Genomic DNA, 162,322 nt, shown 5'->3' on the forward strand with positions numbered 1-162,322 from the left:
CTAGGCTTAAGCGTTCTCTACTAAAAGAGCAAAGCCTGCGAACTTGCCACTGGAGTGAAAATGATTGGCAAACCTTGTTGGATAGCTACCATCAAACGATGGCTCAACCCTAACCTGTAGCTCCTTGCTGGTCGAAATACTGCGACACGGCAGAGAGCGTCTTGCTCACAGCACCACGATTGTCCTCTACAATGGTTTTGGCTTGTCTACCAGCATGATCGGCACGACTTTTATTGTTTAAAAACTCTAACACTTGATGCGAGATAGCCTGGGGCTCTTGTGCAATGAACAGCGCATCGTTTGCGAGTAACTTGTCGGCGATCTGCGCAAAATTAAAGTAGCTAGGGCCAGAAATAATCGGCAGTGATAAAGCTGCGGGCTCTAATAAGTTGTGTCCGCCGACCTTGTCGCCAATAAGACTCCCACCCATAAAGCATACATCCGCACTGGCTAGAAGCAGCAGCAACTCACCCATAGTGTCTCCTAAGTACACTTGGTGTTGTTTATTATCTGCGAGTACAGTGCGTCGCCCAACAGACAACGCCATAGAGCGGCCCAGTTCATACACTTCGTCAAAGCGTTCTGGGTGCCGAGGCACAATAATGAGTAACGCCTCAGGGTGTGTGAGCAGTATTTGCTTATGGGCTTGATAAAGCAGCTCGTCTTCTCCGCTGTGTGTACTGGCGGCAATCCAGGTGGGCCTATTTGCGCCCAGTTCAGCTCTTAACTGTTTAGCTTTTATTGGAATAGACTCATCGATGTGGATGTCAAACTTAACCGACCCTGTGACTGTCACCTTGTGCTTGCTCACACCTAAACGAATAAACCGTTCTGCGTCCTGCGTGTACTGACATAAAATCTGGTCAAGTGGATGCATCAGTAAATGGCACAGCGGCGGTACCTTAAGATAACGACGGCACGATCGCTCTGATAGACGAGCATTGATTAGGGTAATGGGGATGTTAGCGCGTTGAGCCTGATGCAAGGTATTTGGCCACAGTTCTGTTTCCATGATAAACAGTGCTTTAGGCTGAATTGTCTTGATAAATCGACGCACACACCAAGCAAAGTCAATAGGCATATAGCGGTGTAATATCTTACCCGGTAGTTTTTCGGCTTGTTGAGCACCTGTTGCTGTGGTGGTGGTGATGATTATGGTTTGTTCTGGGTAGCTCGCGTGCATTGATTTGATGATGGGTGTTGCCGCGATGACCTCACCAACAGAGACTGCATGGAACCATATGGGGTTATCGTGTCCCGTTGGGTCCACAAAGCCAAAATGTTCTTTCCAGCGAGAGCCAAATGTTGGTTTTCCCTTTTTGGGTTTATACAGGGTCGCCAACAACAGCGGAGAAACCAAAAACAAAACCAGACTATAAAATAAACGCAGCAGCATGAGACCCCATTAATAGACGAACAACCCGGTACACGAAACCATTAACAAAAAGGGCTACGTTGTTGGCATTTTATAGTAGTTGATGGCTGTTCACCACCGCGCTGCAAGTGCGAGCCAATTTACTTTGGCTGCGATTCACTGCATAATTTCGTATTGCTTCAATTGGATACCGCTATATGCCCCTTTTTAAAACCGCTCCTAACGCTATATGTATATTGCGCTTGTCAGCCGTTGGGGACGTGTGCAATACCATTGCGATGGCTCAAATGATCCAACGGCAATGGCCAAGCACTCGCATTACCTGGGTAACCGGAAAACTCGAGCAAGAGTTATTGCAAGGGTTAGAGGGCATTCGAGTGGTTGTGTTTGATAAAAAACAGGGCTCAAGTGCCTATAGGTCACTCTGGGCTGAGTTGGCAAACGAACGATTTGATGCATTATTACACTGCCAATATGCGTTACGTGCCAGTATAGCGACACTAGGCATTAAAGCTCGATTCAAATTAGGTTTTGATCGGCACCGAAGCCAAGATTTCCAGACGTTGTTTACAAACCATAAAGTCCCCTCACCTATAGATAAACCACATGTGTTAGATGGTTTATTGGCTTTTGCTCAGGAATTAGGGGTGCAGTTGGAAAAGCCTTGCTGGGATCTCAATATCGACGTGGCCGATAAGCAGTGGGCAGACAAACAACTGCTACAGCAGCAACCAAATTTAGTGATTGTTCCAGGGGCGAGTAAAGCTTACAAAAACTGGCACAGCCAGGGGTATGCGCAGATTATTGAGCACGCTTCCAGTAAAGGATGGAAAATCACATTAGCGGGCAGCCCTTCTCCGGTTGAGCAAATCTTAGCGACAGAAATTGTGTCTAAAACCTCGGTAGCTATTAACAATATTGTCGGCAAATCGACGTTAAAACAGATGCTAGCGCTTCTAAAAGGTGCGGATCTGGTCATTGCACCAGACACCGGTCCAACTCACATGGCCAATGCAGTTGGAACGCCAGTTATCGGGCTTTATGCTCACCATAATCCAGAAAGAACAGGTCCATATTACTTTCGTGATTACGTCGTGTCGGCCTATCAGCAAGCACTCGTCGCGGAGGGGCGGTCGAAGGCGCCAAATTGGCGGACTCGGGTGAAAGATCCGCAGGCAATGAATCGCATAGTAGCGAGCGATGTAATCAATATGTTTGACAGAGCTTCTTTAGCCTTCAACATCGAACGCAACATCGAAGCAAAAGCAGCGAGTAAATAACAAAGGTGCCGTGCCCGATCTTGGTGTTTTGGCGACAAAGCGACAAACAAGCTGAAGGTAGTTTGAAGTAATTATGTTGAGAATAAAGCGATGAATATTTTACTGTTTATGGATGCCGTTTTACCCGCAGTCAATTATGGCGGCACACAACGTGTGGTGTGGGATCTTGCTTACGCATTGTCGACCATGGGGCACAGGATCACACTTCTTGCGGCAAAAGGTACCGTTTGCCCGTTTGCAAAGGTGATCGACTACAACCCAGAAGCACCGTTTGAACAACAAGTTCCCAAGGACATCGATATTGTTCATGCGCACTCGCAGTGCAACTGTTCTTCATTTCCGATAGTCCATACCATGCACGGAAACAGCAACACTCAAGCAAGCAGCAATACCATCTTTGTATCAAAAAACCATGCTCTTCGTCATGGTGGGAGCGCCTATGTACACAATGGACTCAATTGGGACAACTACCCAGAGGTTTCCCTGAATGCCGCGGGGAATCGCCAACGCTTTCACTTTTTGGGTAAAGCCGCATGGCGACTAAAAAACGTTCAAGGTGCGATAGATATTACCAAATTAGCCAAGCAGCAACTGGACGTGTTAGGTGGCCATCGCTTCAACATTAAAATGGGGGTCCGCTTTACCTTTGATCGCCATGTACGATTTCATGGCATGGTCAATGATGTGGAAAAATCGTCTATTATGAGTGGCTCTAAAGGGTTGGTCTTTCCCGTCACTTGGCATGAACCTTTTGGCCTAGCCATCACCGAAAGCCTTTACTTTGGTTGCCCTGTCTTTGCCACGCCGTACGGATCATTGCCCGAGTTAGTCAGCAATGAGGTTGGATTACTATCTGACTCGCAACCAGATCTTGTTACGGCGGTGTCTAATGCCGAACAGTTTTCATCGAAGGTTTGCCACGAGTACGCAAGAGATCTTTTTAACGCACATGTTATGGCCGAACGTTATCTTGGATTCTACGATAAAATCATTAATAACCAACCACTTAACGAAATTAAGCCCGATTGGCAGCCGGCGCCATTTAAAAAACTGCCGTATAAAAAATAGCACCGCCATATTCACTTTTATTAGGCGCACACAACTATGCTTATGTGCGCCTTAAATAATAACAAAGCTTATAAAATTTTAGCTAACGCTTGCGACGCATTTAAGCTATCAAGTTCAACACTAGCCCCTTTGTCACCCAATACTCCAAAGGTGATTGCGCTGGTTGCCGTATAGAGACCAACGCATTTGGCCCCTGCGGCATCGGCGAGATGCAGTGGGCCTGTGTCGCAACAGATAAAGCCATCCAATTGCTTGAGGGCACTGGCAAGTAAGCGCATATCTTTTTGAAAAATAGTATGCATAGCCGATGGTAGAGGCGCGGTGATATCGGGACTCAGTACTTCAACCCACTGAATAGGGACGGCGGACGCTTGCTCAAACTGCTCGATAATGTCTTGCCATGTTGATTCGGACAACTGTTTGGAACCGCGAGCGCCCCTAAAGTACGCAATGGACAAGGTGCCTTCAGCAGCAAATTCACGTTTTTTCTCCAAGCCAAATTCGACCTCATGCGGCTTCAAAACAATATGATGAGAAATCGGCTCAATCAGTGTATTGCCAAGCTCGGTAAGCAAATAGAGGTTGGTGTACGCCGCATGGTTACGTTGATCACTCTTGCTAAAGGTGTGCGTATAGCACAGGTTACGATTTTCATTTGGTGATGATACTTTATTTTTAGCATTGAGCATGGCGCAGATCATCGAGTCTTCCACAGAGTTAGAAGGCACAACAACCAGATCAAACACCTGCTTTTTCAGCGAACGAATTTCTTTAAAGTAAGTAAGCAACCCTTTGAAAGAGAACTGTGTATAGCTGAAATGGTCGACCTTGAGCCCGTCAAACACTTCACCTTGCCAGCTTTGCTTAAGGACTAGAGTAATCTCGGCATTGGGGTATAGCGCTCTTGTTTGCGTGATAAATGGGATTAAGAAGTACATATTCCCAATACGAGCGTTGTTTCTTACAATAGCAATACGTTGTACTTGGTCATGAGAAACCAACGTTGATTGATTGTGTGCCTTATTGTTGAGTAGTGCGTAAAGCAACACCTCAAGACGCTTCATTTTGGCTCGGCGGTACTTATCGAAATTGCGAAAACCCGTTTTTACTTTTACTTTTAGAGACACTTTTTTTCCTTTCACTCGTTTTTTATTGCACTACACACGATAGTTTTAGCCACGGCGTGGCAGGTCGGCTTTACCTTCTCAACGACTCGGCATCTTGGAGATCGACTAGTGTATTCACTGTTCTAGTTGATCTGAAAGTGCGAAGTACTTTTCGACAACGCAGATCCCTATCAGTTCTTCTAAATCGTCATCCAGAAATTTTTGTACATGCTTGTGGGCGTTGTCGATGATTGTTAATGCCTCATCAATGTGCTCATTGTAATAGTTCATTTTCTCTTCTAGATCGGAAAAATCAGGGTTCACCTCAACATAGTGAATACCTGGCACCAGTGTGCCTTCCATAAACCACGTTTCAAACTTCATTGGTGGGGTGATGACCAGCGAATTGGATGACATTGCCCACTTAAGGTTTGTGGCAACGTCGTTGCCTTCTAAGCAAATAATAAATTTATTTTCAAGCTGCTCTTCTTTCGACATGAACGGTTGTTGCCATTCTGGGTGCTCATCACTTGGATTAGATTGGCCCGCGTCGACCATAGGGTGAGAAAACATTGACTCCATAAAGGCAATGCGATGTTTTTGGTATACAGTGCCTCTAAACACGGCCTTATTATGTTTACTGCCAAATGAGCGCTTGTCGTCGACGAACTTAAAATGGCGGTACTTGTCTAGCTTTAGCAGAACCGAATTTCTATTATCTCCAGCAATGGGCCTTGCTTTAAAAAAAGTGGGCAAGGACTCAATGTGAGTTTCATCCCCAAAGTGTTTTTTAAACCTGAGCTTTTTGTCAAAATAGAATAAGTATGATTTCAGATCGTAGAAATACGCGCTAAATCCACGGCGTTTAAAATCGGCAATTTTTTGAAAAGAATCGTCGCATGCAAAGTGCTCTTCGCCTTTCATGTAGTAGTCAACCCTGGAGCGTATATCTTGTTCGCTATTAAGGTATTTTTTCTTTAGCTGACGCAATCGAAAGGCATACACCACTCGCGGTACGAGACGACGAGATACGTTATTGAGATAGTAGAGTACTTTCATGACTGGATTCTTTGTCCCTTGGCGTGGTGCGAATTGCATTGTTCTGTAAGTTGTTTGTTTGGCTTCAACGAATACAGTGTCTGTTTGTGAATCTAGCAACGGGTACTTAGCATTATAAGGTAAATGTTAACATAGGCAATTCGAGTCAGCGCGATAACTCTTTATTTTTGGTCGTGTTATTCGGATTGGCAGCGTTCACACCAAAAGGTGTTTCTTTTTGCTATCGATTGGGCGCGTATTTTGGTCGCACATATAGGACAAGGCTCGCCTTCCTTCCCGTACACACTCAATACTTGTGCAAAATAGCCAGGCTTGCCGTCTGGCTGTTCAAAGTCGTTGAGCGTGGTGCCGCCTTGCTTGATGGCGTTGTCTAACACATGCTTTATCTCTTCAATAAGCTGCTTTAAGTCAGTCTTTTTGACTGAGTGTGTAGATTTTAAAGGGGAGATCTTCGCATTGAACAGTGCTTCATTGGCGTAGATGTTTCCCACACCAACCACAACCTTATTGTCCATAATAAACTGCTTAATGGTGATCTTTCTTTTTTGTGCCAGAGGCCATACATACTCTAAACAGAAACTTGCAGTGAGAGGCTCTGGACCCAAGTGCGACAGCAACTCAATGTTTTCTCCTTTAGCAAACCATAGCCAGCAGCCAAATCGGCGAGGATCGTTGTAGCGAAGCGTGACACCATTGCTTAGTACCATATCGACATGGTCATGTTTGGCCGGAGAGGTTGGAGTCTTTAACACACGCAATGAGCCCGACATGCCCAAGTGCACAACAATAGTTCCCACATCGAGTTGAATTAATAGGTATTTTGCCCGGCGTTCTACGCTGTTTATTTGGTGACCAATCGCATCGGCTATCTGCTCTGGTACCGGCCATCGCAAGCGCGGCTGCCTGATCGTAAGGTTTGTAATGGTTTGCCCTACTAAGTGTGGCGCGGTCCCTAAGCGGGAGACTTCGACTTCTGGTAACTCTGGCATTGTTCATGTTCCGTGTATTGCACTTTGAAATGGGTTACAGGCCTAAATACTGGCCGTCCACAGAGACTGCCAACCATTTGTTCTCCCAGCTTTGTAGCAACCAAAACTGCTCAAGCTCGTAGGTTGTTATACGTTGTGGCTCGTCAATATCGACGTACCACACTTCCACCGTTGATGGAGAGTGTAAATTTGGCGAAAGCTGTTGGTATTGCTCAGTTGTAATCTCTGTGCCCACTAATGAGCGCCAACGCTGAGCAAGCTCGGTCGAATCTAGCGCAGAGAAGGATTCGGAACGCCAAGTACCATCGGTATAGACGACAGACATTGAGGGCAGTTCGATTTTGTAAGGTGCGGCCGTAGGATTAAGGACATACGGAAAGTCACTATAAGGGTCGGAAATGAATAGCGTTTTAATGATCGTTGGCAAATTGAGCGCGGTAATAAACAAAATGCACGCAATAATGATGACGTTGTTCCACTGACGACGTGTGAGCCTAGGCAGCATAATATCCCTTTATCAAGCAAACCACTTTAGAGTAGTAATACTGATTACTATAAACTGCAGGCAATAAAAAACCCAGCCTAAGCTGGGTCTTCATGTCATCGAAGTTGCAATCAATTACTTGATTTTAGCTTCTTTGTACATAACGTGCTTGCGAACAACTGGATCAAATTTCTTGATCTCAAATTTGCCCGGCATGTTACGCTTGTTTTTATCTGTAGTATAGAAGTGACCTGTACCAGCAGAAGAAACAAGTTTAATCTTTTCGCGAATGCCTTTAGCCATTGCTCAATTCCTCTTAAACGTTTTCGCCACGTGCACGGATATCAACAAGAACAGCATCGATGCCTTTCTTATCAATAATACGCATGCCTTTAGCAGTTAGACGTAGTTTAACAAAACGTTTTTCGCTCTCTACCCAGAAACGATGAGTTTGTAGGTTCGGCAGAAAACGACGCTTAGTAGCGTTACGTGCGTGTGAACGGTTGTTACCCGTTACCGGACGTTTACCAGTTACTTGGCATACTCGGGACATGAATGTCTTCTCCAAATCGTTTCAGCTCGATATCAACCTTGGAGGTTAAGCTTAATCATCACAAGGATGGCTAGTCAAAACTACTGTGGATAATCCACACAAGGCTATCAAAGGTCGCGCATTATACTAACTTGCACGCGGTAGCTCAAGACCTAATCAGATCCTTTTTACAGAATCGCAGATCTTTTTGAGCGTCGAACTGAGTTGTGCTTAAAATTGTGGCGGAATAATACGGTAAATAATGCAAGGGTGCAATCACTGACTGACGCTTTGAGTGTAAATAAACACGAGTTTCTGAAAATATCAAAGCGCTATGACTTTTACGGCTTATTAGCTATGGTTTCGCCTAAAAAATAGCCAGTTAAAATCCTTTCAGACGACCACTTTTGCAAGTGGTCGCCGAACAAAAAAGGATCAACAATTAATTTAAAACAATCAATAAGACGTATTCTTACGTTGGTGCCACGGTGAGCGGCTATCGGTACGATCAAACAGGTCGTGCTGCTTAATCAGCATTTGCCCGCCGTCACGAGTAATCGGCTCCCATTTGATGGTCGCGCGATCAACGGTTGGGTTAATGCTTAAGATATCAAATGGGATCGAGACGTAAAATCCTTTGTTGTAACTTCCTTCACCGTATTCTTCTGGGGTCAAATTAGTCATAGCTGCGTAGGCGCCTACGGTTACACCAGAGCGGAACTGCTTAGCAAACTCTATACGTCCACCGATGTCGCCACCTAAGAATTGCCCAGCGCTGAGCTTAAACAACGTGTTATTAAGTAGGCTCCAGGTTGGCATGTAGTACATGCTTAAATGACCCGTAAAGCCCTTATTAAGCACGTAAGCCTTACAGGTGTGCGGGTAGTCGTCACATTGCTCTGGGTTGTAGTTATCGTAGTAAAAGTAATCTTCCGTATAGACACCAAACCAAGAATCTGGGTCGCGCTGGCTGACCACATTTAAATCTAAACCGACAGCCCAGTTAGAATCCAGCGGACGATAAATGGCCTCACCACCTACACCAGCAAACATCATTTCTAAATACCCCGCATAGGCTTGCGTGTAAATTTGCTCGCTAGGCTGCTCAAACCACGTTAGCTGCAAGTGGTCTAGCCTTACCGGGTTGTCGTGCACGTAAGATCGAAACAGCGTGCGGACTCGTGGGGTGCTGTGATTGTTTATGTGTGGGTTGTTATCGATGTAATTGTACTTGTCGTAGTTATCGATAAGGTTAAAGTAGATCGCGCCGCCAAGCTCGACCTTGTCTGTTAGCCTTACCTTTCCTTTGGCATTAATACCAAAGTGATACAGGTAAAATGACTCAGGGCCGCCTAAACTCTGGGCTAGAACGGGCTCTAATCCGGCCTCCCAAGATTTTTTATTATCGTTGACCACGGCGCTCGCACTGTACGCGTCGCGGGTGCTGGCATTATTCACCGCAAAACTCTCTTCAACGGTGGCGTCTAGATCTTCGCGTTGCAAGGCATATTGATAACTAGCTCGATCAATAGAGGTTTGGGTGAGTTTTTGATCGTTAAGAGTTTCAATGATCTCAAAATGAGTCACGCTTGCTGGAGCGTAGTAATTTAAAATAACTGCTAAGCGCCTAATGGCTTCTTCGCGGTCGCGATATTTAGTTTGCTCTGCCGTGACATACAGTGTGTGTTCTTCAATCGCGATGCTGCTTTGTGTAAACCCAGCGTTATCGGCCATCTCAACGCCAACGGCATCCCAATCGGTTGTTGGGACAGGGACATCTTCATGCGCGGGTCGCGTATAGGATTTTACCGGTTCATCTCGCCAGATGTTAGGTTGACGATTAAAGTTGGTATTTAAGCTTGCACCAAAGGTCCAGGTGTTGCCTCGTTGGTAGCTAAGCTTAAGGTCGCCTAGGTTATCCAAGCGATAGACTGCACCAATGTTGACGGGTGAATCTTGCTTATACTCAATACCTTTAGGAGTAAAATATTCGCCCGAGTAGTCATTGCCTTCGTACTCAAGCTTTAGAATGAGTGGCTGGTATGGAGTATGGTATTCAACACCGCCAAATAGTGCACTTGGTCCTTTAAACCAACGGTTGCTGTCGATAGCGCCACCCGAGCCTTTATAGTCTGAAGGTCGGGTGCAGAATTCATCGCTTACCTTACAAAACGGATTGGTGACTGTGCCGCTTTGACCCAAATACCCCCAACCTAGACCCAATGTAAAGTCTAGCGGGCCGACCCGTTTACTGGCTGCGATAAACTCGCCATCGAACAGTCCGGTCCCGCCCATGTCTCGTATGCCAATAGAGGTTTCTGGTAGCCAATAGCTCTCTTCCCAAAGCCTAAATTTAACGTCGATGCCTTTATCGGTATATAAGTTGTCACCACTGTAACCTGGGTCGCTACTAAACAGCGCATTAGGCACACGGGTGTAGCGAATAGTCGCTTCAAACCAGCTAAATAATTGCACGTTAGCTGTGTAATGGTGATAGTCATCATTCCAGCTACCGCCAATGGCAAAAGCGCCTTCTTCAGCCATACGACCTGTTGGCACTTGCATTAATCCCACCCCGCCAAAGTCGGTGTAGGTAGGTTGGTATATTAAAGTGTCTGCGGCAGTGCTGTCGCTGCTAACAAAGACGCTACTAATAGACGCGGTAAGTAGTGCGCTAAAAATCAGTCGCTGAGTGGAGAATTGCATAGAATCTCTGCCTTGAGATAAATGTAGTTTGTAAAAAAACATCGGTTAGCCGGTAAGTCCAACGAAGGTTCAACTAAGAGAAATATCGGACTTAATAAAAATGCCGGCTCGCAATGAGCTTTGCGATATTTTGCTCTAAGTCAATGGTGGCTTGCTTGTCACTGTTATAGCCCACAAACAGAACGCTACCGGGCACAATAGAGGCCGCTTCATTATTCCAATAAGCATACCCACTGCGAGTGATGTGCCCATCTGGGTAAACAATCCACACATAGCTGCGATGGCCCTTGTCGTGCCTGACACTTTGTTTGATGTAGTCGGACGCCGTCCAATGTGGCTGCCATGTGAGTAATTGCGGCGTGTTCACTAACCCCAGTATTTCTATGGTAGAGGGTGGCTCGATAAGTTCTAAATCAAAATCGCCTGCTAACATAGGATCGAGAGATGCATCAATTCGGAACACGTCTTGATCGAGAGAAAGTAATTCTCGATAGCCGACAGTCCAATCGTGCACTTCATTAATTAGCAGTTGATAGGACTCGTCCTCTTCTAATCGATTGTGCAGTTCAGTTAGAACTTGCTGTTTTAGTTGCTCAGCTTGCGACTGCTTAGCGCTACTAAATAGCCGGCTATACATAGGGTAGCTGTGGATAGAGGGGGCTGTAGTGTAAGGAGCCACTGCCGCGACTACGGCAGATAAACGACTTGGCTTATCAAACTGTAGCTGCTGCCCTTCACTAGCAAGGGTTATACTCAGCGTTGGTGCAGGGGCCTCTGAAGCACTAAGCAATAAAGGCATTAATGCACCTAAAAAAGCCATACTCACATGAGCTAGCTTTTTAATTATATTCACAATATCACTCCATGAACTGGCTATTAAGGGTTATAAGGTTTGAGTATTTCAAGCTCAATTTTAAGTGAATCCGGTTTTAGCCACTGTACAGTTTTTAGCACCAGGCCTTGGCCATTGACGTAATAATGGTTGTTGACGGTTTCATTCAATGCCGAAAACGTCACGGTTTCTACCCAGTGAGTTAATGGCTCTTGCCACAATAGCGATGAGACATCTTGGATACCCTTTTGTTTCAAAGTGCCACTAGCAGGTTGGAATAGCTGATAATTGGGCATCCAACTGTACGAGCCACTCCATGCCGCAGAACTAGCTGAAAACTCAATGGGAGAAGGCTCGGTAACCCAACTTTCCAAATTTACGTAGGGGAGGTTAACGGTTTTTACCACCCGACCGTTTTCGGTCACAATCATGGCGCTATCGGCCGATAACCACTTTAACTGCTGCGCGCCACTAATTGGGTTTTGATCGACAAACGCCAATACCATAAATGCCCGAGCCTGATCATTGACTTTAACGTACATACTTGCGTAGGGCAGTGCGTCGACTTCGTCTTTTGTTTGTGCAATGTCACCGCTACCAAATATAGCGGCATTGAGCGTGTCTACCGAATTAAGCGAGCGCTGGGTGCAGCCTGTCGTGGCTAGAGTCGCCAGAGAAATGAACAGTAATCCAAGAAATTGCTTCATCCGTGAACAAACCATCGTTGTGTAAGTGGCAAGATAATAACGTACTCGACAAAAAAAAAGCACCCGACTTTGTAACAAAGTGGGTGCCTTCTAAAACTTATTAATTCTGAATACTTAGTTAGTACCAGTAGTACCTGAAGTACCGTCGCTACCGCCAGCGATTGCTACAGTTGTTACTACAACAGCAGCGGCTACAGCCATTGTTGTTGCTGCAACACCACCAGCTGCTGCGCCAGTTGCTGCTGTAGCACCTGCCGCGCCAGCGCCAGCACTACCAGTAGCGGTAGAAGCTCCCGCTGCAACTTCAGTCGCCGCAGAAACAGAACCAACACTACCTAAAACCAGAGCCATTGCTAAAGCAATTTTTTTCATAATTATTTTACCTACACTTTTGTTTGAGAAGAGCCGATAAAATACAACTAAAGTGCTTATCGACTGACGCCATCTGACTAAAGTATCTACTAAATGTATATTAAGTCAACTGCAATGTAAGGCATAACATCAAAAATTCATATCCAACACTTCCTCTCGCCCCTCGCCTGTTTGTCAAAGCTTCCCAGCCCACGCCTCAGCCGCTCGGTCAATCAACTCAAAAGCAAAATCAAACGCCTCACGACTCTGCTTATAAGGATCAGGGATCTCTTTTTGCCCCAACCACTGCCCAAACAACATGGTTTTACCGCGCGCTGCGGGTGCAATGCTGCACACTGCGTCAATATGCCCTTTTTCCATAACCAAAATAAGATCAAACTCAGCGCACATTTGCGCAGTCAGTTGTTTAGATTGGTGCCCTTGCAAATCTAAGCCATTTTCGGATGAGACTTGAATGGCCATATCGTCGGCAGGTTTACCGACCAAACCACTTTTGGCAGAAGCAATACCCGCCGAATCGATGGTTTTGTTGGGCAGTAGCGCTTGTAGTTTGCGCTCCCCGGTTGGTGAACGGCAAATATTGCCCACACAAACCACTAAAATTTTAGAAAACATAGCAAACCTATCTTGAAATCCAGAGATCGTTGTAGGGTCAAAAGATATCATCTTGGATGAAATTACAAAAGTGACCTGTAATTGCGAGTCACCTTGTCAATGCGCCAATGGAAACTAAGACAATCACAAAACTAAGAGAAACAACTATTTAGTTACTAAGTAAATTCATGAAATAGGTGTGTGTGATTATTGTCACATTTAAATAACGGTGGAGAGTTGAGATTGCTGCGAATTTAGTCGATAATCACGCAGCTTTTTTGCCACTGAATTCATATGCAATACGGTATATCGGTAAAGCAAATCAAGCATCATAAAAATAATAAAAAATAAGTTGGCTGGTTTTCAATCTTACGCAATGGGGTTATGCGTTACACCAATGGGCGGTAGCGTGCAAAAATAACTTACTAAGATTGTATCCATTCAACTCCCCTTTCATAATGAATACTATGGTTAACCCTGCGCTACTTTTGGCGTTTTCACGACTATTAAGAACACATCTATACTATGGAAAATGGTAAAACTTGGTTACTCACCGCCTCTTTGTCTGTGTTACTTGCAGGCTGTACTGTTCCTGGCTCATATCTATCGACAGATGATAAAAATATGGTGGCCAACGAACCTACCGAGCAAGCTAAAGGTGAGCAAACAGACGATGAGCAAACCCCTCCAGAGGAAGTGGTAAACGTATACCCACTAACGGCGTCAACCATTTCTGAATACAGTGGCACAAATGCTTACAGTTCTAAAGGCAATCCAGACCTAGATTTGTTGGTGCAGCAATATGAGTACCTTATTGGCCCTGGTGATATTCTTAACGTCACTATATGGGACCACCCCGAGCTGACTATTCCAGCAGGATCGTACCGCAGTGCCTCGGAAGCCGGTAACTGGGTGCATGCCGATGGCACAATATTTTACCCCTACATAGGCACAGTAGAAGTTGCAGGTAAAACCGTGCGTCAAGTCCGAGCAGAGATTGCAACAAAACTGGCTCGCTTTATTGAGCGTCCTCAAGTGGATGTAAATGTAGCGGCGTTTCGCTCTCAAAAAACCTATGTAACTGGTGAAGTCAATAAACCTGGCCAGCAGGCGATCAGTAATATACCGCTTACGTTGCTCGATGCCGTTAATCGAGCAGGGGGGCTCGCCAGCGATGCCGATTGGCGCAACGTCACGCTTACACGTGATGGTGTTGAAGAGTCATTGTCTTTGTATGGCTTAATGCAACGTGGCGATCTCACTCAAAACCGCCTATTAGAGCATGGTGACATAGTTCATGTACCCCGTAACGACGCGCAAAAAGTGTTTGTTATGGGCGAAGTAAATGACCCTCAAATGCTAAAAATGGACCGCGCAGGGATGAGCTTAACCGAAGCACTCAGCAATGTAGGTGGCATCAATCAGCTTACCGCCGATGCTACAGGCGTGTTTGTCATTCGCACCTCTAGTGAAGACCAACCGCATTTGGCCGACATTTACCAACTCGATATTAAAGACGCATCGGCTTTGGTTATAGGGACAGAGTTTGACTTAAGGCCTTACGACATTGTGTATGTAACCGCAGCACCAATTACTCGTTGGAACCGCGTGGTTGCCCAGCTAATACCGACTATTTCAGGCTTTAATGACCTTACCGAAGGTGTGAGCCGCGTACGTAACTGGTAGTTACGTTTTCAATAGATTTATAATTAAGTAAACAAAAATGACACAACAAACAAACTCGCGCTCAGAGAGCAATGAAGATGTGATCGATTTAGGTCGCTTATTAGGCATCTTACTAGATGGCAAGTGGTTTATTATTTGCCTCACTTTTTTATTTGCAGTAGCGGGCGTGGCTTTTGCGCTTTTATCGACACCCATTTATAAAGCCGATGCATTGCTTCAAGTAGAAGAAAAATCCAGTGGCGGCATATCGGCTATGGTGGGTGACATGGGGGAGCTGTTCTCTCAAGAGTCGTCAGCAATGACAGAAATAGAGATCATTCGCTCACGTATGATTTTGGGTGATACGGTCGATAAGTTTAATTTAACTACGGTAACGGCTCCCAGCTATATCCCGGTTGTTGGTAAAGGCTTGGCTAGGCTGCAAGGAAAGCAAAACCATATTTTGGTTTCTCGTTACGAGCAGCCATCCTATGCGAGCGTGTTTTCGCATAAAATTGTAGTGACTGATCCTGTCAGCAAAACATTTCAGTTGGTTCGTGATGACGAAAAAGTAATCCTGTCGGGTAGTGTTGGTGAAGTTGCCCATGGGAACGACTACACCATTTTTGTTGCCGATATTGAAGCGCAACAAGCCAACACAGAGTTTAGTATTGCTAAGCAAAGCCGCTTAGACGCAATCGAATGGCTAAAAAGTGGACTGTCGATTAGCGAAGTTGGTAAGCAAACGGGCATTATACATTTGTCATTCGAAGGTGAAAATCCAGAGCAGAATGTTGCGCTACTTAATGACATAGCGCAAAATTATTTCTTACAAAACGTAGCGAGAAACTCTGCAGAGGCCGAGCAAAGCCTTAAGTTTTTACAAGCTAATCTGCCAGAGATAAAAGATGAGCTAACCGTATCTGAAGACAAGCTCAATCAATTTCGTCTAGAGAATGAATCTATAGATTTGGGCCTAGAGGCACAATCCACACTTAACGTAATGGTAGCTTTAGAAGCACAGCTCAATGAACTAACCTTTAAAGAAAGTGAGATCAGCCAACGTTTTACCAAAGACCACCCAGCTTACATTTCTCTTTTAGATAAACGTAAAACCTTGCTGAGCGAAAAAGAACGCCTCAATCAACAAATACAAAAACTCCCAAAAACTCAACGTGCGGTATTGCGATTAACGCGCGATGTGGAAGTAAACCAACAAATCTATGTACAGTTACTTAACAAAGTCCAAGAGTTAGCAATTATTAAGGCCGGTACCGTCGGAAACGTTCGCATACTGGATGCGGCCGAATCTTTTACTTACGCGGTAAAACCTAAAAAGCCATTAATTGCGGTATTGGCAACCTTACTTGGCGGCATGTTGAGTGTTGCTGTTGTATTAGTAAAAGCGGCTTTTCATCGTGGCGTTGAAAACCCAGACGATATAGAGCAAATTGGCCTACCGGTTTATACCAGTGTGAATAAATCTGACTTAGAGCTAGAGCTGTTCAAACGCAATAAGCGCAAAGGTAAACAGACTATAGGCTTGTCTCTACTTGCCGAGTCAAACCCGGCTGACTTGTCTATAGAAGCGCTGCGTGGCTTACGAACAAGCTTGCACTTTGCCATGCTTGAGGCAAAAAACAACATTGTAATGATCTCGGGTCCAGCACCAGGTATTGGTAAATCGTTTATATCGACTAATTTTGCTGCCGTTTCCGCTAAATCAGAACAAAAGGTGCTACTTATTGACGCTGATATGAGAAAGGGCTATTTACAACGCTCGTTTGGTTTAGATTGGGACAACGGGCTTTCTGATTTCCTAATCGGTAAATTAGATAAGCAAGGTTTAGTTAAACCTTCCGGCTTAGATAATTTAGATGTAATCACTCGCGGCCAAGTTCCGCCAAACCCATCAGAGCTATTAATGCACCCTAGACTACAGGAGTTACTAGAGTGGGCAAGTGAAGAATACGACTTGGTACTCATCGATACTCCGCCAGTTTTAGCCGTAACGGATCCTAGCATTGTAGGCGCCCACGTAGGCACGACTTTAATGGTGGTGCGCTTTGCTCAAAATACAGTGAAAGAGATTGAAGTGGCTAGAAATCGATTTGAGCAAGTAGGTATTGACGTGAAAGGCGTAATATTGAATGCAGTTGAGAAGAAGGCTTCTAGTTCATACGGGTATGGGTATTACAATTACTCGTATTCTAGTGAAAAGTGAGAGGCACTAGCGTGGCTCCAATAGATGAACCTATTGGGGCACTTTTTGCAAAAGTAGCACAACCAAGCCTTTACAAGGGATTATCCGCAATGGACTGTCTCAAAATGAATGAAAACTGTCTCATCAGTCTATCCAATATTATGATCTTAGGAATTCTAAAATGAGTTATACCGACGAACGACATGCACAAATAGTATTAGCTCTTTTAAAGCAACATGGTGTAAGAAAAGTCGTTGCGAGTCCAGGTGCTACGAATATACCGATTGTTGGTAGTATGCAGGGAGATCCATATTTCGAAGTTTACTCATCTGTTGATGAACGATCCGCAGCATACTTTGCTTGCGGATTAGCCGAAGAATCCGGCGAAATAGTTGCCATCTCATGCACTGGAGCTACGGCATCAAGAAATTATTTACCTGCATTGACAGAAGCATATTATAGAAAGCTGCCAATACTCGCGATCACTTCATTTAATGGTAACAAGTTAATAGGTAACTTGGTCCCCCAAAACATTGATCGAAGCGTATTGCCTAATGACGCAGCAAAACTATCTGTGCAACTTCCGATAGTTAAAGATAAGTCAGATGAAGAGTTATGTAACTTACTTGTAAATAAAGCAATCTTAGAAGCAACGAGAAATGGTGGAGGCCCGGTACATATCAATCTTACGACCACGTACAAAGGCACATTTGAAACAAAACAACTTCCTTATGAGCGAATGATCAATCGTATCTCTGCGAGCGATGTTGCTCCCGAATTTGGTAGTAAGAAAGTAGCTTTGTTTTTAGGCTCACACCGCGCTTTTTCAAAGTCTGAAACATCCGTGATAGAGGAGTTTTGTGAACGAAATGGGGCCATTGTTTTATGCGACCACACTAGTGGGTATCGAGGTAAATACAGGATACAGGCAGCATTAATTACTAGCAACATATCAAAACACAATTCAATTTGGAGTACATTAAAACCAGATTTAGTTATTCATGCAGGAGAGGTTTCTGGTGACTATCCGGGCACTAGGGTTCTTATGGAAGCTAGTGATGTCTGGAGAGTATCGGAAGACGGAGAGGTGCGAGATCGCTCCGGCAAACTAAAACTTGTAGTTCAAGGGAGTCTTACTGAATTTCTGTCTAAGCAACGCAACCGTAATTTTACTACCAACGTTTTATATGAAAATTGGAAACGTGTTGATCTGGAATTAAGGGACAGTTTACCTGAAATACCCTTTTCTAATCCTTGGATAGCTCAACAGCTGCATACTAAAATACCAGAAGGTTCCTATGTGAATTTAGCGATCTTGAACACTCTTCGTAGCTGGAACCTTTTCGAATTAGATGAATCCATTTCAACATTTGCTAATGTAGGTGGTTTTGGTATTGATGGATGTGTGTCCTCTATGTTGGGAGCCTCTCTAGTTGACAACGAGAAACTATACTTTGGTGTGGTTGGGGATTTAGCTTTTTTTTATGACGTGAATGCTATCGCTAATAGACATATTGGAAATAATGTTCGTATTTTGATAATAAATAATGGGTGTGGTACGGAATTTAATATATCAACGCACACAGGATCTCAATTTGGTTCTAAATCAAACGAATTTATAGCAGCTGGAGGTCATTTTGGCTCTAGTTTTGACAAGTCAAGCAAGGTATCTCCAGCGGAAGAAAGAACAACGAGCTCGTTAGCTGAAGCTTGGGCTGAGAAGTTGGGATATGTTTATTTGTGCGCAGATAACAAGAGAACCCTTTTAGAAAATTTAGACAAATTTGTGAGCAAAAAAACGGATTCTCCAGTTATTCTAGAATGCTTTACCGATTCTGACGATGAGTCAATGGCACTGAAACTAATGTCGAGTCTAAGTAAGTCGAATAAAGAGAAGTGGATTGGAGTAGCAAAAAAACTTCTACCTAGTACCGCTACAAGCAAAATTAAGCAAATCCTAGGTAATTAGATGATCCAAACTACCAATCTTGAAAATAAAAACATACTTCTTTTAGGTGGTACAGGTGTCATTGGCAAAAGCTTGATCAAGTATTTGAATCAAAGTCATGCCAACTTATTCGTTACAACTAGACGTGAACTGAAATCAACTGAAAATGTCAAGTATATTAGAGGTGATGCGAAAGATAATCAATTTCTGAGAAAGCTACTGTCTCAATATAATATCGATGCGATAATCGACTTTATGATTTACGATACGCTTGAATTTTCCGAACGTATTGAACTATTACTATCAGATAAGTTTCAATATGTCTATTTGTCTACATATAGAGTATATGCCGAATCAATAAATGAACTGAAAGAAGATGCGAATTATCTTAAAGATAGTATTAATGACCAGAATTATCTTTCAACTAATGAATATGCACTTACTAAAACTGAACAAGAGTTATTAATTAGAAGCAGCGAGGGTACCAAATGGACAATAATTCGGCCTTCTATAACATATGGTGCGAATCGATTGCAACTAGGAGCCTTCGAATCGGATCTAATATTACCGAGAGTAGCTAACGGTTTACCTGTGCCTTTACCCACAGAAATTCTTGATAGAAAAGCTTCGATAACAGCGAGTAAAGATGTTGCAAAAATGATATGTGGATTACTTATGAATGAATCAGCATATGAAAATATCTTTAATGTAACTACATCGGAGAGTTTAACGTGGCGTGAAATTTCGAACATTTATAGTGAAGTTATCGGCTTAGAGCTAAGAGAAGTTTCGCTAGACGATTTTTTAAAAATCGAAGGAAATATCTGGCAAGTTAAATATGATAGGATGTTTGATAGGACTTGTTCTAACGATAAAGTACTAAAGGCAACTAATCTGGATATTACAGATTTAACTCTCCCTACCTTAGGACTAAAGAGGGAGCTAGAAAATATAGACTTGAACAACTTCAAAAATAGTTTAGGAACCTTCAATCGTAAGAATGGGAATATAGATAGAATTCTGGGTATATTTAGGACTCCAGTTAATCTAAATTTTAGAAGCTATATACAGTATTTAGTTGGAAGGGTTGTTATTTTAGAGGTGCTCTATCTAAAATCTAAATCACTATACGAAACATGTAAAAAGAATGACTAAAAATACCGTTTATTTATATTTAAGATTGCTTTTTACAATGCTAATCTCCATTTATATATCTAGAGTACTTTTAGACATAATGGGGGTAGATGATTTTGGTATTTTTAGCGTAGTAACGTCTTCAGTTACGATGTTTTCATTCTTGAACAATTCTCTGGCGTATGGTACCCAAAGGTTTATAACCTATGAAATAGGTAAGGGGAATAACTCCAAAGTTAACGATATATTCTTGATGAGTGTCAATATTCACTTTATTTTCTCTACACTTATAATCATCTTTGCTTTACCTATTGGTTATTATTTGATCTACTCAAAGTTAAACATTCCACCCAATAAGTTGGATGACGCATTTTATGCTTACGTTTTTGTTCTTTTCGGATTTTTTATAACCCTTTTAACCACGCCATACTCAGGTGTATTAATTGCCAGTGAAAGATTCGATATAGTAGCTATCCTAGGTGTATTAGAGTCAATACTAAAACTGTCAGCAACATTTTTCCTGTATTACATGTATGAAAGCAATGTGTTAACTAATTACGCTATATTATTGTTTATAGTCAGTTTGATAGTGCGTGGAGCTCATGTATTTTATGTGAACAAGAATATCGACTATTGTAGTATATATTTTTATTGGAATAGCCTTACTTTTAAAAGAATGTTTTCATTTTCATCTTGGGGCTTATTTGGTGGTGTGTCTTCTATATTGATGAACCAAGGAATAAATATAATTTTGAATATTTTCTTTGGGCCAGCTATAAATGCGGCAAGATCACTTTCTCTTCAAGTGAGTAATGCAATGAGCCAGTTTTCATCTAATCTACAGATGGTGTTCAGGCCACGAATAATCAAATCCTATGCGAGTCAAGACGAATCTGAAGCATTAACTATCACATTGTATGGTGCTAAATATAATTACCTTCTAATTCTATACTTAGCGTTACCAATTGTTTTCTGTTCGAATGACTTATTGGGCCTTTGGCTAGGAAGTGTTCCCGAATACACATCCGAATTTTTGATTGTCTTGATATTTGTTTTGTTGTCTGAGTCGTTATCGGGTACGCTTATGGCGCTTGTCTCTGCTACCGGTAAAATTAAGAAATATCAGGTCGCTGTTGGGATTGTCTTATTGCTAAATTTGCCAATTACATATGTATTGATAAGTAAAGGTTACCCGGCTATCTACTCTGTTTACATTCAATTTTCTTTGTCTCTAATTGCTTTGTGCGTTCGATTAGCGGTTTTAGAAAATCAATTTAAAGGGCTCTCGTACCAATATCTTAGAGTAGTCATTGTTAGGATAGTACCGGTTACTGTTGTGTCTTACTTCATATCAGATCTTGTGTATACAGATACTTTTGATTTCCCACTATTTAATATAATTTATTGTTTTGTAATTACATCTTTTTCCCTTACCATAACCAGTTACTGCTTTGGTTTGGAAAAGCGAGAGAGGGGTTACGTTTTAAAGAAAGTGAAGATGATATGAAAAAAATTGGAATATTGACATTGCCACTTTGGAATAACTACGGTGGAATTTTACAATGTTTTGCATTGAATTCAAAATTAAAAAGCTTAGGTTATGAGACTCTTGTCATAGATTATCAAAAGAAACCTCAGTCAAAGGTGGATAAAATAAACATTACTCTTAAAAACTTTACGAAAAGAACGTTATTCAAAAACAAGAAGATGAACCTTTCACAAACGGACGAATTTAGAGCATATGTTTCAAGTAAAACAAGAAACTTTGTGGAGAACGAATTAAATCCTCTTTCAGTTAAAATCTGCAAACTATATGATTTAAGAGCTTTGAATAAAACTTTGGATGGGGTAATAGTTGGTAGCGATCAAGTATGGAGACCCGATTACGCTCCGGATTGGAAGGCATATTTTTTGGATTTTCTAGAACCAAGTAAAATAAGAGTGTCTTATGCTGCATCGTTTGGCAAAGAGAATGTGAATTTTACTGATGAGCAGCTACAGATATCAAGACGAGAACTGAGTAAATTTAACGCGATCTCGGTCAGAGAGAAAAGCGGTGTAAATATTGTAAAAAACGAATTTGGCTTCAATAGTGATTGGGTGTTAGACCCAACTTTTCTGCTAGAGAGTTCAGAATATAGAGAACTACTAGAAAAATATAGAGAACCGAAGAGTAAAGGGAATTTATTTACTTACATATTAGACCATAATAGTGGTTCTACAAGTATGATAAATAAAGTATCTGAGGCTTTAAATCTAATTCCATTTGAAGTTAACTCCAGAGTTCCGAAAGTGGATTATGTCAATATTGATTCACATGTCTATCCAAATGTTACTAAGTGGCTAAAGGCGTTTGATGATGCTGAATTTGTCATTGCCGATTCTTTCCATGGATGTGTATTCTCGATTATATTTAACAAACCTTTTATAGCTATTGGGAATAAGCAGCGTGGATTGACACGATTTAATTCTTTATTAGAAACATTTAATTTAGAGTCAAGGCTTGTGCTAAACAGCGAAGATATAAATGAAAATTTGATCAATTATAAGTTTGATTGGGATGCAATAAATAGAATTAAATTGAAAAAGAAAGATGATTCTCTGAGATTTTTGAAGGAAGCATTAAGTGGTCAAAATGAAGAATATTAAATTTTCTCTAATTTTATGTACTGTTGGTGACTTTAAGTTCATTGAAAATTTATTTGAGTCTCTCTGTGATCAAGAGTACAAGAACTTTGAAGTGGTTTTAGTTGACCAAAACGAAGACTCCAGATTAGATAATTTACTAGAGTCTTATAAAAACAGGCTCGAATTGGTTCATTTAAAAAGTGAAAGAGGGTTATCAATTGCTCGGAATGTTGGAATTCAAGCTGCCAAGGGTGATATATTTTCTTTTCCAGATGATGACTGTACGTATCCGAAGGAGCTTTTGAATAAAGTGAATTTGTTTTTTAAGGATACAAATTATAGTGGGCTAGTTATCAGAGCTAAAAATAGCGTTCCTGGTGGCAGGGTTTTGCATGAGAATGATCCTTCTCAAGAACTAACTAGGGGTAACTGTTTGTCACTTGTGCACTCTATCTCATTATTTTTGACACGTGATATTGTCGAGTCAGTAGGCGACTTTGACATTCATTTGGGATTAGGTGCAAATACTATATTTCAAGGTCAGGAAGATCGTGACTATCCAATAAGGGCATTGGATGCTGGTTTTCAGATCTACTATAAAAATGATATTACAGTTTTACACCCTTGGGATGATCCAGAGATAGATGAACAGAAAAACCTTATTGCGCGCGCATTTAAAGGCGGTGCTTCAGAAATGTATCTGCTCAATAAACATAACTTTGGGATTACATTTAAAATTTCTAGAGTTATCAGAAAAATTATGGCTATTACGTACTTCGCCATTTATAAAAGGAACCTTTACAAGATGAGAAGTTCTTTGAGTGGTTTAAAAGGTATGGTTCGATACTTTAACACGAAAACGCTTCCATGATAAATATTTCAGTTTTTACGCCAACATATAACAGAGTCGAGTCATTGACTAGACTTTATCAGAGTTTAAAACAACAATCATATAAAAAATTTACGTGGGTGATTGTTGATGATGGCTCGATAGATACTACTAAAAGCACGGTAGCTACCTGGGTTAGTGAAGGGACTATTGACATTAAATACTACTACCAGAGCAACGCCGGGAAACAAAGGGCATATAACCTTGGAATAGAAAAATCTGAGGGAGACTTATTTATCTGTATAGATTCTGATGATATCTATATAGATAGCGCATTTGCTATTATTGTAGAAACATGGAGAAAAATAGCAAACAAGAATGATTATATTGCAATATCTTATCCTAGCAAAAGTTTTAACGGCAAGTTAATCGGGACGATGTTTCCGAAAGATTTTATGTCTGAATATCACTTTATTATGCATAATTATAATAATATAGAAGGTGATAAAGGTATGGCTTTTGACTTGAGAAAGTTGAAAAAATTTCGTTTTCCAGTTATTCCCGGTGAAAAGTTCATGACAGAAGCTCTTCTTTATAACAGGCTATCGATTAGATATAAAACAAAATACATTAACCAAGCTTTAGAGGTTAAAGAATATTTGAATGATGGTTTGAGTAGCAAGTATCGCTCTCTCTTGATAAATAATCCGCTTTCATCTGCGTTGTACTATTCTGAGTTTCGATATCATAGATTGTCGCTTAAACTGAAAGTTAAATCCATTCTATATGAAATGCGCTATTTGTTGCATTATGGTTCATCTTGGATAAGAATAATTGAATCACATACTTTATATTACACAATTCCTTTGCTTCCATTAGCAATTATTCTCTATTGTAAGGATTTGAAAAATGAAAAGTAGTACAAATATTTTATTTGTTGGAGACTTAAAAAATAATCGAGGCCCAGCAGTTGTTAATAAATACCTATATGAAGTTTTGGGTTCAGACGTTTTTTTTTTGAATGAAAGAACAAAATTTAGGAACTACATTGCCTTTCTTGGAAAGTTTTATAAGTGCGAAGTCATTGTTTGTTCTGGTATTAGTCTTTTAGGTTTGTTGAGTTCAATTTTTAGTCTTCTAGTTAACAAGAAAATTGTTTACTTGATGCATGGTGCAATTGAGTTAGAGAAAGAGTATAAAAACTATGATCGACTTTCGATTATTATAGAGAAAATTTTGCTGAAAAAGGCAAGAAAAATCATATGTGTTTCTCATATGTATAAAGAAAGACTTTCAAAAAATTATTATTATCAGAAATATACTAGTAAAGTTGTTGTAATACCAAACGGATTTAGTTTCAAAAGTGCTCCTATTGAAAATGTAAACAATATCAACAGCCCTGAATTAGATCGGATTAGCGAGTGTTTAACAAAAATTAAGAAAAGAAAGATCTTATCAGTAGGTGGTGGAAGAAAAGAGAAAAATATTATAAATATCTGCCGTGCAATCGCTTTATCGAAAGAAAATACGTATGAACTGATCGTGGTAGGTGCTGATGGGCCGGATACTGAAGAAATTAAATCATACTCTTTTGTTAATTATATAGGTGAAGTCACGCAGCAACAGTTATTTAAAATCTATAGTTTTGTGGATTTATACGTCCAATTTAGTAAGCTTGAGTCATTTGGTATGGCACCTGTCGAAGCTGTACTACATGATTGCGATCTTTTACTGTCTAATGATGTGGGCATCTCAGAGTATGTCTCTAGTGAATATGTATTTGATGCAGATGATATTGTAGGCCTTAGTATGGCACTAAACACCAAAAATAATGATTTGGTAAAACAACAGTTACTATCAAACCTCAAATCATGGGAAGATTGTGCATCAGAACAATATATTGAGTGGCGTAAAGTTTGTTAGAATATATCCTTTTTTCGGTTTTAGTCATTTCTCTAATTTTTTACTACTATATCAGTGGTATAGAACTAATAAAATATGCATTATTATTAGTTCTAATATTGTTTCTAGGATTAAGACATTACGTTGGTACAGATTTTCCTGCTTACGTAGATTCCTTTAAATCTATTGATTTAGGATTAGTCAAATTCCAAGGCAAAGAAATAGGTTTTACATACATAAATTATATGCTGAAGTTTTTCTTCGGATTAAATTATCAAAGTGTGTTTTTATTTTGTTCATTTATAACAATTGCCTTCATAAGTTCTACATTATCCAGTTTTAATAGTAGATTTATTTATGCTTTCGGATTGTTCTTATATGTGTTTTCTGGGTTTTACACACAATCCTTCAACATAGTAAGGCAAGCTATGTCGATGGCGATCGCTATTTATTCTCTAAGATATGTAAACGAGAGGAAATTTTTCTCATTTTATTTCTTTGTCGTACTTTCTATGCTATTTCACACAACATCTGTTGTTTTTTTACCGCTGTACTATATTTATAGAATTAAATTGAGTAGGAAGTTTTTATATGGTATTTTAGCTTTTGCTTTTATCGTTAAATCCTATATTTTTAGCGCCTTAATATATATCCTTAATTTATTGAACTTAAGGTATATTTATTTTTTAAATCCAGGTGAGGATAATGTAACTAGTGGCACAGGTTTGATGCAATATGTTACATTAATAATGTTATTGGTTGCTATCCTGTACATTGACAAAATCGAGAATAAATACCTTATTTATTTCAAAGTCTTTTATTTGTATGTGCTTTTCAACCTAGTCTTTTTTGACTTTATGCTAGGGATAAGAGCAATTCAGGGTTACAAGTTATCTATGATTATTTTACTGCCTTATCTCTTTAGTTTACTGGGGAAACATTCTCGATATCTCATTGTTTTGCTGTGTATAGTCTATTACTTGGGCTTTTGGAAATTTATTGCAGGTTCAAGTAATGTCATTCCCTATTCTATTAATTTGAACTTTTAGCTTTAAATCAGGAATATAATTGGCTTAGAGCCTTTTATCAGATTAAAAAGTAGTAAGGCTTTTATTAATCACATAGTGTACTAGGTAAACCTTGGGTTTTCTATTTTAAGGCAAGCAGGAAAAAGGAAAGTTTATCATGAGGGCTATTTCCTAATATCTGTTAGGTTTTGAGAAAATACTATTTACTTGAATGTGGGCGTATTTATCGCGAAATCATCAAATCAAGATAAATACCAATTGTTCTGTTTGAAATAATTAGATCTAATGTTATATTCCGTAGAGTTAGGCCAGATGGAATTTATGCTCTTTTATAATGGACTATTGTTTTCTTTTCTTCTTTTTTAGTGGTTGTTTCATACATTTTATAGTGTGATTAGAGCAATTAAAATATATAAAATTGAAATTATCAACAGTCAACCTATCACGAATTTTATTGCGAATATGTTATGAAAAAAATAATTATCACTTCAAATACTAGTTGGTATTTGTATAACTTTAGAAAAAATACAATATTGGCACTACTAAATTCTGGTTACAGAGTTGTAGCCGTATCGCCTAGAGACGAATACTCAAATTTGCTAGTAGACCTTGGTGCTGAATTTCAACATATCGATATTGATCAAGGTGGAACTAACCCTTTCAATGACGGATTAACATTTATTAAGTTTATTGGCATTTACCTAGTGTTACGTCCAGATGTTGTTTTAAACTTCACACCCAAAAATAACATATATAGTACTTTATCAGCCAAGTTAGTCGGCGCTAAATCTATCAATAATATTGCTGGGCTTGGTATGGTATTTATAAATGAAAATATTACGGCTAAGTTGGCTCGGTTCCTATATAAAGTGAGTCAACCTAAGGCACACAAAATATTTTTCCAGAATGAAGAAGATAGAGCTCTATTTGAAAAATATAAACTAGCGCCAATGGATATTACTGACAGAGTTCCTGGCTCTGGAGCAGATCTCTCACGCTTTTCGATTACTGAAAGTGACAACGATGGCTGTGTGCGTTTCTTACTTATTGCACGAATGCTTTATGATAAAGGGATTGGACACTATGTTGAAGCTGCACGTGAACTTAAATCGAAATATGGTTATAAAGTAGAGTTTCGTCTGCTTGGTTTTTTGGATGTAAACAACCCTTCCGCAGTATCAAAACAGGATATGCAGTGTTGGGTCGATGAAGGGATTGTAAATTATTTGGGTGTCTCTGACACGGTAGAAAAAGAAATAGGTAAAGTCGATTGTATGGTACTTCCTTCGTTTTATAGAGAGGGAGTTCCAAAATCACTTTTAGAGGCTTGTGCCATGGGCAAGCCTATCGTAACGACTGATAATGTTGGTTGTCGAGAGACTGTGGATGATGGCAATAATGGATACCTCTGTGAGCCACGTAGTACTGAAGATTTGATCGGCAAGCTAGATAGAATGATAAATCTCACTCACTCCCAACGCCTTGAAATGGGATTGAAAAGTCGGGAAAAGGTCGAGCAAGAGTTTGATGAGAAAATTGTTATCGACAAGTACTTAGACGCGGTGCGTTCCGCCCTAACTTGACCGCTGAGGAATTAATTGTGACGGACGCACAACCCTAGCGCTATTAAACGTTCGCGGTTAAATATCAACTATCGCCAAAATAGTTGCTCGGGTACTTGATAAAAGTGCTATTTAGTCAGCGTGGAGGTACATCCAAAATTGTGCTGGAGTACGAATAGGGTCCATTCACTTACATTGGAGCTTTCACCAATACAAATGGCAGTGTTGGTAGTGCCCTTCATTAAGTGATGGTTATTTGAGCGCTGATTGTTCAACGGTTTGTAGTGGTCAAGTTAAATTGGCCACGGTTTTATAAGTTTGCCAGTAGAGTCGTTCCGACTCATTTGGTGTGAGACCGCCATTGTACTTATGCGGCCTGATTTGGCTGTAATATCTAATGATGTAGCCAACAATGCTGTTCCAGGCCTCGGTTAAACTCTGATAGCCACCGATCGGCACCCATTCTGTTTTTAAGCTTCTAAAGAAGCGTTCCATAGGACTGTTATCCCAGCAGTTTCCTCTGCGCGATAAGCTTTGTTTTATCTGATAACGCCATAAGGTCTGATGGTACTTTCGACTAGTGTAATGCCTTCCTTGTTCGCAGTGGAACATCACTCCTTTAGGCTTGCCACGGCTTTCATAAGCCAATTCTTAGGCTTTGCTTGTCAACTGACTATCGGGCGAAAAAGACACAGCCCAACCAATGGGTTTACGAGCAAACGTAAGCGGTTAATGAACCAGTGAAACTCTACTTTTCTTCGTTAATTTGAAAGTTCCATGGCATGAGATCCGACACCTCTTTTGCTGATGTTGCCCATACGTCATAATGGCTGCAATAACTATAGGGTTGTTGGGTTGGGCACTTTTTCGCAAGCGGAATTTCTTTTAGAAAAACGAAGGGTCGATTCACGCTGCCTTTGATGTTTGTCACGACTAATCATAGTTGTAATAATTTATTGCATATATTAATTATCACATAATAAGAGTGCTAGGCACCGTGGTGTCCTGGCTTTTTATACTATTCAGTAGGCTAAACCATAATGAAAATTGCAATTGCTAGAACAGGCTACGTCGGCCTGTCTAATGCCATGCTATTGGCGCATAACCACGATGTTATCGCGGTAGATATTATCCCAGAAAAAGTGGATATGCTGAACAATCGTCAGTCTCCTATTGTGGATGCTGAAATATCGGATTTTCTAGCTAATAAGCAGATTAGCTTTGAAGCGACGTTAGATAAACACTACGCCTATCAAGACGCAGAGTATGTGGTGATTGCTACGCCTACCGATTATGACGTTGAAACGAACTACTTTAATACCTCTTCTGTAGAAGCCGTCATTGAAGACGTGATGGCGATTAATCCCCATCAGTAATGGTGATTAAATCTACTGTGCCAGTGGGTTATACGGCTCGAATTAAGCAAGAGCTGGGTTGTGAGAACTTGATGTTTTCGCCGGAATTCTTGCGAGTAGGTCGCGCGCTTTATGACCACTTACACCCTTCACGTATTATTGTCGGTGAACGCAGTGAACGTGCCAAGGTATTTGCTGACCTGTTAGTTGAAGGCGCGGTTAAAGACGATAGTGAAGTACTGTTTACTGACTCGACTGAAGCCGAAGCGGTAAAGCTGTTTTCTAACACTTATCTCGCCTTGCGCGTGGCTTATTTCAACGAACTAGATACCTACGCGGAAACTCACGGACTCGATGCTCGTCAAATCATCGAAGGAGTAGGCTTAGATCCTCGTATCGGTTCTCACTATAACAATCCATCATTTGGTTACGGTGGTTACTGCTTACCGAAAGACACCAAACAGCTTCGTGCCAACTACGCGGACGTACCCAATGAAATCATTGGTGCGATTTTGGATGCCAATACTACCTGTAAAAACTTTATTGCCGATTCCATTATCAAGCGTAATCCACAGCGGGTGGGTATCTACCGCTTAATCATGAAGGCCGGCTCTGATAACTTTCGCGCATCTTCAATACAGGGGATCATGAAGCGTTTAAAAGCGAAAGGTATTGAGGTGGTGGTTTACGAGCCAGTGCTGCAAGAAAGTGAGTTTTTCCATTCACAAGTGATGAAGAACTTAGATGAGTTTAAAGCATCGTGTGATGTGATTGTATCAAACCGTATGGTGGATGAGATCCGCGATGTGGCTGATAAAGTTTACACACGCGATTTGTTTGGTTCAGATTAATATCATCTTTGGATCAGGGTAAGCTAACTCATCAGGTTAGAAGTCTACACACAGGCATAGCCACTTACTCTGACTTCAAAGCAAGACAGTTAGGATTTGTTTATGAAATATTTAGTCACTGGTGCTGCTGGTTTTGTTGGCAGTGCGGTTGTTGAAAGGTTAACGGCGGCGGGGCATGACATCGTTGGCGTGGATAATATCAACGATTATTACGATGTAAATTTAAAACACGCGCGTTTAAAGCGTATTGAGCATGATAACTTTAGACTAATCATTCTCGATATTGCTGATCGCGACGCGGTTAAACAGCTATTTGAAGATGAACATTTTGATCGTGTGATTCATTTAGCGGCGCAAGCAGGGGTTCGTTATTCAATCGAAAACCCTCATGCTTACGCAGATTCAAACCTTGTAGGACATCTCAATATTTTAGAAGGGTGTCGACAGACCAATGTAAAACACCTTGTTTATGCGTCTTCAAGCTCGGTTTACGGCTTGAATGCAAAAACGCCATTTGCTACTACAGACAGTGTTGACCATCCTGTTTCGCTTTATGCGGCGACAAAAAAATCTAACGAGTTGATGGCGCACAGTTACTCGCATCTTTACGACATTCCAACCACAGGTCTACGTTTCTTTACTGTCTACGGCAGTTGGGGACGTCCTGATATGGCACCGTTCATCTTTACTAAAAAGATCTTAGACGGTGACACTATTGATATTAATAACAATGGCGATATGTGGCGTGACTTTACTCATATTGACGACATTGTGGAAGGTGTTGTGCGTATCGCTGATGTGATACCTACCAAGAACAAAGAGTGGACGGTAGAAACGGGCTCGCCTGCAACCAGTTCTGCGCCTTACTCGGTTTACAACATCGGCCATGGCTCGCCAATTAACCTAATGGGCTTTGTGAAAGCGATTGAAGATGAACTGGGTATCGTAGCGAAGAAAATTTTCCGCGAGATGCAACCTGGCGATGTTTATCAAACGTATGCTGATGTGAATGATCTGTTTGAGGCAACGGGTTATAAGCCGCGAGTGTCTGTTAAAGAAGGTGTTGCAGAGTTTGTACAGTGGTATCGTGAGTTCTACAATAAATAGAATAGCGATACGCCTAAGTATACTTAGTCTGCAAGTGATACGTGTCTCAAAAGGCGAGAACCTAGCCAGAAACTATCTCATTGAGTTTCTGGCTAGCACGCTTTGTTGGTTTTCTTACGCTGAGTTCTAGTGAGTCCATCAAGGACTAGAGCAACGTCCCTTTTAATTTTGGCAGCGCTCACCACACATTCGTTACTGTTCGAAATCCCCCAATAGACTTCCATATCAACGAAAATCGCCAATTGTATTCGTTTACTTTTGCAACCAGACAAGGTCCCCAATATTACTAGACGGCGCAAACCCTGTTGGCGCTGTTAGCATCAGGCTGCGCAACTCTTCTTGGTCATAGCGCTCGGCACATTGTTGTATAGCATCCAGCAGTTGAGCGTACTCAGCTTGCTTCATCGATACTTCGTGTGCAGTCATGATGCGATCGTGCGACGTTTCACTTACCGAGTCACCGATGAGCAGCTCTTCGTAGAGCTTTTCTCCGGGTCTTAAGCCGGAGTAATGAATTTCTATATCACCTTCTGGATTATGTTGATCTCTTACTTCCAATCCAGATAAGTGAATTAGGTTTTTTGCTAAATCCGAAATTCTGACCGGCTCTCCCATATCCAGTACAAACACGTCCCCACCTTTGCCCATTGCACCTGCTTGAATTACCAGCTGGGCGGCTTCGGGGATGGTCATGAAATACCGAATAATGACCTTGTGAGTAACGGTGACGGGGCCACCATTGGCGATCTGCGACTTAAATAGGGGAATAACCGACCCTGACGATCCAAGTACATTGCCAAATCTAACCATGGAGAACAAGGTATTGTGCTCTGTTTGATAGCCCTGAGATAATGCCTGTAAGCCTAATTCGGCTAAACGCTTGGTTGTTCCCATAACGTTGGTTGGACGGACTGCTTTGTCGGTAGATATGAGCACAAACGAGGTTACATTGGCTTTGATTGCAGCGCAGGCGGTTCTATAGGTGCCCAGTACATTGTTTTGAACGCCTTCAATGGTATTAAACTCTACCAATGGGACATGCTTATACGCTGCCGCGTGGTAGATGGTATCTACGCTAAACGCTGACATTACTTGCGCCAATCGCGCTTCGTTTTGCACGTTTCCCATAACGGGTACAATATTTACGTCTAAGTGTAACTGGCGAAGTTCGTGGTCAATCTTATAGAGAGAGAACTCTGAAATTTCGAATAAGATCAAAGTTGTGGGTTGCAGCTTTACAATCTGTCTGCACAATTCGGACCCAATCGACCCGCCGGCACCAGTTACCATCACCGATTTACCGGCTATGTTTTTCATGAGTAATTGCTGGTTTGGCTCTACAGGCTCGCGGCCAAGTAGATCTTCAATCGCCACCTCTTTGAGTTGGTCTATTTGAATATCGCCATTCACGATGTCCCCAAGGTTGAGGATAGTCATCACCTCAACAGGGTAGGCCGACAGGAGTTCAATTACCGATTTGCGCTCGGCTCGCGTTGCCGATGGCATCGCCAGCAGCACTTTTTCAATTTGTTGTTTTTCTATAATGTGCGACAAATATTTGCGTCTAAATACGGTCACAACAGCATGGCTGTTAGTTAATGATACGTAAGTGATTAATGAAACGAAATACCAATATAGATCTAGCTGTTAATGTATGCGTCTTTTAGCGATACTATAAAGCAGAAGCAAAAACGTAATCACTGGGCTCAGATGCTCGAACAACAAAACAGCAAATGGCGATCTATTAGTAGCGCATCATCATGAGCTCAATAATCAAACCTTTCACTAAGAATGGTTTAGCTGTTCAAGTCAGAATAAGGGACGCTTGTTGCGTCCTGCATGCAAAGCCTTAGAGTGGAACTTGAACAACGAAGAGTGGTGGAGACGAGTGCAGGATGCCTGGTTATCCGCTGGCTTTTGGAGTGAATAAAAAATATGAAAGGAATTGTTCTTGCTGGCGGTTCAGGCACGCGTCTGTACCCCATTACACGCGGAGTCTCTAAGCAGCTTCTGCCTCTTTACGATAAGCCTATGGTTTATTATCCAATCTCAACGTTAATGCTCGCGGGCATCCGCGAAATTTTGATCATTACGACCCCAGAGGATAAAGAGAGCTTTGTCCGTCTACTGGGGGATGGCTCCGACTATGGCATCAAACTAGACTACGCCGTTCAGCCTAGTCCAGACGGTCTTGCCCAAGCTTTTTTGATTGGGGAAGAGTTTATTGGGGATGACAACTGCTGCTTAGTCTTGGGGGATAACATCTTCTATGGTCAACACTTTAGTGACGCGCTAAAGCGTGCAGCTAGCAAAAAGCAAGGCGCAACGGTATTTGGCTATCAGGTGAAAGACCCTGAGCGTTTTGGTGTTGTTGAATTTGACGACACCATGCGAGCCATTTCTATTGAAGAAAAACCAGCGCAGCCAAAATCTAACTATGCAGTGACCGGGCTGTATTTTTACGACAAGCGTGTTGTTGAGATGGCAAAGCAAGTCAAACCTTCTGAGCGCGGTGAGCTCGAAATCACCACGCTAAATGAAATGTATTTGAATGACGGTCAATTGAATGTTGAGTTGTTGGGGCGTGGTTTTGCCTGGCTCGATACGGGTACTCATGAATCACTTCATCAAGCTTCTTCGTTCGTGCAAACGATCGAAAATGTTCAAGGGTTAAAAGTCGCTTGTTTAGAAGAGATCGCCTTCAATAATGGTTGGTTGTCCAAAGAAGAGCTAACCCGTCTCGCACAACCGATGATGAAGAACGACTATGGTCAGTATTTAATGCGATTAGTAAAGGACTCCTAACAATGCGGGTATTAGTAACAGGGTGTAATGGGCAAGTAGGACGTTGTCTGGTTAACCAACTTGCCAATAAGGCCGAGTTGTTGGCGGTCGATAGATCTGAACTCGATATTACACATCGTGACGCTGTTTTTGACTTGGTAAACGAGTTCCAACCCGACTACGTGATTAATGCAGCAGCACATACCGCTGTCGACAAAGCCGAACAAGAGCCGGACCTTTGTTATGCGGTCAATCGTGATGGCCCTCAATTTTTAGCGCAGGCAGCCAAATCTATAGATGCAACGATTTTGCACATTTCTACAGACTATGTTTTTTCAGGAAACAAAAGTAAGCCGTACGAAGAAGGGGATGAAACTGGGCCGCTCGGGGTTTACGGAGATACTAAGCTTGCAGGTGAGTTGGCGCTGGCTAAGGCCAATGAAAAACACATTGTTCTAAGAACGGCTTGGGTGTTTGGAGAGCATGGTAACAACTTTGTAAAAACTATGCTTAGAGTTGGCGCATCTAGAGACAGTTTGACTATCGTTGGCGACCAAGTTGGCGGCCCCACGTATGCGGGCGACATTGCGGCGGCGTTAATTCGAATTATTGAGGTTATTGAGCAAAAGGGCGAAGTGGATTGGGGTGTTTATCACTTTTCGGGTGCGCCTCACGTGAGCTGGTATGAATTTGCGAGAGAAATTTTTAAAGGTGCAGAAGCCGCTAATGTGTTAACGGCACCTCAATTAACGCCAATACCAACAAGTGCTTACCCCACGCCGGCTAAGAGGCCTATAAACTCGCGCTTGGATTGCTCAAAAATTTCAGCCAATTTTGGGATAGCGCCAAGTAACTGGACTCGCGCATTAAAAAACATTCAAGAGTATAAGTCATAATTATGAAAGTCATTGATACTAAAATTCCAGATGTAAAAATTATAGAGCCAAGTGTATTTGGTGATGAACGCGGCTTCTTTATGGAGACCTGGCAACAGAAAAAATTTGAAGACTTAGTGACAGGAAAGCCGACTTGGTTTGTTCAAGATAATCACTCCAAGTCTAATAAAGGCACGCTTAGGGGATTGCATTATCAAACAAAGAATACGCAAGGAAAACTTGTACGGGTCATTTCTGGCGAAGTCTTTGATGTTGCCGTAGATATTCGCCAGGGTTCGCCAACCTTTGGTCAGTGGGTAGGCGAGTTCCTTTCCGCCGAGAATAAGCGTCAATTGTGGGTTCCAGAAGGGTTTGCCCATGGTTTTTATGTGACCAGCGAAGAGGCTGAGTTTGTTTATAAATGCACTGACTATTACAATCCCAAATACGAAGTTTCTATTTTGTGGAACGATACAGAGTTAGCGATCGACTGGCCAATTACTGACCATGGACAACCAAATACCTCATTAAAAGATTCTCATGGTCAAAAATTTGTAGATATCACACCAATTTAGATTGGATTACAGCCGCCGCAGGTGGGAATGCGTACAAACTCTCTTTTGGCAAAGAGATCGCATGTATTTGGGCATTTACTAAAGGTATTGTTAATTGCTCACGTGAAGACACCTGTTGTGTCAGCGGCACACTAACTGATATTAATACTTCTAACACCTATTTATGGCCAGAGACATTTAAACATGAAAATTTTAATCACAGGCGGAGCCGGATTTATTGGCTCTGCTGTTGTACGTCACGTCATCGAAAATACTCGCGATAGCGTTATTAATGTAGATAAATTGACCTACGCTGGCAATTTAGAATCGCTTACCGATGTCGCATCCAACGAGCGTTATTCATTTGAACAAGTCGATATTTGTGACCGCACCGAATTAGACAGAGTTTTCGCGCAGCATCAACCTGATGCTGTTATGCATCTTGCAGCCGAATCTCACGTGGATCGGTCAATTGACGGTCCTGCCGCTTTTATCGAAACCAATATTGTGGGAACCTACACGCTGCTTGAGGCGACTCGCTGTTACTGGAATACCTTGCCAGAGACGGCAAAGCAAATGTTTCGCTTCCATCATATTTCTACTGACGAAGTGTACGGTGACTTAGAAGGTACCGACGATCTGTTTACAGAAACGACCTCCTACCAACCATCCAGCCCTTATTCAGCCTCTAAAGCCTCAAGTGACCACTTGGTTCGGGCATGGCTTCGCACCTATGGCCTTCCGACTATTGTGACCAATTGCTCAAATAACTATGGCCCGTATCATTTCCCCGAAAAACTCATTCCATTAATGATTTTGAATGCGATCTCTGGCAAAGCGCTGCCTGTATACGGTGATGGTATGCAAATTCGTGATTGGCTGTTTGTCGAAGATCACGCTCGAGCACTGTACAAAGTTGTAAAGGAAGGTGAGGTTGGAGAAACCTACAACATTGGTGGCCATAACGAGAAAGCGAATATAGACGTTGTGAAGAGCATTTGTGCGATTCTTGAAGAGCTGGTACCCGACAATCCTCATTCGCGCTCAGGCGGCAATCTTGGTGGCTTCGAGTCTCTCATTACCTATGTAACCGACCGTCCAGGGCACGATGTACGTTACGCCATAGATGCTTCAAAGATTGAGCGTGAATTAGCTTGGACACCTGAGGAAACGTTTGAGTCTGGGATCCGCAAAACTGTGGAATGGTACCTTAATAATAAGCCGTGGTGGCGTAGAGTGCTTGATGGCTCATACGCAGGCGAGCGGTTAGGCGTGAGTAAATAATATGAACGGAATTGAGTTTGCTAGGGCAAGACCGCGACAATTTTTCAATATCCGTTTGTTGCCAACGGCTTGATCCCCAATGTGTTCTGCAGTGGCTAGTTGGCTAAAGTGATTAACCCGTCATTCCGCATCCGATTCAGGAATTAAAATAGTGTGATCCAGTGATCATTTACAGATGGTAGTGGCACAGACCTCTTGACCGCGATCCCCTGTTTTGAACACTGCTTTCTGCCATGAAGTCGGTTTACCAGGCATTATTGATCGCATCATTTCCAAAATACTCGGATCACAACGTCTCACATCGCGACGCAGCATTAGCAATGATTCTGAACGGCCTTGGCTTTCACAGCAGAACGCTGCATATGTTCTCTGACTTCTTCGAGACGAAGCCTGTTGCCAAGTTACTCGCTAAAGACATTGAAGCGCACCATTTTACTGACGATGTACTCGGGCGTACGTTAGATGCTTTATATGGTTTTTCTATGGTGAGTGCTAGTTAGTCTATCAAGGTCTAAAGCAACGTCCCCTTGATTTTAGCAGCGCTCACCACACATTCGTTACTGTTCGTTAAGTCCGGGTCCTAACAGGCAGCCATATCAACGAAACTCGTTAACTGTTCTCTTTTCCTTTTGCAACCAGACAAGATCCCCTATGTTACTAGACGGCGCAAACCCTGTTGGCGCGTTGAGCATCAGGCTGCGCAACTCTTCTTGGTCATAGCGCTCGGCACATTGTTGTATAGCATCCAGCAGTTGAGCGTACTCAGCTTGCTTCATCGATACTTCGTGTGCAGTCATGATGCGATCGTGCGACGTTTCACTTACCGAGTCACCGATGAGCAGCTCTTCGTAGAGCTTTTCTCCGGGTCTTAAGCCCGAGTAGTGAATTTCTATATCACCTTCTGGATTATGTTGATCTCTTACTTCCAATCCAGATAAGTGAATTAGGTTTTTTGCTAAATCCGAAATTCTGACCGGCTCTCCCATATCCAGTACAAACACATCCCCACCTTTGCCCATTGCACCCGCTTGAATTACCAGTTGGGCGGCTTCGGGGATGGTCATGAAGTACCGAATAATGTCCTTGTGAGTAACGGTGACGGGGCCACCATTGGCGATCTGCGACTTAAATAGGGGAATTACCGACCCTGACGATCCAAGTACATTGCCAAACCGAACCATGGAGAACAAGGTATTGTGCTCTGTTTGGTAGCCCTGAGATAATGCCTGTAATCCTAATTCGGCTAAACGCTTGGTTGTTCCCATAACGTTGGTTGGACGGACTGCTTTGTCGGTAGATATGAGTACAAACGAGGTCACATTGGCTTTGATTGCTGCGCAGGCGGTTCTATAGGTGCCCAATACATTGTTTTGAACGCCTTCAATAGTATTAAACTCTACCAATGGGACATGCTTATACGCTGCCGCGTGGTAGATGGTATCTACGCTAAACGCTGACATTACTTGCGCCAATCGCGCTTCGTTTTGCACGTTGCCCATAATGGGTACAATATTTACGTCTAAGTGTAACTGGCGAAGCTCGTGGTCAATCTTATACAGAGAAAACTCTGAGATTTCGAATAAGATCAGAGTTGTGGGTTGCAGCTTTACAATCTGTCTGCATAACTCCGACCCAATCGACCCGCCGGCGCCAGTTACCATCACCGATTTACCGGCTATGTTTTTCATGAGTAGTTGCTGGTTTGGCTCTACGGGCTCGCGGCCAAGTAGATCTTCAATCGCCACCTCTTTGAGTTGGTCTATTTGAATATCCCCGTTAACGATGTCCCCAAGGTTGGGTATAGTCATCACCTCAACAGGGTAGGCCGACAGGAGTTCAATTACCGATTTGCGCTCGGCTCGCGTTGCCGATGGCATCGCCAGCAACACTTTTTCAATTTGTTGTTTTTCTATAATGCGCGACAAATATTTGCGTCTAAATACCGTGACACCTTGGATCGTTGTTTTGTGTATTTTTCGATTATCATCAATAAAGGCAACGACGCGGTACTCTTCGCTTTGTAGCAGTACATTGTACAGCTGACGCCCAGACTTACCTGCACCATAGATAATGACAGGTGTCCGATCTATCGCCAAAAAGTCAGACAACAAAAATCGAACGACAAGTCTTGTCCCGCCACACAACGTCACAAGGTATGCAGCGAAAATAACAGGAACAGAGCGTGGTAAGAATACTTGGAAATAGTATGAAAACAGCACCAGTAAAAAACCAGAGGCGGCCGCACCAAAACCCACAATTATGATGGCTTTGATGCTTAAAAAGCGCAATATTGCGCGGTACAAACCGGTATTAATGAAAATTAAAATCGTTGCAAACGCAACAGAGCCAAATACATACCAATACTCATCGTCCGACCAATAAGGTTCGAATGTTCCCATTCGAGAGTAAAACGCGAACCAAAATGAGGCAAAGATGAATAGCACATCAATCGCGACACTTACCAGCCTTTTTGCTGGCCTAGGCATCGTCCAAAAAAAGTTTAGAGAAAACAAAAGTTAACCTCAGTCAGTTGTTCTTACCGAACGGCATCGCCCGATCCGCTACCTGTTATTGTCATTAGTATATATTGGACGTACTTTTTGACGTCTAAAGTGTCTATCATCTGCTTATCAACGCTGGCTAGGCGCGCAGGTGTGGACATGTCAATGTTTTGAACTTGCGCTAAGCCGGTGATACCAGGGAGAACGTTATACACCCCTAATGCTTCGCGCTCTTGAATCAACTCTTCCTGGTTAAATAGATTAGGACGAGGGCCGACCAAACTCATCTCGCCTTTAAGTACATTAATTAGCTGTGGCAACTCATCAATTTTTGTCTTTCTGAGTATTGCGCCGAGTTTTGTTATAGAGACATCGCCGGCTAAATGACTTGCCACAGATTTTGTAGAAACGGGCATCGTCCGAAACTTGATTAACTTAAAGGGCTTTTGGTTTTTGCCCACACGCTCCTGAATAAAGATAGGAGACCCAGTGTCAAAATACCCTACGATGGTCACAACCAGCATAATGGGCCACAAAAATAGCAGTCCGAAGAAGGCAGCCAGAAAATCTAATAATCGAATCATAATGTTATCGACCTAAATAAAAGGTTAATGCAACACAAAACTGCTCGCATTTTAAATGAAACACCATCGTTTAGCTATCGGCCTGTTGGCGCTCTAATAGCGATGTGTACTTTTTTGTATCGAGAGCAAAATCATTAAACAGCAGCTGATACATTTGCTTATTGTTGGTTAAGCCTGCTGCCATTTTAAACAGCCCTACCGGGACAGGTAGGTGTAAAACAGTCTTATTAGCGGGCGCGAGAAGCACATCAATGAGTCGCGGTAGTGATAACGGCTCGCTGTCTGCTACTAAATACGTTTCGCCATCCACGTGTTCGTAATGAGCAAAACCGTCAAGAGCTTTGACCAATGTTTTAACGTCAATGTAATGTCGTAACGCCTTGCTGCTGCCAAAGGGTAGCACTGGCACTCGCGCTCCTAGCTTGATGAGGCGTGCAAGGTTGCCTTTTACGCCTTCACCGTACACCAAAGGAGAGCGAACAATCACGACTTCAATAACCTTGTTGTCAGACAAAGCCAGTAAGTCGCGCTCACAGTGATACTTTGCCATTGCCGCAGCATCTGTTGGATGAGCCGGTGTATTCTCATCAATAGGCAAAGCCGAAGCCCCTACACCATATACAATGGTTGAGCTTAAAAAGATGAAGCGTTTTATCCCATGCTTAGCCGCGCGTTGTGCAAATGATATGACCGCATGGTGATTGACTTGGCTAATTTGCGCATCGGACGCACTGGATAGCGCGTTGTGCGCGATACCTGCCAAGTACACAACGGTGTCGCACCCCGAGAACATTGCCGCATCATCTGGGCATTGGCTCATATCTTCAACAACATGTTGTTCGATGTGGTTAAGGTCGTCACATCGCTCTCTTACAACAATACGCGAGACCGGGTTGTGTTCAATATAATGGCGGCCAATAAAGCCCGTTGCGCCTGTCAGTAGTATCGACATTATGGGCGTACCTCGGTGGTGATCAGGGATTGTAAAGCCCCTTCAAGTTTTGACACCAAATGCTGTTTATTAAAATGTGTATCGGCGTAGTGATACCCATTGTTGCCTAACATCAGCCGCTCTTTTTCATCGAGTGAGCTCAATTTAATTATATTTTCAAATAGAGTCGTGTACTCGCCAGAGTCACACGCATACCCACATTTAGCATCCGAAATCAGGTGTGAGGCTGCGCCATCGATCATTCCTAATATGGGCATTGAGGCAAACATGTAAGATTGCACTTTCCCAGGGATCGTGAGAGAAAAAATATCGTTGCTTTTGAGGGTCACCAGCGCGGCATCAGCTTTAGCGTAAAACTCTGGCATGTCATCAAGTGGATGCTGGCCGTGCAATTTAATGATGCTTTGCAAACCAAAATCCTTTATCTCTCTTTCTAACTGTTTTCGTCTACGGCCGTCGCCAACAATGTCGAACAATACGTTGAGTTGATGCTGCTTCACCAACTTTGCACACTCGACGATAGAGTCAAAATCTTGCGCATCCCCAATGTTCCCTGCAAATAGGATCCTAAAAATCCGATTGTTGGTTGGAGCGCGTTTGGTTGCAAAGATATCTTCGGCCCAGTTTGGAAATACAACGGTGGGTGTTTGTGATTTGTCACGTTTGCTTATTGCGGCTAAATACTCTTCTGACTGCGCCAAAATCAGGTCGCATTGGCCATAAATATGCGATACTAATCGTCCAACGAGGTTGATGGCTCCTTTCGATTTGATGGTACCTACAACTTCAAGTGACTCGGGCCACAAATCTAAAGACCACATGGCCAACGGGATGTTGTGCTGCTTCTTTAACGCTATAGCTGGAAGGGCTGCGGTTACGGGGCTTAGCTGGCAACAAAAAACCGCATCGAACGATCGGTCTTTGAGTCGTCTGCGGCCAAGTACTGTGCCCAAAACCGCAAACGACAAATAGTTTAGCAGCAATCGAATGCTGCCTTTCTTTCTTGGTAGCAGCGGAACCCGCACGATCTCGACACCGTGATAGTTCTGATATTTCTCCGGAGATTTAAGGTATTCAGGAAATACCACCCCATCCGGGTAGTTAGGCTTACCTGTTAGGACGGTAACTTCATGTCCTTGCGCACTTAAGGCCAGTACCAGATCGTTGATCCGAAAGTTTTCTGGCCAAAAGTACTGTGTTACCACAAGAATTTTCATTTAACTGTATTTTTTCCAAACCACACGGTTAACATAATCGGTATAAGAATGAACAATACGGACCACTTTGTCAGATACGTTTGGCATAGAATAATCCGCGACAGCTCGCATCGAGCGAGTGTTGCCTCTGGATTGTGACTCCAATATGGTTAAACCCTGAAGTACGCGCTCAGTCTCAAGTCCCACCATCATTACAAAAGCTTCTTCCATACCCTCTGGGCGCTCATGAGCTTCACGCAGGTTCAGCGCTGGGAAGTTCATGATAGAGGCTTCTTCGTTGATAGTTCCACTGTCTGATAATACCGCCTTAGCGTTTTTTTGAAGGTGGTTATAATCGTGAAACCCTAACGGTTTTAGCAATTGAATGTTTTTATGAAACGTTATGCCCTGGGCTTCGATTCGATTTCGTGTTCTAGGGTGGGTCGATACAATAACCGGCAGATCGTACTGCTGAGCAACGCTATTTAGTGCGTCGGCTAATTTTTTGAGTTGCTCTGGTGAATCTACATTTTCTTCTCGGTGCGCACTGACGACAAAAAACTGCTCTTGCTCTAGGCCTAAGCGAGTCAACACGTCGGAGCCATCAATTTGAGGCATGTAGTGATTTAGCACTTCAAACATCGGACTGCCGGTTTTAATCACGCGATCCGCGGGGATGCCTTCTGCTAATAGGTAGTCCCGAGCAATTGTGCTGTAGGTTAGGTTGATGTCAGAGATGTGGTCAACAATGCGACGGTTGGTTTCCTCTGGTACGCGCTGATCAAAGCAGCGATTACCCGCTTCCATGTGGAAAATAGGAATTTTGCGGCGTTTTGCTGGCAGCGCAGACAGGCAAGAGTTGGTGTCTCCCAAAACCAGCATGGCTTCTGGTTGGATTTCTTGCAGCACTTCATCCACTTTAATGATCACTTGACCGATCGTTTCGGCGGCATTTTTCCCCGCAGCGTTGAGGAAGTAATCGGGTTTACGTACCCCTAGATCATTAAAGAAAACTTCGTTAAGTTCATAGTCATAGTTTTGCCCAGTGTGAACAATTACATGCTCACAATGCTCGTCTAGCTTGGCCAATACTCGCGACAATCGAATGATTTCTGGGCGAGTCCCCACAACGGACATGATTTTTAGTTTTTTCATCATTTTTCTCTAAGCTTGTGATATTGGGCGTGCAAATGTATCTGGATTTTCTCGGTCGAATACTTCGTTTGCCCACAACATTACGATCATTTCATCATCGCCAATATTGGTAATGTCGTGTGTCCATCCCGGTACGGTTTCAACCACTTGCAGTGATTTGTCGTTGGTATCCAGTTCATAATACTCACCGGTATCAATGTGCTGAAATTTAAACCGAGCTTGACCCTTTACCACCAAAAACTTTTCATTTTTACTATGATGATAGTGTCCACCACGAGTGATCCCCGGGTGGGCGGTAAAGAAAGAAAACTGTCCCGAGTGCTTGGTTTTTAGCATCTCGCTAAAAACGCCGCGTTCGTCACCATAACTAGGCACAGCATAGTGAAATTGGCCTGGCTTCATATAACTTATGTAGGTCGAGTAGAGTGCTCGTTCTAGTCCAACACCGACATCTTCAACAATTAGGTTATTTCTGCTCTCTTTAAATGCCGATAGCAGTTGTGCTACCTCACCAACCGTTGTGGCATATTCGGGCTCGATTTTTTTAAATCCCGATGCCGTGCCGCTTTCAAGAAGCGCAATCAGTTGCTGACAAACATCATCTATATAGACCAAGCTCACTGGAGCGTTTGGATCATGAATATTTATCTCAATGTCATTGAGCGTGTTGTAGCAAAAAGTGGCCACAAATGAGTTGTAATTTGGGCGGCACCATTTGCCAAAAACATTCGGAAATCGATAAATGAAATACGGTGCTTGAGTGGCTTCACCATATTGCTCTACGGCATTCTCAGCACGACGTTTACTTTGTCCGTACGCATTGCTCAACTCCGCTTGCGTCGAGGAACTTAGTACCAATGGCGTTTTGCGATTAAATTCAACTAACTTTTCAGTGATATAACGCGTTAAGTCAGCATTGCCTTGTTCAAACTCATCGTCATTTTTAGGTCGATTGATCCCCGCTAAATGATAAACAAAATCGGCACTTTTAAGAGCCTGTGTTAACTCATCTTCAGACGTGTGACGATCAATTTCGACGATATCTTTATAGCCATGCTCTTTGAGCATGACACATAGATTTTTACCAATGAATCCCTTTGAGCCAGTAACAATAATGTTCATTTAAACTCCCTCAGGGACAACAACACTGCCTGCTTCAATATCAGCAATGAAATCGAGCTTGTGCAGTAGTTTTACCATGCCTTCTACATCCAATCGCTCTGTATTGTGAGAGTTATAGTCTTCAATAATAGAGAGGTCCTTTTCACCTTCTTCATTAAACTTGGTGTAGTTTAGGTCGCGATTATCCGAAGGGATGCAGTAATAGTCACCTTGGTCTCTCGCAACAAACATTTCTTCACGGCTGCATAATGCTTCGTACAGTTTTTCACCATGACGCGTACCAATAATATTAATTGGGTGCTCAGGTTTGTGTGTGATTTCGAGCAATGCTTTTACCAATACATCTATTGTGGCTGCAGGGGCTTTTTGAACAAAAATGTCACCATTCTCGCCATTTTCAAAGGCATGTAACACCAAATCGACAGCGTCGTTTAGCGTCATCATAAAGCGCGTCATGTTCGCATCCGTTATGGTGAGAGGGGTGCCTTCCATAATCTGACGTAAAAATAGTGGAATGACAGAGCCACGAGAGGCCATCACATTACCGTAACGAGTTCCACATATGACGGTTTTGGTGTCGTCTACATTGCGAGACTTGGCAACCATGACCTTTTCCATCATCGCTTTAGAAATACCCATCGCATTGATTGGATAAACGGCTTTGTCGGTACTTAGACACACGACCCGCTTAACTTCATTTTGAATGGCAGCCTCTAAAACATTTTCTGTACCCAGTACGTTTGTTTTAACTGCTTCCAAAGGGTGGAATTCACACGAAGGCACTTGCTTTAGAGCTGCCGCATGATAAATGTAATCAACATTTCTGGTCGCATTCAAAATGCTTTGATAATCGCGGACGTCACCTATGTAAAACTTGAGCTTATCGCTCTGGTATTTTTTTCTCATGTCGTCCTGCTTTTTCTCATCACGAGAAAAAACACGAATTTCTTTTATGTCTGTTTCGAGGAAACGGTCTAAGACAGCATTACCAAATGAGCCCGTGCCACCGGTAATTAACAAAATTTTATTACTAAATGAGTTTGATTCCATTTGAGGAAATCCTATCTATATACTTAAAAGACAACCTTCTGACTAGCGCATGCATTCTAGCATTTGAAAAAAGTAAAAGTACGCTAGTGAGAACCCAAAACGGAGACATATACTCCAAAAAACTAAACACCTGATTATTGGCAGGCATATACAAAAACATAATTGCAAACAGCGGTAGCAGTGCCTTTGCAATAAAATTATTATCTTTCAACGCCAAATGGACGACATACGAAAAATAGTAGCCCAGCACTAACATCACCAGAATTACCCCATAAAATGAGACGTCATTGGCAAAGTAGCTGTAGGCAGAATGCCAAAAAATGTTTTCATCCCACGACTCGGTGATTTTACGCTGATAGGTTCTATCCCTAATGTCGAATCCCAAATCGTCTTCAAAAACGCGCTGCAAGAATACCGAATGTCCAACACCATAGGTCGACTCAAATGGCTCAGAGAGGGAAATAGACATACCCTTGTAGCCTTGCGCTATGTAAATCGATACTTTTTCATAAAAATCGTAGCCGACCCCATAGTACTCATCAACATCTCGATCAAACGTGACACCATACTCCCTCAAATAATCGAACGTTGCAGGCTTCTCACTCTCGACGGTTATAGTGTACAAAGAACTTCCTGATTTCACAGCATAAAACTGCCAGAATGAAAATAGGAAAATGAATACAAGTGACACCAAAATGCCTTTCCTGTTTCTAAGGCCAGAAAGCCCCCGATCTTGTTCCTGGGAAGATTTTCGGTCAAATGAAAGCAAAATAATTAACAGGCAAATAAATATGACAAAAAAGTAATAAAAGTTAATTGCGCTAAGACTCATTATGATGCCGCCAATGAGTGGAATGGTGGCAATAAGCACGCCTACGAATTTTTTACTTTTACTAAGTGCTGGCCAACGATACACAAGTAAAGGCACTAGTAAGTATTTGAATATGCTAAATAAAACTAAAGAGGCGGAAAGGATCTTGTTGCCTTTGTACTCTCCAGAAAACAGTTTTTCTGCGTACAAGAAGCGAGCTTCCCATGGCTGGAACAACCCAAGCTTAAAGCCTTGCCAAAGGTCTGTCCAAACAAGCGTGTTCGACATCGTGACATTTTTAAATGAAATGACTGATCCGATGGCCGCCAGCAACATGATGCCCCAATAGTATTTATCTACTAAAGCGTTAAAAATGGTGTGGTTTCTTGCTTCACCCTCACCTTTAATTCCTAGTTTCCCAAAATGAGCTAAGTAACCAATGACAAAAGCGATATGGTATCCCATTAGTAACAATAGCAACTCAGTTGTATTGCTAAAGTTCCAATTTACAGGCCCCCAAAGTGCCAACAATATGGTGGCTACTAGGTATACTTCAACTAATAGTAATGGTAATAGCAATTTAAAGCTGCCCAATTGCTCGCTTTTTGAATCGGACATAGCTTATTCCTTGTTTAATTTGGACATATATTGCTTGGTGTTTTTGACGATTAATTGATAGTGTTGACTATGAGCTTCACTATTAATATTGAGCTTAATCATTGATCTTATGATTTTTGGGGAGTGATACAATAACCTTCCGAGATAAGCGTAGTAGTTCAAATTCAATAGTTTAGCTTTTACGCCATTTAAACGATAGCAAAACAGCCTGTTTCGCAACATAAATCGGCCTATAGCGCTTGGGTCTATACTTTCTAGAAACTTAAACACATCTTCTTTATCTTGGTTATATTTTTCGTTTGCTACCAAATAGATAGAACCACTGGTTCGTCGGTAGTACACGTAAACTTTGCCAACGGTTAAAAATTTCACTTTGTCATAGATTGATGACAAAAAGGCCATCATAGGGAAGTCTTCTGTTACGCGAAACTTCCTAATAAATTTGAATCCTTCGTCATGCTTGATGAACTTATTTTGATAAATAAGACTGGGTGTGTTGATTACGCTAATACCCTTTATTTTGGATAACAGAGTACTATTTTCATAAATGTGCTGAGTAGCGTATATGTTCATTATTAGTGCGCGTGATTCTATTAGTTCACCCTCAACCAACAATAATGGAAGTCCAGTAACAAATTCGTTCTTATCTATAAGCTTAGCTTCTTCGAATATATTTTCATAAGAGTAAACATCATCGCCAGCAAGTAGTTTAAATGGTTCATTGCCAATATGCTCCCACATACTGGTGAAGCTTTTGCCTACACCTCTATTGACCCCATCACCAAGTACCGTTACGTCCGAGAACAAAACAGAATTATGCGCAAGCCAGGTGTTGATCAGTTCCACGCTAGAGTCTTTAGAACCATCGTCTGAGACAACAAGGTTTATATTAAGACCTTTCCCATAATTGAGTATTTGGTATTTGATACTTTCTAGGTGTTCTATAATATAGTCAGCATGATTATAAACCAGTACCGTAAACGTAAAATCTATTTTCATCGTAGAACTCGTTTTACTTTAGACATTACGCCTCTGAGAAGCGGTATAAGCGCTCTGGGACCAACCATCCTCAATCCAAGGAGCATAAAATCGATCTTCCATTTTAAGCTATATTTTCCTTCCGACAGTGATTCACTGGCGTATCCCCGAATTAACGGGTCGAGCTGTAAATTATATTTTTGTATCGCAGGATCGCAAACCTTCTCAACCCACTTTCCTCTGCGTATAGCCCCACCTAACTGATACTGATAAATAAAGGTATTTTCACAGTCTTGTTCTGCACAATAGTATTCATATTTATCGCCGTAGGCTCGAACAGAACCAAAAAACTCCCACGCCCAAGGGGAATCAATTTTTCCGGTCACTTCTTCTAAAGCACTTTTTCGCCAGATTGCAGGGCAAGAATTCACTTTATAATCTGTTGTTTTTCCGAGCTTCCTGAAACCTTCGTATCCTTGGCTCGACTCACCAGGAATATTATTAAAATAGAATGCCGCGATATTTTGGTTAGCTTCAAGTAACGTTAAACAGTGATTTAGTTTTGTTTCATTAACTTCGCCCTCAAGGATAAAGTCATCAAAAAGTGTCACGACATACTCTTTATCCACCTGAGAGAGGACATGTAATAAGCGGTCTCCCCATGAAGCGGCTTGATAGTCGCCACAATAATTACGTGTATTAATGTTGAGACCACTAAATACGGTTGTTTTTGTTTCAGTATTTAGAATGATTTCTAGGTCGCAATGCTTCCAATGATCAGCAAGTGCGCTGAAAAACATTTCCCATACATCTTCATACGCGTCACAAGATTGCACGAGTAATACACATGAGTTTGCCAGTGTCGAAGTGTTGTTATTCATTCATTGTCTGGCTAAGCATGTTCAGCCATCTCCCTAAACAGTTCATTTCTATTATATAAGTCTTTATAAGTACCGGAATCTGTAACTGTACCTTTATCTAAAAAGTAGATAATGTCACACTTCTCGACAGTTTTTAGTCGGTGCGCAATCATTATGATTGTTTTACTGCCACTAAAATCAGCAATCGCATCCATTATTAGCTTTTCGGTTATGCCATCTAGTGCACTAGTTGCTTCGTCAAAAACAAGCACGGATGCATTTTGATACAACGACCTCGCTATGCCGATTCTTTGACGCTGGCCGCCTGATAGTTGTACGCCTCTTTCCCCGACCTTAGTTTTGACACCATTGGGTAGTTGGGAAACAAACTCTTCTAGTCTGGATAGTTTTAACGCGTAATTCACTCGGTCATAGTCTATTTCACTATCCAGTAGCCCAAATGCAACGTTCTCGGCTATAGAACCTTCGCTTAAGAATATCGTCTGGGGAACATAACCAATAACATTTTGCCATGTGCGCATGTTATTTTGGTCTACATGTTGGTTGTCGACGAGTAGTTTTCCATTGTCGGGATGAATTAAGCCAAGCAGAATATCTATTGCAGTCGATTTACCTGAGCCCGAAGAGCCAACGATACCGACGGTCTGGTTTACAGGAAAAGTCATATTGAGCTTAGACAGCGCGAGTGTGCTCTTATTTGGGTATGAAAAGTCTACTTGCTGGAGCGAGATACTTTCTTTAGGCTCAAGTCGTTGCTCCTCATTAGTCATTGGCGTCGATGTTGTTGCTTTTTCACTCTGTTTTGATGCTATTAGTTCAGGTCTAATTTCTTCAAATGCCGCGATATTACCCTTAATTAGGGCTATACTCGCATAAATCTGTTGTACAGCGGGCAATAATTTGAGTCCTGCCAACGCGTAAACTGCTAAGAGCGGTAATATCGCGCTTAAGTCTCCATCATGAGTTTTAAGTAGGACCAAAATCAATCCAATCATTGCACCAAAGGCAATAAACTCCATAAGATATCTAGGAGCAATACTTAACGCGTTGTTTTGTCCATTAGCTTCAGCAAAAGTCACGCCGCTCTCTTCGAAGTGTTTAATAAAGTTTCTACTTCGATTTAACAATAGTACGTCTCGGATACCGCCAAACCCCTCGTTCATTAGGCGAAAGCGAAGTACTGAATTGTCCGATATATCTTCTCCGTTTTTCTTCAGGCGCGCTTTAATGGTGCGATAAAGCCCAACGTAGGCTAAGAAGAAGATTAAAAACCCAGAAAAGGCAACTGCAGGGTTGTAGGCGAAAATAACTATCACGATACAGATGGCAAGTACAACACGTGCATTCATCTGTATAAGTGGCAATATGACCTGACTAGTAATCCTGATTGATTCGGTAGATACCTGTTTAATTAGTTGCGCACTGCTTCCGCTAGAGTGAAATAGCCAGTCTTGTTTTAAGTAATGGCGATATAAGCGGTCAGAGATTTCGGTACCAATTTTAAACGCAAATATGGACAGTAACCATGTTGTTACCATAGATACAATGGAAGCAAGCCCCAGCGCGACTAACACTCCTATACCAACCAAAAACAGAAAATCGTACGGACTTTCAGATTGAGTATATGCATACAATGAGGCCAAAACGCTGTTTTTTTCAATCAGCGAAATGTCACCCACTAACGCCATAAAAGGGCCAATGGATGCTATGCCTACCACTTCAAGTAACGCCATTGCGATCACTAATACCTGAAGAAGATAAAATTTCTTTCTTTGGCTAGGTGTTAAGAGCGAAAAAAGTTCGCGTATTAGCCTTAGCATTGCTGATAACCGTTGATTAGATTGATGATGTCTGTAACGTCACTTTCTGACAAAGTTGGGTCTATTGGCAAGCTGACAATTTCTGCGTGAATCGTTTCTGTCAAAGGCAAGCTTTGGTGGCCAAACTCCTGATAGGCTTTTTGTTTGTGAGGCGGAATTGGGTAATGAATAGAGACCTGGACATCATGGCTTAACAGAAATTGCATAAAGTGTGCTCTATCTTTTACTCTTACAACAAAAAGATGGAATACATGATGTTCGTTGTTTGACCACTTTGGTAACGCTACAAGATGATTGTCGATTTCGTTGGAATAGCGTTGTGCAATGTGTTGGCGCTTGTGTGTGTCACTAGCTAAGTGGTTAAGCTTTGTGCGCAACATTGCTGCTTGAATCTCATCAAGTCTGGAGTTAACACCTTTGTATTCATTTTCATACTTTTGCACCGACCCATAATTACGTAGTGCCATTAATACCTCGGCAAGTTGGTCATCGTCAGTGGTAATTGCACCACCGTCGCCAAGAGCACCTAAATTTTTGCCTGGGTAGAAGCTGAATCCACTGGCGTTGCCCCACGAACCTGCCTTTTTACCATTAATGCTAGCACCATGAGCCTGAGCGCAGTCTTCTAATACCAACAAGTTGTGCTTTTTCGCAATGGTACACAGTTCATCCATTGGGGAGATTAAACCGTACAAGTGTACAGGTAAAATCACTTTAGTCTTTGAGGTAATGGCGGCTTCGACAGTGGTACCACGTAAATTGTAACTGTGCTCATCAGGTTCAACTAAAACCGGGGTTAATTCGTTTTCTGTAATGGCGAGCAATGATGCGATATAGGTGTTGGCAGGAACGATGACCTCGTCACCACTCTCAATGAACCCTAACTCTTTCCAAGCACGTAAAACTAAAGTTAATGCATCAAGACCGTTGGCAACGCCAATGGCATGCTTTGTCCCACAAAATGCGGCAAACTCTTGTTCAAACTGAGTTAGTTCTGTGCCCATGATATACCACCCCGAGTCGATTACTCGTGTGCATGCATCAATAAGCTCTTGGCGGTATTGAGCGTTTATGGACTTTAGATCTAAAAATTTAGGCATTTTATTTCTCGATATATCGAATTACTTTTGACGGGTTTCCTGCTACGACGGCATTAGCTGGGACATCAGCAAGCACCACTGAGCCAGCACCAACCATTGCGTTTTCACCAATGGTTAACCCAGGCAATATGGTCGCATTTGCACCAATTGATGCCCCTTTTTTAATGACGATTTTGGGAAATGAATCAGGGTATACTTTTGAGCGAGGAAACTTATCGTTGGTAAATGTCACACTAGGCCCAATAAATACGTCGTCCTCAATAACAGTACCATCCCAAAGGTACACGCCAGATTTAATGGTGACCCTATGACCAATTTCTACATCATTCTCAATAAGTGTATGAGCGCAAACATTGCAATTTTCACCTATTTTGGCACCCGGAAGGACGACCGAAAATTGCCAAATAGTAGTGCCTTTTCCAATATTCTTACTTTGCACATCACTAAGAGTATGAATCATTGTGCCTCCGCGATCTTAACAAACTCATCGTAGTCGCGTATGTAGTCTGCTTCATCATATAGATCACTTGCAATAACCATCAAAATACAATCTTCAGAAAAATCATGCATCTCCCGCCACTTAAGGCCTTTTATGTGAAGGCCAACGTTGGGTGAATCTAAAACAACTTGTTCTTTGTTTGTTCCGTCATCAATGATAAACGTCACACTCCCTTTTAAGCAAATGGCCAGTTGTTCTAAATTATAGTGTGCATGAAACCCTCTTGAGACTCCTGATTGAGTATCAAAAATGTAATAGACACGCTTCACCTCAAAAGGAATATTCTTATTTGCCTCTATTGCGATGAGGCTACCTCTATCATCGCCCATGATAGTAAAATCAATTAAATTGATTAGTTGTTGCATTTATCCCTCCAGCAAGCCTAATAGGTATTGGCCGTAATCGTTTTTTTTAAGGCTATTGCCTGCTTCTCGCAGTTGTGAATTATTTAGCCAACCTTGTCTCCATGCAATTTCTTCTAAGCAAGCCACTTTGAGACCTTGCACGTTTTCTATGGTCTCTACAAATGATGAAGCTTGATGAAGGCTAGCATGTGTACCGGTATCTAGCCATGCGAATCCACGCCCGAGCAACTCAACATTTAGCTCATCATTTTGAAGGTACATGTCATTCAAAGACGTAATTTCTAACTCTCCACGATGCGATGGTTTGACTTTTTTGGCCAACTCTACGACTTGATTGTCATAAAAGTAAAGACCTGTAACGGCATAGTTAGATTTTGGTATAACGGGTTTCTCTTCAATTGATTTTGCTTTCATGTTGTCGTCAAATTCAACCACACCAAAGCGTTCTGGGTCCTTAACTTGATATCCAAACACGGTCGCTCCATTGGGTCGCTGTGCTGCACGTTGCAAAATGGGACTAAAGCCTTGACCGTAAAAAATGTTATCACCCAGCACTAAGCAAACGGATTCCTTACCGATGAATTGTTCACCAATAATAAATGCTTGTGCGAGTCCATCGGGTGTCGGTTGCTCGGCGTATTCCAAATTGATTCCAAACTGAGAGCCATCGCCAAGCAGACGAACAAATCCGTTTTTATCTTCGGGTGTTGTGATTAATAAAATGTCTTTTATCCCGGCAAGCATCAACACGGATAAGGGATAGTAAATCATTGGTTTATCATAAACGGGCAATAACTGTTTAGATATTCCTCTAGTAATGGGGTAGAGACGAGTACCTGAACCGCCCGCTAAAATAATACCTTTCATTAATTAATACCTTTCGAAGTTGATGGTCCGCACTTAGGTTTAAGCCCAATAAATAGATTCACGCACTCTTGCAAGCCGCTATTGACCTAAGCGTTCTCGGTTATAAGATCCATCAAGTACTCGCTTCCACCATACTTCATTGCTTAAATACCATTGGACGGTTTTGCGAAGCCCAGACTCAAATGTTTCTTTTGGTACCCAGCCGAGGTTTCGTTCAATTTTGGACGCGTCGATAGCGTACCTTACGTCGTGTCCTGGTCGATCGGAGACAAAAGTAATTAAATCCTCATATCGTTCTACACCAGAAGGCTTATTTGGTACTAGCTCCTCAAGTAGCTGACAGATTGCCCTTACAACATCAATATTGGCTTTCTCATTGTGGCCACCAATATTGTAAGTTTCGCCAATTTCGCCATCGGCCAAAACTTTGCAAAGTGCGCGTGCATGGTCCTCAACATAGAGCCAATCTCTTACTTGCAAGCCACTGCCATAAACTGGAAGAGGCTTACCTTCAATGGCATTAAGAATGACCAGAGGGATAAGCTTTTCAGGAAAGTGATAAGGGCCATAGTTATTAGAACAATTGGTTACTAATACCGGAAATCCGTAAGTTCTACCCCAAGCTCTAACTAAGTGATCCGAGCCAGCCTTACTGGCAGAATAGGGGCTGCTTGGCTCATACGCAGTGTGTTCGGTAAAAAGCTCGTTGGTACCTTCCAAATCACCGTAAACTTCATCAGTAGAAATATGGTGGAATCGAAACGACGCTTGCTTTTCTGCAGACAATTTTTTCCAATACTGACGAGACACTTCAAGCATATTGAAGGTGCCAACTAAATTGGTTTGAATGAAATCGGCTGGACCATCTATAGAACGATCCACGTGTGACTCAGCAGCCAAGTGCATAACAGCATCGGGTTGATGCTCTTTCAATACTTTTTCTAACGCAGCAAAGTCGCAAATATTAACATGCTCAAAAGAATACCGTTCATTTCCCTCTGCATTAGGGAGGGATTCTAAATTCCCGGCATAGGTCAAGGCATCGACATTCACAATAAAGTCATTTGATTCGCGCAGTATATGACGGATTACTGCGCTTCCGATAAAACCCGCGCCACCACTGACTAATATTTTCATAAAGTTACTCTGATTTATCAGACTCTTTAGCTTCGAACTAACGTTCGAGTTAAAAGCAAAATTAATGAGTTTGATAAGACTATTTATCAAAACAAAACAGCCGATATTATACCTGAGTTGGGTTTCTATCGCGATAGTTTTAGGCTTGCTGTGCGTCACATGCAATTGAAGCCAAGGTGAATGCTCTTAACCAAACGAACAGTATAAGGCTTTATTCCCATTGTGAGTGCTAAACAAAAAATGAAACAGGTTGCAAGTGTCTAAATGAAATGCGGAACTAAGAAAAGCTAGAATTGTTTAACGCTGACGAAATGTTGTTTAGGCGAGAAAGTAATGGGTGTTTTTAGCGTTAGCTGGCTAACTGTTATTAGGGGAAGGGTAAATGTCCTAGCGAAGCTAGACTAGTTGGTGAGGTATACTGTTAGAGGTTATTCACTCTCTCGAGAGTCACCACAAATGTGGTTTGGGCATAGTCTGCGACGGAAGGGGGACTATAGTTTTAGTCTAATCAACTATAGGAACCACCCATCCAAGAGAGTACATATTGCCTCTAATTGTTATCAATTGCTGCTTGCTGGTTTGCTTGCTGGTTCGCTTGGCCTCGACGAAATTTGCTGGTCAACACCCAGATGTGGGTAAGAGCATACAAATACAGCAAAAACAAAACAACAAACCCGATCAGCATTAGATACTCAGGAACATTGAGTAGTTCGCCCACAATGCCAATTCCAGCTAAGCAAGCAGCCGCCAAAGAAATGGCTGCTAGAGTTTGGCGCGACGAAAGTCCAAGTCGTTGGCAAATGTGATGTAAATGCTCTCTATCTGGTTTAAAGGGGGAGTCTCCACGACGAATACGTCGGATCATAATGGCAGCCATATCCATAAGTGGGATAGCGATTAACCATAGTGCTGTGACTGGGCGCATTTCGGAAGAAGGCTCTTGAGTGGCCATCAATAGCATCCAAATTACGGTAAAACCGATTAACATGCTGCCAGCGTCGCCCATAAACACTTTGTGTTGTCGTCCAAGCAGACCGAGGTTAAATAATATGTAGGGAACAATGGCAACGATAATAACCAAACAAAAATACGCGATGTCTGTAAAACCGTACATGAGCATTAATACGCCCAAGCCCGAAAAGGTCACAATAGATAGGCCGCCAAGTAACCCGTCTATTCCATCCACCATGTTGAATGCGTTAATAGCACCTATGACTGCAATGACTGTAACAATATAGCTAAAGGGGCCAAGGACTATGTCACCGGTACCCAAAATATTGCCAATTGTGTGCAGATCCAAGTTAGCCATGGTCATCATCACTATAGATAAGACGCCTTGGACTAAAAAGCGGATTTTGAAACTTATATCGTATTTGTCATCTATTACACCAACGGTAACAAGCAAAATAATCGATGCGGTGTAAATGAGAACTTGGGAGGTGAGTGGTGCGATGGTTAACAAAAAGAATAAAATGGATAGACATATCGATAACCCGCCAACAAGAGGTACGGTTCCCTCATGAAGCTTTCGAGCATTAGGTTTGTCTACCAGGTTGATTTTGCGGGCTACTTTTCTCAAAAAAAATAGATTAGTTAATGAGAAAATGAAGATAAAGCCTAGCTCGGCAAGGGAGGCTAACTGATTCATGGTCTTGGTTAAATTCGCTACTGTACGTTGATTAAATTATTGGGTACCAATGAGTTAAACTTATATTAATATTTTGATGTTTATTACCCACCCATTTGCATAGCGGCATTATAGCGGAAATGTAAAATTGATTCTACGGCATCATTTGTGTGGGTTTTCGCTGTTGACATTAGCTTACTATTTTTAAATAGAAGCGGAGGGTTAGCTATGAATAAAACGATACACGAAACATCAATTGAATCGCCTTAGTAATGAGAAGTATTCATCATCGATTGGAATAACGCATAAGTTAGATAAAGTAGTTATTACTTCTGGGTTCACTAAAAAGGCTACTATGTCTCGGTATTTAAACCAGGTTTCAACTTTTAGGCTGGTATGCTTGAGACAGAGTCATTGAGCAAAATGTACCATTTGACCTCATGGAGTGAGCACACAATACATGGATATGTTGGGCCCGTATGGGGTATTTGGTCTGTTTTTTTTGACCATTGTCGGACTGATTCGATTTCCAAATAAACCCGAGAAAGTATTTGGCGTACTGATGGTGTCGTTGGTGCTTCTTAGGCTGATTAGTACTGAGCAATTAGTCGATAGTGCAACGGGTACTAGCGTATTGTCTTTGGTACTGATCTTAGTGTGCTCTCTTGCGTTGGAAAAAACATGGTTGCTACGGGAAGTCGCCAAGAGCGTAATTAGCGCTAATTACGCACGTACTTGGGGCAACTTATTTGTGTTCAGTACTCTTTTTTCGGCCTTTCTAAATAACACAGCAGTGGTTTCGACCATGCTGTCGCCCATTCGAAATAACCCTCATCATCCGGCGAGTAAGCTATTACTGCCACTTTCCTATGCCGCTATTTTAGGTGGGACGCTTACTTTGGTGGGAACGTCGACCAACTTGATTGTCAATTCTATGGTGATTAAGGCGGGTTATCCTCCATTGTCTTTTTTTGAATTTAGCAAAGTAGGGGCTGCATTAGTGGTGTCCTGTGGCGCAGTGTTGGTTGTGGTATCTCGATGGCTACCCTCTAATACCAAACCTCAGCGAGCGGTGAGCGATTACTTTATTGATGCTCAAGTCGGTTCAGACTCTCAGCTCGTTGGGAAATCCATTGAGCAAAATGGCCTCAGAAACCTCGAATCACTGTTCTTGGTGGAAATTGTCCGAGACAATCAATTGATCACGCCAGTTGCTCCTAGTGAAATAGTGCTGGCCGGTGATCGGCTGTTGTTTAGTGGCGATATAAAAAAAGTGACTTTGCTTAATCAATTTAGTGGCCTGTCGACGTTTGCATCCGAAAATGGCTTACCGCTGCAAAATTTATCGGAAGTCATTGTGCGACCAGACAGTCGACTGGTTGGACGAACCCTTAAGTCTGTGGGATTTAGGGCGCTGTTTGATGCAGCCGTTGTAGCCATAAAACGAGATGGTAAAAGGGTGTCGGGGAAGCTGGGAGATGCCAAGATAAAGCCTGGTGATTTTCTGATTTTGGCTGCGGGCGAGGATTATCATGCTCGACGAAACCTCACCAAAAACTTTTTTTTGTTATCGGGAGTTGAAACAGAACGCACCTTACACCCTTGGCAAGAGCACTTGGCCGTGCTGGGTTTTTTATCCGCTCTTGCAGGAGCTGCGTTGGGATGGGTATCCCTGTTTGATGGGTTATTTGTCCTTTTTGCTACTCTGCTTTTTAGCCGAACGCTGACGCCTAATGAAGTTCTGCAGCGCTTGCCGGTTCAGATATGGCTGATCATTTCGTCGGCTATAGCATTTTCTGTTGCGTTGGAAAATAGTGGTGGCACGGCATTACTTAAAAGCTGGATTGTATCTTTAGGCTCGTATGCAAGCCCGTTACTGCTGCTCGTCTTAATCTATATGGTGACGTGGCTGCTGACTGAACTCGTCACTAATAATGCTGCAGCGGCCCTGTTGTTACCTATCGCTCTGGGCGTTGCTGAAGCCTTAGGGGTCGATCCTATGCCTTTTATCATGGTGGTGGCGTTTGGTGCCAGCGCTAGTTTTATCAGTCCGTACGGCTATCAGACCAATTTGATGGTGTTTAATGCGGGGCAATATTCGTTGAAGGACTTTGCGAAGGTCGGCATACCCCTGGCTCTTACCTATGGAGTGGTATCCGTAGTTGGAGTGACATTGGTTTATTTTTAATGTTTTTGGGTAATTGATAGCGTGCCTTTTTACTGCGACAGACTAGGTTTACGTCCAGTGCTACGCTGTTACTAGAAGGGGTAGTTTGAGCGTTTTTAGAATGCCCACGTCTAAGAACTTTCCTTTTATAACATATAACAAAATGCTCGGTAATGAGACTTTCTTCACACTCTGCAATTGATTAAGCTAGTAGTCAGAAGGTTAATTTTGCATCTCTGAAATTCGATGGAATCGGATCAGAACTATAGGACAACGGAATGAAAATATCTGCTCAACGTATGACTCACCTTAAGCAACTCGAGGCCGAATCGATTCACATAATGCGTGAGGTCGCGGCTGAGTTTGATAACCCCGTTATGCTTTACTCTGTGGGTAAAGACTCGTCAGTGATGTTGCATTTGGCTCAAAAAGCGTTTGCGCCTGCAGCGCCACCGTTTCCGCTGATGCACGTCGATACCACCTGGAAATTCAAAGAGATGATCCGCTTTCGTGACTATATGGCTAAAAAAGTGGGTATGAAGCTCATTGTGCACCAAAACCGTGAAGGCATCGAAGCCGGTGTAGGGCCATTTACTCACGGTAGCTCTTACCACACAGATGTGATGAAGACTCAAGCGTTAAAGCAAGCATTGGACAAACATGGGTTTGACGCAGCCTTTGGTGGCGCGAGACGTGATGAAGAAAAGTCTAGAGCCAAAGAGCGTGTGTATTCGTTCCGAGACGAGCATCATCGCTGGGATCCTAAGAATCAACGCCCAGAACTGTGGAATGTGTATAACGGCAAAGTAAACAAAGGTGAATCCATTCGTGTATTCCCGCTATCCAATTGGACTGAGTTAGATATTTGGCAATACATTTATCTAGAAAGCATCGAAATCCCAGACTTATACCTGTCTGCACCTCGTCCAGTGATTGAGCGTGATGGCATGCTGATCATGAAAGACGATGAGCGCATGGTGTTGAAAGAAGGCGAAGAGATCCAAGACAAGATGGTGCGTTTTAGAACTCTTGGTTGCTACCCGTTAACAGGGGCGGTGGAGTCTGAAGCGACGACACTTCCCGAGATAATTCAAGAAATGCTACTGACAACAACGTCCGAAAGACAAGGGCGTGCAATTGACCACGACTCTTCGGGCTCTATGGAGAAGAAGAAGCGGGAAGGGTACTTTTAGGGGCGAGTAGGCGAGGACGGCTCGCCTGCGAGTGAGTTTTGGCCTTCATTGTTTGTTAGATCTAGCTATTGCGTGTTTTTATTATGAATTCTCCCTATCTGAAAAAAGATAATGACTCTGTGAGTGATGATGTGGTTTGGCACAATAGTACTGTGACCCATCAAGATCGCGTTGGTCTGAAAGAACAAAAACCGGCGATTTTATGGTTTACCGGGCTTAGTGGCTCGGGTAAATCGACCGTAGCGAACGCTGTTGAAAGTAAATTGCTTAGCCTAGGAAAACATAGTTATTTGCTCGATGGAGATAACGTGCGACACGGGCTTAACAAAGACCTAGGCTTTGGTGATGCTGATCGAGTGGAGAATATTCGACGTATTGGTGAAGTCGCAAAACTGTTTGTCGACTCAGGTACGTTAGTACTTACTGCCTTTATTTCACCTTTTGTATCCGACCGAGACCAAGCGCGTAAGTTAGTTGATAAAGGCCAGTTTTTAGAAGTGTTTGTTGATACACCTTTATCTGTGTGTGAAGAGCGAGACCCTAAAGGGTTGTACAAAAAAGCGCGTGCAGGCGAGATCAAACATTTTACGGGTATTGACTCGGCCTATGAAGTGCCCGTCAACCCAGAAATCCACTTGCTTACAGAGGGGCGGACTATTGAACAGTGCGCCAACTTCGTGGTGGAGGAGCTGGAGCGTTTAGGGTACTTAACATTACAAGCAGAAGGTGACGCCTAATGCATGTCGATGTGTTTAATGGTGATGCCGACGGAATTTGTGCGCTATTGCAACTGCGCCTGGCGACTGCGAAAAAGGCCACGTTAATAACGGGAATTAAGCGGGACATTCAACTGTTACAGCAAGTTACTGAACTCGAAGATGTAAGCAGTGTGACGGTTCTCGACATCTCAATGGAGAAAAACTTAACGGCCTTACATTCACTCTTAGACAGTGATGTGCCCGTTTTTTACTGCGACCATCACCGACACGGTGAGATCCCAAGTAACGGTAGGTTGACGGCGCTAATTGATGTTGAACCTAATACCTGTACTAGCTTGTTGGTGAATACTCATCTTCATGGTGCTTTTGCAAAATGGGCGGTAGTGGGTGCATTTGGTGACAACATGTTTGCTCGAGCATACGACTTAGCGAACGAACTTAAGCTACCCCAAAGCGATACGGAGTTTTTGAAAGAACTGGGAACGCTTTTAAATTACAACGGCTATGGCGCCTCGATTGAGGATTTACATTTTCCACCAAGTGAGCTTTACCAATTGCTCTTGAACTATGACTGTCCGCTTAAACTTCGAGACGATCCAGCCTCTGCTTTTTACGTGCTGCGAAAAGGGTTTGGAGAGGATACTAAGAACACGCAAGAGTTGACGCCAATCGTCACTAGCGAAGCGGCAACTGTATTTGAACTACCTTGCGAAGCATGGGCGCGCCGAATTAGTGGGGTTTTTGGGAATGATCTAGCTAATCAATCCCCTGGAACTGCGCACGCAGTAATGACACTTAATCAGAGCGGTGAGGATTATACGGTAAGTGTCCGTGCTCCTATCAATAACCGAGTTGGGGCTGATGAGGTGTGTTCCGCTTTTGCCACCGGTGGCGGCCGAAAAGCAGCGGCTGGGATTAATCAGTTGCCTATAGCAAAGAAAAATGAATTTATTGAAGCGCTAACCCGTTTCTATCAGTGAATTAGATAAAGGAAGGCCAAAGGCCTTCTAAGAAAAGGATATCGATATGTCTCACTCCTCTGAATTGATCGCTACGGATATCGAAGCGTATTTAAAAGTCCATGAAAACAAAGATCTCCTTCGTTTTCTTACTTGCGGTAATGTCGATGATGGTAAGTCGACGCTGATCGGTCGACTACTTTTCGATAGCAAGTTGATTTATGAAGACCAAATGGCAGCTATCGAGAAAGATTCGCAAAAGTTTAATACTACTGATGGTGATTTTGATTTAGCCCTGCTGGTGGATGGGTTGCAGTCTGAGCGTGAGCAAGGCATTACTATTGATGTGGCCTACCGTTACTTTTCTACCGATAAGCGTAAGTTTATTATTGCCGATACTCCTGGGCATGAACAATACACTCGAAACATGGTGACCGGGGCATCGACCTGTGATCTGGCTATTGTCATGGTCGACGCGCGTCATGGCATTCAAACTCAAACTCGTCGCCACAGCTATATTTGTAGCCTACTGGGTATTAAGCACATCATTGTGGCTATCAATAAGATGGACTTGATGGATTACAGCCAAGAGGTCTATAGAAGCATTAAAGCCGATTATCGAGAGATGGCAAAAAGCTTCAACATTGACGACATTCGATTCGTACCCATTTCGGCGCTTAAAGGCGACAACGTGGTTACTCCGAGCGAAAACATGGATTGGTACCCAGGTGCAACGTTAATGAAGCTACTGGAAACCGTGAAAATTGGGCAAGACAAAAACTTGTCGAGCATGCGTTTTCCTGTTCAATATGTGAATCGACCAAACTTAGACTTTCGCGGTTTTTGTGGCACCTTGGCCTCAGGGGTTGTTCAAATTGGTGATGAAGTCACAGCCTTGCCCTCGGGAAAAAGCTCGCGCATTAAGTCTATTTATACCTTCGATGAAGAGCTCACCAGCGCTCAACCAGGCCAAGCAATCACATTAACGCTAGAAGATGAAATTGACATATCTCGTGGTGATATGCTGGTTCATACCGGCCACGAACCGGCGGTTAGCAATAAGCTAAAAGGTCATGTGGTTTGGATGGACGAAAACCCACTCCGCACGCATAAAGAATATATCTTTAAGTTTGGTACTAAGTCTTGTACTGGCAAGGTGGTCAATCTAGACCACAAAATCGATGTCAACACGTTGAATCAACATGCTGAAAATTCGGAGTCACTTGATCTCAATGAAATTGCTCTTTCAGACATTACTTTGACGGACAAAATCGCGGTTGATCACTACGACAATCTACCCGAAACAGGGTCATTTATAGTTATTGATCGCCATACCAACGTCACGGTCGGCGCTGGCATGGTTTCTAGTATCGCTGGCGAGGAAGAACAAAACTCGCGTGAATACAGCGCTGCAGAGAAAGAACTAAACGCCTACGTTCGTAAGCACTTCCCAGAATGGGGCTGCTCTGAAGTATAAGTAAGCTTAAAACTTGGGGTCAGAGTCAATTGACTCTGACCCCTTTTTTTTGTCTAAAATTGAGGTTTGTCTCGAAGGTAATTCGTTTACTTGCTTCATGATTAGTCCAAACAAGTTCCATGCTTGGCATGCATGGGGTCAGAGTCGATCGACTCTGACCCCTTTTCTTTCATCCAAAAATGAGGTTTGCCTCGAAGATCATTCGTTTGCCAGCGCTATGATTTATCCAAACATGCTGTAGTGTTTTGCATTGTTAAAATAGCGGCGAGACAGGACATGGCTAGACAATTGCGGAACATGCCACAAGGAATGGCTCAACATGTGATTCAGCGAGGTAACAATCGTCAAGCTTGCTTTGTTGATGACTTTGATAGACATGCTTATCTCTCTTGGTTGAACAAGTACGCTCTTAAATATCAGGTCCATATTCATGCATGGGTATTAATGTCTAACCATGTACATATTTTATGTACCCCTCATAGCCAAGATGGGATATCGAAAATGATGCAGTCTCTTGGTCGCGCGTATGTGCTTTACTTCAACCGTAAACACGAACGTACTGGAACCTTGTGGGAAGGGCGATTTAAAGCATCCGCTGTAGATACTCAGCACTATTTATGGGTGGTTTCACATTATATTGAGATGAACCCAGTACGCGCTGAAATGGTGCCCAAGCCAGTCGATTATAAGTGGAGCAGTTACCACACGAATGCACTTGGAAAACCCTCAAACTTAATCACACCTCACCCTCTGTATGAGGCAATAGGCAAAGATAAGCAGAGTCGTTTAGAAGCTTATCAAGCTATATTTGAAGAGTTGGGGTCAGAGTCAATTGACTCTGACCCCATTAGTTAGGCGTTGGTGTAGTTTTCTCTTCTTGGCATCCACCGTTCAATGATTTTGTCGCATTGTGGGCGGTGGTGTGTGTGGAGTTGTTGGGCGAGTCTTTGGACTAAAGGGATCAGTGCTTGGTCTCTCATGAGATCGGCTATTTTTAGGTCGGCAATGCCGGTTTGTTTGGTGCCGAGTAGTTCGCCCGGACCGCGGATTTCTAAATCTTTTTGTGCGATCACAAACCCATCGTTGCTTTCGCGAAGCACGCCTAAGCGTTTTTGAGCCGTTTTAGACAGCGGCGGATGATAGAGCAGTACGCAGTGACTAGCGACTTGTCCGCGCCCTACGCGGCCACGTAATTGGTGAAGCTGAGCAAGCCCTAAACGTTCAGGGTTTTCAATCACCATTAAACTGGCGTTAGGCACATCCACGCCGACTTCTATGACGGTGGTTGCGACCAGAAGATGCAACTGGTTGTCTTTAAACTGCTGCATGATCGCTTGCTTCTCTTTGGGCTTCATCCGGCCGTGAACCAGCCCAATGTTGAGCTCGGGAAGAAGCAGTTTTAGCTCTTCTGCGGTAATTTCGGCTGCTTGTGCTTCCAACACTTCCGATTCGTCAATCAATGTGCACACCCAATAAGCCTGCTTGCCTTCACTTAGGCATGCATTTCGGATGCGCTCGATAATGTCGCGTCTTTTGGAGTCAGGGATCACTACGGTTTGGATGGGTGTTCTACCTGGTGGCAGTTCATCAATGACGGACGTTTCTAGGTCAGCGTAAGCGGTCATGGCGAGCGTTCTTGGAATCGGTGTTGCGGTCATGATCAACTGGTGCGGGTAGACGCCTTGCTGGTGGCCTTTATTTCTTAGCTCTAAACGTTGATGAACCCCAAATCGGTGCTGCTCATCAATGATCACCAGCGCTAGTTTTTCAAAGCTCACGGCCTCTTGGAAGATCGCATGTGTGCCCACCACCATTTTGGCTTCGCCGCTGGCAACACGCTCTATTTCTAGCTGTTTGGCTTTACCGGTCACTTTACCCGCTAACCACGCAACTTGGATCCCAAGTGGTGATAACCATTGCTCAAAGTTAATTGCGTGCTGCTCCGCGAGAAGCTCTGTTGGGGCCATTAGTGCCACTTGATAGCCTTGCTCGATAGCATTGAGCGCGCTTAATGCAGCAACTAAGGTTTTCCCCGAGCCAACGTCACCTTGTACTAACCTCATCATTGGGTGTGATTGTCTTAGGTCGCTTTCTATCTCGCTGACGACTCGGCTTTGTGCATTGGTGGGTGAAAAAGGCAAATTGGCGAGCAGTTGCGGCTTTAATGAAGTTGATGTGGCAATGTGCCATGCGGCATGCTGATGCCCTTGTGCTTTGACAAGTAACATAGACAGGTTCTGCGCTAATAACTCTTCGATGATCAATCGCAATTGAGCGGGGTGTTGTCCTTTTTCAAACAGCGCAAGATCAGTGTCTGGTGGCGGCCTGTGAAGGGTATGCAGGGCTTGCTTAATGCTTATCTGCTGCGGATACAGATTGTCTGGTAATAGGTCTTGAACCGCCATTGAATCGAGCAGTGACAGAGCTTGTTCGGTAATAGCGCGCAAGGTGAGCTGCTTGAGTCCATCCGTAGTCGGATAGACAGGCGTTAATGAGCTCTCGACTTTAGCGGTTGGCGCTTGGTTGTCTGCCTGAAAGCTAAACTCGGGATGAACAATCTCAAACCCATACTGCCCACGCTTGATTTCTCCATAGGCGTGCACCCATCTACCTTCACTAAATTGGTTTTTCATTCCCGCAGTGAAGTTGAAAAAGCGCAAGGTTACACTGCCAAAGCCATCGCTGATTTTAACGGTTAACATCTTTCGGCGTGCGAAAACGGTGTCTACGGCTTTTACTTCGCCAAGCACTGCGCACCATAAACCAGCATGAAGCGCGCGAACAGGGTAAACAGTGGTTCGATCTTCATAGCGATAGGGTAAGTGAAACAGTGCGTCTTGGCAGGTCACAATATCAATTTTTGCCAGTTTCTCTGCTACTTTGGCCCCAACGCCCTTTAGCTCGGTAATGGGAATGCTCGACAGTAATTGTGACACTCAGTCTCCTTGCAGTGCATGCATAAACACTTTTGAAATCGCGTTGCTAGTATAAACCTGTGAAAGGTGTGTTGAAAATGGTGCTCTCGTCTTAGAGGGCGTATTTAGTCGCAAGTCTTAACTCTGTCGACTAACTTCATTGACCCTGGTAACAGCATGGAATGGTATTTTGCATCAACCAGTTGATAATCCATACTGGGCGCAAACCACATCGTGACTTCGTCTGCCCCTTTTTGCTTAATGGGTATAACCTTCAGTTCGCCCCATTTTGAATAGTTCTTTGTCTGTTGTTGTTCGACAAAGTAATGGTAGTGCTCTAGCATATCTGACGCTTGTCGAGTTAATTGAAACTGTTCAACACCTTGCAATAACATGTAGCGAAGTTGCGCCGATATGGTGTCAACGTCTAAGATTGGTCTATCAGGGTTGGTAAACTGCATTTCTTTTTGATTCACTAGCATGACCGATTGATGACCGCCTTCTGCAATGTCGACAGTCATTTCGCGGTTCTTAAAACCAGAGACATCCTGAGTAAACTCGGTAGTGACGAATCCTTTTTGCTCATCCCAAACAAAACTAGCGTGCTGCTCAAAACGCGTACCTATACCAAGTATTCCAGCGTAGCTGTTAGAGGATATCGACCCACCAGTCTCACTCCACGCCTCTTTACGAGTTAACCAACCGGTTTTTATACCGGCAAAATAGATATGATATTTAAGCGTGTTCTCGCAGCTGAATGTTGAGTTTGGAAATGCCATGGGTTGCTGAGCAAATACGAAACGCGACACCAAGTGCAAACATGCAGCAGCAATGTATAGGGTCTTCATCGATGATCACTCAAGGCTAAAATATCAATAGAGTCGTTATAGTGCCCGTATCGACGCCGCTTTACAATTTGCGAAGCGCTCTTCGAGCATATTTAGGCAGCATTGCATTATGTCGATACGTTAAAAATGTGTTCTATCGATACTCGATAAAGTGATACGCAACGGTATTAATCCATTTCTCTATGCTCTTAATTTGATGATCGGGCAATAAACTGCATCGATACTGCTCAATGATGCGTGGAACGTGTCGAAATAAATCATCAAGATAGTGGGTCGCAGTCTCTTCACTTAGCCCTATAGCACAGCCAAAATCAATGAAATCTCGACCAGTGTAAACGCCGTGCTGCGTAAAGCCGGAACAAACATTCTGATTTCCTTCTTCAAATAGGCGTAATGGCAATGCCATGGACTGCTCCATAATAAATGGATAGGCGGATACGGCGACATAGTCGTAAACCGGTGCCAGTTTCATCTGCCCACAATCGTCATAGATGATGGCGATATTTCGAAGGTGCAGGTCACAATTGCCCAGTAAATAGGCAGTGATCACTCGTTTATAAAACTCATCTTCCAATGCGAGGCTAGTGATTAAATGCTGTTTCAAGAAGCTGAATACTCGTTCGTAGCTAATGTATGAATGCTCGGTGTCGGGGTTAATCTCACCGTATTTACAAGTGGCATTCATTGCGGCGTCGAGCTGCTCTTGGTGGATGGGATAGCCATTATTGTCTCGATCAAAGCGCTTTATAACAAAGGCTCGTTCAATGGGACTCTTTGATTCCGGAATAAAATTTGCGAGCCAAAAACTAGGAACATCAAACCCCAGCTCCTGCATGATACACATGGTTGTGAACTCATTTTCCGCTAGGAAAGGAAGTTCACTCGTTGAGGGTTTTACAATGCAGTCACAACTCTCTGTTGTGTGATGATCCAGAGCCAACTGCATCGTCAATTTAGGTTGCGCGCCAGAAATACACCGTCCGCGATAGTGCAAGGTGAGTTCTTGTTCAAACTGCCTGGCACTAAATGGCAAAAATTGACCAATGCTATGTTCATAACTTTGGTACGAAAAATGTTGTTTCATCTCTATCCCCTTGTGATTTTTACTGCACCAATCAAGTCATCACCATTGTTTATGAGCAACGTGAAAAGGTCGTCATGAGCTATGTGCTGTGAACGACACATTTTATTTTTAAGCCAGCCTTCGGCGACCAGGCTTGCAAAAAACGGGTGTAAATGGGGGAGAGTGTAAGGCGACTCGCTCACAGGTAAGCTCAATGAGAGTGGTTGCCCATGATAGTTTTGTTGGTATTGAAACGAGTATGCGTGGGCCTCTTTATGCAGAGAGCCCACGAATTCCCCGTAAAGGAATACTTGTGCTGTTGTAGTCATTTGTATCCTCACGCTCTAGCCAACGCGTTGTTAGCGTTGAATTTTTTGACGAAGTTTGTCTTGGAATTATTTTTTGTGGTGCCTGTTTTCCCAAGTACGAGAATAAGCTTAGAGAAGTTATTTAAAAAAACAGCCCAAATGTTATCAAATTGTTGGTTATTTGCGCTATTTGCTCGGTTTTTGCGAGATATGCCGCAAAACATCACGATTTAATTAGAGTGAAGTTTCAATAAATACGCCCAATTTTGTGATCTTTATCCAAATTAGGACTTGCTAATGGAGGGTGTCAGGGTCTACAAAAAGTGATTTACTTCAAGTTTTCTATTCTCGTGACGCGCGCGATTTCATGACGCAGCAATAACGATTTTAAATTGAAGGGTAGTTTGACTCGTTTCGAGGAAGAACACTCAGTAGCCTAGATTAGATGCCGGCTCGGCAATGGACGGGACAACGAAACGATTCGCAAAGGATGAAAACCGTTTCATTGCATCAATTTTCTATTTATTTGTCAGTAAACAGTGTTTCGTATTTGACGAACTCGGTAGTGGTATCGCCATAGTAGAGGGTTCCATCTAGTTCTGTTGCAACACGTAATAGATAGTCTTTAGAAGACGGGGGAGGAAGCGTCGCAACCCAGCTTCTGTTTTCAGTGTCGTTTGACACCATGTCGATGGGCTGGCCTTGTTCACTTTCGTTCGCCACGACAGACACAATCACGCCTTGAAGTGCGTGCTTAGAGGTCATGCTGATTTCCCAACCTTGCTGGCTAAGTGACTCAGAACGAAATTTGATTTTAAATTCACCGTTTTCCATATCACACAGACCACTGGTGTAACGGCAGTTGGATTTACTAATAAGCTTGTAGCTTTCCCCTTTTTTGGCCGCGTGCGGTTTTTCGGAGACCGCGAGATCAACACCAAAATAGGCGATAACGGCAAGAACGGGCGTAATAATTACAGCAAGAATAAAGTGTTTATTTTTAAACATACAACTGACTTTTTATTATGGATAATAACAACTTAGAACAGTTTTTAATCGCAGCAAAATGCAAAGTCTAAAACTGTGGCGTAGGTAGAAAGGTTGGTAAAAAGAAAGCCCTATCTTTCGATAGGGCTTAGGTAAGTGATTAGTGGTCGACTGCGTCGCCAGCACCTGCAGGTACACGAACGTGCTCTACAAGGTCCTTCACTTCTTGTGGTGTTTCAGCGGTTACTTTCGATACTAGGAAGGCAACAAGGAAGTTAAACACCGCACCAATTGCACCAAACGCATTTGGCTCAATGCCTAGGAACCAGTTGCTTCCCCAGCTTTCTAAGTAAGTCCAGTCAGAGATAAATAGGATCCCTTTATGTTGGAATACGTAGAACAGAGTAATACTGATACCGGCGATCATACCGGCGATCGCACCTTCTTTGTTGATGTTCTTACTGAAGATACCCATCATCAACACAGGGAAAATGGAGGAGGCGGCAAGACCAAAGGCCAGCGCTACCGTACCCGCTGCAAACCCGGGAGGATTGAGTCCCAAGTAGCCGGCGACAGCAATGGCAACGGCCATGGATATTCGCGAGGCGAGCAGTTCTTTCTTCTCCGATATGTTGGGATTGATGACCCCTTTAATCAAGTCATGGGATATTGCGGAGGATATGGCGAGCAATAGACCTGCCGCTGTAGATAGTGCAGCAGCAAGACCACCGGCAGCAACCAATGCAATCACCCAGTTTGGTAGTTTAGCGATTTCTGGGTTAGCCAATACCATGATGTCGTTATCCACTTTAAGCTCGTTTGTAGCCGCGCTAGAAGTGTAGTTAATGTTGCCATCACCGTTTTTATCATCAAAGCCAAGTAGGCCAGTTTTTTCCCAGTTTTTAAACCAGTCAGGACGCTCGTCATAAACAAGGTGCTGGCCTGGTGCTGGGTTAACAGTATCCATTAGGTTCAAACGAGCCATTGCAGCTACTGCAGGAGCGGTAGTGTATAGGATCGCGATGAACACAAGTGCCCAACCTGCTGAGGTACGCGCATCACGTACTTTTGGCACAGTAAAGAAACGAATGATTACGTGTGGAAGACCGGCAGTACCAATCATTAGTGACATGGTGTACACAAACATATTGAGTGTGTCACCGCGCACATGGGTGGTGTATTCAGTAAATCCGAGTTCGGTCACTACTTGGTCGAGCCTGTCGAGTAAGTAGACATCGGTGCCGACCATGGTACTACCCAGACCAATCTGAGGAAGTGCGTGGCCAGTTAATTGCAACGAAATGAATATTGCTGGAATAGTGTAAGCTAAAATGAGTACGCAATATTGTGCAATCTGTGTATAGGTAATGCCTTTCATGCCGCCCATAACCGCGTACATAAATACAATACACATACCGATTAGTAGGCCTGTGTCATAGTCCACTTCTAAGAAGCGACCAAAGGCAACACCTACCCCTTTCATCTGACCGATAACATAAGTGACCGATGCAATGATCAAACAGACTACCGCAACAATACGGGCTGTTTTAGAGTAGAAACGCTCGCCTACGAACTCAGGTACAGTGAACTTACCAAATTTGCGCAAGTAAGGTGCTAGGAGAAGTGCAAGTAGTACATAACCACCTGTCCAACCCATCAAGAACACCGAACCACCATAGCCCATAAAGGCGATAAGCCCAGCCATTGAAATGAACGATGCAGCAGACATCCAGTCAGCCGCAGTTGCCATGCCGTTTGCGATAGGGTGTACACCACCGCCCGCAACATAGAACTCTTTAGTTGATCCAGCACGAGCCCAGATCGCAATGCCGATATACAGTGCAAAGGTTGCACCGACGACTAAGTAAGTAATGGTTTTAAGATCCATCTTCAGCAGCCCCTATTCTTCAACGCCAAATTCGCGGTCGATTTGTCGCATCTTCCACGCATAGTAAAAAATAATGGCCAAGAAGGTGTAAATTGAACCTTGTTGAGCGAACCAGAAGCCAAGCTTGTAGCCTCCGATCTGTATGTTGTTTAGTGCATCAACAAATAAGATGCCACAGCCAAACGAGACCACAAACCAGATAATCATTAAGCTAATCATCAGTTTCACGTTTTTGTCCCAGTAGGCTTTGGCTTTAGCTTCGTCTTTAAACGCCATTGCCGTCTCCTTACGGTATTGTTATCGGTCACTCGCGCAGCCAGTGCAGCGCTTCTTGAGTGTTAATGAAATGTTGCATCATTTACATTAGCAATCCTTTAACAAGAGTTCTTTTCAACTTTAGTCGCGCGATAAAAGTCGAATAATGTCTAATAATTAGGGCGTTTTGTGAGCTAGGGACGGGTATGAGCGTGTTGTGGAAATGTTAACTTAGACGTAAGTAGTAGAGTTTGTGCTTTCAACACAAAAATAATGTAAAGCGATGGCAGACTTTAGTCGGGCAACAAAGGGACATTTGAAGCTGCGATCATCAAATATCCCGATTGTGTTTGCAAAAAAACGCGCGGTAAGAAGGAGATGTCTAACTTTCAGGTTGCATCTGCTGCAGCATAATCACAGCTTGGGTGCGGTTTTTAACCCCTAGCTTGCGGAAAATGGCTGTCATGTGCGCCTTAATGGTTGCTTCCGATACATTGAGCTCATAGGCGATCTGCTTATTGAGCAATCCGTCATTGAGCATACCAAGAACCTTATACTGCTGAGGCGTTAAGGTCGCGATTTTGGTCGCTAGATCATCTGACGCTGCTTTATTAGTGATCAACTCTGCTGGGAAGTAGGGATCGCCATTGAGCACTTGCTTAAGCGCATCGGTAAGCGTTCGCATATCACTCGACTTAGGAATAAAGCCAAATGCTCCATGTGTTTTAACTTGGGTGACAATGCTGGCATCTTCGCTGGCCGACACCACAACAATAGGAATGTCTGGGTAGTCAGCTCGCATCTGGATCAGTCCAGACATGCCGTTTGCACCAGGCATCTTAAGGTCAAGCAGCACCAAATCTGGCTCGTCTTGAGTCTCAAGCAGCTGAACTAAGGACTCTAGAGAGTCCGCTTCAAGTAGGTTTGCGCCACTAATGGCCATGTGTACCGCCTGAAATAACGCGTTGCGAAACAGCGGGTGATCATCGGCGATAACTATCGAGTAACTTGCATCCATGACTATGTACTCTTATCCGTTAGAACTTATTGAAATGATTATGGTTCTGAATGGTGGATTGGACAATATTTGTACCCGAAAAGTCTGAGGGGGGTCACTATGGTTATCGGTTTATTGCCGTGGGCTCTGTCACACGTTAATGACGAAAGGAAATTTGTTACTTATTACCGCTGCTATTCTTGTCTTCAATGACGTATCCAAATGATAAGAAGTTCAACGTTGGCGTTAGGACTGCGGGTAGAATGGCATAAGCGAAGACTCCTAAATTGAAGAGATCCGCAAGGATAAGACCACCTGCAACTGAGAGTGCTACATTCACGCCGCTTGCAAATGCTGTTATTGCTAAATTTGCACCGCAGATGGAATGAGTAATGTTGGTGGCGTAGAAATGCGAGATTCGGTCGGCTTTGGAAATTGGATTCTGGCATTTTGGACAACGCTTGATCAACGCTTTGCTTATGAGCATAAATCCTACTGACTAGTCACTGTAGTCTATAAAAGTGGGGTAGCAAATTGCGATAGATACCATACAAGCTATAGCTCCGGCGATATCCATTTCATCATTGTTAAGATTTAAAAAAATGTCGCAGAATACTAATATAGTAAATGTCATAGTAATAAAACCACATATAAACTGTATAGCCTTTACCACTATATGAGGCTCATTATTCTTATTGATTTTTGATTCTATTATTAATGATGCAAGTAATATCACACCAAATGAGATCGGTATATATATCATGATTTCCTTAAGTAAGGGCAGAGGATCTATAATAAATATAGGTCTGCCCTTTTAGCTAGCTATCTATTTTTATAGTATTTAGTATAAAGTTTTTTAGCGAGTGCGCCTGCTGCAACACCCATGAAAAATGCGGCAGGTAAACCGCCACCGCTGACCTGCGTTACTTCTCGTTGATTTAGTTCTTTCATGTTGACTCCTTAATCTTCTGCTGCCCAGCCAGCAGCAGCCCCAGTGGCTATAGCTGCATTCTTCTTAGTTGCATATTTTCGTACTTGTTTAATTGCAACTTTTCGAGCAACTGCTACCGCGATTGCAGCGGCTAAAGGTAATATGCCACCGCTGACAGACTCAACCTGATTTAAAGATAGTTCTTTCATAGTTAATCTCCATATAATTTATTATGCTTTCTTATAAAGCATATATATTTTCGTAAATAAACGGTGATTAATGAACTACCCAGATGGGTAGTTATAGTACAGGTTTTACAGTATTTCATAGAAGAAAGTATTACGGGTTTAGAAATGAGATTTTGATCTAATAATTAATTTAATTTTGACCGGTTATTTTAGTCAAAACCTATCTCCAATACCCGATCAGCACTTAGAATAGTCTCCGGCCGATGCGCTACAATCACCCGAGTTATATTTAATCGCTTAATATTCTCATTCACAATCGCCTCGTTGGCTACATCCAAGTGCGAGGTGGCTTCATCCAAAAACAGGATTTTTGGACGCCTATAGAGGGCTCGAGCTAAAAGCACTCTCTGTTTTTGCCCGCCTGAAAGCGCAGCGCCCATATCACCGATTAAGGTGTTGTAGTTCATTGGCATCGTCATAATGTCGTCGTGAACGTTTGCCATGGTGGCGCACTCGACCAGCCAATCTCGATCTAAGTTTGGGTCGAAAAAAGCGACGTTGTCTGCGATGGAGCCAGAGACCAAATGGTCGTCTTGCATCACGGCGGCTATCTGCTCTCTGTAATTGTCTATGCTGTGAATATCGCTGCCATCTATTGTGATTGTGCCCGAGCTGGGAGTGAGTAATCCCATGAGGCATTTCACTAGGGTGGTTTTTCCGCACCCAGAAGGGCCGGTAATTGCGATGGAGTCGCCGGCGTTAATCGTAAAAGATAACTCGGTAAAAGCGGGAGGTTCGGAGTCACTGTAGCGATAGCTGATGTTGTGGATGCACAGTTGACCATTAACGTTTTGAATAAGCGGGATGCCGCTGTGGGCTGTCTCTGTTGGGGTTAAAGCAATATCGGCAAGGCGCTCTAAATGCACACTTAGCATTTTAATTTCGATGCCTTTTGATATGAGCGAGTCGATGCTGTTGGTGAAATGGTTTTTGTAACTCATGAACGCATACAACATGCCGATGGACAGGATGTTTCCCATCACTGCGGTTGCAGCAAAATAGACCACCAAGATGTTCTCGATGCCAAACAGTAGTGCGTTTGCAAGTGAGAAACTGAGCGTCCATTTTCCTATGGCGATGTCTTGATTCATCGCATCGGCGTATCGGTTATGCCAAAGGTTTTGTCGCTCGCTTTCTTTACCAAATACTTTGACGCTTTGGATGGCGCGAACGGTTTCCATGAAGTTTGAGTTTTCTTTGGCGTGGCTAATGATGCTGTTTTCGGTAAGTCGCTTTATTGGCCTATACAGTGCCGCGCGCAATAATGCGTAGACGGTAACACTCGCCAAAACAATCAAGGTCAGTTTAACGCTATACAGCAGCATCATCACCAGCGTTACTATCGCCAGTAGACCATCAACAATAACCGACACAATTCCGGTGCTGAGGAGCTCTTTAATCTCGTGTAGCGACCCAAACCTCGACACAATATCGCCCATGTGGCGCTTTTCAAAGTAATCCATTGGGAGGTGCACCATGTGCCTAAATAGATTGGCCGCCATTTGAATACTGAGCTTACTCGATAAGTGAAGCACCAACAGGCCTCGTAACCACTCGGTTAGTGACTGAACCAGCATCAGTAAGGCAAAGCCTATAGCAAGGACCGCCAGCAGCTGGGTATCTCGGGTGAGCAACACATCGTCTATGACGGTTTGCATATAAAAGGGGCTGGCAATGGAAAATATCTGCAGCAGCAGTGACAGCAGTAATATTTGTAGGATGTGTCGTTTTAGACCAGTAATACGTGACCAGAGCTGGTGGAAGCGCAGCGTTTGCTTGAACTCCGCCACTGCAAACTGCTGCGAGGGGGTCAGCTCTAAGGCGATTCCGGTGAAGTGGTTAGAAAACTCAGACAGCGACATACTCTTTTGCCCGGTAGCGGGGTCGTGGATCACTGCGTGTTTACTATCAACGTGTTTGAGTACTACAAAATGGTTCATGTCCCAGTGAAGCACACAGGGAGTTTGCAACTGGGAGAGGTGCTCCATGTCAAGTTGGAGAGCGCGGCCTATGAGGTCTAGTTGACTGGCCATACTCATGAGCTGTTTTAAGTTCACCCCATGATTAGACACAGAGAAACGCTGTCGAAAATGGGTCAAATCGCCGCGATACCCATGAAAATGTGCAACCATCGCCAAGCACGCCAAACCACACTCCGCCGCTTCGGTTTGACGCACCACAGGCAGATGCTGTGATGTTCCTAGTTTTAATAATGTATGCGTCGACACTATGCAAATCTCCCTTTTAAACTGAGCAATGGTTCGAGCAACCACTCCAACAATGAGCGCTCATCCAGCCGGATATGAGCGTCAAACTGAATGCCTGGCTGCAACGTAAAGCTCTTGCCGTAGGCCTGCACTTGTTGCGAGTCGATTTGCACCGTGACCCTATAGCTTGGCTGGCTAATATGCAGAGGGAGATGCTGCCACTCATTGGGAATGAGCACATTTTTACTGATCTCGATGACCTCTCCTTGGTAGACCCCAAACTTTTGAAAAGGAAAAGCAGCGTATTTAAGCGCGACGCTTTGCCCAGGTTGAATAAACCCAATCGCGTGAGAAGGAACCAGCAACTCACCTTGTAACCTACTGTTTTGTGGTAAAACGCTGAGCAGTGGCGTTTGGCTAGAAACGTGTTGTCCTTTGTGCAGCTGCATACTGCTAATCACGCCAGTTTGCTCTGCACGTAGTACAAATTGATGATTGGATTGTGCATCAAGCAACTGGCGTTGCAGTTGGTAATGCTGCGCCTTTAGCTGATCCAGCTGGTTTTTCTGCTCGGTAGGCAGCAGGCTAAGCTGTTGGTCGATGTTGATGAGATGCTGATGATTTTGGCTTTGTTGCTGCAGCAGGTTTTCTCGCTGCGCAACCAGATTTAGGTACTGACGGTGTACTTCATTATGTTGCACCTGCGTGATGTGTTTTTGCTTTAGTAGCCCATCGAGGGCAGAGAGCTGCTGCGCTGAAAGTTGCTGCTGAAGATCCAGTGTTTCCAGTTGAGCCTTAAGATGTGTGAGTAGCTGCTCGATGCCTTTTCGGTCTAAAGACAATTGCTTGGTGCGATGTTGAATGGTGTGCAGAACGCGATCTTGTTGCTCCTCGATCAGTGTTTGCTGGCCTTGCAGTACGCTGATGTGGGCGGCAAGGGTCTCTTTACCTGCGGTGCTGACTTTTGACGAGCCAATAATGGCCAGCGGCTGCCCTAACTCAACATTATCCCCTTCTTCGACTAAGACCTTTTTAACAATACCGGACTGCGGAGAATACACTTTGAGAATGCCTTTATCTGGCATCAGCACGCCCGTAACACGCTCTTGCCGTGCAAAACTGGCTTGGACTAGGAAGGTGCCGAAGGTGACAACAAGCGTGAGAAGAACGCCCACTACCAAAGGTTGAGACAACGGTTGCAGCAGCAGTACATCACCTTCTAGGCGGGCCTGTTGCTGCTTGAGGGCTCTACGTCGAAACAGTGTATTTCTCATTTGGACGCCTCAACACCGAGTAGAAAGGCTTGGTCATTGAGCAGCCGCGCGGTTAACTCGGTGCGACATTGCACCTCGTGAATCCGAAACAGTTGCTTGCAGTGATACTTTACCGTGTTTTCAGAAATGTATAGCTGGCGCGCAATCTGCTTATTGGACAGTCCTTGGCAAAGAAGCTGCGCGACTCGTTGCTGTTTCATGGCTCGTCTCCCCATGCGTAATGACGCTATGAGTGTTGGCTGAGTATGGTTTATCTTCCAAGTGAAATCGGCTTGATTGAGAGAGGTTTATCGTTTTTGTATGTAACGGCATGAAGGCATGCAATGAAACGGGATCTGACCAGTAAATTGATGCCCTCAAGCACAGGGTAGCGGTAATCTCAGCGGAATGGCTACGAGGCAATAGCTATGCTCGGAGAAATCTGCTCGGAGATAGCTGTATGGAGAAAACTGTGCAGGTTTTGGTGTTAAAAAAGCCAAGCGATGTGTGAGTCGCTTGGCTGTAATGCTTGCTTTTAGCGTTGCTTAGCGCTGGCTAGAAAACTGTATATAGGAAACTATATATAGAAAACTAGGGCTGCAGAGTTAAGTGCGCATGGAGATGCTGACTGAACCGGTCTGCATTCATAAACCCAGTCACGCGGGCTTGAGTGATTTTTTGCCCCCGCTCATTCCAAAACTCAATGGTAGGCAAACCAAGAACGCCCAGCTCTTTTAATAGCTCAATGTCTTGGACGCGGTTTTTGGTGACATCCGCTTGCAGTAGCACCATGTTTTCCAGCAGTGGCTCAACTTTAGCGTCGTGGAAGGTGTATTTTTCAAACTCCTTACATGCACTGCACCAGTCAGCATAAAAGTCGAGCATGACGGGCTTGCCTTCAAGTTTGGCGCGAGCCAGCTGTTTATTAAGGTCATACACGGTGTCAATTTTCACAAACTCAATGCTCGATGCTGGAGCTTGCTGCGCAGCGTAAATGTCGAGCAGCGGCTTGGTTGACGCAACGATGCCTAGCACCGCTACAATTCCAATAAGGCTCTGTTTCCATCCGCCAAACTCAAAACTGTTCTTAGCTTTAAATAACCAGCCGAAGGTGGCAAAACCGAGCAGCGCCCACAATACTGCGCTCCACAGATCTGGCAATATGCGCTCTAAGAAAAACAGAGGCGCGGCAAGCAGGATAAAGCCAAAGAACACTTTTACCCGCTCCATCCAAAGTCCGGATTTTGGCAGCAACTTATTACCATAAACCGCCACCAAAATAAGAGGGATCCCCATACCAAGTGCTAACGCATACAGTGCGATAGCACCAGTAAGCAGATCACCGCTTTGCGCAACGTATAGCAATGCACCAGAAAGCGGCGCGGTAGTGCAGGGCGAGCATACCAAACCAGAGATTGCTCCCATGGTAAATACGCCAGCGGTGTTACCGCCACTTTGAGCATTACTCCACTGGTTGAGTTTGGTCTGCACACTGCTTGGCAATTGCAGGGTGTATACCCCAAACATAGACAGTGCCAGCAACACAAATAACACGCTGATGGTAATCAAGATTGCTGGGTGCTGAAGGGCCGCTTGAAACTGTACGCCCATTGATGCGACGACCAATCCTAATAAGGTATAGGTCAGCGCCATCCCTTGAACGTAAATAAAGGATAATTTAAAGGCATGTCGAGGTGTTGTGTTTCCTTTGCCGACCACAATAGAGGTGATTATTGGGTACATCGGAAATACGCAGGGTGTGAACGCAAGTCCCACACCTAGCAGCAGAAACAGCACTGGCGTCCACCAGTTTTCACCAAGCTTGGAGGCAAACGAAGCGTCTTGGCTCAAAGGTGCCTCTGAACTTCCTAGCTCTGCTGCGGCTGCATTTGCGACCAAACTGATTGGGAAGGTGCGGCGTTCTGGTGGGTAGCAAAAACCAGCTTTTGCACAGCCTTGGTACTCTACAGTGAGTTCTGCATCGCTTGAGGTAACAGCGTCGAGGGTAAGCGTTGCTACAACGGGCTCAGTGTAAATATTAACGTCACCAAAAAACTCATCTTTGTATGGCGCTCCATCGATAAGATCGACGTCTACAATGGTGGCATCGGTTGCCTTAAAGGACATTCTTGATTGATAGAGGTAATAGTCAGGGGCAACGCCCCACTCAACCTTAATTTGATGTTGGCTTTGTGACACTTGGATAGGAAAAGCTTCATCAACAGGCACAAAACTGTTGCCACCATTAAAACTGCTGCTCGATGAAAAATCGGCGATAGCAGAAAAAGAGATTAGGGTGCAGAGCAGTAAACAAAAATGCTTGATAGTTCGCATGAAAAAGGCGGTTTCCTTAGTTCTGTGGTTGTGCTGTTACATTAGACCGTCATTGCCGATGAATTGTTTCATCTAATTAGGCTATAGAGTACTGGAAAATCCACTGCAATGCATCGCTGGTCATTGGTTGCCTTTTTAGACCGTTAATATAACGAAAAAATCCCAACCAAATGGTTGGGATTTACAACAACTAAGTGGGCTGTGCTGATTCCTTCAACCCGCTGTGCATAGATAAATTCAGCTATGCAAAACTTAATTCAGCGTCGCAATTACAAAATTACGCTGCCCCAAACAAACCCTAGAGTTACGGCGGTACTGATCGTTACCACGCCAGGAATGAAGAACGGGTGGTTAAACACATAGTTGCCGATGCGTGTTGAGCCCGTGTCGTCCATCTCGACTGCTGCCAAAAGCGTTGGATACGTTGGTAGAACAAACAGAGCACTTACTGCAGCGAAAGAGGCGACTGCGGTGAGTGGTGCAACGCCAATTGCCAGTGCTGCAGGCATAAGTGCTACTGTTGTCGCGCCTTGAGAGTAAAGAAGCATAGAGGCAAAAAACAGTACCAAAGAGAGCATCCATGGGTAGTCAGCCAAAAGGGTGCCAGCAACGTCTTTGATCTCGTTGACATGTGACTGAACAAACGTCGAGCCTAGCCAAGCAACACCTAGAACACACACACAAGCAGTCATGCCTGAGCGGAATGTTGCCGCAGCAGGAATGTTGCTGGTGTCGATTTTACAGGTTAGGACGATAAGTGCTGCTGCGCCAAGCATGAATGTCATGATCGCTTCATTACGTCCAAGAGCAGGATCTTCAATGAGCCCCACAGAACCTGAAATCGCCACAGCGTAAGTCACAACGGCAAGAATTGCGGCAATGAAAATATAGGTGGCTTTCTTTGCGGTAGGAAGAAGTGTGCGTTGCTCAGGACCTTTTACTTTAATGAGCCCCGCTTCTAATCGGCGAATGTATTCTGAATCATCTTTGAGCTCACAGCCCATATAGTTTGCCACGAATGCACCGATCATACAGGCGATGAATGTGGTTGGGATACAGACAGCAAGAAGGCTCAGGTAATCAATACCATGCGGGTCCAGCATCGCGGCAAACGCCACAACAGCTGCAGAAATTGGCGACGCAGTAATCGCGATCTGAGAGGCAACTACGGCAATAGACAATGGGCGTGATGGACGTACACCTTGACCTTTAGCCACTTCGGCAATCACTGGAAGTGTCGAGAACGCAGTATGGCCCGTACCTGCCATTAGTGTCATTACGAATGTGACGATCGGTGCGTAAAAAGTGATGTGTTGAGGGTTTTTCCGCAGAAAGTCCTCAGAGATTTGCACCAACCAATCCATACCACCCGCGACTTGCATAGCGGCAATGGCCGTGATCACCGACATAATGATGAGTATTACGTCAATTGGAATATAGGCTTGCGAAGTCGGCACACCTAACACCAGTGACAAAACGACAACACCAGCGCCACCCGCTAGACCAATGCCGATGCCACCCATGCGGGCACCCAAATAGATAAACAGCAGAACAACAAATAGCTCTATAACAACCATGTGTTTTTCCTTTAATAAAGTGAGTATTTATACGGTTAAAAACTCCCCTGCAAAGCACAGCTTGCAGGGGATGGAATTAGTATCGTTTGGCTCTGTATTGTGGATTCATCAGATTCTCAACCGAGAATATCTCATCGAGATCCGACTCAGTAAGCAGGCCGCGTTCAAGTACAACTTCACGTACGCTCTTGCCTGTCTGGGCACAGATTTTACCGACGATGTCGCCTTCATGATGGCCAATGTAGGGATTCAAGTAGGTCACAATACCGATGGAGTTATGCACGTGGGCTTCACACACTTCACGGTTGACGGTGATCCCACTGATGCACTTGTCGCGCAAGTTTACGCACGCATTGCTGAGAATCTCTAAAGACTCAAACATGGCCTGTGCGATGACCGGCTCCATCACGTTAAGTTGCAGTTGCCCACCTTCGGCGGCAAATGAGATGGTGTTGTCGTTGCCTAGCACTTTAAAGCAGACTTGGTTAACCACCTCTGGCACGACTGGGTTTACTTTAGCAGGCATAATTGATGAGCCTGCTTGCAATTCAGGTAAGTTCAACTCGTTTAGACCTGCGCGTGGACCAGATGAGAGCAGTCTTAGGTCATTACATACTTTAGACAGTTTCACCGCTAAGCGTTTTAGGGCGCCGTGGATCATGACATAAGCCCCACAGTCGGAGGTCGCTTCAATCAAGTCTTCGGCAGGTACGCAGTCCAAACCGGTCACAACAGCAAGCTCTTTTACTGCCAGTTCTTGATACCCTTTTGCCGCATTTAAGCCAGTACCAATTGCGGTTGCCCCCAAGTTGACTTCAAGCAGCAGTTTGCTGGTGTATTGCAGGTTACGGATTTCTTCGTTAAGAGTAACCGCCCAAGCGTGGAACTCTTGCCCTACAGTCATTGGCACGGCATCTTGCAATTGAGTTCGGCCCATTTTTAGTACATCAGCAAATTCTTCACTTTTTGTATCAAATGCACCTTTTAGGTACTCAATAGACTCAATTAACTTGCTGACACTGTTGTAAACCGCAATGCGAAATCCAGTTGGGTAAGCACAGTTGGTGGATTGGCTCTTATTAACATGGTCATTAGGGTTAATAAATTCATACTGACCCTTCTCTTTGCCCATCAGTTCGAGCGCTACATTCGCAATCACTTCGTTGGCATTCATGTTGACAGAGGTGCCAGCGCCGCCTTGGAAGACATCCGATGGGAACTGATCCATGCATTTACCCGTATCGAGGATAAGATCGCAGGCATCGATGATGTGCTTGGCAATGTCCGCGGGAATAACGCTTAATTCGGCGTTGGCGATTGCGGCTGCTTTTTTGGTCATGATCATACCGCGCACAAATTCAGGGACATCTGAAATCGTGGTGCTCGATATGTTGAAGTTTTCGATGGCGCGTAAGGTATGAATACCATAATACGCATCAGCGGGTACGTGACGTTGGCCTAGGAGATCTTCTTCTACGCGCGTTGCTGATTGAACAGGGGATTGCGTCATATTGGATCCTTTTTTATGTGTATTGTCAGCTAAATATAGGTGGTAATTCACCAATGAATGCTAACTCTCTAAAAAGAATCCGTTCATGAGGGCAGCCAGTAATGTCTCCCATTACCGATTGAGCGTAAGTGTAATCGTAAACCCACTACGAAAAACCTATATGCATCAAATTATTTCCTTAAAACCCAAATAATTGACCTAACATTGACCTAAGTAAAAGTGAGTAAATATGTTTCGAGTAACTTGAGATCAATTCGTCGCCTCAGTAGAGTGAGAGACAAGATGACTTGATCATGAAAATGAATAGGATTGAGTCCATAACCAGAAGGTAGAAGTATGTTTCCAATTTTATTAGCTCTGTTTATTGTGGTGCCAATCGTAGAGATTGCCCTGTTTATTCAAGTAGGCGGAGCCCTAGGTGTTGGCATGACAGTGGCATTGGTTGTGATCACTGCGTTAGTCGGCGCTTCTTTGGTTCGTAGCCAAGGGCTGCAAACCATTATGTCGGTGCAAAATAGACTCCAACAAGGCGAGATGCCAGCGCAACAAATCGTTGAAGGGGTGATGTTAGCGGTCGCTGGTGTACTGTTGTTGACCCCAGGTTTTATGACCGATGCGTTCGGCATGATTGTGCTAATGCCAGCACCTCGTGCGGCCATCGCCAAGCAGCTAATGAGCCGTGTTCAAGTGCAAGCGAGCAGCGCGCAGTTTGGCCATTTTGAACAGCATGGGCAACACAACCCAGGTCAAAACCCATTTCAGCAGTCAGATCGCTTTGATTCGATGTCGAACGGAAATACCTTTGAAGGCGAATACGAACGCAAAGACGACGAAGAGCGCAAATAAGACGTCTAACTAATTAGGTTATACCCAAACAAAAAAGGGAGCACAGCGTGCTCCCTTTTTGATTTCGCCCCTCACAGCGCAGCGTCCCCGCCCCTACCTAAACCGCGCCTTCAAAACCCATCTGCCGCCAAGCTTCAAACGCAATAATAGCAACCGCATTAGACAGGTTTAAGCTGCGAGCATCAGGCATCATCGGTATCCGAATGCGCTGCTCCATCGGTAAGCTTTCAATGACCTCACTAGGCAGGCCACGAGTTTCTGGACCAAACAACAATACATCCCCAGATTGATACTGGGCATCCACGTGGTGTCCGGTGGTTTTGGTGGTGCACGCAAACAAGCGGTATGGCTGCTCACGCTCTTCTAAGTACGCCGTAAACGCGTTGAAGTCTTTGTGGCGTGTTACGCGGGCCAGATCGTGATAGTCCAGTCCTGCGCGTCGAACCTTCTTTTCTTCTAGATCAAATCCTAATGGTTCAATCAGATGCAAGTTCGCACCACAGTTGGCGCATAAACGGATAATATTGCCTGTATTAGGCGCAATTTCAGGCTCGTACAGAGCAATATCAAACATACCAAAACAACCTTTAATCAATAATGCTCCCAAGGCTAAAGAGTTCCTTGCCACATTTCAATCAAAGAACCGCCTCAACCTCTATTTCTCGTTAAACAATGACCGACAAATAAAAACCCCGCGCCAGTGGCCACGGGGTTTTTAATGCGGGTGATGACTACCCAACAATCGGTAGGATAATCTCCACTCTTAAGCCTTTGCTTGGGCTTTCTAGCGCTCTAATTGAGCCGCTGTGCTGTGCTACTGCGCTAGAGGCAATCGCTAAGCCTAAGCCAGCACCGCCCGAATCACGATCACGGGCTGTCGAGACTCGATAGAATGGGCGGAAAATTTCGTCGCGCTCATGCTCTTCTACACCAGGGCCATCATCATCAACCAAAATAGTCAGCGAGGTGGCACTGGCCGCAAACATAACATCCACTTTTTGTTTGGAATAGTGGATGGCGTTACGCACGATATTTTCCACGGCACTTTCTAGCAGTTGAGAGTTACCGTTAAGTTTTACTTGAGGCAATGCATTGTAGTTGAGCGTAACTTCGCACTGCTCCGCTTCAAAACAAGCGTCTTCTAACATGTCGTAGAACAGCTCTTTTACGGTGTGGTTTTCTCGCGTTTGGTGGGCGTCAATCTGCATTCTCGAGAGTTTAAGCAGTTCACTGATCATACGTTCTAGTCGATCCGCTTCAGTTTCTATGCGTCTTAATTCATCCGACTCACCCAGTTTACGACAGGCCAATGCATTGGCCATTTTAAGTCGAGTTAATGGTGAGCGAAGTTCGTGAGAAATGTCCGATAACAACCTCTGCTGCGAGGAGACCATATTGTTGACCGATAGGACCATTTGGTTAAAGGCCTTGCCGGTTTGTCTAAAGTCGACACTCCCTTTTTCCAGCTTAGGGTCGGGAGTGAACTCGCCCCTTGCTACGCGTTTTGCGGCCATTTCTAGTCGTCGGGCAGGCTGGCTTAACGCCCACGCAAGCGATATTAGTAATGGGGTGCTCACCAACATCACTACAACCAGCATTTGGAAAGGCTTATCGAACAGTTGCAGCACGAGTGGGGGAGGAAGGTCCCACTTAAAGCCTGCGTACATGGTCAGTTCTTCACCGGCAATAATCACAGGGAATGGACCGGCAAGCATAAATCGGCCGAATAGCTGCTGTTTAGGTGATTCTGATTCTGTAAAGTTGGTAATGAAGTTTTGCAACGCGCGCTGCTTCATACCACTTTCTTTACTTATGATGTTGTCTTCTTTATCGACTAGGTAGTAGCGAGCATCACGCCCACCGACGATAGTGCGATCGATTTCTTTTACTGCGGTAGGTAAACTTTCGTAGTGTTGATAGCGGCGCTCAAAGCGTTCGACCACTTTGGTGATTTCATAGAGACGATCTTTAGACATCAGTGTCGGTTTACGAGGATCCATTTTTTGTACTGCAAACACGGTTAACAGCACCAATAAAATGGTGGTCCAAAAAATCGCAAAGATTCGGCCGTACAGACTCGAAACTCGACACCAACCAGGGATTTTCATTTATACCTCGACTAACAAATAACCGCGGCCACGCAAGGTTTTGATCCTTGGTTTGCCGTCTTCTCGCTCTGGGAGCTTTTTACGTAAATTGGACACATGCATATCAATGGCACGATCAAACGGAGCAAGACGTTTACCAAGCACCTCAAGGCTTAAGTCTTCTTTAGTGACAATATTGCCTGGGTTTTTGATGAAGTACTCCAGTAGCGCAAACTCTGTAGACGTAAGATCTAAGGCTTGCTCTTGGCAACTGGCTTCTTGCGTTCCCGAGTTGACACAAATATCCAAATAACAGAGTGAATCCGAGGACTTTACCTCTTCGACTTTAGGTTGAGTGCGGCGCAAGATGGCGCGAATGCGAGCGAGTAGCTCTCGATCGCTAAAAGGCTTAGGCAAAAAGTCATCGGCACCTAAGTCGAGGCCGATTACGCGATCCCACTCTTCCCCTTTAGCGGTTAAGAACAGTACCGGCGTTTCCCAGTTTTCGCGAAGCTTCTTTAGCATCTCGATACCATTGAGTCGCGGCATCATAATATCTAGGCAGACTAAATCAATTGAGTCATTAACCGCTTCTAATCCCGCTTGTCCGTCATTGGCCACTGAAACTTGATACCCTTCAAGCGTCAGTATATCGCTCAATAGTCCGGTGAGTTCTTTGTCGTCGTCAACAAGTAGAATATGTGCCATTTGTACCTCTTAATTATGTGTCAGCGACTCTCCTTAAAGTCACTAAAGTGTAACCTCGTTTTACTGAGCCGAATCAGTTCTTTACTCTTCTTTACAGTCTCTATACGTCGGTTTACCTAGCAGCGCTTATTCTAAACTCATCAACGGCCAACGAGCCACACTACATAACCAAAGATGGAGATCATCCCATGAAAATGAAAAAAATTGCTCTAGCAGCTGTCCTAATCCCTTTAGCTCTAGGTTCTGCGAGCGCAATGGCGTTTGGTGGTGGTAAAGGTGGCGAACAACGCGGCGGAATGGATAATCGCATGCTTCGTCAACTCGACCTAACTGATGAGCAAAAAGACCAACTTAAAGAAATTGCCCAAACACAACGTGATGCTAAACGTGCTGAAATGGAAGAAAATCGCGACGTTCGCATGGCAGAAATGCAAGCGGCAAAAACAGCAGAACTTGACCTAGTATTGTCGGCTGACTTCGATGAAGCTCAAGCGCAAGAATTGGCTTCTAAAATGGTTGAAATGCAGCAATCACGTTACGTAGAGAAGCTAGAGCTTCAACACGAAATGATGAGTGTTTTAACCGATGAACAAAAAGCTGAGCTAAAAACACTGCAAGCAGAGCGCATGGCTGAAATGGCCGAAAAAGACGGAAAAGGCGGTAAAAAAGGCGGAAAAAAAGGCTGGTAATCGCTCTAATCTAATAAATTAACTCCCTGCTATCCATGGCACAGTTCGCCCCTTACTTTCGAGTTTGGGGCGTTTTTTTGTTTGGAAGGTGTTGAATGGCTTAATCTTAATCGGTGACCTGTTATACTTTGGTTACGATTCTCTTCTCTTGTTCTCTATTGTGAAAACTGAATATGCACGCTTGGTAACAACCGCCGCGTGGTTAGCAACCGCAGTTGCGTCGCTTCTCTTAATTGTAAAAATTGCCGCTTGGTGGGTCACAGGATCAGTTAGCTTGCTGGCTGCGTTGATTGACTCATTGTTGGATATTGGCGCGTCTGGCGTGAATTTAATGGTGATTAAATACGCGCTGCAACCCGCAGATAAAGAGCATACCTTTGGGCATGGCAAGGCCGAATCTTTAGCCGCTTTGGCACAGGCGATGTTTATTTCTGGCTCCGCACTGTTCTTGTTATTGCATGGCGTCGAAAGATTGTTCCATCCACAAGATATGGCTCAGCCCCAAATAGGCATTTATGTCACTTTATTTGCCACGTTCGTCACCTTTGGGCTGGTGCGTTTTCAAAAGTATGTGGTGTCTAAAACCGGTAGCCAAGCGATTGCCGCCGATTCTTTGCATTATCAAACCGACCTCTATATGAATGTGGCCATCATGGTGGCTATTGGTTTGTCATGGTATGGGTTTGGACAAGCGGATGCCGTGTTTGCTATTGGCATCGGCTTCTATATTTTGTATTCCGCGTTTCAAATGCTTAAAGAAGCCATACAGTCTTTGTTGGACAGGCAACTGCCACAAGAAGAGCTGGATGAAATCATAGCGATTAGCTGTGAGGTGGACGGTGTGTATGGGATTCATCAGTTGCGCACACGTATGTCGGGTCCAGTAAGATTTATTCAACTGCACTTGGAATTGGATGATGAGCTTCCATTGCGCGAGGCACATCGAATTGCCGACGAAGTTGAAGAAAAGATAATGCGGCGATTTGAACACTCGGATGTGCTGATCCACCAAGATCCTAAATCTGTCGTACCCACCAAAGAGCGAGACCAACTGCAGTCTTGGTGATGGGTAGATGCTTTTGCTTACACTATTACCTGAGCCTTGCTCATCGCTAGGGTGGAGAGTGGGGGCGGAGAAAGTGATGTCACAGGGGGCTTGTTGAATGTGCTACAAGTGACTATCTTTGTAAGCAGACGTAGAATCTGATGTGAATCAACACTATTTTTTGTTTATATTGTAATACTGTTACAAAAGTAGCTTAGTTTCAGATATTGCCGCGGCAATGTGTTGTTTTGGTAGGGCTCAATGACACGCAACGATTGATGCGGCAATCACAACAAAAATTTGTAATTTTCCCAACTGTTTGAGGGTGAACATGATTAAAAAAATCGGTGTACTAACCAGTGGTGGCGACGCGCCAGGAATGAACGCAGCAATCCGCGGTGTGGTACGTACAGCTTTGTCAAAAGACCTTGAAGTTTACGGTGTATTTGACGGCTATCTTGGCCTGTATGAAGACCGAATCGAGAAACTGGATCGTTCAAGCGTATCTGACGTGATCAACCGCGGTGGTACTTTCCTTGGTTCAGCACGCTTCCCAGAATTTAAAGAAGTGGAAGTTCGTGAGCAAGCGATCAAAAACCTGAAAAAGCATGGCATCGAAGCACTAGTGGTTATCGGTGGTGACGGCTCTTACATGGGTGCGAAGAAACTGACTGAAATGGGTTACCCTTGTATCGGTCTTCCAGGCACCATTGATAACGATATTGCAGGAACCGATTACACTATCGGTTACCTAACGGCACTAAACACCGTTATTGATGCTATTGACCGTCTGCGTGATACGTCGTCGTCTCACCAACGTATCTCTATCGTAGAGATCATGGGACGTCACTGTGGTGACTTGACGCTTATGTCTGCAATTGCGGGTGGTTGTGAGTACATCATTACTCCTGAGCAGCAATGGAGCAAAGAAGAGCTGATTGCTGAGCTTAACGAAGGCATGAAAAAAGGTAAGAAACACGCCATTATTGCCCTAACTGAGCTGATGATGGACTCGAACGATCTTGCTAAAAGCATTGAAGAGTCAACCGGCCGCGAAACTCGCGCAACGGTTCTTGGTCATATTCAACGTGGCGGTCGTCCAACAGCATTTGACCGCGTATTGGCGTCGCGTATGGGTAACTATGCGGTACATCTATTAATGGATGGCCATGGCGGTCGTTGTGTGGGTATCCAAAAAGAAGAATTGGTACACCACGACATCATTGACGCGATTGAAAACATGAAGCGCCCAGTACGTAAAGACTTGTACAAGGTTGCTGAAGAGTTGTTCTAACTTTTTACTGCACAATGTATATGAATAAGCCGCCTTTCGAGGCGGTTTTTTTGTGGGTGAAGGGCTAGGGGCGAGGACGCTGCGCTGCGAGGGGCGAGAATCGAGAAGCTAGGGACGATGGGCTAGAAGCTTGAAATTGGGGCATAAAAAAGACCACCTTGCGGTGGCCTTTTGGTATTTGGATGGCGTGTTATTACGCTTTTGCTTTTGCTGCTGCTTTCGCGATAGCTGCGAAGCTTTTCGCGTCTAGTGCTGCGCCGCCAACTAGAGCGCCGTCGATGTCTGGACATGCGAAGTATGCTTCAGCATTTTCAGGCTTAACAGAACCACCATATTGGATGATTACTTGATCAGCAATCGCTTGGCTCTTAGTCGCAATGTGAGCACGGATAGAAGCGTGGATGCGTTGTGCATCTTCAGCTGTCGCTGCTTTACCAGTACCTATAGCCCAGATTGGCTCGTACGCGATGATAGCGTCTTGTAGCGCGTCAACACCTAGTAGGTTGATAACAGCGTCGATTTGACGTGCACAAACAGCTTCAGTTTCGCCCGCTTCGTTTTGAGCTTCAGATTCACCGATACATAGAACAGGTGTTAGGCCGTTTTCTTTTAGGAAGCCAAATTTCTTAGCAACAAACTCGTCTGATTCTGCGTGGTATTCACGACGCTCAGAGTGACCGATGATGATGTGAGAAGCACCAAACTCTTTAAGCATTGCAGGAGACATATCGCCAGTGAATGCGCCGCTGTTGTTAACGTCAGTATTTTGAGCACCAAGGATCACAGCGCTACCAGCGTCAGTCAGAGTACGCTCTGCAAGATCGATGAATAGTGCTGGTGGAGCGACAGCAACGTCTACGCCCGTTACGCCTTCCAATTCCGCATTAAGACCAGTAAGCAAGTCAACAACCATTTCCTTGCTACCATTTAGTTTCCAGTTTCCCATAACTACAGGCTGACGCATAGCATCCTCTCTATCATTTCAATGTAAAAAATAAACAAATATGGTGTAGGAATATAACAGAAATAATCAGATTTAACATGACACGAGTCATGACTTTACGGTTATTTTCTACCCTAGGGAATGAGTGTAGACGGATTGCTCGATATGTGCGGAATAAAATGGCAAGACCTTATTGGCCCAAGTCGATAGTTCGAAGCCATTGAGACCGTGGTTGCGAGAGTCACAGCCACGGTATCATGATTCAATAACGGTTTATATTCAGATGGTTATGATGGGGGTCGGCCAATCTAATGGCGACCAAACTGTAAAACTTTTGCTGAATGCGTCGGGGTTTCGGGCTGTTCGCCGCGCAACTCACCCAGTGCGGTGTTTAGTTTACGCAACTGTTTTTGTAGCTCGGAGTACAGTTTTACATTGACTTGATGCGGGTTATTGCAGCTTTCTATGACTCTATCTATGTGGCTCTGTTGTGCGCGAAGCCTTGGCTGCATTTCGGGGGAGGCATTGACAATCGCGTCTTCAATTTGCTGTTGTCGGTAGCGTTCAAATTGCTGTGGATCGTCCTTGGCCATTTTGACCAAAGCGTCAAAGTCGAGTTTGTCTTCTTGATACACCAACTGCATAGCTCACCTTCCTTGCACTGCTTATTAATTAAGCATACGAGGTGAGTCAGAGATAATGCTTCTCATTTTTGAGAGGAACAGAGTGCGCTAAATTAGCCAAGTGGGGTGATTTTGTAGACGCAGCGACGCTGCCCAGAAACAATATGTTCATTGCGCTCAAGAAAAGCATGCTCTTTTAATACCTGCTTAAAGATGCGCTGTTCAGAATGGCACAGTGATGGACAGCGCTTAGCCGCTTGGCAAATAGGGCAATGATTTTCGATCAATAAGAAGTGGTCAGGGTGAACTTCCAGCTCAACCATATACCCTTCTTGGTCGCGCAATTCACACAATATTTGCAGCTTTTGCTGTAAGCTTTGCCCAGATTGCATAGCCGTTTGATAGGTTTCGAGGGCTTTTTCTTCACGCTGCAGGGTGATTTTTTCGACCCCTTCGTTACCGTATAAAGATTCGATGGCGTCAATAAACTGGATGGCCAATTCGCCATGGCGGTCGGTAAATTGTGCATGCCCTTTCGCGGTAAGTGTCCAGTGCCGAGTTGGTCGTCCGACTTTGGCTTTAATATCGTGAAAGCTCAAAATACCGTCTTCCTCAAGCGCAAGAAGGTGCTGACGAGCGCCCATAGTCGTGATATTAAGATCCACCGATAACTGCTTGGCAGTTACCGTTCCTTGGCGTTTTACTTTTTGCAGTATCAGATCAACCGTTTTCATACCACTCCCTCTGGTGTGCCAAAGATTATCCTTGAATCGATAAATAAAGTAAACGGTTTGTTAATTATGCGGGAATGAAAAAGGCTCCTAGAATCTAGGAGCCTTGATGGTGATCGAGTTGAAGTTAACGGATTACAAAATGAAATCGCGAACTTCGTCGTCTTTACGCTCGAGGTAATGAATAGACTTGATACGGCGGATCGTACGGCAGCGACCGCGGATCAACAAAGTCTCGGTGGTTGCGATGTTGCCTTGACGAGTGATCCCTTCTAGGAGGTCACCTTTGGTGATGCCTGTTGCTGCGAAGACCACGTTATCGCTGCGAGCCATGTCGTCCATTTTTAAACGAATATTGGCTTCAACACCCATCTCTTTACAACGTTTGAGCTCTTCTTCGCCCCAGCGACGGTTTTCTTCGGTATCGCCTTTTACATCGTGACGCGCCATGAGGCGGCCATGCATGTCGCCATCGAGTGCGCGAATAACCGCTGCCGAAACAACGCCTTCAGGTGCGCCGCCGATGCAGTACATGACATCAACTTCGCTGTCTGGCATACAAGTAAGAATAGAAGCCGCAACGTCGCCGTCTGGCACCGCAAATACGCGTACACCCATTGCTTGCATTTCGGCAATGATGGCGTCGTGGCGTGGCTTGGCCAAAGTGATCACCGTGAGTGCTTCTAACGGCTTGTTCAGCGCCTTAGCAATGTTAACTAAGTTGTCGGCAAGCGGTTGATCGAGGTCTATCACCCCTTTTGCACCAGGGCCAACAACCAACTTTTCCATGTACATGTCAGGTGCTTTTAAGAAACTTCCCTTTTCGCCAGCCGCTAATACAGCCAGTGCGTTTGATTGACCCATTGCCGTCATGCGTGTCCCTTCAATAGGGTCAACGGCGATGTCTACTGCGTCGCCGCCAAGGCCGACTTGTTCGCCAATGTACAACATTGGAGCGTCATCAATTTCACCTTCACCGATAACAATCTCGCCGCTAATGTCCGTTTTATTTAGCAGGTTGCGCATCACTTCTACCGCAGCACCATCTGCGGCATTTTTGTCGCCACGTCCTAGCCATTTGTATCCAGCTAACGCTGCGCCTTCTGTCACTCGTGAAAAAGCCATTGCTAAATCGCGTTTCATTATGTCCTCACTTGCTTAGGGAGTGCATGTAGTCACATGCAGTAAAGTTCAATTTGGAAAGCTGTAAATAATTGCGCGGGATTCTAGCACACTTTCAGCCAAACGTTTGCGCTGTAGATTGATGTACCTCATTGTTGTGTCGGTTTGTCGTCGCTTTTTTAACCGGCCTAGTTGCAGAAAAGGGGCTTTGCAAGTTTTCGGTCAATAACGGTTTAAAAAATGCCCAATCAATCAAAAAAACACAGATAGGGAGTGCCCAAATGCGTTAGCCTGAGTAGAATGATCCGAATAACTAAGAACTATCCCAAGATAACTAGGTAGGCAGATATGTCGTTAGAAGTATTAGAACAGCTAGAGCAGAAGATCCAAACTGCTGTAGACACCATTGCTCTATTGCAAATGGAAGTAGAAGAACTAAAAGAGCAAAAAGGCGAACTTGAGCAAAAAGCGAACTCTCTACAAAGCGGTTATGCTGAACTAGAGCAGCAAAACGCACAGCTTAAGACTGATCACGAAGCGTGGCAAACTCGCATCCGTGGCCTACTTGGTAAGATGGAAGAAGTCGAGTAATTCGACGGCTTTCAAAAAAATCCCTAGCGAGTGAACTTAGCGTGATGCCGAGTTTTCCCGCTAGGGATTTTTTTATGAAATCAGTAATTGGCTGCTTGGACTGTTCCATTTAGATTTTTGGTTAATGGACAACAATTGCTGATCAAAGCTGGTATAAATTTGCTCTATGGCAGCGGTGGCCAAATCGAAATAATATTCAGCTGAGCAGTGTGGCGCTGGGCTGAGCAGGTTAAGGTCAATCACCTCCAGCAATTGAATCAGTTTGGCGTCATTGTCCACGTGAAGGGCACTGAGATTCTCTTTAATTGCTGTATGCAAGTATTTGAGCCGTATTCTCTCAACGCTTGAGCATTGCCCCGTTGCCGCTACACCGGTTCCGACAGCTCTTGCTTGCCCCACCCATTCAGCGGCTTCCAATTGGTCTTGCCACAGATAGCGTACTGAGTCACCGTCGGTATTTTTAAGTTCATACAGCTTATGATATTCACAGCTGTCATCAATGAGATACAACAGGTTTGCAATCATTTTGCTGTGCTGACTAATACAGTTCATTGACGTGAGAGTGGAATAGTTTCGCGACAGTTGCTGCCAGTGAAGCACAATACCTTGCCAATTTGGATTGTGTGCAAGCCACGAGTTATTGTGGTTAAGCCAAGTAATTTGGTCGTTAACCTCTGCTTGCAGTACAGGCAGTCGAGTACTTAATGATGTATCCCCACATAGCACCCCGTTGCTCACCCCGCGATGTTGCTGGATTAGGTTGAGCAGTTGTCGAAATGAAGACAAATAAGTTAGCCCATCTTTAACATGGCGCTGATATCGCTTAGTCGCATGGAACTGCACGCCGATGGCGATGCCGATTAGGCTCAGTAGTAAGAATGCTATTGATAGGGTCAGTAGATGAGACGATGCGCTGATCATAGTGTGTCCTCTTCCATGTGAGTGATCGCTTTTAAATGTGCGGCGACATTGGCATTTTGAGTGGCGATATTGGCGTTACTTGTGGCGCTGTTTGCCACGCTTTCAATACTTTGAGAAATCTCCCGTGATGCACTGGCTTGCTGTTCTGAGGCACTTGCGATGCCAGCAATTTCTAATGTTAAGTGCTCAATGATGGTGACCGTTTCATCGATAGTTTTAATGGTTTTTTCAGTGCCTTGTTGGCTTTCTAAGCTTGCTCCGTTAACCTTTTGAAGCTGCTCGATGGCCTGCGTCATATTGGTCGATACATCGTTCACCTGCGCGGTGATCGCTTGAGCAGATTGATGGCTTCGCTGCGCAAGATTTCTCACTTCGTCTGCGACAACACTAAACCCTCGCCCGTACTCTCCGGCTCGCGCGGCTTCGATGGCCGCATTGAGCGCTAACAGATTGGTTTGTTCCGCGATATCGCGAATGAAGGTCGACATTTCCTCAACCGAATGCAGCTTACTTTCAAGGCTTTTAAGGCTGCTTTCCATCTGCACAATATTGTCACTGACATCGGTTACTTGCTGCTGAGTTTGTTGCATCATCTGTTTTCCGCGATCGCACTGGATCTGTCCTTCACTGATCGCAGCATGGGTCTTGGCAACGTGCTGGGTGACTTCTTCGATGCTTTGGCTCATCTCTGTCATGGCCGCAGCCGCAGTAAGAGTATCTTGCGCTTGTTGTTCACATAGCTGAGCCACAGCTTCTGAGTTATGTGATAGCTCGCTGGCTGAAAAGTGCATCTCGTGTTGCTTCGCAATCAGACTTTTTTCTGTTCGATGAGTGAGCCGTGTTAAATCATCTAGAATAGGAAACAGGGGCTTAAGTGGGCCTTTGCCAACCGAAGTAAACGAGAAAGGTGCGCCCTCAATGTGGTGTGTCAGTTCGATACTCAACTGCTGCATATCCTTTTGCAGAAGCCGAATAAAGTAGAGGTTGCTGGTCAAGAGTGCAGCGAATACTGCGATGCTTGCTTGCAAAAACTCTAGTGACAGCAACCCTAATCCAGTCACCGTGCCCAAAATCGTCCACCGATAAAGGCCAGATGCACTCATTTGTATCCATGTCGTAGTCATTTACCGATCCTTGTATGACGCTGATATGAACTTATTTAGCAAGTTACGTTCCATTGATCTAGGTATTATTTTACATAGGCTTATAAGGTTGTTATGCCAATGGTTTCTGACATGTTTTTAATTATTTGAGCTGATAACTAAAGAGTAGTGCACCATGTTGGGGAAACGACGTGCACCCTAAAGGCTCAGCGTGGTATTTACACTGAGTGGTACATTGACGGATTAGAAACATGACAATGCGATTGCTGTAGGTCGGTATTGATGTGCCACAGGTCCCGTGGCAAAATTCTAGTACGGCGCTTTTATTCGAGATGAAGATCTAGGGGCGTTTTACTTGGGCGGCCTCCAATTTCTCGTGCGAGCTTTGGCACCATATAGCCCGACACTTCTTTGACTAGGCCTTGCATTAACTGCCGTGCATCGTCATCGCAGACGTAATAGTGCGCGGCTCCTTGAACTTTATCGAGCGCAAACAGGTAGTAGGGCTGAATGCCAGCATCAAAAAGCGATTCACACAACGTTACCAAGGTATCGACACAGTTGTTGATTCCCTTGAGCAATACCCCTTGGTTTAACAAGTGAACATTGGCCTTTTTAAGCTTTGCCATAGCATGGCTTACTTCGTGGTTTATCTCATTCGGATGGTTGATGTGGGTGACTAATATCGCCTTAAAACGCGACTGATCTAGCATATCGCAAAGCTCATCAGTGATACGTGATGGGATCACAACAGGAAGTCGTGTATGGATGCGCAGCCTCTTAACGTGCGGCACTTGTTCAAGTTGTGTGATCAGCCAGTAGAGTTCACTGTCTTTCGCCATCAGAGGGTCACCACCCGACAAAATTACTTCATTAATTTGTGGGTGCTGAGCAATGTAATCTATGTTGGCTTGCCAAACGTGTTTATTGCCTGGGTTGTCTTGATAAGGAAAGTGACGTCTAAAGCAGTATCGACAATTGATCGCACATCCCCCCTTTAAGACCATGAGTGCACGATTTTTATATTTGTGCAGCAGTCCAGGCTGGCCGTTGCGCTGCTCGTCGAGAGGATCAGTTATAAAACCGGGTGCAACGTCAAATTCCTGTGCAGAGGGCAAAACTTGCAGCAGCAACGGGTCGTTTGGGTTGCCTTTTTCCATTCTTGCCACAAAACTTAACGGTACACGTTGCGCGAACAATTTACGTGCTTCAAACCCTTTTTTAAGCTCGTTTGAGTCGATTTCGAGTAGATTGAGCAGCTTTTGGGGATCGGAGATCCCATTGGCTAGTTCAAATAGCCAGTTTTGCTCAACAGTTTCGATATTTCGGGTTATGATGTGCGGCATTAAAAACACTCTAATCAGTTTAAGAGGAAAACATGGCTACTGTAAGTACCAATGAATTTAAAGGCGGCCTAAAGCTGATGCTTGATAACGAGCCTTGCACAATCCTGGAAAACGAATACGTTAAACCAGGTAAAGGACAAGCATTTAACCGCGTGAAAATCCGTAAGCTGTTGTCTGGTAAAGTTTTAGAAAAGACTTTTAAGTCTGGTGAATCATTTGAATTAGCAGACGTTATGGATATCGACCTAGATTATCTATATAACGACGGCGAATTCTACCACTTTATGAACAACGAAACGTTTGAGCAACTTGCTGCAGACGTGAAAGCTGTGGGTGAAAACGCGAAGTGGTTGGTTGAAAACAACACATGTATGCTTACTTTGTGGAATGGTACGCCGATTACGGTAACACCACCAAACTTTGTTGAACTGGAAGTGGTTGAGACCGATCCTGGCCTTAAAGGCGATACTCAAGGTACAGGTGGCAAACCTGCAACATTGACTACAGGTGCTGTGGTTCGTGTTCCTCTGTTCATTCAGATTGGTGAAGTGATTAAAGTGGATACACGTTCTGGCGAATACGTAGGCCGTGTAAAATAATCAGCCTATCTTGGTGATGTGTTAAGTAAGAAAATGCCGAACAGCAATGCTTTCGGCATTTTTTATGCGCAGTGCTCTTACCAATAGAAGCGATTAACTAGCAACAATGATCAGGTCAGTGCTTTGGCTGCTCTAAATGCGCGCCTAGATACAGAAAGAGCGACAGGATGCCCGTCGCTCTTTGGTTAGTGCTTTTTCGTCAACCTAAACCATGTAGATGAATATTACGGATAACACCGTAATAAAGCCTGCCACGAAGTAGCACAATACTTTACCTAACGTACCAGCATGGATCTTCAGGTCATGCATACCATGGTGTAAGCGGTGCATTGCATGCCACATCGGTAGCGCAAGCGTACCAATAACAAACAAAGCCCCAATAAAGCTTGTGACAAAGTCGGCAACACGTTCATAGCTCATTGCTTCAGCATCAATAATACCTAGCGGGGCTAATATCCCTAACACCAAAACGGTCACTGGAGTGATCATCGCAAACCAAGTACCACCGGCACCAAATAGGCCCCACCAAATTGGCTCTTCAGAGCGACGCGGATTTTTATTAACCATCTTTATTGCTCCTTATACAATGATCAACACAATCAAAGAGATGATTGCTACAGCAGCCCATTGTGATAAGACAATGATCTTCTTATCCAATGTTTTGCCTTTGATTTTGATAGGCATCACTTGTGGCATCATGCCGAAGAAAGTGTGCGCATGAAATAGACTGCCCGCGAGTGCAACGATGTTGATTGCGACGACTACGGGGTTGGCCATAAAGATAAGCCAAGCTTCCCAGCTATCGGCACCTTTGACCAGACTGGCCAGCCCAGCGGTAAGAAACAGAGTAAACAAGATAAGAGGCAGTACTGTAGCTTCACGCAGCATGTACATACGGTAGAACGGGTGATTGTTCCACCAAGTTGCCTTCATTGGTTTTACATACGGCTTACGTTTAGTCATGTGAAGCCCCCTCTGGTTTAAACATTGCAATCACATAGTCTTTTGATGACTCGATTTTACCTTGGTTGACCGCAGCAGCAGGATCGACACTTTTCGGGCATACTTCAGAGCAGTAACCGACAAATGTACAGCCCCAAGCGCCATTTTCGCCATTGATCAGCTTCATGCGCTCGTCTTTACCGTTGTCACGGCTGTCCAGATTGTAACGGTGCGCAAGAGTCAGCGCTGCTGGACCGATAAACTCTGGGTTTAGACCAAACTGAGGACATGCGGCATAACACAGACCACAGTTAATGCAGGCCGCAAATTGCTTGTAGCGAGCCATTTGCTCTGGAGTTTGAATGTTGGTGCCGTCTTCAGGCGTGCGATCATTACCAATAATGTATGGTTTGATCGCTTCAAGGCGCTCAATAAACGGAGTCATATCCACAATGAGATCTTTCTCGATTGGGAAGTTTGCAAGTGCTTCAATTGTGACGCCCGATGGATACTCACGCAGGAACGTTTTACACGCCAGCTTTGGTACGTTGTTTACCATGATCCCACACGAGCCACAAATAGCCATTCGACAAGACCAGCGATAGGCTAAGTCTTTGTCTAGGTTATCTTTAATGTAGCCAATAGCATCGAGAACCGACATCGTCTCGTCAAAGGGCACATCAAAGGTTTGCAGGTACGGAGCGTCATCCTTTTCTGGATCATAACGCGAGATACTGACTTTTTGAATACGATTTGGAGACATGATTATTGCTCTCCTTGTTCTGTTTGATTGGACTCAGTAGCCTCTGCTGCTGCTTTCTCTTCGGCAGCGGCTTTTTCTGCGGCTTCACCATAAAGACGAGCTTTAGGCTGTGATTTGGTGATCGTCACCTTGCTGTAGTCGATGGTTGGGGCGCTGTCGGCTTGATAGAACGACAGACTGTGTTTAAGGAAGTTGTCGTCATCGCGCTCTGTGCATCCATCGTCAAGACGTTGGTGGGCACCGCGAGATTCTTTACGCAAAATCGCAGAGTGCGCCATGGCTTCAGCAACATCCAGTCCGTAACCAATTTCGATGGCGTATAGAAGGTCAGTGTTGAATACGCTGCCCTTATCTTTGATGCTGATGTTTTTGTAGCGCTGTTTTAGCTCGGCCAATTTGTCGATGGTTTGTTGCATTAAGTCTTCACGACGATAAATACCGCAACCCGCTTCCATCGCGTGACCCATTTCGGTACGAATATCAGACCAGTTTTCGTCGCCTTCTTGGCTACGAAGTGCGTCAATACGTGCTTGAACATCATCAATTTGGGCTTGAATGGCGTCGTCGTTCCAACCGCTAAATTCGCTGGCACGTTTTACTGCGTGCTCACCAGCAACGCGGCCAAATACTACAAACTCAGCCAGCGAGTTCGATCCTAGGCGGTTTGCACCATGTAAGCCAACGGAAGCACATTCACCAACCGCAAATAGACCTTTGATTCGTGTTTCACACTGTGGATCGGTTTCAATTCCGCCCATGGTGTAGTGAACGGTAGGTCGAATTGGAATAGGCTCTTTAGCCGGATCAACATTCACGTACGCTTTAGCCAGTTCACAAATAAATGGCAGGCGCTCTTGCAGGTACTCTTCCCCTAAGTGGCGAAGGTCGAGATGAACCACATCACCCAGTGGGTGCTCGATGGTATTGCCTTTTTGCTGCTCGTGCCAGAACGCTTGCGAGACTTTATCGCGCGGACCAAGTTCCATGTATTTGTTTTTTGGTTCACCGACTGGGGTTTCAGGCCCCATGCCATAATCTTGTAGATAACGATAGCCATCTTTATTGACGATGATGCCACCTTCACCACGACACCCTTCGGTCATGAGTATGCCAGTACCTGGCAGACCTGTTGGGTGGTATTGCACAAATTCCATATCACGCAATGGTACGCCATGACGATAAGCCATCGCCATGCCATCGCCCGTCACAATGCCACCATTGGTATTGGTGTGGTACACACGTCCAGCACCGCCGGTTGCAAGTACCACCGATTTAGCTTTGATGGCAACCAACTCACCTTCAGACATATGAATGGCAATCAGGCCTTGAACTTCGCCATCATCGACCAATAAGTCGACCACAAAGTACTCGTCGTATCGTTTGATTTGTGGGTATTTGATGGAGGTTTGAAACAGAGTATGAAGCATGTGGAAGCCAGTTTTATCGGCCGCGAACCACGTACGTTCTACTTTCATTCCGCCAAAGCGGCGCACGTTGACCTCGCCATTCTCTTTGCGGCTCCAAGGGCAGCCCCACTGTTCCATTTGGATCATTTCGCGAGTGGCATTTTCAACAAAGTATTCCACAACGTCTTGCTCACACAACCAATCGCCACCGCCTACGGTGTCGTTAAAGTGATTGTCTAAGCTGTCTTCGTCTTTTACAACGGCAGCGGATCCACCTTCTGCGGCCACAGTATGGGAACGCATTGGATAGACTTTGGAAATGAGTGCAATTTCAAGATCTGGATTCGCTTCAGCAGCAGCGATAGCGGTACGAAGTCCCGCACCTCCAGCGCCAATGACAGCGATATCTGTGGTTATGGTTTTCACAGTTACCCTCCACAAGGTCAAAGATGCCATGTTCACAGTCATGTATGCATGAGTGTGATAGGCATGAGGAATGTTAAATCATCAAAGAAACTAGGGGTATAGTAGAGCTTTACCTTGACGATTAAATTGACTCTGGCTCCTTTTTCACTCGATTCTGCTAAGTGAGTCATGGATTTGTTGCGAACTGTGACGCTGCTCTTAATTTTACGTTTGCTGACAATAATCCAACAAAAGACTTAGAAACAAAGGCTTGCAACGATTTCTTGTAAAAATTTCTCCGTTGATTGTCGATGCTAATATTGATGGTTGCAAGATTCTGTGCGGGCTTTATTATCGGCAGCGACCATTGAAAGAGGAAGTACCCAGTGAACCACGATTGGAAACCTAGTGCATCGATAGCATCGCTAAAGCAACGCGCTCAAATTATTGCGTCTATACGTCAGTTTTTTAGCCAGCGTGATGTATGGGAAGCCGATACTCCGGCTTTTAGCCAAGCGACAGTGACCGATATTCACTTGCACACCTTCTCAACCCAGTTTGTTGGTCCTGGGTTTGCCAATGGGCAGACGCTGTATTGCATGACCAGTCCTGAATTCCACATGAAGCGGCTCCTTGCTGCGGGTAGCGGCTGTATATATCAAATCAACAAAGCGTTTCGAAACGAAGAATCGGGTCGCTTTCACAATCCAGAATTTACCATGCTCGAGTGGTATCGAGTGGGGTTTGACCATCATGCACTAATGGATGAAATGTCCGAGCTTTTGCAACGGGTACTGCCCATCACGCACTGTGATAGAACAACCTATCAACAAGCGTTCATCGCGCAGTTATCCTTGTGTCCGCTTGAAGCCAGTGTTGAACAGTTGCAACAAAAAGTGGCTGAACTTGGTATGTCCGATTTGGCGCACAGCGAATCCGACCGAGATACCTTACTGCAATTATTATTCAGTGTCGGTGTAGAACCAAACATTGGACAGCAAGTTCCGGAATTGGTGTACGATTTTCCAGCGTCTCAAGCGGCTCTGGCTAAGATTAATGACTCTGACCCCAGAGTTGCGGATCGATTTGAGGTGTACTTTAAAGGTGTTGAGTTGGCTAATGGATTTCACGAGCTGCAAAACGCCGATGAACAGTTGCGCCGCTTTGAACAAGATAATCAAAAAAGGCAGTCTATGGGGCTGCCCAAACAACCGATTGATCATCACTTGATTGCGGCGTTGCAGGCTGGGCTTCCCCATTGTGCCGGTGTGGCGTTAGGGATAGATCGCTTGGTTATGCTGGCGACACAGGCAACACACATTGATGAAGTGTTGGCGTTTCCCGTATCACGAGCATAAATTAACTGACGATAAGCGCGGTACCGACAACGGCAAGCGCCGCACCCAGCCATGAGTATCTATTGGGACGCTTTCTGGTGTAGAGCCACAGCAGTGGCAGTACCATGATTGGAGTGGTTGACGACAGCAGTGCCACCATGCCGACATTACCTTCTTGCAGCGCAAATAAAATCAGCGTCATACCAACAGCCATAGCTAAAAAACCATTGACCACGGTAATAGAGAACATCTTCACGTTCATCGGGTTGTGCGCTTTGGCCAGTTTGGCTCCGCTGATTAAAAACAGTGAGTGGGCTATGAACGCGGTGATCATTCGGATGGCGGATGCGGCAATAGGATCGGCTTCGGTTTGCATAACGGGTTTAGCAATAATTCCGCCCAGTGCCTGACACAATGCAGCGGTAAGGCCCAGCCCCACAGCAAACCACAGGTTTCCACGGATAGATTCCCAATCGTGGCTATTGCCACGGCGCCCGAAGTAGATGGCAAACACCACGCCACTAAACACCAAAATAGCGCCAAGCATTTCTAAGCCTTGAAATCGCTCGTCGAACAACCAAAACCCGAGCAGTGCAGAGAACAGAGCGTGACACGAAAACAACAGCCCCGCTTGCCTTGGTCCCATACGATTCATACACGCAAAAAGTGCCGTGTCCCCAATGAATATGCCGATTAATCCCGACAATGCCATTGGCCATAGGTAGCTCATTTCGATGCTTGACCAGCCACCAACCACAAACGCCATAGCGGTTAATATGACTGCGGTGGCACCCATGCGCCATCGACTGTACGCAAATGGACCTAAATGCTTGGCAGGTGTCACGGAGATTAGGCTTGAAAATGCCCATAAAAAGGCGGCCGCTAGGGCCATCCATTCGTAACCCATTAGGGCTCCCAATGTGGTAGTGGTAAAAACAGACAAGCCGCTACTTAATCATAGCGGCTTGTTTGTTGCAATATTTTCGCTAAAACAGATTGTTAGGTGAGAATCATCAATGCGACGAATAGGATCGAAAGACCGATGATTCCGACAATGATCCCCGCTTTTGCCATATCTCTGCTTTCTATCAAACCTGTCGAGTAGGCTAATGAGTTTGGTGGGGTAGAGACAGGCAATATCATACCCAGTGAAGCCGCAAAGGCGACAACAACAAGTAACCCCTGCATCCCGCCAAAGGACTCAAGACTGCTCATCGAGCTGCCTATGGCTGCGGCAATGGGCATCAGTAAGTTGGCGGTGGCTGTGTTGGACATAAAGTTTGCCATCAACCAGCACACTAAAGCCAAGGTAACAATAACCGCAAATGCAGACAGCGACTCGTAATCAATGGCGTGCGCTAGCGCTACTGCAAGACCTGTTTTCTCAAGGCCAATACCAATGGCAATACCACCTGCCACTAGCCACAGCACATCCCAGTTGATTTGTTTAATCTCTGACTTGCCCATAATGCCGGTAAGGGTGAATACCGCCAGCGGTATGATGGATACCACGTAAGTATTCATACCGTGCCACTTAGTTGTGAGCCACAAAAGGATAGTGGCGATGAAGGTGACGTACACCACGATGGCACGCCAGTGTTTACTAAATTGCCCACTAAGCTCTAGACGCAGCGACTTTTGCTGAGCAGGAAACAGCTTTTGCAGCAGCAGCCATGCTATGGCCAACTGCACAATGACAAAGGGCAGCCCAAAGCTCATCCACGTTAGGAAATCAATGCTGTTTTCACCTGTGAGGTATTGCAACGCAATGGCGTTCGGCGGGGTACCAATGGGCGTTGCCATCCCGCCGGTATTTGCAGCAATAGGAATACACAGTACCAGTGCTTTTATGCCGGTATCGCCTTTAGGGGCGGCGGCCACGATGGGGCTGAGCAGCGCCAACATCATTACTGTCGTCGCGGTGTTGGACATAAACATTGAGAATATGGCGGTAATAAGCATTAGCCCTAGCATGATGAATCTGGGCTGTTCACCAAAAGGCTTGAGTAACACGCGGGCTAAATTGTTGTCGAGATTGTACTTGGCGGCCGATATGGCTAACGCGAACCCGCCCATGAATAGAATAATAATAGGGGATGAAAATGCGCCAAAAATATCGGTATAAGGCACTAAAACACCTAGGTTCTCTGCACTCGACGCGCTGGTGAGTGAGGCGAGTCCCTTATTGGAAATGAATATCAACTCCAAGGTAATGATCAGTATGGAGGTGGCAAAGACGGGTACGGGCTCCAACACCCAAAGCAGTGCAGCCATTACAAATATGGCGAGCAGACGATGTTGCGTCACGGTGAGATCGTGTATCGGGATTGCTGAGGTTGGAAGGATATAAATGAATAACGGAATCAAGATGCATACTGCCAATTTGATCGCAGTATGTCGATGAGGTCCTAACATTGCAAAGCTCCGTGCAAGCTGCCCAATTGAATGAAGTGAACAGCATACCGAATATAAAAATCAGGGTCTTAGATCGCGGTAGAGTATTTAATCAGTAGCCGAGGGAATCGGCCTAAATGTTGTTTATGGTCAAAAAAGCGAGGTGTGTAGGCGTTGTGTCGAAGAGAATAGCCACCACCTTTTCGTCATTGGTATAGTGACTCATAGGTTCATCTTCAATGGCAGTAGTGGCATTACCAGACGCTCTTTAAGTGCCTGCCTATAAGCCGCCATAAAAAAAGACCAGCTCATTTCTTGCTTAGCAAGATAGGGGCTGGTCAATTTATTGCCGAGTTGTGGCGCGATTATTCTCCGATATCGTCGACTTCGTTATCTAGGTCGAAGTTTACCTCTAAAGGCTCTTGAGAAATGATGATGCCAGTATTATCCGCGTATAGGTAATCTTCTGGTAAGAATGTCACACCACCAAAATTGACAGGCACATCGATGTCACCGATGTTTTGCGCCGCGGCGCCAACCGGTATTGAGGCTAAGGCTTGAATGCCGATACTCATGTCTTCGAGATCATCAACCTCGCGAACGCAGCCATAAACCACAATACCTTCCCAATCATTTTCTTCGGCCAATGAAGCCAACTCTGCATCGATAAGAGCACGGCGAAGTGAACCGCCTCCATCAATCAGCAACACGCGACCGTCACCGTCTTCTTCGAGAATGGAGCGGATGATACCGTTGTCTTCAAAACATTTTACCGTGGTCAATTGACCTGCGAATGATGCGCTCCCACCAAAATTACTGAACATGGGCTCAACAACATCAACCTGATCTAGGTAGACATCGCATAGGGCAGACGTATTGTATTCCATTCTCGTTACACCTTTATCGGCTAGCATGAAGTTTGAGTATATCCCTAAGCTATTGGAATTCAATGATTAGAAGCAATCTTTACTCAACAAACGTTGTGAGGTCACGCTAATTAATTCACCAATAGCGCCACGATAAATACCACATTAACCAGCAGTGCGGTTTTGACTACATCGCCCATCAATGGGGCCACCTGCGAAGGGTAGTCACACTCTTTGATCTTGCCGCAGTGCACGGCTATTGGGGCGAGCGCGATAGAGTAAATCGCGATCGACAAAATAGAGGCGTCAATAAACACCAGATAACAAGCAAACAGAGCCCAGGCCAATCCGCACAAAATTAGGTGATACTGCTTCGCGCTTTGTAAGCCAATGCGTACAGGGACGGTGTGCTTTCCGCTGGCTTCATCGTTATCGATGTCACGCATGTTGTTAATGTTGAGCACCGCTACCGACAGTAAACCACAGGCAGCGGCAGGAATAAGAGATAACAGGGTAAACACACCAGTGTGCAAAATTTCGCTGCCAATCACGCCAACAAACCCAAAAAACAGTAGCACGGCAAGATCGCCTAGCCCTAAATATCCGTATGGCCGTTTGCCGACCGTGTATGCGACGGCGGCTAGCATCGAGCTGATGCCCAGACCCAAAAAGAGCACGATTTGAGTGGGAGTATTGACCGACATCATCACTAACGCTAAGCCAGATACCAGTGTTAGCAAGGACGTGACCCAAAGGGCCTTTTTCATGGTAGGTAAACTGATATCACCAGACTGTACGGCGCGAGTTGGGCCGATGCGTTGTTCGTTGTCAGTACCTTTTACTGCGTCTCCATAATCATTAGCCAAATTGGACAGTATTTGCAGTAATGATGCGGTGACTATCGCAAGCACTAAGGTACTTATTGAAAGCGAGCCATTGGTATACGCCAATGTACTGCCCAGTAATATGGAACAAAGGGCAAGGGGGAGTGTTTTTGGCCGAGTTGCGCCAATCCACGCTTGTATAGGTATGGTGTTCATTCAATGTGTGTAGGTATCGATTAATGCGTCGAGTATATCAAAAGCGTAGCTTTAGTTCAGAGTTGTCCTCTTTACTGTGATGATACAATCATATGCGCCTCTCAACAGTTAAAAAAAGAGCCCAAAGTGTAGCTGCACCTTAGGCTCTTTAGGGGAGGAGTCTTTACTTATTTATTTAAACGTACGTTGACGTGTTTTCTCTAGGCGCTCAAGGATCTTCTCAATACGGTCTGGGTGGACCATAAACTCTTGGAAGCCTTTCATGCCTTCAGTCGCCATTGCAGGATCAGTATCGCGGTCATAGAACTGAGCCGTACCGTCTGCAGAGCCAAGCATTGCCACACCTTTATCTAGGAATGGGTCAGATTTGGCTTTAGCTTTGTTGTTGGTTGGAATTTGCAGCAGCATTTCGTTAATTAACTGCTGGTTCTCTGGCAATGCAACAAAGGCTAGGAACTTACGTGCGTCTTCTTTGTTCTTCGCTTTCGATGGAATGTGAATCGTATCCATTGGTGCATCTTCAGCCATACCTACAGAAGGATCGATGCTTGGGAACTGGAAGAAGCCCATTTTACCATCAAGCTCTTTCGGGAAGTTTGGCGTAATGAAGTTACCCATTAGGTACATTGCAGCTTCACCGTTGTATAAGAATGGTTGCGCTTCCTGCCACGAATAAGACGCGTGGTTTTCTAGGTAGTAACCTGGCTCAACCAATTCTGCCCAGTTGGCAAATGTTTTCTTCACGCGATCATCGGTGTAGGGCACTTTACCGTCCATCAACTCGATGTGGAAATCCAGACCGTTAGTACGCATGTTGATGTAATCAAACCAACCCGCAGCCGTCCATAGGTATTTGGTACCGATGGTAAACGGTGCAACGTTGTTTTCTTTTAATGTCGCAGATGCGGCTTTTAGCTCATCCCACGTTTTTGGCTCGCTAATACCATATTGTTCAAAGATATCTTTGCGGTAGTACACACCCCATTGGTAGTAAGTGTATGGCACACCATATTGCTTGCCGTTTACGGTCATCGCAGGTTGCGCGGCCGCAAAGTCTTCGTTCATGCCGTTTGCCGTCCACATATCGCTGACGTCTTCAAAAAGGCCACGGTCAACGAACGCTTTCATACGGTTACCTGCGTACCAGAACACGACATCAGGTGGCGAAGTAACCAACCAGTTACGAATCGTGGTTTTGTATGACTCGTGGTCGTACAGGTTATATTTGACTTCGATATCTGGATTAGCTTGCTCAAAGCGGTTGATGATCTCAGCCCACGCTTCTTTAGGTGCTGGGTCGGAGGCATCGGAGTTAATGACCAGAGTACCAGCCATTGCAGACGTCGCAACTGTTGCTGCGAGTGCTGTAGTAGCGGCAATGTGTTTCACGTATTTCATAGGTAAGGTCCTTATTATTGAGCGCAAGGCTCTGTTCCACTTATTGTTGTTATGTGTCGTCGTTGTGCATGCACAGGTGCTATTTCGTTGCACCTAAGGTTAACCCGGCAATAAAGTGTTTTTGCATCGCAAAGAACAGCATTACTGGCGGTATTGCGGCCACGACAGCACCTGCTGACATAAACTGCCAAGAGGCGAGCCATTGGCCCTGTAGGGAGCTGAGACCAGCTGTTACCGGTCGGACATCGTCACTTTGTACCAACACGAGTGCCCAGAAATAATCATTCCAAATAAAGGTAAAGACAAGTACCGCCAAAGCCGCTAAAGCGGGCCTTACAAGAGGCAGCACAATGAATGTAAAGATGCGCCACTCTTTTACCCCTTCTACACGTGCCGCTTCTATCAATGCATCGGGGATGCCGACAATGAAGTTACGCATAAAGAGGGTACAAAAGCCGGCCTGGAAAGCGACATGGAAGAAAATCAATGCCCAATGGGTATCGTAAAGACCCAAGGTGATGGTTAAATCGCGAACCGGGATCATTAGGATCTGGAAGGGGACAAAGTTACCGCCAATGAACATGGCAAAGATCCAAATGTTGGCCTTGAATCGATATTTAGCCAGTGCAAAACCCGCGAGGGTGGATAGCGCAACTGCTCCCATGACCGCAGGAATAGTGATCATCAAACTGTTGAGTAAGTAATCGCCCATGGCGGTTGAGGTGAAGACCTGGGTGTAGTTTTCGACAAAGTGAATCTCTTCAGGCCATCCCCAATAGTTGCCTTTGTTGATATCTTCGATTGAGCGCAGTGATGTTAACATTACCGCGAGCAAGGGCAGCAACCATAGAATAATGGTAAATGGCAGCGCAGCACGATAGCTGATATTGGCCAGAGGGCCTGCTTTTTGTATCGGTTGTGGGAACATTATTTTTCACTCCTTAACATCCGCCATAAGAAGTACGCAATGTAGATATCCATGATTAAGAACAGCACCACAGCAACAGCCGCGCCATACCCCATTCGGTAGTTAAATATTGATTCTTGGTACATTTGATAGGCCAGCACGGTTGAGCTGCCCCATGGGCCACCAGCAGTCATGGTGGCGACAAGGTCGAACGAACGTAGTGCCCCAATCACGGTAACAACGATGGCGATAAAGGTGGCTGGTTTTAACTGAGGTAATACAATAAACCACAACATGCGCCACGATTTTGCGCCGTCCAAACGAGCGGCTTCGATTTGTTCGGGATCGAGATTATTGAGGCCAGTTAAGTACAAAATCATGCAGTAGGAGATCTGCGGCCACAAACCTGCGGCAATAATGCCGTAAGTCACGAGATCTTCATCAGCGAGTATCGAAATTGGCCGTAACCCGATAGCTTCCCTCGCGATATTGAGAAGACCAAAAGAGGGGTCATAAAACCAAGCAAACACCAAACCAACCACCACTTGTGAAATAACAAATGGGAAGAAAAACAGTGATTTGACCGCACGTATCCCAAATACCTGTTGGTTTAAAAATAGGGCAATAAAAAGCCCAATGGGCGGCGCGAGCATAAAGCAGATAAGCCACAAAAAGTTATTGGTGAGCGCGGTATAAAACAGATCGGAGTCAAATAATTCATAGTAGTTATCTAGCCCTACCCAGGTTTTCTCGCCTAGACCATCCCAGTCAAAAAAACTGAGCCAGATACTTTGGAATATGGGATAGATAACGTAAATAGAGAAAATTATCAGTGCTGGTGCTAAGAAAAGCCATGGCGATAAGCCGTGCCCAAGCTTTCTTGTCGCTTGGGGCGGATGCTGAGGTTGGCCTGATGCGACCGTTTTCATTGTTTGCGCCATATCCCAACTGCTCCCTGGAATCAATTTGAAGTTCTCTGTCGATGTCTAATGCCTATATATGCAACAGAGACTTAAAATTGTGAGTTGTTAAAGTAAGTTATAGTAGATAGTAGAAGATTAGACGAGAAATTGTACTTTTAATGATTAAACTGTAAACGTTTCCACAAATTTCGTTACGCCAATGTTAAAAAGTATGGGTGCGATCAAAATTTGAGCGCTTATTAGCGTACGGAGTTTTTCGCCTTTCGAACGAATATTTCACCACTGAGTTTTGAAACTACTTTTACTGCGCCTTGATTTCTGAATAAGCATCCTCATATTTGAACTATCAAGGCAAACTGAATGAGGCACATCTGTGACTACAATTGTATCTGTACGCCGCAATAACAAAGTGGTAATCGCTGGCGATGGCCAGGTTTCTCTAGGCAATACTGTAATGAAAGGCAACGCTCAAAAGGTGCGCCGTCTGTACAACAATAAAGTGTTGGCTGGTTTTGCTGGCGGTACTGCTGACGCGTTTACACTGTTTGAACGTTTTGAAAGCAAGCTGCAAATGCATCAAGGCCACTTAACTAAGGCCGCCGTTGAGCTTGCCAAAGACTGGCGAAGCGATCGCGCACTGCGCAAGCTTGAAGCATTGCTGGCGGTAGCGGATGAGACCGCATCACTTATTATTACGGGGAATGGTGACGTGGTTCAGCCGGAACACGACTTGATCGCGATTGGTTCGGGTGGAAACTTTGCCCAGTCAGCTGCGATTGCTCTTCTGGAAAATACTGACTTAGACGCACGCGAAATTGCTGAAAAATCGTTAAAGATTGCTGGGGATATCTGTGTGTTTACCAATCATCATCAAACCGTTGATGAGCTTGAGTACTAACCGTTTTCTATCTCACAACACTTAAGGATCAGTAGAATGTCTGAAATGACCCCTCGTGAGATCGTTCACGAATTGAACCGCCACATCATTGGCCAAGAGAAAGCAAAACGCGCTGTGGCGATTGCGCTACGTAACCGCTGGCGTCGTATGCAGTTGGACGAAAATCTTCGTCCTGAAGTGACACCGAAAAATATTTTAATGATTGGCCCAACCGGTGTGGGTAAAACAGAAATTGCCCGCCGCTTGGCAAAACTGGCGAATGCTCCCTTTATTAAGGTTGAAGCGACCAAGTTTACCGAAGTGGGTTATGTGGGCAAGGAAGTCGAAACCATTATTCGTGACCTCACAGACGCCTCCATCAAAATGACCCACCAACAAGCGATGGAGAAAGTGAAGTTTCGCGCGGAAGAGCAAGCCGAAGAGCGCATTCTAGACGCGCTGCTGCCGCCTGCTCGCGACGCGTGGGGTGAGAACGAGAAGGGTGATGATAGCTCGAATAATACTCGCCAGATTTTCCGTAAGAAATTGCGCGAAGGTAAACTGGACGATAAAGAGATCGAAATCGATATCGCAGCGCCGCAGATGGGCGTAGAGATCATGGCGCCTCCAGGTATGGAAGAGATGACCAATCAACTGCAAGGGATGTTTCAAAACCTTGCAGGCGATACCAAGAAGAAGCGTAAGATAAAAATTAAGGACGCGTTTAAAGCCTTAACAGAAGAAGAAGCCGCAAAGCTTGTAAACCAAGAAGAACTGAAAGAGCAGTCGATCTTCAATGTGGAAAACAACGGCATTGTATTTATCGATGAAATTGACAAAATCTGTAAGCGTGGTGATGTGTCAGGACCTGATGTGTCTCGTGAAGGGGTACAACGTGATTTGCTGCCACTGATTGAAGGTAGCACAGTCTCGACTAAGCACGGCATGGTGAAAACCGATCATATCTTGTTTGTGGCATCGGGCGCTTTCCAAGTGGCGAAACCGTCAGATTTGATCCCTGAATTGCAAGGCCGTCTGCCGATACGTGTTGAGCTGGAAGCACTATCAAGCGACGACTTCAAACGTATACTAACCGAACCACGAGCCTCGCTTTCAGAGCAATACACGGCGTTAATGAAAACCGAAGAAGTGGATGTCGAGTTTACCGAAGACGGTATTGCACAGATTGCGGAGTCGGCTTGGCAAGTGAACGAAACCACAGAAAACATCGGTGCCCGTCGTTTGCATACTGTGATGGAGCGATTGATGGATGAAATCTCATTCGAAGCCACAGATAGGGCTGGTGAGAAACTCGTTATCGATGCAGCGTATGTTGAGTCTAAGCTTGGCAGTGTTGTAGACGACGAAGATTTAAGCCGCTTTATCCTGTAGAGCTGACTTATCCAGTCGTTAAAAAGCCGAGTTTGATGATTCAAACTCGGCTTTTTGTTTCTCTTCAGTCCAGTAATTAGGTGGTATTACTGGCCGTTATCTTTCCAAATTGCACACGGCTCAATTTTGGCGCGCTGCAACTTGTGCTTATCTTTTTCAGCGTCGCGTTTACGCTCGTAAGGTCCAAGGACTACACGGTACCAGCTGCTGTCTTCGCGTTTTTTAATTTGACTGTTAATGCCTTGAAAGGCGATGTCCATTTTACGCTCTTGAGCTGTACTCATGGTTTTGTAAGCACCGCACTGCATGATGTAAGGTACGTCGGAGACGGCCAACTCTTTGGCTTCGACCTGAACCTCTTTTTCTGGCAGCGTCTTTATGTAATCCCACTCTTCTTCAGGGATCGGTGGCAGCTCTGTCGCCGGAGTTTTAGGGGCGACTTTGGGTGTAGGTTTTACGACAACCGGCGGCGTAACTTCTGGCTCAGGATCTTGATTGAGTAGGTACAAAGCATACCCAAACCCTGAGGCCACGAGTATCGCAAGTAACACCGGCTTAATAGGCTTTCGCTTAGGAGCGGGTTTCTTTCTTGAGCGTTGGGCGGGTTTGCCGCGTTTTACATAGTCTTTTTTTGCCACTGTTTTACTGCCACAATTACTACAATAATGCGCCTTTTGAGCTGGCGCGAAAGTTCGCCTATGTTACGGGGGATCCCTCGCTAAATGCAACGATTACCCGCAACAGATTGGTCTTGGTTCGGTATTAAAATGTTGCAGGATTCACTTCCGCAGGATGCTCATCACTTCCTTCTAGAGCGCTTGCTGGTGGACAAGTACTTTCGCGTATCACCGATTTTGCTTCCAAAATTTTTGACGGAATACTGCCTGAATGGCCTTTCAGTCTCGCCAATAGCATCAAAGCAGACTCTCGTCCTATTTCGTAGCGGGGTTGCTTGACCGTGGTTAACGGTGGATCGGTGTAAGCCGAATATTGTATGTCGTCAAACCCAACCACCGAGATATCTTCCGGTATGCGCAGTCCCATCTTCTTCACCGTTTGCATGGCACCAATGGCCATAGCGTCGTTGTGGCAGAAAATGGCGGTAGGCGCGAGTGAAGAACTGAGTAACTCTTTGGCCAATTGGGCACCAGAGTCGAAAGAGAAATCACCATACGCGGTAAATCCGTCGTCCAACGCACCACCAGAACGGCGCAGCGCCTGCTGGTAACCGCGGTGTCGGAAATTACTTAAAGGAGAGGTTCTAGGCCCACTGATTTGCGCAACTCGACGGTGACCTATAGAGGTTAAGTGGTTCACGATGTCGTAGGCGGCGGTGAGGTTATCGATATGTACGGTCGGTAACTCAAGCTCAGGAGCGTATTCACAGGACATGACCAGTGGGGGTAAATTGCGCTGCTCTTCTTTGCTTACGTCAAAAGGAACATCACTACCCAGAAGGATCATGCCATCAGCTTGCTTGGTAAAGACTAAGTTAACAAAGGCATTTTCACGGCCCTTATGCTTCGACGCATCGCCCAGCAACACCAAGTAACCTTGTTCTAACGCGGCGTCTTCAATGCCACGAATGATCTCGGAGAAGTAGGTGTCACAAATATCGGGAACAATGACAACAATGGTTTTGGATTCGTTGCGGCGTAAGTTCCGAGCCAGTGAGTTAGGGGCGTATCCCGCTTCTACAATCGCTTCTTCCACTCGTTTACGGGTGGACACTGAGACTTTTTCAGGGTTCATCAGTGCACGAGATACCGTGGCTGTAGAGACACCCGCGAGATCAGCAACATCCTTCATTGTCGCCATGATTTATTCCTTTGTACCTGTTGACGTATTTGCATGTGTTTTTGGTCTTTAATCATCTATATCGCGTTATCGATGTTCATTGATCGCGCGCAATTGCACACCATAAACACCACCACGTATCTCCCAAGCATATCACGTGATTGGTACGAAGTGCGGTTAAATGTTTTTTATACGAAAGAGATCACACCAAATCTTGTGGCTCAACATCAATACTCCAGCGCACTTTGCTGGCTAAATCGAGCATATTTATTGCCGGTTTTGCGCTAGCAAGTAATTTTAGCAGCGAGGTCCGATGCTCCGTTTGTAACATGAGTTGCCAACGAGATTTCCCAGCGCGCTTGGCCATAGGCGCTGGTGTCGGCCCTAACACCAAGGATTGACGAGCAAAGATGGGGTGAGCCTCAAAGATGTGCCGAACTTGGCGTAAAAACTGCTCTGCACGATCGGCATCATGGGCTTCTGCCCGAAAGAGGGCCAAGAAAGAATATGGCGGTAACATCGCTTGCTGGCGTTCAACTAAAGTGCTTTGCGCGAATGTTTCATACCCTTGCGTAGTCAACGAATTTAATAGTGGGTGCTCTGGGTGGTGGGTTTGCAACAGTACATGCCCTGGTTTACTGGCTCGTCCCGCTCGTCCTGCAACTTGAATATACAGTTGCGCCAATTTTTCTGCGGCGCGAAAATCACTGCTATAGAGCGAGGCATCCACATCGAGTAAAGCAACTAAAGTCACATCGGGGAAGTGATGACCTTTAGCAAGCATCTGGGTACCGATGAGAATGTCATGTTTGCCTTGAGTGATGCTATCGAGCGCTTGCTGCAAACTGCCTTTTCGCCTGGTACTGTCGCGGTCGATTCGGATTGATGAGTGATCTGGAAACAGCTGATTGAGCTTGGCTTCGAGTTGCTCTGTACCGACGCCCACGGCAACCATTTGATGTGAGCCGCACTCGCGGCATTGTGCGATGGCCCTTCTGCTAGAACCGCAGTGGTGGCAGCGCATCTCTTGGCTACTGGCATGGTAAGTATAAAAGGCATCACACCGCTGACACTCTGCGGTCCAGCCGCATTCGTGACACATCATTGCGGGTGAAAATCCACGTCGATTAAGAAACAGCATCACTTGGTTGCCCGCATCCAAATGGCGACGCATTTCGGCTATCAGGCTACCGCTCAAACCCGCTTCCAAGTATTGGCCTTTGATGTCGAGAATTTGATTGGTAGTTGGTAGCGCGTTACCGGCTCGAGCCGTGAGCGCTAAATGATGATACTTACCTCGCTCGGCGTTATATAAACTCTCAATCGAGGGAGTGGCTGAGCCCAACAAAACCGGAATGTTGTGTTTATTGGCTCGCATAACGGCAAGGTCTCTGGCGTGATAGCGCAGTGTATCTTGTTGCTTGTATGAGCTATCGTGCTCTTCATCAACAATTATGATCCCAAGTTGTTTAAACGGGGTGAACAGCGCCGAACGAGTACCGATTACAATACCTGTGGTGCCATTTTTGGCGTCTAACCACGCGTTCAGCTTTTCACTTTCGTTGAGCGCTGAGTGCACCACAGTGACGGGAACATTAAATCGGTTTTTAAAACGACTGATGGTTTGCGGGGTTAAACCAATCTCAGGGACCAACACCAACGCTTGTCCACCGCGCTCCAATACTGGTTCGATGGCGTTTAAGTAGACTTCTGTCTTGCCTGAGCCGGTAACGCCTTGCAGTAGGTAGCAACCAAACTCTCGCTTAGCATTTATGCTACCAATGGCAATCGCTTGTTCTTCATTGAGTTGAGGCTTGTCATCATCGTTGACCAAGGACGTACCATTTACTGACCAAGGCTTCATGACTTGTGCCATCAAGTCCTGCTGTATCCACCCTTTATCTTGAACCGTTTTTAGAATCGCGCTGCTAAACTCCTCGCTTAATTGCGCATGGTTAAGCTCACCATGGCTAAGGTGCTCTAACAGGCTATGCTGTTTAGGTGCGCGTTTGTTACCCGCTGCGAGTTGATCTCGTCCAGCGTCAGTAATTGACCAAACTTGCACAGGCTCATGGGTTGCAGCTTTTCCTTTACGCAGGGCTGAAGGGAGTGCGATGGAATAGCTGTCTCCAAGCGGGTATTGATAGTATTGGGCGCACCAGTGGATAAGCTCCATCATCTCTTGCGGCCAAAGCGGCTCGTGGTCGATGACTTGAGTGATGGGCTTAAGTTTGTTGGTAGGAACATCGGACTGGTGCTTGAATCCTGTCACTATACCTATATGGCTTTTAGGACCAAAGGGAACACGTACACGTCCACCGACCACCGGAAAGTGGTGGGCTTCGATCAGATAGTCAAACTGGCGATCAAGGGGCACAGGCAGTGCCACCTGAACGATGTGTGGGCGCATACGTTAATTCTAATTACGGCTTGGGGTATTGGCGTCATAGTAATTGGGTTTAGATTCGACAGCAATAGCGACCCTTTCAGAGCGAGATAGAGGAGCGATGATGAGTCGTTCAAATTTGCCCTAAAAATAAACCGTGAAGCAAGGTTGCGTCTATACTGAAGCAGTAAAAGGGATTGTGTAGAAAAAAGCCACAAATCGGTTGATCCTCCCTGCGTTATTCATTACTATACTGCGCCTTGACGGTGCTGTATTAGCGCCATTTTTAAGAAACTACGTGTGGTGGTCAGATTACGGGTGTTCTCAAGAGCATTTTAGTAGAACTGATTAGCGACGCGGCCTAACTGAGGTTATCCCCATGAAAGCAGGTATCCATCCTGAGTACAAAGCGGTTAAAGCAACTTGTTCTTGCGGCAACACGTTTGAGTTCAACTCTACTCTAGCTAAAGAATCTATCCACCTAGACGTATGTGACCAATGTCACCCGTTCTACACTGGTAAGCAACGTATCGTTGATACTGGCGGCCGTGTTGATCGCTTTAATAAGCGTTTCGGTGCACTATCTTCTAAGAAGTAATTCTTACAAGATACTCGAAAAGGGCGCTTCGGCGTCCTTTTTTGATCCTACGAAAAAGTGAGCGAGCTTTGCGCAGACAACTGTGCTCACAAAAAACTCTCTGTATTTATTGGGAAAATCTCGATAAGTCTCCTAAAATCATTTGTTTATACTTAATTTCTAATGAAGTTCTATTTCAATAGAACTCACAGTAATTTTTACCCTTTCGCTCTATATTTGGAGAACTGTATGACACAACCGTCGCAATTGGATGCCTTTCGTCAACAAGCGCTTGATTATCATGCCGAGCCAACACCTGGCAAAATTGAAATTGCTCTAACCAAACCGGCTGAAACCGTTACGGACCTAGCCTTGGCGTACAGCCCGGGTGTGGCCGAGCCTGTAAGAGAAATTGCGCAGAACATCGATAATGTTTACAAATACACGGCAAAAGGCAACATGGTGGCGGTCATTTCAAATGGCACCGCTATTTTGGGTTTGGGTAATTTGGGGCCGATGGCATCAAAGCCGGTTATGGAAGGTAAAGCACTGCTGTTTAAAAAGTTTGCTGGACTGGACTCGATCGATATTGAAGTTAAGCATCGCACTATCGATGAGTTTGTCGACACTGTAGCCAACATTGCCGATACGTTTGGTGGGATTAACCTAGAAGATATTAAAGCACCAGATTGTTTTGAAATAGAATCTCGCTTAATCGAGCGCTGTGACGTACCTGTATTTCATGATGATCAGCACGGCACTGCTATTGTTACTGCCGCTGGCATGCTTAACGCTATAGAGCTTCAAGGGAAAAACCTCAAAGAGTCGACCATCGTCTGTTTGGGCGCAGGCGCTGCGGCAGTTGCATGTATGGAACTACTGATTAAATGTGGTGCTCAGCGTGAAAAGATATACATGCTCGATCGCAAAGGGGTGATCCATACTCGTCGCGATGATTTGAACGAGTATAAGCAGTTGTTTGCCAACAACACTGACAAGCGTACTTTGGAAGATGTCATTGAAGGCGCCGATCTGTTTTTGGGTGTATCTGGACCGAATCTTTTGTCGCCTGATGCATTGGCACTAATGGGCGACAAACCAGTCGTGTTTGCGTGCTCTAACCCTGATCCAGAGATTCGTCCTGAAACGGCCCATAAAGTACGCAGTGACTTAATCATGGGGACCGGCCGTTCGGATTACCCAAACCAAGTGAATAATGTGATCTGTTTTCCGTTTATTTTCCGTGGTGCACTCGATGTGCGCGCCTCTGAAATTAACGATGAAATGAAACTTGCGGCGGTAGAAGCAATTCGTAAACTGGCGAAAGAGCCTGTGCCTGAGCAAGTACTAAAAGCTGCAGGTGTGACGTCGCTTGAGTTTGGCTCGCAGTACATTATTCCTAAGCCGATGGACCCTAGACTTCTACCTCGCGTTGCACGAGCTGTGGCGCTGGCTGCGGTTGAGTCTGGCGTAGCTCGAATTGAACTGCCTAACGACTACATGTTGGGTTAGGTAGTTTCCTATATGGACAACTAGAAAAACGGCCGCTTATCGCAATTGCGATAAGCGGCCGTTCGCTATTTAGTCAAAGCTTAAATTACGACGTTTATTCTTCGTCGAATGCCTCGAACTCGATCCCCATTTCTGTCATCAGCGCTTTTACTTCTGCAGGAATATCGTCTGGGCGATCTTTTCTTAAGTCTTCATCGGTTGGCAGCGGCTGACCCGTATAAGCATGTAAAAATGCTTCACACAGTAATTCACTGTTGGTCGCGTGGCGCAGGTTGTTGACCTGGCGACGTGTGCGCTCATCTGTGAGTACTTTTAGTACTTTTAGTGGAATCGATACAGTGATTTTTTTTACTTGCTCACTTTTCTTACCATGCTCGGCGTAAGGGCTAATGTACTCGCCGTTCCAGTCTGCCATTGATTACCTTGTGCGTGACTCTGTTCAATTGAGGGCATTCTAGCGGTATTCCTGTTTACATGTAAAGACGTTTAGACGTCTAGAGGTGTTGATGTCTCAACTTGAAGCAGGTAGAGTAGACGTTAGTCACATTATCAGTTTGAAATTTAGGCGTTGCTTAAGCCTTTACAAGGAAATTCGCCTGAGCATTCACAAGGAATAAAGCATGAGCAAACACCACCCAGCGACGATTGCCGTACGAACTGGCATAGAGTCAGATACTCAGCACCATGCCGTTGTCCCACCGATCTACCTGTCGACCAACTATGGGTTTCCAGAATTTGGCGAAGTGCCGCAATACGATTACACCCGTTCTGGTAATCCAAACCGAGGTTTACTAGAAACTGCACTATTCGAATTAGAAGGTGGAGAAGGTGCAGTCGTTACCAATTGCGGTACCTCGGCGCTTAATTTATGGGTGTCAGCCTTTGTTGGGCCCGATGATCTTATTGTTGCCCCACACGACTGTTACGGTGGTACCTATAGACTATTCAATACCCGTGCAAACAAAGGCGACTTTAAGGTTGCCTTTGTCGATCAAACTGACCCAGACGCAGTGGCGCAAGCCTTGGCAAAAAAACCTAAACTGGTATTGATTGAAACTCCTTCAAACCCACTTGTCCGTGTTGTAGACATTGAAGAGCTGTGTCAAAAAGCGCATCAAGTTGGCGCGAAAGTTGCGGTCGACAATACGTTTTTAACGCCAGTGTTTCAAAAGCCTATCGAGTTGGGTGCGGACTTTGTGATCCACTCAACCACCAAGTTTATTAACGGTCACTCAGATGTGATTGGCGGAGTGGTGATCACCAAAACCGCTGCCGATGCCGAGGAGCTGGCCTGGTGGGGAAATTGTATCGGTGCAACGGGTACGCCATTTGACTCTTACATGACTTTACGTGGTATCCGTACCTTAGGTGCGCGTATGCGAGTGCATGAAGAAAGTGCCAATTCAATATTGCCGTTTTTACAGAAGCAGTCTCTAGTGAACGCGATTTATCACCCAAGCTTGCCTGATCACCCGGGTCACGACATTGCTAAGAAACAGCAGCGTGGGTTTGGTTCAATGCTCAGTTTTGAATTTGCAGGCAGCGAAGAGCAGCTAAAAGCGTTTATTAATGCCTTACAGCTATTTTCACTTGCCGAATCATTGGGCGGTGTTGAAAGCTTAATTTGTCACCCAGCAACCATGACACACCGCGCGATGGGTGAAGAAGCGCTCGCCGAAGCAGGCGTTTCACATAAACTGCTGCGCCTATCAATCGGTTTGGAAGAAGCAGCGGATCTTATTGATGATCTTGAGCAAGCTTTTGCCGCTGCAGGAGCGCTGTAATGCTAGTACGTCAACTCCATAAATTTGGTGGTAGTAGCCTTGCTGATGTTCAGTGTTATCAGCGAGTGGCGAGTATTCTTCAGCAATACTCTGGTGACAATGACTTAGTGGTAGTCTCTGCTGCAGGGTCGACGACAAATCAGTTGATTAAGTGGGCCGATGCTCTTGAAAGCGATGGCCGTGTTGCGCACGAAGTGCTGCAAGAATTACGAGCTTTTCAAACCCATCTCATTGAAGAATTGCTGCGATCCGAGCAACAAAGTGCTCTGTTAGAGTCGCTGGCGATCGATTTTTCAGAGTTAAATGGGGCATCTTGGCCGTTAGAAGAGACCAAGAGAGCCTATTTCTTAGGTATGGGAGAAGTGTGGTCGTCCAAACTGTTGGCTGCGCTACTTTGCCGCAAAGAAATGCCTGCCGTGCAACTTGATTCCAGACACTTTTTACGAGCAGAAAAAGGCACGCAGCCAGAAGTGGAGCGTGTCACCTCGAAACAGTTACTGATGAATGAACTGGCACAACATCATGATCGCCGCGTGGTGATCACCGGATTTATGGCGCAAGACCATCAAGGAAATACAGTTTTGCTGGGTCGAAATGGCTCTGATTATTCTGCAACGGTGATCGGTTTGCTTGCAGAAGCGTCTCGAGTCACCATTTGGAGTGATGTTGCCGGTGTTTACAGTGCAGACCCTCGGATTGTTGAAGAAGCGTGTCTACTCCCACTGTTGCGTTTAGACGAAGCCAGTGAATTGGCTCGCTTAGCGGCGCCTGTTCTACATAGCCGTACGCTACAACCGGTGGCGCAAAGTGCCATTGACTTGAACCTGCGTTGCAGTCACGCACCTGAGTCGGGGTCGACCCGCATTGAGCGAGTACTTGCCTCTGGTCGTGGAGCCAAGATTGTCACTTCGCTCGATGACGTGGTTTTACTCGATGTGTCCATCGAGCATGGGCACGACTTTGAACGCTGCTTAGAAGAGCTCTCGGACGTATTGGCGAAAGCGCAATTGGTGCCTTTAGCGGAAGAAGTTCAGGCGGACCGATACAAAATACGACTGGCCTACACCCAGGAAGTCGCAAGAGATGTGCAGGACTTTATCCAAGCTCAATCACCGCTTTATCATGTCGATTATCAAGCTGGATATTCAATAGTGGCTGCAGTAGGTGCAGGGGTGACCTCAAATGCTCTGCACTGCTTTGGTTTCTATCAGCAACTCAAACACCAACCGCTTGAGTTTGTATACGAAACAGAGTCTGAGCTGAGTTTGGTGGCGGTGTTGCGTCAAGGATCCAGTAAGCTGATCCTAAATGCACTGCACGCACAACTGTTTCAAGCTCAAAAGCGCATTGCTGTTGCATTGTGTGGACGAGGTAATATTGGTGCAAGTTGGCTGTCACTGTTCGAGACACAGCAGGACGTGATGAACAAACGTTACGGAATGCAATTTGATCTTGTATGTGTGGCTGACAGCAAAAATTACTGGCTAGATCTTGATGGTCTAGATGCCAGTCAAGTAACCGGTGATGGCTTTGAAAAGCACGCGGTGCGAAATGACAATGGTTGGCTGGCTCAACTTAAAGAGCAGCAGCGATATGATGAAATTGTGGTTATCGATGCGACTGCTAGCGCGGCACTGACGGCCAATTATATTGCATTTGCTGAGCACGGCTTTCATTTGATTTCTGCGAATAAGTTGGCAGGCTCTGCACCGAGTGAAACGTATCATTTGATCCAAGATGCGTTCTCTAAAACCGGTCGCAGTTGGCACTACAATGCAACGGTTGGCGCAGGGCTTCCCATTAATCATACGGTGAGAGATTTGCATGAAAGTGGCGATACGGTCGTGTCATTTTCAGGTATTTTCTCAGGAACACTGTCTTGGCTGTTTCAGCAGTACACGGGGGATATTCCCTTTAGTGAGCTCGTCGAGCAAGCATGGCAGCAAGGTTTGACGGAACCTGATCCACGCAAGGATTTGGATGGCAGTGACGTTATGCGCAAACTGGTGATTTTGGCGCGTGAATCAGGGCTCGACATTGAACCTCAAGCGGTAAAAGTGGAGTCGCTGGTTCCTGAAGCACTCAATGCCTTGTCTGCGGATGAATTTTTTGATCATGCTGAGCAACTTGATGACGCCTTGCTTGAACGTGTCGAAAAAGCCAATGAAGAAGGTAAAGTCCTTCGCTATGTAGCGAGGCTGGATCGCGACGGGAAAGCCAGTGTTGGTGTTGAGGCCTTGCCGTCCAATCACGCGCTTGCAAACTTATTGCCGTGCGACAATATCTTTGCAATAGAAAGCGTATGGTACAAGGATAACCCATTAGTCATCAGAGGGCCTGGTGCAGGTCGTGACGTGACGGCAGGGGCAATTCAATCGGACCTAAATCGCATCGCGGCTTCGCTGTAAGCACTATGGGCGAGAGGCGAGGACGTCACTGCGTGACTGCGAGGCGCTTTTTTGAGAAAAGCGTCGAGTAAAAGAGTGAACAAACGTCCCTCACCGACCGCCCCCGCTCCCCGCAGCGAAGCGTCCTCGCTCCTTGTCCTCGCCCCTCTCCAGTCTTACTGAAAAAAATCGAATATCAACATGAAGAATATTCATGATGATAGCTGTTGACATTAAATCCGATCCAATACATTCTCTAGACATATAGACGTCCAAACGTAAAGAAGTTTTCGGCAGACTTTGCCACAGGGAGTGAGTTATGGGTTATACACATGCGGGCCACATCGATGCCCTCAATCAAAACATTTCAGAATTGTCAGACGACATTAATGTCTCTTTTGAATTTTTCCCGCCAAGCTCCGAAGCCATGGAAGAAACCTTGTGGAAGTCGGTTCATCGCCTTAAAAAACTGCAACCAAAATTTGTCTCGGTTACCTACGGAGCAAACTCAGGTGAGCGTGATCGCACGCACTCAATAATCAAGGAAATCAAACAAGAGACCGGCCTAGTGGCAGCGCCTCACCTAACTTGTATTGATGCATCGCGTGACGAGTTGGTCGACATTGCTAACGATTACTGGGCCAATGGGATCCAAAGCATTGTTGCACTGCGTGGTGATATTCCTGCGGGTGGTGGCGCACCAGAGATGTACGCATCTGATTTGGTGACTCTACTCAAGCAGCAGCACGACTTTGATATTTCTGTTGCAGCGTTTCCCGAGGTTCACCCAGAAGCGAAAAGTGCGCAATCTGATCTATTGAACCTAAAGCGTAAAGTGGACGCAGGTGCTAACCGCGCTATCACGCAGTTTTTCTTCGACGTTGAGAGCTACCTACGTTTTCGTGACCGCTGTGTGGCGGCGGGGATCGACGTTGAAATCGTGCCAGGTATTTTACCTGTGTCGAACTTCAAGCAAGCGTCTCGGTTTGCCAAAATGAATAATGTGAAGGTTCCAGGCTGGATGGCCCAGCAGTTTTCAGGGTTGGATGATGATCCCACAACTCGTCAACTGGTAGGAGCCAGTCAAGCTATCGACATGGTGCGAGTATTGAGCCGCGAAGGCGTAAAAGACTTCCACTTCTATACGCTAAATCGTGCTGAAATGACTTATGCACTATGCCACACACTTGGTGTACGCCCACAAGCGGGTTAGTTTCCACAACTCCTAATCAATAACAGTAGGGCCAGCAATTTGCTGGCCCTATGTATTTTGGAGCGGTTACGGCGTTAGATGTTCTACCACCGATTCTGCCCATTCTATCCACGCCTGCTGCTGCACAATATTGCGCTTAAGAGTTAAGCGCTCTATTTGCCTGTGAGCTCCTTCAGCTTCAAATTGCTTATCTATGTTTAAGTAGTGACTTAAAAGACGCTTAGCACTCTCTAGAGCGCTTTTAAGCTGCGCTAGGTACTCAGACGACTCGATAGATTCGCATGCTGCCAATTTTGCACAGAACTCGTCACGCACTACAGGTTGCGTGGTCGGTTCCGATAACCATTGTTGGAGCGCACGTTGCCCAAGCTCGGTGATGGAGTATGTTTTCTTGTCGGGTTTACCCGACTGAGGAATTAATTCGCAAGTTACCCACTCATTGGCATCGAGCTTACCCAGCTCGCGATACACTTGTTGGTGGCTTGCTTTCCAATAAAAGCCGATGGATTGCGAGAACTGTTTAGTGATCTCATAACCAGTGGCTGGATGCTGATTGAGCACCGTCAAAATTACATGAGGTAACGACATAGGAAGCTATTCATCCTGTTGCAAAAAGTTCAAACAAATTAAGAAATAGATTTATTATTGGCTTCATTCTTTTGTACTGAGTGAAGCTCGTTTTTTATAGTGGTTTAGTTAAAGTATAGTGTAGTTTCGCGCTTATTGAAAAAATACTCAATAAGAAAAAATCGTTTGAATTTAATGACTTGACACAAGTTGCATAGATGGTTGAATGAAAGGCGGTCGAAAATGGCCAAAAAACTGAGATTGAGATCAAAAAAAGGCGAGGTTTTTATGCCTCGCCTTTCATATCAAAAAAAGTATTAACCAGTGTTACGCATACCTGCTGCGATACCCGCAATGGTGACCATTAACGCTTCTTCAAGTTGAGGGTCACTCTCTTGCATCTGGCGTGTTCGAGATAGAAGCTCGACTTGCAGCATGTTAAGAGGCTCTACGTAAGTATTACGAAGATTGATCGACTCAAGTCCCCATGGGTCGCTCTGCATCAAGTTTTCATGGTTGTCGACTTTTAGAACAGCGGTGACGTCTTTCTGCAATTGCTCGCGCAATCGATCGCCTAGAGGCCAGAGTGATTTATCCACCAACTTTTGATCGTACAGTTTCGAAATCTCTAGATTACACTTGGTGTACACCATCTCAAGCATACCAAGGCGGGTAGAGAAGAACGGCCATTCACGACACATCTCTTCAAGCAGCGCTTGATGGCCCTTATCGATAGAGAACTGTATTGCTTGTCCAGCCCCAAGCCAGGCAGGCAGTACAAGGCGGTTTTGACTCCACGAGAAAATCCATGGGATCGCACGTAAGCTTTCGACTCCACCATTAGGGTTTCGCTTCGAAGGACGAGAGCCTAGCGGCAACTTGCCCAGTTCTAGCTCTGGCGTTGCTGAGCGGAAGTAGGGAACGAAATCAGCTTCGCCGCGAACAACGTCTCGGTAGGCTTCACAAGATACTTCAGATAACACTTCCATAAGGTCACGCCACTCTTGCTTCGGCTCTGGAGGCGGAAGAAGGTTGGCTTCCAAAATTGCACTTGCGTACAGATTTAGACTGTTAACAGCAATTTCTGGCAGACCGAGTTTAAAGCGGATCATTTCACCTTGTTCGGTTACACGTAAGCCACCTTTGAGGCTTTTTGGTGGCTGAGACAGCAGCGCCGCGTGTGCTGGTGCACCACCACGACCAATGGTGCCGCCGCGACCGTGGAACAGAGTCAGTTCAATGCCTTCTTCTTCGCTGACTTGGACCAGCTTTTCCATTGCATCGTATTGAGCCCAGCCTGCAGACATTACCCCTGCATCTTTTGCAGAGTCAGAGTAACCAATCATCACCATTTGATGGTTTTGAATGAAGCCACGATAGAGATCGATTCCCATCAATTGACGGATAACCGCTTCTGAATTGTTAAGATCGTCCAGTGTTTCAAACAATGGACAAACGTCCATACGATATGGACAACCTGCTTCTTGCAAGATGAGGTGAACGGCTAGCACGTCCGAGGCAGTACGCGCCATTGAAATTACATAAGCGCCAAAGGCTTCGCGCGGTTGAGAAGCGATGATGCGACAGGTATCGAGCACCTCTTGTACTTCTGCAGAAGGTGTCCAATCACGTGGCAGCAACGGGCGCTTAGACGCCAATTCATTGGTGAGGAACGCAATTTTGTCTTGTTCACTCCACTCAGCATAATCGCCAATACCAAGATAGCGAGTAAGCTCTGAAAGCACATCTGAGTGACGGGTACTTTCTTGGCGGATATCGAGACGAACTAGGTGAACACCGAAACATTTAATGCGTCGTAAGGTGTCCAGCAGAGAGCCATTGGCAATAATGCCCATGCCACATTCTTTGAGAGAGCGGTAACAGACGAGCAGTGGTTCCCACAACTGGTCGGCATCTTTCAAGGATTCGAGGTTTGGTACGTCTGCGTGATGAATTTTCGCGTCCAGCACTTCTAGAGTATTAGTAAGCAGAGTTCGAAGCTTCTTAAGCACCGCACGATAAGGTTCGTTTTCGTCTTCACCTACCAATGCACGTAATTCGTCATTGCACTGAGTCATCGACAGTTCGCTGACCAGCTCATTGATGTCGCCTAAATACAGATCGGCTGCTTTCCAACGAGATAGGCGCATGACTTCTTTAGTGATGTCGTGGGTCACAAACGGGTTACCGTCGCGATCTCCACCCATCCATGATGAAAAATGCACTGGACGAGCGTCGATAGGCAGCTTTTCACCCATGTAATCTTTAAGCTTGTCGTTCATCTCACGCAAAAACTCTGGTACGGCTTCCCATAGAGAGTTTTCTACTACCGCGAATCCCCATTTTGCTTCATCAAGCGGGGTTGGGCGCTGTTTGCGGATCACATCCGAGTGCCAGCTTTGAGCAATCAGTTGCTCTAGGCGACGCTCGGTTTTAACTCGTTCGTTATCGGACAAATCACTCAGTTCTAACTTAGATAAGCACTTATTAATTTTGACCAATTTATTGATCATTGTGCGACGGGTGATTTCGGTAGGGTGAGCGGTAAGTACCAACTCAATGTTAAGTTCTTTAAGTGCTTGAGCGGTATCCAGCTTGCTGATGTCATTTTCGGTGAGTTTAGCAAACACCGATTGGAGCGGATCCGGATGGCAAACTTCATTATCGCAGTGACGAGAGATGGTGTGATACTGCTCAGCAATATTGGTGAGATTCAAAAATTGATTGAAGGCACGAGCTACAGGGGTCAGCTCGTCATTGCTAAGAGTGTGGATCTCATCGATCAACTTTTGGCGGTCGTCGGTGTTACCACTGCGTGCCGATTTCGAAAGCTGGCGCAGTTGCTCAATCTTATCAAGCATCGCTTCACCATGAGCGTCCTTGATGGTATTTCCAAGCAGATGACCTAACATGCTGACGTTACTTCTGAGTGCGGCATATTGCTGATTCATTGCATCGATCCTCGTAATTTAATTACATCCATTTGCGTACTCGAAACCCCAATGTATCCATTTTTGCCAAGTCGAGTCAAATATTCTGATCAAAAAAGGCGCAACGTGCACCAATGAGAGACATTGACTCGCTCAGAGCGTCAGGGTTCCACCGAAAGTTGAAATTAACTTTCATAAATCTAAGGAATGTTTACGTAAAACAGTAACTTTGTATTGAACGCTGCAATAGCGATACCGTTGGATCGATAAATTCAAACGCCAAAAACTCATCCGGCTGATGCGCTTGCTCAATCGAGCCCGGGCCCAATACCAGTGTAGGACACAATTGCTGCAGAAACGGAGCTTCGGTACAGTAGTTAACGCTTTGCGCTTCTTTACCACTGAGATCTTGCATTTGCCCTACAAACGGGTGGTCATGAGAACATTCGTAACCCGGAATAGGGTCGTGCAGTGGACGAATATCGATAAGACCAGCCCACTTCGCTTGAACCTCTTCAAGTGCACTGTGTAGTAACTGATCGAGTGCCTCTAAGCTCATCCCAGGTAGAGGGCGCACATCATAATGGAGTTCACAGCAACCACATATACGATTGGCGCTGTCTCCACCATGAATGTGACCAAGGTTAAGGGTTGGGTTTGGAATATCAAACCCTGGGTGACGATAGTCCTTGATCAGCTTGTCGCGCAGTTGAGTCATTGCGAACAGCACTTCCTGCATCACTTCAATGGCATTGATGCCCAAGCTTGGATCCGATGAATGTCCTGATTTCCCCGTCACTCGAATGGCGTTAGCTACATGCCCTTTATGCGCATAGACCGGCACCAAACTAGTGGGTTCACCAATAATGCAGTAATCAGGTTTAAATGGAGCGTCGTCGGTAAAGTGTTTAGCCCCCAGCATAGTGGTTTCTTCATCACAGGTTGCCAGAATATACAGTGGTTTATTTTGACCGTTCCACTGCATATTTTTTACCGCTTCTAATATAAACGCAAAGAACCCCTTCATATCGGCGGTGCCTAGGCCGTAAAAGCGATTGTTTTTCTCGGTTAACGTATGAGGGTTAAAGCTCCAACGACCCTCGTCAAACGGAACGGTATCGGTATGGCCTGCCAGTAATAGTCCGCCGCTGCCTTGGCCTTTTTGTGCAATAAGGTTGTGTTTGCCTTTCGCCACCTCAACGATTTTGGTGTCAAAACCCAAATCAGTAAACCACTGCGCCAGTTTGTCTATGACCTTGGCATTGCCTTCGTCCCAGCTTGGATCACTGGAACTGATGGACGAGGTGGAAATCAAATCGGAATAGATTCCTTTAAACGAGGGAATTTGCATGTAAATACCTTATCTACTATTGACAGCTCACGATGAAAACTGTAAAACACATAATAAATCACAATAAGTGAATAAAAACTCAAAATAAAGCTAAAAGAGTAAATTTATACTCGAAAATGGCAAAATTAAGAAAATGGGAATGTCGTTGATGTTAAAAGTCTCCATAGTAGGTGCAAGTGGGTATACCGGTGCAGAGTTGGCACAGATGGTGGCGAAACACCCACACCTGACGTTAGCAGGTTTGTATGTATCGGCCAATAGTGTCGACGCACATAAAGCGATGGCGACTCTTCACCCACACTTGACTGGGGTGATCGATTTGCCAGTATTGCCACTGCAAGACCCACAGCAGGTTGCTACTCAAAGCGATGTGGTCTTTTTGGCGACCGCTCATGAAGTCAGCCATGATCTAGCCAGCACGTTTATCAATGAAAATTGCCAAGTCTTCGACTTGTCGGGCGCATTTCGTGTTAAACAGCCTGGCTTCTACGACACCTATTACGGCTTTGAACACAAATTTGACGCATTGCTAGATGCCGCTGAGTACGGCTTGGCCGAGTGGAATCAGGCGGGCATAAAGCAAGCACAACTGATTGCCGTACCGGGGTGTTACCCAACCGCCTCACAACTGGCGATCAAACCCTTAATTGAACAGAAGTTGGTGGACCAAGCTTTTCCTGCCGTGATCAATGCAACCAGCGGCGTATCTGGAGCGGGTCGCAAAGCCAGTATGACCAACAGCTTTTGTGAAGTCAGCCTGCATGCCTATGGCATTTTTAGTCACCGTCACCAGCCAGAGATTGCAACGCACTTAGGTGCTGCGGTTATTTTTAACCCGCATTTAGGGAATTTTAAGCGGGGTATTTTGGCTACCATCACCTTAAAACTGCAACAAGGTGTAACCGCCGAACAAGTGGCGCAAGCGTTTGAAAAAGCGTACCAAGGCAAACCTGCTGTTCGATTGTTTGGCCAGCAACAGGTGACCTTACAGCAAGTCCAGCAGACGCCTTATTGCGACATTAGCTGGCAGCAACAAGGTGAGTATGTCGTACTTACCTCAGCCATCGACAACTTGCTTAAAGGGGCATCGAGCCAGGCGATGCAATGTTTGAATATTCATTATGGTTTTGAAGAGATGACAGCGCTGGTTTAACGGCCTATCTTGCAAAGTATTTTACCGAAATCACACACGTGAAAGGACATGAAATGAAGACACCATTGGTTATCAAATTAGGCGGAGCAGCATTAGAGTGTAGCAATACACTGCAGCAACTGTTTGGTGCGATCGAACACTACCAGGCTACTGCCAAGCAAGGTGTGATTTTGGTTCACGGCGGCGGTTATTTAGTGGATGAGCTATTAACTGGCCTTAAACTTGAGTCGGTGAAAAAGTCCGGTCTTCGCGTGACACCAAAAGAGCAAATTAATTACGTTACCGGCGCGCTAGCAGGTACGGCGAATAAGCTATTGCAAGCTGAAGCAATTAAAGCGGGTGTTAAGAGTGTGGGGTTGAGTCTTGCTGATGCAGGCTTGACCGAAGTGACTCAACTGGACCCAGAACTGGGTCATGTCGGAAAAGCTCAGCCGGGGGATGCCAGTGCTGTGCAAGCGCTGCTTTCTTTAGGTATCACCCCAATCATTAGCTCAATAGGTATCACGGCAGATGGTGAACTCATGAATGTGAACGCTGACCAAGCGGCCGTCGCCATTGCAGGCGCAGTCGATGGTGACTTGGTTCTTCTGTCAGACGTCAGCGGCGTGCTTGATGGTAAAGGCCATTTGATTCCGGCGCTAAACAGTGAGCAAGCCAACGCATTAATCGATGGCAAAGTGATCACCGAAGGCATGATTGTCAAGGTGCTTGCTGCACTCGATGCGGCACAAGAACTTGGTCGACCTATTCAAGTCGCAAGTTGGCGATACGTGGACAAACTCAACGCATTATTAGCGGGTGAAAGTGTAGGAACACAGTTTCTTCCGCAAGCAGATTAGTAAACCTTAAAAAGCGAATTTGATGTAATAGCCCGAGACATGACCGCCAAGTCACCCTCGAGGCCCAAGGAGAAAAACTATGAGTAAAGTAAATAAAGTGGTAGTTGCCTACTCAGGCGGTCTGGATACTTCTGTGATCATTCCATGGCTAAAAGAAAACTACGATTGTGAAGTGGTTGCGTTTGTTGCCGACGTTGGTCAGGGCGATCATGAGTTAGAGGGTGTGGAAGAAAAAGCCAAAGCATCTGGTGCATCAGAGTGTTATGTGGTTGACCTAAAAGAAGAAATGGTAGCTGATTACATTTTCCCTACCCTAAAAACTGGCGCATATTATGAAGGTAAGTACCTGTTAGGGACATCAATGGCGCGTCCTATCATTGCTAAAGCACAAGTGGAAGTTGCACGTAAAGTGGGCGCGGACGCATTGTGTCATGGCTGTACAGGTAAAGGTAACGACCAAGTGCGTTTCGAAGGCGCCTTTGCTGCGCTTGCCCCTGATTTAAAAGTGATTGCTCCGTGGCGTGAATGGGATCTTGTAAGCCGTGAAGAGTGTCTTGATTACCTTGCTGAGCGTAATATTCCGTGTGCAGCGTCTCTCACCAAAATTTACTCTCGTGACGCAAATGCATGGCACATTTCGACAGAAGGTGGCGTTCTAGAAGATACATGGAACGCTCCAAACGATGATTGCTGGGAGTGGACCGTTGATCCTGAGCAAGCGCCTAATGAAGCTGAATATGTCACTCTCAAAGTTGAGCAAGGCGAAATCGTTGCTGTCGATGGTGAAGAGATGACTCCGTACAACGCGTTGGTGTACCTAAATGATAAAGGTGCAAAACACGGCGTTGGTCGTATCGATATTGTTGAAAACCGTCTTGTCGGCATGAAGTCTCGCGGCTGTTATGAAACTCCTGGTGGCACCATCATGATGGAAGCACTGCGCGCAGTAGAGCAACTGGTGCTGGATAAGACATCGTTTGAGTTCCGTGAAGAGCTAGGCATTAAAGCGGCGCACCTCGTCTATGATGGTCGCTGGTTTACTCCGCTATGTAACTCAATCATGGCTGCCGCTCAAGAGTTGGCAAAAGATGTCAATGGTGAGGTTGTGGTTAAGCTTTATAAAGGTCAAGCAGTGGTTACTCAAAAACGTTCTGACAACAGCCTGTACTCTGAAGAATTTGCCACTTTTGGGGAAGATGAAGTATACGACCAAAGCCACGCAGAAGGCTTCATTCGTTTGTTCTCACTGCCTTCTCGTATCCGCGCAATGAATAAAGCGCATAAGTAGTCAATCTATTTCTAGATAACTTTAAGGCCTGTACAAAATTGTACAGGCCTTTTCTTTTGCCACGATGCGAGATTCTTTATCTCACCTAAATTAAATTTAAATGCACTATTTGTGAATAAGTATTAATTAATTTGCATTTTAGTCTTTATTTTTATTCTGTTTTGCCGTACCTTAGCAGCATAAACCTCAGCGTGTGAATTTTGGCTAAAACAGCCTAAGACACAGCAGTTTAGAATGACTGAGCATTTTTAGGAGAGCGACTATGGCATTGTGGGGCGGAAGATTTACCCAAGCGGCGGATACACGGTTTAAAGACTTTAACGATTCACTTCGTTTTGACTACCGATTGGCCGAGCAAGACATCGTTGGTTCTATTGCTTGGTCTAAAGCGTTGTTGTCGGTCAATGTGCTTTCTGAAGAAGAGCAGCAGAGACTGGAGCTTGCGCTAAACGAGCTGAAACTCGAAGTTATGGAAGACCCTGAGCAGATCTTACGCTCTGATGCCGAAGACATTCACTCGTGGGTTGAGCAGCAGCTAATCCATAAAGTGGGTGACTTAGGCAAGAAACTCCACACAGGCCGTTCGCGTAATGACCAAGTCGCCACCGACCTTAAGCTATGGTGTCGCCAGCAAGGCAATCAACTGTTACTTGGACTGGATCGCCTGCAAGCGAAGCTAGTTGAAGTTGCTAAAGCTCACCAAGGTACGGTCTTACCTGGTTATACTCACTTGCAACGTGCACAACCTGTGACGTTTGCTCACTGGTGTTTAGCCTATGTAGAAATGTTAGAGAGAGATTACTCAAGATTGAGTGATGCTATCCAACGTTTAGATACTTGCCCACTTGGTTCTGGCGCACTGGCGGGAACCGCCTACCCAATGGACAGAGAAAAACTGGCTCACAATTTGGGTTTTCATAGAGCGACTCGCAACAGCCTAGATTCTGTTTCCGACCGTGATCATGTGATGGAGCTAATGTCGATTGCTTCTTTGTCGATGCTGCACCTGTCGCGCCTTGCTGAAGATATGATTTTTTATAACTCGGGTGAGTCAAACTTTATTGAACTCGCTGATACGGTCACCTCTGGCTCATCACTGATGCCACAGAAGAAAAACCCTGATGCGCTTGAACTAATCCGTGGTAAAACTGGCCGTGTTTATGGCGCGCTTGCCGCAATGATGATGACTGTTAAAGCGCTACCTCTTGCCTATAACAAAGATATGCAGGAAGACAAAGAAGGCCTATTCGATGCACTCGATACATGGAATGACTGTATGGAAATGGCCGCTCTGTGCTTTGAAGGCATTAAAGTGAACGGTGAGCGTACTCTTGAGGCTGCGAAGCAGGGTTACGCTAACTCGACAGAGCTGGCTGACTACCTGGTTGCGAAAGGCATTCCATTTAGAGAGGCGCACCATATTGTGGGTGTTGCTGTAGTCGCCGCCATTGAGAAAGGCTGCGCACTGGAAGAGCTTTCGATCGAAGAGCTGCAGCAGTTCTCTGAGGTTATTGGCACCGATGTGTACGACATATTAACCATCGACTCCTGCCTCGAGAAACGAAGTGCATTGGGCGGCGTGTCTCCAAAGCAAGTTGCGTTTGCCGTCGAACAAGCCGAAATTCGTATCGAGCAGCGTGATAATGCGGGTGTGAAAGTGCGAGCGGCTCGTCTTACCGATATCGACGCGCTAGAAGGCATGGTGACTTACTGGGCTGGACTGGGTGAGAACTTACCAAGAACACGCAATGAGTTGGTGAGAGACATTGGTTCATTTGCGGTGGCAGAGCAAGGCGGTGAAGTCACTGGTTGCGCCTCGCTGTATGTGTATGACTCAGGCCTTGCAGAGATACGCTCGTTAGGTGTAGAAGCTGGCTGGCAAGGTCAAGGACAAGGCAGCGCGATTGTGTCGCATCTCGTGGACAAAGCGAAGCAGATGGCGATTAAAAAGGTGTTTGTGTTAACTCGTAGCCCAGAGTTCTTTATGAAGCAGAGCTTTATTCCAACGTCTAAAACCCTGCTACCTGAGAAAGTGCTTAAAGATTGTGAGCAGTGCCCTCGTCAACACGCGTGTGATGAAGTGGCTTTGGAAGTCAATTTGGATGAACAGCTGATTGCAAAAATGAGCGTTGCCTAGCGGGTCAAAATTAATTTGTGCTGTAACTGATTATATTCTCTGACAAATTAAAAAAAATGACGTTTTTATGAACTCATTTGGGAACCTAATCGTAGAAGCAGTGTCTTAATTAATACCACTGCTTTTTCTTAGATGAATCTAAGAAGCCCCGTACCGACTTGGTACGGGGCTTTTCTTTTTTTTGCTGGGGTGTTCTCGCTTACTAAGCGCCTAAGTAGACATCCAACTCTTCGCTGCCACCAATGTGCTTGCCACCAATAAAGACCTGAGGCACGGTTTCTCGACCTGTTACAGCGCGAAGCGTAATGCTGGTTGCATCTTTGCCTAACACTATCTCTTCGTATTGAAGGTTATTGTCGATAAGTGCTTGCTTAGCCTTCATGCAAAATGAGCAGCCCGGCTTACTGAATACGGTGATTGCGTCTTGCACTTTATGTTCTGGGGCAATGTACTCTAGCATAGTGTCTGCATCAGAGACTTTGAACGGGTCACCTGGCTCGTTAGGTTCGATAAACATCTTCTCTACTACGCCATTTTTAACCAGCATACTGTAGCGCCACGAGCGCTTGCCAAAACCAAGATCGTTTTTATCTACTAACAGCCCCATTCCGTCAGTGAACTCACCATTTCCATCAGGAATAAAGGTGATGTTGTCTGCTTCTTGATCGTCTTTCCAAGCATTCATTACGAAGGTGTCGTTCACCGAAACACATACGATGTCGTCAACACCATGCTCTTTAAACACCGAATGCAACTCATTGTAGCGAGGCAGGTGAGTGGATGAGCAGGTAGGGGTAAATGCCCCTGGAAGACTGAATAGGATCACTGTTTTGTCTTTGAAAAGCTCATCAGTGGTAATGTTGACCCATTGATCACCTTGGCGGGTTGGGAAAGTCACTTGCGGTACGGCCTTGCCTTCTTTTGAGCTAAACATGATGCGTTCCTTTATAAAAGTTCTAAATAAGCACTTGCGCTTTGATAGGGACAGTATCGCTCAATTATGTTGATAGGTACAATTGTTTGGTGCTATGGTTTTGATAGATATTGACTATGGAATCGATGGCGTGAATTTAAGAGATTTAGAGTACCTTGTTGCTTTATCGGAGCATCAACATTTTCGCAAGGCTGCAGAGGCGTGTTTTGTGAGCCAGCCTACGCTGAGTGGACAAATCAAAAAGTTGGAAGATGAGCTCGGTAGTAGCTTGTTAGAGCGCAGTAGCCGCAAGGTGTTGTTTACCGATGTCGGTGAACAGTTGGTCGCTCAAGCGCGGACCATTCTTGGGGAGGTTCGCCGATTCAAAGAGATGGCAAGCAGCCAGGGCGATGCCATGGAAGGACCTATACAGATTGGTTTTATTCCAACGGTTGGTCCTTATCTACTGCCTAAAATCGTACCAGGGCTAAAGGCTCAGTTTCCACAGTTGGAGCTGTTTCTGCACGAGGCACAGACTCATATTTTGGTCGAACAACTGCAAGAAGGAAAGCTCGATTGTGTGGTTTTAGCGCAGGTCGAAGAGACGCAAATATTTAGAGAGATTCAGCTATTTGACGAGCCGATGATGCTTGCTGTACCCGATACGCACCCTTGGAGCGAACGCACAGAAATTGAGATGCAGGAGCTTAATGGCAAGACCGTATTATCGCTGGGCGATGGACATTGCCTGCGAGACCAAGCGTTAGGGTATTGCTTTGCAGCTGGCGCTGAAGACGATCAAAGCTTTAAAGCCACCAGTTTAGAAACGCTACGAAATATGGTTGCGGCAGGCGGAGGGATCACCTTATTGCCTCAACTTGCTGTACCTGAGCAGCGTGTTAAAGATGGAGTGTGTTATCTAAAAGCAGATACACCGGTGCCATCGAGAAGCATTGTACTGGCTTACCGACCGGGTTCGCCCTTTAAAGCCAAGTTTGAGCAGTTGGCCAAATCAATTGCTTCGCTTATTACGTTTTAGTCAGATATTTTTACCGGTCAACGCAATTACCTGACCAGTTGATTACTTCGATTGGTATTGAATCTTTGAACTCAATACCAAGATAAAAAAAGCCCTCTATCAAAGAGGGCAATCATTTAATTAGAGCGTTAGTTAGGTTTAGTAAACCTAGAACAGAGAGCCGTCGTCTTCCGTCTCTTCGTCATCATCCCCACCGATAAATAGATCATCAGAGAATGTGTCACGATCTTTAGAGATTGACTCCGTTGGCTCTGTGCCTCTCAAAAAGTATTCCATTCGAGACGTTTCGTCGGTTTTGTGCGTCAGCAGTCCTGTTTCACGGTCGATACGAGCGCGTACAATATCGTTCGGCACTTTTGAACGTTGTGCCGGTACGTCCGCCAGCGCTACTTTCATGTAGTCAATCCATGCTGGTTGTGCTGTTTTCGCGCCTGCTTCTCCACCGCTGACCTGCTCATTTGCGGCGAAATTTTTGTTCACTGCAGTACGGCCTAGATCGCGATTGTGCGCATCAAAACCAACCCATGATACAGCCACTACACCTGGCCCGTAGCCACTGTACCAAGCATCTTTTGAACTGTTGGTGGTACCGGTTTTACCACCGACATCACGTCGTTTCAGTGCCTGAGCTCTAAAACCAGTACCATTCCAGCCTGTGTTTTTCGCCCAGTTTCCGCCACCCCATACATTGCTGTATAGCATTTCGCGCACTAAAAATGCCGTTTGCTCAGTGATGACTTGTGGCGCATATACGGTTTCTTCGTGGCCAACAAATTCGTGGACGTCCTGTTCATTGAACTCTTCGCCACCTTCTGACTCAGTAACCAGCGGCGTGCAGTCTTTGCGACAGATTTCAACTGGTGCTGCTTGGAACTCAATATCACCAAACGGAGTTTCTACACGATCAATGATATAGGGTTCGACGTAGTAGCCGCCGTTGGCAAAGACAGAGTAACCTTGGGCCATTTGCAATGGCGTTAAGCTACCAGCACCCAAGGCAATGGTTTCAGAACGTGGCAGTTTATCCAGCTCAAAGCCAAATCGCGTTAAGTAATCGCGTGTCTCGTCCAGTCCAACATGGCGTAGTGTGCGAACGGCCATGACGTTTTTAGATTGTGCTAAGCCAATGCGCAAGCGCGTTGGACCTAAGTAGGTCGGTGGAGAGTTTTTTGGTCGCCAAGCTGTACCAGCACTTTGGTCCCATTGGTTAATGGGGGTGTCGTTAATTAGAGAGGCCAGTGTCAGTCCCGAATCCAGCGCAGCAGAGTAGATGAAAGGCTTGATGCTCGAGCCGACTTGTCTAACCGACTGCGTAGCGCGATTAAATTTGTTGTGCACAAAGTTAAAGCCACCCACGAGCGACAGTATTTGTCCATTTTCTGGGTTCATCGCCACAAAAGCGGTATTGGCAGCTGGGACTTGGCTAAGCTTCCAAGCAGTAACCACTTGTTGCTCTTCAAATACCCCTTCTTCTATTTCGACCAGTTGTTGTTCTGTCTGTTTTGGGTAAACCCAGATTTGCTCGCCCGCGGCAGCAATGTCGGCAGCGACTTTAGGCGCTGGACCTTGACGAGTGTCGGTTAAGAAGCGGCGAGCCCACTTAATATCATCCCACTCTAAGGTATGTGTACCTTGCCCCTTTACAAATACGCGAAGCGCTTTTTCTTGAACCTCAACAATGGCGGCTGGACGCAATTGACCGTAGCTTGGTTGCGTACGCAGCGCTTTGACGATTTCAGCCTCAGAGAATGACGGTTGATCGCTTTTCCACAGTTCGCGCTCGGCACCGCGATAACCGTGACGAAGGTCGTAAGCCATTAGGTTGTTGATTGCTGCGTCAGTCGCAGCAGCTTGCTGCTTGGCATCGATAGTTGTGAAAACGCGCATTCCAGATGTGTAGGCGGATTCTTCTCCGTATTTATCGACCATCCATGCACGTGCAATTTCGGCCACGTAAGGTGCACGGACTTCAATTTCGGCGCCATAAGACTTGCCATTAAACTCCTCTTCTCGAGCGGCGTCATGTTCGGCTTGCGATATTTTATTTTCTGACAACATACGCGCCAAAACTACATTTCGTCGAGTGGTGGCGCGGTCGGTCGAATAAATCGGGTTCATGGTCGATGGCGCTTTAGGAAGGCCAGCAATAAGCGCAAGCTCACCCAAACTTAGGTCGGTCAGTTCGCGTCCAAAGTAGACTTGAGCTGCGGCACCTACCCCGTAAGAGCGATGCCCTAAGTAGATTTTGTTGAGGTAGAGCTCAAGGATTTCTTCTTTTGTCAGCAGTTGTTCGATGTGTACCGCAATGAAAATCTCTTTAATTTTCCGCATGATGCGCTTGTCGTTGGTCAGGAAGAAGTTTCTTGCCAACTGCTGCGTAATGGTACTCGCACCTTCTTTTAGACTGCCTGAGGTCGCGACAACAATGGCTGCCCGAGTCATACCTATTGGGTCAAATCCAAAGTGGTCGTAGAAACGACTGTCTTCGGTGGCAATAACCGCGTCAATCAACTCTTGAGGCATTTGATCGAGTTTTAGCGGAATACGTCGCTTTTCACCAAACTGCGCAATCAGTTTGCCTTCTTTGCTGTAAACCTGCATAGGCGTTTGAAGTTGCACGTCTTTTAATACGGCAACATCTGGAAACTGTGGCTTGAGATAAAAATAGAGGCCAACTGTGGTCCCTATCCCAAGAACGATGCAAAACAGTGCAAGCAGCGCTGTGATCTTTATGAACTTCACCGAGTAATCCTTGATTGTGTGGCTACAACTCGATTCCAAATCGAGTACATAAATAGTAGTTCTTAAGGGCGCATTTTAACCGCTTTTGAGTGGTTAATCTTTATTTTTTACCAAGAGTTAACAAAAGGATGCGTTATGGTCAGCAATGCATTGATAGGTCTAGAGTTTGATGAGCATCAATTGTCAGCAGTTGTATTGGAGTGCAAACGTAAACGGTGGCAAGTCGTCGGGCGGTATCGACAAGAGTATGGGCAACGTATCCCTTTATTTGAGGAGCCAGTAAAACTTGCACCACTGCTTGCTCAATTTAAAAAGTTACGTAAGCAGATTCCGAATAAGTTAAAACGCGTAGCCCTAGTTCTGCCTGATTACTGGGTGATGCAAAAAAATTTGCAAGTGGCTACCGGAATGACGGAGCAAGAAACGTACGAGAACTTATGTCATCAGCTGTCTGATGCTCCGATTAATGTTCACGATGTTGCGATGGACTTCTACTCGGAGCGAGCTGAAACAGCGCCGCGTGGTCTGGAGAGCTTCTCAACGATGATGCAGTCTGTACGGGTGCTGACACTCAAAAAACGAATTCAATCAACCCTGATCAATCAGCTTCAACGAGCTGGATTCATCGCGCTCTTTTTTGCTCCTCATACTCACGCATTGATGGCAACGAATCACTGGGCCAATCAGCAGAGTCCCCAGCCGTGGTTGAGTTTGCATTTGGGCCAAACACAATGGAGCGCAGTGGCCAGTGATGAGTCCCTTTGTCGTTACTGGCAGCACTCTCAATTGCAACTTTGTGGAGAGCATTCACCGTATCAATTTGAGCGAGATCATGTGGTGTCGTCATTAAGTAAAGTTCTGCTGCAAATGGAGCTTTCTATTGAGACCAAGTCCAAAGCCGAAAAACAGGGAGTGTGGCTAAGCTGTGATTTTGATTCTGAGCTCCACCTTTTGCAACGTTTGGAAAATGCTCACCTTGACGTTCAGCCATTGCCCACTCATATCGATGATTCGGATGTTGAGCTGGCGATTGCTCCGTTAACGGGCGAGCGCTTGATGTTACTCGCAACTGGGGCTGCCTTGTGCGCTATTGCATGGAAAGCACATCATGCGCTGGGTTGAGGTTAATCTCGTTGATTGGCGAGAAGCGGCACGTAAGCAAGCTTTGGTGCGTTGGGCGTTAGTCTCGTTCTGCACAGCGAGTACGGTTCTGGCGGTTGCACTTTGGCAGAGTAAAGAGTTAAAGCACAGGCTCGATGGAGTGCAGTCACATATTGATGTGCTAGACAGTCGAATAGCCGCTTTGCAGTCGCAGCAAGAAGGGTTTAAAGAACTAGAGCAAGAGTGGCAAAAACTGACAACGTTTGAGCGCTATACAGCCAAGCTGATTGAGCGGCGTTTATGGTGGTCGCAATTTTTGCACGCGCTGCCTCAATGGATTGTGAGTGACGTCTATTTGCAGCGATTGGACTACCACTTTCCAAAAGTGAGTGGGCAAGGTATTGCGTTTAGCTCACAGGGACTGACGGCGCTGCTCTCTCGAATGACCACTTCCTCACAGGTTTCGTCAGTTCGCTTGGACAACGTTACGCACGATGTTCATTGGCTTGGATTGACTGGTAGTCGCTTTCAGATCCATTTCGAATCTGTGCCGATCCTTTCTACTCCTTCGTCAATGAGCCACCACAGTGATTGAATCCAGAATAGAGCTGTCCACAGTACTCTACTGGCAGCTGCGAAAGGTGATTGTTTTGTGCTGTATTGTCAGCGCCATTATATATGCCTTGGTGTATCTATCCTGGATACGTCCGCTGCAGCAACGTTTGACAGCACAAACTGCGTATCAGCAAACATTGACTCACAATGAGTCAATGCAAAGGTCAGCGCTTGAAAGCCTGCAGCCGATGGTGAGCGAGCTTAACGAGTTAAAAGGCTCGACAGCGGAGGCGCTGCAATTTTTTGTTCGCCCAAATCAGCTTGCGTCGGTAATAGCTGTAATCAGTCAAGCGGTGACCTTAACGGACGTTCGTGTACAAAAGGTTGAATGGCTGACTGCGCAAGCCATTGAGCATTACATTGAAAATCCACTTCGTATTCAGCTGTATGGAAACTATCAACAGTTGCTGGAGTTCAGTGACCACCTTGCGAATGCTCCGCACGTTATTGACGTGAAAAAAGTGCTTATCAACAGAGAGTCACCTGATAGTGAACAGCTACACGTTGATATGTTGCTAAGCACTTATCAGTTAACAAGGGAAAGCTCGATAACAGGGCGCCATGATGGTTAATAGTGCAAGGCTCGAACTAGGCTCTGCGTCGCTTATTTGGGCTGTGGTAATTGTGATTGCGGCGACTTTGAACTCATCAAAACTGTGTGCCAGTGCGGTTGAGGAAAACGAATTAACCCCAAGCACAGTTGTACCGCTGTCGCCATTTAGGTTGCCAAATCAAGTCGTTCTCACCGTCGATACTAGTAGGAGTCACCGAGTGGACGCGGCGGCAGCAAAGAAGGCATCTTGTGATGCACAAGTTCAGCAATGGCAAGCCTTTGCTGCGGGCTATGAACTTGTCGCTACATTACAAAAGAACAGTAGTTGGAGTGCGGTTATAAAATGGGATGCTCACCGCTATCAGTGGGTAAAGGAAGGAGAGCATGTTGCCTCAGAAAGTGCTTGGGTTTCTGTCATTGCTGAGGGGACTGCACTACTTACTCGCAATGTCTGGCAAGAGGGCTGTATTGCAACGTCAGTAAGCTACTTGTTGCGATATAAGGCTCAGCCATGATCGTACTGTTTTACTCGAATCGAGCCCTATCCTTGTGTTTGGCGATGATAGTGATGCAAGTGGTGCTTGTGGGTACGTCACACGCCGAACCGATAAACCGCCTTGTTCAACAGCAACTGTTCTTAGAAAGCAAACAACAAACGGTTCTAGAATTAACGTTGGAAAACAGTGCGATTGACGTTCAGTTGCTTGAGCAGGGTAGTGACGTCCATATTCTTCTTCGAAGCACTGCCATCGATGGGGTTCGCCCTATACCAATACTACCATCGGACGGATTGGTTGCCTCAATCAAGGCGACGCAGCAGGACGAAGATGTGCTTTATCGGCTGATGTTAACCGAGCCAGTGACCGTTAGCCATGTGAGTCAAGGCAACGTACTCTCCGTCACTTTGACAAAGCAAGTCTCAAAGGCATCACTGCAAAATGTTTCTGCTGTAACGCTTAACTTTCAATCGGTGCCACTACGCCAAGCATTACAAATCCTAGCGCAGCACAATCAAATAAACTTGGTGATGTCGGACAGTGTTCAGGGAGAGTTGTCAATCAACCTCAAAGACGTTCCTTGGCAGCAAGCGTTATCAACTATTCTGCAAGTGAAACAGTTGGAGAAGCGAGTAGAGGGAAACGTCATGTTGATCGCCCCAGTGAGCGAAATGATTGCCACCCAACAACATCGCTTGCAACAATCAGAACAAGCACAGCAAAGTGGTCCGTTGATGACTAAGTTGGTTAAGCTGCATTACGCGAAGGCCAATGAGATTGCTGCGATGTTGGTTAACGACAGTGGCATCAATATGCTTTCCCAGCGAGGCGCTGTTAGTGTTGACGAACGCACTAATACGTTATTAGTTCGCGACATCACCAGTAACCTGTCTGTGCTCACCGAACTCATTGAGCAGCTGGATGTTCCGGTAAAGCAGGTCCAAATTGAAGCTCGAATCGTGACGGTTGACGAAGGAGACTTGGATGAGTTAGGTGTGCGATGGGGTGTAATGGGAAGCAGTGGCGAACGATCTGTTGCAGGTAGTATAGAAGGCAACTTATGGCAGGCAGGGATGTATGGGGACGACAACTTAGACATCGACGATTTTCTCAATGTGAATTTGGGGTTGGTGAACCCCAATGCCTCGAGTATCGCGTTTCAGGTGGCTAAGTTGGGCTCAGACTTACTGCTGGATCTCGAGCTGTCTGCATTACAAGCTGAGGCCAAAGCCGAAATCATCTCTAGCCCTAAAATCATTACCACCAATAAAAAGGCGGCTTATATTGAACAAGGCACCGAAATTCCATATTTAGAGGCGGCGTCTAGCGGTGCCACGTCTGTATCGTTTAGGAAAGCGGTATTGAGTTTAGAAGTGATCCCGCAAATTACTCCAGACAACCGTCTGGTGTTGGATCTTAATGTAACTCAGGACCGTCCTGGTGAAGTGGTAAAAACAGGGTTTGGAGAAGCCGTTGCAATCAACACTCAACGCATTGGCACTCAAGTGTTAGTCAATAATGGTGAAACCGTAGTGCTCGGAGGGATCTATCAACAAAGCCACTTAAGCAATGTCGATAAAGTCCCGGCTTTTGGGGATATACCTGTTTTAGGAGGGCTGTTTCGGCGTACCTCTGACAAGAAGGCCAAAAGTGAATTGTTAATCTTTGTAACCCCTACCGTCATTGAAGATTAATTATAGAAATCACTTCAATTAATAGTTATCTAAAACAAGGGTTTGCGTAGGAAAACTACCGGATTGCACGGTGTGGGAGAAAAAAAGTCCAAAATAAATTTGCATTCGGACTATCTAGACTGGATAATTTCGGGTCTTTTCACAACTAGACTGTGAGGAATAGGTGCTGCAATGAGCGTGTTAAACCGCTTCGAATTCTAATTTCATTGTAGCGATGTCATTGATTTAACGTTGTAAATTACTGCTGAACATGGCTGAAAAACGAAATATTTTCCTTGTTGGCCCTATGGGGGCTGGCAAAAGCACAATTGGACGACACCTAGCGCAACAACTTCATATGGAGTTTATCGATTCAGATACTGAGATCGAAGAGCGTACTGGCGCAGATATCGCATGGGTATTTGACGTAGAGGGTGAAGACGGATTCCGTAAGCGTGAAGAAGGTGTGATCAATGATCTCACTGAAGAGCAAGGTATCGTACTGGCAACAGGCGGCGGCTCAATCATTAGCAAAGAGAATCGTAACCGTCTTTCCGCTCGAGGTGTTGTGGTCTATCTTGAAACCACCATCGAAAAGCAACTTGCACGTACCAACCGTGACAAGAAGCGCCCACTTCTACAAACCGAGGAAGCTCCTCGTAGTGTGCTCGAAAAACTGGCTGGGGAACGTAACCCACTTTACGAAGAGATCGCTGATTACACTGTAAAAACAGACGATCAAAGTGCTAAAGTAGTCGCCAACCAAATCATTAAGATGCTCGAAGAAAGATAATTGCGATAGGAGGAGTGCAAACCATGGAAGAAATCAAAGTTGATTTAGGTGAGCGCAGTTATCCTATCTCTATAGGAGCCGGATTGTTTAACGATTCGGCTTTATTTTCATCTGCCTTTTCTAAAACGCCTGTTACAGCGCATCAGCACGTTGTGGTGATCAGTAATGTCACCGTAGCCCCACTGTATGCCGATAAAGTTGTTAAGCAATACCAATCACTTGGTGCAACAGTACATCTGCTTGAACTGGCTGACGGCGAACAATACAAATCTCTTACTACCTTTGAACAAGTTCTCAGCTTTTTGCTTGAGCGCAGCTTGAGTCGTGACGTACTTTTGGTGGCTCTTGGTGGCGGGGTAATTGGTGATTTGGTCGGTTTTTGTGCGGCAAGTTACCATCGCGGTGTTGACTTCGTGCAGATCCCAACCACGTTGTTGTCGCAAGTTGATTCTTCGGTAGGTGGAAAAACTGCAGTTAATCACCCTCTGGGTAAAAACATGATCGGCGCGTTTTACCAACCTAAGTCAGTCGTCATTGATATCGAGTGCTTAAATACACTTCCAGAACGAGAGTTTTCTGCCGGTATGGCGGAAGTGATCAAATATGGGATCATTGCTGATAGCGATTTTTTCGATTATTTGGAAGCTAATATCGATGCGCTAATGGCAAAAGATCCTGCGACATTGACTTATGCCATTGCCCGCTGCTGCCAAATTAAAGCTGATGTCGTTGCAGAAGACGAAAAAGAGTCAGGGGTTCGCGCGTTATTGAACCTTGGTCATACTTTTGGTCATGCGATTGAAGCTGAATTAGGGTATGGTAAATGGTTACATGGAGAGGCGGTATCTGCAGGGACGATGATGGCTGCTCAAGCGGCAAAATTGCAGTCAATGATTTCGACACAAGATGTTGATCGCATTGAGCAACTTTTGCTAAAAGCAGGCTTACCCGTGCACACACCTTCCTCTATGTCATATGACGATTTTATGCGTCATATGATGCGGGACAAAAAGGTTTTGGCAGGGCAACTGCGATTGATTTTACCCACTTCTATAGGAAGTGCGCAGGTTATCTCTACCACTCCAGAGTCGGTTATTAAGCAAGCAATAGAAGTAGGAAAACAGTAAGCCTTTGCGTACGTCTTGATTGACTGCGTTTAGGTGCAGTCAATCATGAATACCTTAGAGTTAGAGTCACAAACGCAGTTGTTGGATCGTTTGCGGTTGGTGACACGTTTTGGATCCAACTTTGTCTCTATGATCGGTGTCGAAGGCTCAGGTAAGACTTGGCTTGCGCAGCGCTATTTAGAGGTATGGGCGGCTGAAAAAAACCAATCTCTTCTACTTTGTCATAACTCTCAAACGGATGCAGAGCACCGCTCAATCATTCTTAGCCAGCTTTTTCGACAAGTTCGCTTTGACCCTTCCCGCCCACTTCTAGACGCATTTTTAGCTCAACTCGAAGATGAAAAGTGCGACATCGTCATTGTTGTGGACAATGCAGAACATCTTTCTCGAAACGTTATCTATGAACTAAATAGCTTAGTCTCTCAAGCCAATATTGAAGCTAAGTGGATGATAAACGTTGTATTGTTTACAAAAAGTCACACTTTACCTAAAGTGGTATCGGAGCTAACCAGTACGTCAAATTTCACCCCTTTAGAGATGGAAATTGATGCGCTCTCTGAACCTGAAAAAGAACGCTTTCTCGAATTTTTGGTTTACAAAACCATTCTCGATGAAGATATTCTAAAAGCGGCGCAGAGAGCGTCGTGGAACACGCCACCCAGACCAGGAGCGTTGATGGCCCTTATGGACAGTAAAAAGAAAAAGCAGGTGATCATTCGTTCAATCATCGCATCACCGATCAATATCGCCGCCATTATTGCACTGATTATTATCTTGCTGTTTGGGGGGTATTATTGGTTAACGCATCAGTCGACACCGGAAGAGTATGCGTTAGCGCTTGATGAAGAGGCTCGCAACATGGAGCGAGGCGGCTCAACGCTGGATGACTATGATGACAGGTCAAATCGCAGCGCAAGCGACGCTGGTTTTGATGTTGTGGAAGACAACACCTTGTTACCACCACCTATGTCGGATGTCACCGTGACGGTGGACGAGAACCTTGATGACCGGACAAGAGTCATTGTGCCTGACACCGTGGTGGATGCGTTAATAGAAGAGCAGCCTAATCCTGATACTACCGTGATTGATGATGCCATCGCCGATGCCACAGAGCAGGCAACCGATTCTAATGACGTGGAGGAGACGGTTGTCTCTGAAGCACCACCTGAGCCTGTTGTAGAGACGGTCGAAAAAGAGCAGCAACAAGAACAGCAAGCGCCGAGCGTGGTGATCACTTTTTCTTACGCTAGAGACGAGCTCAAAGCGGTCCCTAAAAACCACTATACGCTACAACTGGGTGCCATGAGTTCTCTAGAAGATGTTCAAGAGTTCATCAATGAGCATGAGTTGGATGGACAGGTGAGAATCTATCCAACGGTCCGTGGTGAGAAACAGTATTTCATGATTACCTATAAAGACTTCCAAACCATTCAGGCCGCGAGAGACTCTGTCTCTGAGTTGCCAGTAGAGGTGCAAGCTGTCGGCCCTTGGGCAAAATCAATGTTGCAAGTCCATAAAGAGATAGACGCAGAAAATAACAGTGAGAATTAGACGCAAAAATATGCTACATTCCGCGCTCTGCAGGGCACGTGTTCTTAATAGGTAATAGAAACAACACATGAAAAAACAGCGCGCTTTTTTAAAGTGGGCCGGCGGTAAGTACGGCTTGGTCGACGATATCCAGAAGCATCTACCTCCAGCTCGCAAATTGATTGAACCGTTTGTGGGTGCTGGCTCTGTATTTTTGAATACCGATTATGAACACTACCTGCTTGCAGATATTAATCCCGACCTGATTAATCTGTACAATTTGCTCAAAAACGATCCTGAGCAGTATATCTCTGAAGCCAAGCGCCTGTTTGAACCGCACTGCAACGATAAAGCCTTTTATCTCGATATGCGCGTGCAGTTTAATCAATCCACCGATCCTTTTTTCCGCTCGCTTGCGTTCTTGTACATGAACCGTTTTGGGTTCAATGGGTTGTGCCGATACAATAAAAAGGGCGGCTTTAACGTGCCTTTTGGCTCGTACAAAAAACCGTACTTCCCAGAAGATGAGCTGATTTTCTTTTCCGAGAAAGCCAAAAAGGCAACCTTTGTTTGCGAAAGCTATACAGAAACGTTTAAGCGTGCGCGCAAAGGCAGTGTGGTTTACTGCGATCCACCTTATGCACCGTTGTCGACTACCGCGAATTTCACCTCTTACGCAGGGAATGGGTTTAGTCTAGATGATCAAGCCGCTTTAGCGGATATAGCCGAGCGCACAGCATTTAAGCGCGATATTCCGGTGCTTATATCTAATCATGACACGACACTTACTCGCCGCCTATATCATGGTGCCGAGCTAAACGTCGTAAAAGTAAAGCGAACCATTAGCCGAAATGGTGGTGGTCGCAATAAAGTTGACGAGTTGCTGGCCTTGTTTGCTTCCAGTAACGCTTCTACCTCACCGTAAGGTTGCCACTCATATAGGAACTGACCATGAAAGAGTTTTTAATTGCCCCTTCTATTTTGTCTGCGGACTTTGCCCGCCTTGGTGAAGATGTAGAAAAAGTCCTCGCGGCCGGTGCCGATGTGGTTCACTTTGATGTGATGGACAATCATTACGTTCCAAACCTCACCTTTGGTGCGCCAGTGTGTAAAGCGCTTCGTGATTACGGCATCACTGCACCGATTGATGTGCATCTAATGGTGAAGCCGGTTGACAGAATCATCCCTGATTTTGCCAAAGCCGGTGCGACGATGATCACCTTCCATGTTGAAGCTTCAGAGCACGTTGATCGTACTTTACAACTAATTAAAGAAAATGGTTGTCAGGCAGGTGTGGTGCTTAACCCTGCTACACCGCTTAGCTGTCTTGATCACATTATGGATAAACTCGACCTAATCTTGTTGATGTCAGTGAACCCTGGCTTTGGTGGTCAGTCGTTTATTCCTGAAACGCTCAACAAACTGCGCGCTGTGAAAGAGCGCATCAATCAATCTGGTCGTGATATTCGACTAGAGATTGATGGTGGCGTAAAAGTGGATAATATTCACGAAATTGCCGAAGCAGGTGCGGATATGTTTGTTGCCGGCTCTGCTATCTTTAGTCAGCCAGACTATCAAGAAGTGATTGCTGAAATGCGCACTGAACTTGCGAAGGTGAAATAGTAGCCGATGTTTTCTGATATCCAATTTATTGTTTTCGATTTAGACGGCACTTTGCTCGACAGTGTGCCGGACCTTGCGATAGCGGCAGACAAAGCGGCACAGACCTTAGGTTATGCGCCGGTGAGTGAAGATCAGGTGCGCGACTACGTTGGCAATGGCGCTGATGTGTTGATTGGTCGTTCGTTGAGCCAGAGCCTGACGGTAAGTGATGAGCTCAGTGACGAGACTAAACGCGAAGCTCGTCGTCTGTTTGACCAGTTTTACGCCGAGACCCATCACCAGTTAAGTCGCTTATACCCTAATGTGGTCGATTCGTTAGCGCGTTTGCATGATGCGGGCATCCCACTCGCCATCGTCACCAATAAGCCATCGATGTTTGTGCCAGAGATACTAGAGCAGCACAACATTAAGGATTATTTTGTTGAGGTGTTAGGCGGTGACGCGTTTGAGCAGAAAAAGCCCAACCCAATTGCACTTAACCATTTGATGGAAAAGTACAGCATTAACCCAGAGCAGATGTTGATGGTCGGTGACTCAAAGAACGATATTTTGGCCGCAAAAAATGCCGGTTGTCATTCGTTTGGATTAACTTATGGTTACAATCACGGAGAACCAATTGCCAACGCGTCTCCCGATGTGGTTGCCGATGATGTGAGTGACGTTCTAGAGCTGTTAGGGCTAGCGCTGACTCAGAGCTAGTTATGAGCAGATAACTGGCTCTGCAGCGACTAAAATGTTTGGCAAGATACTCGCTAATGAGTACACTGACAAAACCGAGCTATTGGCTCGGTTTTCTACTATTTATCCGAATCAAATTTCTATTAAGGAAGCTTTGCTATGAGCAAACCCATTGTTTTGAGTGGTGTTCAACCCTCCGGTGAACTAAGTATTGGTAACTACTTGGGTGCTCTACGTCAATGGCAACAAATGCAGGACGACTACGATTGTCACTACTGCGTTGTAGACCTTCATGCAGTGACCGTTCGCCAAGATGCAGCCGCGCTTTACGAAGCAACGTTAGATGCTCTGGCTATTTGTCTGGCTGTTGGCGTCGATCCCAAGAAAAGCACACTGTTTGTGCAGTCGCATGTACCGGAGCACGCGCAATTGGGATGGCTTCTTAACTGTTACACGCAAATGGGTGAGCTGAATCGTATGACTCAGTTTAAAGATAAGTCTGCCCGTTACGCTAACGACGTCAATGTTGGCTTGTATGACTACCCAGTATTGATGGCAGCCGACATCTTGCTCTATGGCGCTCACCAAGTGCCTGTTGGCAGTGACCAAAAGCAGCACCTAGAGTTGGCGCGAGATATTGCGACGCGCTTTAACAACATTTATGGTCAAGAGACGCCTATCTTTGAAGTCCCTGAGCCGTATATTCCTAAGGTCAATGCACGTGTCATGAGCCTGCAAGACGCGACGAAGAAAATGTCGAAGTCTGATGACAATCGTAAAAACGTCATTACTTTGCTCGAAGATCCAAAATCAATCATCAAGAAAGTGAAGAAAGCGCAAACCGATACCGACACTCCACCTCGTATTGCTTACGATGTGGAAAATAAAGCCGGTATTGCCAACTTGATGGGGCTGTACTCTGCGGCGACAGGTAAAAACTTTGATGAAATTGAAGCCCAATACGCTGGCGTTGAAATGTATGGACCGTTTAAAAATGATGTTGGTGAAGCGCTTGTGTCAATGTTAGAACCTGTTCAGGCGGAGTATCAACGTATTCGTCAAGATCGCACGTTCCTCAACCAAGTGATGAAGCAAGGTGCCGATAAAGCATCAGAACGCGCCTCTATCGTTCTTAAGCAAGCTTATAAAGCAGTAGGGTTTGTCGAAAGAGTTTAGCGAAAGTCGATATTATTTAGACAAAACCAGCTTAATAACAAGCTGGTTTTTTTATGGGTGCTTTTTTGATTAACGAAGAAAAAGTGTGTTGCTACCCGCTAATCTATTGAATTCTTGTACTTTATTAGTGTGGTTTAACCAAAGATCGTGACAAAACTTTCGGGAGAGAAACAAGAGTTCAATTCTATATTTGCACACTGTATATATCGTTCGTTTTCTATACATACAATCCATTATTTTATCCCGTCACACTTGAGTAAAATGCTGAGCCTAATAAGGAAGGGGTATGGTATGAGCACACAAAGCCACTCAAGTAACGCAGACAATCGACCGCAAGTTTTAGTGATTGACGATATAGAAGCCAATCGACAAGCGATGCGCCGCGTACTAAAAAAGCTAGAAATAGACATTGTTGAAGCGGATTCCGGCGAGCAAGGATTATTGCAAGCTTTGTGCCGTCGCAACTTAGCTCTTGTGCTGCTCGACATTCAAATGCCTTCGATGGGAGGCTATGAAGTTGCTGAGTTTATGCAGCAAGATGAACGACTTCGTCACGTTCCTATTATTTTCCTTACCGCTTTCAATCAATCTGAAGCCAATATCCTCCAAGGGTATAAGGTCGGTGCTGTCGACTACATTCAAAAGCCAATTGTTACAGAGGTTCTGCTCTCTAAGGTGAAAATCTTCAGTGAGCTTTGGCAGTTAAAATCCTCCGCTGTTCGCGAACTTATGGAAAGAAAAGCGATCCAAAAGCGACTCGAGTATCTCGCAGAGTACGATGAACTAACGGGGTTGGTGAATCGTTCCTATTTGTTCTCCTATTTGGATCGAGAAATCAATCGAGCAAAACGTTACAGCACTAAGTTAGCGGTGATGTATATGGACCTCGATAACTTCAAGAGTGTGAATGATCGATTAGGCCATCAAGCGGGCGACAGGCTTCTTGCTGAAATGTCTAAAAGATTCAAAGGTTTATGCCGTTCAACGGACATTATCTCTCGACTGGGCGGGGATGAGTTTGTGTATGTATTTACTGATGTCACCGATGAAAAAGCGATAGAAGCAAAAGGACAGCAAGTGATTGAACAGTGCTCTATCAATGTCGAGCTTTCTTGCGGAGAGTCGGTCACTGTGGCTCCTAGTATCGGGATCAGTTTTTATCCAAGAGATGGCGAGGATGCCACTCAATTACTTGCGAGCGCTGACCAAGCTATGTTTTGTGCCAAACGCACTAAAGAGCAAGTGGTTGTGCACGGTGCACCCACTCATGGCGAGGAGGTCAAGTGCGCATGAAGCAAATAATGACGACGGCTTTACTTAGCCTGCTTTCTCTACTGAGTGGCTGCGAATATAGCACAGAGAAAAACAGTGTTCGCATTGGCGTCCTGCATAACTCTGAGGGAGAGTTTAGCCAAGATAATACAATGATGATCTCCGCAATTAAACTTGCGATTTCTGAAGTCAATCAGGAAGGCGGAGTTAATGGCCTTCCTGTCGAAATTGTCTATCGCGACGCGGCTAACTCTGACGGATTGTATGCACAGAAAATGCAGGAGCTACTCGGTGTAGAGAAGGTGAGAGCTGTGTTCGGTTGTCCTGATATTGAATGCCTAACTCAGTCAAAAGAACAGATTGAGGGCTCCAGCTCGATGTTGTTTTATGCGGGCGAAAGTATAGGGGGACACGTTTCCGACCGCATTTTTACCTTGAGTGCACTTCCTACGCAGATCTATCCTTTAGCGTTGAATTGGGCGCAGGAAAAGTTTGGGAAACGAGCGCTTTTTATTGCGAATAAAGAACGATACTCGATGTTTAATTATGTGTTTGCACAAAAGCAGTTGGAGATATTAGGTGGTGAGTTAAAATTATTGCTGCTCGATCCTGAAGACTTAAACGCCCACGCAAGCTACGCTCGTGTCATTGCCTCGTACAACCCTGATTTTGTGATTAATGCTATTTCTGGTCGGCAAAATCGTGAGCTATTCAGTGGCATTAAAACATCAGGGTTAGAGACTCCTATACTGTCAACCTCAATGACAGCGACAGCGTTAGAACATGTCAAATTGAACGACTTGCAGCATAGCTATGTTGTATCCTCTTATTTAATGAGTCATATGAGCAAAGTGAATCAGGCGTTCATCGATGACATGCAGCAGTTGACTCGCTCGACATTTATTCCTGCGTCTGCCGCAGCGAGCTATACCGCCGTTAAGCTGTGGGCGAACACTGCGCGCAATGCAGGTACCGTAGACTCTGATTTTTTGATCAGTGCTATCGATTTGGAAAGCCACTCCAGCCCATCTGGAATCATCATCGTAGACAATAACAATCAGTCAACATGGCGAAGAATGTATATTGGGCAGTACAAAGCCAATGGGCATACCGATATTGTTTGGCAGTCGAGCAAAAGTATCCAACCCCTTCTATTGCCCGCAATTAAAGATGAAGCCATGTGGACTAAGCTTATCAACGGCCCACTGAATGTGGAGGCGCTTTGATGAAACAAATCCGCGCTTACTTCTTAGTCAGCTTTATTATTATTGGTGCGATTCCAATGTTGATTCTATCTGGTTTAAATATCGTATCGACGTATTACAACTCTGAACACAATGCTACTCAGTTATTAATGCTGCAAGCCAAAGAGAAAGCTCAAAATATAGAGTCCTTGTTGGATAACAAACGGAATCAGCTGTCGGAGTTTTCCCGCTATGGCCCATTACTTGATGTACTAGAAAGTAGCTTGTACTTGCCGGAGAATGAAACGGCAAATGACATCACCTTTAGCCATTTGGCCCCTAGGATCGATAGTTTTGTTATCGAGAAAGATGTGCATGACATACTCATCATTAATCGGAATGGCGATATCGTTTACAGCGCGCAAGACGATAATGTTATGGGGGAAAATATAGACGATCCTCTGTTTAAAGGCAGCTCACTCAAACGGTCCGTGCAAAACGCACTGCAGTTACTAGATCCTGAAGTCACCCCCTTTGAGCTTTATACCCCGACGGGTGAATACAGCAGTTTCGTTATCGTTCCTGTTATTTCAAATACGACGAGACTCGGTGTTGTAGCGCTAAGGCTATCTCATCAAGGCATTGAAGAGGTCGTACAACGATTTTACGGTTTCGCATCGGGCGAGGTTGAATTGGCGCGAAGAATCGATCGAAAACAGGCGATCTCAGTCGCGGAGCTCCCTGGCGCCGACCTGAACGCCTTTGAGTATACGTTCGACTTGACCACCGAACAGAGCTTGATGAATAAGGCGCTCTCTGGAACCTCAAACATAGGAACCGGAATCGATTATCGTGGTAATAAGGTCTACGCGGCGTGGCGATACATCCCCAGTATGGACCTAGGGATTGTTGCAAAAGCTGATGTAGAAGAAGCGCAAGCCGACACCTTTAGCTTACTAAAAATGGCCTCTTCCATTCTTATTCTCTTTATAGTGGTGATTATTGGTGTTGGACGCTTTCTTGGTAATCAAATCTCGAGACCGATACAGGCGCTATCGAATGGGGCTAAAAAGGTTGAACAAGGGGATTATGGGCATCGAGTCAGTGTTGTCGCCGATAATGAACTGAAAACGCTCGCAAACTCATTTAATTCTATGATGGAATGGATGGAAGAGGCGACATTACAAGCACAGTTGCACGCTCAAAATCAAAAACTGCACCTTGAGCTTGCGGATCTTAGTACGCAACACTCGACGACGCAGTCGCAGTCTAAAGTCATCTTGAAGTTTTTTACCCGCTACCTTAGGTGTGAAATTGGTGCATTTTATAGTTGCCGCCAACAGAATAACCAGTGGCAACTATACGCCTCCATCGGCACTAAAAGCAATACTCTTCAACAGTATCTCGAACCAGGAGATGGCATGGTTGGTGAGGTGATACTCGCTCAACAACCGCGGATTATTCAACTTGGAAAAAATTCGCAAGCGCCAACGCTGTCTACGGGTACGCAAAGCGCTCAGGCAAGCGAAGTATTAATTTTCCCGGTCATTTATCAAGGAAAAACGGTCCACATTTTAGAGTTTGCGGGTACCAATGGATTTTCTCAGGACGATATTGAGTTGCTGGAGTCATTCTCTGAGCGTATCGCATTGACGATACTGTCTACCGCGAATAACGAAGGTGTTGCTGAGCTTCTTGCCGAAACACAAGCGCAATCAGAAGAGTTACAAGTACAGCAAGACGAGCTAAAAGAAATTAATGACTCTTTGGCTAAGCAGGGGCGTGACTTGCACGAACAATCGAAAAAATTGATCGCGCAGAAAGAAGAAATAGAGTTAAAAGCGGCTCAATTAGAAGAGAGTGGTCGCTACAAGTCTCAGTTTTTAGCCAACATGTCACACGAGCTTCGTACGCCACTCAATAGCATGCTAATTCTGTCAAAGTCGCTAGCAGACAACGAGGAAGGCTTATTGCCAGATGAAGATGTTGAAGCGGCGTCCATCATTCATCAAAGTGGTGCTCATTTGCTGCTGTTGATCAACGATATCTTGGACTTGTCCAAAATTGAATCGGGTAAAATGGACGTTAGGATCAGTGCCTTTGAGTGCCATGAGCTAAAAGACCGATTGTTTAATCACTTCAACCACATGGCTGAAGACAAAAACTTGGACTATTCAGTGCATATCTCCGACACGGTTGCGCCAGTGTTAGTGCAAGATTTTCAACGCGTTCTGCAGGTCGCAACGAACTTGATAGGAAATGCCATTAAGTTTACTGAAGAAGGCTCAGTCAAAGTAGAGCTCGAGCAAGATGGCGGCCAACTGTTTTTAAGTGTAGAAGATACAGGTTGTGGCATAGATGCCACGCAATTAAATTCGGTGTTTGAGGCGTTCACCCAAGCCGATGGTAGTTTAGATCGTAGGCACAGCGGCTCGGGATTAGGACTGACGATCAGTAAACAGCTTGCTACTTTATTAGACGGTGAACTAACGGTCCAGAGTCGCCTGAATCACGGTAGTCGCTTTGTGTTGAGCGTTCCGTTAGGCGAATTGAGCGATTGCTTGCCTTTGTCGAGCGAGAAAATGGCTGTAAATACAATGGCGATATCGTCAACTTCATCGTATACGACAAATGATAATGTAGTGGTTGATACTGATCAGTCATTACAAAGCTTGCTGCCCATTGAAAGCGAAGACAGTCACTCAATCGAGTTCCTTGTGTTGAGTGAAGATGAAATTTTAGCCAGTCAATTAACCCGTCGCTGCCTAGAAAAGGGCTTTAACGTCAGTGGTGTTCAGACTGTAAATCAGGCGCTTCAATGGGTATCTGAACAAACCGTTGATGCAGTCATCGTAGATAACATGGTACCTGGTCGCGTTGATAAGAACATCGCATACAGTCTTAAAGCCGCATCAATGAACGCGAATCTAAATGTTCATCTATTGTCAGACGAAACAATTGAACATCAAACTGATGTGCTGAAGCAGTTGGGGACGCATTTGGTAGGCGCTACTGATTCAAGCATTACGGCAGCGACTGTTTTAGTTGTAGAAGACAGTCTGAGTGGATTTGCGGCGACGAAGCGACTGCTAAAAGATCTTCCACTAGAGCTGCGGCATGTCGCGAGTGCAGAGTTGGCGTTTGAGGTAATAGAGCAAGAGAGCATGGACTTGTTACTTCTCGATCTTGGGCTCCCGGGCATGTCAGGGTTCGAGTTCTTGACGGCAGCGCTTGAGCAGAACATAAGCTTACCGCAAATCATGGTCTATACAGGGCGCGATCTTAGCGAGTCCGAGCTTGATATACTTAATAAGTTTACTGATAAAGTCATCATAAAGTCCGGATTGTCGATGCAGCGCCTACTCGAAGAAGTTGAACTCTTTGTCGACAGTTATCAGCACGCGTCGAGGTCAATGAACAAGACTGAGCAGCCACTTGCATTAGTACCAACAACCGAGTCTCACTTGGGTATTCATGATCTTGGGGATATAGCTGAACGCTTGAAAGATAAGCAGTTGCTGCTAGTGGATGATGATGTAAGAAACACTTTCTCGTTGGCCAAGGTGTTGCGAACCAAAGGTTTAATTGCCCATATCGCCTCCAATGGGGCTGATGCTCTAGAGCAAATCTCAACAAACCCAGAAATTGATTTGGTGCTGCTCGATATCATGATGCCAGTGATGGACGGTTATGAAGTGCTTCATCAGGTTCGTAATGTTATGAAAAATAATGACATTCCAATAATAGCCTTGACGGCTAGTGGCATGCCGGACGTTCGAGAAAAGTGTTTGCAGGCAGGAGCAAATAACTACGTGATGAAGCCGATAATCGATATGGATAATTTTGTTGAACTACTGGCTCAGTACCTTCATGTCGGAGAATGAGGTTAATAGTGCAATAGCCAGCTCTTGGTTAGATGAGCCGCTTAGCGAAGAAAAAAACATTGAGATGTCGCTCCTATTGACGGTCTTGGATGAGCATTTTGGTTATAGCTTTCGCTATTACAGTAAGAACAGTCTTGCTCGATCCTTTGCTCGAGCTTGCAGCAAATTTGGTCTTGAGCACATGAGTGATCTCATTCCTATACTGCTTCATCAACCGCGTCGCCTCGACGAAGTGATTGATGCGATTACGGTTAACTACACTCAGTTGTATCGAGAGCCGAAATCTTGGTTGAGCTTTGCCCAATCGATATTGCCGCGACTCTACTCCTATCCTAGCCTTAATATATGGATAGCTGGGTGCTCTACCGGTGAAGAAATCTATTCACTAATGATCCTGCTTGATGAGCATAATTTGCTAGGGAGAAGTAACATTACCGCAACCGATATTAATCCTTGGGTACTGGAAACTGCCGCCAGCGGAGTTCTAAGCCAATCCCTTAATCAAAAAGACAGGGACGCCTATCAACAAAGTGGTGGAAAAGAGAACCTCGATGATTATTTTGTTGGGGGGAGGGAGTTGATAACGCCGCTTAAGCGTAGCTTAGAATCCGTCACCTTTAAGGTGCATGATCTTTGCCAAGGCCCACCGATGGAAGGGATGCACTTAGTACTGTGTCGTAATGTGTTGATTTACTTTACTCGAGAAAAGCAGAAACAAGTGGTGATGGATCTAGAGAATAGTTTGGTTCCGCTTGGGTATTGTTGTTTAGGCCAAAAAGAGAGGTTTATGCAGCACCAGGGCGGACTGAAACCTCTTGTCGAAACACAAGGGTGGTACAAGCGCTTCAGGTAGAGACATTGTCTACTTAGATGGGTATAGTTCTGTAACTTTTCGTGCTTGAATGACTATTACGGACACCATGTTACTGATTATCGATAACTACGACTCCTTTACCTACAACCTTTATCAATATTTCTGTGAGTTAGGTGTTGAGCCTATCGTGATCCGTAATGATGCCATTACCCTACAAGGTGTCATTGACCTGAATCCAAGTCACATTGTTATTTCGCCTGGTCCATGTACGCCGGATCAATCAGGGGTTTCTTTAGAGGTGATCCGCGAGTTCTCGGATAAAATTCCATTGTTAGGCGTCTGCCTTGGGCATCAATCCATTGCACAAGTCTTTGGTGCAAAGGTGACGCGAGCACGAAAACCAGTCCACGGGAAAACCTCCAAAATCAATCATACCGACGCAGGTCTATTCGCACAGCTGAATCATCCATTGACTGTTACGCGATACCACTCTTTAATTGTAGACAGAGAGTCCTTACCCGACGATTTCATAATCACTGCTTGGAGCGAAACAGACGCCGGTGAGTTTGATGAAATTATGGGCATTGCCCATAAAACGCTCCCACTGCACGGCGTGCAGTTCCATCCAGAATCGATCAAGACTGAACAAGGGCATCAGCTGTTGGGCAATTTCTTGCGCTTGTGATCTCACAATTCAGAAAGAAATTTTCGCGGCTCTCAAAGAAAAGAGCTGTGAAAACTTATTCAACCGCCTGTTCTTTCCCGATCGTCAAAAACTTGTTGTAGCTAGGCTTAGACTTTTTTTGTGACTTTTTTCAAGAAAACGCTTCATAATTGTGAATAACTGGTGCATAAATAGTCATGCAGGGTTCGAAAGTCGTGTTTTTTCCAAAGTATAAATATGGCTTCTGCTATTGAATTAGTTAATAAATTGTAAATACAATGCGCGGGCAGAATAATGTTTCGCCTTCAAAGGTGAAGGCAGAGACCTGTCCGTATTCGGTCCGGTCGAGTTAAGAAGGAATGTGCGATGACAGCAAAACACGAAGTAAATCGAGCTCAGTTTGATGAGGTAATGGTCCCTTGTTATAACCCAATGGAAATCATTCCAGTTCGAGGCGAAGGTTCGCGCATTTGGGATCAGCAAGATAAAGAATACATCGACTTTGCTGGTGGTATCGCCGTTAGCTGTTTAGGTCACTGTCACCCTGCGATGGTGAAAGCATTAACGGAACAGGGCAACAAATTGTGGCACCTCAGTAATGTGATGACCAATGAGCCAGCATTACGCTTAGCCAAGAAACTGACAGAAGTTAGTTTTGCAGAAAAAGTCTTTTTTGCTAACTCAGGTGCTGAAGCCAATGAAGCCGCGCTCAAACTAGCACGTCGCTGGGCCGCTGATGTTCATGGCGAAGAAAAATCTGAAATCATAGCTTTTAAGCAAGGCTTCCATGGTCGTACTTTTTTCACTGTTACCGTTGGTGGACAAGCGGCGTACTCGGATGGCTTTGGTCCTAAACCTGGTGATGTGACACACTTGCCTTACAACGATGTTGATGCGCTGGCCGCCCATATCTCGGACAAAACCTGCGCCATTATGATGGAGCCGCTGCAAGGTGAAGGCGGCATCGTCAGTCCTACTCCAGAATTTGTCCAAGCGGTACGTGAATTGTGCGATAAGCACAATGCCCTGCTGATATTTGATGAAGTTCAAACCGGTAACGGTCGTACAGGCGAGTTTTATGCCTATCAAGGCCTAGGCATTACCCCAGATATTCTAAGTACCGCAAAATCCCTAGGCGGTGGCTTTCCGATCGGTGCAATGTTAACAACAACCGAGCTAGCGCAGCACATGAAAGTGGGCACCCATGGCTCGACATACGGCGGGAACCCATTGGCGTGTGCGGTTGCTGAAGCTGTGGTTGATGTGATTGCTCAGCCAGAAACCTTAGCAGGTGTTAAGCAACGTGAAGCGCTATTTCGACAAGGACTAGAAACCATTAATGCTAAATACGGCCTGTTTGAAGAAATTCGCGGCAAAGGGCTTCTAATTGGCGCTGCACTGAATGAACAGTGGCAAGGCCGAGCTCGTGACGTACTTGTTGCGGCTGGAAAAGAAGGTCTAATGGTCCTGGTTGCCGGCGCAAATGTCGTTCGTTTTACTCCGTCATTGGTGATCACTGAAGACGAAATTAATCAAGGCTTGGCTCGTTTAGACAAAGCTATTTCCACACTAGTCTAATTTAGCGCCGCCCAGCAATACCAAGGGCTACTCGTTAGCCCTTTTTACATCAAGGAGGAAGTAGAGATGCTTGTCGTCCGTCCTATATCAATGTCCGACTACGATGCGCTGCACACCTGCGCCGTAGAATCTGGCCATGGCTTTACGTCACTGCCTGTGAACGAAGAGCTACTGACCAACAGAATCACCCATTCAGAATACAGTTTTGCAAAAGGCGAAATCACCGAGCCAGGCGATGAAGGTTATCTTATGGTGGGAGTCGATTCCGACTCTGGAGAGGTTGCAGGTACCACTGGTATTGAAGGTGCCATCGGTTGGGATGTCCCTTTTTATTCGTATCATATCAGCAAGGTTGTGCACTCATCGCCAAAGCTTGGGGTGAATAACGTTGTAAAACTACTTACCTTTGGCAATAACTACACAGGATGCAGTGAAATTTGTACGCTGTTTTTGCGTCCAGACTTTCGTAAAGGGCTGAATGGCCGTTTAATGTCTAAGTGTCGATTTCTGATGATGGCAGAACACCCGCACCGTTTCTCTAAAACGATCTTTGCCGAAATGCGTGGTGTGTCTGACGATGACGGTAACTCGCCATTTTGGCAGTGGCTTCAAGAGCACTTTTTCTCTATCGACTTCACCTTGGCTGATTACTTAACGGGTATAGGTAAAAAGGGTTTCATTGCGGACCTGATGCCAAAGTTGCCGATTTACATCAACTTGCTCAGCCCTGAAGCGCAAGCGGTAATAGGGAAGGTTCATGACAACACCATTCCGGCACTTAAGCTTTTAGAGCGTGAGGGGTTCACCTGTCGCGATTACGTCGACATCTTTGATGGTGGCCCTACGGTGGAGTGTGATCTACGCAATATTGAGTCGGTGCGTCATTCATTTCGTGCCAAAGTGAAAGTTGCTGAGCATGTTAGCTCGCAAGACTACTTAATGTGTAATAGCTCATTCGAGAATTTCCGCGCCGTTGCGACAAAAGCGGCCTATGACGCCGCCAGTGGTAGCGCCATCATCACCCCTGAAGCGGCGGATGCACTGCAAGTGCAACAAGGCGATATGATTCGTCTGCTAGCTCAATAACGGAGAGAAAACATGACACAATGGATTGCTGGAGAGTGGCAAGCTGGACTTGGTGAGCCTATGCATTCGCTCGCCCCGTATGATGACTCGGTAGTTTGGGAAGGGTTAACCGCAACCCCACCGCAAGTTGAACTCGCAGTGAGCGCGGCGAGAAGCGCATTTATTGAATGGAAAAAACGTCCTTTTAGTGAGCGCGAACAAGTGGTGCTGTCATTTGCGAAAAAGGTGAAAGAGCACGCCGAAACGATTGCCGAAGTGATTGCCAAAGAAACCGGAAAGCCGATTTGGGAAACACGCACTGAAGCGGCTGCGATGGCAGGAAAAATCGCTATATCAATTCGAGCCTATCAAGAACGAACCGGTGAAAAACAGCGTGAAGCGGCAGGCAATCAAATTGTATTGCGTCACCGCCCTCTCGGTGTAATGGCGGTATTTGGCCCGTATAACTTCCCTGGGCATTTGCCTAATGGACACATTGTTCCTGCGCTTTTGGCGGGTAACACAGTGGTATTTAAACCGTCTGAACAAACCCCTTGGATGGGCGAGTTGGCCATGAAACTGTGGGAGGAAGCGGGTTTACCAAAAGGGGTGATTAACCTTGTACAGGGTGCCAAGGAAACCGGCATTGCGTTGGCTCAATCCAAAGGCATTGATGGGTTGCTGTTTACAGGTAGTGCCAATACAGGGCATCTTTTGCATCAGCAGTTCGCTGGTCAACCTGGAAAAATGCTGGCCTTAGAAATGGGCGGCAACAACCCGTTGGTCATCTCTGAGTCGATGGGTGATTTAGATGCCGCGGTTTACACCATCATTCAATCTGCGTTTATTAGTGCAGGTCAGCGCTGTACGTGCGCCAGAAGGCTGTACGTACCCCTTGGTGATAAAGGTGATGCTTTACTGGATAAGCTTGTGAGTGCAACAGCGCAAATCCGCATTGATCAGCCTTTTGCCGAACCCGCACCTTTTATGGGACCACAAATCTCTAAGCAAGCTGTGCAAGTCATATTGGACGCGCAAACCAATCTACAGAGTTTGGGTGGAAGCAGCCTCTTAGAAGCGAAAGCCATGAGCGCAGCTTTTGTATCCCCAGCCATCATTGATGTTACGGCAATCGAGTCGTTACCCGATGAAGAGTACTTTGGGCCACTATTGCAAGTGGTGCGTTACGACTCTTTAGAGCAAGCCGTCACCTTAGCCAACGACACTCGTTTTGGTCTGTCTGCTGGCCTCATTTCTACGGTAGATGCCGAGTGGGACTATTTTGTCGATCACATTCGAGCGGGCATTGTAAATCGTAATCGACAGCTTACTGGAGCGAGCGGTGATGCACCGTTTGGCGGACCAGGTGCGTCAGGTAACTTGCGTCCAAGTGCGTATTACGCTGCGGATTACTGTGCCTACCCAATGGCGTCAATGGAAGGGCAGGATACACTGCTCCCAGAGACACTAGCGCCAGGTATTACCTTAAAATAATTAAAAAATCGTCACAGGTTGTGTGGCTGCTTGCCTAAAAACATTACATCGTAAGCAGTCACCTCTAATTTAAAGATACTCTTTACCCTACATTAATGGACCACAACAACACTATAAGGGTCCTAAAAGGAGTCAACGATGACCTCACCCTCGACTTTGTTTGATCCACTCTGGCGTGACTATATCGCGCGTCTTTGCCCTTCTGCCGAAAAAGTTCATCAACTGCTGATTGAAGGCGAGGCATTGATTAACGACCATATCGCATTACGCACCTTTAATCTTGAACCGGTAAACCTTGAGACATTGGCCAAGCCTTTTTTGGATGTCGGCTATCAAGCAAAAGGGGACTACCTTTTCGAATCTAAACACTTGGTTGCAAAGCATTTTGAGCATCCTGATCCTTCCCAGCCTAAGGTCTTTATTAGTGAGCTCAAGGTAGAAGAGTGCTCAGAAGCGCTTCAGAGGATAGTGACAAGCTTAGTGGCTCAAGTTGATATTGCGGCCATAAACACACCAGACTTTTTGTGGGGTGGGCGCTTGTGGGACCTCAGTGCGGCGGATTACCAATTATTGGCTAAAGAAAGTGAGTATGCGGCTTGGTTGGCCGCGCATGGTTATGGCGCTAATCACTTTACCGTCAGCGTTAATCAGCTAAATGCGTATTCTGAAGTTGTCGAAGTGAACGCAGCGCTACGAGATGCTGGGTTTGTTATTAATGAAGCGGGTGGTGAAGTGAAAGGCAGTCCCGATGTTTTGCTGGAACAATCATCGACTATGGCAGACCGAGTCGATGTCGCGTTTAAAGACAGCAATGAGCAGATACCGGGTGGCTTTTACGAGTTTGCAAAACGTTATCCAATGGCGGGCGGTGAACTTTATCAAGGCTTTGTGGCTGCATCCGCAGATAAAATTTTTGAAAGCACTAACCAGTAAGTGAAGTCCGCAATGTGTGTTGATTAATCATTTAGGGATAAATCGACACCTTGACGAGAAGAAACACCCTAGGAGGATTGGGTTCAGCCCCGCTCCTTTAGGCAAAAAAAAACCACCCAATTGAACTGACCCCCAATAGTTGGACACCAATTATTGGGGGTCTTTTTATGTCCAAATACAGCAGAGCATTAAAATGCTCTATAGCTAAACAATATCTACAAGGCGAAGGTTCATCTGAAGAGC

141 protein-coding genes and 4 pseudogenes (1 of these 145 running past the window's edge) are annotated in these 162,322 nt (G+C 45.1%); 67 read left to right on the forward strand and 78 right to left on the reverse strand.

What is annotated here, in order from left to right; translation table 11 throughout:
• Window positions 1–113, forward strand: the 3' portion of a protein-coding gene (locus tag JQC93_RS14780; protein WP_205159187.1) for a 3-deoxy-D-manno-octulosonic acid kinase. Its footprint begins 646 nt before the window's first position; 113 of the gene's 759 nt are visible here — the last part of the coding sequence; the start codon falls outside the window, past its left edge; it ends in the stop codon at window positions 111–113.
• Here JQC93_RS14780 and waaA read toward each other — a convergent pair.
• On the reverse strand, window positions 110–1,396 hold the full coding sequence (gene waaA / locus JQC93_RS14785) for a lipid IV(A) 3-deoxy-D-manno-octulosonic acid transferase (RefSeq protein ID WP_205159188.1): 1,287 nt from the start codon (window positions 1,394–1,396) through the stop codon (window positions 110–112). The genes JQC93_RS14780 and waaA overlap by 4 nt on opposite strands.
• A gap of 176 nt (window positions 1,397–1,572) precedes the next feature.
• On the opposite strand from waaA, the gene JQC93_RS14790 reads away from it, so the two are divergent.
• Both JQC93_RS14790 and JQC93_RS14795 read left to right on the forward strand, forming a co-directional pair.
• Window positions 1,573–2,655, forward strand: coding sequence for a glycosyltransferase family 9 protein (locus JQC93_RS14790; RefSeq protein ID WP_205159189.1), 1,083 nt, complete (start codon window positions 1,573–1,575; stop codon window positions 2,653–2,655).
• Window positions 2,656–2,745: 90 nt separating this feature from the next.
• The gene (locus tag JQC93_RS14795; protein ID WP_205159190.1) at window positions 2,746–3,723 is read left to right on the forward strand and encodes a glycosyltransferase; all 978 of its coding nucleotides are present in this window, start codon (window positions 2,746–2,748) and stop codon (window positions 3,721–3,723) included.
• Window positions 3,724–3,791: 68 nt separating this feature from the next.
• Here the strand turns inward: JQC93_RS14795 and JQC93_RS14800 are convergent, their stop codons facing one another.
• The 11 genes from JQC93_RS14800 to JQC93_RS14850 form a co-directional block, all read right to left on the reverse strand.
• Entirely contained in the window at window positions 3,792–4,850 is a 1,059-nt protein-coding gene (locus JQC93_RS14800) for a glycosyltransferase family 9 protein (protein WP_328836404.1), read from the reverse strand.
• A 114-nt stretch (window positions 4,851–4,964) separates the two neighbouring features.
• Window positions 4,965–5,888: a glycosyl transferase family 90 gene (locus JQC93_RS14805; protein WP_205159191.1), complete on the reverse strand. Its 924-nt coding sequence runs from the start codon at window positions 5,886–5,888 to the stop codon at window positions 4,965–4,967.
• A gap of 176 nt (window positions 5,889–6,064) precedes the next feature.
• Window positions 6,065–6,877 carry a bifunctional DNA-formamidopyrimidine glycosylase/DNA-(apurinic or apyrimidinic site) lyase gene (gene mutM / locus JQC93_RS14810; RefSeq protein WP_205159192.1) on the reverse strand — a complete coding sequence of 271 codons (813 nt, stop codon included), beginning with the start codon at window positions 6,875–6,877 and terminating at the stop codon, window positions 6,065–6,067.
• Between the two features lie 34 nt (window positions 6,878–6,911).
• The gene (locus JQC93_RS14815; protein ID WP_205159193.1) at window positions 6,912–7,382 is read right to left on the reverse strand and encodes a hypothetical protein; all 471 of its coding nucleotides are present in this window, start codon (window positions 7,380–7,382) and stop codon (window positions 6,912–6,914) included.
• A 114-nt stretch (window positions 7,383–7,496) separates the two neighbouring features.
• Complete coding sequence (rpmG, locus tag JQC93_RS14820; RefSeq protein WP_084884015.1) at window positions 7,497–7,664, reverse strand: 50S ribosomal protein L33; 168 nt, start codon at window positions 7,662–7,664, stop codon at window positions 7,497–7,499.
• 13 nt (window positions 7,665–7,677) lie between these two features.
• Window positions 7,678–7,914 carry a 50S ribosomal protein L28 gene (gene rpmB, locus JQC93_RS14825; RefSeq protein ID WP_004728407.1) on the reverse strand — a complete coding sequence of 79 codons (237 nt, stop codon included), beginning with the start codon at window positions 7,912–7,914 and terminating at the stop codon, window positions 7,678–7,680.
• A 435-nt stretch (window positions 7,915–8,349) separates the two neighbouring features.
• Window positions 8,350–10,599: a YjbH domain-containing protein gene (locus tag JQC93_RS14830; protein ID WP_205159194.1), complete on the reverse strand. Its 2,250-nt coding sequence runs from the start codon at window positions 10,597–10,599 to the stop codon at window positions 8,350–8,352.
• Between the two features lie 91 nt (window positions 10,600–10,690).
• Window positions 10,691–11,452, reverse strand: a complete 762-nt coding sequence (locus JQC93_RS14835) for a capsule biosynthesis GfcC family protein (protein ID WP_205159195.1) — start codon at window positions 11,450–11,452, stop codon at window positions 10,691–10,693.
• Between the two features lie 23 nt (window positions 11,453–11,475).
• Window positions 11,476–12,138 carry a YjbF family lipoprotein gene (locus JQC93_RS14840; RefSeq protein WP_205159196.1) on the reverse strand — a complete coding sequence of 221 codons (663 nt, stop codon included), beginning with the start codon at window positions 12,136–12,138 and terminating at the stop codon, window positions 11,476–11,478.
• Between the two features lie 114 nt (window positions 12,139–12,252).
• The gene (locus JQC93_RS14845) at window positions 12,253–12,510 is read right to left on the reverse strand and encodes a hypothetical protein (RefSeq protein WP_205159197.1); all 258 of its coding nucleotides are present in this window, start codon (window positions 12,508–12,510) and stop codon (window positions 12,253–12,255) included.
• Window positions 12,511–12,684: 174 nt separating this feature from the next.
• Window positions 12,685–13,125, reverse strand: a complete 441-nt coding sequence (locus JQC93_RS14850) for an arsenate reductase/protein-tyrosine-phosphatase family protein (protein ID WP_205159198.1) — start codon at window positions 13,123–13,125, stop codon at window positions 12,685–12,687.
• A 504-nt stretch (window positions 13,126–13,629) separates the two neighbouring features.
• Between JQC93_RS14850 and JQC93_RS14855 the strand changes: the two genes are divergently transcribed.
• The 11 genes from JQC93_RS14855 (at window position 13,630) to JQC93_RS14905 (ending at window position 28,024) form a co-directional block, all read left to right on the forward strand.
• Complete coding sequence (locus JQC93_RS14855; protein WP_205159199.1) at window positions 13,630–14,790, forward strand: polysaccharide export protein; 1,161 nt, start codon at window positions 13,630–13,632, stop codon at window positions 14,788–14,790.
• Window positions 14,791–14,827: 37 nt separating this feature from the next.
• The gene (locus JQC93_RS14860) at window positions 14,828–16,993 is read left to right on the forward strand and encodes a polysaccharide biosynthesis tyrosine autokinase (RefSeq protein ID WP_205159200.1); all 2,166 of its coding nucleotides are present in this window, start codon (window positions 14,828–14,830) and stop codon (window positions 16,991–16,993) included.
• A 160-nt stretch (window positions 16,994–17,153) separates the two neighbouring features.
• Entirely contained in the window at window positions 17,154–18,941 is a 1,788-nt protein-coding gene (locus tag JQC93_RS14865) for a thiamine pyrophosphate-binding protein (RefSeq protein WP_205159201.1), read from the forward strand.
• Window positions 18,942–20,075: an NAD-dependent epimerase/dehydratase family protein gene (locus tag JQC93_RS14870; protein ID WP_205159202.1), complete on the forward strand. Its 1,134-nt coding sequence runs from the start codon at window positions 18,942–18,944 to the stop codon at window positions 20,073–20,075.
• On the forward strand, window positions 20,068–21,561 hold the full coding sequence (locus JQC93_RS14875) for an MATE family efflux transporter (protein ID WP_205159203.1): 1,494 nt from the start codon (window positions 20,068–20,070) through the stop codon (window positions 21,559–21,561). Before JQC93_RS14870 ends, JQC93_RS14875 begins: the two co-directional genes overlap by 8 nt.
• A complete protein-coding gene (locus JQC93_RS14880; protein WP_205159204.1) occupies window positions 21,558–22,703 on the forward strand; it encodes a polysaccharide pyruvyl transferase family protein in 1,146 nt (381 codons plus the stop codon). Before JQC93_RS14875 ends, JQC93_RS14880 begins: the two co-directional genes overlap by 4 nt.
• Window positions 22,690–23,553, forward strand: coding sequence for a glycosyltransferase family 2 protein (locus tag JQC93_RS14885; protein ID WP_205159205.1), 864 nt, complete (start codon window positions 22,690–22,692; stop codon window positions 23,551–23,553). The genes JQC93_RS14880 and JQC93_RS14885 overlap by 14 nt, the downstream gene beginning before the upstream one ends.
• On the forward strand, window positions 23,550–24,431 hold the full coding sequence (locus tag JQC93_RS14890; protein WP_268980181.1) for a glycosyltransferase family 2 protein: 882 nt from the start codon (window positions 23,550–23,552) through the stop codon (window positions 24,429–24,431). Before JQC93_RS14885 ends, JQC93_RS14890 begins: the two co-directional genes overlap by 4 nt.
• Window positions 24,421–25,434 (forward strand): glycosyltransferase family 4 protein, encoded by a 1,014-nt coding sequence (locus JQC93_RS14895; protein ID WP_205159207.1) that lies wholly within the window; start codon window positions 24,421–24,423, stop codon window positions 25,432–25,434. Before JQC93_RS14890 ends, JQC93_RS14895 begins: the two co-directional genes overlap by 11 nt.
• The gene (locus JQC93_RS20515; protein ID WP_205159208.1) at window positions 25,428–26,462 is read left to right on the forward strand and encodes an EpsG family protein; all 1,035 of its coding nucleotides are present in this window, start codon (window positions 25,428–25,430) and stop codon (window positions 26,460–26,462) included. Before JQC93_RS14895 ends, JQC93_RS20515 begins: the two co-directional genes overlap by 7 nt.
• A gap of 446 nt (window positions 26,463–26,908) precedes the next feature.
• Window positions 26,909–28,024, forward strand: coding sequence for a glycosyltransferase family 4 protein (locus tag JQC93_RS14905; RefSeq protein WP_205159209.1), 1,116 nt, complete (start codon window positions 26,909–26,911; stop codon window positions 28,022–28,024).
• A gap of 267 nt (window positions 28,025–28,291) precedes the next feature.
• On the opposite strand, the pseudogene JQC93_RS14910 reads toward JQC93_RS14905, so the two are convergent.
• Window positions 28,292–28,723: pseudogene (locus JQC93_RS14910) on the reverse strand (DDE-type integrase/transposase/recombinase); the annotation flags it as partial.
• Between the two features lie 320 nt (window positions 28,724–29,043).
• Here JQC93_RS14910 and JQC93_RS14915 point away from each other — a divergent pair.
• Window positions 29,044–30,209, forward strand: a pseudogene (locus JQC93_RS14915) (nucleotide sugar dehydrogenase).
• Window positions 30,210–30,311: 102 nt separating this feature from the next.
• Window positions 30,312–31,316 (forward strand): NAD-dependent epimerase, encoded by a 1,005-nt coding sequence (locus JQC93_RS14920; protein WP_205159210.1) that lies wholly within the window; start codon window positions 30,312–30,314, stop codon window positions 31,314–31,316.
• A gap of 252 nt (window positions 31,317–31,568) precedes the next feature.
• On the opposite strand, the pseudogene JQC93_RS14925 reads toward JQC93_RS14920, so the two are convergent.
• Window positions 31,569–32,894 (reverse strand): annotated as a pseudogene (locus tag JQC93_RS14925) (polysaccharide biosynthesis protein); the annotation flags it as partial.
• A gap of 357 nt (window positions 32,895–33,251) precedes the next feature.
• On the opposite strand from JQC93_RS14925, the gene rfbA (JQC93_RS14930) reads away from it, so the two are divergent.
• The 5 genes and pseudogenes from rfbA (JQC93_RS14930) to JQC93_RS14950 all read left to right on the forward strand — a co-directional run.
• Window positions 33,252–34,121 (forward strand): glucose-1-phosphate thymidylyltransferase RfbA, encoded by an 870-nt coding sequence (gene rfbA, locus JQC93_RS14930; protein WP_205159211.1) that lies wholly within the window; start codon window positions 33,252–33,254, stop codon window positions 34,119–34,121.
• A gap of 2 nt (window positions 34,122–34,123) precedes the next feature.
• A complete protein-coding gene (gene rfbD / locus JQC93_RS14935; RefSeq protein ID WP_205159212.1) occupies window positions 34,124–34,996 on the forward strand; it encodes a dTDP-4-dehydrorhamnose reductase in 873 nt (290 codons plus the stop codon).
• A 2-nt stretch (window positions 34,997–34,998) separates the two neighbouring features.
• Window positions 34,999–35,550: a dTDP-4-dehydrorhamnose 3,5-epimerase gene (gene rfbC / locus JQC93_RS14940; protein ID WP_205159213.1), complete on the forward strand. Its 552-nt coding sequence runs from the start codon at window positions 34,999–35,001 to the stop codon at window positions 35,548–35,550.
• 183 nt (window positions 35,551–35,733) lie between these two features.
• On the forward strand, window positions 35,734–36,813 hold the full coding sequence (gene rfbB, locus JQC93_RS14945) for a dTDP-glucose 4,6-dehydratase (protein WP_205159214.1): 1,080 nt from the start codon (window positions 35,734–35,736) through the stop codon (window positions 36,811–36,813).
• A 214-nt stretch (window positions 36,814–37,027) separates the two neighbouring features.
• A pseudogene (locus JQC93_RS14950) lies at window positions 37,028–37,286 on the forward strand (DUF4277 domain-containing protein); the annotation flags it as partial.
• A gap of 123 nt (window positions 37,287–37,409) precedes the next feature.
• Here the strand turns inward: JQC93_RS14950 and JQC93_RS14955 are convergent.
• From JQC93_RS14955 to wecA, 17 genes are all read right to left on the reverse strand, one after another.
• Window positions 37,410–39,299, reverse strand: a complete 1,890-nt coding sequence (locus JQC93_RS14955; RefSeq protein ID WP_205159317.1) for a polysaccharide biosynthesis protein — start codon at window positions 39,297–39,299, stop codon at window positions 37,410–37,412.
• A 50-nt stretch (window positions 39,300–39,349) separates the two neighbouring features.
• Window positions 39,350–39,898 carry a sugar transferase gene (locus JQC93_RS14960; RefSeq protein WP_205159215.1) on the reverse strand — a complete coding sequence of 183 codons (549 nt, stop codon included), beginning with the start codon at window positions 39,896–39,898 and terminating at the stop codon, window positions 39,350–39,352.
• A 70-nt stretch (window positions 39,899–39,968) separates the two neighbouring features.
• Window positions 39,969–40,850 (reverse strand): NAD-dependent epimerase/dehydratase family protein, encoded by an 882-nt coding sequence (locus JQC93_RS14965; protein ID WP_205159216.1) that lies wholly within the window; start codon window positions 40,848–40,850, stop codon window positions 39,969–39,971.
• Window positions 40,850–42,067 (reverse strand): glycosyltransferase family 4 protein, encoded by a 1,218-nt coding sequence (locus JQC93_RS14970; RefSeq protein WP_205159217.1) that lies wholly within the window; start codon window positions 42,065–42,067, stop codon window positions 40,850–40,852. Before JQC93_RS14970 ends, JQC93_RS14965 begins: the two co-directional genes overlap by 1 nt.
• Window positions 42,068–43,201 (reverse strand): non-hydrolyzing UDP-N-acetylglucosamine 2-epimerase, encoded by a 1,134-nt coding sequence (gene wecB, locus JQC93_RS14975; RefSeq protein WP_205159218.1) that lies wholly within the window; start codon window positions 43,199–43,201, stop codon window positions 42,068–42,070.
• Between the two features lie 9 nt (window positions 43,202–43,210).
• Complete coding sequence (gene wbjC / locus JQC93_RS14980; protein ID WP_205159219.1) at window positions 43,211–44,323, reverse strand: UDP-2-acetamido-2,6-beta-L-arabino-hexul-4-ose reductase; 1,113 nt, start codon at window positions 44,321–44,323, stop codon at window positions 43,211–43,213.
• Window positions 44,324–45,373, reverse strand: a complete 1,050-nt coding sequence (locus JQC93_RS14985; RefSeq protein WP_205159220.1) for a polysaccharide biosynthesis protein — start codon at window positions 45,371–45,373, stop codon at window positions 44,324–44,326.
• Window positions 45,354–46,778, reverse strand: a complete 1,425-nt coding sequence (locus JQC93_RS14990; RefSeq protein ID WP_205159221.1) for a hypothetical protein — start codon at window positions 46,776–46,778, stop codon at window positions 45,354–45,356. The genes JQC93_RS14985 and JQC93_RS14990 overlap by 20 nt, the downstream gene beginning before the upstream one ends.
• Before the next feature lie 27 nt (window positions 46,779–46,805).
• On the reverse strand, window positions 46,806–47,801 hold the full coding sequence (locus JQC93_RS14995) for a glycosyltransferase family 2 protein (RefSeq protein WP_205159222.1): 996 nt from the start codon (window positions 47,799–47,801) through the stop codon (window positions 46,806–46,808).
• Complete coding sequence (locus tag JQC93_RS15000) at window positions 47,798–48,661, reverse strand: hypothetical protein (RefSeq protein WP_205159223.1); 864 nt, start codon at window positions 48,659–48,661, stop codon at window positions 47,798–47,800. The genes JQC93_RS14995 and JQC93_RS15000 overlap by 4 nt, the downstream gene beginning before the upstream one ends.
• An 11-nt stretch (window positions 48,662–48,672) precedes the next feature.
• Entirely contained in the window at window positions 48,673–50,394 is a 1,722-nt protein-coding gene (locus tag JQC93_RS15005) for an ABC transporter ATP-binding protein (protein ID WP_236009580.1), read from the reverse strand.
• Window positions 50,395–50,474: 80 nt separating this feature from the next.
• A complete protein-coding gene (locus tag JQC93_RS15010; RefSeq protein WP_205159225.1) occupies window positions 50,475–51,581 on the reverse strand; it encodes a DegT/DnrJ/EryC1/StrS family aminotransferase in 1,107 nt (368 codons plus the stop codon).
• A gap of 1 nt (window position 51,582) precedes the next feature.
• Window positions 51,583–52,041 (reverse strand): acyltransferase, encoded by a 459-nt coding sequence (locus JQC93_RS15015; protein WP_205159226.1) that lies wholly within the window; start codon window positions 52,039–52,041, stop codon window positions 51,583–51,585.
• Window positions 52,038–52,445 (reverse strand): sugar 3,4-ketoisomerase, encoded by a 408-nt coding sequence (locus JQC93_RS15020; RefSeq protein WP_205159227.1) that lies wholly within the window; start codon window positions 52,443–52,445, stop codon window positions 52,038–52,040. Before JQC93_RS15020 ends, JQC93_RS15015 begins: the two co-directional genes overlap by 4 nt.
• Window positions 52,446–53,312, reverse strand: a complete 867-nt coding sequence (gene rfbA, locus JQC93_RS15025; RefSeq protein ID WP_205159228.1) for a glucose-1-phosphate thymidylyltransferase RfbA — start codon at window positions 53,310–53,312, stop codon at window positions 52,446–52,448.
• Window positions 53,313–53,390: 78 nt separating this feature from the next.
• Complete coding sequence (rfbB, locus tag JQC93_RS15030) at window positions 53,391–54,449, reverse strand: dTDP-glucose 4,6-dehydratase (RefSeq protein ID WP_205159229.1); 1,059 nt, start codon at window positions 54,447–54,449, stop codon at window positions 53,391–53,393.
• 550 nt (window positions 54,450–54,999) lie between these two features.
• Window positions 55,000–56,097: a UDP-N-acetylglucosamine--undecaprenyl-phosphate N-acetylglucosaminephosphotransferase gene (gene wecA / locus JQC93_RS15035; protein ID WP_205159230.1), complete on the reverse strand. Its 1,098-nt coding sequence runs from the start codon at window positions 56,095–56,097 to the stop codon at window positions 55,000–55,002.
• A 439-nt stretch (window positions 56,098–56,536) separates the two neighbouring features.
• Between wecA and JQC93_RS15040 the strand changes: the two genes are divergently transcribed.
• The 6 genes from JQC93_RS15040 (at window position 56,537) to JQC93_RS15065 (ending at window position 63,446) form a co-directional block, all read left to right on the forward strand.
• Window positions 56,537–58,264 (forward strand): SLC13 family permease, encoded by a 1,728-nt coding sequence (locus tag JQC93_RS15040; protein ID WP_408068612.1) that lies wholly within the window; start codon window positions 56,537–56,539, stop codon window positions 58,262–58,264.
• A gap of 263 nt (window positions 58,265–58,527) precedes the next feature.
• Window positions 58,528–59,436 (forward strand): sulfate adenylyltransferase subunit CysD, encoded by a 909-nt coding sequence (gene cysD / locus JQC93_RS15045; RefSeq protein WP_205159319.1) that lies wholly within the window; start codon window positions 58,528–58,530, stop codon window positions 59,434–59,436.
• An 83-nt stretch (window positions 59,437–59,519) separates the two neighbouring features.
• Window positions 59,520–60,173: an adenylyl-sulfate kinase gene (gene cysC, locus JQC93_RS15050; RefSeq protein ID WP_205159231.1), complete on the forward strand. Its 654-nt coding sequence runs from the start codon at window positions 59,520–59,522 to the stop codon at window positions 60,171–60,173.
• Window positions 60,173–61,135: a DHH family phosphoesterase gene (locus JQC93_RS15055; protein ID WP_205159232.1), complete on the forward strand. Its 963-nt coding sequence runs from the start codon at window positions 60,173–60,175 to the stop codon at window positions 61,133–61,135. The genes cysC and JQC93_RS15055 overlap by 1 nt, the downstream gene beginning before the upstream one ends.
• Before the next feature lie 46 nt (window positions 61,136–61,181).
• Entirely contained in the window at window positions 61,182–62,591 is a 1,410-nt protein-coding gene (gene cysN / locus JQC93_RS15060; RefSeq protein WP_205159233.1) for a sulfate adenylyltransferase subunit CysN, read from the forward strand.
• A 276-nt stretch (window positions 62,592–62,867) separates the two neighbouring features.
• Window positions 62,868–63,446: a transposase gene (locus tag JQC93_RS15065; protein WP_236009584.1), complete on the forward strand. Its 579-nt coding sequence runs from the start codon at window positions 62,868–62,870 to the stop codon at window positions 63,444–63,446.
• Here the strand turns inward: JQC93_RS15065 and recG are convergent.
• From recG to aspA, 17 genes are all read right to left on the reverse strand, one after another.
• Window positions 63,443–65,527 (reverse strand): ATP-dependent DNA helicase RecG, encoded by a 2,085-nt coding sequence (recG, locus tag JQC93_RS15070; RefSeq protein WP_205159234.1) that lies wholly within the window; start codon window positions 65,525–65,527, stop codon window positions 63,443–63,445. The genes JQC93_RS15065 and recG overlap by 4 nt on opposite strands.
• Before the next feature lie 104 nt (window positions 65,528–65,631).
• A complete protein-coding gene (locus JQC93_RS15075; protein ID WP_205159235.1) occupies window positions 65,632–66,354 on the reverse strand; it encodes a DUF3108 domain-containing protein in 723 nt (240 codons plus the stop codon).
• 133 nt (window positions 66,355–66,487) lie between these two features.
• A complete protein-coding gene (locus JQC93_RS15080; protein WP_205159236.1) occupies window positions 66,488–67,438 on the reverse strand; it encodes a type II toxin-antitoxin system HipA family toxin in 951 nt (316 codons plus the stop codon).
• Window positions 67,439–67,440: 2 nt separating this feature from the next.
• The gene (locus tag JQC93_RS20520; protein ID WP_205159237.1) at window positions 67,441–67,746 is read right to left on the reverse strand and encodes a HipA N-terminal domain-containing protein; all 306 of its coding nucleotides are present in this window, start codon (window positions 67,744–67,746) and stop codon (window positions 67,441–67,443) included.
• A 501-nt stretch (window positions 67,747–68,247) separates the two neighbouring features.
• Complete coding sequence (locus JQC93_RS15090; protein ID WP_205159238.1) at window positions 68,248–68,733, reverse strand: hypothetical protein; 486 nt, start codon at window positions 68,731–68,733, stop codon at window positions 68,248–68,250.
• A gap of 139 nt (window positions 68,734–68,872) precedes the next feature.
• Complete coding sequence (locus JQC93_RS15095) at window positions 68,873–70,600, reverse strand: sodium:solute symporter family protein (protein ID WP_205159239.1); 1,728 nt, start codon at window positions 70,598–70,600, stop codon at window positions 68,873–68,875.
• 12 nt (window positions 70,601–70,612) lie between these two features.
• Window positions 70,613–70,876, reverse strand: coding sequence for a DUF4212 domain-containing protein (locus JQC93_RS15100; RefSeq protein WP_205159240.1), 264 nt, complete (start codon window positions 70,874–70,876; stop codon window positions 70,613–70,615).
• 361 nt (window positions 70,877–71,237) lie between these two features.
• Window positions 71,238–71,873, reverse strand: coding sequence for a response regulator (locus JQC93_RS15105; RefSeq protein ID WP_084884086.1), 636 nt, complete (start codon window positions 71,871–71,873; stop codon window positions 71,238–71,240).
• A 157-nt stretch (window positions 71,874–72,030) separates the two neighbouring features.
• A complete protein-coding gene (locus JQC93_RS15110; RefSeq protein WP_205159241.1) occupies window positions 72,031–72,339 on the reverse strand; it encodes an Rcat domain-containing protein in 309 nt (102 codons plus the stop codon).
• 335 nt (window positions 72,340–72,674) lie between these two features.
• Window positions 72,675–72,803, reverse strand: a complete 129-nt coding sequence (locus tag JQC93_RS15115) for a class IIb bacteriocin, lactobin A/cerein 7B family (RefSeq protein WP_205159242.1) — start codon at window positions 72,801–72,803, stop codon at window positions 72,675–72,677.
• A gap of 9 nt (window positions 72,804–72,812) precedes the next feature.
• Window positions 72,813–72,992 carry a class IIb bacteriocin, lactobin A/cerein 7B family gene (locus JQC93_RS15120; RefSeq protein ID WP_205159243.1) on the reverse strand — a complete coding sequence of 60 codons (180 nt, stop codon included), beginning with the start codon at window positions 72,990–72,992 and terminating at the stop codon, window positions 72,813–72,815.
• A gap of 188 nt (window positions 72,993–73,180) precedes the next feature.
• Complete coding sequence (locus JQC93_RS15125; protein ID WP_205159244.1) at window positions 73,181–75,259, reverse strand: peptidase domain-containing ABC transporter; 2,079 nt, start codon at window positions 75,257–75,259, stop codon at window positions 73,181–73,183.
• A complete protein-coding gene (locus JQC93_RS15130; protein WP_205159245.1) occupies window positions 75,259–76,512 on the reverse strand; it encodes an HlyD family secretion protein in 1,254 nt (417 codons plus the stop codon). The genes JQC93_RS15125 and JQC93_RS15130 overlap by 1 nt, the downstream gene beginning before the upstream one ends.
• Window positions 76,509–76,712 carry a response regulator transcription factor gene (locus JQC93_RS15135; protein WP_084884092.1) on the reverse strand — a complete coding sequence of 68 codons (204 nt, stop codon included), beginning with the start codon at window positions 76,710–76,712 and terminating at the stop codon, window positions 76,509–76,511. The genes JQC93_RS15130 and JQC93_RS15135 overlap by 4 nt, the downstream gene beginning before the upstream one ends.
• A gap of 370 nt (window positions 76,713–77,082) precedes the next feature.
• On the reverse strand, window positions 77,083–78,825 hold the full coding sequence (locus tag JQC93_RS15140) for a protein-disulfide reductase DsbD (RefSeq protein WP_205159246.1): 1,743 nt from the start codon (window positions 78,823–78,825) through the stop codon (window positions 77,083–77,085).
• A gap of 269 nt (window positions 78,826–79,094) precedes the next feature.
• Window positions 79,095–80,402, reverse strand: coding sequence for an anaerobic C4-dicarboxylate transporter (locus tag JQC93_RS15145; protein WP_205159247.1), 1,308 nt, complete (start codon window positions 80,400–80,402; stop codon window positions 79,095–79,097).
• A gap of 76 nt (window positions 80,403–80,478) precedes the next feature.
• The gene (aspA, locus tag JQC93_RS15150; protein ID WP_205159248.1) at window positions 80,479–81,912 is read right to left on the reverse strand and encodes an aspartate ammonia-lyase; all 1,434 of its coding nucleotides are present in this window, start codon (window positions 81,910–81,912) and stop codon (window positions 80,479–80,481) included.
• Window positions 81,913–82,248: 336 nt separating this feature from the next.
• Here aspA and JQC93_RS15155 point away from each other — a divergent pair, with 336 nt between their 5' ends.
• Window positions 82,249–82,758 (forward strand): FxsA family protein, encoded by a 510-nt coding sequence (locus JQC93_RS15155; protein WP_205159249.1) that lies wholly within the window; start codon window positions 82,249–82,251, stop codon window positions 82,756–82,758.
• A 97-nt stretch (window positions 82,759–82,855) separates the two neighbouring features.
• Here the strand turns inward: JQC93_RS15155 and trmL are convergent, their stop codons facing one another.
• The 3 genes from trmL to JQC93_RS15170 form a co-directional block, all read right to left on the reverse strand.
• Entirely contained in the window at window positions 82,856–83,332 is a 477-nt protein-coding gene (gene trmL / locus JQC93_RS15160; RefSeq protein WP_205159250.1) for a tRNA (uridine(34)/cytosine(34)/5-carboxymethylaminomethyluridine(34)-2'-O)-methyltransferase TrmL, read from the reverse strand.
• A gap of 157 nt (window positions 83,333–83,489) precedes the next feature.
• A complete protein-coding gene (gene cpxA, locus JQC93_RS15165) occupies window positions 83,490–84,866 on the reverse strand; it encodes an envelope stress sensor histidine kinase CpxA (RefSeq protein WP_205159251.1) in 1,377 nt (458 codons plus the stop codon).
• Window positions 84,867–85,553, reverse strand: coding sequence for a response regulator (locus JQC93_RS15170; protein WP_205159252.1), 687 nt, complete (start codon window positions 85,551–85,553; stop codon window positions 84,867–84,869).
• 188 nt (window positions 85,554–85,741) lie between these two features.
• Between JQC93_RS15170 and JQC93_RS15175 the strand changes: the two genes are divergently transcribed.
• The 3 genes from JQC93_RS15175 to pfkA all read left to right on the forward strand — a co-directional run bounded on the left by JQC93_RS15175 (window position 85,742) and on the right by pfkA (window position 88,581).
• Window positions 85,742–86,242: a CpxP family protein gene (locus tag JQC93_RS15175; protein WP_205159253.1), complete on the forward strand. Its 501-nt coding sequence runs from the start codon at window positions 85,742–85,744 to the stop codon at window positions 86,240–86,242.
• Between the two features lie 160 nt (window positions 86,243–86,402).
• On the forward strand, window positions 86,403–87,308 hold the full coding sequence (gene fieF, locus JQC93_RS15180; RefSeq protein WP_205159320.1) for a CDF family cation-efflux transporter FieF: 906 nt from the start codon (window positions 86,403–86,405) through the stop codon (window positions 87,306–87,308).
• A gap of 310 nt (window positions 87,309–87,618) precedes the next feature.
• Window positions 87,619–88,581: a 6-phosphofructokinase gene (gene pfkA, locus JQC93_RS15185; RefSeq protein WP_205159254.1), complete on the forward strand. Its 963-nt coding sequence runs from the start codon at window positions 87,619–87,621 to the stop codon at window positions 88,579–88,581.
• A 193-nt stretch (window positions 88,582–88,774) separates the two neighbouring features.
• On the opposite strand, the gene tpiA is transcribed toward pfkA, so the two are convergent.
• From tpiA to glpX, 4 genes are all read right to left on the reverse strand, one after another.
• Window positions 88,775–89,545 (reverse strand): triose-phosphate isomerase, encoded by a 771-nt coding sequence (tpiA, locus tag JQC93_RS15190; protein WP_084884106.1) that lies wholly within the window; start codon window positions 89,543–89,545, stop codon window positions 88,775–88,777.
• 287 nt (window positions 89,546–89,832) lie between these two features.
• Window positions 89,833–90,168 carry a DUF3135 domain-containing protein gene (locus JQC93_RS15195; RefSeq protein WP_205159255.1) on the reverse strand — a complete coding sequence of 112 codons (336 nt, stop codon included), beginning with the start codon at window positions 90,166–90,168 and terminating at the stop codon, window positions 89,833–89,835.
• Window positions 90,169–90,260: 92 nt separating this feature from the next.
• Complete coding sequence (locus JQC93_RS15200) at window positions 90,261–90,881, reverse strand: helix-turn-helix transcriptional regulator (protein ID WP_205159256.1); 621 nt, start codon at window positions 90,879–90,881, stop codon at window positions 90,261–90,263.
• Window positions 90,882–91,013: 132 nt separating this feature from the next.
• Complete coding sequence (glpX, locus tag JQC93_RS15205) at window positions 91,014–92,021, reverse strand: class II fructose-bisphosphatase (RefSeq protein ID WP_205159257.1); 1,008 nt, start codon at window positions 92,019–92,021, stop codon at window positions 91,014–91,016.
• Between the two features lie 327 nt (window positions 92,022–92,348).
• Here glpX and zapB point away from each other — a divergent pair, with 327 nt between their 5' ends.
• Window positions 92,349–92,591: a cell division protein ZapB gene (gene zapB / locus JQC93_RS15210; RefSeq protein ID WP_084884113.1), complete on the forward strand. Its 243-nt coding sequence runs from the start codon at window positions 92,349–92,351 to the stop codon at window positions 92,589–92,591.
• 72 nt (window positions 92,592–92,663) lie between these two features.
• Here the strand turns inward: zapB and JQC93_RS15215 are convergent, their stop codons facing one another.
• From JQC93_RS15215 to epmB, 3 genes are all read right to left on the reverse strand, one after another.
• Window positions 92,664–93,512: a hypothetical protein gene (locus JQC93_RS15215; RefSeq protein WP_205159258.1), complete on the reverse strand. Its 849-nt coding sequence runs from the start codon at window positions 93,510–93,512 to the stop codon at window positions 92,664–92,666.
• Window positions 93,509–94,636, reverse strand: coding sequence for a methyl-accepting chemotaxis protein (locus JQC93_RS15220; protein WP_205159259.1), 1,128 nt, complete (start codon window positions 94,634–94,636; stop codon window positions 93,509–93,511). Before JQC93_RS15220 ends, JQC93_RS15215 begins: the two co-directional genes overlap by 4 nt.
• 302 nt (window positions 94,637–94,938) lie before the next feature.
• Window positions 94,939–95,961: an EF-P beta-lysylation protein EpmB gene (gene epmB / locus JQC93_RS15225; protein ID WP_205159260.1), complete on the reverse strand. Its 1,023-nt coding sequence runs from the start codon at window positions 95,959–95,961 to the stop codon at window positions 94,939–94,941.
• A gap of 32 nt (window positions 95,962–95,993) precedes the next feature.
• On the opposite strand from epmB, the gene efp reads away from it, so the two are divergent.
• On the forward strand, window positions 95,994–96,560 hold the full coding sequence (gene efp / locus JQC93_RS15230) for an elongation factor P (protein WP_205159261.1): 567 nt from the start codon (window positions 95,994–95,996) through the stop codon (window positions 96,558–96,560).
• Between the two features lie 204 nt (window positions 96,561–96,764).
• Here the strand turns inward: efp and frdD are convergent, their stop codons facing one another.
• The 4 genes from frdD to frdA are packed head-to-tail and all read right to left on the reverse strand — an operon-like array spanning window position 96,765 to window position 100,097.
• The gene (gene frdD, locus JQC93_RS15235) at window positions 96,765–97,127 is read right to left on the reverse strand and encodes a fumarate reductase subunit FrdD (protein ID WP_084884121.1); all 363 of its coding nucleotides are present in this window, start codon (window positions 97,125–97,127) and stop codon (window positions 96,765–96,767) included.
• A 12-nt stretch (window positions 97,128–97,139) separates the two neighbouring features.
• Window positions 97,140–97,523: a fumarate reductase subunit FrdC gene (gene frdC, locus JQC93_RS15240; protein WP_205159262.1), complete on the reverse strand. Its 384-nt coding sequence runs from the start codon at window positions 97,521–97,523 to the stop codon at window positions 97,140–97,142.
• Window positions 97,516–98,265, reverse strand: a complete 750-nt coding sequence (locus JQC93_RS15245; RefSeq protein WP_205159263.1) for a succinate dehydrogenase/fumarate reductase iron-sulfur subunit — start codon at window positions 98,263–98,265, stop codon at window positions 97,516–97,518. Before JQC93_RS15245 ends, frdC begins: the two co-directional genes overlap by 8 nt.
• 2 nt (window positions 98,266–98,267) lie before the next feature.
• The gene (gene frdA, locus JQC93_RS15250) at window positions 98,268–100,097 is read right to left on the reverse strand and encodes a fumarate reductase (quinol) flavoprotein subunit (RefSeq protein WP_205159264.1); all 1,830 of its coding nucleotides are present in this window, start codon (window positions 100,095–100,097) and stop codon (window positions 98,268–98,270) included.
• Window positions 100,098–100,462: 365 nt separating this feature from the next.
• Between frdA and epmA the strand changes: the two genes are divergently transcribed.
• Window positions 100,463–101,434, forward strand: a complete 972-nt coding sequence (epmA, locus tag JQC93_RS15255) for an elongation factor P--(R)-beta-lysine ligase (protein ID WP_205159265.1) — start codon at window positions 100,463–100,465, stop codon at window positions 101,432–101,434.
• Between the two features lies 1 nt (window position 101,435).
• Here the strand turns inward: epmA and JQC93_RS15260 are convergent, their stop codons facing one another.
• The 7 genes from JQC93_RS15260 to JQC93_RS15290 form a co-directional block, all read right to left on the reverse strand.
• Complete coding sequence (locus JQC93_RS15260) at window positions 101,436–102,320, reverse strand: DMT family transporter (protein WP_205159266.1); 885 nt, start codon at window positions 102,318–102,320, stop codon at window positions 101,436–101,438.
• Between the two features lie 92 nt (window positions 102,321–102,412).
• Window positions 102,413–103,828: an SLC13 family permease gene (locus JQC93_RS15265; RefSeq protein WP_205159267.1), complete on the reverse strand. Its 1,416-nt coding sequence runs from the start codon at window positions 103,826–103,828 to the stop codon at window positions 102,413–102,415.
• A 344-nt stretch (window positions 103,829–104,172) separates the two neighbouring features.
• Window positions 104,173–104,694, reverse strand: coding sequence for a ribonuclease E activity regulator RraA (gene rraA / locus JQC93_RS15270; RefSeq protein WP_205159268.1), 522 nt, complete (start codon window positions 104,692–104,694; stop codon window positions 104,173–104,175).
• A 110-nt stretch (window positions 104,695–104,804) separates the two neighbouring features.
• On the reverse strand, window positions 104,805–105,713 hold the full coding sequence (locus tag JQC93_RS15275) for a 1,4-dihydroxy-2-naphthoate polyprenyltransferase (RefSeq protein WP_205159269.1): 909 nt from the start codon (window positions 105,711–105,713) through the stop codon (window positions 104,805–104,807).
• Window positions 105,714–105,884: 171 nt separating this feature from the next.
• Window positions 105,885–107,111, reverse strand: a complete 1,227-nt coding sequence (locus tag JQC93_RS15280) for an ABC transporter substrate-binding protein (protein ID WP_205159270.1) — start codon at window positions 107,109–107,111, stop codon at window positions 105,885–105,887.
• Window positions 107,112–107,190: 79 nt separating this feature from the next.
• Window positions 107,191–108,039 (reverse strand): carbohydrate ABC transporter permease, encoded by an 849-nt coding sequence (locus JQC93_RS15285; RefSeq protein WP_205159271.1) that lies wholly within the window; start codon window positions 108,037–108,039, stop codon window positions 107,191–107,193.
• Window positions 108,039–108,959 carry a carbohydrate ABC transporter permease gene (locus JQC93_RS15290; RefSeq protein ID WP_205159272.1) on the reverse strand — a complete coding sequence of 307 codons (921 nt, stop codon included), beginning with the start codon at window positions 108,957–108,959 and terminating at the stop codon, window positions 108,039–108,041. The genes JQC93_RS15285 and JQC93_RS15290 overlap by 1 nt, the downstream gene beginning before the upstream one ends.
• A gap of 355 nt (window positions 108,960–109,314) precedes the next feature.
• Here JQC93_RS15290 and hslV point away from each other — a divergent pair, with 355 nt between their 5' ends.
• The gene (gene hslV, locus JQC93_RS15295) at window positions 109,315–109,839 is read left to right on the forward strand and encodes an ATP-dependent protease subunit HslV (RefSeq protein WP_084884140.1); all 525 of its coding nucleotides are present in this window, start codon (window positions 109,315–109,317) and stop codon (window positions 109,837–109,839) included.
• A 36-nt stretch (window positions 109,840–109,875) separates the two neighbouring features.
• Complete coding sequence (hslU, locus tag JQC93_RS15300) at window positions 109,876–111,210, forward strand: HslU--HslV peptidase ATPase subunit (RefSeq protein WP_205159273.1); 1,335 nt, start codon at window positions 109,876–109,878, stop codon at window positions 111,208–111,210.
• Between the two features lie 86 nt (window positions 111,211–111,296).
• On the opposite strand, the gene JQC93_RS15305 is transcribed toward hslU, so the two are convergent.
• The 3 genes from JQC93_RS15305 to priA all read right to left on the reverse strand — a co-directional run bounded on the left by JQC93_RS15305 (window position 111,297) and on the right by priA (window position 115,417).
• Window positions 111,297–111,848 (reverse strand): SPOR domain-containing protein, encoded by a 552-nt coding sequence (locus tag JQC93_RS15305; RefSeq protein ID WP_205159274.1) that lies wholly within the window; start codon window positions 111,846–111,848, stop codon window positions 111,297–111,299.
• 124 nt (window positions 111,849–111,972) lie between these two features.
• Window positions 111,973–113,028: a DNA-binding transcriptional regulator CytR gene (gene cytR, locus JQC93_RS15310; protein ID WP_205159275.1), complete on the reverse strand. Its 1,056-nt coding sequence runs from the start codon at window positions 113,026–113,028 to the stop codon at window positions 111,973–111,975.
• 181 nt (window positions 113,029–113,209) lie between these two features.
• Complete coding sequence (gene priA, locus JQC93_RS15315) at window positions 113,210–115,417, reverse strand: primosomal protein N' (RefSeq protein ID WP_205159276.1); 2,208 nt, start codon at window positions 115,415–115,417, stop codon at window positions 113,210–113,212.
• Window positions 115,418–115,772: 355 nt separating this feature from the next.
• Here priA and rpmE point away from each other — a divergent pair, with 355 nt between their 5' ends.
• Together rpmE and JQC93_RS15325 are read left to right on the forward strand one after the other, a co-directional pair.
• Window positions 115,773–115,991 (forward strand): 50S ribosomal protein L31, encoded by a 219-nt coding sequence (gene rpmE, locus JQC93_RS15320; protein WP_084884146.1) that lies wholly within the window; start codon window positions 115,773–115,775, stop codon window positions 115,989–115,991.
• A 228-nt stretch (window positions 115,992–116,219) separates the two neighbouring features.
• Window positions 116,220–117,482 carry a malic enzyme-like NAD(P)-binding protein gene (locus JQC93_RS15325; RefSeq protein WP_084884148.1) on the forward strand — a complete coding sequence of 421 codons (1,263 nt, stop codon included), beginning with the start codon at window positions 116,220–116,222 and terminating at the stop codon, window positions 117,480–117,482.
• 94 nt (window positions 117,483–117,576) lie between these two features.
• Here JQC93_RS15325 and metJ read toward each other — a convergent pair whose 3' ends face one another.
• Window positions 117,577–117,897, reverse strand: coding sequence for a met regulon transcriptional regulator MetJ (gene metJ, locus JQC93_RS15330; RefSeq protein ID WP_084884149.1), 321 nt, complete (start codon window positions 117,895–117,897; stop codon window positions 117,577–117,579).
• A 205-nt stretch (window positions 117,898–118,102) separates the two neighbouring features.
• Here metJ and JQC93_RS15335 point away from each other — a divergent pair, with 205 nt between their 5' ends.
• The 3 genes from JQC93_RS15335 (at window position 118,103) to metF (ending at window position 122,866) form a co-directional block, all read left to right on the forward strand.
• On the forward strand, window positions 118,103–119,266 hold the full coding sequence (locus JQC93_RS15335; RefSeq protein ID WP_205159277.1) for an O-succinylhomoserine (thiol)-lyase: 1,164 nt from the start codon (window positions 118,103–118,105) through the stop codon (window positions 119,264–119,266).
• Window positions 119,266–121,674, forward strand: a complete 2,409-nt coding sequence (locus JQC93_RS15340; protein WP_205159278.1) for a bifunctional aspartate kinase/homoserine dehydrogenase II — start codon at window positions 119,266–119,268, stop codon at window positions 121,672–121,674. The genes JQC93_RS15335 and JQC93_RS15340 overlap by 1 nt, the downstream gene beginning before the upstream one ends.
• Before the next feature lie 298 nt (window positions 121,675–121,972).
• Entirely contained in the window at window positions 121,973–122,866 is an 894-nt protein-coding gene (gene metF / locus JQC93_RS15345; RefSeq protein ID WP_205159279.1) for a methylenetetrahydrofolate reductase, read from the forward strand.
• A gap of 66 nt (window positions 122,867–122,932) precedes the next feature.
• Here the strand turns inward: metF and JQC93_RS15350 are convergent, their stop codons facing one another.
• From JQC93_RS15350 to argE, 3 genes are all read right to left on the reverse strand, one after another.
• Window positions 122,933–123,454, reverse strand: a complete 522-nt coding sequence (locus JQC93_RS15350; protein WP_205159280.1) for a PadR family transcriptional regulator — start codon at window positions 123,452–123,454, stop codon at window positions 122,933–122,935.
• Between the two features lie 296 nt (window positions 123,455–123,750).
• Entirely contained in the window at window positions 123,751–126,384 is a 2,634-nt protein-coding gene (gene ppc / locus JQC93_RS15355; RefSeq protein WP_205159281.1) for a phosphoenolpyruvate carboxylase, read from the reverse strand.
• Window positions 126,385–126,574: 190 nt separating this feature from the next.
• Window positions 126,575–127,714, reverse strand: coding sequence for an acetylornithine deacetylase (argE, locus tag JQC93_RS15360; RefSeq protein ID WP_205159282.1), 1,140 nt, complete (start codon window positions 127,712–127,714; stop codon window positions 126,575–126,577).
• Between the two features lie 148 nt (window positions 127,715–127,862).
• Here argE and argC point away from each other — a divergent pair, with 148 nt between their 5' ends.
• The 4 genes from argC (at window position 127,863) to argH (ending at window position 133,131) form a co-directional block, all read left to right on the forward strand.
• Window positions 127,863–128,867, forward strand: coding sequence for an N-acetyl-gamma-glutamyl-phosphate reductase (argC, locus tag JQC93_RS15365; RefSeq protein WP_205159321.1), 1,005 nt, complete (start codon window positions 127,863–127,865; stop codon window positions 128,865–128,867).
• 53 nt (window positions 128,868–128,920) lie between these two features.
• A complete protein-coding gene (argB, locus tag JQC93_RS15370) occupies window positions 128,921–129,706 on the forward strand; it encodes an acetylglutamate kinase (protein ID WP_205159283.1) in 786 nt (261 codons plus the stop codon).
• 79 nt (window positions 129,707–129,785) lie between these two features.
• The gene (locus tag JQC93_RS15375; RefSeq protein WP_205159284.1) at window positions 129,786–130,994 is read left to right on the forward strand and encodes an argininosuccinate synthase; all 1,209 of its coding nucleotides are present in this window, start codon (window positions 129,786–129,788) and stop codon (window positions 130,992–130,994) included.
• 262 nt (window positions 130,995–131,256) lie between these two features.
• Window positions 131,257–133,131, forward strand: a complete 1,875-nt coding sequence (argH, locus tag JQC93_RS15380; RefSeq protein ID WP_205159285.1) for an argininosuccinate lyase — start codon at window positions 131,257–131,259, stop codon at window positions 133,129–133,131.
• 202 nt (window positions 133,132–133,333) lie between these two features.
• Here argH and JQC93_RS15385 read toward each other — a convergent pair whose 3' ends face one another.
• Complete coding sequence (locus JQC93_RS15385) at window positions 133,334–134,065, reverse strand: glutathione peroxidase (RefSeq protein WP_205159286.1); 732 nt, start codon at window positions 134,063–134,065, stop codon at window positions 133,334–133,336.
• A 130-nt stretch (window positions 134,066–134,195) separates the two neighbouring features.
• On the opposite strand from JQC93_RS15385, the gene oxyR reads away from it, so the two are divergent.
• A complete protein-coding gene (gene oxyR, locus JQC93_RS15390; RefSeq protein ID WP_205159322.1) occupies window positions 134,196–135,083 on the forward strand; it encodes a DNA-binding transcriptional regulator OxyR in 888 nt (295 codons plus the stop codon).
• Window positions 135,084–135,230: 147 nt separating this feature from the next.
• Here the strand turns inward: oxyR and JQC93_RS15395 are convergent, their stop codons facing one another.
• Entirely contained in the window at window positions 135,231–137,825 is a 2,595-nt protein-coding gene (locus JQC93_RS15395; protein WP_205159287.1) for a penicillin-binding protein 1A, read from the reverse strand.
• Window positions 137,826–137,960: 135 nt separating this feature from the next.
• Here JQC93_RS15395 and JQC93_RS15400 point away from each other — a divergent pair, with 135 nt between their 5' ends.
• From JQC93_RS15400 to JQC93_RS15500, 21 genes are all read left to right on the forward strand, one after another.
• Entirely contained in the window at window positions 137,961–138,947 is a 987-nt protein-coding gene (locus JQC93_RS15400) for a type IV pilus biogenesis protein PilM (RefSeq protein ID WP_205159288.1), read from the forward strand.
• The gene (locus JQC93_RS15405) at window positions 138,934–139,521 is read left to right on the forward strand and encodes a PilN domain-containing protein (RefSeq protein ID WP_205159289.1); all 588 of its coding nucleotides are present in this window, start codon (window positions 138,934–138,936) and stop codon (window positions 139,519–139,521) included. The genes JQC93_RS15400 and JQC93_RS15405 overlap by 14 nt, the downstream gene beginning before the upstream one ends.
• On the forward strand, window positions 139,514–140,113 hold the full coding sequence (locus JQC93_RS15410) for a type IV pilus inner membrane component PilO (RefSeq protein ID WP_205159290.1): 600 nt from the start codon (window positions 139,514–139,516) through the stop codon (window positions 140,111–140,113). The genes JQC93_RS15405 and JQC93_RS15410 overlap by 8 nt, the downstream gene beginning before the upstream one ends.
• A complete protein-coding gene (locus tag JQC93_RS15415; protein ID WP_205159291.1) occupies window positions 140,106–140,609 on the forward strand; it encodes a hypothetical protein in 504 nt (167 codons plus the stop codon). Before JQC93_RS15410 ends, JQC93_RS15415 begins: the two co-directional genes overlap by 8 nt.
• A complete protein-coding gene (locus JQC93_RS15420; RefSeq protein WP_205159292.1) occupies window positions 140,606–142,285 on the forward strand; it encodes a type IV pilus secretin PilQ in 1,680 nt (559 codons plus the stop codon). The genes JQC93_RS15415 and JQC93_RS15420 overlap by 4 nt, the downstream gene beginning before the upstream one ends.
• Before the next feature lie 250 nt (window positions 142,286–142,535).
• The gene (aroK, locus tag JQC93_RS15425) at window positions 142,536–143,057 is read left to right on the forward strand and encodes a shikimate kinase AroK (RefSeq protein WP_084884190.1); all 522 of its coding nucleotides are present in this window, start codon (window positions 142,536–142,538) and stop codon (window positions 143,055–143,057) included.
• 23 nt (window positions 143,058–143,080) lie between these two features.
• Window positions 143,081–144,184 (forward strand): 3-dehydroquinate synthase, encoded by a 1,104-nt coding sequence (aroB, locus tag JQC93_RS15430; protein ID WP_205159293.1) that lies wholly within the window; start codon window positions 143,081–143,083, stop codon window positions 144,182–144,184.
• 45 nt (window positions 144,185–144,229) lie between these two features.
• Window positions 144,230–145,735, forward strand: a complete 1,506-nt coding sequence (locus JQC93_RS15435; RefSeq protein WP_205159294.1) for an AAA family ATPase — start codon at window positions 144,230–144,232, stop codon at window positions 145,733–145,735.
• Between the two features lie 67 nt (window positions 145,736–145,802).
• The gene (locus JQC93_RS15440; RefSeq protein WP_205159295.1) at window positions 145,803–146,639 is read left to right on the forward strand and encodes a Dam family site-specific DNA-(adenine-N6)-methyltransferase; all 837 of its coding nucleotides are present in this window, start codon (window positions 145,803–145,805) and stop codon (window positions 146,637–146,639) included.
• A 26-nt stretch (window positions 146,640–146,665) separates the two neighbouring features.
• Window positions 146,666–147,337, forward strand: coding sequence for a ribulose-phosphate 3-epimerase (gene rpe, locus JQC93_RS15445; protein ID WP_205159296.1), 672 nt, complete (start codon window positions 146,666–146,668; stop codon window positions 147,335–147,337).
• 6 nt (window positions 147,338–147,343) lie between these two features.
• Complete coding sequence (locus tag JQC93_RS15450) at window positions 147,344–148,036, forward strand: phosphoglycolate phosphatase (RefSeq protein WP_205159297.1); 693 nt, start codon at window positions 147,344–147,346, stop codon at window positions 148,034–148,036.
• 138 nt (window positions 148,037–148,174) lie between these two features.
• Window positions 148,175–149,191, forward strand: coding sequence for a tryptophan--tRNA ligase (gene trpS, locus JQC93_RS15455; RefSeq protein WP_205159298.1), 1,017 nt, complete (start codon window positions 148,175–148,177; stop codon window positions 149,189–149,191).
• 291 nt (window positions 149,192–149,482) lie between these two features.
• Complete coding sequence (locus JQC93_RS15460) at window positions 149,483–150,484, forward strand: diguanylate cyclase domain-containing protein (protein ID WP_205159299.1); 1,002 nt, start codon at window positions 149,483–149,485, stop codon at window positions 150,482–150,484.
• Window positions 150,481–151,689: a transporter substrate-binding protein gene (locus JQC93_RS15465; RefSeq protein ID WP_205159300.1), complete on the forward strand. Its 1,209-nt coding sequence runs from the start codon at window positions 150,481–150,483 to the stop codon at window positions 151,687–151,689. Before JQC93_RS15460 ends, JQC93_RS15465 begins: the two co-directional genes overlap by 4 nt.
• Entirely contained in the window at window positions 151,689–155,531 is a 3,843-nt protein-coding gene (locus JQC93_RS15470; protein WP_205159301.1) for a response regulator, read from the forward strand. The genes JQC93_RS15465 and JQC93_RS15470 overlap by 1 nt, the downstream gene beginning before the upstream one ends.
• Window positions 155,518–156,384 carry a CheR family methyltransferase gene (locus tag JQC93_RS15475; protein ID WP_205159302.1) on the forward strand — a complete coding sequence of 289 codons (867 nt, stop codon included), beginning with the start codon at window positions 155,518–155,520 and terminating at the stop codon, window positions 156,382–156,384. Before JQC93_RS15470 ends, JQC93_RS15475 begins: the two co-directional genes overlap by 14 nt.
• Window positions 156,385–156,451: 67 nt before the next feature.
• Window positions 156,452–157,030 carry an anthranilate synthase component II gene (locus tag JQC93_RS15480; RefSeq protein ID WP_205159323.1) on the forward strand — a complete coding sequence of 193 codons (579 nt, stop codon included), beginning with the start codon at window positions 156,452–156,454 and terminating at the stop codon, window positions 157,028–157,030.
• 345 nt (window positions 157,031–157,375) lie between these two features.
• On the forward strand, window positions 157,376–158,587 hold the full coding sequence (locus JQC93_RS15485) for an aspartate aminotransferase family protein (protein WP_205159303.1): 1,212 nt from the start codon (window positions 157,376–157,378) through the stop codon (window positions 158,585–158,587).
• Between the two features lie 66 nt (window positions 158,588–158,653).
• Window positions 158,654–159,673: an arginine N-succinyltransferase gene (gene astA / locus JQC93_RS15490; RefSeq protein ID WP_205159304.1), complete on the forward strand. Its 1,020-nt coding sequence runs from the start codon at window positions 158,654–158,656 to the stop codon at window positions 159,671–159,673.
• A gap of 12 nt (window positions 159,674–159,685) precedes the next feature.
• On the forward strand, window positions 159,686–161,146 hold the full coding sequence (astD, locus tag JQC93_RS15495) for a succinylglutamate-semialdehyde dehydrogenase (RefSeq protein WP_205159305.1): 1,461 nt from the start codon (window positions 159,686–159,688) through the stop codon (window positions 161,144–161,146).
• A 138-nt stretch (window positions 161,147–161,284) separates the two neighbouring features.
• Complete coding sequence (locus JQC93_RS15500) at window positions 161,285–162,079, forward strand: DUF1338 domain-containing protein (protein ID WP_205159306.1); 795 nt, start codon at window positions 161,285–161,287, stop codon at window positions 162,077–162,079.
• The last annotated feature ends 243 nt before the right edge of the window (window positions 162,080–162,322 follow it).

This window comes from Vibrio ulleungensis (genome assembly GCF_016900875.1).
Classification (GTDB): Bacteria; Pseudomonadota; Gammaproteobacteria; order Enterobacterales; family Vibrionaceae; genus Vibrio; species Vibrio ulleungensis.

Bases quoted from the DNA above. Each gene is read 5' to 3' on its own strand.
- waaA (WP_205159188.1), bottom strand. From the start codon at position 1,396: ATGCTGCTGCGTTTATTTTATAGTCTGGTTTTGTTTTTGGTTTCTCCG.
- JQC93_RS14790 (WP_205159189.1), top strand. From the start codon at position 1,573: ATGCCCCTTTTTAAAACCGCTCCTAACGCTATATGTATATTGCGCTTG.
- JQC93_RS14795 (WP_205159190.1), top strand. From the start codon at position 2,746: ATGAATATTTTACTGTTTATGGATGCCGTTTTACCCGCAGTCAATTAT.
- JQC93_RS14805 (WP_205159191.1), bottom strand. From the start codon at position 5,888: ATGAAAGTACTCTACTATCTCAATAACGTATCTCGTCGTCTCGTACCG.
- mutM (WP_205159192.1), bottom strand. From the start codon at position 6,877: ATGCCAGAGTTACCAGAAGTCGAAGTCTCCCGCTTAGGGACCGCGCCA.
- JQC93_RS14815 (WP_205159193.1), bottom strand. From the start codon at position 7,382: ATGCTGCCTAGGCTCACACGTCGTCAGTGGAACAACGTCATCATTATT.
- rpmG (WP_084884015.1), bottom strand. From the start codon at position 7,664: ATGGCTAAAGGCATTCGCGAAAAGATTAAACTTGTTTCTTCTGCTGGT.
- rpmB (WP_004728407.1), bottom strand. From the start codon at position 7,914: ATGTCCCGAGTATGCCAAGTAACTGGTAAACGTCCGGTAACGGGTAAC.
- JQC93_RS14830 (WP_205159194.1), bottom strand. From the start codon at position 10,599: ATGCAATTCTCCACTCAGCGACTGATTTTTAGCGCACTACTTACCGCG.
- JQC93_RS14840 (WP_205159196.1), bottom strand. From the start codon at position 12,138: ATGAAGCAATTTCTTGGATTACTGTTCATTTCTCTGGCGACTCTAGCC.
- JQC93_RS14845 (WP_205159197.1), bottom strand. From the start codon at position 12,510: ATGAAAAAAATTGCTTTAGCAATGGCTCTGGTTTTAGGTAGTGTTGGT.
- JQC93_RS14850 (WP_205159198.1), bottom strand. From the start codon at position 13,125: ATGTTTTCTAAAATTTTAGTGGTTTGTGTGGGCAATATTTGCCGTTCA.
- JQC93_RS14855 (WP_205159199.1), top strand. From the start codon at position 13,630: ATGGAAAATGGTAAAACTTGGTTACTCACCGCCTCTTTGTCTGTGTTA.
- JQC93_RS14860 (WP_205159200.1), top strand. From the start codon at position 14,828: ATGACACAACAAACAAACTCGCGCTCAGAGAGCAATGAAGATGTGATC.
- JQC93_RS14865 (WP_205159201.1), top strand. From the start codon at position 17,154: ATGAGTTATACCGACGAACGACATGCACAAATAGTATTAGCTCTTTTA.
- JQC93_RS14870 (WP_205159202.1), top strand. From the start codon at position 18,942: ATGATCCAAACTACCAATCTTGAAAATAAAAACATACTTCTTTTAGGT.
- JQC93_RS14875 (WP_205159203.1), top strand. From the start codon at position 20,068: ATGACTAAAAATACCGTTTATTTATATTTAAGATTGCTTTTTACAATG.
- JQC93_RS14880 (WP_205159204.1), top strand. From the start codon at position 21,558: ATGAAAAAAATTGGAATATTGACATTGCCACTTTGGAATAACTACGGT.
- JQC93_RS14885 (WP_205159205.1), top strand. From the start codon at position 22,690: ATGAAGAATATTAAATTTTCTCTAATTTTATGTACTGTTGGTGACTTT.
- JQC93_RS14890 (WP_268980181.1), top strand. From the start codon at position 23,550: ATGATAAATATTTCAGTTTTTACGCCAACATATAACAGAGTCGAGTCA.
- JQC93_RS14895 (WP_205159207.1), top strand. From the start codon at position 24,421: ATGAAAAGTAGTACAAATATTTTATTTGTTGGAGACTTAAAAAATAAT.
- JQC93_RS14905 (WP_205159209.1), top strand. From the start codon at position 26,909: ATGAAAAAAATAATTATCACTTCAAATACTAGTTGGTATTTGTATAAC.
- JQC93_RS14920 (WP_205159210.1), top strand. From the start codon at position 30,312: ATGAAATATTTAGTCACTGGTGCTGCTGGTTTTGTTGGCAGTGCGGTT.
- rfbA (WP_205159211.1), top strand. From the start codon at position 33,252: ATGAAAGGAATTGTTCTTGCTGGCGGTTCAGGCACGCGTCTGTACCCC.
- rfbD (WP_205159212.1), top strand. From the start codon at position 34,124: ATGCGGGTATTAGTAACAGGGTGTAATGGGCAAGTAGGACGTTGTCTG.
- rfbC (WP_205159213.1), top strand. From the start codon at position 34,999: ATGAAAGTCATTGATACTAAAATTCCAGATGTAAAAATTATAGAGCCA.
- rfbB (WP_205159214.1), top strand. From the start codon at position 35,734: ATGAAAATTTTAATCACAGGCGGAGCCGGATTTATTGGCTCTGCTGTT.
- JQC93_RS14955 (WP_205159317.1), bottom strand. From the start codon at position 39,299: ATGCCTAGGCCAGCAAAAAGGCTGGTAAGTGTCGCGATTGATGTGCTA.
- JQC93_RS14960 (WP_205159215.1), bottom strand. From the start codon at position 39,898: ATGATTCGATTATTAGATTTTCTGGCTGCCTTCTTCGGACTGCTATTT.
- JQC93_RS14965 (WP_205159216.1), bottom strand. From the start codon at position 40,850: ATGTCGATACTACTGACAGGCGCAACGGGCTTTATTGGCCGCCATTAT.
- JQC93_RS14970 (WP_205159217.1), bottom strand. From the start codon at position 42,067: ATGAAAATTCTTGTGGTAACACAGTACTTTTGGCCAGAAAACTTTCGG.
- wecB (WP_205159218.1), bottom strand. From the start codon at position 43,201: ATGAAAAAACTAAAAATCATGTCCGTTGTGGGGACTCGCCCAGAAATC.
- wbjC (WP_205159219.1), bottom strand. From the start codon at position 44,323: ATGAACATTATTGTTACTGGCTCAAAGGGATTCATTGGTAAAAATCTA.
- JQC93_RS14985 (WP_205159220.1), bottom strand. From the start codon at position 45,373: ATGGAATCAAACTCATTTAGTAATAAAATTTTGTTAATTACCGGTGGC.
- JQC93_RS14995 (WP_205159222.1), bottom strand. From the start codon at position 47,801: ATGAAAATAGATTTTACGTTTACGGTACTGGTTTATAATCATGCTGAC.
- JQC93_RS15000 (WP_205159223.1), bottom strand. From the start codon at position 48,661: ATGAATAACAACACTTCGACACTGGCAAACTCATGTGTATTACTCGTG.
- JQC93_RS15005 (WP_236009580.1), bottom strand. From the start codon at position 50,394: ATGGCGTTACTTGAAGTGGTAGGCATAGCATCCATTGGCCCTTTTATG.
- JQC93_RS15010 (WP_205159225.1), bottom strand. From the start codon at position 51,581: ATGCCTAAATTTTTAGATCTAAAGTCCATAAACGCTCAATACCGCCAA.
- JQC93_RS15015 (WP_205159226.1), bottom strand. From the start codon at position 52,041: ATGATTCATACTCTTAGTGATGTGCAAAGTAAGAATATTGGAAAAGGC.
- JQC93_RS15020 (WP_205159227.1), bottom strand. From the start codon at position 52,445: ATGCAACAACTAATCAATTTAATTGATTTTACTATCATGGGCGATGAT.
- rfbA (WP_205159228.1), bottom strand. From the start codon at position 53,312: ATGAAAGGTATTATTTTAGCGGGCGGTTCAGGTACTCGTCTCTACCCC.
- rfbB (WP_205159229.1), bottom strand. From the start codon at position 54,449: ATGAAAATATTAGTCAGTGGTGGCGCGGGTTTTATCGGAAGCGCAGTA.
- wecA (WP_205159230.1), bottom strand. From the start codon at position 56,097: ATGAATCAGTTAGCCTCCCTTGCCGAGCTAGGCTTTATCTTCATTTTC.
- JQC93_RS15040 (WP_408068612.1), top strand. From the start codon at position 56,537: ATGGATATGTTGGGCCCGTATGGGGTATTTGGTCTGTTTTTTTTGACC.
- cysC (WP_205159231.1), top strand. From the start codon at position 59,520: ATGAATTCTCCCTATCTGAAAAAAGATAATGACTCTGTGAGTGATGAT.
- JQC93_RS15055 (WP_205159232.1), top strand. From the start codon at position 60,173: ATGCATGTCGATGTGTTTAATGGTGATGCCGACGGAATTTGTGCGCTA.
- cysN (WP_205159233.1), top strand. From the start codon at position 61,182: ATGTCTCACTCCTCTGAATTGATCGCTACGGATATCGAAGCGTATTTA.
- JQC93_RS15065 (WP_236009584.1), top strand. From the start codon at position 62,868: ATGGCTAGACAATTGCGGAACATGCCACAAGGAATGGCTCAACATGTG.
- JQC93_RS15075 (WP_205159235.1), bottom strand. From the start codon at position 66,354: ATGAAGACCCTATACATTGCTGCTGCATGTTTGCACTTGGTGTCGCGT.
- JQC93_RS15080 (WP_205159236.1), bottom strand. From the start codon at position 67,438: ATGAAACAACATTTTTCGTACCAAAGTTATGAACATAGCATTGGTCAA.
- JQC93_RS20520 (WP_205159237.1), bottom strand. From the start codon at position 67,746: ATGACTACAACAGCACAAGTATTCCTTTACGGGGAATTCGTGGGCTCT.
- JQC93_RS15090 (WP_205159238.1), bottom strand. From the start codon at position 68,733: ATGTTTAAAAATAAACACTTTATTCTTGCTGTAATTATTACGCCCGTT.
- JQC93_RS15095 (WP_205159239.1), bottom strand. From the start codon at position 70,600: ATGGATCTTAAAACCATTACTTACTTAGTCGTCGGTGCAACCTTTGCA.
- JQC93_RS15100 (WP_205159240.1), bottom strand. From the start codon at position 70,876: ATGGCGTTTAAAGACGAAGCTAAAGCCAAAGCCTACTGGGACAAAAAC.
- JQC93_RS15105 (WP_084884086.1), bottom strand. From the start codon at position 71,873: ATGGATGCAAGTTACTCGATAGTTATCGCCGATGATCACCCGCTGTTT.
- JQC93_RS15110 (WP_205159241.1), bottom strand. From the start codon at position 72,339: ATGCTCATAAGCAAAGCGTTGATCAAGCGTTGTCCAAAATGCCAGAAT.
- JQC93_RS15115 (WP_205159242.1), bottom strand. From the start codon at position 72,803: ATGAAAGAACTAAATCAACGAGAAGTAACGCAGGTCAGCGGTGGCGGT.
- JQC93_RS15120 (WP_205159243.1), bottom strand. From the start codon at position 72,992: ATGAAAGAACTATCTTTAAATCAGGTTGAGTCTGTCAGCGGTGGCATA.
- JQC93_RS15130 (WP_205159245.1), bottom strand. From the start codon at position 76,512: ATGAGAAATACACTGTTTCGACGTAGAGCCCTCAAGCAGCAACAGGCC.
- JQC93_RS15135 (WP_084884092.1), bottom strand. From the start codon at position 76,712: ATGAAACAGCAACGAGTCGCGCAGCTTCTTTGCCAAGGACTGTCCAAT.
- JQC93_RS15140 (WP_205159246.1), bottom strand. From the start codon at position 78,825: ATGCGAACTATCAAGCATTTTTGTTTACTGCTCTGCACCCTAATCTCT.
- JQC93_RS15145 (WP_205159247.1), bottom strand. From the start codon at position 80,402: ATGGTTGTTATAGAGCTATTTGTTGTTCTGCTGTTTATCTATTTGGGT.
- aspA (WP_205159248.1), bottom strand. From the start codon at position 81,912: ATGACGCAATCCCCTGTTCAATCAGCAACGCGCGTAGAAGAAGATCTC.
- JQC93_RS15155 (WP_205159249.1), top strand. From the start codon at position 82,249: ATGTTTCCAATTTTATTAGCTCTGTTTATTGTGGTGCCAATCGTAGAG.
- trmL (WP_205159250.1), bottom strand. From the start codon at position 83,332: ATGTTTGATATTGCTCTGTACGAGCCTGAAATTGCGCCTAATACAGGC.
- cpxA (WP_205159251.1), bottom strand. From the start codon at position 84,866: ATGAAAATCCCTGGTTGGTGTCGAGTTTCGAGTCTGTACGGCCGAATC.
- JQC93_RS15170 (WP_205159252.1), bottom strand. From the start codon at position 85,553: ATGGCACATATTCTACTTGTTGACGACGACAAAGAACTCACCGGACTA.
- JQC93_RS15175 (WP_205159253.1), top strand. From the start codon at position 85,742: ATGAAAATGAAAAAAATTGCTCTAGCAGCTGTCCTAATCCCTTTAGCT.
- pfkA (WP_205159254.1), top strand. From the start codon at position 87,619: ATGATTAAAAAAATCGGTGTACTAACCAGTGGTGGCGACGCGCCAGGA.
- tpiA (WP_084884106.1), bottom strand. From the start codon at position 89,545: ATGCGTCAGCCTGTAGTTATGGGAAACTGGAAACTAAATGGTAGCAAG.
- JQC93_RS15195 (WP_205159255.1), bottom strand. From the start codon at position 90,168: ATGCAGTTGGTGTATCAAGAAGACAAACTCGACTTTGACGCTTTGGTC.
- JQC93_RS15200 (WP_205159256.1), bottom strand. From the start codon at position 90,881: ATGAAAACGGTTGATCTGATACTGCAAAAAGTAAAACGCCAAGGAACG.
- glpX (WP_205159257.1), bottom strand. From the start codon at position 92,021: ATGAAACGCGATTTAGCAATGGCTTTTTCACGAGTGACAGAAGGCGCA.
- zapB (WP_084884113.1), top strand. From the start codon at position 92,349: ATGTCGTTAGAAGTATTAGAACAGCTAGAGCAGAAGATCCAAACTGCT.
- JQC93_RS15215 (WP_205159258.1), bottom strand. From the start codon at position 93,512: ATGATCAGCGCATCGTCTCATCTACTGACCCTATCAATAGCATTCTTA.
- JQC93_RS15220 (WP_205159259.1), bottom strand. From the start codon at position 94,636: ATGACTACGACATGGATACAAATGAGTGCATCTGGCCTTTATCGGTGG.
- epmB (WP_205159260.1), bottom strand. From the start codon at position 95,961: ATGCCGCACATCATAACCCGAAATATCGAAACTGTTGAGCAAAACTGG.
- efp (WP_205159261.1), top strand. From the start codon at position 95,994: ATGGCTACTGTAAGTACCAATGAATTTAAAGGCGGCCTAAAGCTGATG.
- frdD (WP_084884121.1), bottom strand. From the start codon at position 97,127: ATGGTTAATAAAAATCCGCGTCGCTCTGAAGAGCCAATTTGGTGGGGC.
- frdC (WP_205159262.1), bottom strand. From the start codon at position 97,523: ATGACTAAACGTAAGCCGTATGTAAAACCAATGAAGGCAACTTGGTGG.
- JQC93_RS15245 (WP_205159263.1), bottom strand. From the start codon at position 98,265: ATGTCTCCAAATCGTATTCAAAAAGTCAGTATCTCGCGTTATGATCCA.
- JQC93_RS15260 (WP_205159266.1), bottom strand. From the start codon at position 102,320: ATGGGTTACGAATGGATGGCCCTAGCGGCCGCCTTTTTATGGGCATTT.
- JQC93_RS15265 (WP_205159267.1), bottom strand. From the start codon at position 103,828: ATGTTAGGACCTCATCGACATACTGCGATCAAATTGGCAGTATGCATC.
- rraA (WP_205159268.1), bottom strand. From the start codon at position 104,694: ATGGAATACAATACGTCTGCCCTATGCGATGTCTACCTAGATCAGGTT.
- JQC93_RS15275 (WP_205159269.1), bottom strand. From the start codon at position 105,713: ATGAACACCATACCTATACAAGCGTGGATTGGCGCAACTCGGCCAAAA.
- JQC93_RS15280 (WP_205159270.1), bottom strand. From the start codon at position 107,111: ATGAAATACGTGAAACACATTGCCGCTACTACAGCACTCGCAGCAACA.
- JQC93_RS15285 (WP_205159271.1), bottom strand. From the start codon at position 108,039: ATGTTCCCACAACCGATACAAAAAGCAGGCCCTCTGGCCAATATCAGC.
- JQC93_RS15290 (WP_205159272.1), bottom strand. From the start codon at position 108,959: ATGGCGCAAACAATGAAAACGGTCGCATCAGGCCAACCTCAGCATCCG.
- hslU (WP_205159273.1), top strand. From the start codon at position 109,876: ATGTCTGAAATGACCCCTCGTGAGATCGTTCACGAATTGAACCGCCAC.
- cytR (WP_205159275.1), bottom strand. From the start codon at position 113,028: ATGGCGACAATGAAGGATGTTGCTGATCTCGCGGGTGTCTCTACAGCC.
- priA (WP_205159276.1), bottom strand. From the start codon at position 115,417: ATGCGCCCACACATCGTTCAGGTGGCACTGCCTGTGCCCCTTGATCGC.
- rpmE (WP_084884146.1), top strand. From the start codon at position 115,773: ATGAAAGCAGGTATCCATCCTGAGTACAAAGCGGTTAAAGCAACTTGT.
- JQC93_RS15325 (WP_084884148.1), top strand. From the start codon at position 116,220: ATGACACAACCGTCGCAATTGGATGCCTTTCGTCAACAAGCGCTTGAT.
- metJ (WP_084884149.1), bottom strand. From the start codon at position 117,897: ATGGCAGACTGGAACGGCGAGTACATTAGCCCTTACGCCGAGCATGGT.
- JQC93_RS15335 (WP_205159277.1), top strand. From the start codon at position 118,103: ATGAGCAAACACCACCCAGCGACGATTGCCGTACGAACTGGCATAGAG.
- JQC93_RS15340 (WP_205159278.1), top strand. From the start codon at position 119,266: ATGCTAGTACGTCAACTCCATAAATTTGGTGGTAGTAGCCTTGCTGAT.
- metF (WP_205159279.1), top strand. From the start codon at position 121,973: ATGGGTTATACACATGCGGGCCACATCGATGCCCTCAATCAAAACATT.
- JQC93_RS15350 (WP_205159280.1), bottom strand. From the start codon at position 123,454: ATGTCGTTACCTCATGTAATTTTGACGGTGCTCAATCAGCATCCAGCC.
- ppc (WP_205159281.1), bottom strand. From the start codon at position 126,384: ATGAATCAGCAATATGCCGCACTCAGAAGTAACGTCAGCATGTTAGGT.
- argE (WP_205159282.1), bottom strand. From the start codon at position 127,714: ATGCAAATTCCCTCGTTTAAAGGAATCTATTCCGATTTGATTTCCACC.
- argC (WP_205159321.1), top strand. From the start codon at position 127,863: ATGTTAAAAGTCTCCATAGTAGGTGCAAGTGGGTATACCGGTGCAGAG.
- argB (WP_205159283.1), top strand. From the start codon at position 128,921: ATGAAGACACCATTGGTTATCAAATTAGGCGGAGCAGCATTAGAGTGT.
- JQC93_RS15375 (WP_205159284.1), top strand. From the start codon at position 129,786: ATGAGTAAAGTAAATAAAGTGGTAGTTGCCTACTCAGGCGGTCTGGAT.
- argH (WP_205159285.1), top strand. From the start codon at position 131,257: ATGGCATTGTGGGGCGGAAGATTTACCCAAGCGGCGGATACACGGTTT.
- JQC93_RS15385 (WP_205159286.1), bottom strand. From the start codon at position 134,065: ATGTTTAGCTCAAAAGAAGGCAAGGCCGTACCGCAAGTGACTTTCCCA.
- JQC93_RS15400 (WP_205159288.1), top strand. From the start codon at position 137,961: ATGGTCAGCAATGCATTGATAGGTCTAGAGTTTGATGAGCATCAATTG.
- JQC93_RS15405 (WP_205159289.1), top strand. From the start codon at position 138,934: ATGCGCTGGGTTGAGGTTAATCTCGTTGATTGGCGAGAAGCGGCACGT.
- JQC93_RS15415 (WP_205159291.1), top strand. From the start codon at position 140,106: ATGGTTAATAGTGCAAGGCTCGAACTAGGCTCTGCGTCGCTTATTTGG.
- JQC93_RS15420 (WP_205159292.1), top strand. From the start codon at position 140,606: ATGATCGTACTGTTTTACTCGAATCGAGCCCTATCCTTGTGTTTGGCG.
- aroK (WP_084884190.1), top strand. From the start codon at position 142,536: ATGGCTGAAAAACGAAATATTTTCCTTGTTGGCCCTATGGGGGCTGGC.
- aroB (WP_205159293.1), top strand. From the start codon at position 143,081: ATGGAAGAAATCAAAGTTGATTTAGGTGAGCGCAGTTATCCTATCTCT.
- JQC93_RS15435 (WP_205159294.1), top strand. From the start codon at position 144,230: ATGAATACCTTAGAGTTAGAGTCACAAACGCAGTTGTTGGATCGTTTG.
- JQC93_RS15440 (WP_205159295.1), top strand. From the start codon at position 145,803: ATGAAAAAACAGCGCGCTTTTTTAAAGTGGGCCGGCGGTAAGTACGGC.
- rpe (WP_205159296.1), top strand. From the start codon at position 146,666: ATGAAAGAGTTTTTAATTGCCCCTTCTATTTTGTCTGCGGACTTTGCC.
- JQC93_RS15450 (WP_205159297.1), top strand. From the start codon at position 147,344: ATGTTTTCTGATATCCAATTTATTGTTTTCGATTTAGACGGCACTTTG.
- trpS (WP_205159298.1), top strand. From the start codon at position 148,175: ATGAGCAAACCCATTGTTTTGAGTGGTGTTCAACCCTCCGGTGAACTA.
- JQC93_RS15460 (WP_205159299.1), top strand. From the start codon at position 149,483: ATGAGCACACAAAGCCACTCAAGTAACGCAGACAATCGACCGCAAGTT.
- JQC93_RS15465 (WP_205159300.1), top strand. From the start codon at position 150,481: ATGAAGCAAATAATGACGACGGCTTTACTTAGCCTGCTTTCTCTACTG.
- JQC93_RS15470 (WP_205159301.1), top strand. From the start codon at position 151,689: ATGAAACAAATCCGCGCTTACTTCTTAGTCAGCTTTATTATTATTGGT.
- JQC93_RS15475 (WP_205159302.1), top strand. From the start codon at position 155,518: ATGTCGGAGAATGAGGTTAATAGTGCAATAGCCAGCTCTTGGTTAGAT.
- JQC93_RS15480 (WP_205159323.1), top strand. From the start codon at position 156,452: ATGTTACTGATTATCGATAACTACGACTCCTTTACCTACAACCTTTAT.
- JQC93_RS15485 (WP_205159303.1), top strand. From the start codon at position 157,376: ATGACAGCAAAACACGAAGTAAATCGAGCTCAGTTTGATGAGGTAATG.
- astA (WP_205159304.1), top strand. From the start codon at position 158,654: ATGCTTGTCGTCCGTCCTATATCAATGTCCGACTACGATGCGCTGCAC.
- astD (WP_205159305.1), top strand. From the start codon at position 159,686: ATGACACAATGGATTGCTGGAGAGTGGCAAGCTGGACTTGGTGAGCCT.
- JQC93_RS15500 (WP_205159306.1), top strand. From the start codon at position 161,285: ATGACCTCACCCTCGACTTTGTTTGATCCACTCTGGCGTGACTATATC.